This is a genomic window from Cryobacterium levicorallinum, assembly GCF_004402405.1.
Taxonomy (GTDB): domain Bacteria; phylum Actinomycetota; class Actinomycetes; order Actinomycetales; family Microbacteriaceae; genus Cryobacterium; species Cryobacterium levicorallinum.
Map to the genome: position 1 here is coordinate 1 of NZ_SOFE01000023.1, position 230686 is coordinate 230686.

Annotated in this window: 204 protein-coding genes, 6 tRNA genes, 5 pseudogenes and 1 riboswitch (1 of these 216 cut by a window edge); of the genes and pseudogenes, 130 read left to right on the forward strand and 85 right to left on the reverse strand. The window is 64.2% G+C overall.

The annotated features are described in order from the left end of the window. Both E3O11_RS12080 and E3O11_RS12085 read right to left on the reverse strand, forming a co-directional pair. A partial coding sequence (locus E3O11_RS12080) for a DUF222 domain-containing protein (RefSeq protein ID WP_134495549.1) occupies positions 1–458 on the reverse strand: 458 nt, incomplete at its 3' end. Positions 459–515: 57 nt separating this feature from the next. Further along, complete coding sequence (locus E3O11_RS12085; protein ID WP_139226639.1) at positions 516–818, reverse strand: hypothetical protein; 303 nt, start codon at positions 816–818, stop codon at positions 516–518. Positions 819–1165: 347 nt separating this feature from the next. On the opposite strand from E3O11_RS12085, the gene E3O11_RS12090 reads away from it, so the two are divergent. Further along, the gene (locus E3O11_RS12090; RefSeq protein WP_092449170.1) at positions 1166–1480 is read left to right on the forward strand and encodes an MraY family glycosyltransferase; all 315 of its coding nucleotides are present in this window, start codon (positions 1166–1168) and stop codon (positions 1478–1480) included. 291 nt (positions 1481–1771) lie between these two features. Here E3O11_RS12090 and E3O11_RS12095 read toward each other — a convergent pair whose 3' ends face one another. Further along, positions 1772–3157 carry a DUF2079 domain-containing protein gene (locus E3O11_RS12095; protein ID WP_092449169.1) on the reverse strand — a complete coding sequence of 462 codons (1386 nt, stop codon included), beginning with the start codon at positions 3155–3157 and terminating at the stop codon, positions 1772–1774. Between the two features lie 273 nt (positions 3158–3430). Between E3O11_RS12095 and E3O11_RS12100 the strand changes: the two genes are divergently transcribed. Then, positions 3431–3610, forward strand: coding sequence for a hypothetical protein (locus tag E3O11_RS12100; RefSeq protein ID WP_134476790.1), 180 nt, complete (start codon positions 3431–3433; stop codon positions 3608–3610). A 163-nt stretch (positions 3611–3773) separates the two neighbouring features. On the opposite strand, the gene moeB is transcribed toward E3O11_RS12100, so the two are convergent. Genes moeB through thiO form a run of 4 tightly spaced genes read right to left on the reverse strand, consistent with a single transcriptional unit; the run spans position 3774 to position 7256 of the window. Continuing rightward, positions 3774–4946 carry a molybdopterin-synthase adenylyltransferase MoeB gene (moeB, locus tag E3O11_RS12105; RefSeq protein ID WP_092449168.1) on the reverse strand — a complete coding sequence of 391 codons (1173 nt, stop codon included), beginning with the start codon at positions 4944–4946 and terminating at the stop codon, positions 3774–3776. Further along, positions 4943–5734, reverse strand: a complete 792-nt coding sequence (locus E3O11_RS12110; protein WP_277871281.1) for a thiazole synthase — start codon at positions 5732–5734, stop codon at positions 4943–4945. The genes moeB and E3O11_RS12110 overlap by 4 nt, the downstream gene beginning before the upstream one ends. Before the next feature lie 2 nt (positions 5735–5736). After that, positions 5737–6006 carry a sulfur carrier protein ThiS gene (gene thiS / locus E3O11_RS12115; RefSeq protein ID WP_241994712.1) on the reverse strand — a complete coding sequence of 90 codons (270 nt, stop codon included), beginning with the start codon at positions 6004–6006 and terminating at the stop codon, positions 5737–5739. Beyond that, on the reverse strand, positions 6003–7256 hold the full coding sequence (thiO, locus tag E3O11_RS12120) for a glycine oxidase ThiO (RefSeq protein ID WP_092449196.1): 1254 nt from the start codon (positions 7254–7256) through the stop codon (positions 6003–6005). Before thiO ends, thiS begins: the two co-directional genes overlap by 4 nt. Before the next feature lie 61 nt (positions 7257–7317). Here thiO and thiE point away from each other — a divergent pair, with 61 nt between their 5' ends. Next, positions 7318–7962, forward strand: coding sequence for a thiamine phosphate synthase (gene thiE, locus E3O11_RS12125; protein WP_092449166.1), 645 nt, complete (start codon positions 7318–7320; stop codon positions 7960–7962). Positions 7963–7996: 34 nt separating this feature from the next. On the opposite strand, the gene E3O11_RS12130 is transcribed toward thiE, so the two are convergent. The 6 genes from E3O11_RS12130 to E3O11_RS12155 form a co-directional block, all read right to left on the reverse strand. After that, positions 7997–9538: a bifunctional hydroxymethylpyrimidine kinase/phosphomethylpyrimidine kinase gene (locus E3O11_RS12130; protein WP_166787575.1), complete on the reverse strand. Its 1542-nt coding sequence runs from the start codon at positions 9536–9538 to the stop codon at positions 7997–7999. Next, a riboswitch (TPP riboswitch) is annotated at positions 9521–9620 on the reverse strand. It overlaps the preceding gene by 18 nt. 72 nt (positions 9621–9692) lie before the next feature. Beyond that, positions 9693–11126, reverse strand: coding sequence for a dihydrolipoamide acetyltransferase family protein (locus E3O11_RS12135; protein ID WP_092449164.1), 1434 nt, complete (start codon positions 11124–11126; stop codon positions 9693–9695). Beyond that, positions 11126–12145, reverse strand: a complete 1020-nt coding sequence (locus E3O11_RS12140) for an alpha-ketoacid dehydrogenase subunit beta (RefSeq protein ID WP_092449163.1) — start codon at positions 12143–12145, stop codon at positions 11126–11128. Before E3O11_RS12140 ends, E3O11_RS12135 begins: the two co-directional genes overlap by 1 nt. Next, entirely contained in the window at positions 12142–13284 is a 1143-nt protein-coding gene (gene pdhA, locus E3O11_RS12145) for a pyruvate dehydrogenase (acetyl-transferring) E1 component subunit alpha (RefSeq protein ID WP_092449162.1), read from the reverse strand. Before pdhA ends, E3O11_RS12140 begins: the two co-directional genes overlap by 4 nt. 109 nt (positions 13285–13393) lie before the next feature. Then, entirely contained in the window at positions 13394–13882 is a 489-nt protein-coding gene (locus E3O11_RS12150) for an Lrp/AsnC family transcriptional regulator (protein ID WP_092449161.1), read from the reverse strand. 7 nt (positions 13883–13889) lie between these two features. Next, entirely contained in the window at positions 13890–14708 is an 819-nt protein-coding gene (locus E3O11_RS12155; protein WP_241994713.1) for an oxygenase MpaB family protein, read from the reverse strand. Between the two features lie 194 nt (positions 14709–14902). Between E3O11_RS12155 and E3O11_RS12160 the strand changes: the two genes are divergently transcribed. The 3 genes from E3O11_RS12160 (at position 14903) to E3O11_RS18795 (ending at position 16200) form a co-directional block, all read left to right on the forward strand. After that, entirely contained in the window at positions 14903–15463 is a 561-nt protein-coding gene (locus E3O11_RS12160; RefSeq protein ID WP_092449159.1) for a YceI family protein, read from the forward strand. 146 nt (positions 15464–15609) lie between these two features. Then, positions 15610–15825, forward strand: a complete 216-nt coding sequence (locus tag E3O11_RS12165; protein ID WP_092449158.1) for a hypothetical protein — start codon at positions 15610–15612, stop codon at positions 15823–15825. 24 nt (positions 15826–15849) lie between these two features. Then, a complete protein-coding gene (locus tag E3O11_RS18795) occupies positions 15850–16200 on the forward strand; it encodes a PIN domain-containing protein (RefSeq protein ID WP_092449157.1) in 351 nt (116 codons plus the stop codon). Here the strand turns inward: E3O11_RS18795 and E3O11_RS12175 are convergent. After that, positions 16197–17036 (reverse strand): phosphotransferase, encoded by an 840-nt coding sequence (locus E3O11_RS12175; protein WP_166787576.1) that lies wholly within the window; start codon positions 17034–17036, stop codon positions 16197–16199. The genes E3O11_RS18795 and E3O11_RS12175 overlap by 4 nt on opposite strands. Next, positions 17033–17221, reverse strand: a complete 189-nt coding sequence (locus E3O11_RS17670) for a hypothetical protein (protein ID WP_166787577.1) — start codon at positions 17219–17221, stop codon at positions 17033–17035. Before E3O11_RS17670 ends, E3O11_RS12175 begins: the two co-directional genes overlap by 4 nt. A 410-nt stretch (positions 17222–17631) precedes the next feature. Here E3O11_RS17670 and E3O11_RS12180 point away from each other — a divergent pair, with 410 nt between their 5' ends. The 3 genes from E3O11_RS12180 (at position 17632) to E3O11_RS12190 (ending at position 21100) form a co-directional block, all read left to right on the forward strand. After that, complete coding sequence (locus E3O11_RS12180; RefSeq protein ID WP_092449155.1) at positions 17632–18666, forward strand: nitronate monooxygenase; 1035 nt, start codon at positions 17632–17634, stop codon at positions 18664–18666. Between the two features lie 230 nt (positions 18667–18896). Continuing rightward, complete coding sequence (locus E3O11_RS12185) at positions 18897–20345, forward strand: amino acid ABC transporter substrate-binding protein/permease (RefSeq protein ID WP_092449154.1); 1449 nt, start codon at positions 18897–18899, stop codon at positions 20343–20345. After that, positions 20342–21100, forward strand: coding sequence for an amino acid ABC transporter ATP-binding protein (locus E3O11_RS12190; RefSeq protein ID WP_092449153.1), 759 nt, complete (start codon positions 20342–20344; stop codon positions 21098–21100). Before E3O11_RS12185 ends, E3O11_RS12190 begins: the two co-directional genes overlap by 4 nt. A 163-nt stretch (positions 21101–21263) precedes the next feature. Here the strand turns inward: E3O11_RS12190 and E3O11_RS12195 are convergent, their stop codons facing one another. The 3 genes from E3O11_RS12195 to sepH form a co-directional block, all read right to left on the reverse strand. Then, positions 21264–22307: an FUSC family protein gene (locus E3O11_RS12195; protein ID WP_092449152.1), complete on the reverse strand. Its 1044-nt coding sequence runs from the start codon at positions 22305–22307 to the stop codon at positions 21264–21266. Continuing rightward, complete coding sequence (locus tag E3O11_RS12200; RefSeq protein ID WP_092449151.1) at positions 22304–22528, reverse strand: DNA glycosylase AlkZ-like family protein; 225 nt, start codon at positions 22526–22528, stop codon at positions 22304–22306. The genes E3O11_RS12195 and E3O11_RS12200 overlap by 4 nt, the downstream gene beginning before the upstream one ends. Before the next feature lie 111 nt (positions 22529–22639). Continuing rightward, the gene (gene sepH, locus E3O11_RS12205; protein WP_092449150.1) at positions 22640–23770 is read right to left on the reverse strand and encodes a septation protein SepH; all 1131 of its coding nucleotides are present in this window, start codon (positions 23768–23770) and stop codon (positions 22640–22642) included. Between the two features lie 199 nt (positions 23771–23969). On the opposite strand from sepH, the gene E3O11_RS12210 reads away from it, so the two are divergent. Then, complete coding sequence (locus tag E3O11_RS12210) at positions 23970–24263, forward strand: DUF4193 domain-containing protein (protein WP_092449195.1); 294 nt, start codon at positions 23970–23972, stop codon at positions 24261–24263. 5 nt (positions 24264–24268) lie between these two features. Here the strand turns inward: E3O11_RS12210 and E3O11_RS12215 are convergent, their stop codons facing one another. Then, on the reverse strand, positions 24269–24721 hold the full coding sequence (locus E3O11_RS12215) for a DUF3093 domain-containing protein (RefSeq protein ID WP_092449149.1): 453 nt from the start codon (positions 24719–24721) through the stop codon (positions 24269–24271). Positions 24722–24759: 38 nt separating this feature from the next. Here E3O11_RS12215 and dut point away from each other — a divergent pair, with 38 nt between their 5' ends. From dut to E3O11_RS12250, 7 genes and pseudogenes are all read left to right on the forward strand, one after another. Then, positions 24760–25257 carry a dUTP diphosphatase gene (dut, locus tag E3O11_RS12220; protein ID WP_092449148.1) on the forward strand — a complete coding sequence of 166 codons (498 nt, stop codon included), beginning with the start codon at positions 24760–24762 and terminating at the stop codon, positions 25255–25257. Then, positions 25254–25883, forward strand: a complete 630-nt coding sequence (locus E3O11_RS12225) for a DUF3710 domain-containing protein (RefSeq protein ID WP_092449147.1) — start codon at positions 25254–25256, stop codon at positions 25881–25883. The genes dut and E3O11_RS12225 overlap by 4 nt, the downstream gene beginning before the upstream one ends. A gap of 6 nt (positions 25884–25889) precedes the next feature. Beyond that, complete coding sequence (locus E3O11_RS12230; RefSeq protein ID WP_092449146.1) at positions 25890–26732, forward strand: DUF3159 domain-containing protein; 843 nt, start codon at positions 25890–25892, stop codon at positions 26730–26732. 211 nt (positions 26733–26943) lie between these two features. After that, positions 26944–29790 (forward strand): aconitate hydratase, encoded by a 2847-nt coding sequence (locus E3O11_RS12235; protein ID WP_092449145.1) that lies wholly within the window; start codon positions 26944–26946, stop codon positions 29788–29790. Positions 29791–29926: 136 nt separating this feature from the next. Beyond that, positions 29927–31876, forward strand: coding sequence for a 1-deoxy-D-xylulose-5-phosphate synthase (gene dxs, locus E3O11_RS12240; protein WP_092449144.1), 1950 nt, complete (start codon positions 29927–29929; stop codon positions 31874–31876). A gap of 67 nt (positions 31877–31943) precedes the next feature. Beyond that, a pseudogene (locus tag E3O11_RS12245) lies at positions 31944–32087 on the forward strand (ISAzo13 family transposase); the annotation flags it as partial. Positions 32088–32137: 50 nt separating this feature from the next. Continuing rightward, the gene (locus E3O11_RS12250) at positions 32138–32248 is read left to right on the forward strand and encodes a hypothetical protein (protein ID WP_369828719.1); all 111 of its coding nucleotides are present in this window, start codon (positions 32138–32140) and stop codon (positions 32246–32248) included. A gap of 940 nt (positions 32249–33188) precedes the next feature. On the opposite strand, the pseudogene E3O11_RS18240 reads toward E3O11_RS12250, so the two are convergent. Together E3O11_RS18240 and E3O11_RS12260 are read right to left on the reverse strand one after the other, a co-directional pair. Beyond that, a pseudogene (locus E3O11_RS18240) lies at positions 33189–33552 on the reverse strand (hypothetical protein); the annotation flags it as partial. A 251-nt stretch (positions 33553–33803) separates the two neighbouring features. Further along, positions 33804–38810 (reverse strand): multicopper oxidase domain-containing protein, encoded by a 5007-nt coding sequence (locus tag E3O11_RS12260; RefSeq protein WP_092449141.1) that lies wholly within the window; start codon positions 38808–38810, stop codon positions 33804–33806. Between the two features lie 601 nt (positions 38811–39411). Here E3O11_RS12260 and E3O11_RS12265 point away from each other — a divergent pair. The 3 genes and pseudogenes from E3O11_RS12265 to E3O11_RS12270 all read left to right on the forward strand — a co-directional run. Next, the gene (locus tag E3O11_RS12265) at positions 39412–39750 is read left to right on the forward strand and encodes a hypothetical protein (RefSeq protein WP_092449139.1); all 339 of its coding nucleotides are present in this window, start codon (positions 39412–39414) and stop codon (positions 39748–39750) included. Positions 39751–39775: 25 nt separating this feature from the next. Beyond that, positions 39776–40003 (forward strand): annotated as a pseudogene (locus E3O11_RS18800) (hypothetical protein); the annotation flags it as partial. Next, positions 39949–40956, forward strand: a pseudogene (locus E3O11_RS12270) (ISAzo13 family transposase); the annotation flags it as partial. The pseudogenes E3O11_RS18800 and E3O11_RS12270, both read left to right, overlap by 55 nt. Positions 40957–41097: 141 nt before the next feature. Here E3O11_RS12270 and E3O11_RS12275 read toward each other — a convergent pair. From E3O11_RS12275 to E3O11_RS12290, 4 genes are all read right to left on the reverse strand, one after another. Continuing rightward, positions 41098–43263 carry a 3-hydroxyacyl-CoA dehydrogenase NAD-binding domain-containing protein gene (locus tag E3O11_RS12275; protein WP_092449137.1) on the reverse strand — a complete coding sequence of 722 codons (2166 nt, stop codon included), beginning with the start codon at positions 43261–43263 and terminating at the stop codon, positions 41098–41100. Further along, entirely contained in the window at positions 43260–44465 is a 1206-nt protein-coding gene (locus tag E3O11_RS12280) for a thiolase family protein (protein WP_092449136.1), read from the reverse strand. Before E3O11_RS12280 ends, E3O11_RS12275 begins: the two co-directional genes overlap by 4 nt. A gap of 98 nt (positions 44466–44563) precedes the next feature. Beyond that, the gene (locus E3O11_RS12285) at positions 44564–45760 is read right to left on the reverse strand and encodes an HRDC domain-containing protein (RefSeq protein ID WP_092449194.1); all 1197 of its coding nucleotides are present in this window, start codon (positions 45758–45760) and stop codon (positions 44564–44566) included. Between the two features lie 19 nt (positions 45761–45779). After that, the gene (locus E3O11_RS12290; RefSeq protein WP_092449193.1) at positions 45780–46319 is read right to left on the reverse strand and encodes a DUF3000 domain-containing protein; all 540 of its coding nucleotides are present in this window, start codon (positions 46317–46319) and stop codon (positions 45780–45782) included. Positions 46320–46395: 76 nt separating this feature from the next. Here E3O11_RS12290 and E3O11_RS12295 point away from each other — a divergent pair, with 76 nt between their 5' ends. Further along, on the forward strand, positions 46396–47652 hold the full coding sequence (locus tag E3O11_RS12295; protein WP_233195435.1) for an alpha/beta hydrolase family protein: 1257 nt from the start codon (positions 46396–46398) through the stop codon (positions 47650–47652). A 12-nt stretch (positions 47653–47664) separates the two neighbouring features. Here E3O11_RS12295 and E3O11_RS12300 read toward each other — a convergent pair whose 3' ends face one another. Further along, positions 47665–48093, reverse strand: a complete 429-nt coding sequence (locus E3O11_RS12300) for a SufE family protein (RefSeq protein WP_092449135.1) — start codon at positions 48091–48093, stop codon at positions 47665–47667. Continuing rightward, positions 48090–49001 carry a sulfurtransferase gene (locus E3O11_RS12305; RefSeq protein WP_092449134.1) on the reverse strand — a complete coding sequence of 304 codons (912 nt, stop codon included), beginning with the start codon at positions 48999–49001 and terminating at the stop codon, positions 48090–48092. Before E3O11_RS12305 ends, E3O11_RS12300 begins: the two co-directional genes overlap by 4 nt. A 159-nt stretch (positions 49002–49160) precedes the next feature. On the opposite strand from E3O11_RS12305, the gene zapE reads away from it, so the two are divergent. Both zapE and E3O11_RS12315 read left to right on the forward strand, forming a co-directional pair. After that, positions 49161–50213 (forward strand): cell division protein ZapE, encoded by a 1053-nt coding sequence (zapE, locus tag E3O11_RS12310; protein ID WP_092449133.1) that lies wholly within the window; start codon positions 49161–49163, stop codon positions 50211–50213. 177 nt (positions 50214–50390) lie between these two features. Beyond that, entirely contained in the window at positions 50391–51611 is a 1221-nt protein-coding gene (locus tag E3O11_RS12315) for an ammonium transporter (RefSeq protein ID WP_092449132.1), read from the forward strand. Between the two features lie 201 nt (positions 51612–51812). Here E3O11_RS12315 and E3O11_RS12320 read toward each other — a convergent pair whose 3' ends face one another. Then, on the reverse strand, positions 51813–52994 hold the full coding sequence (locus tag E3O11_RS12320) for a MarP family serine protease (RefSeq protein WP_092449131.1): 1182 nt from the start codon (positions 52992–52994) through the stop codon (positions 51813–51815). A gap of 192 nt (positions 52995–53186) precedes the next feature. On the opposite strand from E3O11_RS12320, the gene E3O11_RS12325 reads away from it, so the two are divergent. Next, positions 53187–53918: a YqjF family protein gene (locus E3O11_RS12325; protein ID WP_092449130.1), complete on the forward strand. Its 732-nt coding sequence runs from the start codon at positions 53187–53189 to the stop codon at positions 53916–53918. A gap of 68 nt (positions 53919–53986) precedes the next feature. After that, positions 53987–54556 (forward strand): hypothetical protein, encoded by a 570-nt coding sequence (locus E3O11_RS12330; protein ID WP_092449129.1) that lies wholly within the window; start codon positions 53987–53989, stop codon positions 54554–54556. Positions 54557–54569: 13 nt separating this feature from the next. Here E3O11_RS12330 and E3O11_RS12335 read toward each other — a convergent pair whose 3' ends face one another. Together E3O11_RS12335 and E3O11_RS12340 are read right to left on the reverse strand one after the other, a co-directional pair. After that, positions 54570–55223: an SDR family oxidoreductase gene (locus E3O11_RS12335; RefSeq protein WP_092449128.1), complete on the reverse strand. Its 654-nt coding sequence runs from the start codon at positions 55221–55223 to the stop codon at positions 54570–54572. Between the two features lie 36 nt (positions 55224–55259). Beyond that, entirely contained in the window at positions 55260–55973 is a 714-nt protein-coding gene (locus E3O11_RS12340; RefSeq protein WP_092449127.1) for a M50 family metallopeptidase, read from the reverse strand. A 136-nt stretch (positions 55974–56109) separates the two neighbouring features. Here E3O11_RS12340 and E3O11_RS12345 point away from each other — a divergent pair, with 136 nt between their 5' ends. After that, on the forward strand, positions 56110–56325 hold the full coding sequence (locus tag E3O11_RS12345; RefSeq protein WP_092449126.1) for a three-helix bundle dimerization domain-containing protein: 216 nt from the start codon (positions 56110–56112) through the stop codon (positions 56323–56325). Positions 56326–56394: 69 nt separating this feature from the next. Here E3O11_RS12345 and E3O11_RS12350 read toward each other — a convergent pair. Next, positions 56395–56467 (reverse strand) — tRNA-Val (locus E3O11_RS12350). 358 nt (positions 56468–56825) lie between these two features. Here E3O11_RS12350 and E3O11_RS12355 point away from each other — a divergent pair. The 4 genes from E3O11_RS12355 to E3O11_RS12370 all read left to right on the forward strand — a co-directional run bounded on the left by E3O11_RS12355 (position 56826) and on the right by E3O11_RS12370 (position 57505). After that, positions 56826–56897, forward strand: a tRNA-Gly gene (locus E3O11_RS12355). A gap of 60 nt (positions 56898–56957) precedes the next feature. Further along, positions 56958–57028 (forward strand) — tRNA-Cys (locus tag E3O11_RS12360). Positions 57029–57088: 60 nt separating this feature from the next. Beyond that, positions 57089–57160, forward strand: a tRNA-Val gene (locus tag E3O11_RS12365). Positions 57161–57310: 150 nt separating this feature from the next. Beyond that, positions 57311–57505, forward strand: coding sequence for a DUF1918 domain-containing protein (locus tag E3O11_RS12370; RefSeq protein ID WP_092449125.1), 195 nt, complete (start codon positions 57311–57313; stop codon positions 57503–57505). 151 nt (positions 57506–57656) lie between these two features. Here E3O11_RS12370 and E3O11_RS12375 read toward each other — a convergent pair whose 3' ends face one another. Further along, entirely contained in the window at positions 57657–58673 is a 1017-nt protein-coding gene (locus tag E3O11_RS12375; RefSeq protein WP_092449124.1) for an Ig-like domain-containing protein, read from the reverse strand. Positions 58674–58898: 225 nt separating this feature from the next. On the opposite strand from E3O11_RS12375, the gene thrS reads away from it, so the two are divergent. The 13 genes from thrS to E3O11_RS12440 all read left to right on the forward strand — a co-directional run bounded on the left by thrS (position 58899) and on the right by E3O11_RS12440 (position 72802). Continuing rightward, positions 58899–60881: a threonine--tRNA ligase gene (gene thrS, locus E3O11_RS12380; protein WP_218026650.1), complete on the forward strand. Its 1983-nt coding sequence runs from the start codon at positions 58899–58901 to the stop codon at positions 60879–60881. Between the two features lie 25 nt (positions 60882–60906). After that, positions 60907–61500 (forward strand): HIT family protein, encoded by a 594-nt coding sequence (locus E3O11_RS12385; RefSeq protein ID WP_092449191.1) that lies wholly within the window; start codon positions 60907–60909, stop codon positions 61498–61500. 108 nt (positions 61501–61608) lie between these two features. Then, positions 61609–62511 (forward strand): pyridoxal 5'-phosphate synthase lyase subunit PdxS, encoded by a 903-nt coding sequence (gene pdxS, locus E3O11_RS12390; RefSeq protein ID WP_092449122.1) that lies wholly within the window; start codon positions 61609–61611, stop codon positions 62509–62511. Positions 62512–62537: 26 nt separating this feature from the next. Beyond that, complete coding sequence (pdxT, locus tag E3O11_RS12395) at positions 62538–63164, forward strand: pyridoxal 5'-phosphate synthase glutaminase subunit PdxT (protein ID WP_092449121.1); 627 nt, start codon at positions 62538–62540, stop codon at positions 63162–63164. A 74-nt stretch (positions 63165–63238) separates the two neighbouring features. Continuing rightward, positions 63239–63808 (forward strand): DUF1697 domain-containing protein, encoded by a 570-nt coding sequence (locus tag E3O11_RS12400; RefSeq protein ID WP_092449120.1) that lies wholly within the window; start codon positions 63239–63241, stop codon positions 63806–63808. A gap of 105 nt (positions 63809–63913) precedes the next feature. Continuing rightward, complete coding sequence (locus E3O11_RS12405) at positions 63914–64678, forward strand: YebC/PmpR family DNA-binding transcriptional regulator (protein ID WP_092449190.1); 765 nt, start codon at positions 63914–63916, stop codon at positions 64676–64678. Positions 64679–64682: 4 nt separating this feature from the next. Further along, positions 64683–65309 (forward strand): crossover junction endodeoxyribonuclease RuvC, encoded by a 627-nt coding sequence (gene ruvC, locus E3O11_RS12410; RefSeq protein ID WP_092449119.1) that lies wholly within the window; start codon positions 64683–64685, stop codon positions 65307–65309. Beyond that, the gene (ruvA, locus tag E3O11_RS12415) at positions 65306–65986 is read left to right on the forward strand and encodes a Holliday junction branch migration protein RuvA (protein ID WP_092449118.1); all 681 of its coding nucleotides are present in this window, start codon (positions 65306–65308) and stop codon (positions 65984–65986) included. The genes ruvC and ruvA overlap by 4 nt, the downstream gene beginning before the upstream one ends. Continuing rightward, on the forward strand, positions 65983–67032 hold the full coding sequence (gene ruvB, locus E3O11_RS12420; RefSeq protein ID WP_092449117.1) for a Holliday junction branch migration DNA helicase RuvB: 1050 nt from the start codon (positions 65983–65985) through the stop codon (positions 67030–67032). The genes ruvA and ruvB overlap by 4 nt, the downstream gene beginning before the upstream one ends. Before the next feature lie 108 nt (positions 67033–67140). Next, complete coding sequence (yajC, locus tag E3O11_RS12425) at positions 67141–67545, forward strand: preprotein translocase subunit YajC (RefSeq protein ID WP_092449116.1); 405 nt, start codon at positions 67141–67143, stop codon at positions 67543–67545. Positions 67546–67635: 90 nt separating this feature from the next. Next, positions 67636–69363, forward strand: a complete 1728-nt coding sequence (gene secD, locus E3O11_RS12430; protein WP_092449115.1) for a protein translocase subunit SecD — start codon at positions 67636–67638, stop codon at positions 69361–69363. Then, positions 69363–70376: a protein translocase subunit SecF gene (gene secF, locus E3O11_RS12435; RefSeq protein ID WP_092449114.1), complete on the forward strand. Its 1014-nt coding sequence runs from the start codon at positions 69363–69365 to the stop codon at positions 70374–70376. Before secD ends, secF begins: the two co-directional genes overlap by 1 nt. 170 nt (positions 70377–70546) lie before the next feature. Then, a complete protein-coding gene (locus E3O11_RS12440; protein ID WP_092449113.1) occupies positions 70547–72802 on the forward strand; it encodes a RelA/SpoT family protein in 2256 nt (751 codons plus the stop codon). On the opposite strand, the gene E3O11_RS12445 is transcribed toward E3O11_RS12440, so the two are convergent. From E3O11_RS12445 to E3O11_RS12455, 3 genes are all read right to left on the reverse strand, one after another. Beyond that, positions 72799–73401 carry a type IV toxin-antitoxin system AbiEi family antitoxin gene (locus tag E3O11_RS12445; protein WP_134495553.1) on the reverse strand — a complete coding sequence of 201 codons (603 nt, stop codon included), beginning with the start codon at positions 73399–73401 and terminating at the stop codon, positions 72799–72801. The two genes, E3O11_RS12440 and E3O11_RS12445, sit on opposite strands and share 4 nt — an antisense overlap. 113 nt (positions 73402–73514) lie before the next feature. Continuing rightward, complete coding sequence (locus E3O11_RS12450; RefSeq protein WP_092449111.1) at positions 73515–74747, reverse strand: DUF349 domain-containing protein; 1233 nt, start codon at positions 74745–74747, stop codon at positions 73515–73517. Between the two features lie 109 nt (positions 74748–74856). Then, entirely contained in the window at positions 74857–75651 is a 795-nt protein-coding gene (locus E3O11_RS12455) for a peptidylprolyl isomerase (RefSeq protein WP_092449110.1), read from the reverse strand. A gap of 106 nt (positions 75652–75757) precedes the next feature. Here E3O11_RS12455 and E3O11_RS12460 point away from each other — a divergent pair, with 106 nt between their 5' ends. From E3O11_RS12460 to aroB, 11 genes are all read left to right on the forward strand, one after another. Then, positions 75758–77098, forward strand: a complete 1341-nt coding sequence (locus E3O11_RS12460) for a replication-associated recombination protein A (protein ID WP_092449109.1) — start codon at positions 75758–75760, stop codon at positions 77096–77098. 295 nt (positions 77099–77393) lie between these two features. Next, positions 77394–78023, forward strand: coding sequence for a 30S ribosomal protein S4 (rpsD, locus tag E3O11_RS12465; protein WP_092107727.1), 630 nt, complete (start codon positions 77394–77396; stop codon positions 78021–78023). 129 nt (positions 78024–78152) lie between these two features. Next, positions 78153–78524, forward strand: a complete 372-nt coding sequence (locus E3O11_RS12470; RefSeq protein WP_092449108.1) for a DUF948 domain-containing protein — start codon at positions 78153–78155, stop codon at positions 78522–78524. Between the two features lie 133 nt (positions 78525–78657). Then, on the forward strand, positions 78658–78888 hold the full coding sequence (locus E3O11_RS12475; RefSeq protein WP_092449107.1) for a hypothetical protein: 231 nt from the start codon (positions 78658–78660) through the stop codon (positions 78886–78888). 63 nt (positions 78889–78951) lie between these two features. Beyond that, the gene (gene alaS, locus E3O11_RS12480; RefSeq protein ID WP_092449106.1) at positions 78952–81606 is read left to right on the forward strand and encodes an alanine--tRNA ligase; all 2655 of its coding nucleotides are present in this window, start codon (positions 78952–78954) and stop codon (positions 81604–81606) included. A 101-nt stretch (positions 81607–81707) separates the two neighbouring features. Then, positions 81708–82178: a Holliday junction resolvase RuvX gene (gene ruvX, locus E3O11_RS12485; protein WP_092449189.1), complete on the forward strand. Its 471-nt coding sequence runs from the start codon at positions 81708–81710 to the stop codon at positions 82176–82178. Positions 82179–82180: 2 nt separating this feature from the next. Beyond that, positions 82181–83569 carry an endolytic transglycosylase MltG gene (gene mltG, locus E3O11_RS12490; protein WP_092449105.1) on the forward strand — a complete coding sequence of 463 codons (1389 nt, stop codon included), beginning with the start codon at positions 82181–82183 and terminating at the stop codon, positions 83567–83569. Next, complete coding sequence (locus E3O11_RS12495; RefSeq protein ID WP_092449104.1) at positions 83562–84470, forward strand: shikimate dehydrogenase family protein; 909 nt, start codon at positions 83562–83564, stop codon at positions 84468–84470. The genes mltG and E3O11_RS12495 overlap by 8 nt, the downstream gene beginning before the upstream one ends. A gap of 5 nt (positions 84471–84475) precedes the next feature. Further along, positions 84476–85684 carry a chorismate synthase gene (gene aroC / locus E3O11_RS12500; RefSeq protein ID WP_092449103.1) on the forward strand — a complete coding sequence of 403 codons (1209 nt, stop codon included), beginning with the start codon at positions 84476–84478 and terminating at the stop codon, positions 85682–85684. 7 nt (positions 85685–85691) lie between these two features. Next, on the forward strand, positions 85692–86213 hold the full coding sequence (locus tag E3O11_RS12505) for a shikimate kinase (RefSeq protein WP_092449102.1): 522 nt from the start codon (positions 85692–85694) through the stop codon (positions 86211–86213). Between the two features lie 19 nt (positions 86214–86232). Continuing rightward, positions 86233–87321: a 3-dehydroquinate synthase gene (gene aroB / locus E3O11_RS12510; RefSeq protein WP_092449101.1), complete on the forward strand. Its 1089-nt coding sequence runs from the start codon at positions 86233–86235 to the stop codon at positions 87319–87321. A gap of 3 nt (positions 87322–87324) precedes the next feature. On the opposite strand, the gene E3O11_RS12515 is transcribed toward aroB, so the two are convergent. The 3 genes from E3O11_RS12515 to E3O11_RS12525 all read right to left on the reverse strand — a co-directional run bounded on the left by E3O11_RS12515 (position 87325) and on the right by E3O11_RS12525 (position 90882). Continuing rightward, a complete protein-coding gene (locus tag E3O11_RS12515) occupies positions 87325–87804 on the reverse strand; it encodes a DUF779 domain-containing protein (protein WP_092449100.1) in 480 nt (159 codons plus the stop codon). Positions 87805–87947: 143 nt separating this feature from the next. Further along, positions 87948–89471, reverse strand: coding sequence for an acetaldehyde dehydrogenase ExaC (gene exaC / locus E3O11_RS12520; protein WP_092449099.1), 1524 nt, complete (start codon positions 89469–89471; stop codon positions 87948–87950). Between the two features lie 58 nt (positions 89472–89529). Then, positions 89530–90882: a GAF domain-containing protein gene (locus E3O11_RS12525; RefSeq protein ID WP_241994714.1), complete on the reverse strand. Its 1353-nt coding sequence runs from the start codon at positions 90880–90882 to the stop codon at positions 89530–89532. Between the two features lie 295 nt (positions 90883–91177). Between E3O11_RS12525 and E3O11_RS12530 the strand changes: the two genes are divergently transcribed. The 29 genes from E3O11_RS12530 (at position 91178) to E3O11_RS12670 (ending at position 122398) form a co-directional block, all read left to right on the forward strand. Further along, positions 91178–91582 carry a hypothetical protein gene (locus E3O11_RS12530; RefSeq protein WP_134441007.1) on the forward strand — a complete coding sequence of 135 codons (405 nt, stop codon included), beginning with the start codon at positions 91178–91180 and terminating at the stop codon, positions 91580–91582. A gap of 9 nt (positions 91583–91591) precedes the next feature. Then, positions 91592–92026 (forward strand): type II 3-dehydroquinate dehydratase, encoded by a 435-nt coding sequence (locus E3O11_RS12535; RefSeq protein WP_092449097.1) that lies wholly within the window; start codon positions 91592–91594, stop codon positions 92024–92026. A 107-nt stretch (positions 92027–92133) separates the two neighbouring features. Beyond that, on the forward strand, positions 92134–92697 hold the full coding sequence (efp, locus tag E3O11_RS12540) for an elongation factor P (RefSeq protein WP_092107753.1): 564 nt from the start codon (positions 92134–92136) through the stop codon (positions 92695–92697). Continuing rightward, positions 92694–93113, forward strand: coding sequence for a transcription antitermination factor NusB (nusB, locus tag E3O11_RS12545; protein WP_092449096.1), 420 nt, complete (start codon positions 92694–92696; stop codon positions 93111–93113). The genes efp and nusB overlap by 4 nt, the downstream gene beginning before the upstream one ends. 49 nt (positions 93114–93162) lie before the next feature. Continuing rightward, positions 93163–94101 carry a thioredoxin domain-containing protein gene (locus E3O11_RS12550; RefSeq protein ID WP_158251696.1) on the forward strand — a complete coding sequence of 313 codons (939 nt, stop codon included), beginning with the start codon at positions 93163–93165 and terminating at the stop codon, positions 94099–94101. 105 nt (positions 94102–94206) lie between these two features. Continuing rightward, a complete protein-coding gene (gene pyrR / locus E3O11_RS12555; RefSeq protein WP_092449094.1) occupies positions 94207–94749 on the forward strand; it encodes a bifunctional pyr operon transcriptional regulator/uracil phosphoribosyltransferase PyrR in 543 nt (180 codons plus the stop codon). Then, positions 94746–95708, forward strand: a complete 963-nt coding sequence (locus tag E3O11_RS12560) for an aspartate carbamoyltransferase catalytic subunit (protein ID WP_092449093.1) — start codon at positions 94746–94748, stop codon at positions 95706–95708. Before pyrR ends, E3O11_RS12560 begins: the two co-directional genes overlap by 4 nt. Positions 95709–95712: 4 nt before the next feature. Next, positions 95713–97065: a dihydroorotase gene (locus tag E3O11_RS12565; protein WP_092449187.1), complete on the forward strand. Its 1353-nt coding sequence runs from the start codon at positions 95713–95715 to the stop codon at positions 97063–97065. Further along, positions 97058–97591, forward strand: a complete 534-nt coding sequence (locus E3O11_RS12570; protein ID WP_092449092.1) for a PH-like domain-containing protein — start codon at positions 97058–97060, stop codon at positions 97589–97591. Before E3O11_RS12565 ends, E3O11_RS12570 begins: the two co-directional genes overlap by 8 nt. Positions 97592–97679: 88 nt before the next feature. Then, on the forward strand, positions 97680–98813 hold the full coding sequence (gene carA / locus E3O11_RS12575; protein WP_092449186.1) for a glutamine-hydrolyzing carbamoyl-phosphate synthase small subunit: 1134 nt from the start codon (positions 97680–97682) through the stop codon (positions 98811–98813). Then, the gene (carB, locus tag E3O11_RS12580) at positions 98813–102100 is read left to right on the forward strand and encodes a carbamoyl-phosphate synthase large subunit (RefSeq protein ID WP_092449091.1); all 3288 of its coding nucleotides are present in this window, start codon (positions 98813–98815) and stop codon (positions 102098–102100) included. The genes carA and carB overlap by 1 nt, the downstream gene beginning before the upstream one ends. A 14-nt stretch (positions 102101–102114) precedes the next feature. Beyond that, complete coding sequence (gene pyrF / locus E3O11_RS12585) at positions 102115–103008, forward strand: orotidine-5'-phosphate decarboxylase (protein WP_241994715.1); 894 nt, start codon at positions 102115–102117, stop codon at positions 103006–103008. After that, positions 103001–103921 (forward strand): guanylate kinase, encoded by a 921-nt coding sequence (gene gmk / locus E3O11_RS12590; RefSeq protein ID WP_092449184.1) that lies wholly within the window; start codon positions 103001–103003, stop codon positions 103919–103921. The genes pyrF and gmk overlap by 8 nt, the downstream gene beginning before the upstream one ends. A gap of 92 nt (positions 103922–104013) precedes the next feature. Beyond that, the gene (rpoZ, locus tag E3O11_RS12595; RefSeq protein WP_092107764.1) at positions 104014–104274 is read left to right on the forward strand and encodes a DNA-directed RNA polymerase subunit omega; all 261 of its coding nucleotides are present in this window, start codon (positions 104014–104016) and stop codon (positions 104272–104274) included. A gap of 24 nt (positions 104275–104298) precedes the next feature. Beyond that, entirely contained in the window at positions 104299–105525 is a 1227-nt protein-coding gene (gene coaBC / locus E3O11_RS12600) for a bifunctional phosphopantothenoylcysteine decarboxylase/phosphopantothenate--cysteine ligase CoaBC (RefSeq protein WP_092449090.1), read from the forward strand. Between the two features lie 82 nt (positions 105526–105607). Then, the gene (metK, locus tag E3O11_RS12605) at positions 105608–106801 is read left to right on the forward strand and encodes a methionine adenosyltransferase (protein ID WP_092449089.1); all 1194 of its coding nucleotides are present in this window, start codon (positions 105608–105610) and stop codon (positions 106799–106801) included. Between the two features lie 14 nt (positions 106802–106815). After that, a complete protein-coding gene (locus E3O11_RS12610; protein ID WP_166787580.1) occupies positions 106816–108987 on the forward strand; it encodes a primosomal protein N' family DNA-binding protein in 2172 nt (723 codons plus the stop codon). Continuing rightward, positions 108988–109905: a methionyl-tRNA formyltransferase gene (gene fmt, locus E3O11_RS12615; protein WP_092449088.1), complete on the forward strand. Its 918-nt coding sequence runs from the start codon at positions 108988–108990 to the stop codon at positions 109903–109905. Continuing rightward, on the forward strand, positions 109902–111398 hold the full coding sequence (locus E3O11_RS12620; protein WP_092449087.1) for an RsmB/NOP family class I SAM-dependent RNA methyltransferase: 1497 nt from the start codon (positions 109902–109904) through the stop codon (positions 111396–111398). The genes fmt and E3O11_RS12620 overlap by 4 nt, the downstream gene beginning before the upstream one ends. A gap of 42 nt (positions 111399–111440) precedes the next feature. Beyond that, positions 111441–113306, forward strand: a complete 1866-nt coding sequence (dnaG, locus tag E3O11_RS12625) for a DNA primase (RefSeq protein WP_092449086.1) — start codon at positions 111441–111443, stop codon at positions 113304–113306. 182 nt (positions 113307–113488) lie between these two features. After that, a complete protein-coding gene (locus E3O11_RS12630; RefSeq protein ID WP_092449085.1) occupies positions 113489–115123 on the forward strand; it encodes an ABC transporter substrate-binding protein in 1635 nt (544 codons plus the stop codon). A gap of 114 nt (positions 115124–115237) precedes the next feature. Continuing rightward, positions 115238–116311 carry an ABC transporter permease gene (locus tag E3O11_RS12635; protein WP_369828720.1) on the forward strand — a complete coding sequence of 358 codons (1074 nt, stop codon included), beginning with the start codon at positions 115238–115240 and terminating at the stop codon, positions 116309–116311. 2 nt (positions 116312–116313) lie between these two features. Then, positions 116314–117396, forward strand: coding sequence for an ABC transporter permease (locus tag E3O11_RS12640; RefSeq protein ID WP_092449083.1), 1083 nt, complete (start codon positions 116314–116316; stop codon positions 117394–117396). Then, complete coding sequence (locus E3O11_RS12645) at positions 117396–119099, forward strand: ABC transporter ATP-binding protein (protein ID WP_092449082.1); 1704 nt, start codon at positions 117396–117398, stop codon at positions 119097–119099. Before E3O11_RS12640 ends, E3O11_RS12645 begins: the two co-directional genes overlap by 1 nt. 5 nt (positions 119100–119104) lie before the next feature. Continuing rightward, a complete protein-coding gene (locus E3O11_RS12650; RefSeq protein ID WP_092449081.1) occupies positions 119105–120019 on the forward strand; it encodes an ATP-binding cassette domain-containing protein in 915 nt (304 codons plus the stop codon). Positions 120020–120249: 230 nt separating this feature from the next. Continuing rightward, a tRNA-Asn gene (locus tag E3O11_RS12655) sits at positions 120250–120322 on the forward strand. A gap of 124 nt (positions 120323–120446) precedes the next feature. After that, complete coding sequence (locus tag E3O11_RS12660) at positions 120447–121322, forward strand: sensor histidine kinase (protein WP_092449080.1); 876 nt, start codon at positions 120447–120449, stop codon at positions 121320–121322. 9 nt (positions 121323–121331) lie between these two features. Further along, complete coding sequence (locus E3O11_RS12665; RefSeq protein WP_092449079.1) at positions 121332–122096, forward strand: AzlC family ABC transporter permease; 765 nt, start codon at positions 121332–121334, stop codon at positions 122094–122096. Next, the gene (locus E3O11_RS12670) at positions 122093–122398 is read left to right on the forward strand and encodes an AzlD domain-containing protein (protein WP_092449078.1); all 306 of its coding nucleotides are present in this window, start codon (positions 122093–122095) and stop codon (positions 122396–122398) included. Before E3O11_RS12665 ends, E3O11_RS12670 begins: the two co-directional genes overlap by 4 nt. On the opposite strand, the gene def is transcribed toward E3O11_RS12670, so the two are convergent. Further along, on the reverse strand, positions 122395–122967 hold the full coding sequence (gene def, locus E3O11_RS12675; RefSeq protein WP_092449077.1) for a peptide deformylase: 573 nt from the start codon (positions 122965–122967) through the stop codon (positions 122395–122397). The genes E3O11_RS12670 and def overlap by 4 nt on opposite strands. A 40-nt stretch (positions 122968–123007) precedes the next feature. On the opposite strand from def, the gene E3O11_RS12680 reads away from it, so the two are divergent. The 5 genes from E3O11_RS12680 to E3O11_RS12700 all read left to right on the forward strand — a co-directional run bounded on the left by E3O11_RS12680 (position 123008) and on the right by E3O11_RS12700 (position 127057). Further along, complete coding sequence (locus E3O11_RS12680; protein ID WP_092449076.1) at positions 123008–123922, forward strand: DMT family transporter; 915 nt, start codon at positions 123008–123010, stop codon at positions 123920–123922. A gap of 159 nt (positions 123923–124081) precedes the next feature. Continuing rightward, complete coding sequence (locus tag E3O11_RS12685; RefSeq protein WP_369828716.1) at positions 124082–125353, forward strand: glycosyltransferase; 1272 nt, start codon at positions 124082–124084, stop codon at positions 125351–125353. Between the two features lie 38 nt (positions 125354–125391). Next, positions 125392–125465 (forward strand) — tRNA-Ile (locus tag E3O11_RS12690). Between the two features lie 105 nt (positions 125466–125570). After that, entirely contained in the window at positions 125571–125870 is a 300-nt protein-coding gene (locus E3O11_RS12695) for a helix-turn-helix domain-containing protein (RefSeq protein ID WP_241994716.1), read from the forward strand. A 266-nt stretch (positions 125871–126136) separates the two neighbouring features. Next, positions 126137–127057, forward strand: a complete 921-nt coding sequence (locus tag E3O11_RS12700) for a tyrosine-type recombinase/integrase (RefSeq protein ID WP_166787581.1) — start codon at positions 126137–126139, stop codon at positions 127055–127057. A gap of 1057 nt (positions 127058–128114) precedes the next feature. Here the strand turns inward: E3O11_RS12700 and E3O11_RS12705 are convergent. From E3O11_RS12705 to E3O11_RS12755, 11 genes are all read right to left on the reverse strand, one after another. Beyond that, positions 128115–128753, reverse strand: a complete 639-nt coding sequence (locus E3O11_RS12705; RefSeq protein ID WP_241994717.1) for a DUF4913 domain-containing protein — start codon at positions 128751–128753, stop codon at positions 128115–128117. Positions 128754–128761: 8 nt separating this feature from the next. Continuing rightward, positions 128762–129223: a single-stranded DNA-binding protein gene (locus tag E3O11_RS12710; protein WP_092449074.1), complete on the reverse strand. Its 462-nt coding sequence runs from the start codon at positions 129221–129223 to the stop codon at positions 128762–128764. 241 nt (positions 129224–129464) lie between these two features. After that, a complete protein-coding gene (locus E3O11_RS12715) occupies positions 129465–130310 on the reverse strand; it encodes a hypothetical protein (protein WP_134495558.1) in 846 nt (281 codons plus the stop codon). Between the two features lie 297 nt (positions 130311–130607). Then, a complete protein-coding gene (locus tag E3O11_RS12720) occupies positions 130608–132419 on the reverse strand; it encodes a type IV secretory system conjugative DNA transfer family protein (RefSeq protein WP_092449072.1) in 1812 nt (603 codons plus the stop codon). A 27-nt stretch (positions 132420–132446) separates the two neighbouring features. Then, a complete protein-coding gene (dprA, locus tag E3O11_RS12725; RefSeq protein ID WP_092449071.1) occupies positions 132447–133445 on the reverse strand; it encodes a DNA-processing protein DprA in 999 nt (332 codons plus the stop codon). 55 nt (positions 133446–133500) lie between these two features. After that, the gene (locus tag E3O11_RS12730; protein WP_092449070.1) at positions 133501–134988 is read right to left on the reverse strand and encodes an ATP-binding protein; all 1488 of its coding nucleotides are present in this window, start codon (positions 134986–134988) and stop codon (positions 133501–133503) included. Then, positions 134985–135416 carry a hypothetical protein gene (locus E3O11_RS12735; RefSeq protein ID WP_092449069.1) on the reverse strand — a complete coding sequence of 144 codons (432 nt, stop codon included), beginning with the start codon at positions 135414–135416 and terminating at the stop codon, positions 134985–134987. The genes E3O11_RS12730 and E3O11_RS12735 overlap by 4 nt, the downstream gene beginning before the upstream one ends. Positions 135417–135460: 44 nt before the next feature. Continuing rightward, entirely contained in the window at positions 135461–136924 is a 1464-nt protein-coding gene (locus E3O11_RS12740; protein WP_092449068.1) for an SCO6880 family protein, read from the reverse strand. Between the two features lie 2 nt (positions 136925–136926). Beyond that, entirely contained in the window at positions 136927–138255 is a 1329-nt protein-coding gene (locus E3O11_RS17685) for a TrbL/VirB6 family protein (protein WP_092449067.1), read from the reverse strand. Positions 138256–138284: 29 nt separating this feature from the next. Then, entirely contained in the window at positions 138285–138554 is a 270-nt protein-coding gene (locus E3O11_RS12750) for a DUF6112 family protein (protein WP_092449066.1), read from the reverse strand. A gap of 560 nt (positions 138555–139114) precedes the next feature. Further along, positions 139115–139621, reverse strand: coding sequence for an NYN domain-containing protein (locus E3O11_RS12755; protein WP_092449065.1), 507 nt, complete (start codon positions 139619–139621; stop codon positions 139115–139117). A gap of 103 nt (positions 139622–139724) precedes the next feature. Between E3O11_RS12755 and E3O11_RS12760 the strand changes: the two genes are divergently transcribed. Further along, a complete protein-coding gene (locus E3O11_RS12760) occupies positions 139725–141461 on the forward strand; it encodes a hypothetical protein (RefSeq protein ID WP_134495562.1) in 1737 nt (578 codons plus the stop codon). Between the two features lie 10 nt (positions 141462–141471). Here the strand turns inward: E3O11_RS12760 and E3O11_RS12765 are convergent, their stop codons facing one another. The 7 genes from E3O11_RS12765 to E3O11_RS12795 form a co-directional block, all read right to left on the reverse strand. Beyond that, positions 141472–141738 carry a DUF6112 family protein gene (locus tag E3O11_RS12765; RefSeq protein ID WP_092449063.1) on the reverse strand — a complete coding sequence of 89 codons (267 nt, stop codon included), beginning with the start codon at positions 141736–141738 and terminating at the stop codon, positions 141472–141474. Between the two features lies 1 nt (position 141739). Next, the gene (locus E3O11_RS12770) at positions 141740–142900 is read right to left on the reverse strand and encodes a M23 family metallopeptidase (RefSeq protein ID WP_092449062.1); all 1161 of its coding nucleotides are present in this window, start codon (positions 142898–142900) and stop codon (positions 141740–141742) included. A 9-nt stretch (positions 142901–142909) separates the two neighbouring features. Beyond that, on the reverse strand, positions 142910–143563 hold the full coding sequence (locus E3O11_RS12775) for a hypothetical protein (RefSeq protein ID WP_092449061.1): 654 nt from the start codon (positions 143561–143563) through the stop codon (positions 142910–142912). 31 nt (positions 143564–143594) lie between these two features. After that, positions 143595–144674, reverse strand: a complete 1080-nt coding sequence (locus tag E3O11_RS12780) for a ParB N-terminal domain-containing protein (RefSeq protein WP_092449060.1) — start codon at positions 144672–144674, stop codon at positions 143595–143597. Continuing rightward, entirely contained in the window at positions 144671–145501 is an 831-nt protein-coding gene (locus E3O11_RS12785) for a hypothetical protein (protein WP_092449059.1), read from the reverse strand. Before E3O11_RS12785 ends, E3O11_RS12780 begins: the two co-directional genes overlap by 4 nt. Positions 145502–146012: 511 nt before the next feature. Next, positions 146013–146912, reverse strand: coding sequence for a bifunctional DNA primase/polymerase (locus E3O11_RS12790; RefSeq protein ID WP_092449057.1), 900 nt, complete (start codon positions 146910–146912; stop codon positions 146013–146015). Then, positions 146912–147967, reverse strand: a complete 1056-nt coding sequence (locus tag E3O11_RS12795; protein ID WP_198415596.1) for an ArdC family protein — start codon at positions 147965–147967, stop codon at positions 146912–146914. The genes E3O11_RS12790 and E3O11_RS12795 overlap by 1 nt, the downstream gene beginning before the upstream one ends. 241 nt (positions 147968–148208) lie before the next feature. Here E3O11_RS12795 and E3O11_RS12800 point away from each other — a divergent pair, with 241 nt between their 5' ends. From E3O11_RS12800 to E3O11_RS12860, 13 genes are all read left to right on the forward strand, one after another. Further along, positions 148209–148664 carry a hypothetical protein gene (locus tag E3O11_RS12800; RefSeq protein WP_092449179.1) on the forward strand — a complete coding sequence of 152 codons (456 nt, stop codon included), beginning with the start codon at positions 148209–148211 and terminating at the stop codon, positions 148662–148664. A gap of 35 nt (positions 148665–148699) precedes the next feature. After that, positions 148700–149161, forward strand: coding sequence for an ImmA/IrrE family metallo-endopeptidase (locus E3O11_RS12805; RefSeq protein ID WP_092449056.1), 462 nt, complete (start codon positions 148700–148702; stop codon positions 149159–149161). Continuing rightward, positions 149158–150177, forward strand: coding sequence for a DUF6545 domain-containing protein (locus tag E3O11_RS12810; protein WP_174775751.1), 1020 nt, complete (start codon positions 149158–149160; stop codon positions 150175–150177). The genes E3O11_RS12805 and E3O11_RS12810 overlap by 4 nt, the downstream gene beginning before the upstream one ends. Continuing rightward, on the forward strand, positions 150174–151322 hold the full coding sequence (locus E3O11_RS12815) for an alpha/beta hydrolase family protein (protein WP_092449055.1): 1149 nt from the start codon (positions 150174–150176) through the stop codon (positions 151320–151322). The genes E3O11_RS12810 and E3O11_RS12815 overlap by 4 nt, the downstream gene beginning before the upstream one ends. A 283-nt stretch (positions 151323–151605) precedes the next feature. Beyond that, positions 151606–154878, forward strand: a complete 3273-nt coding sequence (locus E3O11_RS12820; RefSeq protein WP_092449054.1) for a helicase-related protein — start codon at positions 151606–151608, stop codon at positions 154876–154878. Then, entirely contained in the window at positions 154871–155536 is a 666-nt protein-coding gene (locus E3O11_RS12825) for a DUF4391 domain-containing protein (RefSeq protein ID WP_092449053.1), read from the forward strand. Before E3O11_RS12820 ends, E3O11_RS12825 begins: the two co-directional genes overlap by 8 nt. Positions 155537–155554: 18 nt before the next feature. Further along, a complete protein-coding gene (locus E3O11_RS12830; protein WP_241994718.1) occupies positions 155555–157423 on the forward strand; it encodes a site-specific DNA-methyltransferase in 1869 nt (622 codons plus the stop codon). Between the two features lie 5 nt (positions 157424–157428). Further along, a complete protein-coding gene (locus tag E3O11_RS12835) occupies positions 157429–160509 on the forward strand; it encodes a type III restriction-modification system endonuclease (RefSeq protein ID WP_092449178.1) in 3081 nt (1026 codons plus the stop codon). Positions 160510–160931: 422 nt separating this feature from the next. Next, positions 160932–161786 carry a hypothetical protein gene (locus tag E3O11_RS12840; RefSeq protein ID WP_139226637.1) on the forward strand — a complete coding sequence of 285 codons (855 nt, stop codon included), beginning with the start codon at positions 160932–160934 and terminating at the stop codon, positions 161784–161786. Between the two features lie 91 nt (positions 161787–161877). Then, entirely contained in the window at positions 161878–165411 is a 3534-nt protein-coding gene (mobF, locus tag E3O11_RS12845; RefSeq protein WP_092449177.1) for a MobF family relaxase, read from the forward strand. A 112-nt stretch (positions 165412–165523) separates the two neighbouring features. Next, positions 165524–165916: a sulfate permease gene (locus tag E3O11_RS12850; RefSeq protein ID WP_174775752.1), complete on the forward strand. Its 393-nt coding sequence runs from the start codon at positions 165524–165526 to the stop codon at positions 165914–165916. A 103-nt stretch (positions 165917–166019) separates the two neighbouring features. Next, complete coding sequence (locus tag E3O11_RS12855) at positions 166020–166286, forward strand: hypothetical protein (protein WP_092449050.1); 267 nt, start codon at positions 166020–166022, stop codon at positions 166284–166286. Between the two features lie 104 nt (positions 166287–166390). Next, positions 166391–167527: a hypothetical protein gene (locus tag E3O11_RS12860; protein WP_134495566.1), complete on the forward strand. Its 1137-nt coding sequence runs from the start codon at positions 166391–166393 to the stop codon at positions 167525–167527. Positions 167528–167952: 425 nt separating this feature from the next. Here E3O11_RS12860 and E3O11_RS12865 read toward each other — a convergent pair whose 3' ends face one another. Then, positions 167953–171879 (reverse strand): hypothetical protein, encoded by a 3927-nt coding sequence (locus E3O11_RS12865; RefSeq protein ID WP_092449048.1) that lies wholly within the window; start codon positions 171877–171879, stop codon positions 167953–167955. 203 nt (positions 171880–172082) lie between these two features. On the opposite strand from E3O11_RS12865, the gene E3O11_RS12870 reads away from it, so the two are divergent. Together E3O11_RS12870 and E3O11_RS12875 are read left to right on the forward strand one after the other, a co-directional pair. Continuing rightward, the gene (locus E3O11_RS12870; protein ID WP_092449047.1) at positions 172083–172319 is read left to right on the forward strand and encodes a hypothetical protein; all 237 of its coding nucleotides are present in this window, start codon (positions 172083–172085) and stop codon (positions 172317–172319) included. A gap of 234 nt (positions 172320–172553) precedes the next feature. After that, positions 172554–175808, forward strand: coding sequence for a hypothetical protein (locus E3O11_RS12875; RefSeq protein ID WP_134495568.1), 3255 nt, complete (start codon positions 172554–172556; stop codon positions 175806–175808). A 415-nt stretch (positions 175809–176223) separates the two neighbouring features. Here E3O11_RS12875 and E3O11_RS12880 read toward each other — a convergent pair whose 3' ends face one another. From E3O11_RS12880 to E3O11_RS12895, 4 genes are all read right to left on the reverse strand, one after another. Continuing rightward, positions 176224–177966 carry a UvrD-helicase domain-containing protein gene (locus E3O11_RS12880; protein ID WP_092449044.1) on the reverse strand — a complete coding sequence of 581 codons (1743 nt, stop codon included), beginning with the start codon at positions 177964–177966 and terminating at the stop codon, positions 176224–176226. After that, positions 177963–179666 (reverse strand): ATP-dependent nuclease, encoded by a 1704-nt coding sequence (locus E3O11_RS12885; RefSeq protein WP_166787582.1) that lies wholly within the window; start codon positions 179664–179666, stop codon positions 177963–177965. Before E3O11_RS12885 ends, E3O11_RS12880 begins: the two co-directional genes overlap by 4 nt. A gap of 1373 nt (positions 179667–181039) precedes the next feature. Continuing rightward, the gene (locus E3O11_RS18250; protein ID WP_241994719.1) at positions 181040–181690 is read right to left on the reverse strand and encodes a hypothetical protein; all 651 of its coding nucleotides are present in this window, start codon (positions 181688–181690) and stop codon (positions 181040–181042) included. Positions 181691–181947: 257 nt separating this feature from the next. Next, positions 181948–182316 carry a hypothetical protein gene (locus tag E3O11_RS12895; RefSeq protein ID WP_092449042.1) on the reverse strand — a complete coding sequence of 123 codons (369 nt, stop codon included), beginning with the start codon at positions 182314–182316 and terminating at the stop codon, positions 181948–181950. A gap of 696 nt (positions 182317–183012) precedes the next feature. Between E3O11_RS12895 and E3O11_RS12900 the strand changes: the two genes are divergently transcribed. Both E3O11_RS12900 and E3O11_RS18805 read left to right on the forward strand, forming a co-directional pair. Next, positions 183013–183300 (forward strand): helix-turn-helix domain-containing protein, encoded by a 288-nt coding sequence (locus tag E3O11_RS12900; protein WP_198415597.1) that lies wholly within the window; start codon positions 183013–183015, stop codon positions 183298–183300. Next, positions 183300–183797, forward strand: a pseudogene (locus E3O11_RS18805) (tyrosine-type recombinase/integrase); the annotation flags it as partial. The gene E3O11_RS12900 and the pseudogene E3O11_RS18805, both read left to right, overlap by 1 nt. A gap of 414 nt (positions 183798–184211) precedes the next feature. Here the strand turns inward: E3O11_RS18805 and E3O11_RS12905 are convergent. The 9 genes from E3O11_RS12905 to E3O11_RS12945 all read right to left on the reverse strand — a co-directional run bounded on the left by E3O11_RS12905 (position 184212) and on the right by E3O11_RS12945 (position 194199). After that, positions 184212–185711 carry an aldehyde dehydrogenase family protein gene (locus tag E3O11_RS12905; RefSeq protein ID WP_092449040.1) on the reverse strand — a complete coding sequence of 500 codons (1500 nt, stop codon included), beginning with the start codon at positions 185709–185711 and terminating at the stop codon, positions 184212–184214. Further along, positions 185711–186355, reverse strand: coding sequence for an HD domain-containing protein (locus tag E3O11_RS12910; RefSeq protein WP_092449039.1), 645 nt, complete (start codon positions 186353–186355; stop codon positions 185711–185713). Before E3O11_RS12910 ends, E3O11_RS12905 begins: the two co-directional genes overlap by 1 nt. Positions 186356–186358: 3 nt before the next feature. Next, complete coding sequence (locus E3O11_RS12915; protein ID WP_092449038.1) at positions 186359–187651, reverse strand: NAD(P)/FAD-dependent oxidoreductase; 1293 nt, start codon at positions 187649–187651, stop codon at positions 186359–186361. 2 nt (positions 187652–187653) lie between these two features. Then, positions 187654–187965: a 2Fe-2S iron-sulfur cluster-binding protein gene (locus E3O11_RS12920; RefSeq protein WP_092449037.1), complete on the reverse strand. Its 312-nt coding sequence runs from the start codon at positions 187963–187965 to the stop codon at positions 187654–187656. A gap of 10 nt (positions 187966–187975) precedes the next feature. Next, entirely contained in the window at positions 187976–188779 is an 804-nt protein-coding gene (locus tag E3O11_RS12925; protein WP_092449036.1) for an SDR family NAD(P)-dependent oxidoreductase, read from the reverse strand. Next, positions 188772–190718, reverse strand: a complete 1947-nt coding sequence (locus tag E3O11_RS12930; RefSeq protein ID WP_092449035.1) for a PEP-utilizing enzyme — start codon at positions 190716–190718, stop codon at positions 188772–188774. The genes E3O11_RS12925 and E3O11_RS12930 overlap by 8 nt, the downstream gene beginning before the upstream one ends. Positions 190719–190813: 95 nt before the next feature. Beyond that, complete coding sequence (locus E3O11_RS12935) at positions 190814–191923, reverse strand: PEP/pyruvate-binding domain-containing protein (protein ID WP_092449034.1); 1110 nt, start codon at positions 191921–191923, stop codon at positions 190814–190816. Then, a complete protein-coding gene (locus E3O11_RS12940) occupies positions 191920–193299 on the reverse strand; it encodes a cytochrome P450 (protein WP_092449033.1) in 1380 nt (459 codons plus the stop codon). Before E3O11_RS12940 ends, E3O11_RS12935 begins: the two co-directional genes overlap by 4 nt. Before the next feature lie 108 nt (positions 193300–193407). Then, positions 193408–194199: an IclR family transcriptional regulator gene (locus tag E3O11_RS12945; protein ID WP_241994720.1), complete on the reverse strand. Its 792-nt coding sequence runs from the start codon at positions 194197–194199 to the stop codon at positions 193408–193410. A 133-nt stretch (positions 194200–194332) separates the two neighbouring features. Here E3O11_RS12945 and E3O11_RS12950 point away from each other — a divergent pair, with 133 nt between their 5' ends. The 9 genes from E3O11_RS12950 to E3O11_RS12990 all read left to right on the forward strand — a co-directional run bounded on the left by E3O11_RS12950 (position 194333) and on the right by E3O11_RS12990 (position 203341). Beyond that, positions 194333–195145 carry an IclR family transcriptional regulator gene (locus E3O11_RS12950; protein WP_092449031.1) on the forward strand — a complete coding sequence of 271 codons (813 nt, stop codon included), beginning with the start codon at positions 194333–194335 and terminating at the stop codon, positions 195143–195145. Between the two features lie 116 nt (positions 195146–195261). Further along, positions 195262–196443 carry a 4-hydroxybenzoate 3-monooxygenase gene (locus tag E3O11_RS12955; RefSeq protein WP_092449030.1) on the forward strand — a complete coding sequence of 394 codons (1182 nt, stop codon included), beginning with the start codon at positions 195262–195264 and terminating at the stop codon, positions 196441–196443. A 53-nt stretch (positions 196444–196496) separates the two neighbouring features. After that, positions 196497–197297 carry a protocatechuate 3,4-dioxygenase subunit beta gene (pcaH, locus tag E3O11_RS12960; protein ID WP_241994721.1) on the forward strand — a complete coding sequence of 267 codons (801 nt, stop codon included), beginning with the start codon at positions 196497–196499 and terminating at the stop codon, positions 197295–197297. Continuing rightward, entirely contained in the window at positions 197290–197898 is a 609-nt protein-coding gene (gene pcaG, locus E3O11_RS12965; protein ID WP_092449028.1) for a protocatechuate 3,4-dioxygenase subunit alpha, read from the forward strand. Before pcaH ends, pcaG begins: the two co-directional genes overlap by 8 nt. Continuing rightward, positions 197891–199384, forward strand: coding sequence for a lyase family protein (locus E3O11_RS12970; protein ID WP_092449027.1), 1494 nt, complete (start codon positions 197891–197893; stop codon positions 199382–199384). The genes pcaG and E3O11_RS12970 overlap by 8 nt, the downstream gene beginning before the upstream one ends. After that, positions 199384–200610, forward strand: coding sequence for a bifunctional 3-oxoadipate enol-lactonase/4-carboxymuconolactone decarboxylase PcaDC (gene pcaDC, locus E3O11_RS18575; RefSeq protein WP_092449026.1), 1227 nt, complete (start codon positions 199384–199386; stop codon positions 200608–200610). The genes E3O11_RS12970 and pcaDC overlap by 1 nt, the downstream gene beginning before the upstream one ends. Before the next feature lie 12 nt (positions 200611–200622). Then, positions 200623–201438, forward strand: a complete 816-nt coding sequence (locus E3O11_RS12980; protein WP_092449025.1) for a CoA transferase subunit A — start codon at positions 200623–200625, stop codon at positions 201436–201438. Then, positions 201438–202127, forward strand: coding sequence for a 3-oxoacid CoA-transferase subunit B (locus E3O11_RS12985; protein WP_092449024.1), 690 nt, complete (start codon positions 201438–201440; stop codon positions 202125–202127). Before E3O11_RS12980 ends, E3O11_RS12985 begins: the two co-directional genes overlap by 1 nt. Next, positions 202124–203341, forward strand: a complete 1218-nt coding sequence (locus E3O11_RS12990; protein WP_206750980.1) for an acetyl-CoA C-acetyltransferase — start codon at positions 202124–202126, stop codon at positions 203339–203341. The genes E3O11_RS12985 and E3O11_RS12990 overlap by 4 nt, the downstream gene beginning before the upstream one ends. Positions 203342–204722: 1381 nt before the next feature. Here E3O11_RS12990 and E3O11_RS12995 read toward each other — a convergent pair. The 3 genes from E3O11_RS12995 to E3O11_RS13005 are packed head-to-tail and all read right to left on the reverse strand — an operon-like array spanning position 204723 to position 207492. Further along, positions 204723–205826, reverse strand: a complete 1104-nt coding sequence (locus E3O11_RS12995; RefSeq protein WP_241994722.1) for an FtsX-like permease family protein — start codon at positions 205824–205826, stop codon at positions 204723–204725. Further along, the gene (locus E3O11_RS13000) at positions 205823–206455 is read right to left on the reverse strand and encodes an ABC transporter ATP-binding protein (RefSeq protein WP_092449022.1); all 633 of its coding nucleotides are present in this window, start codon (positions 206453–206455) and stop codon (positions 205823–205825) included. Before E3O11_RS13000 ends, E3O11_RS12995 begins: the two co-directional genes overlap by 4 nt. A 2-nt stretch (positions 206456–206457) precedes the next feature. Then, positions 206458–207492: a peptidoglycan-binding domain-containing protein gene (locus tag E3O11_RS13005; RefSeq protein ID WP_166787583.1), complete on the reverse strand. Its 1035-nt coding sequence runs from the start codon at positions 207490–207492 to the stop codon at positions 206458–206460. Positions 207493–207914: 422 nt separating this feature from the next. On the opposite strand from E3O11_RS13005, the gene E3O11_RS13010 reads away from it, so the two are divergent. Then, positions 207915–208382: a hypothetical protein gene (locus tag E3O11_RS13010; protein WP_134495570.1), complete on the forward strand. Its 468-nt coding sequence runs from the start codon at positions 207915–207917 to the stop codon at positions 208380–208382. 1114 nt (positions 208383–209496) lie between these two features. On the opposite strand, the gene nrdH is transcribed toward E3O11_RS13010, so the two are convergent. From nrdH to E3O11_RS13035, 5 genes are all read right to left on the reverse strand, one after another. After that, complete coding sequence (gene nrdH / locus E3O11_RS13015) at positions 209497–209742, reverse strand: glutaredoxin-like protein NrdH (protein WP_373866149.1); 246 nt, start codon at positions 209740–209742, stop codon at positions 209497–209499. A gap of 113 nt (positions 209743–209855) precedes the next feature. Continuing rightward, complete coding sequence (locus E3O11_RS13020; RefSeq protein ID WP_092449018.1) at positions 209856–210428, reverse strand: recombinase family protein; 573 nt, start codon at positions 210426–210428, stop codon at positions 209856–209858. A gap of 178 nt (positions 210429–210606) precedes the next feature. Next, the gene (locus tag E3O11_RS13025) at positions 210607–211803 is read right to left on the reverse strand and encodes a TniQ family protein (RefSeq protein ID WP_166787584.1); all 1197 of its coding nucleotides are present in this window, start codon (positions 211801–211803) and stop codon (positions 210607–210609) included. Between the two features lie 10 nt (positions 211804–211813). Further along, positions 211814–212731: a TniB family NTP-binding protein gene (locus E3O11_RS13030; protein WP_338419218.1), complete on the reverse strand. Its 918-nt coding sequence runs from the start codon at positions 212729–212731 to the stop codon at positions 211814–211816. After that, a complete protein-coding gene (locus E3O11_RS13035) occupies positions 212731–214425 on the reverse strand; it encodes a Mu transposase C-terminal domain-containing protein (protein WP_241994723.1) in 1695 nt (564 codons plus the stop codon). Before E3O11_RS13035 ends, E3O11_RS13030 begins: the two co-directional genes overlap by 1 nt. A 353-nt stretch (positions 214426–214778) precedes the next feature. On the opposite strand from E3O11_RS13035, the gene E3O11_RS13040 reads away from it, so the two are divergent. Continuing rightward, positions 214779–215516: a mycothiol-dependent nitroreductase Rv2466c family protein gene (locus E3O11_RS13040; RefSeq protein WP_092449016.1), complete on the forward strand. Its 738-nt coding sequence runs from the start codon at positions 214779–214781 to the stop codon at positions 215514–215516. Positions 215517–215537: 21 nt separating this feature from the next. Beyond that, positions 215538–216041, forward strand: coding sequence for an SRPBCC family protein (locus E3O11_RS13045; protein ID WP_092449015.1), 504 nt, complete (start codon positions 215538–215540; stop codon positions 216039–216041). A gap of 321 nt (positions 216042–216362) precedes the next feature. Here E3O11_RS13045 and E3O11_RS13050 read toward each other — a convergent pair whose 3' ends face one another. Together E3O11_RS13050 and E3O11_RS13055 are read right to left on the reverse strand one after the other, a co-directional pair. Beyond that, complete coding sequence (locus tag E3O11_RS13050) at positions 216363–217118, reverse strand: SDR family oxidoreductase (protein ID WP_092449014.1); 756 nt, start codon at positions 217116–217118, stop codon at positions 216363–216365. Next, on the reverse strand, positions 217115–217615 hold the full coding sequence (locus E3O11_RS13055) for an RrF2 family transcriptional regulator (protein WP_092449013.1): 501 nt from the start codon (positions 217613–217615) through the stop codon (positions 217115–217117). Before E3O11_RS13055 ends, E3O11_RS13050 begins: the two co-directional genes overlap by 4 nt. Positions 217616–218097: 482 nt before the next feature. Between E3O11_RS13055 and E3O11_RS13060 the strand changes: the two genes are divergently transcribed. From E3O11_RS13060 to E3O11_RS13070, 3 genes are all read left to right on the forward strand, one after another. Next, a complete protein-coding gene (locus tag E3O11_RS13060) occupies positions 218098–218670 on the forward strand; it encodes an isochorismatase family protein (protein ID WP_092449012.1) in 573 nt (190 codons plus the stop codon). A 137-nt stretch (positions 218671–218807) separates the two neighbouring features. Continuing rightward, positions 218808–219098, forward strand: coding sequence for a DUF4287 domain-containing protein (locus E3O11_RS13065; protein WP_092449011.1), 291 nt, complete (start codon positions 218808–218810; stop codon positions 219096–219098). 204 nt (positions 219099–219302) lie between these two features. After that, positions 219303–219734, forward strand: coding sequence for an ASCH domain-containing protein (locus tag E3O11_RS13070; protein ID WP_092449010.1), 432 nt, complete (start codon positions 219303–219305; stop codon positions 219732–219734). Between the two features lie 79 nt (positions 219735–219813). Here the strand turns inward: E3O11_RS13070 and E3O11_RS13075 are convergent, their stop codons facing one another. Then, on the reverse strand, positions 219814–220152 hold the full coding sequence (locus tag E3O11_RS13075; RefSeq protein ID WP_092449009.1) for a hypothetical protein: 339 nt from the start codon (positions 220150–220152) through the stop codon (positions 219814–219816). Positions 220153–220509: 357 nt separating this feature from the next. On the opposite strand from E3O11_RS13075, the gene E3O11_RS13080 reads away from it, so the two are divergent. The 4 genes from E3O11_RS13080 to E3O11_RS13095 all read left to right on the forward strand — a co-directional run bounded on the left by E3O11_RS13080 (position 220510) and on the right by E3O11_RS13095 (position 222983). Then, positions 220510–220884, forward strand: coding sequence for a PadR family transcriptional regulator (locus tag E3O11_RS13080; protein WP_092449008.1), 375 nt, complete (start codon positions 220510–220512; stop codon positions 220882–220884). Further along, positions 220881–221657 (forward strand): hypothetical protein, encoded by a 777-nt coding sequence (locus E3O11_RS13085; RefSeq protein WP_092449007.1) that lies wholly within the window; start codon positions 220881–220883, stop codon positions 221655–221657. Before E3O11_RS13080 ends, E3O11_RS13085 begins: the two co-directional genes overlap by 4 nt. Before the next feature lie 520 nt (positions 221658–222177). Then, a complete protein-coding gene (locus E3O11_RS13090) occupies positions 222178–222558 on the forward strand; it encodes an ArsR/SmtB family transcription factor (protein ID WP_422386451.1) in 381 nt (126 codons plus the stop codon). Further along, the gene (locus tag E3O11_RS13095) at positions 222555–222983 is read left to right on the forward strand and encodes an SRPBCC family protein (protein WP_092449005.1); all 429 of its coding nucleotides are present in this window, start codon (positions 222555–222557) and stop codon (positions 222981–222983) included. Before E3O11_RS13090 ends, E3O11_RS13095 begins: the two co-directional genes overlap by 4 nt. Before the next feature lie 108 nt (positions 222984–223091). Here E3O11_RS13095 and E3O11_RS13100 read toward each other — a convergent pair whose 3' ends face one another. After that, positions 223092–224078, reverse strand: coding sequence for a DMT family transporter (locus tag E3O11_RS13100; protein ID WP_092449004.1), 987 nt, complete (start codon positions 224076–224078; stop codon positions 223092–223094). On the opposite strand from E3O11_RS13100, the gene E3O11_RS13105 reads away from it, so the two are divergent. Further along, complete coding sequence (locus E3O11_RS13105) at positions 224077–225486, forward strand: aminotransferase-like domain-containing protein (protein ID WP_092449003.1); 1410 nt, start codon at positions 224077–224079, stop codon at positions 225484–225486. The two genes, E3O11_RS13100 and E3O11_RS13105, sit on opposite strands and share 2 nt — an antisense overlap. Positions 225487–225932: 446 nt before the next feature. Here E3O11_RS13105 and E3O11_RS13110 read toward each other — a convergent pair whose 3' ends face one another. Further along, positions 225933–227117, reverse strand: a complete 1185-nt coding sequence (locus E3O11_RS13110; RefSeq protein ID WP_092449002.1) for an FAD-dependent oxidoreductase — start codon at positions 227115–227117, stop codon at positions 225933–225935. Between the two features lie 381 nt (positions 227118–227498). Between E3O11_RS13110 and E3O11_RS18485 the strand changes: the two genes are divergently transcribed. After that, a complete protein-coding gene (locus E3O11_RS18485) occupies positions 227499–227816 on the forward strand; it encodes a TetR/AcrR family transcriptional regulator (protein WP_166787597.1) in 318 nt (105 codons plus the stop codon). A 29-nt stretch (positions 227817–227845) separates the two neighbouring features. Here the strand turns inward: E3O11_RS18485 and E3O11_RS13115 are convergent, their stop codons facing one another. Continuing rightward, positions 227846–228250 (reverse strand): MerR family transcriptional regulator, encoded by a 405-nt coding sequence (locus E3O11_RS13115; RefSeq protein WP_241994725.1) that lies wholly within the window; start codon positions 228248–228250, stop codon positions 227846–227848. Here E3O11_RS13115 and E3O11_RS13120 point away from each other — a divergent pair. The 3 genes from E3O11_RS13120 to E3O11_RS13130 form a co-directional block, all read left to right on the forward strand. After that, the gene (locus E3O11_RS13120) at positions 228249–228716 is read left to right on the forward strand and encodes a VOC family protein (RefSeq protein ID WP_092449001.1); all 468 of its coding nucleotides are present in this window, start codon (positions 228249–228251) and stop codon (positions 228714–228716) included. The genes E3O11_RS13115 and E3O11_RS13120 overlap by 2 nt on opposite strands. 492 nt (positions 228717–229208) lie before the next feature. Beyond that, positions 229209–229649 carry a GyrI-like domain-containing protein gene (locus E3O11_RS13125; protein ID WP_092449000.1) on the forward strand — a complete coding sequence of 147 codons (441 nt, stop codon included), beginning with the start codon at positions 229209–229211 and terminating at the stop codon, positions 229647–229649. Between the two features lie 579 nt (positions 229650–230228). After that, positions 230229–230686, forward strand: the 5' portion of a protein-coding gene (locus E3O11_RS13130; protein ID WP_134495572.1) for a hypothetical protein. Its footprint extends 169 nt past the window's final position; 458 of the gene's 627 nt are visible here — the first part of the coding sequence; it begins with the start codon at positions 230229–230231; its stop codon lies off the right edge, out of view.

Below are 230686 nucleotides of genomic sequence, written 5' to 3' on the forward strand. Positions count from 1 at the left end.
ATGGGGGTGCGGGATCGCGCCGACAGGTAGGTGTCGAAGAGGGTGTCCATAACACCGCGGAGTTCGGCGGTGACGTCGGCGCGCAGCGGGTAGAGCCCGTTGCGGAGCACGCCGAACGTCAGTGTGCTCTTTGCCTCCACGACATCGTCGCCCGGGGCGGCGCCGTCGGGGTCGAGCCGCCCCTGCCACTCCATCGCCTGCGCCCGCAGCATGTCGGGAGCGAAGCGGATGCCCGCGCCCGGCAGCCCCGCAGTTTCCGGCGTGATCGCTCCAGTCGCCGACGCGACCAAAGCGCGTTCGACGCGGTCGAGGTCGTCCGGACCAACCCGGCCCTGCAATGCGGTCAGGGCGGTGGCGATGATCTCCGCCGATTCCACCCCGAGGTCGCCGCTGACGAGCCCGTCGGCGATGACCGAGTACCGGGCGGGGACGGGCAGGCCAAGAGGCGTGAGCTCCACCGTGGTCTCGCCGAGCTTCAGGCGACGTTTGGCCTCACGGCCGGAGATGCCGGCGAGCTAGGTGATGAACTCGACCCGGTCGCGGCATCCGTTCTTGTAGGCCAACGAGCCGTTGCCGAGGTCAGTTTCGGCACGCGCACCAATGTCGGTGGTCGACCGCAGCCTTGCCCCATCAACCTTGCGACCCAGCCTCTCCAGGGCTGCCAATACCGCGACCGCCTCGGAGTCGTCGAGCTGACCAAACCGCACCCCGTCCAACGCTCCCGCCAGAATCGCACCGGCCTGGTCAATCACCGCCACCCGAGAACCTTCAGGCTCCGGGATCGAACCGGCTGCTGCTGGCGGGGCGGTGAGGGTCATGGCGTCGGCGCCTCCTTCATCCATAATTATAACCCGAAAAGTACATTCACGCGAGAGAATCTCACTTTATTTTGACAAAAGATCGGAAATATTTCTGACTTGTCAAGTGCAACTGCCGATCATGTTGCGCTACGCCCGCTGGGCGATTCCCCGAGGCTGTAACTGGCCGCATAAGCGGGTGAATTGCTACGTCACTCGGCGGAGCAACCATTCACGCGCTTTCGCGAGCTGGAGCTGGCAATCAGGCAGGCCGGAGTAACCGGCCCGTCCGTGATTGGACCGGATGAGTGCGAGGGCGGACGTCTCGGCCCGCACGTGATCGGGGGAGCTCGAAAGTTCCCTGGACCATGATGGTGACGAGTCCGGTCGTGGCCGTTATCGGCGGATTGGTCATGCTGGGCGGGGTCGTCGCCGTGATCGCTCTGCTCGGTGATGACGCGCAAGACTCGTCAACAGCCGTCCTGACCGCCGTGATCCTCGGTGTGATCCTGATGTTCACACTGGGCTTTGTGCAGGTTCGGGTGAGCGTCGACCGACGGGGGCTGCGCGTGGTGTCGCGGCTCCTGGGCATCCGTTTGAAGCAGGTGCCGCTCGATCAGGTGGAATCAGCGTTCGCCGAGACCCTAAGCCCGCTGCGGTCGGGCGGCTGGGGCTACCGCTGACGAGCGGGCGGACGGCCGTGGTGATGAAGGGCGGCCGGCCCTCGTGGCCAACCTACGTCGCGGCAACCAGTTCGCCGTGACGGTCGACCACCCGGAATCCGCAGCCGCGCTGCTGACGGCACTCGGCGACGGGAACCCGCCCACAATCTGCAGGCTGGGCCTACCTTAGGGAAGTGGGTCCATGATCCATCATGGGCCCACTTTCCGGGCCCGGGCCCAAAGAGACCGGGCCCCGAACAGATAGGCCCCAAAGAGACCGGGCCCCGAACAGGGTCGGCCACGCCAGCAGGATCAGTGAGCGCGGGCGACCTCGTAGCCGCCGCCGGAGTAGATCGTCGTGAAGCCGACTCCGGGATGCAGGGCCTCGGCGACGACCTGCGCAGACGTCCATTCGCCGGGCAGGCCGCCCGTCTGACGGTCGATCACCAGATAGTCGGGGAGCGGATTCTGGTTGCCGAGCCAGTAGACATCCGTTCGTTCCACCAGGTAATTCATCAGCCCGATATCAGATTCGACCCGGGCGCCGTCGGGCACAACGGAGAGGGCGGCCTGCGCGGAAGCGGCGCGATCCGTCGAAAAATTGGCCGACACATTCGTCAGCTTGAACAGCGGCAGCGTCGTCGCGAGCACCAGACCGGCGACGATCGAAACGGATGCCGCCCGCCGCCCGAAACCGCGCAGCCAGCCCCGCCGACTGATGCGCACGAGCACAATGCCATCGAGCGCGGCGGCGAACACGATGGGCATGAGCACGGCGCTGTACTGCCAGGTTGGACCCCAGTAGCCCGAGTTATCGGACAGAAACCGCCAGGCCAGCGTCGGCAGCAGCACGAGGGCGAGCGGCGAGCGCACCGCAATCACGCCGCCGACCACGAGAAGCAGCAGCAGCGTCATCCCCTTCTGCGGCTGCAGCAACGCGGCCGGATCGCTGAGAATAGCGGGCAGGTCGATGCTGTTCGAGTAGGCCCAGGCACCGTTCGGATTGAGCAGCGGCAGAATCACGAGGCTCGCGAGCGCAAACCAGCCGATACCCCAGACGGCGAGCCACACGCCAAACGGATGTCGGCTGCGCACGGCCAGCACGATGCCGAGGGCGGCAACGGTGAGGCCGAGGTCCTCCTTGACGAACACGAGCGGCATCGCCCAGAGCAGGCAGGCCACCCACTTGCGCAGCAGAAACGCGGTCAGCGACAGCGCGAGGAGCGGCACGGCGAACGCGATCTCGTGAAACTGCGCCTCCACCGCGCCCTGCAGGCCCCAGCTGAAGGCGAAAGCCAGCCCGAACAGCGTGCCGGTCACCGGCCCGAGCAATCGCATCGCGCCGTAGGTCAGGGCCGCAGCGGCGAGACCGAACAGCGCATTCTGCACGACCAGCAGCGTGAAGGAGTGCGGAAAGATCGCGAAAATCGGGGCGAGCAGCACCAGGAGCGGATGAAAGTGGTCACCCAGCAGATTGAATCCGTCGCCCTTGATTGTCACAATTGGAGCCTCGAGCCCGGCATACTGCCGGGCCAGCTGGGTGAAGATTCCGAGGTCCCAGGACGGAGCGGCGAAACTGCGCCACTGCAGCGCCGACAACACGGTGTAGGCAGCGGTCGCCACGAGTCCGACGGCCGCTGGCAGCAGAATGGGCCGCCGCGTGCTTGGCCGAACCGGTCCCACGCGCGATCCCCTCATTCGTCAACGCTAACGCACCGGCAACCGGCACCGCCTTCTGCACCCGCACCAGCTCGGCGCCCGCGTAGCGCCGTCAGCGCCGTCAGCACCGTCGCCCCCACCGGTGCCCGCGCCCCGATGGCAGCGACGCGGCGTCCAGACCGGGCCGGTGCGCGCCGCGGCATCCGGGTAACTGAGGTTTTGTCGCAGCACGGGACCTTTGGCACTGTTTCGGGGCCGGGGCGCGGAGCAGACTAAGGGCGTGCAGCCGACAACAACACCTCTGGAGATCGTATGACCATGACTTGCCCCTTCTGCCGGTCCCCAGCCCGGCTCAGCGCGAATCCGGCCCACGCCGAGCGCACCTCGCTCCCGGTCTACCTGCTCAAATGCTCGGGATGCGACCACACGAGTGTGCGCGTCTCTCCGGTTCGCGGCGCGTTCGCGTCCCGCGCCGCCTCGGTCAGCGCCTGAGGTTATGACTCTCGCTGGGGAATCCGATCCTCAGCGAGCGCAGCCGCACGCTGCCCCCAAATCGTGCTTTCCCGGCCCCTACACCGGCGAGTGGCAAAGATAACACCTTCGCATCCCCCTGCGAAGGTGTTTTCTTTGCGTTCGACCGCCCCGGTGGCTTCGTTCAGGTCGGCAGTACCGTTGCGATCTCCCGCACCCACGCGTCGATACCACCCTCGACCTGCCACACTCGGTCGTAGCCATGGCTATGCAGCTTGGCCAGAACGGCAGCCGAGCGGGCACCCGCCTTGCAGTGCACCACGATATCGCGGTCCCGCGAGAGAGACGAAAGTGCCTCCCCCGAGAGGATTCCGCCCTGCGGAATGAGCAGCGCCCCGGCAATATGCACGATGTCGAATTCCCCGGGTTCCCGCACGTCAATGAGGTCGAAGTCACGCGCGCCGCGCTTCCGGCTTTCGAGCATAGCCGCGAGTTCGTGCACGGAGATCGCGTCGTCGACCTGATTCGATGCGGGCATTGTTTCGCAGAATACGTCGTAATCGATCAACTCTGTGACTGGTTTATTGGCGGGGTCGCGTGCAATGGCGAGTTCGCGCCACGACGCGTCAAACGCGTTGAAGAGCACGACCCGTCCCAGAAGCGTGCGGCCGACTCCGGTGATCAATTTCACGGCTTCGGCGACCATCGTTGAGCCGATCGTTCCGCAGAGCATCCCGAACACTCCGCCTTCTGCGCAGTTGGGCACGGAGCCCGCCGGTGGGGCTTCTGGATACAGGTCGCGGTAGGTGGGGCCGTGCTCATTCCAGAACAGGCTGACCTGCCCGTCGAAACGCAGGATGGATCCCCAGACACAGGGCTTGCCGAGCATCGCGGCGGCATCACTGACCAGATAGCGAGTGGCGAAATTATCGGCACCGTCAACGATCAGGTCGTACTGGGCGAATAAGTCCAGAGCGTTCGCCGAGTCAAGCCAAACATCGTGCCGGTGAATCGACACGAGTGGGTTGAGCTGGGCTACCGCCGCGGCAGCGGACTCAAGTTTCGAGTGACCGAGGTCTGCAACACCGTGGATAATCTGACGCTGCAGGTTGCTCAGGTCCACGGTGTCATTGTCGATAACACCCAGGGTACCCACCCCCGCAGCCGCCAGGTAGAGCAGTACCGGTGAACCGAGACCGCCGGCGCCAATCACCAGCACCCGCGCATTCTTCAACCGTCGTTGGCCGACAATACCCATTTCGGGAATGAGAATGTGGCGCGAGTACCGCTGGAGTTCCGCGGCAGTTAGCTCGTCGCCCGGTTCGACGAGCGGTGCTAAGAGTGTCACGTCACTCATAGGTCGGGCCTCCCGTTCATCGTCGATGAAGCCAAGGCGAGTTCACGCTTCGGAATCCGGCCAGCCTGGGACGCCAGTCGACCCGCAATTACCGCATGTTTGAAGGCTTCGCCCATGAGTGCCGGGTTCTGCGCGCGCGTCACCGCCGTGGCCAGGAGCACGGCATCGCAGCCCAGCTCCATCGCGAGCGCAGCGTCGGATGCGGTGCCGATTCCAGCATCCAGCACCACGGGAACGCCGGCACGAGAAACGATCAGCTCGATATTGTGCGGATTGAGGATGCCGAGCCCGGTGCCGATCGGAGCCCCAAGTGGCATCACGGCGACGGCACCGAGATGCTCAAGGCGAAGGGCCAGCACGGGATCGTCATTTGTGTAGGCGAAAACCTTGAAGCCGCGCGCGACAAGCTGTTCGGTCGCGTCCAGCAGTTCGACCGCATCGGGAAGGAGGGTGTGCTCATCGGCGATGACCTCAAGTTTGATCCAGTCGGTCTCGAGGGCTTCCCGCGCCAGCTGTGCGGTCAAGACGGCTTCGCGCGCGGTAAAGCAGCCAGCGGTATTGGGCAGTACCCGAATGGAGCGATCGACCAGAAGATCGAACAGCGATCCGGCCGTCGTCACGCTGTGACGCCGCATTGCGACGGTGGTGAGCTCGGTTCCGGAGGCGTGAAGGGCCGCGCCGAGGCCCTCGAGGCTCGGTGCGCCGCCGGTACCCATGATTAGACGTGAATTCAACTGCACGCCGTCGATCACCAGGCTGTCAGTGATTGTGAGTGGTTCGGTTTCCACGGTCAACCTCCCTGAACTGCGGTGACAATTTCAATGTCATCGCCGGCCGTGAGCACGGTGCCCGACCATTGGCTGCGTGGAACGACTTCACGGTTGCGTGCAACTGCCACGCCGAGACCTTGTTTGTCGGTCGCATGGCCATCCGCTGCGATGTGGCGACCGGTGATCTCGGCGACCAGGTCGGTCACGGTGCTGCCGCGCCGAACATTTTGTTCTGTGCCGTTGACGGTGATCGCGCTGGCAGGTACATAAATGGGCCTGGATTCGGTCACGAGCTGACAACTCCTTGTAGGGAAACGGATGCTGACGGTCGGGTTGCAGAGAAACGGTGGGGCCGAAAGCGCTCCCACCGCTGGTCGGCACTTCCCTCGATGAGCTGAAGACAGTAATGGGCAGCTACCGGGGTGAGCAGTACGCCGTGGCGGAAAAATCCGGTGGCGATGATAAGCCCGGGGATGTCGCTGCCTGGTGTTTCCCTACCGGTTCGCGAGACCCGGCCAAGCAGTGGCGCGTTATCGGGAGTTCCTGGACGAGCGCGAGCGGTTACTTCGATCAGCTCGAGCTCCCTGACCGCCGGCAGCAACACCTGGGCGTCACGCAATAGCTGATAGACGCCACCAGCCGACACCGCAGTGGAGCCGTCTTCGCGTTGGGTGGCTCCGATCACGACCGTTCCGTCCGATCGTGGAACCAAATAGACCGGCACGCCGTGCACCAGCCCGCGGAGCGTGCAGGTGAGCAACGGCCGAAGGTGCGCCGGCACCCGAAGCCGTAGAATATCGCCGTAAACCGGTCGAAGTGGCATGGTTAGTCGCTCTGGTAGCCCGTTCAACATGGCCGCCGCGAGGCCATTGGCCACAACTACTTCGGCGGCACTGACCGTTCCGCCATCAGCCAGGGCGACACCGGTGACGCGAGATGAGGCATCCGCGGAATCGTCGTGCAATAGCCCCATGGCATTCACCCGGATCAGGGCGTCGTGGCCCCACCGGCGGCTTTTCGCGAGCGTGGCAAGTGCGAGTTGGATGCGCTCGGCGAGCCGGCGCGGGTCGACCTGATGATCCTGCTCCACCATGAAGGCACCGGAAACGTGAGGGCTCAGAAGCGGTTCAAGCACGCGCGCCGCGCGAATGGTCAGCGGGTCGACGGCTAGCCCGTTGGCGAGCTGCACCCCACGCAGGTCGGCCAGCGCTTGCCGGTCGGCCGAATCAGCGCCAACAGTCATGGTGTGAGTTCTCTGATACCCGGTTAGGTGATGCTCGGGCCCCAGTGATTCGATGAACGCCGGATACAGCGCCGAGGAGGCGAGCATGAGCTCGAGCAACACCTCTTCTTGGTAGTGCAATTCGCTCACCGCCGCGAGCATTCCGGCCGCAGCGTACGTTGCGCCGCCGGCGGGGTCCGGATCGATGACGACCACCGTGCGGCCGGAGTGCGCAACAGCCCAGGCAATGCCGAGCCCGATAATGCCACCGCCGATCACGGCGACGTCGACCGTGCGGTTCACGACTCGTTCATTCATGGTGCGCACCGTTTTTCTGCGCTGGCACGGACGCTCGAACTTGGCCCATAGGGTTGGTCGCATGGACCAGACAAAAGCCCGGCTGTATCTCTGCACCGATGCCCGGAAGGATCGTGGCGATTTCGCTGACTTCGTGGCGGCGGCGTTCGCTGGTGGGGTCGACATTATTCAGCTTCGCGACAAAAATATCGACGCCGCCGAGGAGCTCGAATATCTCGAAATTCTGCGCTCGGTTGCCGACCAGCACGCACGACTCTGGGCCGTCAACGATCGGGCGGATATTGGCAGCCTGACGGGCGCTCCGGTATTTCATGTAGGCCAGACAGACCTGCCGGTGGCCTCCGCTCGCACCCTGCTCGGCCCGGCCGCCGTGATCGGCCTGTCCACACACACTACCGAACACGTGGATGCAGCACTGGCCGCGAACGATCTTAACTATTTTTGCGTCGGCCCAGTCTGGGCCACACCGACAAAACCCGGTCGAGCGGCGGTCGGAACGCTGCTTCTGCGTTACGCGGCCGCCCGCAGCGCAGCCACCGACAGCGAGCTGCCATGGTTTGCCATCGGCGGCATCGACCTCAGCAACATCAACCAAGTCGTCGATGCTGGCGCGACTCGAGTGGTTGTGGTGCGCGCGATCACCGACGCCAACGACCCGACGGATGCCGCGCAGCGACTTCTGGCCAGCCTGCCCGCGCTGGGCTGATACCGCACACAGTACCGAGTTTGGCGTGGTCATCTCAGGCCAACACAGAATGCCGAGGGGCGTCGAAGAAGTCGAGCTCAAACCGTGACGAGGTGGCAAACGCCTGGCGCATCGCCGAGCGTTGCGCGGCAGAGGCCGTCGCCGCAGCGGCGTCGGTGAGCGCGATGACTTCCCTCGTGGCCGCGGCGAATTCTTCATCGGCATAGGTCTGGAGCCACGCGGCATATGGATGCACTGCTGTTTCGGTGCGCGCCAGAAAGTCGGTGTGCAGCCGCTCACCGACATCCGCATAGAGCCAAAAACAGGGCAACAGCGCGGCCAGAAGCACCGCATAGTTTCCGCCCTCAGCAAGCCCGAGCAAGTGATCCAGGTAGCCAGCCGTTACCGGGCCGGCCTCGGACGACACGTCCCGTTGCCCCAGCCAGTTTCTGTGCAATTCCAGCTCAACGTCGCGGCACCGTCGTGCCGAATCGGCCAGAAACCGCTGTGCGTGTATGCTCGGCGCGATCTCACTGGCGCGCGCAAGAACGCGCGGGTAAGTGGCGAGGTAGAGCGCGTCCTGAGCGAGGTAATACGCAAAATCTCGCTCGGCCAGAACCCCAGTACCGAGATCCTTAATGAACGGCAGATCGAAGATCTGCGTGCGAATCTGCTCGACATCGCGCCACAGTGTCGCACTGAACTTCACCGAATCAGCTGGTGTGGCCGACTCGACCGACGCGCCTGCGAACAGCCGATGAAAGTGATGGATCGGGCCATGGCCCTGACCGACCTTGAGGTCGTCGGCATGGGTCAGAGCATCCTGAAGCCAGTCTTTGACCTCGGCCAGAGACGCAGCCCAGTCCCCGGTTCGCGCCTGTACCGTGGCCATTGCCGAGGAGAGCGAGCATCCGGTGCCGTGGGTATTCTTGGTGGCGATGCGCGGCGAAGCAAACTCGACAACGCTCTGTGCCAGCAGCCCGTGGGTGTTGACCAGGGCGTCAGGGCAGATGGTTTCGTCGAAATGACCCCCCTTCACCAACACGGTTACTCCGGTGCGGGCTGATAGTCGTTTGCCCTGCTCGATGGCCGCAGCCCAGTTTGCCGCTGTGGGTTCTGCGAGCAGAACGGCCAGCTCGGGAACGTTGGGTGTGACGAGATCGGCGAGGGGGATCAGATCACGCAGCGCCTGCTCCGCTTGGGGTTCGAGCAGCCGGTGACCACTCGTTGCCACCATCACCGGGTCGAGCACGACGAGCGGAGGACGGTGGGCATTGAGCCAGGAACGCACCTCGTGAATCACGTCGATTTCGGCGAGCATGCCGATCTTCACGGCATCGATGGTCACGTCATCGCTCACGGCGTTCAATTGCTGGCGCAGAAACGCGACCGGCGGGGTGTGCACCGAGCGCACCCCGCGTGTGTTCTGCGCGACCAGAGCTGTTACTACTGCCATGCCGTACCCGCCGTTGGCCGCGATGCTTTTCAAATCGGCGTGGATGCCGGCACCGCCGGTCGGGTCGGTGCCGGCGATACTGAGAATCCGAGGCGTGGTGCGCGGCGTGATATTCGAGGTCTGATCAGTCATCCGTGACATTCCTTCGCTAGTGCTAACTAGACAGGTTCAACGGGTATTCATCTCAGCTCGCGCATTGTGCGGAGCACCCCGTGTCACTCAGCAGCCTATACGCCAACAAACATCACTCAGTAACCGATGCCAGAATCGTGGGCGTTCAGGACACGCCCCGAGCTCACAGGTCGGCGAGCAGGCTCACCGGGTTTTCAATGCAGCCGGCCACATAGGTGAGAAACCCGGCGGCCGTTCCGCCGTCGCAGACCCGATGGTCGAACACCATGGAGAGTTCTACGACGGTGCGAACCGCGAGTGCGTGTTCGACCACCCACGGCCGCTCGATCATGCGCCCAATGCCGAGAATGGCCGCTTCGGGATGGTTGATGATCGCGGCCGAACCGTCGACGCCGAGCGATCCGAAGTTGTTGAGGGTGAAGGTTCCCCCGGTCAGCGCGCTCGGCGAGAAGGTGCCGTCGGGCGACTGTGCGACCAGCGCGGCGAGGGCATCGCGCAGCTGTCGCGTACTCATCGCGTGGGCACGGTGGATGACGGGAACCATCAGCCCGCGTGAGGTCTGCGCCGCAATGCCGAGGTTGATGGCTCCGTGCTGGAGAATCTCCTGGCTCGCGGTGTCGACCGAGGAATTGAGCACCGGATACCGGCGCAGCCCGGCCACCACGAAGCGCGCGATGAGCGCCGTCACGCTGAACCGCTCATCCGTCGCCGCGAGCAGCTGGTCCCGCGCGGTGAACAGGGCGGTCGCGTCGACGTCGAGCCAGATCGTCGCCTCGGGAATCTCCCGACGCGACGTGGTCAGCCGCTGCGACACGACTTTGCGCAGGCCGGTGATGGGAATGCGAATATCCGCACTCGCCGCGTCGACAGTGCTGGGCGGCGTCGCAATACCCACATCGACTGCCACCTCGACAGCCACATCGACAGCCACGGCCGGAGCGGTGAGCGCGCGAATGTGTTCCTCGACGTCGCTGCGCAGCACCAGACCGTCGTGCCCGCTCCCGGCCAGCGCGCTCGCGTCGAACCCGTTCTCGCGCGCCAGCCGGCGCACGATCGGAGACACGACGGGGGAGTGGCGGATCGGGTCGACCGTGCTGGACGAATCGATGGCTGCAGAAACGGATGCCGCCACCTCGGCGGGGCGCTCGGCCAGCGCAACGGCGACGGGCGGCGTCGATGCAGCCGGTGCCGGGGCATCCGCTGCCCGCGGGGTGCCGAACCGCCCGGCGGCTACCTTGCGCGCCGGCCGGGTGCTTTCGGTCGTGCCGTAGCCGACCAGAACGGCTCCGGAGCCTTCGACCGCCACGACGGTCGCCGCGGCGTCCGGAACGTCGACAACACCGGCTGAAGCGTCATCAGTCGCGTCGGTCACGGTCAGCAGCACCTGCCCGGCATGAATGACCTGGCCGGGCTCGCCGAACAGGCTTGCCACGACGCCGCCGTAGGGCGACGGCAGCTCCACGATCGACTTGGCCGATTCAACCTCGACCACGGCCTGGTCGATGGCGATCGTATCGCCGGGAGCGACCAGCCAGGCCACGATCTCGGCCTCGGTCAGTCCTTCACCGAGGTCGGGCAGCAGAAACTCGCGGCTCATCAGGACCACTCCCAGGTCGACAGCGCGGCGAGGATTCGGTCGGGGGTCGGCAAGAAATACTCCTCGAGCTTGGGTGACGGGTACGGAATGTCGAAGCCGGTGATGCGCAGAATGGGCGCGGCCAGATAGAAGAAGTTGCGCTCGGTCAGGCGAGCGGCCACCTCAGCGCCGTAACCGCCGAACTGGGCGGCCTCGTGCACGATCGCGGCCCGGCCGGTCTTTCGAACTGATGCCCCCACCGTCTCGTCATCAAACGGCGACAGCGTGCGCAGGTCGATGGCCTCGATCGAGAGCCCCTCAGCCGCGCCCTGTTCGGCCGTCGCGAGGGCGGTCTTCACAGTCGGACCGTAGGCGATGAGCGTGACATCGCTGCCCTCCCGTAGCACGACGGCCCGGTTCAGCGGCTCGGTCTGCACCGGCAGGGAAAGCTCCGCTTTGTTCCAGTAGCGACTCTTCGGCTCCATGAAAATCACCGGGTCGTCGCTCGCGATGGCGCCCCGCAGCATGGAATAGGCGTCGGCCGGGTTCGACGGGCTCACCACGGTCAGCCCGGGCGTCGCCGTCCAATACGCCTCGGAGGAGTCGGAGTGATGCTCGACGCCGCCGATATCGCCAGCGTAGGGAATGCGAATGACGATCGGCAGCGAAATCTTGCCGCGCGTACGGTTGCGCATCTTCGCCACGTGCGACACTATCTGCTGGAATGCTGGGTAGCTGAACGCGTCGAACTGCATCTCGACCACCGGGCGCAGGCCGTACATCGCCATGCCGATCGCCGTTCCGACGATGCCGGCCTCGGCCAGCGGCGAGTCGCTCACCCGGGTCTCGCCGAATTCGGCGTATAAGCCGTCGGTGACCCGGAACACGCCGCCGAGCGGCCCGACGTCTTCGCCGAACAGCACGACCGTCGGATCGTCGACCATGGCGTCGCGAATGGCCGCGTTGAGGGCGGCGGCCATGGTCAGGTTGTCCGGAGCGCGCACAGCTGTTCCGGTCTCGAGGGTCTGCTGGGGGCTCATCGGGTGCTCTCTTCGTATTCACCAGCGGATGCGTCGGCGTCGCCGTCGAGTTCGGCCGCCAGAAAGGCGCGTTGCTCGGCCAGGGCGGAGCGGGGAGTGGCGTAGACGTGCTCGAACAGCTCGAGCGGATCGACCACCGCCTGCTCCGTCATGCACTCGCGGGTCGTCGCTGCGAGCGCCTCCGCGGCCGCAGCGACGGAAGCGCGCTCTTCCTCGGACAACGCCCCCTGGGCAATGAGGTACTTCTCCAGGCGTTCGATCGGGTCGCGGCTGCGCCACAGGTCGACGTCGGCGGTTTTGCGGTAGCGGGTGGGGTCATCCGAGTTGGTGTGCGCCTCGATGCGGTAGGTGAGGCCCTCGATCAGGGTCGGGCCGCCGCCGCTGCGGGCTCGGTTGACCGCCGCCGAGATGACCGCGAACATGGCCGCGACGTCGTTGCCGTCAACGTAGAAGCCGGGCATGCCGTAGCCGATCGCTTTGTCGGCGATGGTGCGGCAGGCCATCTGCTTATCCAGGGGCACGCTGATCGCGAATTGATTGTTCTGCACCACGAAGACGACGGGGGCCTGCCAGACTGCGGCAAAGTTGAACGCCTCGTGAGCGTCACCCTCGCTCGTGGCTCCGTCGCCGAGCAGGGTGAGCGCCACGGTGTCGTCACGTTTGAGCTTGGCCGCGGTGGCGAGGCCCACGGCGTGCAGCGCCTGGGTGGCGAGCGGGGTGGCCTGCGGGGCGATGCGATGCTGTTGATAGTCGTAACCGCTGTGCCAGTCGCCGCGGAACGAGGCGAGAATATCCTTCGGCTCGACGCCGCGGGTGAGCAGCGCGATGCTGTCCCGGTAGGTCGGAAACAGCCAGTCCTGCGGCGAGAGCGCGGCGACGGCGGCGATCTCGCAGGCTTCCTGGCCGAGCGCGGATGGGTAGGTGGCGAGGCGACCTTGCCGGGTGAGGGCGGTGACCTGCACGTCGAACCGGCGGGCCACGACCATCTGCCGGTAGAGGCCGAGCAGCGTCTCGACCGGGGGAAGGACGAATCCGCCGCTCTCGGTGCCCGGAACGGCGTTCCACGAATCATCGATCAACCGCAGGGGTGGGGGTGCCAGCACGGCCGTCAGCGGCGTGCTCTCGACATTGAGGCTCATGAGCCAATGGTGCGCCCTTTTCGCAGGCCTGGCCGCGCTTTTTCGCAGTTGTGAACGATTGGCCGATCATCCGCCAGACGGCGACCAATCGGCATGGTTGAGTCCTGAATCAGTGCCAGGCGTCCGGAGTCGTGCCGGGTGCGTGCCCGATGATCTCGTCGAGAATGAGGTGGGACCGGGTCGAGATCACCCCCGGCATGGTGTGGATATCGCGCAGAATGGCCTGGCTGAGCTGCTCATGGTCGGGAGCGCTCACCGTGAGAATGATGTCGATGTCGCCGCTCACGGCCTGCGCCTTCTCCACGAACGGCAGTTCGGCGAGCTGCGCGGCAATTGCGCCCCAGGCGACGTCGCCGATTTTCACGACTACGAGCGCGGACACGTTGAGCCCGAGTGCCTTACGGTCGGTTTCGGCACCGAAGCCGGTGATCACGCCGTGGCTGATCAGCTTCTGCACCCGGGTGTGGGCGGCGGTGCGGGAGATGTGCACCTGCAGGGCCAGCTGGCGCATCGAGAGTCGACCGTCCCGGCTGAGCTCGGCGATAATCTGGCGATCGGTGCTGTCGAGTCCGGGGTGGGGAGTCTGCGGCTGCGTCATTGGACTCTCACACTACCGGCGCGGGCGCGGCCGCCGTGGATTCGCGCTGACCGGATTTGCGCAGCACGCGCAGATAGTGATTCTTGGGCCAGTGGCGCAGTGCCAGCGGCAGGCGGGGATAAATCAAGCGGATGCCGCCCAGCACGCGATCAAAGCGCCGCTCGTGCCGCTCGGTCCAGGGAAGTTCGAACAGTACGCGAACGTGGGGCGGCAGCAGTCCGGCGGTCATCAGCCGGGCCAGCGGCAGAGCGGTCCGATACCAGAACGGAGCCGACCGCGAGTGCAACAGCTCGTGCGCGACCGCGCGGGTGGCGGCATCCGTTGTCAGCAGCTGCAGCTGCTCGTTCCAATACCGGCGAAAGGCGGCGCGATCTGTCGGCCATAGTTCCGGCGGCACTTGCAGTGACGTGCCGAGCCGGGCGTATTCGCTATAGACGGTATCGGCGATGTCGTCGTCGAGCGGGCCGTAGATCAAAGCGTGCAGGTGGGTGGCCGATTCATAGAGCGTCGCGGCAACCCAGAGCTGCAATTCGGGGGTGAACGCGTTGTACTCGGGGGTCGTGCCGACCGAATGCACGGGAACGTGCGCGTGATTGACCCGCGCGGCCATCGCAGCGGCCAGGTCGGCCTCGCCGAAGACGGTGGCGTAGACGTAGCTGAGCGTGCCGCTCAGCCGGGCGAGTGGCGTGGCGGCGAAATGGCTGTGATCGGCCACGCCGTGCCCGATGGCCGGATTCGCCAGCTGCAGCAGGATGGCCCGGCCTCCGGCGGCGATCAGCAGGCTCTCACCCGCTACCCCCCGCATGCTTGGTGCGCGTGCGCTCACAGCAACCTCCCATTAAACACGCAGAACCTCGTGACAGGGTGAGCCTATTCGGTCGGACTGAGTGTAGGTCCCGTCTGAACGCCCGAACAGGGGAAGATGAATACTTGTCTTCTGGGGAATATGTGCATCTTCTATGCGCTTGCATGTATCCGAGGGCGACAATTCCTGGGCCCACACACTTGAGGAGAACTTCTATGAGCGAGACTACGATCACCAATATCCCGGGCTACAAGGCCGGAACCTGGACCATTGACAAGACCCACAGCTCCGTCAGCTTCAGCATTCGCCACATCGTCATCAGCAAGGTCAAGGGCACCTTTGATGACTTCGACGCCACCTTCGTGACCGGCGAGGACCCGCTCCAGACGAGCGTCACCGCCTCGGCCAAGGTCGTCTCGATCAACACCAACGAGCCGGGCCGCGACGGTCACCTGCGCACCGGAGACTTCTTCGACGCCGAGACGTACCCGACCATCGACTTCGCGTCGACCGGTGTGCGCGTCGTCAAGGGCGAATATCTCGTCGACGGCAACATCACCATCAAGGGCGTTACCAAGCCGGCCACGTTCGAGCTCGAGTTCGGCGGCTTCGGCGGAGACCCCTACGGCAACTACAAGTTCGGTGCCACGGCCAAGACCGAGGTCAACCGTGAAGACTTCGGCCTCACCTACAACGCTGCCCTCGAAACCGGTGGAATGCTGCTCGGCGACAAGGTCACCATCACCCTGGAACTCCAGGCCGCGCTCAACGCGTAACCCGTAGTTTTTCGCGTTTCCACGAAGCGCCGTGCAGGGCCCCACTTCGGTGGGGCCCTGCCTCGTTAATCGTTTGGCCTTCCCGACAAGTGATGTATCTTTCATCGTGCTAAGAACGCAGATTTCCCTAACGGAAGACGAGCGTCATGCCCTCGATGCGGAAGCCGCTTGCACGGGTAAGTCTGTGTCTGCACTCATTTCGAGATGCTGTCGAGGCGCTCTACCTGTCGGAGCGTTCGAGCGAGGCAGATGTGCAGGCCATGCGCGCCTCCTTCGGGACGTGGAACGGTCGCGACGTCGACGGCGCGACCTGGGTTGACCGGGTACGCTCCGGCGACCGTCTGGGGCAGACCGCGTCGTGACCGTTCTCATGTACGCGTCGGTTTTTGATCGATTACCTCCGAGGCCACCAGGGTACGGCCGATGTCCTCGAAACCGAGCGTGTTCTGGCACCCCTGCACGCGAGTGAGATGACTCGCCTCGAAGTTTTGGCCGGAATGCGACCGAACGTGGAGGCAGGTACTCGGGCACTGCTCGCGACGTTGATTTGGCGTCCGGTCAATGCCGAGGTCGCTGAAGCAGCGGGTGCATTGGGCCGACAGCGGCTACCCAGCCATCACACGATTGATGGTGCGGACCTAGCGATTGCTGCCACAGCGATTCGCTTTCAGGCCCGATTGCTCACACTCAACCTGCGACACTTTCCAATGGTTCCGAACCTGCAGCCTCCCTATTAGCCAGCGTCGAGTCGCAGCATCCATTCGGTCAGGCGTCGGCGCAGCCCGGCGCCGTCCAGGTCGTCTCGGCCGAGATCCGTGTAGTTGGGCGCCCAGGTTTCCACTCGGGGGTAGGCCTTCATCGCTGCGAAGTGGTCCCAGAGGGCCACATCGGGGGTGGGGGAGCCGAACGCCTGGTCGTAGGCGCGGGTAAAGACGTCGGCGACCGTCACGTCGTAGAGAAACACCAGGTCCTGGCGACACCAGGCCAGGTCATACCCGCGCGGCGCTCGCCCGGCGCCCGACCAGTCCACGATCCCGGTCAGGCGTTCGTTCAGCCAAACGGTATTGCCGGACCAGAAGTCGTTGTGGGTGAGCACGCGGGGTTCGCCGGTGAGCTGGTGCCATACGGAATGCATCGGTGACTCGGTCGCCGGTTCGGTGAACAGGTCGGTGAGCCCTGGAATGACAGCAAGAGAGTGGATGCGCGCAAGCGCCGCCCCGAGTTGCCGCGCGAAGTCGTGCGGGTTTGTGGGGGTGATCGAGGCCCGACCTGGCAGCAGCGTCGTGACGATGAGCGGGCATCCGTTCACTGTGCCTTCAGCGTCGGCGGCCAGCAGCTGCGGAGCCAGCTCGCCGAGGTCGCCCAGGGTGCTGAGGACGCGGATCTCGAGCCGCACGGCGTCGTCACCGGGCGGAAACTGCCGCAACACGAACTCGGCGCCGTCGGGGGTACCGACAACGCTCGTTCTGGCGTGGGTGCCGCCGGGCAGCGAACGCACCCAGCGCAGCTCGGCGACGGCGAGTTGCCGCGCGGCCCACTCGAGCACGAGGGGTGAGGGAGCGGCTGCGGTCATACGCTCACCCCGACACGTTTGACCGTGCGGTCGAGGCGACGGATCGCGAGCAGAGCGGCGATGACCAGAAGAATCCTGCCCCCAAAGATCACGCCCTGCGTGGTGTGCTGTGGCACGACGAGCAGGAGGCCGCCCGTCAGCATGGCGAGCAGAGCAACTGCAATGTAGAAATACCCCATAATCATGCACCCCCTCGTCGTTCCACCCTAGCGATTCCGACCGTGGAGCCATCTGATTCGGTTGACCGCAACTCACGGTACGGCCGTCGTTGCCGTTTCGCGTCGCCGGACACCTCCCGGCGCGAGTTGCCAGTTTCGGCTACATCGCTGGCGCGAGAGAACACGTTCCGCCCCTGGGCCGGCTCTCAGGGGGCCGAACCCGCCCTCCCCGGAGATGACCAGGGTTCAGGGGTTGAAGTTGTCGTCTCGCGGGGCCGGGTCCGCGGCAAATGAGGTCTCGCCCAGCCGGTCGTCGGGAGGTGACCGGCCGGGGCTAAGGTGCAAGGGTGCCCGAGAACGCGTCGAGCACACGAAAACAGTCGAGAGAATGCAACTCCAGTCGATAGAGGTGCACTCTAGCTAGTCGAGGAGATCCCATGTTCACCCTAAATGACCTAGCGATTCCGATCATCGCGGCGCCGATGGCCGGTGGCGCCTCTACGCCCAACCTCGCGGTCGCCGTGAGCGACGCGGGCGGCCTCGGCTTTCTTGCCGGCGGGTACAAGACGCCGACGGTCCTGGCCGAGCAGATCGTGGACGTACAGCAGCGCACGAATAATCCTTTCGGTGTCAACCTGTTTGTTCCGCAGTTGCCCCTGATCGACCGCGCCGCCGTCGAGGCGTACCGCGACGCGCTGGCCCGCGAGAACCCCAGCGCTGTGTTCGCCGAAATTGACGAGACCGACGACGACTGGTTTTCCGAGAAGGTGGCGGTCGTTATCGCGCGACAGGTTCCGGTGGTCTCGTTCACCTTCGGCCTGCCTCCGGTAGACGCCGTCGAGCGGATGCACACGGCCGGGTCGTTCCTGATCGCCACGGTCACCTCGGTGCCCGAAGCCCGTCAGGCGGTTGACCGCGGCGTCGATGCACTCTGCGTGCAGGGGCCGGAGGCCGGCGGGCACCGGGGGACCTTCACCACGCGGGACGAACCGGGCACCCTGGCTCTGGGGGAGCTGTTGATCGCGATTCGCGAGGTGGTGACGCTGCCGCTGATCGTGGCGGGCGGCATCCACTCTGGCGGGCAGATCGCCTCGTTGCTGGCTGCCGGAGCCGAAGCTGTGCAGCTCGGAACCGCCCTGCTGCGCACCGACGAGTCCGGTGCGCAGCAGGCCCACCAGGACGCCCTCGTCGACCCGCGGTTCACCGAGACCGTCATAACCTGGGCATTCTCCGGTCGCCCTGCCCGCGGCTTGCGGAACGGCTTCATCACCGCCCACGATGCGACCGTGCCGCACGAGTATCCGCAGGTGCATCACCTCACCAAGACTGTGCGAGCGGATGCCGCCCGCCGCGGCGACCCGCACGGCCTCGCCCTCTGGGCCGGTACCGGCTTTCGGGAAGCGGGCACCGGCTCGGCCGCGACCGTGCTCGGTGCGTTGTGGGCCGACACGCACGCTGCCGTCGTCTCGTAGCAGGTCGTCGCGTAGTTTTTTTACGTGTCCTGACGGTGCCGAGGTGCTGGAGCCGGTCGGCTCCGGCACGGTCGAGAACCGTGCGGCGGCCCCCAAGGTAGGCTTTATCGACAGGGTGAGCGGCAGCCGCTCCCCGATGGATCAGCGTCGATCGGCGCCTCTGACCCTGAGGCCGCCAGGCCAATGTAGATCGCACAACAAGAAATGGTTCTCCTTTGCGCAAAATAACTATGTTCCGGGCGGGCAAGCTCACGGTCGCCGTCACGGCGCTGCTGGCCCTCGCCGGCGGATTCCTCGGCGTCAGCGCCGCAGCCGCGAGTCAACCACAGGCCGCTACCGCCGGCGAAAACTACGTCATCGGCACCGACACCACCTTCGCGCCGTTCGAGTACCGCGAGAACGGTGAACTCACCGGCATCGACATGGACCTGATTCGCGACATCGCCGAAAACCAGGGGTTCACGGTCGAGATTAAGTCGCTCGGCTTCGACGCTGCGCTGCAGGCGCTGCAGTCCAATCAGGTCGACGGCGTCATCGCCGGCATGTCGATCACCGACGAGCGCAAGCTCATCTTCGACTTCTCCGACCCGTACTTCGACTCCGGCGTGCAGATGGCCGTCGCCGAGGACAACACCGAGATCACCGGATACGCCGACCTGGCCGGCGAAACGGTCGTCGCCAAGCGCGGCAGCGAGGGCGAGACCTTCGCCAACTCGATCAAGGACGAATACGACTTCACGGTCAAGGCACTCGCCGACTCGGCCACCATGTATGACGACGTCAAGGCCGGCAACTCCGTCGCAGTGTTCGACGACTATCCCGTGCTGGCCTACGGCATCAACCAGAACAACGGGCTCAAGTCCGTCACCGAGAAGGAACAGGGCAGCTCCTACGGTTTCGCCGTCAATAAGGGGCAGAACCCCGAGCTGCTCGCCGCGTTCAACACCGGCCTCGCCGAGTTGCAGGACAACGGCGACTACCAGGCCATTCTTGACACCTACCTGGAGCAGCCGGCACCCGCCGCGGCATCCGGTTTCTTCGGTCTGCTCAGCGACAGCATACCGGCGCTGATGAAGGGCCTCGGGCTGACCCTGCTCGCAACCGGCCTGTCCATTCTGATCGCTCTCGTGCTCGGCGTGGTATTCGGCTTCTTTAAGGTCTCCGAGAGTCGCATTCTGCGCGGCATTGCGAGCGTCTACGTCAGCATCTTCCGCGGCACCCCGCTGCTCGTGCAGGCCTTCTTCTTCTACTTCGGCCTGCCTCAGCTCACCGGGCAGTCGATCGACGTGCTCACCGCTGGTGTGCTCACCCTGAGCCTGAACGCCGGCGCCTACATGACCGAGATCGTGCGCGGCGGCATCCAATCGGTCGACCCAGGTCAGACCGAAGCCGGTCGCAGCCTCGGCCTCGGCTACGTCACGACCATGCGCCGCGTCGTACTGCCGCAGGCCGTGAAGATCATGACGCCGTCGTTCATCAACCAGTTCGTGATGACCCTGAAAGACACCTCGTTGCTCGCCGTGATCGGCTTCGCCGAGCTCACCTATCAGGGCCAGCAGATCTACGCCGCCAACTTTCGCACCGGTGAGACCCTGCTGATCGTCGCCGCGTTGTACTTCATCGTCATCAACCTGCTCACCATGCTCTCCAACAAGCTCGACAAGAGGTTCAACAAATGAGCACCAGCGCAAACAACACCGCAAGTGCCAGCAAAATTTCGGTACGTGGCCTGCGCAAGTCGTTCGGCTCCAACGAGGTGCTCAAGGGCCTCGACGTCGAGATCACCGAGGGCGAGGTCGTGTGCGTCATCGGCCCTTCGGGTTCGGGCAAGTCCACCTTTCTGCGTTGCCTGAACAAGCTCGACGAGCTCAGCGCCGGCACGGTCATCGTCGACGGCTTCAACCTCAGCGACAAAACCGTCGACCTGAACGAGGTTCGAGCGCACATCGGTATGGTCTTCCAGCACTTCAACCTGTTTCCGCACATGACGGTGCTGCAGAACATCATGCTCGCGCCGACCGAGTTGAAGAAGGAATCCAAAGCGGATGCCCGAGCCACCGCCCTGAAACTGCTCGAGCGGGTGGGCCTGTCCGACAAAGCGGATGCCCGCCCCGCGCAGCTCTCCGGCGGCCAGAAGCAGCGCGTCGCGATCGCCCGGTCCCTCGCGGTGAACCCCGACATTATGTTGTTCGACGAGGCCACGAGCGCCCTCGATCCCGAAATGGTGGGGGAGGTGCTGCAGGTCATCCGCGACCTCGCCGCCGAGGGCATGACCATGGTCGTCGTCACCCACGAGATGGGTTTCGCCCGCGAGGTCGCGGACCGGGTCATCTTCATGGCCGATGGCCTCATCGTCGAAGAGGGGACTCCGGCCGAGCTGTTCGGCAACCCACAGCAGGAGCGCACCCAGGACTTCCTCTCCAAGGTGCTCTAAACCGCGTGACCCGAAAACGGATGCTCCGCGCGAGACCCGCGCGCGGCATCCGTTTTTCTGTGCCGGTCAGGCATGACCGCGCCCGGTTTGGGTAGCCGCTACGGTAATCGGCGTAGCGGCTACCGAAATGGGGCGCGGCTATCGAACGGATGCTTCGGGCGGCTCAGGCCCGGTCGCCGACGATCTCCTCGCGCACCCGGCGCAGGTCCTCCATGAGCGAGCCGATAAGGATCCAGTGGTCGGGGTGCGGCGTCACGATGCGCAGCGGCGCGGTCAGGGCCAGCACCTCGGGGGCCGGCGGCTCGGGCGCCACCGTGAGGTCGCCCTCAGCGCGAGCGAGCAGCCGCAGGTCGTGCGCAGCCCGGGCCAGCTCCTCGGAAAAGGCCTGAACGCTCGGCTCCAACTGCAGGGAGGTATCGTAGTGATCGTGCAGGGCCCGGGTCATGCCGATAGCGCGGGTCACGAGGGTTGGCAGTCGCGCGATCATCTCATGGTCGGTGTCGAGCGCCAGGCGTAGTTTGGCCTTGCGCGGGTTGAGCATGAGGCTCTCCTCCGCCTGCGCGATGGCCTTCTCCGCCTTGACCAGCATGGGGCGCAGCAGCCGGGCCTTGATCATCAGCTCCATCAGGTCGACCGGCGTCTGCGGGGTACGTAGCGCCTGGGCAATGCGCTCGAAGGTATCAGCCACCTCGCGAGCGAGCAGGGCCACAGCATCGCGTGCCGGCGCAATCAGCACCGGCGGAACGATCAGGGCGTTGATGATCAGCGCGATCCCCGCACCGATGAACGTTTCAAAGATGCGATCGAGGGCATACCCCGGCGTCGTCGCGCCGAGCGCGAGCACGAGCATGGCGCTGATCGGAATCTGGCTCGCCGACACCGGCGACAGCCGCAGCGCCCAGGCGACGAGGATGCTGACCACAATCGTGCCGAGTACAACCCAGCTGGACTGGCCGAGGAAGAAGCCGATCGTGGAGGCGATAATGACTCCGCCGATGACGCCAGCGGTACGTTCGATCGCGCGGCCGAGGGTCTGATTGACACTCGGCTGCACCACGAGCAGGGCCGCAATCGCGGCAAAGATCGGTAGGTCGTTGGGCAGCAGCAGCTGCGAGACGATCCAGGCCAGGGCGACGGCGACGGCCATCTTCACGACCTGCAGCACCGGGAGTCGGGTGGGGATGCGCAGGGCCGATGTTAGTTTCACTGCTCAAGGCTAACCCGACAACTCCTCAAGCGGATGCCGACAAACCCGTCTGCCCGCTGCGCGCCGGCCCGAACCAGGTGCAGCGTGCCGCGCATCGGCCACGAACGCACGATGTCACCCGCATTGACGCTGGCCTGCACCTCGTCCAGCGTTGTGCCGGGGGAGCGCACCCCGCTGGCCCACTGGGCCGCCGGGTAGTCCTGGGCCTGTACCGCGAGCATCCGCTCAACGACCGCAACGGCCCCATCAGCGTTGGCCCGGCCAGGCCCTGGGCGTGCAGGCGCAGAACGTCGGCGCGGGAGGCGGCAGTGCCCGTAATGATCAGCCGGCGCCTAGCCCAGGTCGTCGTCGGTGCGAGCTCCGAACACGATTTCGTCCCAGCTCGGCATCGATGCCCGACCGCGCTTGGGTGTGGTGCGGCCGTGGTTGGTGCGCTCCTGGGCCCGGGCAGCCTGGTTGGCCCAGGCGTTGCCGGTCGGTTCCGGCGTGGTCGCCGGCGCCGCACTGGACTCGTCGGTAACCGGGCTGTCCATGGCCGTGGACCGACGGGGCCGCATCATTGCAGGCTGCACCGAAGAGGATGCCGTCGGCTGGGCCGCTGCAGCATCCCGGCTGCCAGCCGCCTCGCGTTCGCCGCGGCGTCGACGCAACGATTCCAGAAGATCGGCGGTTTCGCTCATGTTCGATGCTGGCTCGGCAGCGCGTTTGATCGCGGCTTTGGACACAGCATCGTCCCGGCTGAGCGAACGGGAAAACGGCACAACCTCAAGGTTCGGGCTGGTGTCGTTCAAAATCTCGTCGGGCAGAGATTCCTTGAAGTTGAAGGCGTTGCTGTCGAAGCGGGAGACATCGGCGGCGCTCGTCTCCGAGCCGACCGCGCGCAGTCGGGGAATGAGCGAGCCCTTGAGCTCGCCCTGCTGCGAGAGCGCGATGGCCTCGCTGCCGACCGGCGATAGTGAGTTCTTCTTGGGTTCGAAGCCCCAGCGGGCGTCGTGGTCGATCTCGTCTGCGGTGAAGGACAGCTTGACGATCCAGCCGCCGCCGGGCTCTTTCCAGCTGGCCCAGCGTTCGCCGGTGGCGCCGAGCGAGGCGAGACGCTCCCGAATGACGCTGCCGAAGTTCACGTTCTCGTCGACCGGATCCGGATCGATCGCGGTGTGTACCGGCACGCTGAGCGCCGACGAGACGATGTACTCCCGTTCGGCTACGACCGGGCCCTCGAAGCGGCGCACGTAGTCGAGGGACGCGCCGGTGACGGCCGCGACATCCTCGGCGGACATGCCGGAGCGAATGTGCGCCTGAACCTCCCGGGGGGAGAGTTTGGGCGCGAGACTTTGCTCCGTCTGGGTTTGGCGAAGCCGGGACTGAAGAACCTCGTCGATGGCGATGCGATATCGGTCACCATCTTCGGACGCTGCGAGCAGCGCACCGTTCTCAACCCCAATAACCTTCAATTCCTGCATGAAGACAAGCCCTCTCGCGATTACCGTTGGCTGCAAGACTGCCACGAGTTGGGGCAATTTCGCGGGAATACGCTGGGCGTGCCGCAAGTTGTTTTCCGTGTCCGAATAAAAAGGTTGGCGGACGGTTTGCTATTCCGTCCGGATTGTTGGAAACTGTGCCCGCCGATTTCGATTATCGGCGTAACTGAAATGGATGGGCATGGCAACCGATTACGACGCACCCCGAAAGACTGAAGACGACTCCGAGTCGATCGAGGCCCTCAAGGAACGTGTGCCAGATAAAATGTCCGGCAGCGTTGATGTTGACGACTCCGACAACCCGGGTGGGTTCGATCTACCCGGCGCCGACCTGTCCGACCTGGACCTCGATGTCGTCGTTCTGCCCGCGCAGGCCGACGAATTCACCTGCGTGAATTGCTTCCTCGTGAAGCACCGTTCGCAGATGGGCCACGAGACCAAGCTCGGAATGGTCTGCCTGGAGTGCGACTCCTAGACCTGCTAACCGACGTTGGTCGTTCGTGATCCATTGATCGCGGCGGCCAACTCCGTCGGGTGCCGGCTGGAGATGATCCAGTACGGCGCCGGATCGGTTGGGTCGACGATCGGAACGCGCACGACCGGGTCGATCCAGCCGCGAATGAGCAGCCAGGCCCGGGCATCCAGCCGGGGTCCGCGCTCCTGGGTGGCTTCGGCCTTGGTAAAGGAGACGGCTTCCCCCACAAGGTGGGTAGAAATCGTGGCCGGGCCGGCTTTCAGCTCGCCGTTCTGCACCCGCACCACCGGTGAGGCCAGCACGAGCAGCAGTACGCAGCCTCCGTAGAGAACGGCGGCCGTGATGATGCCGGCCGGCAGGGAAATCGGAACGAGCACCAGGATGCTCGCCGGTATCACCAGTGCGGTGACGATGAAGGCCCACGGAGTAGGCCAGAGTTTTTCGCGGTAATCAGGCATGGCTCTATTCGATCAGATATCTGCACTACCCTCGACACGTGGCAGAAAGCGTCGAAGTACTGATCCAAGCATCCATCCTCCCGAACTACGCACATCCCGGTGATGCCGGGGCTGACCTGCATTCGGCCGAGGCCCTCATGCTCGCTCCCGGTTGCCGTGCACTTGTCGGCACCGGCGTGTCGATCGCGTTGCCCGACGGGTTTGCCGCCTTTGTGGTTCCGCGCAGCGGCCTGGCGTCCAAGCACGGCATCACCATCGTGAATTCCCCGGGGACAGTGGATGCCGGCTACCGCGGCGAAATCAAGGTGGCTCTGCTCAATACCGACCAGAACGAGTCGTTCACGATCAATATCGGCGACCGCATCGCCCAACTCATTGTGATGCCCGTTGCCCGGGCCACCTTCATTGCCGTGGACCGGCTGCCCGGCAGCCACCGCGGCGAGGGCGGCTTCGGTTCAACGGGCGTAGAAGCTGCTCCACTAGAAAGTGCACCATTGTTGGGCGATACCGCCCAGCGCGAAGGAGAAAATCAGTGACTGACACCACGACCCCCGGGTACTTCGTCGAGCCCCATGCCAAATCGGCACCAGAGAACCGCGAGAGCGATGGCCCGTTCGACGAGTCCGAAGCCAACCCGGTGCGGCCATACGTCGATCTCGGCGGCATCAAGATTCTGCCGCGGGAAGGCCTGCACCTGCGCCTCGAAATTGAAGAGGGCAGCAAGCGCGTTGTCGCCATCGGCCTCGACTTCGCCGGGTCGACCCTGCAGGTGCAGCCGTTCGCCGCTCCGCGGTCGAGCGGCCTGTGGCATGAGATTCGCGACCAGATCGCCGACCAGATCGGCAAGCAGGGCGGTACCACGACACCGCGCGAGGGCCCGTTCGGCCCGGAACTGGTCGCCGAGATTCCGGTTGCGGCCGGTCAGGAAGCCGGCGGCGTCACCCGCCTGGCCCGTTTCATCGGCGTCGACGGGCCGCGCTGGTTTCTGCGCGGTGTGATCGCGGGCGAGGGCGCCATCGATCCGAATGCCGCAGCGCAGATCGAAGACCTGTTCCGCAGTATCGTCGTCGTGCGCGGGGGAACCCCGATGCCGCCGCGTGATCTGATTCCGCTGCGCATGCCCGCCTCGCCCACCGGCGCGACCGAGACCGCCGCGGTCTAACGAGCCATGAGCGACACCCCCGGTCAGAACGGACAGCAGGCCCAGCGCGATGAAGCGCACGAGCCGGTGCCGACGCCAGCCGCGGCGCCGGAACCCGCTCCGACGCCGGAGCAGGCGCAGACCGCGTCAACCCTGTTCGCCGAGTCGATGGCCGGGGCGGCCCGCCGGGCCGGATTCGGAGCGGCGACCGAGGGGGCGCCGATCAGTGGACAGGCCCTATTAAAGGCGATGGGCGGCATCCGCGGTCTGATTGAAGCTGTCCTGCCCGGCCTTGTCTTTCTCGTCACCTACACACTGACTATCGACCCGTCGACCGATGTGACGAGTGACCCGATCGGCACCCTGCTTCCCTCACTCGTCGCTCCGCTGGTCATCGGCGTGATCTTCGTCGCACTGCGCGCGATCACCAGGCAGACGACGACGCCGGCCCTCGGAGGCCTGGTCGGCACCGCTATCAGCGTCGCGCTGGCTCTCTTCTCCGGAAAGCCCTCCGATTTCTTCCTGGTCGGTCTGTGGACCAACGCCGGCTACGGTGCCGCCCTGCTTATCTCCGTGCTCGTGCGCTGGCCGCTGATCGGCGTCGCCGTCGGGTTCCTCATGGGCGACGGCATCGCCTGGCGCCTCGACGCCAGCAAGCGGCGCGTGCTGACCATTCTCACCCTGTGCTGGACCGGCCTGTTCCTCGGACGCCTCGCCGTGCAGCTGCCGCTCTACCTCGCCAATAACGTCGAACTGCTCGCCTCCATGAAGCTCCTCATGGGCATCCCGCTCTACGCGCCGTTGCTCGTCGTGTCCTGGCTCATGGTGCGCTCGGTCTATCGCAAAGCGGATGCCGCCGACGCGCTCTGAGAATCGACCTCTGCGCGCTCGGGCGCACTGCTAGAGTTATCTTGACGTCAAGATAGTTGACCGGCGATCACTCGTCGGCACGACTCGATGGAAAAAGGCAGCTCCCGGCATCCGCCGGTAAGGCTTGCCTTGCTGGCACGCGGTTGTGCCTGCCACAAGAATTGAGGATTGCCGCCGGTTTCCCGTCGGCTCCTACAACGGAGAGGGCACTGTGTCGGATTCAAAAAGTACCGCGGTAAATAGCTTCGGAGCCAAAGACACCCTGCGCGTTGGTTCGACAGACTATGAAGTCTTTCGGCTCGACGCGGTCGACGGTTACGACAAACTGCCATACAGCCTGAAGGTGCTGCTGGAGAACCTCCTCCGCACCGAAGATGGAGCCAACATCACCGCCGAGCACATTCGTGCCCTCGGCTCCTGGGTTCCCACCGCGGAACCCGACACCGAGATCCAGTACACGCCGGCTCGCGTCGTCATGCAGGACTTCACCGGCGTTCCCTGCATCGTCGACCTCGCCACCATGCGCGAAGCCCTCGTCGACCTCGGCGGCGACGCCAAGAAGATCAACCCGCTCGCCCCGACCGAAATGGTCATCGACCACTCCGTTGTCGCCGACCTGTTCGGCACGACCGACTCGTTCGAGCGCAACGTTGAGATCGAGTACGAGCGCAACGGTGAGCGCTACCAGTTCCTCCGCTGGGGCCAGACCGCGTTCGACGACTTCAAGGTCGTTCCCCCGGGAACCGGCATCGTGCACCAGGTCAACATCGAGTATCTCGCCCGCGTCACCATGACCCGTGAGGTCAACGGCGTTCTCCAGGCTTACCCAGACACCTGCGTCGGCACCGACTCGCACACGACCATGGTCAACGGCCTGGGCGTGCTCGGCTGGGGCGTCGGCGGAATCGAAGCCGAAGCGGCGATGCTCGGCCAGTCGGTTTCCATGCTCATCCCCAAGGTTGTCGGCTTCAAGCTCTCCGGCGTCATCCCGGCCGGCGTCACCGCAACGGATGTCGTGCTCACCATCACGCAGATGCTTCGCAAGCACGGCGTGGTCGGCAAGTTCGTCGAATTCTACGGATCGGGTGTCGCCTCAGTGCCGCTCGCCAACCGTGCCACCATCGGTAACATGAGCCCCGAGTTCGGCTCGACGGCCGCGATGTTCCCGATCGACGACGTGACCCTCGGCTACCTGCGCCTCACCGGGCGCAGCGAAGAGCAGGTCGCGCTGGTCGAGGCCTACTCGAAGCTGCAGGGCCTCTGGCACAACCCCGATGTGGAGCCGGTGTTCAGCGAATACCTCGAGCTCGACCTCTCCACGGTCGTTCCCTCGATCGCCGGACCCAAGCGCCCGCAGGACCGCATCATCCTTTCCGAGTCCAAGTCGCAGTTCGAGCGCGACCTGGACAACTACGCCAACGGCCCCGTCTCCCTGGTGGACGCGGCAATAGAGGGTACGTTCCCCGCCTCTGACCCGCTCGGCCTCACCTCGCAAGACGAAGTGACCGCGCACGAGCACGCCTACCAGGCTGGCCTGGTGCGTCACACCAGCCACCCGACGAAGTCGCACCCTCAGCCCACCGACGTGAAGCTCGCCGACGGTCGCGAGTTCACGATCGACAACGGCGCCGTAGCGATCGCTGCCATCACGTCGTGCACCAACACGTCAAACCCGAGCGTTATGCTCGCGGCCGGCCTGCTGGCCCGCAATGCGAGCCTCAAGGGACTCAAGAGCAAGCCGTGGGTCAAGACCACCCTCGCGCCCGGTTCCAAGGTCGTCACTGAGTACTACGCGAAGGCCGGCCTCAACGGCTACCTCGAAGACCTTGGCTTCTACCTCGTCGGCTACGGCTGCACCACCTGCATCGGTAACTCCGGTCCGCTCGAGGACGAAATCTCCTCGGCCGTGCAAGACAACGACCTCGCCGTCACCGCCGTGCTCTCCGGTAACCGCAACTTCGAGGGACGCATCAACCCCGACGTGAAGATGAACTACCTCGCGAGCCCGCCGCTGGTTATCGCCTACGCCCTCGCCGGCACGATGAACTTCGACTTCGACACCGATTCGCTCGGTCAGGACACCGAGGGTAACGACGTGTTCCTCAAGGACATCTGGCCCGACGCCGACGAGGTGCAGAAGACCATTGACGAGTCGATCGACTCCAACATGTTCGAGACCCAGTACGCCGGTGTCTTCGAGGGTGACGACCGCTGGAAGTCCCTGCACACCCCCATTGGCGACACCTTCGCCTGGGACGCCGAGAGTACCTACGTGCGGAAGCCCCCGTACTTCGACGGCATGACGCTGGAGACCAGCCCGGTCGTGGACATCAGTGGTGCCCGCGTGCTCGCCAAGCTCGGCGACTCGGTCACTACCGACCACATCAGCCCCGCCGGTTCGATCAAAGCGGATGGCCCCGCCGGCCGTTACCTGGCCGAGCACGGCATCGCCCGTGGGGACTACAACTCCTACGGCTCGCGTCGTGGCAACCACGAGGTCATGATTCGCGGAACCTTCGCGAACATCCGTCTGCGCAACCAGCTCCTCGACAACGTCGAGGGTGGCTTCACCCGCGACTTCACCGTCGCGAGCGGCCCGCAAGCCGACATCTATGATGCCAGCCAGAACTACCAGGCTGCCGGTACCCCGCTCGTCATCTTCGGTGGCAAGGAGTACGGTTCGGGTTCCAGCCGGGACTGGGCAGCCAAGGGCACGAGTCTTCTCGGTGTCAAGGCCGTCATCGTTGAGAGCTTCGAGCGCATCCACCGCTCGAACCTCATCGGCATGGGCGTTGTGCCCCTGCAGTTCCCGGTCGGCGAAACCGCCGACTCGCTCGGTCTCGATGGCACCGAGATCGTCTCGGTCTCCGGCATCACCGAACTGAACAACGGCACGACGCCGAAGACCGTGCGCGTGACCTGCGTTCCCAGTGAATTCTCGGCCGCCGGCAAGGCACCGGTCGAGTTCGACGCCATCGTGCGCATCGACACCCCGGGTGAAGCCGAGTACTACCGCAACGGCGGCATCCTGCAATACGTGCTGCGTTCGCTCGTCTGAGTGAACCGGGGCGCTGCCAGCGCCTCGCTCTACCAGCACGACACCGGCGCGTAGACTCGATTCACTCGGGTCTGCGCGCCGGTTTGGCTTGATCTGTTTAGCACTGTTTTGTAGAGCAGCATGAAAGGTATGACGGATGATCCTTCTGGAGACGATTCATGGTCCGCGGGACCTCGATGGTCTTTCGAAAGAGCAGCTGCCACAGCTGGCCGCCGATATTCGGCGGTTTCTGGTGCGCGAGATTTCGAAGACCGGCGGACACCTCGGGCCAAACCTCGGTGTCGTCGAACTGACCATCGCCATCCACCGGGTTTTCCATTCACCGACCGACGCCATCGTCTTCGATACCGGCCACCAGTCCTACGTACACAAGCTCCTCACCGGCCGTCAGGACTTCAGCAAGCTGCGCTCGTTCGACGGTCTCGCGGGCTATCCGCAACGTTCGGAGTCCGAGCACGACATCGTCGAAAGCTCGCACGCCTCCAGTTCGCTGTCCTGGGCCGACGGTATCTCCCGAGCCTTCGAGATGACCGGCCAGACCGATCGGCACGTGGTCGCCGTCGTCGGCGACGGCGCGCTGACCGGCGGCATGACCTGGGAAGCCCTCAATAACATCAGCGACGACAACACGCGTCGACTCATCATCGTGGTCAACGACAACGGCCGATCCTACGCGCCGACGATTGGCGGTATGGCGCGCTTTTTGAATACCGTCCGTACCCGCGCGGCCTACCGCGACGCCTACCTGACCAGTCAGAAAGTGTTTGACAAACTCGGCGCGCCCGGCCGGGCCATGTACCGCGGGGTGCGCGGCGGTCTGCACGGGTTCCTCAGCCGGGTCACCAACAACGAAGCGCTCTATTCCAACCTCGACATCAAGTACATCGGTCCCATTGACGGTCACGACGTGCACGCCATGGAGGAGGCCCTCGCCCAGGCCAAGGGCTACGGCGCGCCGGTCATCGTGCACGCCATCACCCAGAAGGGCAAGGGCTACGACCCGGCCGTGCAAGACACGGCCGACCAGTTCCACGCGGTCGGGCAGATCGACCCGGAGACCGGCGAATCCGTCGAAGAGGCGGGCGCGGCATCCTGGACGTCGGTTTTTGCCGATGAATTGTTGCGACTGGCCATCGAGAACGATCGTATCGTCGGCATTACCGCCGCCATGCTGCGCCCGACCGGGCTGCACAAGATGGCCGAACGTTTTCCGGCCCGCGTGCACGACGTGGGCATCGCCGAACAGCACGCCGTGACGAGCGCCGCAGGGCTGGCCTTCGGCGGCCTGCACCCGGTTGTCGCCCTCTACGCCACGTTCATCAATCGCGCTTTCGACCAGGTTCTGATGGATGTGGCCCTGCACAAAGCCGGCGTCACCTTTGTACTCGATCGGGCCGGCGTCACCGGCCCCGATGGTCCCAGTCACCACGGCATGTGGGACCTCGCCATTCTGCAGGTCGTCCCCAACATTCGGCTGGCCGCGCCGCGGGACTCCGTGCGCCTGCGCGAAGAACTGGCCGAGGCCGTCGCCGTCGAAGACGGACCCACGGTCTTGCGCTACCCCAAGGGCACCGTCGGCCTGGAGTTCGAGGCCATCCGCCGCCTTGACGATGGTGTCGACGTGCTGCAGGAGGCGACCCAACAGGATGTGCTGATCGTCACGGTCGGTCCGATGGCCGCGCTGGGGCTCGACGTGGCCGACCGGCTCGCCGCCCAGGGCATCGGAGCGACGGTCGTCGACCCGCGCTGGGTCGTGCCGGTGCCGCGCAGTATTATCACCCTCGCCGCCGCGCACCGCATCGTGGTCACCATCGAAGACGGCATCCGGGTCGGCGGAATCGGTACGCGCATCCGGCAGGACTTGCGGGAGGCCGGCGTTGACACCGCGGTGACCGAACTCGGCCTGCCGGACCAGTTCCTCGACCACGGCACCCGCGCCCAGATCCTGGAGCGCGTCGGCCTCACCCCGCAGGCGATCGCCCGCGATGTGGTCGCCATGGTGCTCGGCAGCAAAATCCCCAACGCTCGACCCTTGCCCGCCGACCACACCGACACCGGCGCTATCCAGGTAACCCGCCGCGACTAAGGGCTCGTAAGTAAATAACCTAGACGCATGCCGTTTGGGGTGCCATGGCTGTGCTGTGTCGGTTCCCGTGGAGGTCGAAGAGTCGCTGGCAGTCAAGTTCGCCGCGTTGTTCCCGCATCTTGATGAGCGTCAGCGACGGTTGCTGACGAGGGCTGAGGCTCGCGTGCTGGGTCATGGCGGGGTCGCGGCGGTGGCCCGGGCGGCTGGAGTAAGAGCGTCACCGCCGAGCTCGACGAGAGCATCTACCCCAAAGGCATCAAGATCACCGACCGCGAAATGGCAGATCTGGAAACCCGCCACCTGACTAGGCACGACTTCCATGGCGAGCGGAACTACAGCGTGAGCCCAGCAAAGTTCGCCCAACGAAAGTGATCTCAGCACGTGAGATGTCGAGTTACGCGTGTCTTTGATTTACGGGCGTAAGCGCCCGCGGGCGGTGCCGCTGCCACACCCGTTGTGGTGCTGGCGGCCACCGACCCCCAGCAGTAGAAGGGCCGCCCTCCTCGGGCCGTGAAATGGATAACCTGTGAAATGGATAACCCACTTGCCGGATTCACCTCTATGAGATCAAGAGTCCTGGGCTGGGCGGCGCCCGGCGCTTGCCCGCCCCCTCGCTGTTGCGACTCGGAGCGGGAACCAAGCACGGCCAGGTCACGGACCTCGACGGTTTCGGTATCGCGTTGCTCTTCTTCAGTGGCGCGGACGGGGTTCACCTGGAACTGACGGACCTCTCTAACTCAGTAGTGCAGCCGGACCGGTTGAACATCCACTCTTGCCCGCGGAGTGGGATGGAGCGGATGCTTGGTCTGCCCTCGCTCCCGACCGGCGTCACCGTGCACGGTGACGTCACCGGACTGTACGCCGGACGACGTGCGGTGGGTGATCGCGGTCCCGGGCCGCCTCGCTAGGTCCGCCAGGAGGCCGGTCTTCCACCTGCCTCACTTGGCCCTGGCAGGACAGCTGGGAAGGGCTCTTCAACGCGGCCTGCGGTCCACCAACCCCAGCAACGACCTGACCACCCAGCCCCAACAGGGCCCAACCGCAGAACAGTGGAAGAACCGGACAGACCGGTAGCTTCCGTTGGCACAGCCCGCCCGAAGGTATCCCCTGTCGCAGGGGTTGCCGTCCTGGCTCTGCTCTTGCTGCTCACCGTTTCTGCCGCCGCATCATGATGAGTACCTCGCGAAGCGCGCCACTGACTCTGGCCTCTAGGACTATCCGGGCCAGGCACAAGTCGAGGGGCAGCGCCGCGATCTTGCGACCGTATGCCGTATGCCGTGAACCGCTTGCGCGAGTCAGTGGTCCGAGCACCTGCGATGTCACCCAGGCCCAGGGAGGTCATCTGTAGCATGACCGACGCCAGGTTGGTGCGCAGGATCTCGGGGTCGGTGAACTCCGATCGAGCCTTGAAGTCCTCCTGGGAGTGCAGCCGGATGCCATCGGTCATCACCTTGACCAGGGTGTTGCCACTGGAGTGGTCGGTGGAGCGCACCTGGATAACCCACCGCAGTCCCCAGCTCGGTGTCCAGCTCCTGCGCCGTGCGCTCGGCCACCGACCTGGCGGCGATGACGACCTGGTGGTCTCGGATGGCCGCGGCGATATCGTCCCTGCGGGCAGCGACCGGCAGGTCGTCGGGATAGCTGATTCTGGGCAACGCGGTGAGACGGCGCGCGATACGGGCTGACCGGCCCGGCGATACCTCGCTCGGCCTGCGCCGGGACGGACGCCGACGGGACTTTCGTGGGCTCACAGGTTCTGGTCGCGCGGGATGCGGCCCGCGCGCTGAGGACACGAGGTTCAGGACATCCGGCCCGCGACCCCACTCGCTGGCACCCCTGGGTCCAGCGCGTCCAGCAACGCGCGTGAGCCGGCGGCACCCGAGGTGCCACCGGCTCACGTTCTCAACCTGTTCTCACAATGGGTGGACTATTGGAGAGGCTTAAGGTCCGCCTTGGGCGAGCCCTCCACCCTGAAGATGCCCCACAGTCCCTGGTTGACCTGGTTCTCCAGACCGCCGTCCCGGTAGAGGTAGTCCCCGGGAAGCTTCTGGAGTCCACCGGCACCACCGAGCAGGTTGTAATTGAAGGCGTTGCCTGTGAGCAAACCGCCCTCGGCTGACTTGATCATCGCGTTCGGGTCGCTTGGCTGGTAGCGCCACCCGTGCCCGTTCAGGCTGAAGGTGTGTGCCCGGTCGCGGTCACCACCCGATACGAGCCGCAGGTGCGTCTCGTCTCCGACATAGGCCCGCACGAGCGGTGTGGCCGGGTCGCCGTGCACCACCGACGACATGACGTTGGCCACCTCTGGGTCCTTCGCCAGGCGAGGGGCGAAACGCTCGGTCGTGTAGTTAATGCCCCGGTGCCCCTGGTCGCTGGGTTCGCCCTCCGCTGGGTAGGGGAGGATGGCCCCGGCCTTGTCTCGCAGGATCAGACCGTCGACCCAGTTGAGCACAGCCTCGCGGAAGCTGCGTTTGACGCCGGCGGCGTCGGTGTAGGTGACGTTGGCCTGTGCGCCCGAGGTGATCGCAACCCCGGAGTTGGGGTTGACGTATGTCGAGCCCTTTGGCTCGATCAACAGCGACCCGTAGGACCCGTGGTGGCGACTCCCACGCCGGTCAGCGAAGTCGAGCAGGTTCGCTGCGCCGTCCTCGACCGCGGCATGGACATACCACGTGTACTTTGTCGTAACTCCTGGCGCCACGGTCTGGTCGTAGTTGTACCCGACCGTCGCCCCGTCGGAGTCAATGACATTGTAGGTCAACAGGTTTGGGTGCATGGACACCCGGTTGGAACGTGGGAAGTTCGTCACGTCCGCAGGCAACGGTAGGTCACCGGTGTGTGCGGCGGGCGTCTTCGGCAGCTCGTTCTTGAGCGTCACCGTGACGCAGTCACCCACATTTGCTCGGATCACCAGGGGCTCGGTCTTCATGGCACCCGTGCGAACCGTAGTCACATCCTCGCTCCGCACGAACATCATGCCGTACGGGTCGTGGTCACCTGACTTCACGTTGTACACGATGTCCTTGGCGATGGCCGACACGTTGACCGCGACCGCCCTGGACCCTGTCGGGCACGGGGTGACCGAACCCAGCGTTCCGGTTGGGGCAACCTTGAGCGCGTCACCGGGTTTGAGGGCTGGCCACGCGTCGCCAATTCCAGGAGCTGCCCGGTCGGGCAGCGGCTGGAGGTCGGAGACCGCGTTCTTGGGGACCCGGAACAGACCCCACATCCCCATCCACTGGTCCTCAAGCAACGGGGAGCCATACAGGTAGTCACCGGGGGAACCGGCGCCGTCCTGCAGGATCGACGGGGTGCCGTTGGCGACGCTGTTCGAGGCTTTGGCGACTGTTGCTGCAGCACCGGGGTTGGTCTTGACCACCTGCGAGCCTTGCAGCTCGTAGTTGAAGTACTCCGCGAGCGAGAGGGTCTGGGTGTCGACCGTCCGAGACAGGGGGTTGTCCGGCTCATTCAGCCAACGGTGACCGTGAAGGTTGAACTCGTGCATCTCCTCGTGGGAGCCAGCGACGTTGCGGATGACCACAGGGTCCTTCGAGTACGCCCTCAGGAGTGGCGTATCGGGATCGCCGTTGACCGCGGATGAGTAGGTGTATGCGGGGTCGCCCTTAGCGCCCATAACCCCAGGTTTCGTCCGGATCTGGAACGGGGCATTCTTGTAGTTGATCGAGTAGCCGCCCTGGTCCTGGCCGTAGTTGTCCGGTGCCGAAGGTGGGTTGATCGGTGGACCAGTGCCGTTGTCCTTCCACATGGGCGTTCGGTCGGAGTAGAAAATGGTCATCTCCCGGAAGTCCGGGCCGCTGGCTGAGCGGATATCGGCCATGGGGCCGACCCCGTTCGTGGCAGCACCAGTCTTCGGATCGTGCCACGTGGCGTCAGCGGGCTCGACGTTCATCGCGGCATAGAGGCCCTTCTGCTGGTGCAGGTTGGCGTACTGGTGGTCGTGGAAGAAGGTCGTCCGCAAGGCTGTGTCCACGAACCACCGATAGCCGTAGGTCTGGCCAGGCATCGCCGAGGAACTGTAGTTCCAGCCCACGCTGGTGCCGTCGGAGGCAAGTTCGTCGAACTTGACCAGGTGCACGTGTGTCGAGACCTCGGACGTCTCCTCGGTGGCCATGTAATCACCGTCGAGGCGGTTCACGTGGTCGAGGGGGACGTTGGGATTCTCGTCGAGGTGCAGGTCGTTGGTGGTGAACAGCTGAACGCACTCACCAACCCTGGACCGGATGGTGTACGGCTCGGGTGCCTTCTGTCCTGTCCGCACAGCGACCGCATCGGATTCCTCCACGTAGACCCTTCCCTGCCTGTCCTTCCAGCCCGCGGAGTTGTAGGTGATCGGGGTGTCGATGACGTGTGGCCGGTAAACCCGTGTCGGTGCAGTTGTCGGGCACGGGTCGATGTAGCCGTTGCCGGGCTTGGTCGGGTCAAGAGCAGGCATCCCTGCGGCCTCAAGCGCGGTCGGGCCCCGGGGGGCGTCGCCGGGGCGACGGATAGCAGCGAAGGTATCCTTGACCACCGCGTTCGGCGGACGGTAGGCACGCTGGCCGACGTCACCCTTGACGAACAGTGGGAAACCGGGCTGGGTTGCGGTCGGGGCCGCCGTGGCGCCTGCCCGGTTCGGCAGCTCCTGCAGTGCTTCTAGGGGCGTGCCGTCGGCATACTGTGCCGTGCCGTCTCGCAACTTGTCGAAGATCCGCAGGTGGCCCCAGAAACCCTGGGCGAAGTGCGGGTAGAGGTGGCAGTGGAAGATCGTGTCACCGACCGTGCCCTGGGTGCCGCCGGCACCTCCCTCAATCTTCAGCTCCCGAGCCTCATGTGGGCCAAACGACTGGACGTCATTAAGCGGTGACTTCGGGTTCTTCGGGTCGGCGTTCCAGCGCTGGGTGTGCTGGTGCCATGGGTGGGTCTCCTTGGCACCCGGGTGGACGACGTGGAACTTCAGCGGGTCACCGACGTATCCCTTCGGGATCAGGTTGTCCGAATCGGTCACCTTCACGCCGTCGACGGTTCGGGTTAGCTTGCCCTCGTCGCCGAAGACCCACGACTGCAGGTGGGACTCCTCGCCCAGGCACTTGGCGCCGGGGTCGTCGACGACCTTGCCGAGCTCGGGCACGTAGCCGTTGCAGAAGTTGTCACTTGGGGCATAGGTCTTGCCGTTGGGGAGCGTGATGGTCTTGGCCACGCCACCCGGGTTCTCCGGAGTGACGGTCCCACGGTGCTCGAGGATGGCCCGCAGCCGGTTGCGCAGCGGCTCCGAGCGGTAGTTGATGCCGAAGGTCGAGTCCTTCAGCCCGGTCGTCGGGAAGGTCGGTTGCTTATCGTCCCGGTCCAGGACGCCCTCGTTCTCGTCGAGGAAGATCATGACGGCCGAACGGGTCGAGGCCCCGCCTGCCCGGATGTCGGCGAACAGCTGGGACTCGACGGCGCGCCCGCCCGTGAGCAGGTCGGCCCCGGTGATCTGATTGTGCCAGGTCGAGTCCTTCGGGTGCACGACGACCGCGCCGTACAGGCCGTTCTGGACGGTGGTGTGCTTCGGGTCGTTCGGGTCGAGGTTGGCGTTGTCGTACAGCGGCGCCTCGCCCTCCCGGTCGGCGTACCAGGTGTAGGTGCGCTCGGTGCCCGTGGCGATGGTCGTGTCCGGGTTTAGGCCCACCCGCGCGCCGTCGGAGGTCTTCACGTCCGCTTGAACGAGGCCTTGAGTGGACAGGCCGATTCGCCGGCCCGCGATGTCGTTGCGCACCTTGACGGACACGCAGTCACCGACGTTGGCGCGCACGACGAGCGGCTGGGTGAGGTTGGGGTTGGCAAGGATTTTTTCCTTGTTCACCCTTGCGTCGGCGTTCTTGAGGGCATACATCAGGCCGTTGGGCAGCTTGTCGCCCCAGCCGTTGAGAGGGATGGTCACCTGGAAGGCGGCCAGGTCGTACTCAATAGCGCGGGCACCGGCCGGGCAGACCCCGTTGGCCGGGGTGATCGGATCGCCAATGACAGCTGTTGCCGCAGAGGAACCCATCAGAGCGGAAGTCGTCATCACGACGACACCGCCCGCCGCCACGGCGATGACCAGGCGAGATCGGCGTGGCGTCGAGGCCACGACAGACCGGGCACGCCGTGCCGGCGTCGGGGCCACGACAGACCGGGAACGCCGTGCCGGCGTCGGGGCATACCCACCGGTCACATCATCGCTTCGGCGCATGCCCAGGACGAGGCCTGCCAGGGCGAGGAGCAGAAGCACCGGGAATACGCGAGCGGCCTCGATGGCTCCGTGCTCGAAGAGCGCAGCACCCGAGGTCGCCTCCATGTGGCCGCCCGTGGCCGGTTCGGCTACCGCTGCCCCAGTAGTGCCAGAGGAAGAGGCTGCACCGTTGTGTGCAGCGTGCGGGTCGGCAGCGGCTTCGGCGGAGCCATTGGCTTGGCCCGTCTTGGCCACCCACGCCGCCGAGGGCTGGTGTGGGTGGAACCCGGGCTTGGTCGCGGCAGCGACTGGGGCACCTGGCGCGCCAGGGGGCGGGACAGCACCAAGTGCGTCACTGGCGTCAGGAGCTGCCTGGGCAGCCGGTGCGACAGCTGAGGCAACCGCGTGGGCGGCGGAGGCATGCTCGGAGGGGAAGAGCAGCGTGTGGCCGATCGCACCGGACATGAACACAGCCGTGGTGACAGCGACGACTGCGACCGTGGCGCGAGCCAAGGAGATCATCCGAGATGCCGGCCGCAGGCGAGCGATCATCGCGAACACGATCAGGACGGCCGGTACCACTAGCAAAAGCGACAATGTCCCGTCCCGAAGGAAGTGCAACACTGAGGTGCCCGAACTCCAGGCTTGCTGGGCAGAGGCTGCGTGAAGCCCGTGGAGCCAGGCCGTGCCGCCATAGGCGAGCACCACCCCCATGCCGACGCGAGCTCTCATAGAAATGTTCATTGGTTTCCCTGTAACTGCGTTATTGGTGCGCTGAAGTCAAGCCGGACCCATGAGCTGGAACGAATCAGGGCGGAGTGGCTTGGTCACTGGTCAGGAGATCCACAGGACAACACCTGGGGCTCGGTCGGCCTTAGCTGTTGTGCTCGACTATTTGGGAGCCGTCGCGTCTTGGACGGGAACGTATTCGTCCTAAAGGTGATCGTCGATATGCTCGTACATCACGTCCAGAGGCGTCAGGAACTCACGTCGTAGCCAGGCACGGATTGAGAACTTCGTTGCACTCATAGGGTTTTTTCTGCGCAGCTCGAGTTGGGGCCGTGACGGCGCTGGTCACAACCTCTGACCAGTGAGTTCGGGTAACCCAGCAGTCGTGATGTGAGGATATGTCAGCTTCTGGTTTAATGGAAGGGGCTCGTGCCACTCAGCGTTTTGCTCTGCTCCCGCGCTCTTCGCTGTTCCGGCTGCGGCTGCGGCTGCGGCAAACGCTGCCGCGTACGTTCCGAAAGAGCGCATCACCGTCTCAGGCAACTCCGCGGCCAGTGCCACCGTCACCATTAACTTCGATAAGGCTTTCAAGCCTCGCGCGCAGGTCACCTTCGGTGTGACCGGTGCGGGCAGGCCCGCGACGCTGTCGAGTTTCAAGGCCGAATCCACCGCCACGTTCGTCAAGGCTGCTGACGCTAACGGCGGAATCGCGCTTAACGTTGCCCTCCCGTCTGACGCGAGCGGCTCCTACGCCGTCACCGGAACCGACGGAACCACGATCGGAACGGCCACCCTCACGGTCGCCGCGGTTGACGCTGGAACCGGCACGGGCCTCGCCCACACCGGCTACGAAGCACCCCTGCTGCTCATCTGGGGTGCCGCCGGCGCTCTCATGCTCGGCATCGCGCTCGCCGTCGTTTTGAGCATCGTTCGCCGCCAGCGCGCGAACGCGTAAGAGGTTCCTGGCCTAACCGCCACCAATGTTCACGCGAAATGGCCCCGCACTCACGTGCGGGGCCATTTCGCGTTGGGCCGGCGGCCGTGCGGCCGTGGCTCGGCTTCAGGGGTGGAGACAATCGCATAAAGCTGTCCGTTATTGGCTGTGGCTACCTCGGGGCCGTACACGCATCGGCCATGGCCGAGCTGGGCACGAGGTGGTGGGCATCGACTTCGATGCCCGCAAGATCGAGCAGCTCGCCGCGGGCAAGCCGCCGTTCTACGAGCCGGGACTGCCCGAGATCCTCACCTCGGCGATGAAGTCCGGCCACTCCCGACCTGGCCATCACAAGCGACTAGGTTCCACCAGCTCGCGAGAGCGCACAAAGTGCCCGTTTGGACCATCCAAACGGGTGCTTTTTGCGCTCTCGCGGGACGAAGAGAGAACTTCAGCCTGCAAGGCAACGCCAAGACCATCGAGGGTGGCCGTCACCCGGACCGGGATGCCCAGTTCGCACACATCAACGCCGCGGCCGAAGAGCACATAGCGGCCGGCCAGCCGGTGATCAGTGTGGACGGCAAGAAGAAGGAACTGGTCGGCAACTTCCGCAACGGCGGCCGGGAGTACCAGCCGGCCGGTGAGCCGGTGGCGACCAACGTCTACGACTTCAAGGGGGAACTCGGCAAAGTCACGCCCTACGGCGTGTACGACATGGCTGCCAACACCGGCTGGGTGTCGGTGGGATCCGACCATGACACCGGCGCGTTCGCGGTCGAGTCGATCCGCCGCTGGTGGGACAAGGTCGGCGCCCTGGCCTACCCCCAAGCCGACCGGCTGCTGATCACCGCCGACGGCGGAGGTTCCAACGGTTACCGGCCGCGGCTGTGGAAACGTGAACTGGCCGAGCTGGCAACCCAGACTGGGCTGTCGATCACCGTCTGCCACTTCCCACCGGGCACCTCCAAGTGGAACAAAATTGAACACCGCCTGTTCGCCCAGATCTCAATGAACTGGCGTGGCCAGCCGCTAACCAGCCACGAAGTCATCGTCGACCTCATCGCCGGTACCACCACCCGCACCGGCCTTACCGTCACCGCCGGACTCGACGACACGATCTACCCCAAAGGCATCAAGATCACCGACCGCGAGATGGCAGACCTAGAAACCCAACACCTCACCAGGCACGACTTCCACGGCGACTGGAACTACACCGTAAGCCCAGCAGATCAACCCTGAACTACGCGTGTTGTTGATTTACAGGCCCTAAGAACGCAGACGGGGCCCGGGCCCCGTCCGCGGGCCCAGCTTATAAACTGGGCCCGCGACCATAAGGTGGGCCCGGTCAATGACCCGGCCCTGTTCTCGCTATATTTGAGCGGATGTCGCCCCGACGGCAGCACCGATGCCGCGGATTGCCGGGGTGTGGAAGGTGCCGCCGAAGACCCGCTCGCTCGCGCCGACCCGGTCGAGGTACGGGGTGATCCCGCCCATCTGGAACGGCCAGCCGGCGCCGAGGATCATGCACAGGTCGATGTCCTCGGCTGCGTGCACCACGTCGTCGTCCAGCATCCGCTTGATCTCGTCGACCAGACCGTCTTCGACCCGCTGCAGAATCTGCTCGGCGGTCATCGGGGTGCTGCCGCCGGCGACGATCTTCAGTGCACCCTTGTCGAAGCCGGTACGGCGGCCCTTTCCGTCCCGCTCAAGGATCTTGCCGTGTTCGGCAAGCTTGTGCAGGTTGTCGCTCTCGAAGAACCGGTCGGGGAACGCCGCATGGTGCGTGTCGAGCACGTGAGCGCCCACGGTGAGGCCGACCAGCTCGAGCAGCTCGAACGGGCTCATCGGCAGCCCGAACGGCGCCACGGCGGCCTCCACGACCTCGAACGGGGTTCCGGCGTCGACGGCGTGCATCGCTTCACCGAGCAGCTTGGCGAGTACGCGGTTGACCACGAAGCCGGGCGTGTCCCGGGTGATCACCGCATTCTTGCGTAACTTGCCGGCGATGACCATGGCCGTGGCGAGGGTGACCTGGTCGGTCTGCGGGGTGTTGACCACCTCGATCAGTGGCATGACCGCGACCGGGTTGAAGAAGTGGAAGCCGACCAGGCGCTCCGGGTGGGCAAGCTTTGACCCGATCTGCTCGACCGACAGCGACGATGTGTTCGTCGCCAGAATCGCCTCGGGCGACACGAACTTCTCGATCTCGGCGAACACGTTCTGCTTGACACTGAGTTCCTCGAAGACGGCCTCGATCACCCAATCGGCATCGGAGAACAACGACTTGTCGGTCGTACCGGTGACGAGCGCGCGCAGCCGGTTGGCCTCGTCGGAGGAGATGCGATTCTTAGCCTCAAGGGCCGCGATCTCACCGTGAATGTACGCAATACCCTTGTCGACGCGGGCCTGGTCGAGGTCGGTGATGACGACGGGGACCTTGAGTCGCCGCACGAACAGCAGCGCGAATTGGCTGGCCATCAGGCCGGCGCCGATAACGCCGACCTTAGTGATGGGGCGGGCGAGCTTCTTGTCCGGCGCGCCGGCCGGTCGCTTGGCCCGCTTCTGCACGAGGTTGAAGGCGTAGATGCTCGCCTGCAGCTGGTCACCGGCGATGAGACCGGCCAGGGCCTCATCTTCGCGCTCGAAGCCCTCGGCGCGGCTGCCGCTCTTGGCGGCCTGCAGCAGATCGAGCGCCACATAGGGGGACTTCGCGACCTCACCGATGCGGTTCACCAGCATCTTGCGGGCGATGCCGATGGCAACGTCCCACTTGACCAGGCGTTCGATTTTGCCGGGCGCGTTTGGACGCGACACCTTCGTGGTACCGGCGATCACCCCGTCGGCCCAGGCGATGGAATCTTCGAGGAACCGCGCCGACGTGAACATGACGTCCGCGATTCCGAGCGCGAGGGCATCCGCTCCGGTGAGGGTGCGGTTGTTCTTGAGCGGGTTCTCGATGATGACCTTCAGGGCATTCTCAATGCCGATCAGGTTGGGCAGCAGGTAGGAGCCACCCCAGCCGGGGATCAGGCCGAGAAAGACCTCGGGTAATGCGATCGCCGGTACAGCCGCGTCGACCGTGCGGTAGCCCGCGTTGAGGCCGATTTCGAGCCCGCCACCGAGTGCGAGTCCGTTGATGAAGACGAACGACGGTATACCCAGCGTGTCGAGCTTGCCGAGGGCGTGGTGGCCGAGCTGGCTGAGCAGCTTGCCGGTGTCGAGCGAGGGGATTTCGGCTACCTTGCTGAGGTCCGCTCCGGCAGCGAGAATGAACGGCTTGCCGGTGACGGCGACGCCGTGTATCTCGCCGCGCCCGGCGCGAGCTTTCAGCTCGTCCATGGTGGCGGCGAACTCGAGCAGGGTAACCGGGCCGAGCGTGTTCGGCCGGGTGTGGTCACGCCCGTTGTCCAGGGTCACTAGGGCGAGGGTACGGCCGGCACTCAGTGGCACGTCGCGCACAAACGAGTGCGTGACGACCTCGTCAGCGGAGATCGCAACGAGCGAGCTGAAATCGAGAGAATCGTAGTTGGTCATCGCTTCGCTGCCTTCTTGTTGAAGTGCGGGTTTTCCCATATCACGGTGCCACCCTGGCCGAGACCGATGCACATGGCGGTGAGGCCGTAGCGCACCTCCGGGTGGCGCTCGAACTGGTGGGCCAGCTGGTTCATCAGGCGAACGCCCGAGCTGGCCAGTGGATGTCCCAGCGCAATCGCTCCGCCGTATTCGTTCACGCGCGGATCCTCGTCATCGATGCCGAAGTGGTCGAGGAACGAGATCACCTGCACGGCAAAGGCTTCGTTGAGCTCGAACAGGCCGATGTCGGTGATCGACAGGCCGGCCTTGCGCAGCGCCTTCTCGGTGGAGGGCACGGGGCCAAGGCCCATGACTTCCGGTTCGACGCCGGCGAAGGCGAAACTCGTCATGGTCATTTTCACGCCGAGGCCAAGCTCCTTGGCGGTGGCGCCGCTGGCCAGCAGGCAGGCGGATGCGCCGTCATTGAGCCCGGAGGCGTTGCCGGCGGTGACCCGTCCGTGGGAGCGGAAGGGAGTGCGCAGGCCTGCGAGTCCCTCCATGGTCGTCTCCGGGCGCGGCGCTTCGTCGCGCGTCGCCAGGCCCCACCCTGATTCGCTGCGGGTCGCCACCGAAATCAGGTCGGGCTGAATCGTGCCAGCTTCGTAGGCCGCGGCGACCTTCTGCTGGCTGCGCAGCGCGAACCGGTCTGAACGTTCCTTGGTGTATTCGGGGAACCGGTCGTGAATGCGTTCGGCGGTCGCTCCCATGCTGAGGGCGTCTTCGCTGACCAGACGCTCGGACAGGAATCGCGGGTTCGGGTCGGCCCCGAACCCCATCGGGTGACGGCCCATGTGCTCGACGCCCCCGGCGATGGCGAGGTCGTAGGCACCGAAACCGATCGAGGACCCCATCATGGTCACCGCGGTCATCGCCCCGGCGCACATACGGTCGATCGCGAATCCGGGCACCGATTTCGGCAGCCCGGCCAGCAGTGCAGCCGTGCGACCAAGGGTCAGGCCTTGGTCGCCGGTCTGCGTTGTGGCAGCGATCGCAACGTCGTCGATACGCTCCGGGGGTACCCCCGGGTTGCGTTCCATCAACCCGATGATCGCCTTGACCACGAGGTCATCGGCTCTGGTATTCCAGTACATGCCCTTTTCGCCGGCGCGCCCGAACGGGGTGCGAACCCCGTCCACAAAGACGACTTCTGCTCTCTCGGCCACAATGCCTCCAGTAAGTGTTGGATCAGATTCGAATCGACCTGTCAGGTCGTTTCGATCCTAGGGTGGTGAAATTTCCCACCCGAATCGTTTGCCGGATCCTACGACTCCAGATCCGACACGGGATCGGCAACTTGTGGAACTGCTACAAAAGCATCCGCTATAAATTGTGCAGTCACGTCAACTTGCCAGCGTCGCGCCCCCAACTGGGTTAGCACTTCTCCGACGGATGCCGCATCCAGCGGCTCCGGCGGCGTCCACGCCACCCGACGTAGAAAGTCCGGGGTCAGCAGGTTCTCCAGGGGAATCGCCAACTCGTCGCTGACGGTCTGCAGCGCAGCCCTCGCCGCCTTGTAGCGCACGTCCGCCTCGGGGTTGCGGTCGGCCCAGGCGCGTGGTGGCGGGAGGGTGTCGTTGCTCGCCTTGAGCGGTGGCAACTCGGTGGTCACGCGGCCACGCTGAATGGCGGCCCACCACCGGTCGAGTTCGTTGCGACTCGACCGCCCGTTGAACTCGCGCAGGTCGGACAACGCCTGGCGGGTCTCGGGAAGCACCCGTGCCGCGGCGAGCAGGGAGGCGTCGGGCACCAGACGGCCGGGGGAGACATCCACGTCGCGGGCGAACTCGTCGCGGGCCAGCCAGAGTTCCCGAGCGACGGCGAGGTTGCGCTGGCCACGCAGCGAGTGCAGGCCGGACAGTCGGCGCCACGGGTCGACGCGGGCGGCCTTGGCCTCCTTGGCCAGGGTGGCGGCGAATTCCTGGTCGGCGATGTCGGTCTTGTCGGATTCCACCAACAGACCGACCATGCGGTCGCGCAGGTCGGGCAGTAGCTCCACGTCGAGGGCGGCGTAGACCAGCCACGATTCCGGCAGCGGCCGGGTTGACCAGTTCGCGGCGGAGTGTTCCTTGGCCAGGTGGATGCCCAGGAGCTCTTCCACCACCGTGCCCAGGCCGACGCGGGGGATACCGAGCAGCCGGGCAGCGAGCTCGGTGTCAAAGATGCGTGCCGGGTCAAGCCCGACCTCACGCAGGCAGGCGAGGTCCTGGCTGGCGGCGTGCAGAATCCACTCCGTGTCGGCGAGGGCCTCGTTCAGCTCGCTGAAATCGCCGATCGGCGGCGGGTCGAACAGAAACGTTCCGGCACCGCGACGGTAAATCTGAATCAGATAGGCGCGTTGCGAGTAGGTGAAACCGGATGCCCGCTCCGCGTCGACCCCGACCGGCCCGTTCCCGGCCGCCAGGGCGGCCGTGGCGGCGAGGTAGGCCTCGCGGGTATCCACGACCCGGTGCAGAGCGATGGTCTGGTTGGATTGCGATTCAGCCACGGGCTGCTCGGCGTGCTGACAACATGCTGACTCCTTCCCCAGCGGGAGGGAGTCCGGCGAGCATGCAGAGCAGCTCGCCCCACCCCTCGACGTGGGCGGTGAGATTGTGATCCAGGGGTGTCCACGACGCGCGCAGTTCAATCTGCGCGCCATCTCCCTGTTTGGCGAGTTCGCCAAAGCCTGACGAGATTATTTTAGTCGCCGTTCCCGACGCCGCGGTGTACTTGGCCTTGCGGGAGTTCAGGGCGTCGACCAGCCAGGCCCAGGTGACCTCGGCCAGAAAGGGATCGAGTCCGATTTCTACCTCGAGCGGTGCCTGCGCAAAACATACGACGCGAAAAGCACCGTTCCATCCCTCGGGTTCATCCGGGTCGTACAGCAGAATGAATCGGCCGGTTCCGAGCTCGGAGTCTTTGCCGGGTCGCATCGGCGTGATATTGGCCGCCAGGGCGAAGGAATACGGTGCAAGCTGGGCCGGCGCGGAAATCTCGGTGACGACTAATTCGGCCCGACTCGTCGCGCGACGAATCATTGACAAAGCCGCGGCAAACTCCACGGGCAGCGATTGATCTGTTTCGGGCACGTCTGCAGACTAGAGTTTTTTCTGGGTGTTGTCCGTGAGGCACGCCGACCAGTTGGAGGTGCGGGTGAACGAGGCACAGCCCCCAAACGGGCGCGCAGAGGCTGCGCAGCGGTCGATTCTGGGGCCGATCCTGGCCGTCACGGGCCTGGCCGTCGCCGGTGCGGCCGTCGTCGGTCTCGCCACCAGCGCCATTCTCGCCGCGGTCATGGCCAAAACCATCATCACACCCCCGGCCAAACGCGCGGATGACACGCGGGTGTTCGCGGTCGACCTCGGGCGCGGCCTGATCACCCTGCAACGGCACCGTGATTCGGTGCTCCCGGGCGACTACAGCTTTTTCTTTGGCAACGACACCGGCCACGCCCGCGTCGGCGCGATCACCGATCGAACGGCCGCCACCGTCACCCGGCGTATCCTCGCTGTGGACTACGGCGACCTCCAGGCCGCCCGGCGCGGCCGGTTCAGCGGCTGGCTCTACACCGGCCCCGACGATCTCGGCTTCCCCTGGCACAGTGTCGCCGTCCCGACCGCACTTGGCCCGGCCCCTGCCTGGCTCATTCCAGCGGATGCCGCAGCTGCGGGTGGTCGCTGGGTGATCCAGGTGCACGGCCGGGCGGTACGCCGGGAGGAGGCGCTGCGGGCGGTGCCCGTGTTTCGAGCGGCCGGCTACACGTCGCTGCTCGTCTCTTACCGCAACGATGGGGACGCCCCGGCCAGCCCCGACGGGCGCTACGGGCTGGGCGACACGGAGTGGGCCGACGTCGATGCGGCCATGAGCTTTGCCGCTGACCAGGGAGCGACCAGCGTCGTGCTGATGGGCTGGTCGATGGGGGGAGCGATCTGCCTGCAGGCCCTCACCCGCAGCGCACAGGCGCCGCTGATCGTCGGGGTGGTGCTGGAATCTCCCGTGATCGACTGGGCCGACGTCGTGGCCGCACAGGCCATCGATCGCCGGCTGCCGAGGCAGATCGCCCGCGGAGCAGTCGCGCTGATGGGGTCACGGCAGGGACAACGGCTGACCGGACTCGGAGCGCCGATCGACTTTGGGCGGCTCGACTTCGTGGCGCGCGCATGTGACCTGCACCGGCCCATTCTGCTGCTGCACAGCGACGATGACGGTTTCGTTCCGGTCACCGGGTCGCGCCGCCTCGCCGACCGGCGGCCCGACTCGGTGACCTTCGTGGCGTTCACCGAGGCGCGCCACACCAAATTGTGGAACTACGACCCCGGCCGTTGGGACGCCGAAATCGCCGGCTGGCTGGCGCGGTTAACGCAGCGTTAACCGCGCCGAGCGTCACGCAGCCACACGCTCCCGCAATTGACGTTTGGCCCGGCCGAGCATCGCGCTCATGCCGCGTAGGCGCAGCGGTGAGACGGCCTCACTGAGTCCGATCGACTGCGGGTAGTCATCGGGAACGGCCAGCACCTGCTCCACGCTCAGGCCGTCGAGACCCTGCGCAAGGATCGACGCGAAGCCGCGGGTGGTGGGTGACTCGCGGGGAGCCGTCGCGTGCAGGTGGAACAAACCATCGGCATCCACTTCAACGAAGATGAAGACCGGCGACTGGCATTCGACGACGCGTTCGAGCAGATCGGGGTGATCCTGAAACTTCTGCGGAAGTTCCGGCAGTTCGTTGGCGAACTCGAGCAGCAACAGCAGTCGGTCCTTCTGCTCGAGGGCGAGGAAATCCTCCCGAATCTCGGCCAGCAGGTCCGCGGTCATCGGCGAGGTGCCGGTGCCGGGGCGTCGCCCGGCTCGGTGCCGACGGCGATCGGCACGGCGACGGCGTTGCCCCACTCGGTCCAGGATCCGTCGTAATTGCGCACATTCTCGAAACCGAGCAGGTGGGTCAGCACAAACCAGGTGTGGCTGGAGCGTTCGCCGATGCGGCAATAGGCGATCACGTCGTCGCCGTCGGTCAGTCCGGCCTCATCCCGATAGATCGCGTCGAGTTCACTGCGCGAGCGAAAGGTCGAGTCGGTGTCTGCAGCGCGAGCCCACGGCACCGAGGCGGCCGAGGGAATGTGGCCGCCGCGCAGGGCACCCTCTTCCGGGTAGGCGGGCATCGTCGTGCGGGCTCCGCTGTATTCCTCGGGGGAGCGCACGTCGATGAGCGGCTGTCCGAAGTGGCCGAGTACGTCGTCTTTGAACGCCCGAATGGGAGCGTCGTCGCGTTCGACGACGGGGTAGTCGGTAGGGGTGACGTTCGAGGCGTCCGTGGTCATCTCGCGTTCCTCGGCGAGCCATTTCTCGCGGCCACCGTCAAGCAGGCGCACGTCGTCGTGACCGAACAGGGTGAAGACCCAGAGGGCGTAGGCGGCCCACCAGTTGCTCTTGTCCCCGTAGATGACGACGGTGCTGTCGCGGGCGATTCCCTTGCTCGACAGCAGGGCGGCAAAGGCGGCGCCGTCGATGTAGTCGCGGTTGACCTTGTCATTGAGGTCGGTGTGCCAGTCGATCTTGACCGAGCCTCGAATGTGGCCGACTTCGTAGAGCAGCACGTCTTCGTCGGACTCGACCACCACGAGACCGGCATCGCCCCGGTGTTGGGCCAGCCACTGCGTGGAAACCAGTTTCGAGGGGTGCGCGTAGGCGGCGAATTTCTCGGTCGTGTCGAACGGGGCAGACATGTAACCTCCAGGTGGGCAGCGGATGCATTCGCAAGTCGGGTTGACCGCGGATTAGGCTTATCGATGCCCACCAGTTAAACCTACGCGGTGCCGGCACACTGCGCATTTTGGTTACACCGCGCATTTCGCAGAACGAAGAACGAGAACGGGCGTTTCAGCATGGCACCAGAGGCCCACGAAAAGGCACAGCACACGGTTCCGCAACTCGCCGACCGCACGCCGACGATCACCGGTCGCGAAATCGTGGCCGAGCTGGTGCCGCCTCCCCAGTTTGAACACGCCTCGTTTGAGAACTACCGCCCCGACCATGACTATCCGTCGCAGATGACCGCGGTCGAGAAACTCATCGAATTCGTTAACCCCCGCCCGGCCGGGTTCTTCTCCCGCCGCCGTCAGGCCAAGGAAGACCTGCCCGGTATCTACCTCGACGGCGGTTTCGGCGTCGGCAAGACCCACCTGCTCGCAGCGCTCTGGCATGCGGCGACCGGCCCCAAGTATTTCGGTACCTTCATCGAATACACCGCGCTGGTCGGTGCGCTCGGCTACCAGGAAACCATCAAGGAGCTGCGCAGCGCGAAGCTCATCTGCATCGACGAGTTCGAACTCGACGATCCGGGCGACACCATGGTGATGACCCGGTTGCTCGGCGAACTCGTCGCCACCGGCACCCGGGTAGCCGCCACGTCGAACACCCCGCCGAACTCGCTCGGCGAGGGCCGGTTCGCCGCGCAGGACTTTCTGCGGGAGATTTCCGCAATGAGCGCCAACTTCGAGACCCTGCGCATCGACGGGCTCGACTACCGTCGTCGCAACGTGTCCGGCCAGGCCGTCTCCGTCGAACCCGAAGCCCGCGAACACCTGGTGAATACCCTCCTTCAGCGCGGTTCGAAGGTAACCGAAGACGACTTCGGTGCCCTCATGCGCCACCTCGGCACCGTGCATCCCTCCAAGTACGTCAAGGTCATTCGCGACGTCGAGGTCATCGCCATACGCGGGGTGTACCTGCTGACCGATCAAACGGATGCCCTTCGCCTCGTGGCCTTCATCGACCGCGTCTACGACGCTGAAATTCCCATCGTCGCGAGCGGGCGCCCACTCAACGAGGTGTTCGACGACGAAATGATGGCGGGCGGCTACCGCAAGAAATACCAGCGCTCCCAGTCGCGTATGGTCGCCCTCACCACCGGTGAGCTACCGCCGCACACCGATTAGCGCACATTCACCGCGCACGACGCACGAAACGTGGCGTTAACAATTCACTCAGGCTCGTAACCGACACGAAACACGTCGGAACGTTTGTTGTAACGGCCACCTCAGATACTTGACTCGTATCCGAGGTGGCTCACTTCGCGTTACACCCTGCACATTCGAAACGCGTGAGGACAATCTATGGATACCGGAAGCATTGCATGGGGGCTGACAGCCACCGCACTGGTGTTGTTTATGACACCGGGTGTCGCCTTCTTCTACGGCGGACTGGTCAAGGCCAAGAGCGTCATCAGCATGATGATGATGAGCTTCGGCGCATTGGGTCTCATCAGCGTCCTCTGGATCCTCTATGGCTTCAACATGAGCGCTGTCGGCAGCCCCACTCAATTCGCCGGAAACCCGTTCTCGGACTTCGGCCTGGGCCAGCTCGCCATGGGCGAGACCGGCAGCATCGATCTGCTCGGTGCCACCTACGGTGCCACCTTCGCCATCATCACCGTTGCCCTGATCAGTGGCGCGGTCGCCGACCGGGCCAAGTTCGGGTCCTGGATGATCTTCGCCGGTGTCTGGGCGACCCTCGTCTACTTCCCTGTCGCGGCCTGGGTCTGGGGCGGTGGCTGGATCATGAAACTGGGTGAGACGCTGAGCCTCCCGGGCGTCATCGACTACGCCGGCGGCACCGCGGTGCACATCAACGCCGGTGCAGCTGCTCTCGCCCTCGCGCTGGTTCTCGGCAAGCGGGTCGGCTTTCAGAAGGGCATCACCAAGCCGCACAACGTGCCGCTCGTGCTCATCGGTGCCTCCATTCTCTGGTTCGGCTGGTTCGGCTTCAACGCCGGCGCCGAATGGCTCAACGGCCTCGCCAACGTTGGCATCATTGTCGTCAACACCCTCGGTGCCACCGCAGCGGCCATCCTCGCCTGGATGCTGGTCGAGAAGTTCAAGGACGGCAAGGCCACCTCGGTCGGTGCAGCATCCGGTGCCGTTGCCGGACTTGTCGCCATCACCCCGGCCTGCGCCAACCTCGAGCCCGGCTGGGCGCTGCTGCTGGGTGCCGTCGCCGGTGCCGTCTGCGCCCTCGCCATCGAACTCAAGTTCAAGCTCGGCTTCGACGACTCGCTCGACGTGGTCGGCATCCACCTCGTCGGCGGCATCATCGGCACCCTGTACCTCGGCTTCTTCGCCATCGGTACCGGCCTGTTCACCGGTGGCGACCTCGGTCAGTTCGCCGTGCAGGCTATCGCGGCCTTCTCGGTCCTCGTCTACTCCTTCGTCATCGCGTACCTGCTTGGTCTCGCGATCGAGAAGACCATCGGTTTCCGCATCAAGAACGAAGACGAACTGGCCGGAATCGACACCAGCGTCCATGGTGAAGAGGGCTACGCCCTCGAGCGTGTCTAGGCTTTGAACAGTCCCGACTGGTCGGGTAACGGGCGGTACGGAAGCGGGATCATCCGCTTCGGTACCGCCTTTCTGCGTACCCGCCCACGGTGCCGCCGGTGAACGGATGCGGCGGGTGAACGGATGCCGCGGGCTCACCGAACTGCGGCGAATGGATACCGCGGGCACTGCCGCAACTGCGGGTGAGCGGATGCCGCTGACTCAGCCGCGAACGCAGGTGCCGGACGAGACCGGGGCGTTCCGGCCCGGTGCCTCGTTGATGACCGGCTGAACCTCATCGAGCGCGAGCGCGTAGCCGACATTGTCGGTGTTGGACGCCTTGGCAAAGATGACGCCCACGACGAGGCCGGACTCGCTCAGCAGCGGACCGCCCGACTCGCCCTGCTGCACGTCGGACGCCACGGTGTACACTTGGCGCGGCGTCGGGTCCTGGCCGTAGATGTCGGCGACGCTGATGGTGCCGAGCGAGATAACCTGGGCCGGGTCGGAGACGTACGGACCGCCGAAGGGGTACCCGTCGGCGACCGCGCCACTGCCCGCGGAAAGATCGGCGCCGACAGTGAGTGGGGCTGCGCCGAGTCCAGGCACCGAAATGACGGCGAGGTCATCGACCGGGTCGAAGTAGACGATTTCCCCGGCCAAAGCCTCACCGGACGGCGTCTCAATCACGGGCTGGTTCACCCCGGCCACGACGTGGGCGTTGGTGATGACGCGGCCGTCGGACACCACGAATCCGCTGCCCGACTGGCTCTGGCCACAGGCGTAGGCCGTTCCGGTGATGCGTACGACGGACTGCGCGGCCACGGCCAGGGCCGGGCTGCTGGTGTCGGCCTGGGCAGCATCCGGTGTCGGGCCGGTGAAGGCGTCGACGATGCGCGGCAGACCTTGGGACACCGCAACGGAGCGAAGTTGCGCGAGGAGGGCCTTGACCCGGTCAGGGGTCGCCGAGTCGATGCGGGACACCACGGTAGATTCAGCGATGGCGGGGGAGAGGAATGGTATGCCCAGGGCACCGATGCTAAACGCGACCATCGACGCCACGAGCGCCGAGGCGACCGCAGCGAAGGCTGCACCGAGTACGCGGTTGATCGTACCGAGCGGGGAACGCTTCGATTTGCGGCCGACCATGCTGCCGGCGGAAGCACCGACCGAGTGTCCAATGAGTACGAGCAGAACGGCCACGGCGATCGTGCCGGGGGTGCGCCATTCCGGCGCGGGAATCCAGCCGCCGACCAGCGGTACCACGAAGAAGGCGGCGAATCCACCGGCGACCGCGCCGATTATGCCGGTCAGGCTGCGCAACAGACCGCTGCGGTAGCCGTTGACGAGGGCGACGACCAACAACAGAATGAGCAAGAGGTCGAGCACGGTTGAGCCTGGCATTCGTCTCCCTTAGTTGATGCTGCACGTGTTGTTTGGTCACGATCTCGTATTGTTCATGGTTACACAGGCCTCCTTCGCGATTGCTGAGCGCAGCCGGCGCCCCGCGTGCTTTCCCGGCCGATCAACAGGCGCGGGGCACGCAAAACTGAAGTATCGTGAACCGACTACCGACGTCGGCCCGAAAGGACAGCGGTGACTCCAGCAGAGTCCTTGCCCATCTCCACGATCGCACCGCCCCTGGCCGGGCGGGCCGTGGCCAGCCAGCGCTGGTCGCACCTGGTGTTTCTGCATTGGCGAGTGGATGCTGCGCTGATCGCGCCGCTCCTGCCCAGCGGCCTGGTTCCCGATGAGCATGACGAATCGAGCTGGGTGGGCCTGATCCCGTTCGTCCTCGATCGCGCGACCGTTCTCGGGAGCCCGCCGATTCCGTACTTCGGCACCTTTGTCGAGGTAAACGTGCGCCTCTACGCCGTTGACGCCCGGGGGCGTCGCGGCGTTGTGTTCGTATCGCTGGAGGCCAGCCGCCTCGCTGCCGTGCTCGCGGCGCGTGCGCTGTTCTCGCTGCCCTACATCTGGTCGCGCACGCGGCTCTCGGTTGATTCCGAACAGTACCGGTACACCGCGACGCGCCACCGCGACCGGACCGCGCACACCGAGGTGGTGGCTCGGCCGGGTTCAGTCGCCGTGTTGGATGACCCGTTGGCCGATTTTTTGACCGCGCGCTGGGCCCTGTTCACAAGCATCCGTGGTCGCATCGTGCACCTGCGCAACCATCATGAGCCGTGGCCGTTATACCGTGCCGAGCTCCTGAGTATTGACGACACCCTGCTGGCCGCAGCCGGTTTCCCCGGTCTGGCCGATCGCGCTCCCGACTCTGTGCTCTACTCGCCCGGCGTGACGACCTGGTTCGGACGGGGCAACTGACCGGGTGGGCGTACTCAGAGAGTTCTGAAAAAATGTTCTGATCGACCACGATACTGAAGGAGTACACCATGGGATTTCTTGATTTTCTGCTCGGCCGCAAGGAGCAGGCACCCACCGACGATCGGCCAGTGCGGTCGAATAGCGCTCCGGTCCGCAGTGAGGATGAGATCGCCGTCGAGCGCTACCAGTACCTGCTGCGCACCGCACCGCCCGAGACCATCGAGAAGGTGCACACCGAGGCGTTCTCCAAATTGACCGAGGAACAGCGCGATATTCTCTTTCGCCAGCTCACCGAGAACCTCGAACCGAGTGAGCGTCCAGCGGATGCCGCACCGGCCCACCTGGCCCAGGCGGCGACCCGGGCCGAGCTCCGCGAGCCGGGCACGCTCACCCGTACCTTCGGAAACCAGAACGGCATGGGCTTTGGCAGCATGGTCGGCGGATCACTGCTCGGTACGGTCGCCGGTTTCGTCATCGGATCGGCGCTGGTCAGCTCCTTCATGCCGATGGACGGTGGCGGCACAGATGCCGGTGCCGACGCGGACAGCGAGACCAACGCCGATTCGGGCCGCGACTCCGGTGGAGACGCTGGAGGAGATTTCGGCGGCGGCGACTTCGGTGGAGACTTCGGGTTCTGATTTCCCAGGGCCGCTAGTGGACGGCGGCGATGGCCTCGCCAACGGGAACGTCGCCGTCGGTGAACTCAATGAACTTGCCGATGCTGTTGTCGCTCGCGAGCACGGCTGCGGCGACGAGCGCGACGTTCTCGCGTGAGGTGTCGCCGCCCGTGCCGTCGGACCCCACCATGATGGAACCGCTCGCGGCGTCGAGGGTCAGCGCGCTCGGTCCGAGGATGGTCCAGTTCAGTGAGGTTGCTCGCAGGTAGTCGTCGGCTGCCGCCTTGGCCTCGTAGTAGGCGAACATGCCGTCGTCGGGGGAGGCACCGTGGTTGGCGCGCGATCCCTTATAGGAGACCATCACGTAACGGTAGATGCCGGCCCGCGCTGCGGCGACCATTGAGCGGATGGCCGCATCTCGGTCGACCGCATAGGTGCGCTCAGCGCTTCCCCCGCCGGCCCCGGCGGACCACACGATGGCGTCGTGGCCGGCCAGGAGGGTCGTGAGCTGATCGGTGGACAGATTCTCGACATCCGCTTGCAAGGGGGTTGCGCCGGTCGCCGAAACGTCGGCGGCATGCTCGGGGTTGCGGATGAGGGAGCTGACCTCGTGGCCGGCAGTCGTGAGCAGACGGGCCAGGTGGAGGGCAACTTTTCCGTGCCCGCCGATGATTGCAATATTTGTCATGTGATTAAGCCTGTCACGATTGGCTGCCCGCAGCGCTCAGGGTTGAAGAAAACCCAGCAGTATCGCGGCGAGCGTAACGCAGCCCAGTTGGACGCCGAGAAAGACGGCCACCCAGAACAGCCCTGGAATGTGGGTGAGCCGAGCCAGCTGGTCGGCGTCAGACGATGTCCCGGCCCTGCGCGACCGGGACTGTTGCAGCTCGAGGGACGTGCGCAGCGCACCGAGCAGGAGAAATGCCGTGACCAGTAGGGCGAACACGCCCTGTACCTGCGGCGTGCCGAACCAAGAGACACCGAAGACGATGGCACCCGTGACGGCGACTGACCAGAGCCCGAACCAGTTGCGAATCTGCACGAGCAGTAGCGCGAGCGCCGCGAGCAACGCCCAGAGCAATCCCAGGTCGTACCCCCGGCTGAGTAGCCAGGCAGCGCCAAGGCCGAGCAGCGCGGGGGCGGGGTAACCGGCCAACAGGGTGAAGATCATGCCCGGCCCGCTCGGGCGACCGCGGCTCACGGTGAGTCCTGAGGTGTCCGAATGCAAGCGGATGCCGCCCAGCCGCCGCCCACAGACCACCGCGACGACTCCGTGGCCGCCCTCGTGCACGATGGTGATGGCGTGCCGGGCCAGGCGCCATACCGGCGGAAAAAACACGATAGCCGCGGCCGCCGCCACGGTCAGCCACGCGGTGAGGGGGGCGAGCGCGGCGTGCGGAGTTGTCATGCGCTGCCAGATGTCGAGGAGCAGGTCCATGCGTCTCAGACTAGGTGTCTGCCGAGCAGCCCTGGATAGCTGGGGCGGCGAGTAAATGCCACCGTGCGACGGCGTGCTTCGGGAGGAACACGCACAGGGGGTGCGTAAGCGAGATGGGCCGCTGGACACTGGTTCCATGGAGAAACGCACGGAACGGCAGAATATCCACGAAATTATCGAGCGGCTGACGGCGCAGTTTTTGCTGGTTGCGCGATCGCGAGTTGACCAAGCCGTTGAACTCGAATACGTGAAATTGAACGGCAGGCCGGTTCGTCAGTACGGTTCCAATCTGGTCGAGCACGCTGCGAAGGCCCGCCTCGCCCAGGTCGCCGTGGTCAACGTCGCTGCCTGAGGACGGCGTGAATCAGGCGACTTAACCACGAAAAGCCTCGATTTCTCGGGGCTTTTCGTGTATTCGCGGTGGGCGATGCGGGACTTGAACCCACGACCTCTTCCGTGTGAAGGAAGCGCGCTACCAGCTGCGCCAATCGCCCAATTGCACTCACACCACAAACCAAAGTTGCTGGTGCGACTTTTGATACTAGCCCAGACTGGCGGGTCGCCGCACATCGACGCCGCTCGCGGTGTGGCGCGGGCCACCCCCGCACCAGCTCGACGGCACAGCCACGTTGCGCGGGAGCTTCGCCGCTGCGCGGGAGACGGCGGAACTGGCGCAGGTCCAGCGCAGCGTGTTGCGCGAGTGTTGTGGCCAGGGCCCTTACTCCTGGCGCAACTCCCGCGCCGCCCGCACCCCACCCACGCCACCCCGCGCAACACGCCGTAAAAGCCTCGGTTTGGTTTCCGTCTGGCTATTCAGCTAGAGTCTCTGAGTACGCAGAAATGCGAACAGTTGCGGATGTGGCGCAGTGGTAGCGCATCACCTTGCCAAGGTGAGGGTCGCGAGTTCGAATCTCGTCATCCGCTCGAATGAACTGGAATCGCACCTTTGGGTGCGGTTCCAATTCGTTTGGTATGAACCCAACTGGTGGATTGGCCGAGAGGCGAGGCAGCGGCCTGCAAAGCCGTTAACACGGGTTCGAATCCCGTATCCACCTCAATTCTTGGTGCATTCGCCGAGAACTGTATTGCAGAGACACCGTAATTCCCAGAATCTTGGGCGATTGGCGCAGCGGTAGCGCGCTTCCCTGACACGGAAGAGGTCACTGGTTCGATCCCAGTATCGCCCACACAGCGTTTGAAGAAACACGAAAACCCCGGTCAAACGGGGTTTTTTTGTACGCAAAACCGGCCGTGCACTATCTGGGCAACACGCCGGCTGGTGTGCCCTTGTGCAGCATCCACTGCCCGCGTAGTTTTGCGCGCAGGAGGTGAGTGCAATGCGCGCCACAGAGGGAGATCGGATTGTCATTCGCGGCAAAACGGTGGAACGGCCGGACCGTCGCGGCGAGATACTTGAGGTTCGCGGGATCGACGGCGGGCCGCCGTACCTCGTATTGTTCGACGACCGGCACGAGAGCATCGTGTATCCCGGTGCCGACTTCGTGATCGAACGTTCGTCGGAGTCGGTTTAGGTCAGCGCCTGATTTGCGCGTCGGCCAACCCGCGAAAGCGGATGCCGCGCCCAGGTCGCCGGGAGAGGGTGAGAGTTCAGCGACGCTGAACTCTCACCCTCTCCCGTTACCGAATAACCCGCACCAATCGCGGCAGGGTCAACGCCGGAGCTTACTTCGTCGTACCCAGGTAGCGGGCCACGAGCGCGTGCGTGCCCACCTTCAATGACGTGTAATTGAACGTGGCTGAACCCTTCGAAAGCGCTACGGGCTGGCCGACCTTGGTCGCCACGTCATAGAACTGCACGAACCCGGTCACCGTTCCGGCCGCTGACGTGAATGTCGCTGTGGCCGAGACGGGCGTTCCCACGTGCACATCACCCCGGGGCATGACGGTCAGCGTTCGACTTACCCTGGCCGGCTTCGCCACGACCGTGACAACCACTGTTGGTGAGGTCGATGGGTTATAGAAGACGGCGAAACTCTCCGCCGTGATGCGGTGCACCCGCACGGACAACCTCGTCGTCGTGATCGTCGAATGCCACTCGCCGAATACCTGGTCGCCGACCAGCGGTCGGCCATTGTCGAAGAAGGCGATCTCTTCGCTGGAACGATCACCGTCCAGGGCGCGGCCCTGACTGTCCGTGACGTCTGCGGTGAAGGTGATGCGCTGGCCGGCCGTGATGGTGCCGGACGGCGTCGCGGTCAGGGTCGTTTTGGTGTCGGGTCCGGTCGGCACGAAGTAGTTAAAGGTTTTCGATGCCGGGGAAAAGTTTCTATCCCCGAGATAGTCCATTCGAAACTGGCGCGTACCGGCCTTGCTGGGGTAGGCATCGGAGAAGAAGATGCCGGCCGTGTCGCTCGGCAGGAGCGCGGGTGTCTCGGTGCGGTTACCGGGCTCAATCGACACGACGCGCACACTTCCCGTCGGAACGGCGGTGGCGGGGGCAACGGCCGAGATCTCGCCGTAAACGGATGCCGCCTGGCCGGCAAAGTAGAAGTCAAAGGTGCCAGCCTCAATGCTGACCGTACCCCGCCCCGGGGAAAGGGCCGGGGCATCCGTTGCTGCCGATGCGGCGGGTGCGACGATCAGGGCACCGAGCACGGACGCAATCACCAGTGCCGGCAGGCGCCAGGAACGCTTCGCGCCGCTGCGGGCCGCTGGGGTTGGGTGAGGTAATATTGTCATGGCACGTTTCTTTGCGGTCGGTGGTGCTCGGACCCCCAAATCACGGACAAAGTACTCCCATATCGGCTCGGTTTGTAGGGCGTGCGAGCGCTATCGCGGTCTCTCGGTCGCTCAACCGACGATCAGCCCGGCGCACGCCGCTAAAGTTGATGGGTAGGCAAACAACAGGGAGTAATACACGTGGCTGACGGCTTTGCGCTTTTCACCGACCGATCCGTTGTCGCAATGCGCGTCAACGGTGAGTTGAAAGATCTGGCGGCCACCGTGTTGCCGACGGATGCTGTCGAACCGGTCACCATAGATTCTCCCGATGGCCTGAATATTCTGCGCCACTCGGCCACCCACGTGCTGGCCCAGGCCGTGCAGACCGTCAACCCGGCCGCCCTCCTCGGCATCGGCCCATTCGTCACCGACGGCTTCTACTACGACTTCGATGTGGCCGACCCGTTCACCCCCGAGGACATCAAATCGCTCGAAAAGGCGATGGACCGCATCATCCGCCAGGGCCAGCGGTTTGTGCGTCGCGTCGTCACCCACGACGAAGCCCGCGCCGAACTGGCCGCCGAACCCTACAAGCTCGAACTCATCGGCATCAAGGGCGGTCCCGGTGAGGGCGACGCTGTCGCCAACAACAGCCCGACCGCCGACGACGAGTCGGTCGAGGTCGGCGGCGCCGAGCTGACCATCTATGACAACGTCGACCCTAAGTCCGGGGAAACGGTCTGGAAGGACCTCTGCCGCGGCCCACACCTGCCCAACACCCGCATGATCGGCAACGGCTACTCACTCACCCGCCTGGCCGCCGCCTACTGGCGCGGCTCAGAGAAGAACCCGCAGCTGCAACGCATCTACGGCACCGCTTGGCCCACCAAGGACGAACTGCGCGCCTACCAGGCCCGTCAGGAAGAGGCGGCCAAGCGCGATCACCGCAAGCTCGGTGCCGAACTCGACCTGTTCAGCTTCCCGGAGGAGATCGGCTCCGGCCTGGCCGTGTTCCATCCCAAGGGCGGGATCATTCGGCAGGAGATGGAGAGCTACTCCCGCAAACGCCACGCCGAGGCTGGCTACGATTTCGTCTATTCACCGCACATCACCAAGTCGAACCTGTTCGAAACCTCCGGCCACCTCGACTGGTACCGCGAAGGCATGTTTCCCCCGATGCACCTCGACGAGGAACGTGACGACACCGGTCACGTCACCCGCCAGGGCGTCGACTATTACCTCAAGCCGATGAACTGCCCGTTCCACAACCTCATCTTCAAGTCCAGTGGCCGCAGCTACCGTGACCTACCGATGCGCTTGTTCGAATTCGGATCGGTCTACCGGTACGAGAAGTCCGGCGTGCTCAACGGCCTTACCCGCGTTCGCGGCATGACCCAGGACGACGCCCACATCTACACCACCAAGGAAGGCATGAAGGAGGAGCTCACCAGCACCCTCAACTTCGTGCTGCAGCTGCTCGCCGACTACGGACTCGAGGACTACTACCTCGAACTCTCCACCAAAGACCCAAAAAAGTTCGTCGGCAGCGACGAAGCCTGGGACGAAGCCACCGAGACGCTCCGCGAGGTCGCCGAAGCCTCCGGTCTCGATCTGGTCGCCGACCCGGGTGGAGCGGCCTTCTACGGCCCCAAGATCTCGGTGCAGGCCAAGGACGCCATCGGGCGAACCTGGCAGATGTCGACCATTCAGCTCGACTTCAACCTGCCCGAACGGTTCGACCTCGAATACACCGCGAATGACGGCAGCCGCCAGCGCCCGGTCATGATTCACCGCGCCCTGTTTGGCTCGATCGAGCGCTTCTTTGCCGTGCTCACCGAGCACTACGCCGGGGCGTTCCCGGTCTGGCTGGCCCCGGTGCAGGTTGTCGGTATTCCCGTCTCCGAGCAGTACGGCCCCTTCCTCGACGACGTGATCGCCACCTTGAAGAAGGCCGGCGTGCGCGCCGAAGTCGACCATTCTGACGATCGCATGCAGAAGAAGATCCGCACTCACACCAAGGCCAAGGTGCCGTACCAGCTCATCGTGGGCGAAGATGACCAGGCCAACGGCGCGGTGAGCTTTCGCTTTCGCGATGGGACGCAGCAGAATGGGGTGCCGGTAGACGAGGCCGTGCGCATCATCGTGGAGTCGATCGAGAACCGTGCGCAGGTGACTACGACTCCGGTCGCCCCGGTCGCCCCCGCTGTGGCCGAAGTGCAGGCCTAGCGTGTCGGCGATTCCGGCCGATCGGCTGCGCGGTTCCGACGCGCTCGGCGCGGGTGCCAACGAAACCGATGCAGAATTCGCGGGTGTTCCGGATGCCTTCCAACGGCTCTGGACGCCGCACCGGATGGTCTACATCCAGGACGGGCAGCAGCCGCACCCCGACGACTGCCCGTTCTGCATCGCGCCGACCCTGGACGACGAGAAGGCGCTGATCGTGGCGCGCGGCACCCATGCCTACGTGCTGCTCAACCTTTTTCCGTACAACAGCGGCCACCTGCTGGTCTGTCCGTATCGGCACGTCGCCACCTACGACCAGGCCACTCCGGAGGAGATCGCCGAAATCGGCGAGTTCACCCAGATCGCCATGCGGGTGCTCACCCAGGTGTCGAACTGTGACGGCTTCAACATCGGTATGAATCAGGGACGTATCGCCGGGGCCGGCATCGCCGAGCACCTGCACCAGCACATCGTGCCGCGCTGGGCCTTAGACTCGAATTTTTTTCCGATCATCGCCGGCACCAAGGCCATCCCGCGCCTGCTCGGCGAAGTTCGGCGCGAAATTGCCGACGGCTGGCCGGGCGCGTTGACTCCCTCGGCCGCCACGGCAGCTTCCCTCTAGTTTAGTTTTGCTCTAGGCCGGGCAGCGTGCTGGCACGCCCCGGTCATCCGTTCGACCGACACCAGCCGCCGACCAGACCACCACCGCGCAAGGAATATAATCGTAGCTATGACTCAATCAAACTCTGCCGAACAAGTTGGCTCGAGCCGCGTCAAGCGGGGACTCGCCGAAATGCTCAAGGGCGGCGTCATCATGGACGTCGTCACCGCTGCCCAGGCTCGCATTGCTGAAGACGCCGGCGCTGTAGCCGTCATGGCGCTCGAACGCGTTCCCGCCGATATCCGCTCGCAGGGTGGAGTTGCCCGTATGAGCGACCCTGACCTGATCGACAGCATCATTGCCGAGGTCAACATCCCGGTCATGGCGAAGACCCGCATCGGCCACTTCGTTGAGGCGCAGATTCTTGAGGTGCTCGGCGTCGACTACATCGACGAGTCCGAAGTGCTCAGCCCGGCCGACTACGTCAACCACATCGACAAGTGGAACTTCACCATTCCCTTCGTTTGTGGTGCCACCAATCTCGGTGAGGCACTCCGCCGCATCAACGAGGGTGCGGCCATGATTCGCTCCAAGGGCGAAGCTGGCACCGGCGACGTCTCCGAGGCCACCAAGCACATTCGCACCATTAACGGAGAAATTCGTCGTCTCGGTTCGCTGAGCAAGGAAGAGCTGTACGTTGCCGCCAAGGAGCTGGCGGCGCCGTACGAACTGGTGGCTGAGATCGCCGCAACCGGAAAGCTGCCCGTTGTTCTCTTCACTGCAGGAGGTGTGGCCACCCCGGCCGACGCCGCCATGATGATGCAGCTCGGTGCTGACGGCGTGTTCGTTGGCTCCGGCGTCTTCAAGTCGGGCAACCCCGAACAGCGTGCCGCCGCCATCGTGAAGGCTGTCACTTTCTACGACGACGCCAAGGTCATCGCTGAGGTCTCCCGCGGTCTCGGTGAGGCCATGGTCGGCATCAACGTGTCGGACATCCCCGCACCGCACCGCCTCGCTACGCGCGGCTGGTAGCCCGACCGTTCGTGACGATTCTCTCGATGGGCACCCGACCGGCAGAGGCCGCTGTACCGGCAGGTCTGCGGGTCGGGGTGCTCGCCCTGCAGGGCGACTTTCGTGAGCACGCGCAGGTATTGCGCGCGCTCGGCGCGAACGTCGCCCTGGTGCGCCGTTCGGAAGAATTGCTCCAGGTCGACGGTCTGGTCATTCCGGGCGGCGAATCGAGCGTCATGGACAAGCTCGCCCGTACCTTCGGCCTCGCCGAACCGCTCCGCGCAGCCATCCGCGGCGGGCTGCCGGTCTATGGAACCTGCGCGGGGCTGATCATGCTCGCCGACACGATTCTCGGTGGCATGAACGGCCAGCAGAGCCTCGGCGGACTCGACATCGCCGTGCGCCGCAACGCCTTCGGTTCGCAGACCGCTTCCTTCGAGACCGACCTGGACATTCCGGCGCTCGGCGAGAAGCCCGTGCACGCGGTGTTCATTCGGGCGCCGATCGTGGAGACCGTCGGGCATCGGGCGACCGCACTGGCCACCCTCGCCGACGGCCGCTGCGTCGCCGTGGAACAAGGCAACCTGCTCGGCACCTCTTTTCATCCGGAAATCACCGGCGAATACCGTTTTCACCAGTATTTCCTGCAGAAATTGGTCGCCGCCGCCCGCTGATGCCAGGCCCAATTGTGCCGCGCGCGCGAGTGTGGCTAGGGTTCAGACATGACTCAGACAACCGGTGGTCAACGATGACCCGATATGTAGCACTGCTCCGTGGCATCAACGTCAACGGCATCACCATCGCAATGAGCGATCTCGCCGACACATTTCGCGAACTCGGCTTCACCGACGTCAAAACGGTGTTGGCGAGCGGCAATGTAATCTTCAGCATCGACAGTCCGCTCGTCGACACTCCGCTGATTAACAAAGTGGATGCCGCAGCCCTCAAGGCGCGCATCGAAGCCGCCCTGACGGCTCGCTTCGAGTACGAAGCATGGATCGTGCTCGTCGACGCCGAATCGCTCGACCGCATCGTGCGCTCGTACCCGTTCGACGCCGACCGCGACGGCTGGCACCCCTATGTCATGTTCTCCTCCGACCCCGGCCACCTCAGTGAGCTGGCCGGACACGCCAAGGAACTCGATGCCACCGACGAACGCATCGAACTCGGCCACGGCGTGCTGTACTGGGAGGTGCGCAAAGCCGTCGGCATCAAGAGTGCCTTCAGTAAGAAGAGCGCCAAGCTCAAGTACCGCGACACCACCACCACCCGCAACCTGCACACGCTGCACAAGCTGCTGGAAGTCACACCGGGATAGACTGAGTCGGCACCAAGCGTGCACCGACTTCGCAGCGATCATCAGAGCCTGATCGAGCACAACTCATTCGAACACAGCTTGTTCGAGCACAACAACGGGAGATGTATGTCCGGGCATTCCAAATGGGCCACCACCAAGCACCAGAAGGCGGTCACCGACTCCAGACGAGCCAAGGCGTTCGCCAAGCTCATCAAGAACATCGAGGTTGCGGCCCGCCTGGGCGGCGCTGACCTCTCGGGTAACCCGACGCTGGTCGATGCCATTCAGAAGGCCAAGAAGACCTCCGTGCCCAACGACAACATCGACCGCGCCGTCAAGCGTGGTGCCGGGCTGTCTGGCGAACAGGTTGACTACACAACCATCATGTACGAGGGCTATGCCACGCACGGTGTCGCGATCATGATCGAGTGCCTCACCGACAATAAGAACCGTGCTGCCGCCGAGGTACGCACCGCAATGGCCCGCAATGGGGGAGCCATGGCCGACCCGGGCAGTGTCGCCTACAACTTCCACCGCAAGGGTGTCGTCGTGGTCAAGCACCTGCCCACGATCACCGAAGACGACATCATGCTCGCCGTGCTCGACGCCGGCGCAGAAGAGGTCATCGACGAGGGCGAGACCTTCGAGATTCACTCTTCCGTTGGCGACCTCGTCGCCACCCGCACCGCGCTGCAGGCCGCCGGCATCGACTATGAGTCCGCCGATATCGCCTTCATCCCGTCGCTCAAAGTCGAAGTCGACGCCGAAACCGCCCGCAAGGTGTTCCACCTGATCGACGCGATGGAAGACCTCGACGACGTGCAGAACGTCTATTCCAACTACGACCTGTCGGCCGAGGTACAGGCCGCACTCTCGAGCGAGTCCGAGTAGTTCGATGGCGGTCCGGGTTCTCGGCATCGACCCGGGCCTCACCCGCTGCGGTGTCGGCGTGGTCGATGTCGAAGGCAACCGTTCGGCCCGCCTGGTGGACGTGACCGTGCTGCGCAGCGCGCCCGACCTGCCCCTGGAGCAGCGGCTGCTGCTGCTGTCGCAGGGCCTCGAAGAGATGCTCGACCGGCACCGGCCGCAATTCATCGCCATCGAACGGGTTTTCGCCCAGCACAACGTTCGCACGGTCATGGGAACGGCCCAGATCAGTGGGGTGGCCCTGTTGCTCGCCGCCCAGCGCGGACTGCCGGTGACCCTGCACACCCCGAGCGAGGTGAAGGCGGCCATCACCGGGTACGGGTCCGCCGACAAGCAGCAGGTCGGCACCATGGTCGCGCGCATTCTCGGGCTCACCGAAATTCCTAAGCCCGCCGATGCAGCGGATGCCCTGGCCCTCGCGATCTGCCATGCCTGGCGCACCGGCGCCTCCGGCGGCACGCTGCCGACCGTCGTCTCGGTCAAAGCGGCCACAGGAACGCCTGCCGCGCTGACCCCGGCGCAAAAGGCCTGGCGTGCCGCCGAACGCGGGTCGGTGCCAGCGGTGTCGGCGGTGCCCCGTAGTCTTAAGCGGTGATCTCTTCCGTACGTGGCCTTGTCCTGTCTGCCGTGGGCTCAACCGCCAGCTCATCAACGGTGGTAATCGAGGTCGGGGGAGTCGGCCTCGGGGTGCAGGTGACGCCGGCTACCGCCCTCGGCGTGCGCATCGGTGACGAGGCGCGCCTTGCGACCACGCTCATCGTGCGCGAAGATTCCCTTACCCTCTACGGTTTTCCCACGGCTGATGAACTCGCCGTGTTCGAACTGCTGGTCGGCGTCACGGGGGTTGGCCCCAAATCCGCCCTCGGCGTGCTCGCCGTGCTCAGCCCCAACCAGATCGGGCAGGCCGTCAATGCAGACGACGACGCAGCCTTCCGCAAGGTCAGCGGCATCGGTCCCAAGACCGCGAAACTCATCGTGCTCTCCCTCGCCGGAAAAATCGCCGTCAGCGCCGAAAGCGCCCCGACTCGCCGACCCGGCGCTACCTCGGTCGCCGCGAGCGTGCAGGCTGCCCTGATCGGTCTGGGCTGGTCCGAACGGGTCGCCGCTGAGGCCGTCGATGAAGCCCTCACCGAGCTGGCGGACGCTGCCGGCGCCGATTCCGCGCCGCCGACCGTCGCCGCTGTGCTCCGGCTGGCCCTCGGCCGCCTCGGCCCGGCGGCGCACCACGCCACCGGGTCTGCAGCTGCGTCGACCGGATCGGGCCGTTCGTGACCACGGACCCGGGCGTCGAGCTCAGTAACCCCTCGCTCGAAAGCGAATCCGAGCTCGCCTTCGAGGGCGCGCTGCGCCCGGCGAGCCTGGCCGAATTCGTCGGCCAGAAGAAGGTGCGCGGGCAGTTGCAGCTGCTGCTGACCGCCGCGACGATGCAGAACCGCACGCCGGACCACATCCTCCTGGCAGGCCCGCCCGGCCTCGGAAAGACCACCCTCGCCATGATCGTTGCCTACGAGGGCAACCGGCCGCTGCGCATGTCGAGCGGACCGGCCATTCAACACGCCGGTGATCTCGCTGCGGTGCTGTCCTCACTGGTTCCCGGTGAGGTGCTGTTCATCGATGAAATTCACCGCATGGCGCGATCGGCCGAAGAGATGCTCTATCTCGCGATGGAAGACTTTCGCATCGACATCATGGTGGGCAAGGGCGCCGGGGCCACCTCGGTGCCGCTCGACCTTGCCCCGTTCACCCTGGTGGGGGCCACGACGCGCTCCGGCCTGCTGCCGAACCCGCTGCGTGACCGATTCGGCTTCACCGCGCACCTGGAGTTTTACGCCGAGAGCGAGTTGGAACAGGTGCTCTATCGCGCCGCCCAGCTGATCGACCTGCCGATCGAGCGCGACGCGCTGGCCGAGATCGCCGGCCGGTGCCGGGGCACACCCCGCATCGCGAACCGCCTGCTGCGCCGGGTGCGCGATTACGCGCTCGTGCACGGGGGCGGCGCCAACATCGCGGCGGTGCACGCGGCGCTCGAACTCTACGACGTCGATGCGATCGGCCTGGATCGTCTGGACCGGGAAGTCATGAAGATCATCCTGACGCGATTCGGTGGTGGACCGGTCGGCCTCAACACCCTGGCCGTCTCGGTCGGCGAGGAGTCCGAAACCGTCGAAGCGGTCGTCGAGCCGTTCCTGGTACGGATAGGATTCCTCACGCGTACCCCGCGCGGCCGTGTTGCGACCAGCGCGGCCTGGCAACATTTTGGTCTCACACCGCCCCTGGGCATTACCCCACAGGGAAGTGTGACCCTTCTTGACCTATAATTCAATTTGGCCCGCCTGTCTAGAGGCATATTCTCTCTAGGCCTGCTGGCGGGTCTTCACCCACAAGCTTCGGCCACCCGCGCCGCAATCGGAAGGTTTTACCGCTCCATGGATTCTTTGACTCTCGTCATGTTGGCCGTTTTGGCCGTACTCGTCTTCTTCATGTTCCGCAACGGCCGCAAGCGCAAGAAGGACCAGGAAGCCCTGCAGGCGACCATGGTTCCCGGAGCCGACGTCATGACCAACTTCGGTATGTACGGCACGATCATTGCCATCGACGAAGAGGCCAACAAGGTCGAACTTCAGATCGCTCCCGGCGTCATTGTTGAGATCCACCGTCAGACCATCGCTCGCGTGGTGGAGCCGATTGTCGCCGACGACGTCGAAGACGACTCTGCCGTTGAAAGCATCGACTCACTGCGTGAATCGGAACTGTCTGAGCCGGAATTCGGCCAGCGCGTGGTCGAGAGCGATACCGACACCACCGAACAGCCGAAAAAGGGCGACGCGTAATCTAGCTCCCGCACCAACAACGCACGTACTGCAACACGCGGCGCGCCCACACATTCTGGTGTGGGCGCCAACAGAAAGCTGAGTTCATAGGTGGCTAAGTCGTCGTCTCCGGCCAAAAAGGCCTGGCGTTCCCTGACCTGGCTGGGCGTGCTCATCGTCGGCCTGATCGCTCTGAACGCGTTCGGCGTGTTCACCCAGAACGGGTCGTGGACGCCGAAACTGGCGCTCGACCTCGAGGGTGGAACGCAGATCATTCTCGCCCCGCAGGTCGAGAGCGGCGCGACCGTCACCTCTGAGCAGCTCACCGAGGCCGTGGGCATTATTCGCCAGCGGATCAACTCCTCGGGAGTCTCCGAAACCGAGGTCAACACTCAGGGCGGCCAGAACATCGTCGTATCGATCCCCGGTACCCCCGATGACGCCACCCTGGAGCGCATCAAGTCTTCGGCCAAACTGGAATTCCGCGCCGTGCTCGTGGCCGGTCAGCCCTCGGGCCAGACCGTCGGTGCCGACGGTACCGCGACCCCCGCACCGGAGGCAACCGTCGACCCGAGCCTGTCCACGACTCCGACGGTCGAACCCACCGACGCGAGCGACCTGAACTACGTCACCCCGGCCCTGCAGGCCGAGTATGACGCCTTCGACTGTGCCGCGATCAACACCACGAACGTCGCGCCGGCCGATGAACCCCTCATCACCTGCGAAACGGATGGCTCGATTAAGTACATCCTCGGCCCGGTCGAGGTTGACGGTTCCACCATCACCGACGCGACCAATGGTCAGCGCACCACCTCGTCGGGCGCAACCACCGGTGAGTGGGTCGTCAACATTGTGTTCAACAGCGAGGGCACCACGAAGTTCGCCGACGTCACGACGCGGCTGAACAACCTGACCGGGGCGCAGAATCAATTCGCTATCGTGCTCGACGGCGCTGTTATCTCGGCGCCGTCCAACACGCAGGGAGCCATCCTCAACGGCAGGCCGGAAATTTCGGGCTCCTTTGACCAGGACAGCTCGAAGGCCCTCGCTGACCAGCTCAAGTTCGGCGCTCTGCCGATCAGCTTCACCGTACAGAGCCAGGACACCATCTCGGCCACCTTGGGATCGACACAGCTGCTCAACGGACTCATCGCCGGTTTAATCGGTCTGATCCTCGTCGTCATGTACTCGCTCGCCCAATACCGTCTGCTGGGCCTCGTGACCGTTGCTTCGCTCGCAGTCGCGGCCGTGATCACCTACCTGCTCATCACTATCCTGTCCTGGCGTGAGGGCTACCGTCTGTCGCTGGCCGGTGTTGCCGGCCTGATCGTGGCGATCGGTATCACCGCCGACTCCTTCATCGTGTACTTCGAACGCGTACGCGATGAACTGCGTGACGGTCGCGGGCTGGAGTCGTCGGTCGAGGCCGGCTGGAAGCGTGCCTTCCGCACCATCGTCGCCTCTGACGTCGTGAACTTTCTCGCCGCCGCCGTATTGTTCGTGCTCGCCGTAGGAAATGTGCGCGGCTTCGCTCTGACCCTCGGCCTCACCACCATCGTCGACCTGCTCGTGGTGAGCATGTTCACCCACCCGATGTTGCAGCTGGTTGCGAAAACCCGGTTCTTCAACGAGGGCCACAAACTCAGCGGCCTCGATCCTCGTGCCCTCGGCGCGGTTTACCGTGGCCGTGCCCGCTTTGAACCCTCGTCGACCATGTCGGCGAGGAAGGTGGCGTCCTCGAGCAAAGAGGCGGCCAAGCGACAAACGATCGCCGAACGTAAGGCGTCTGAGCTGGTAAGTACCAGTACTGATCGATCGACAGACGGGAAGGATTCCTGATGGCCAGCTTCTCGCAGCTCGGAAATGACCTCTACACCGGGGCACGGTCGCTCAATATCGTCGGGCGCCGCAAACTCTGGTACCTGATCGCCGGTGGCATGATCCTCATTGCCCTGGTCGGCCCGTTCCTGCTGCGCGGTGGTTTTGTGTTCGGCATTGAATTCACCGGCGGCAGCGAATTCGTCGTCTCCCAGACGACGAGTCAGTCGCAGACCACGGCAACGGATGCCGTCGCGAGCGTCGCTCCCGACGTCGTTCCGAAGGTCTCCACCGTCGGCTCAGACGGTGTTCGGATCCAGACCGACCAGATGTCTGAGGGGGAGACGACGGAAGTACGCGACGCCCTCGCCGCCGCCTATGACGTTCCGGTCACCGAAGTGGCCACCTCCTTCATCGGAGCGACCTGGGGGCAGGACATCACCGGCCAGGCGCTGCGCGCCCTGATCGTGTTCCTCGTGCTCGCCGGTATCATCATGGCGATCTACTTCCGCACCTGGAAGATGTCGGTCGCGGCCATGGTCGCGCTGCTCCATGACCTCGTGATCACGGCCGGGTTCTACGGCATCACCGGATTCGAGATCACGCCGGCCGCGGTGATCGGGTTCCTGACCATTCTGGGCTACTCGCTCTACGACACCGTCGTGGTCTTCGACAAGATTCGGGAGAACACCAACTTCGATGGATCCGGCTCAAGCCGCACCTTCGCGGAGTCGGTCAACCTCGCCGTGAACCAGACGCTGGTGCGCTCGATCAACACCTCCGTCGTCGCCGCCCTGCCCGTGGCATCCATTCTGTTCATCGGTGCCTTCGTGCTCGGTGCTGGCACCCTGCGCGACATTTCGTTGGCTTTGCTCATCGGCATCCTGGTCGGTACCTACTCAACGATTTTCATCGCTTCGCCGCTGTATGTTCAGTTGCGTGCTGGCGAGGCCGCCATTCGTAGGCACGACAAGCAGGCTTTGGCGGCACGCGCCAAGGCTTCGACGCCGGCTGCGGAGTCCGTTACCGCGTAGCATTCGCTCTCTGATCGAAACGGCCAGCCCCGATGGGCTGGCCGTTTCGCTGCGTGTGGGCAGGGCGGATCGCTTGCAGCGTACGGGAGAGGCGTCGCGAACCGGCATAATTGAGGGAACGCAAACACAGCCCGCGCGGTTTCAACCGCTGTGAGTTAAGAGGTGAGACTATGACGGACACGACGACGCCATCTCCGGCCTCGCTGCGCCGTTTGGTTCCGCGCATCTTCTCTCGGGCCCAGCCCGCTGGTGCCGTCGACCGCCTGATCAAGACGGTGCGGCTGAACCACCCCAAGGTCGACCTGTCGATTATTGAGCGTGCCTACACGGCCGCCGAGCGTGCCCACGACGGGCAGATGCGGCGCAGCGGAGAGCCGTACATCACCCATCCCGTTGCCGTGGCCCAAATTCTGGCCGACCTTGGCATCGGCACCAAGACCATAGCTGCTGCGCTGCTGCACGACACCGTCGAAGACACCGACTACACGCTCGACGCCCTGCGGGCCGACTTTGGCGACGAAATTGCGATGCTGGTCGACGGCGTCACCAAGCTCGACAAGGTGAAGTACGGCGACTCGACTCAGGCCGAGACCGTGCGCAAGATGATCGTCGCCATGTCCAAGGACATCCGCGTACTCATCATCAAACTCGCCGACCGGCTGCACAACGCGCGCACCTGGGGCTTCGTACCCAACGAATCCGCCGTGCGGAAGGCTACTGAAACCCTTGAGATCTATGCACCGCTGGCTCACCGCCTGGGTATTCAGACCATCAAGTGGGAACTCGAAGACCTCTCTTTCGCCGTGCTGTACCCCAAGCTCTACGCCGAGATCGAAAGCCTGGTCAAACAGCGCACCCCGCAGCGCGAAGAGTTCGTGCAGCAGATCATCGACACCATCAGTGACGACCTCAAGTCCGCTCGAATTCGGGGAAAGGTTGCCGGGCGCCCCAAGCAGTACTACTCGATCTACCAGAAGATGGTCGTGCGCGGCCGCGAATTCGACGAAATCTACGACCTTGTCGGCATCCGCGTTCTCGTGAATTCGGTAAGGGACTGCTACGCCGTGCTGGGTTCTATTCATGCCCGCTGGACCCCACTGCCCGGGCGGTTCAAGGACTACATCGCGACCCCCAAGTTCAACCTCTACCAGTCGCTGCACACGACGGTGCTCGGCCCGAGCGGTCGCGCGGTCGAGATCCAGATTCGTACCACCGAAATGCACCAGCGCGCCGAATTCGGTGTCGCCGCGCACTGGAAGTACAAGGAGCAGGTCAACGGCAAGAGCGCCGGCGGCCCGGGTCCGCAGAGCGACACCGATATGGCCTGGCTGGCGCATATCTCCGACTGGCAGGCCGAAACCGCCGATCCCGGCGAGTTCCTCGACTCCCTGCGCTACGAGATCGGTGCCAAAGAGGTTTATGTCTTCACGCCGAAGGGCCGCGTCATCGGGCTGCCCTCGGGCGCGACCCCGGTTGACTTCGCCTACGCGGTGCACACCGAGGTCGGCCACCGCACCATGGGCGCCAAGGTCAATGGCCGTCTGGTTCCGCTGGAGAGCGAACTTATCACCGGAGACGTTGTCGAGGTATTCACCTCGAAGAACCCCGACTCCGGGCCCAGCAAGGACTGGCTCAATTTCGTCAAGAGCCCACGCGCGCGCAACAAGATTCGGCAGTGGTTCACTAAGGAGCGCCGCGACGAAGCCATCGAGCAGGGCCGCGACGCCATCGCCAGGGCCATGCGCAAGCAGAACCTTCCGCTGCAGAAGCTGATGAACCAGGACTCCTTCGCGGAGGTCGCGGCTCAACTCAAATATGATGACGTGTCGGCCTTGTATGCGGCGGTCGGTGAAGGCCACGTCTCGACCCAGTCCGTGCTCGAAAAGGTTGTGTCCTCGGTGCAGAGCATCGACGACAATGACAGCAACGACTTTCCGGTTGCTGCCCGCGGCCGGCCGCAGACCACTCGGAACACTGATTCTGGTGTGCTCGTGCGCGGTGCCCCGGACATTCTGGTCAAGCTTGCCCGCTGTTGCACGCCGGTTCCCGGCGACAAGATCGTCGGGTTTGTCACCCGTGGTGCTGGTGTCTCGGTGCACCAGGCGGCGTGCCACAACGTGCAGTCCCTGCTCAAGGAACCCGAGCGCATGATCGAGGTCGACTGGGCGCCAACGTCGAAGAGCCTGTTCCTGGTGCACATCCAGATCGAGGCACTCGACCGATCCGGATTGCTTTCCGATGTCACCCGGGTGCTGTCTGAGCATCACGTGAACATTCTCTCGGCCACGGTCAACACGTCGAGTGACCGCCTGGCGCTCAGCCGGTTTGTGTTCGAGATGGGTGACACCACCCACCTTGATCGCGTCCTCAATGCTGTGCGCCGCATCGATGCTGTCTACGACGTCTACCGGGTCAACGACGGCTAGACGCCCACTGCTTTCTCGGGTGCTGCGCTCGACTGGTACAGGGAGCGCAACGCCTCGTTGACCGCCGCGAACCTGGCCACGGCGACGACGCTGTAGGCTGGGTTTCCGCGCTGGCAGAGGCGCACGGCCGCGGAGATGTCAGGATACGCGCCGTAGTGCAGGAGCCGGGCTAGAAGCGCGATGATCTCGGCCCCCGAGGTCGCTGGCGGATAGCGCGCCAGGTCGACGGCGGTACGCAGGGGAGTGGTCACCCGGACATTCGCGATGGTACGCACGTCATCGGGAGAGCGCACGATTTCGCGCAGCTGAACACGTGGTGACCAGACGGCCGTCGTGCGCGCACCAATGAGCACGCAGAATTGGTGGCGACGGGGCTCAGGTGCGACGCCGTAGATCCACGCGGCGGTGAGGCGCTCGGCGATGGCGCGGGGTGGGACCAGCCGGCTGGCGGAGACGGCCCGTGTGGAGCATCCGTCTATTTCATCGATCACACACCAGGAGTCGGCGAGTTGAAAAACCTGCCCGTCGAGCCGGGCGCTGCACAGCTCGGCCAGGGGCAGGTCGTTGACCGTGCGCGTTCGTTTCCGGGGATTCATCATGCCGCCATGCTGTCCCTTAACCAGGTCCAGGCCCCCGAAGGAGCCTGGATCTGTGGAGAAAATGACCACCGGTGCGGGGTGGCGATAGTTCCTGCCGGGTGTTGCAGTCGTGCCTATTGGCCCATCGCCTTGAGCCAAGCCTTGCGGGCCTCGAGCGCTTCGTTGGCGTTCTTGATGGCGCGGGCGTTCTGGCTCTTCTGAGCGGTGGCCAGTTCATCTTCAAGTTTGGCGATCGCGTCATTCAACTGGCCGGCGAAACCCTCGGTGCGGGCCTTGGTCTCTGGATTATTGCGCTTCCAATGGTCGTCATCGAGCTTGCGCACGACGGCTTCGACCTTGCGCAGGCGATCCTCGATCGGCTTGACCTCGTCGCGCGGAACCTTGCCGATGACGTCCCACTTGCGCTGGATGACCGTGAGCGTGTCGCGAGCGGCGTTTCGGTCAGTGGTCGTCAGCAGTGTCTCGGCCTCGGTCAGGAGTTCCAGCTTGAGTACCAGGTTCGCGGAGAACTCCTCGTTGTCCTGAGCTTCCACCTCGCTCTTGACGGAGTAGAGCACGTCGCCGGCGGCCTTGAACTTCGCCCACATGGCGTCGTCCTGCTTTTTGCCGCTGCGGCCGGCCTGCTTCCACTCGTCGAGCAGCTTGCGGTAGGCGGACACCCCGTCGGCACCCTGCGGCGCGAGCGCCTCAGCCTGCACGATTAGGTGCTGCTTCTTGGTGCGAACGTCCTTGTGCGCGCTGTCGAGCTCGGCAAAGAACGCCTTGCGGTTCTGCTCAATCGTCGTGCGGGCCGCCCGAAAGCGCTTCCACAGGTCGTTGGCCTCGCCCTTGGGAATGCGCGGGGCATCGTGCTGGTGCGCCTGCCACTTCGCAAAGAGGGCGTCGAGGGCAGCGCTGGTCTGCTTCCACTGTGTCTTGGCCGGATCTTCGGCGGCGAGGCGCTCGGCCTCGGTCACGATCTCGGCTCGTTCGGCGACGGCGGCAGCGGATGCTGCTTTGGTCTCGATGCTCTGCTGCTCGGTGAGTTCGGTGACGGCTCCGCCGAGCGCGCCGAGGCGTTCTGCCAGCGCGGCCAGGTTACCGACGGCGTTGGCGTTGGCAACGGCGACGGTGAGATTGGCCACCGATTTGGCCACGTCTGCGGCCGGAGCGCCACCCTTCGCACGCTGCTCGAGCAGGGTGACCTGCCCATTGAGTTCAACGTACTTGCGTTCGAAGTAGGCCAGGGCCTCTTCCGGAGTGGCATCCGGGTATTGGCCGACGGCGCGTTCGCCATCCGCCTCGCGCACGTAAACCGTGCCGGTTTCGTCTACGCGACCCCATGGTTGCTGATCTGTCGTAGTCAAGAGCCTCACCTTTGCTGAGTTGTTGTGTGGGCGCCGCGGGAAGAAAAAATGCGGAGCCAGGAAATACCCTGATAAGCCTATTGCAATAGCGCAGGGGGATCGATCGATCCTACTGAACTGTTATCCCGGTAATCGTGGTCGGTACGACGGGCGAGGCGCCGCCTGCCGTGATTCCGGCATCCGTGATCTCGGTTTTGATCTGGTCGAGGCCACTCGTGACCCGCCCGAGCACCGTGTAGCCGCCGGCGCTGTCGGCGGGGATGGTGCTGTCTTCGTAGACGATGAAGAACTGGCTGCCGTTGGAGAAGCCGTCGTTGCCGGAACGTGCCATGGCGAGGGTTCCAGCTGGGTATACGTTGTCGGTCGGTGCATTCTCCACCGGTCCGTAGCTGTAATCGGGGCCGCCGGTGCCATCGCCCACCGGGTCGCCGCACTGCAGCACGAAAATGCCCTCCACCGTCAGACGGTGGCAGGTGAGGCCGTCGTAAAACCCGGTCTGAACGAGGCTGATGGTCGACGAAACCGCCTGCGGCGCCAGGGCGCCGTCGAGCTCGATTCCCACCGGAATGTCGTTGAGGGTCATGGTGCCGGTCCAGGTGCGACCTTCGGCCAGCGTGCTGGCGGGCACCACACCCGAATTGGCCCCGGCGGCAGCCGTCGGCGTCGTGGTCGGGGTGTCGGTTGCCGCAGTGGTCGCGTCCGGAGTACCTGGTCCGCCGGTGAAGTAGAAGACCTGCGCCACCACGATCAATGTGAGTACGACGAGCAGCCCCCCGCCGGCGATCAGGTTGTCCCGCACGCGCCGCTTCGACTGGTGCTCGTGCACCGCCCGTCGGGCCTGGTAGGAACGAACACGTCCGCGCTCTTCACGTGCCGCACGCTCGAGCTTGTAATTCGAAGCCACTTGGAACCCCTCCAGGGCCGTCGGGGTTGGCGACGACCGCACAAACGCAGTCGGGCGCCAACGCTCCCGACCTCGTAGAACTCTACGCACAAACTACGCTGGAGGAATGTCGGATGCTCAACCGGGTCTGCGGAGTGGCCAGGCCCCCCTCGCCGTACGAATGCGCCCGAAAACCCTGGACGAGGTAGCCGGCCAGCGTCATCTGCTCACCCCGGGGTCGCCCCTGGTTAGTCTGGCCAGCGACAAGACGGGGGAGCGCGGCAGCGTGTCGGTCATTCTCTGGGGACCGCCCGGTACTGGCAAGACCACGCTCGCGCAGGCGATCGCGCACAGTTCCGGACGTCGTTTCGTTGAACTCTCTGCTGTGACGGCCGGTGTGCGCGACGTGCGCCAGGTGATGGAAGACGCCCGAACCAACCGCGACCTCTACGGTCTCGCGACGGTGCTGTTTCTCGATGAGATCCACCGCTTCTCCAAAGCCCAGCAAGACACCCTCCTGCCAGGGGTCGAGAACGGCGTCGTCATCCTGGTCGCCGCGACGACCGAAAATCCGTCGTTCTCGATCATTTCTCCTTTGCTGTCTCGTTCACTATTACTCACCCTCGAAGTTCTGAGCGACGACGACCTCGGGATCGTCGTTGATCGTGCGGTCACCGATTCGCGCGGCCTCGCTGACCGGTTCGAACTCGAGGCCGAGGCTCGCGGCGCGATCATTCGCCTGGCCTCGGGGGATGCGCGGCGGGCGCTGACGGCGCTGGAGGCGGCATCCGTTTCGGCGGAATCGACGCTCGAACCCGGCGCGACCGGCAAGCCTGTCATCACGACCGACATCGTCTCGCTCGCCGTTGATCGTGCGCTGCTGCGCTATGACCGCAACGGTGACGAGCACTACGACGTAATCAGCGCGTTCATCAAATCGGTGCGCGGCAGTGACGTCGACGCCGCACTGCACTACCTGGCGCGCATGATCGAGGCCGGTGAAGACCCGCGCTACATCTGCCGCCGCATCATCGTCCTCGCCTCCGAAGACATCGGCATGGCCGACCCGCAATCGCTCCTGATCGCCGTCGCCGTCGCCGATGCCGTCGCGCTGATCGGCATGCCTGAGGGGCGAATCCCGCTCGCCCAGGCCGTTGTGCACCTCGCGACGGCCCCCAAATCGAACGCCGCCTACATGGCGCTCGATGCTGCCATAGCGGATGTTCGCGCCGGCAAGATGGGCCGCGTGCCCAAGGGCATGCGCGACGCGCACTACCCCGGCGCCAAGCGACTCGGCCACGGCAAGGGCTACGTCTACCCGCACAATGACCCGCTCGGAGTGGTCACCCAGCAATACCCCCCAACGGAGCTGAAATCCACCCGCTACTACGAGCCGACCGAGCACGGCCACGAGCGCGATATCTCCGCCCGCCTCCTAAAAATCCGTCGTATAGTCCGCAACGAATAAATGCGCATCCAGTTTTCACGAGACCGCTCGCGACCGCCGCTGCCCGGATCGGGAACTCGCCCTGGTGTGCAGAGCCTGAGCAGGGCATCCGCTGTGCTAACCTTGACTCTGCCTACAACTGGTTTCGGCATGCGGCTGCGTCCGTTTCCAGTTTGGAGGGGTTTCGTTCTGTAGCCGAACGTCCCATGGCACCCAATCCTCTGATCTCCCATGACGACTGTGTTGATTAGACACTGTGCTGAAAAGACGCACTCGCCCTGGTATCCCTGTTATTGAGTCCGATTGAAAGGAAACCGTGTCTACCAAGTCACGTACCCGCAGTAAAACTCGCCTCTCGCGCGCCCTGGGCATTGCCCTCACGCCGAAGGCAGCCCGCTTCCTCGAGAAGCGCCCCTATGCACCGGGTGAGCACGGCCGCACCAAGCGCAAGACCGACTCGGACTACGCCGTTCGTCTGCGCGAAAAGCAGCGCTTACGCGCCCAGTACGGCATCCGCGAAGCCCAGCTCAAGATCGCCTTCGAGCAGGCTCGTCGTCGTCAGGGACTGACCGGTGAGAACCTCGTCGAGATCCTCGAGACCCGTCTCGACGCCCTCCTCGTGCGTTCGGCCATCGCCCGCACCACCGCCCAGGCTCGCCAGATGATCGTGCACCGTCACATCCTCGTTGACGGAGAGCTCGTTGACCGGCCCTCCTTCCGCGTGAAGCCGGGCCAGCTCATGCACGTCAAGGCTCGCAGCGAGGGCATGGAGCCCTTCCAGGTTGCAGCAGCCGGCGGACACGTCGACCTGCTCCCCAAGCTCCCGCCGTACCTCGAGGTTGAGCTCGACAAGCTTCAGGCCCGCCTCGTGCGCGCGCCGAAGCGCATCGAGATCCCCGTGACCTGTGAAGTTCAGCTCGTCGTGGAGTACTACGCAGCTCGCTAACCTGTGCAGTTGGATAGTTAGTTAACCGGTCTTTGACCGGTACGCTGAAGGGCGGATCATCTCTGGGTGATCCGCCCTTTTTTGTATTCCCGGGCCTCCCAGGGGCCCATTGATCTGAGTGGAGTCACCGTGTCGGGTGGAGATATTGCAGGGCTGATCGCCGCCGGCGTATTCGCGATTCTGGTGGCGGTCATCGCCGTTCCACTGGTCAAGCTGGGCCGGGTGTTCGATGAAACCACCGCGGCCATCCACGATCTCAGCGAGGGAATCACCCCGATGCTTGCAGAGACGACCGAAACCATCCGATCCACGAATCAGCAGCTGGCGAGGGTCGACACGATCACCAGCAACGTAGCGGATGTCACCGGTAACGTCTCAGCGCTCGTCGCGCTGTTCGCGGCCACCGTCGGCGGTCCGCTGATCAAGCTCGCCGGATTCTCGGCCGGCGTGCGAGCCGCCTTTCGTGGCGGGCGGGCGGGGTCCGGGCGAAATCGGGGTTGACCGGCTACTCTGGAGACGGCGTTGATATTCTCGCGCCCGACTTATCGATAGCTGCGGCTAGCGGTGCCAGGCTCCATTCAATTCGGTTCTATTGACTGAAAGCACAGGCCGCGCAGATTCAGGGAGAAGTGCCATGAAGAACGTCATCTGGTTGGTCATCGGTGTGGCCGCTGGCTTCGTCGTTGCTCACGAGGTCAACAAGACTCAGCAGGGTAAGCAGTTCTTCACCGAACTCGACACCAAGGCGCGCGAGTTCGGCGAGGCCATCTCCGAGGGGTATCGGCAGCGCGAGGCCGAGTTGCACGCAGCGCTCGGTGACGTTGCGGATGCCGTTGGCGACGCGCCGGCACCAAGCGCGTCCTGAGCATCCGCTTTAAAAGGGCACCACGCTCCACCTCACTCATGCACTTCAATAGCTACGGACACCATGCAGACTGCTGACATTCGCGGGCGCTGGCTCGACTTCTTCGCCGATCGTGGACACACCGTTGTGCCGTCCGCTTCACTGGTGAGCGACGACCCCACCCTTCTCTTCACCGTGGCCGGCATGGTGCCGTTCGTGCCGTACCTGACCGGGTTGGTTCCGGCACCGTATCCGCGCGCCACGAGCGTGCAGAAATGCATTCGCACCAACGACATCGAAGAAGTGGGCAAGACCCCGCGCCACGGCACGTTCTTTCAAATGAACGGAAACTTCAGCTTCGGCGACTACTTCAAGGAAGAGGCCATCGGCTTCGCCTGGGAACTGCTGACTACCCCGGAAGACCAGGGCGGATACGGCTTTCGCGAGAGCGACCTCTGGGTCACCATCTACCTCGACGACGATGAGGCGCACCGCTACTGGCGCGCGCTCGGCGTGCCGGACAACCGCATCCAGCGCCTCGGCATGGACTCCAACTACTGGTCCACGGGCCAGCCCGGCCCGGCCGGCCCCTGCTCGGAGATCTTCTTCGACCGCGGCCCCGCCTACGGCGCCGAAGGTGGCCCGGCCACCGACGACGACCGTTATGTCGAAATCTGGAACCTCGTCTTCATGCAGTACCTGCGCGGCGAGGGCAACGGTAAGGGCGACTTTCAGATTCTGGGCGACCTGCCGAAAAAGAACATCGACACCGGCATGGGCCTCGAGCGCGTCGCCTTTTTGAAGCAGGGCGTCGAGAACATGTACGAGATCGACCAGGTGCGCCCGGTCTTGGACCGGGCCGCCGCGCTCTCCGGACGACGTTACGGCGCCGACCACGCCGACGACGTGCGCATGCGCATCGTCGCCGACCACGTGCGTTCCTCGCTCATGCTGATGAGCGACGGCGTCATGCCGTCGAACGAGGGTCGCGGCTATATCCTCCGCCGCCTGCTGCGGCGCAGCGTACGCGCCATGCGCCTGCTCGGCGTCGACACCGTGAGCATGCCCGAACTACTGCCGGCCTCCCGCGACGCCATGAGCGCCGCCTACCCGGAGGTGAAGAGCGACTTCGGGCGCATCAGCCAGGCCGCGTTCGCCGAGGAAGAGACGTTTCTGCGCACCCTTGCGAGCGGTAGCGCGGTGCTCGACCTCGCCGTGGCCAAGACCAAGAAGGCCGATAAGACCGAACTGGCCGGACCGACCGCTTTTCTGCTGCACGACACCTACGGTTTTCCGATCGAGATCACCCTCGAAATCGCCGAGGAAGCCGGCCTCAGCGTCAACCGTGACGCCTTCGACGTGCTCATGACCAAGCAGCGCACCATGGCCAAGGCTGATGCGAAGTCCAAGAAGACCACCCTGGCCGACCTCGGGGTCTACAGCGCGTTCCGCGCCCTTGGCGAGACCGTGTTCACCGGTTACGAGGACCTGCAGAACGAGTCCAGCGTGCTCGGTCTCATCGTCGATGGTGAGTCGGTGACGAGCGCCGTTGCCGGAGAAACAGCCGAGGTCATCCTCGCAGAGACGGCGCTCTGGGCCGAAGCGGGCGGGCAGGTAGCGGATGCCGGCCTTATCGTTGGCCCCGGCTACGAGCTCAAGGTGCTCGACGTACAAAAGCCGGTTAAGGGTCTGATCAGCCACAAAGTGCTCGTGCAGTCCGGCCAGGTCGGCGTGGGCGAGCGCGCCACGAGCGTGGTCGACGAAAACTGGCGCCGCGGCGCCCGCCAGGCGCACTCCGGCACGCACGTGCTGCACGCTGCCCTGCGCCAGGTGCTCGGCCCGAACGCGCACCAGTCCGGTTCGTACAACAAGGCCGGCTTCTTTCGCCTCGACTTCTCCTGGAACCAGGCGCTCTCGCCGGCGACTCGCACCGAGATCGAAGAAATCTCCAACAACGCCATTCGCGACAACCTGCCGGTGACCACCCGGGAACTGCCCATTGCGGAGGCGAAAGCGCTCGGTGCCATGGCGCTGTTCGGCGAGAAGTATGGTGACGTCGTGCGCGTCGTCGACATCGGCGGCCCGTGGTCGCGCGAACTTTGCGCCGGTACCCATGTGGGCAGCAGTGCTGAAATCGGCATGATCAACCTGATCAGCGAGGCGTCGGTCGGTTCGACCAACCGTCGCGTCGAATCCCTCGTCGGCCTCGAAGCGTTCCGTGACCTCGCCGCCGAGCGCATGCTGGTGTCGCAGCTGACCTCAAGCCTGAAAACTCCTCGCGAGCAGCTTCCCGAACGCATCAGCGACCTGGTAGCGAGCCTCAAGAGCGCCGAGAAGAAGATCGCGGCCTTCGAAGCCCGTGCCCTGACCGACCGGGTCCCCGCTCTGCTGGCCACGGCCCGCCGGGTCGGTGCAGTAACGATCGTGGCCGAAGACCTCGGCGTGCTCGGATCCCCGGACGACGCACGGATGCTGGCCCTCGCGACCCGCGAACGCCTCGGCGCCGACGCCGTCGTCGTGGCGATCTCGGCCATAGCCGCGGACAAGCCCGTCGTGATCGTCGCCACCAACCAGGCAGCTAGAGATGCCGGCCATAAGGCCGGTGCCCTTGCCAAGACCGTCGCCGGAATCCTCGGTGGTGGTGGCGGCGGCAAGGACGATCTGGCTCAGGGCGGCGGCCCCAACGGCGACGCCATCCCGGCCGCTCTCCAGGCGGTTGTCGCGGCGGTCAGTCGCTAACGATGAGGTCCGACCGCGCTCGCTCACGCTCTGGCTCCGCCGATCCTGGTCGTTCGGCGGCGCTGTCCGGCGGGGTCGCGCCGGGTGCGGTCGCCGGCACGATGCGCTCAGGCGTGCGCCTCGGCGTGGATGTGGGCAAGGTGCGCATCGGCCTGGCCCGCAGCGACAACCACGGCATGCTCGCGACCCCGGTGGAAACCGTCGCCCGCGACGAGGCCGGAGTGACCGATCTGGCCCGCATTCTCGCGGTGGCCCTCGACCTTGACGCCGTCGAGGTTATCGTTGGCCTGCCGTTGGCGTTGTCAGGCACTGAGACCGCCTCCACGGACGACGCGGTCGGTTTCGCCGCGCGCCTGGCCGCAACTCTCGCCGTGCCGGTGCGGCTCGTCGACGAACGTCTCTCGACGGTGTCGGCGCAATCCGCGCTGCGGGCATCCGGTCGTGCTGCGAAAACGCAGCGGCCAGTAATCGACCAGGTGGCCGCGACTATTATTTTGCAACATGCGCTCGACAGTGAGCGTTCCTCCGGGCGACCGCCAGGGTCGCCCGTCGAACCGACCGAGAGGCCGTAATCGTGCCCAGTACCCCGGAAGAGCCCCTGCCGAGCCGACGCCAGTTACGCGCGCAACAGGCCGCGGCGGAGCAGTCCGCCGCGGAACACGGTGCGACGGAGCGAACTGGCTTCGAGCAATCCGGAGCCGAGCCGGCGGCAGCGTCCGGGGGGACGGCATCCGTTCAACCGCCGTTGCTGCCGCGAGAAACGGCCGAGTCGGCAGAACCCGGCGATGATGCCGTCGCGTTCCTGACGGCGAGCGACGTCGGTGGCTCCGGTCGGGGACGCACGAACCGTCGCTCACTGCTGGCGGACGAACCGCCGCGGGAGAAGAGGAGCTACAAGGGAGCCTGGGGCTGTCTGATCGTCTTTGTCGTTCTTGCCGCTCTCGTGGCCGGAGTTGCGCTGTTTCTGCAGGGACCCATCTCCCAGATCATTGCTGCCACGCAGGGGCCGGCCGACTTCACCGCGGAGGAAGCGGCGACCGGCGAAGACGTGATCGTCATGATTCACGACGGCAACGGTGGCTCGGAGATCGCCGCGACACTCGTCGAAGAGGGCGTGGTCAAGAGCTTTGATGCGTTCTATTCCATCCTGTTGCAGACGGCCCCGGAGCCGGTGTTTCAGCCCGGTGCGTACCAGCTCAAGACGAAGATGGTCGCGAGCACTGCGCTGGACGCCCTGCTCGATGAGGACACTCGACTGAACCAGACCGTTATCGTGCCTGAGGGGACCGCGGCCGTTGACGTGCTGGCGTCGATCTCCGAGGGAACCGACATTCCCCTGGCGGACCTGCAGGCCGCGGCCGCCAATGTGGCCCAGTTCGGCCTGCCCGCCGAAGCGACCACCCTTGAGGGTTTTCTCTTTCCCGCGACGTACACCTTCTCGCCGGAGGCCACCGCCGCCGTCGCGTTGCAGACCATGGTCAACCGGCAGTATGAGGCCCTCGATGCGGCCGGTGTCGCCGTCGCAGACCGCTGGTCGACGATCGTGTTCGCCTCGTTGATCCAGCGTGAAGCCGGCCTGCGTGATGACTATTACAAGGTGTCGCGGGTGTTTCAGAACCGGCTCGACCCGGCCCAATGGGACAGCGGCCTGCTGCAATCGGACGCGACCGTCGCCTATGGCACGGGCAAAACCCACCTGGTCACCACGACCGACGCCGAACGTGCCGATGCCGGCAACCTATACAACACCTATGCGCACCCCGGCATGGTCGTCGGCCCGATCTCGAATCCCGGTGACCTCGCGATCGATGCGGCCCTGCACCCGGTCGACGGATCCTGGTTGTTCTTTGTGACGATCAACCTCGACTCCGGTGAGACGGCTTTTTCCACCACGGTCAAGGAACACGATGCTGCCGTTATCGTTTGGCAGAACTGGATGAGGGAGCACCCCGAATATGGTTGATCTGACGCTAAATGGGGCCGCATCAAACAGGCTCGCGGTGCTCGGCTCGCCGATCAAGCATTCCCGTTCGCCGTTGCTGCACCGGGCCGCCTACTGGCAGCTGGGACTCGACTGGTCCTACGATGCTGTTGAGGTGAAGGCCGGTTCGCTCGCCATGTTTCTGAGCTCCATCGGGCCGGACTGGCGTGGTCTTTCGCTCACCATGCCGCTCAAACACGAGGTGCTTCCGTTCATCGACGACTGCGACCGGGTGGCACGGCTGACCGGATCCGTCAATACCGTGCTGCTGCGCCAGGTGGCCGGGCGCGGCACCCTCACCGGCTATAACACGGATGTCGCTGGTCTGGTGCGTGCGTTGGCCGAGGGCGGCGTCACCCGGGCGAAGCACGTGACCCTGCTCGGAGCCGGCGCGACGGCGGCATCCGCTCTGATGACCGCCGCGGAACTCGGTGCTGAGTTCGTCAGCGTGCTCGTGCGCGACCTGCCGAAGGCGCAGCCGCTCGTTGAACTCGGTCGGTCGCTCGGAGTCGTCGTCGACCTCAGTGATTTCAGCGGGTCTGGCGGCAACGGAAGCGACCTCGTGATCAGCACTCTGCCCGGCGGGACGGTGCTGCCGACCCCGCTGCCGCTCGAACTGCGCGAGCGTGCGACGCTGTTCGACGTTGCCTACTCACCGTGGCCAAGCGGGGTGGCACGCGAGTGGGAATCGGCCGGCGGAACTGTGCTGAACGGCCTCGGCATGTTGCTGCACCAGGCGCTCATCCAGGTGCGGGTGTTCGTGACCGCTGACCCCTTCGAACCACTCCCCGGCGAGCCGGACGTGCTCGCCGCCATGCGTAGTGCCCTGACCCGCGACGCAGCCCCCGGTGACACTGGCTCGCACGATGCTGTGGAAAGATAGGAGCTATGCTTCGTTGGCTTACCGCCGGAGAATCCCACGGCCCCGAACTCATCGCTATTGTCGAGGGTTTGCCCGCAGGGATCCCGGTCTCCCTTGATTCGATCCGCCTCGATCTCGCGCGCCGCAAACTCGGCTACGGCCGGGGCGCGCGCATGAAATTCGAAGAGGACGAGCTCACCCTCTCCGGCGGCGTTCGGCATGGCCTCACCCTCGGCGGCCCGGTCGCACTGCGCATTGGCAACTCCGAATGGCCTAAATGGGTCGATGTGATGAGTGCCGCCCCGGTCGACCCGGCCACCCTGACGCGTGGCCGCGGGGCACCATTGACCAGGCCCCGCCCGGGTCACGCCGACCTCGCCGGCATGCAGAAGTACGGTTTCGACGAGGCGCGCCCCGTGCTGGAGCGCGCGAGTGCCCGCGAGACCGCCGCCCGCGTCGCGCTCGGCGCCGTCGCACGCTCATTCCTGAACGAACTCGGAATCCACCTGGTCAGCCACACCATCGCCATCGGGCCGGTCCGCGTGCCCGACGGCGCGCCGCTTCCTGAGCCTGAGGACGTCGACACGCTCGATTCTGATCTGCTGCGCTGTTTCGACGCCGCGACATCCGCTTTGATGGTGGCTGAAGTGGATGCTGCCCATCACGACGGCGACACCCTCGGCGGCGTCGTCGAGGTGCTCGCCTACAATCTTCCCCCCGGGCTTGGCTCCTTCGTGCACTGGGATCGTCGGTTGGATTCCCAGCTGGCCGCCGCGCTCATGGGGATCCAGGCGATCAAGGGGGTCGAGGTCGGCGACGGCTTCGAGACCACGCGCCGCCGCGGCTCCGAGGCACACGACGAACTCGTACAAGCGGATGGCGCCATTCAGCGAGTCAGCGACAAGGCCGGCGGAACCGAGGGCGGCATGAGTACCGGAACCGTGCTGCGCGTGCGGGCCGGCATGAAGCCGATCGCGACCATTCCGCGGGCGCTGCGCACCGTCGATGTCGCCACGAGCGAGCCGGCCCCGGCGCACCACCAACGCTCCGACGTCTGTGCGGTTCCGGCGGCCGGCGTTGTGGCCGAGGCCATGGTGGCGCTCGTGCTCGCGAACTCGGTGCTGGAGAAGTTCGGCGGCGACTCGATCGGGGAGACCCGGCGCAACCTGGAGTCGTACCTCGCCAACATTCCGGCGAACCTGCGCACGGGCGCGTCGAGCGACGCGTCGCTCTAGACCTGCGATGTTGACTCTGCGGAACGCCTTGTTGCCGATCGTGTTCATCGGTCCGATGGCCGCCGGCAAGACCAGGATCGGTCGTCGAGTGGCGCGCGACCTGAATTTGCCGTTTATCGACACCGACAAGCGCGTCGTCGAAAGTTACGGTCCGATTCCGGAGATCTTCGCGCGTGAGGGCGAAGAGTACTTTCGCATCGTCGAACGTGAAGCGGTGGACTGGGCCCTCGGCGAGCCGGCCGTCATCTCCCTCGGCGGGGGAGCAGTGCTGCACTCCGAGACGCAGGCCGACCTCGAATCCGCGACCGTGGTGTACCTCAGCGTGACCACCGCTGCCGTCGAGGCCCGCCTCGGCGGCAGCAAACGGCCTCTCCTGGCCGACGGTATCGGCGACTGGGAACGCATCTATAACCAGCGCCGCCCCATCTATGAGGCCCTGGCGACGATTCGCCTGGACACCTCCAACCGACCGATCACCGGAATCGCCGATGAGATCGTAAATTGGGTACAAGAAAGAAATGATGATTGAGAAGTCAGGGACAACACAGATGACCGAACAGACCAGTACCACCGTGATCACCGTGACCGGGGTCGACAGCTATCCGGTCAGCGTGGGGCGTGGCCTGGTCAACACCGTCGCCGAGCAGCTCGGCACCGGTGTCAACAAGGTGCTCATCGTGCACACCTCGACCGTCGGCGCCCGCGCGGTCGCCCTGCGTGACAGCCTGCTCGAAACCTACGCCGAGGTTTTGCTGGCCGAAATTCCCGACGCCGAAGCGGCCAAGCGGGTTGAGGTTGCCGCGTTCTGCTGGGGCGTCATGGGCCAGTCCGACTTCAGCCGCACCGACGCCGTGATCGGCCTCGGCGGTGGCGCAGTGACCGACCTCGCCGGATTCGTGGCCGCTACCTGGCTGCGTGGCGTGAAGCTCGTGCAGATTCCCACGAGCGTACTCGGCATGGTCGACGCGGCCGTCGGCGGCAAGAACGGCATCAATACCGCCGAGGGCAAGAACCTCGTCGGCACCTTCTACGCGCCTGCCGCCGTATTGTGCGACCTCGACCTGCTCGACGCCCTGCCGAAAAACGAGATCCTCGCGGGCTTCGCCGAAATCGTCAAGGCCGGCTTCATCCAGGTTCCCGAAATTCTCGACATCATCGAAGCGGATGTCGAGCGCGCCACCGACCCGACCACCCCCGAATTTCGCCGGCTGATCGAACTGTCGATTGCCATGAAGGCGCGCATCGTGGGGGAGGACTTCAAGGAAGCCGGCCTCCGCGAGATCCTCAACTACGGTCACACCCTCGGCCACGCCGTCGAGCACGCCGAACGCTATGGCTGGCGCCACGGCGCGGCCATCGCCGTCGGCATGATGTTCGCTGCGGAACTGGCCGCGCTCAGCGGACGGCTGTCGGTGGAGGTCGTCGACCGGCACCGCAGCATCCTGGAATCGCTGACCCTGCCGACCGGTTACCCGGTCGGACGCTGGCCCACCCTGCTGGCCACCATGCAGCGCGACAAGAAAACCCGCAGCGGGATGTTGCGCTTCGTGGTCCTCGACGATGTGGGCAAGCCCACCATCCTCGAAGGCCCGGACGCCTCGTTGCTGTTCAGCGCCTACCAGGCGATCGGGCAGTAGCCGCTACGCCGGGATTGTCGCCTGCGCGGGCGGGGCTTCGGCATCCGCTTCGATCTGGTCAGTGCCGGCAAACGGGGTCATCGTGGTCATGAGCTCGGAACGGATCAGAAAGCGCACGCCGCGCGGGGCCTCTGCACTGAAGCCGCTGCCGCGGCCGGGCACCACGTCGACCGTGAGAAAGGTGTGGCTCCAGTAGTTGAACTGTTCGGCTGACATCCAGAAGTCGAGCGGCTGGGCGGGGTCGCCGGCCGGAGCGAGATCGAATTGGCCGAGCCGCACGTCCTGGTCGGAGGTGATGAACTCGTCGGCCATGAACAGCATCGGCGAACTGCCGTCGCAGCAGCCACCGGACTGGTGGAACATGAGCGGGCCGTGTTCCTCCCAGAGGCTGCGGAGCAGGTCAACGGCGACGGGTGTGAGCTCGACGCGGGGAACGGTTTCGCCGGCGATCGTGACCGACGCGGTTATTGTGGTAGTCGACATTGACGGGACTTTCTGCTCATGGCGGACCCTTCTACTGCTGAAGGGGGGGCTGCCTACGACGTTACGTCGTCGACAGCCCCCGGGCCAGACCTTCAGCGAACTCCCACCGAACGGGTGGGCATCCTCTGGTCTGACGGTTCGGTTTAGAAGAAGCCGAGCTTGTTCTCGGAGTACGACACGAGCAGGTTTTTGGTCTGCTGGTAGTGACCGAGGGCGAGTTTGTTGTTTTCGCGGCCGATTCCTGAGCTCTTGTAGCCTCCGAAAGCGGCACCGGCCGGATAGGCGTGATAGTTGTTGACCCAGACGCGACCGGCCTGGATATCACGGCCAGCCCGGTAGGCGACGTTGCCGTTGCGCGACCAGACCCCGGCACCGAGTCCATAGATGGTGTCGTTGGCGATCGAGATGGCATCCTCGTAGTCGGTGAAGCTCGTCACGGCGAGCACCGGTCCGAAGATCTCCTCCTGGAACAGGCGCATCTTGTTGTGGCCCTCGAAGATGGTCGGCTGCACGTAGTAGCCGTCGGTGAGGTCGCCGCCGAGGTCGGCACGTTCGCCACCGAGGGCCAGCTTGGCACCCTCCTTGGTTCCGATGTCGATGTAGGAGAGGATCTTCTCAAGCTGGTCGTTGCTGGCCTGCGCGCCCATCTGGGTGTCGGTGTCGAGCGGGTTGCCCTGAATGATCTTCTTAGCGCGGGTGACAGCGTCGCCGAGGAAACTGTCGTAGATCGGCTTCTGCAGCAGGGCGCGGCTTGGGGCCGTGCAGACCTCGCCCTGGTTGAAGGCGAAGAGCACGAAGCCTTCCTGGGCCTTGTCGTAGAAGGCATCCTTCTCCTGCGCAACATCGCTGAAGAATATGTTCGGGCTCTTGCCGCCGAGCTCAACGGTCGACGGAATGATGTTGGCCGAGGCGTATTGCAAAATGAGGCGACCGGTCGTGGTCTCACCGGTGAAGGCGATCTTGCGGATACGGTTGCTCGAGGCGAGCGGCTTGCCGGCCTCCAGGCCGAAACCGTTGACGACGTTGACAACGCCCGGGGGGAGGATATCGCCGATGAGTTCCAGCAGCACGAGGATCGAGACCGGGGTCTGCTCGGCGGGCTTGAGGACGACGGCGTTGCCGGCGGCGAGGGCCGGGGCGAGCTTCCAGACGGCCATCAGGATGGGGAAGTTCCAGGGGATGATCTGGCCGACGACGCCGAGCGGTTCGTGGAACTGGTACGAGACGGTGTCGCCGTCGAGCTGGGCGTGGTCGCCGTCCTGGGCGCGGATCGCCGAGGCGAAGTAACGGAAGTGGTCGGCGGCGAGGGGGATGTCGGCGTTGATGGTCTCGCGCACGGCCTTGCCGTTGTCCCAGGTCTCGGCGACGGCGAGCATTTCGGTGTTGGCGTCGATGATGTCCGCGATCTTGTTCAGCACGGCTGCGCGCTCGGCGGGGCTGGTCTTGCCCCAGGCCGGTGCGGCCTTGTGCGCGGCGTCGAGGGCCAGCTCGATGTCTTCGGCCGTTCCGCGAGCGACCTCGGCGAACGGCTTGCCGGTGACGGGGGTGATGTCTTCGAAGTACTGGCCCTTGACCGGGGCGACCCATTCGCCGCCGATCCAGTTCTCGTACCGCGACTTAAAGGTAACTTTGGAGCCGGGTGTTCCGGGGACTGCATAGACGGTCATGTCACTCCTATATATCGACGACGGTGTCGGGCTCGCAATGCTGCGGCCTGCTTCGACTCTAGGAGCGGGAACGTTGCAGAATGTTGCGATGCCCGCCGATTTCGTCTTCAATGCGCGCCAGGTGCGCCACGACCATTGCGCGTTTGGGTGAACGGGCCGGGAGCAGCTCCAGGCAGGCACGCCACACCTCGGTGTCCCAGGTGGCCTCTTCGGTGCGCGCGTAGCTGAGCAGCAGGTCGACCGACGCATCGGCGAGCATGGCTTCGCGCAGCCGGCTGCTCACTTCCTGGCGAATTTCGACGATACCGGGCGCTGACGATGCCGGCAGCACAGCTCCGCGGTAGGCGCCGATGGCGACGCGGTGGGCGCCGCGCTCGAGGAAGGCCAGCACGCGTTGGGCATCGAGTTCGAGTTTGGACTCCAACCGATACGGGCGGGACGTGATCGTGATGGGGGAGTCGAGGAGCGCGAGTACCTTCCGTACCCGCACCATTTCGGCGCGCAGCGTCTCCACCGCAGTGTCCTGGTCCGAGAGAAAGCTGGCCAGGCGATCGGCGGAAAGTCCTTCGCGGTGCCAGGCCAGGAGCGTGAGAATCTCGGTGTGGCGGGGCGAGACATCCACTGTGCTGGTGCCGCAGTGCAGCTGGCCGTGATCGGTGCCGAGAACGCTCAGGCCGGCCGGCGCCAGTCGCGGCACGCTCACCGACACCGATGCCCGCGACCGCGGGGCGGGCGGTGGATCGGCCGGTTGGTCGAGGCGTTGGATGCGCAGCTCCGCTTCCATCGCGGCGACGGCCGCCTCGACCAGAGGGAGGGTCTGTGGTGCGACAGCCTGGTCGCCGCCGGTGATGTCGATGACCCCCAGGATCTTGCCGGTGTCCGGGTCGTGAATGGGCACCGCAGTGCAGCTCCACGGGTGCGCCAGAGCGTTGAAGTGTTCAGCGCGCCGAATCTGGATTCCGCGGTCGAGGGCGAGTGCCGTTCCCGGTGCGCTCGTGCCGACCCGGCTCTCCGACCAGTCGGCGCCCTCGACGAAGAGCATCTCCTCAACCCGGCGGCGCAGCACTCGATCGCCGTCGATCCAGAGCAGCCGACCGGATTCGTCACCGATGGCAACGATCAGCTCGGCGTCGATGGCGTGGCGGATGAGCAGGTTGTGCACGACGGGTAGCACTGCGGCGAGCGGATGCTGATTGCGCAGGTCGCGCAGTTCGCTGTCGGTCAGCGTCCGCTCAGGAGTCACACTCGACGGGTCGAGGCTCAGCGACAGCGAACGGTGCCAGGAGTCCTGCACGAGCTGGCGCACCCCGGTTTGAAAGACCCGATCGGTGATGGCGGATTCGTGGGCCCGCTCCAGGGCGACAATGCTCTCCCGCGCATCGCCGGTCGGGACCGACGACGAACTCTTCAAGCCGTATCCCATGAGCGTCTGCCTCCGTTAGCAGTGGACGGGTTCGTGCTGCCGAGACCGGCGTCGATGCCAGTCTAGGGCAGCTGCCAGAGATTTCCCGGAGTGCTGGGCAGTCTCTGCCCTTTTGGAGTCTGAACGACGGTTGTTCGATCCGCCGACAGGCGCGAGGTCTACGAATTTGCCACGGGAGCGACGGCCCCGATCTCGTCGCCGGAAGATATCCACAGGCGAGGAGTGGCACATATTTTCTGTGCATTACCTCGGTGCAGGCGGATGCCCCGCCCATTCTGGGCGCATGACAATGACAACGAAACTCGAAGACGCCCCGCCCGTGACCACATTGCAGGAGGCCCGCACGCGAGTCTTCGACTTGGTCGGTCACGCCATCCGGCCACAGCTCTGGCTCATGTTGCTCGATCCGTATGGCCAGCAGTTGTCCGTGCTAATCCCGATTGACGGCATTCCGGTGCGGCCCGAGCCCGGGTCAACCCAGCCCTTCGCCGTGCGCATCAACGACATGCTCGCCCAGGAGGCCCCTGGCGGCAGCATCATTCTGACTCTGGAGCGGCCGGGCTCCGCCGCCCTGACCGCACCGGACCAGGCTTGGGCCGCCGAATTGACCCAGTCCTTCGGGAAGCTCATGCGCATCACGGGCCTGTTCGTCGCGCACGACGACGGAGTCGCGGTTCTCACACCCTAGGCTGAGGCGATGAATACAGTGCTGGTTCTGAACGGTCCGAACCTCGGGCGCCTGGGCAGTCGTGAACCCGATGTCTATGGGTCGGCCAACCTGGACGATCTGCGTGCGCTGCTCGTCGCATCCGCTCGTGATGGAGTCGTGATTGACCTGCGGCAGACCGACGACGAGGCCGAACTCATCCACTGGCTATATGAGGCCGTCGATGAGCGGATGCCGGTGATCCTGAATCCCGCCGCGTTTACCCACTACAGCTACGCCCTGCGGGATGCCGCGGCCCTCGTGACCAAGGCCGGCCTGCCGCTGATCGAGGTGCACATCTCGAACCCGCACGCGCGCGAGACGTTTCGCCACACCAGCGTCGTGAGCGCCATCGCGACCGGCGTGATCGCGGGCCTCGGCTTCGACTCGTATCGCCTGGCGCTCGACTTCGTCACCCAGCCGTAGGCGCAGCGGGCGAGCTGCGCCTTTGAAACCTGTGGCTTGGACACGTAGACTCGACAAGGTGCCATTTGCACCCGCGCACCTTATCAATTGAACGGAACACCCCTCCCATGGCTTCTACCGCTGATATCAGAAACGGCGTCGTACTCAACATGGATGGCCAGCTTTGGGCCGTCGTCGAGTTTCAGCACGTCAAGCCGGGCAAGGGTGGCGCCTTCGTTCGCACCAAGATGAAGAACGTCGTCTCGGGCAAGACCGTTGACCGCACGTTCAACGCCGGCGCGAAGATCGAGACCGAAAACGTCGATCGCCGCGACTTTCAGTACCTCTACAACGACGGCGACGCCTACGTTTTCATGGATGTGGCCGACTACGACCAGATCACCGTCTCCGCCGCCGTCGTCGGCGATGCGAGCAACTTCATGCTCGAAAACCAGGCCGTGACCGTGGCGCTGCACAACGGCAACCCGCTCTATGTCGAGCTGCCGGCATCCGTTACCCTCGAAATCACCTACACCGAGCCGGGCCTGCAGGGCGACCGTTCCACCGGCGGCACCAAGCCGGCCACCGTGGAGACCGGCTACCAGATTCAGGTTCCGCTGTTCCTCGAGCAGGGCACCAAGGTCAAGGTCGACACCCGCACCGGCGACTACCTCGGTCGCGTCAACGAATGAGCGCTCGTACCAAGGCCCGCAAGCGCGCCATCGACATTCTGTATGCCGCCGATGTGCGTCAGATCAGCATTCCGGAGTCGCTTGCAACCGAGGCCGAGCGTGCCGCGAGCGAGCCGGCACGTCTCGCTTCCTGGCTGTACGCCCGTGAGCTCGTCGAGGGGGTCGTCGACCACCGCGAAGAGATCGATGAACTGATCGAAACGTACTCGCAGGGCTGGTCCCTCGCGCGCATGCCCAACATTGATCGCGCCATTCTGCGCATCGGAATCTGGGAGATTCTGTACAACGACGCCGTTCCGCACGCCGTCGCGATCGATGAGGCCGTTGAAGCGGCGAAAATTCTCTCAACGGATGACTCGGCCGGGTTTGTCAACGGATTGCTCGGCAAGATCGCTCAGACCGCTCCGTCGGCCTAACTCGGCGAATCGCCGCTTCCAGCGCGCACCGTCAACGAAGGGCACGAAGATGACCAGCACCGGACAAGGCGCCCAGCCGAACCGGCCGAACCCTTACGCACCGCCGGCCGAGCCGATAAACCCCTTTGCGATGGCGCCGAAGACCAACACCATGGCGATCGTGTCGTTCGTCTCGTCATTGGTGATCGGGCTCGTCGGCATCATCACGGGTCACATCGCCCTCGGGCAGATTCGAGCTCGCGGTGAGGTCGGCCGCGGTTTCGCCCTGGCCGGCCTCATCATCGGGTACGTCAGCACCGCGGTGTTCGTGATCCTGGTGGCACTCGCGGTCATCTTCGCATCCGCTCTCGCAGCATTTCTGGTGAACGTCGGATCCAACGCGGGCTCGTCCAGCTCGTCGTCAGCTCCGCTGCCGACCGGTGAGCTGGGCGCCGCCAACTTCGATGGCGGCTATCTCGAATTCGGTGCCGGTCCGGTCATTATCGACGAATACATCGATCCGATGTGCCCGTTCTGCGCCCAGTTCGAGCAGACCAATGGGGAGCTGCTTCTAGCCGGCGTCGAGAGCGGCGTCATCACCCTGCGCGTGCACTCATTGGCCTTTCTGGACAGCAAATCGCAGGGCACGAACTACTCGAGTCGGGCTTCGGCGGCCCTGACCTGCCAGGCCACGCTCAACCCCGGCGAGACCCTCGATTTTCTGTCGGAGCTGTTCGCGAACCAGCCGCTCGAGAACACCCCTGGCTTGAGCGACGCCGAGCTCGCCGACCTGGCTGGGGGTGATGCGAGCATCACCGACTGTGTTCAAAGCGGGGACTATCAGGCCTGGTCGCAGCAGAACACCGAGTCCGCACTGACCGGTCCGATCGCGGGAGCCGAGATCGAGGCCGTATCCGGCACCCCGACCGTGCTTGTTGACGGCGCGCAATATCGGGGCAGCCTCACCAATCAGGCCGAATTCTCCGCCTTCGTCGCCGGCGCCTTCTAGCTGCCTCGCACTCCAGACAGACTTCCGGCTCGGGAACGGCTAAGCTAATCCCATTCAGACATCCTTTAATGATCCGTCCTGTGAGACGGGGAAGGAGGTCGGCATTTGGCGCACATTGTGCTCACTCAGGCTGACATCACCCGCGCGTTGACTCGAATCTCCCACGAGATCCTGGAGTCCAATCGGGGCCCGGACGACCTCGTCATCCTCGGCATTCCGACCCGCGGCGTCATTCTGGCCCACCGGATTGCCGAGATCATCCAGCGGATCGAACCGGCCGCGAACCCGGTGCGGGTCGGTTCCCTGGACGTGACGCTGTACCGCGATGACCTCGCGCACGGCCGCACGCGCACCCCCTCGCGCACCCAGATCCCCGGCAGCATCAACGGCGCCACGGTGGTCCTCGTCGACGACGTGCTCTACTCGGGGCGCACCATCCGCAGTGCTCTGGATGCGCTCGGCGACCACGGCCGCCCGAACATCGTGCGGCTGGCCGTGCTCGTCGACCGCGGCCACCGCGAACTGCCGATCCGCGCTGATTTCGTCGGTCGCAACCTGCCCACGGCTGCCGACGAGCGCATCAACGTACACATCGACGAGGTTGACGGCGACGAATTCGTCTCCATCGATGGGCGGAGTGAGCAATGAGGCATCTGCTCTCGACCAAGGACCTCGCCCGCGATGAGGTCATCAACCTGCTCGACATTGCCGAGGACATGGCGGATGTCGGCCAGCGTGAGGTCAAAAAACTCCCGACCCTGCGCGGCAAGACCGTCGTCAACCTGTTCTTCGAAGACTCCACCCGCACCCGCATCTCGTTCGAGGCCGCCGCGAAGCGGCTCAGCGCCGATGTGATCAACTTCAGCGCCAAGGGATCCAGCGTCTCCAAGGGCGAAAGCCTCAAGGACACCGCGCAGACCCTCGCCGCGATCGGCGCCGACGGCGTCGTCATTCGCCACCCGGCCTCCGGCGCCCCCGCGGTGCTCGCCGCCAGCGGATGGATCGATGCCGGCATCATCAACGCCGGCGATGGTACCCACGAACATCCCACCCAGGCGCTGCTCGACGCCTTCACCATCCGGCGCCGCATTCACGGAGCGGCACCCCGCGGCAAGGGACTCGATGACGTCACCGTCACGATCGTCGGCGACGTGCTGCACTCCCGCGTCGCCCGCTCCAACCTATGGCTGCTCACCACCCTCGGCGCCGAGGTCACGTTCGTCGCCCCGCCGACGCTGCTGCCGAGCGATACCTCGCTCTGGCCCGCCCGATTCAGCTTCGACCTGGACGACGCCATCGATGCCGGCCCGGATGTGGTCATGATGCTGCGCATTCAGACTGAACGGATGAGCGCGGCCTTTTTCCCCAGCACCCGCGAGTACTCCCGGGTCTGGGGGCTGGATGACGCGCGATTCGGTCGGCTCGGTCCGGCTAGCATTGTTATGCACCCCGGTCCGATGAATCGCGGTCTGGAGATCTCATCCGCGGCGGCCGACTCCGCCAACTCGACAGTGCTCGAACAGGTCACCAACGGCGTCTCCGTGCGAATGGCCGCGCTCTACTTGCTCTTATCCGGTGACCGGAAGGAATCGAAGAATGCCGATTGACGGAATGGCCCAACGCTGGCTCATACGCGGGGCGACCCTGCCGGACGGCACGAGCACGGACATCCGTTTGGATGGTGCGCGCATCGCTGAGCTGGGAACCGGACTGTCCCAGAGCGGCGCGAGCGTGATCGACGCCGCCGGCCTGGTAGCGTTGCCCGGCCTCGTCGACCTGCACGCCCACCTGCGTGAACCCGGGTACGAGCACAGCGAAACCGTGCTGAGCGGCAGCCGTGCCGCTGCCCGGGGCGGGTTCACGAGTGTGTTCGCCATGGCCAACACTCTGCCGGCCCAAGACACCGCCGGGGTGGTCGAACAGGTGCTCGCGCTCGGCGAAAGCGCCGGATACGTCGACGTGCAGCCGATTGGCGCGGTCACCGTAGGGCTGGCCGGCAAACAACTCGCCGAACTGGGCGCCATGGCGTCGAGTCGGGCCAGGGTGCGGGTATTTTCCGATGACGGATTCTGCGTCTCGGACCCGCTCCTCATGCGTCGCGCCCTCGAATACGTCAAGTCCTTCGACGGCGTCATCGCGCAGCACTCCCAGGAACCACGACTGACCGAAAAAGCCCAGATGAACGAGGGTGCCCTCTCCGGCGAACTCGGCCTCGTGGGCTGGCCGGCCGTCGCCGAGGAATCGATCATCGCCCGCGACGTACTCTTGGCCGAACACGTCGGCTCCCGCCTGCACGTCTGCCACGTTTCCACCGCCGGCTCCGTCGACGTCATCCGCTGGGCCAAGGCCCGCGGCATCCAGGTGACCGCCGAGGTCACCCCACACCACTTGCTGCTCACCGAAGATCTCGTGCGCGGCTACGACGCCCGATTCAAGGTCAATCCTCCGTTGCGCAGCCGTGAAGACGTCGAAGCGCTGCGAGCCGGACTCGCCGACGGCACGATCGACATCGTCGCGACCGACCACGCTCCGCACCCGGCCGAAAGCAAGGACTGCGAGTGGGATGCCGCTGCCAACGGCATGGTTGGGCTGGAATCAGCCCTGTCGGTCGTGCACGCCGCGGTCGTCGCGAACGGAATGCTCAACTGGTCCGACATCGAACGCGTGCTCTCCCGCACGCCCGCTCAAATCGGCCGGATCACCGGTCAGGGCAAACCGATCGCGGTCGGGTCGCCGGCCGAACTGACCCTGTACGATCCCGCTGCCACCCGCGTCTTCGGTCGCGCCGACCTGTCGGGCACGAGCGTGAACTCGCCGTACCTGTCGATGACGCTGCCCGGCGAGGTGCGGGCGACCTTCCACCGCGGCTACGCCACGGTGCTCGACGGAACTGTGCAGGGCGAAATCGCGCGCAGCAACCTCGAAATAGCCGGCCACGCGCGCGGAGTCCCCACCCATGGATAGGTCCATTCCCGCCATCATTACGGCGCTCTTTCTGCTGGGCGTACTCGTACTGATGTGGCGCAGCTGGCACAAGCGCAGCCAACGTGACCGTACGCTCACCGCCGGTTACCCCCGGTCGGAGGGCGGCGCTGCCGCCGACGTGTTGGCGACCGCCGAGGCCTATTACGTGGCCACTACCCCGCGGGATGCCCCGCTGGAGCGACTGGCCATTCCCGGCCTGGGTTTTCGGGCCCGCGCCGCCCTGACCGTGACCGCGCAGGGCATCACCCTCGACCTAGACGGCAACGCGCCCCTGTACGTGCCCGGCGCCGCCATCGACCAGGTCGGTGCAGCGCAGCTCGCCATCGATCGCGTCGTCGAAACCGACGGGCTGGTTCGCCTGAGCTGGCGCCTGAACACGCCCGGCACCGACCGCCGCGACGTTGACAGCTTCTTCCGCATCATCGACCCGAACGATCGAGCCCGTCTCATCGATTCAATCCGAACCATTACGGCCCCGGCCCATCAAGACGAAAGTGAGGCCTGACGTGCCCGACTCGACCGCACCAGACCAGGCAGAAGCATCCGTTGCACTGACGCCCACCTTCTTGGTTACCGACAAGCCCGGCCCGGCCGTGCTCGTGCTCGAAGACGGCCGCCGATTCGTCGGCCGCAGCTACGGGAGCGAGGGGCAGACGCTCGGCGAGATCGTCTTCGCCACCGGTATGACCGGCTATCAGGAAACCCTGACCGACCCGTCCTACGCCGGTCAGATCGTGCTGATGACCGCCCCGCACGTGGGCAATACCGGGATGAACGACGAAGATATGGAATCCAGGCAGATCTGGGTGGCCGGCTTCATCGTGCGCGAACCCGCTCGGATGGCCTCAAATTTTCGCGCCACCCGCACCCTCGACGATGACCTCGAAGCAAATGGCGTCGTCGGCATCAGCGGCATCGACACCCGTGCGATCACCCGCCACATCCGCTCGGCGGGCGCCATGAAGAGTGGAATCTTCTCGGGCGACCTGTTCGGCCTGTCCGACAGCGAACAGCTCGAACGCGTGCTCGGTGAAGCTGCTATGCGCGGCCGCAACCTGTCGCTCGAGGTCTCGACCGTTGAACCCTTCTCCATTCCCGCACAGGGCGAACGCATCGGCTCCGTCGCGGTGCTCGACCTCGGTGTGAAGACCAGCACCCTGACCTATCTCGCCGAACGGGGCTTCGAGGTGCTCGTCCTTCCGCAGTCGGTCACCGCCGAACACGTTCTGTCGCTGAAACCCTCCGCCCTGTTCTTCTCGAACGGACCCGGCGATCCGGCCGCTTCCGACGCCCACGTGGATCTGCTGCAGGAAGTACTCCGTGCGGGCATTCCCTACTTCGGTATCTGCTTCGGCAACCAGCTACTCGGCCGTGCCCTCGGTTTTCGCACCTATAAGCTGCCGTTCGGGCATCGTGGTATTAACCAGCCGGTTCTCGACAAGACCACCGGGCGGGTCGAGATCACCTCGCAAAACCACGGCTTCGCCGTTGAAATGCCGATTGAGGGCGTGCATGACTCTCGCACCGGATTCGGTCGGGTCGAGGTGAGCCACTACAGCCTCAATGACCAAGTGGTCGAGGGCATCCGCTGCCTCGATATCAACGCTTTCTCGGTGCAGTACCACCCGGAGGCCGCCTCCGGCCCACACGACGCCAACCACCTTTTCGATCGATTCAGAGACGTTGTTCTGGCTGCGCAGTCAGCCGTTGCAGGAGAAACCAAATAATGCCCAAGCGCGACGATATCAACAGTGTTCTTGTCATCGGCAGCGGCCCGATCGTTATCGGCCAGGCCTGCGAATTCGACTACTCCGGCACTCAAGCCTGCCGCGTGCTGCGCGAAGAGGGCGTGCGCGTCATCCTGGTCAATTCCAACCCGGCCACCATCATGACCGACCCCGACTTTGCCGACGCGACCTACATCGAACCGATCACGGCCGAAATTCTTGAGACGATCATCGCCAAGGAACGACCGGACGCGATTCTGCCCACCCTGGGCGGGCAGACTGCGCTCAATGCGGCGATCCAGCTGCACGAACGCGGAATCCTCGAAAAGTACGACGTTGAGCTGATCGGCGCGAGCTTCGACGCCATCAACAAGGGCGAAGATCGCATGATCTTCAAGCAGCTCGTGCTCGACGCCGGCGCCGACGTAGCCCGCTCCTTCATCGCCAAGACGGTCGAGGAGGCCGTCGGCTACGCCGAAGACCTCGGCTACCCGCTCGTCGTACGCCCCTCCTTCACCATGGGTGGCCTTGGCTCGGGCTTCGCCTACACCGAGGTGGAACTGCGCCGCATCGTCACCGACGGCCTGCACCACAGCCCGACCACCGAGGTTCTGCTCGAAGAATCCATCCTCGGCTGGAAGGAATACGAGCTCGAAATGATGCGCGACACGGCCGACAACACGGTCGTCGTCTGCTCCATCGAAAACGTCGACCCGGTCGGTGTGCACACCGGCGACTCGATCACCGTCGCCCCCGCGCTGACCCTGACCGACCGCGAGTTCCAGCACCTGCGCGACATCTCAATCGACATCATCCGTGCCGTCGGCGTCGACACCGGCGGCTGCAACATTCAGTTCGCCATCAACCCGGCCGACGGCCGGGTCATCGTCATCGAGATGAACCCGCGCGTCTCGCGCTCGTCCGCCCTGGCCAGCAAGGCGACCGGCTTTCCGATCGCCAAGATCGCAGCGAAGCTGAGCCTCGGCTACCGCCTCGACGAGATTCCCAACGACATCACCGGCGTCACCCCGGCAAGCTTTGAACCGACCCTCGACTACGTCGTGGTCAAGGTGCCGCGCTTCGCGTTTGAGAAGTTCCCGGCTGCCGACCAGCGACTGACCACGACCATGAAGTCGGTCGGTGAGGCGATGGCCATCGGCCGCAGCTTCGCATCCGCTTTGCAGAAGGCCCTTCGCTCGTTGGAGAAGCGCGGATCGAGCTTTCACTGGGGCGAAGAAACCCGTTCTATTGACGAACTGCTCGCCGCCGCCGAGATTCCCACCGACGGCCGCATCGTCACCGTGCAGCAGGCCCTGCGCCGCGGCGCGACGATCGACCAGGTCTTCACCGCGACCAAGATCGACCCGTGGTTCATCGACCAGATCGTGCTGATCAACGAGATCGCCGAGCAGGTCAGGGCTGCCGACCGCCTCGACCGTGACGTGATGATCCTCGCCAAAGACCACGGCTTCTCCGACGCTCAGATCGGCGAGTTGCGCGGTTTCGGCGAAGCGGATGTCCGCACCGTACGTCACATTCTCGGCGTGCGTCCGGTCTTCAAGACCGTTGACACCTGCGCGGGGGAGTTCCCGGCCCTCACGCCGTACCATTACTCCAGCTACGACGACGAGACCGAGGTTGTCGCCAGCGACCGCCGCAAGGTCGTCATTCTCGGCTCCGGGCCGAACCGCATCGGCCAGGGCGTCGAATTCGACTACTCCTGCGTACACGCCTCTTTCGCACTGTCCGAGGCCGGCTACGAGACCATCATGATCAACTGCAACCCGGAGACGGTCTCCACCGATTACGACACGAGCGACCGGCTCTACTTCGAACCGCTCACGCTCGAAGACGTGCTCGAGGTCATCCACGCCGAAAGCCAGAGCGGCGAACTCGTCGGTGTGGTCGTGCAGCTCGGCGGCCAGACCGCCCTGAGCCTGGCCCGCGGCCTTGAAGCGGCCGGTATCCCCATTCTCGGCACCACCCCCGACGCGATCGACCTCGCCGAGGAACGCGGACTGTTCTCGAAGATTCTCGACGACGCCGGCCTGCTCGCGCCGCGCAACGGCACCGCGATCGACTTCGGCGGCGCCGTCGTGGTGGCCGAAGAAATCGGCTACCCGGTACTGGTACGTCCGAGCTACGTCCTCGGCGGCCGCGGCATGGAGATCGTCTATGATTCCCCCTCACTCGCGGACTACTTCACCCGCATGGCCGGGCAGGGAATCATCGGCGCCGGGCATCCGCTTCTGGTCGACCGCTTTCTTGACGACGCAATCGAAATCGACGTCGACGCCATCTATGACGGCCACGAGCTGTACATCGGCGGCGTCATGGAGCACATCGAAGAGGCCGGCATCCACTCCGGGGACTCGAGCTGCACCCTGCCGCCGGTCACCCTCGGTCGGGCCGAAATCGACCGAGTACGCGAAGCCACCCTCGGGATTGCCCGCGGTATAGGCGTGAAGGGCCTGCTCAACGTGCAGTTCGCCATCGGCGCTGGCGTGCTCTACGTACTCGAAGCCAACCCGCGCGCCTCCCGCACAGTGCCGTTCGTGGCCAAGGCCCTCGGCATCACGCTGGCCAAGGCCGCAGCGCTCATTATGGTCGGTTCGACCATCGCCGAGCTCAAGGCCGAGGGCAAGCTACCGCTCATCGACGGCTCCCGGGTTCCGATCGAATCGCCGGTTGCTGTGAAGGAAGCCGTGCTGCCGTTCAATCGGTTCCGCACCCCGGAGGGCCTCGTCGTCGACTCGATCCTCGGCCCGGAGATGCGTTCCACCGGCGAGGTCATGGGCATCGACCGTGACTTTCCGCGGGCCTTCGCTAAGAGCCAGCTCGCGGCGTACGGGGGAATCCCGCTCTCCGGCACCGTCTTCGTGTCGGTCTCCGACCGGGACAAGCGCTCGATCATTCTGCCGATGCTACGCCTGCAGCAGCTCGGCTACGACATCGCCGCAACCATCGGCACCGCCGAGGTACTGCAGCGAAACGGGATCCGTGCGCGCGTGGTGACCAAGTTCAGCGAGAAGGCGGGGGAGGACGACGTCTCAATCGTCGAACTCATTCGCCGCGAAGAGATCCAGATCGTCATCAACACCCCCGGTGGCAGCACCGCCCGAGCCGACGGGTACGAGATTCGCGCCGCCGCCGTGGCCGGAGACCTTCCCCTGTTCACCACGATCGCCGAGCTTAGCGCTGCGGTCGCTTCGATCGATTCGATTCGCGACGGGTTCGAGGTGACCTCCCTTCAGGAATACGCCACGGCCCGCACGGCCCTACTGTGAACAGCGGCCCTACTGTGAACGGCGGCCCTGCGACCGTGCTGTCCTTCGGCGAACGCCTCGAGCGGGTGTTCGCCGAGAGCGGCCAGCTGTGCGTCGGCATCGACCCGCACTCCTGGCTGCTCGACGATTGGAACCTGCCCGACACGGCTGCTGGAGCGGAGTCCTTCGGTCGCACGGTCGTCGCCGCTGCCGCCGGCCGAGTCGGCATTGTCAAACCGCAGGTCGCCTTCTACGAACGATTCGGCTCGGCCGGCTTCGTCGCCCTCGAACGCGTGCTGGCAGATGCACGGCAGGCCGGCCTGCTCGTGATCGGCGACGCCAAGCGCGGCGACGTCGGCACGAGCGCCCTGGCCTACGCGCAAGCCTGGCTCTCGTCCGGATCTCCGCTCGAAGTGGATGCCCTCACCCTCGCCGCGTACATGGGCGTCGGTTCGCTCGACTCGTCACTCACCCTCGCGGCTGCGAACGGTAAGGGAGTCTTCCTGCTCGCCGCGACCTCCAACCCGGAAGCTGCCGACATTCAGCGGGCCATCGTCGCCGACGGGCCCTATGCCGGTTCGAGCGTCGCCCGCGCCATTCTGGACGACGTTGCGGATCGCAACGCGCGGGCAGCATCCGCTCGCCTGACGACTGGTCTGGGATCGGTCGGCGTAGTGCTGGGCGCCACCCTCGACTTGTCATCATTCGGCATTGATCTGCAGGCCGCACCGACCGAATTTCGCACACCGGTGCTCGCGCCCGGCTTCGGACACCAGGGTGGGCATATTATGGATCTGACCGCGATATATGGTGGATACGCCGGAGGGGTTATCGTGAGTGAATCGCGCAGTGTGCTCTCGGCCGGACCCCACCGGATCGAAGAAGCCATTGAGCGCCGAGTAGCCGAAGTAGGTGCCGTCCGTGGCTGAAAACCGTCCCACCCCGCCCGAGGTTGATCGGGTGGCCGCGTCGCGGGCCGCCGTCGCGGCCCGTCGCGCCCGTGCCAAGGTCAAGGCCGAGGTCGCCTCCGGTCAACGCACCGCGCTCGAAGTTCTCGCGACGGCCATCGCCGACCCGATCGGGGTCGAGGGCCGCTTGAGAGTGACCGAGCTGCTCGTGAGTATCCCGGCGATCGGCGTCACCAAGATGCAGCGCATCATCCACCGCCTCGAAATCTCACCGTCCAAGCGCCTCGGCGGCCTCGGCCGGCACCAGCGCGATCGGCTCCGGGATTTTTTGTCCGAACGACCGACCCTGCGCAGGAACATCGCCGACTCCAAACTCATCGTTCTCGCCGGACCCACCGCGGTCGGCAAGGGAACCGTCGCCGGGTACATTCGGGAGAACTATCCCGACGTGCTGCTCTCCGTCTCGGCGACGACCCGCGCGCCGCGCCCGGGGGAGACCGAGGGCCTCAGCTACTACTTTGTCTCCGACGAGGAATTCGACCGCATGGTGGAGGGCGGCGAACTGCTCGAGTGGGCCAAGGTGCACAATGCGTACCGCTACGGAACCCCGCGCGGCCCGGTCGACGCGGCTATCGCCGCTGGCAACAGCGTGCTGCTCGAAATCGACCTGCAGGGTGCTCGCGCCGTGCGCCGAGCCATGCCCGAAGCTCGCCTGGTGTTTTTGCTGCCGCCGAGCTGGGATGAACTGGTGCGTCGGCTGATCGGTCGTGGCACCGAAGATTCGACCGAGCAGGCCCGTCGGCTGGAGACCGCAAAGCTCGAATTGGCCGCCCAGGGAGAGTTCGATTATCGCGTGATCAACCACGATGTCGCCGAGGCCGCTCGCGAGGTCGTAGACTTGATGGAGATCCGCGCTGCCACGAGCCTGTCGTAGCGCCCGTTTCTGTTGAATTCATACGTGTATTACGACACGTATCCGCAAGCTCGCACAGGCCTCAGGCCGTGCTCTATTAGGAGTTGACACCAATGGCGAACAAGCCCACTGGCATCATTGACCCGCCCATCGACGACCTGCTCTCCAAGGTCGACTCGAAGTATGCCCTCGTGATTTTTGCGTCCAAGCGTGCGCGTCAGATCAACGACTACTACGCTGACCTGCACGAAGGCAGCCTGTTCGACAATGTCGGACCGCTCGTCGACTCGACCGTCGAAGACAAGCCGCTTTCCGTGGCCCTGCGCGAGATCAACGACGACAAGCTCGTTTCCCGCCCGATCGTCGAGGCCTAGCCCACAGTTTTTAAAGCGCGCAGGATGAAGACACCTCGCACGATCGTCGTCGGTATCACCGGCGGCATCGCAGCGTACAAGGCCGTTAACATTGTGCGCGCTTTTGTGTTGCACGGCGACTCCGTGCACGTCGTCGCCACCGCGGCCGCCCTGCGGTTTGTCGGTAAGCCGACGCTCGAGGCGATCTCCCGCAATCCGGTGCACACCGACCTCTATGAGGGGGTCGCCGAGGTACGCCACGTGGCCATCGGCCAGGGCGCCGACCTTATCGTGGTCGCCCCAGCCACCGCCAACAGCATCGCCAAGCTCGCCGCCGGCCTCGCTGACGATCTGCTCGGTAATACCATCCTGGCCAGCACCGCGCCGCTCGTGATCGCACCGGCCATGCACACCGAAATGTGGAACAATCCGGCGACCATGGCGAACGTGGCGGTGCTGCGCTCGCGCGGCATCACCATCGTGGGCCCCGGTGTCGGCCGCCTGACCGGCACCGACTCCGGCGCCGGCCGGATGGAGGAACCGGAGACCATCGTTGCGGTGGCCCTGGCCATTCTTGATCGGGAGCCGCCTGCGGGGGAGGCCGCGGCATCCGCTCGGCAGGATCTCGCTGGACGACACGTGCTGATCAGCGCCGGCGGTACCCGGGAACCGCTCGACCCGGTGCGGTACCTCGGCAACCGGTCCAGTGGCAAGCAGGGTGTTGCGCTCGCCCAGGCTGCGCTCGCCCGTGGGGCTCGGGTTACTCTGGTCGCGGCCAACCTCGAGGTGCCGGTTCCGACTGGCGTGTCGTGCGTGCTGGTGGGCACCGCCCAGGAGATGCTGAAGGCCATGACAACGGCCGCTGCATCGGCCGACGTGATCATCATGGCCGCCGCCGTCGCCGACTACCGGCCGAAGAGCGTCCAGCTCGGCAAGATCAAGAAAGACGAGGTCGGCGACACCCTCACGCTCGAACTGGTCAAAAACCCGGATATTCTGGCCGGACTGTCCGCTTCCCGCAGACCGGGTCAGCAGATCATCGGCTTCGCTGCCGAAACCGAAGCGGATGCCGACCGGCTGATCGCGCTCGGCCGCGGGAAAATCGCCCGCAAGGGCTGCGACTTTCTAGTGGTGAACCGGGTCGGCTTGGACGCCGGTTTCGGCACGGAACGTAACACCGTCACGGTGCTCGATCACGGCGGAGTTATAGTGAACGAGGCCTCCGGAAGCAAAATGTCGGTGGCCAATTGCATACTTGACCTGATCGGTTAGCCGCGGCTTCGACAGACCGGCTCCACATTCAACTTCTACGTTTTTTACACGTAGTTCATCAACATCTACAGAGACGGGCCAGATGAGCGATCTTCGCCTCTTCACCTCGGAATCAGTCACCGAGGGTCACCCCGACAAGATCTGCGACCAGATCTCCGACAGCATTCTCGATGCCCTGCTCACCGACGACCCGCACAGCCGGGTCGCCGTCGAGACCCTCGTCACCACGGGCCTCGTGCACGTGGCCGGTGAGGTCACCACCGAGGCGTACGTCGAGATCCCGTTGATTGTGCGCAAGTGCATCACCGACATTGGCTACGACTCGTCGGACGTCTGGTTCGACGGCCGCTCCTGCGGTGTCGAAATCTCCATCGGCGGCCAGTCGCCCGATATCGCCCAGGGCGTTGACAATGCCTTCGAGACGCGCGAGCAGTCCAGCCTCGACGACTTCGATCGGCAAGGCGCGGGCGACCAGGGCATCATGTTCGGTTACGCCACGCGCGAGACGCCCGAACTCATGCCGATCCCGATCTGGATCGCCCACCGGCTGGCCGAACGACTGGCCCTCGTGCGCAAAAACGGCGAGCTCGACTACCTGCGCCCCGACGGAAAGACCCAGGTCACCATCGGCTACGACGGCATCATTCCGCGTACGGTCGAGACCGTCGTGGTCTCGACTCAGCACGCGCCGTCCGTGACCACGGAGCGGTTGCGCGCGGAGGTTGAAGAGCTCGTGATTCGCCCGGTGCTCGCGGGCATCGACCTTGACTCGTCATCGCTGTCGACCCTGATCAACCCCACCGGCCGCTTCGAAATCGGCGGCCCGCAGGGCGACGCCGGCCTCACCGGTCGCAAGATCATTATCGACACCTACGGCGGATCGAGCCGACACGGTGGCGGAGCGTTCAGCGGCAAGGACCCGTCCAAGGTCGACCGCTCGGCCGCCTATGCCATGCGCTGGGTCGCCAAGAACGCAGTTGCGGCCGGCCTGGCCGAGCGCCTCGAGGTGCAGGTCGCCTACGCGATCGGCAAGGCGTCCCCGGTCGGACTCTACGTCGAAACCTTCGGCACCGGCGTACTGCCCGACAAGGAGATCACCTCGGCGATTCGTGCGGTGTTCGACCTGCGCCCGGCCGCCATCATCCACTCCCTTGACCTGCTGCGTCCCATTTACGCGCAGACGGCCACCTACGGCCATTTCGGCAGGGAGCTTCCCGACTTCACCTGGGAGCGCCTCGACAAGGTCGACGACCTGCGCAGCGCCGCCGGCCTCTGAACTCTGGCCTCATCATGACGCACACCGGCCTGGTCGCACGGGTGCTGATCGATTCCCCGCTGCCGCAGCTTGACCACCTGTTCGACTACGGCGTACCCGCCGAACTGGTCGGGCAGGTGGCTGTCGGGGTGCGGGTCAAGGTGCCGTTTCGCTCCGGTGGGCGAGTCGTCGACGCCTATGTGATCGAGCTGTTTGATCCTTGCGTCGAGTCCGCTTCGACAACGGATGCCGCCTACCGGGGCGCGCTCAGCCCGCTTGACTCGGTCGTTTCCACGGCGGTCGTACTCACGCCGGCCGTCTGGAAGCTAGCGCGCCGACTAGCGGATCGGGCGGCGGGGAACGCGAGTGACATCATCCGTCTCGCCGTGCCGCCGCGCCAAGTGCGAGTTGAAAAGGCCTGGCTGGCGGCGCGGGCTGCTGCTGCCGTTGTTCTACCCGTTGCACGGCAGCCTGGTTTCTCGGCCGCTCCGGAGCCTGCCGTCCCGGACGCACCGGTTATGCCAGCCGCGCCTTCCGAGACCGCCGTCCCGATACCGCCACCCGCTTCGGCACCGAACCATCCGCTGGTCGAGCCTGTCGAGACCGCCATTCCGACACCGTCGCCCGTCTCGATTGCCCTGGCGACTCCCGCGTTCGTCGGCTACCCGACCGGCCGCCTCGACAGCGTCATTATGGAGCACCACAGGGTTGCCGTCTCCGCGATCCCCGAACTCACGCAGCTCGACGACGGCACGACCATCGGCCGCTGGGCGCAGACCCTCGCCGAACTCGCCGTCGCCACCCTCGGTGCCGGGCAGAGCGCCATCCTCTGCGTTCCCGACTTTCGCGACCAGGACCAGGTGCAGGCCGCCGTGGCCCAGCTCGCCCCGACCCTGCCGCTGAGCCGGGTCGACGCCCGCCAGCCGAACCCCGACCGCTACCGCGCCTTCCTCGCCTGCCTGCAACCGGAACCGCGCATCATCCTCGGCAACCGCTCGGCCGTCTACGCCCCGGCGCAGGACCTGGGCCTCATCGCCGTCTGGGACGACGGCGACCCGCTCTACACCGAGCCGCTCAGCCCCTACGTGAACACCCGCGACGCGGCCCTGGTGCGTCAGCAGAACACCGAGTGCGCCCTGGTCTTTCTCGGCCATTCGCGCAGCGTCGAAACCCAGCGGCTGGTCGAGCTGGGCTACCTCGCCGACGTGAATCCGGCTGCCGGCCGGCACCCGCGCATTATCCCCACCGACTTTCAATCCGAGCCCGACCAGCAGACCCGCGCAGCCCGCATCCCCTCGGCGGCGTGGCAAGCCGCCCGCGAGGCGCTGGACCACGGCCCCGTGCTCGTGCAGGTCGCGAGCCCCGGCTATGCGCCCATGCTCGCCTGCCAAAGCTGCAAGAAGGCCTCCCGCTGCACGCATTGCCAGGGCCCGCTCGGGCTTAAATCGGCGTCGGCCGTGCCGTCCTGCCGCTGGTGCGGCGCACTCGCGGCCGGTTGGACCTGCGCGCACTGCGAGGGCACCAAACTGCGTGTGGTGACGCTCGGCACCGGACGCACCGCCGAAGAGCTCGGCCGAGCTTTCCCGGGGGCCCGGGTGATCGTCGCCGACGGCGACCACACCATTCAGACACTCGGGGCCGAGCCGGCCCTGGTCATCGCGACCCGCGGCGCCGAACCGGTTCCGACCGGAGGCTATCGCGCCATTCTCATTCTCGATGGCGAACGCATGCTCGCCCGGGAATCCCTGCGCGTCGGCGAGGACTGCCTGCGCTGGTGGGCCAACGCCGCCGCCCTCGCCGCCCCTGGCGCCCCCGTGATCCTCGCCGGAGTCGGCGGGGCGCTCGCCCGCGCGCTCAACGCCTGGCACCCGGACATCTTCGCTGCGAGTGAGCTCGCCGACCGCCGCCAGCTGCGGTTTCCGCCGGCAGTGCGCGTCGCCTCCGTCACCGGAACCGCCGCCGATGTCGACGCCGCCCTCGCTGATCTCGGTGCGGTGGCCGGCCTCGATGTGCTCGGACCAGTCGACACCGCGGCGCCACTGGTTCGTGCGGTAGTTCGATTCGGCTATGCCCGCGGCGATGAGGTGGCCCATGCGCTCAAGGCCGCGGTCGTGCGGAACGCCGCCAAGCGCCGCAAGCCGAAGTCCGGTTCGTTCCAACCGGCACCTACACTTAAAGTTCGATTCGATGACCCGGAGCTGCTCTAAATGAAAATCGTCTTTGCCGGCACGCCGGAGGTCGCCGTACCCAGCCTCACGGCCCTGGCCGGTACCGATCACGAGATTGTGACCGTCATCACCCGAGCGGATGCCCCGCTCGGACGCAAGCGCACCCTCACCCCGTCGCCGGTCGCGCTGGCTGCCGCGGAGCGGGGGTACCCGGTGCTCAAGACCAACCGGCTCGACGCCGAGGCGACCGAGACTATCCGTGCTCTGCAGCCCGACCTCGGCGTCATCGTCGCCTATGGCGGAATCGTGCGCGAACCACTGCTCTCGGTGCCGCGCCTCGGCTGGATCAACCTGCACTTCTCCCTCCTGCCGCGGTGGCGGGGGGCATCTCCGGTTCAGCGCGCCGTGATCGCCGGGGACGAGCTGATCGGTGCTGCCGTGTTCCAGCTGGTGCCCGAGCTCGATGCGGGCGATGTGTTCGGAAGCTTTTCCCGGCCCCTAGGCGTACATTCCACATCGGGAATACTTCTCGACGAGCTCAGCCACAGTGGCGCCGAACTGTTGCTGCGGGTCGTGGGCGAGCTCGCGGCCGGTACTGCCGTGGCCGTGCCGCAGACCGGCGAAGTCACCCTCGCGCCGAAACTGACCAGGGACGACGCGCGCATCAATTTCGACCAGCCGGCAGCATCCGTTTATAGCCGTATTCGCGGCGTGACCCCCGAACCCGGCGCGTTCACCACGGTGAACGGTGCCGTTCTCAAACTTCTCGAGGTCGCTCCGAGCGGCGACGAGCCGAACCTGCCTGCCGGAACTGTTCTGCAGCGTGATACACCAGTGCTCGTGGGCACGCAGACCGAACCTCTGGTTTTGCTGCGCGTGCAACCTGCCGGAAAGACAGCAATGACAGCGAATGACTGGTGGCGCGGAGTGGCAGCAGAATCGGTGATCGCATTATGAGCGACGATCGCACGGGGGGAAGAGGCAATGCCGGCGCGGCGCGTTCTGGCGGGTCGGCTGGCGACAGCGCCGCCGAATCTGCGTACTCTGGCGGTGTCCCGCGCGCGCGCCAGGCCCCGGCCGATTTCGTGCAGCCGGCCCGCCGCATCGCCTACGAGGTGATCGCCGCCGTGCGCGAGTCCGACGCCTACGCGAACCTGTTGCTGCCGACCCGTATTCAGCGTGCCGCTCTCAATACAGCGGATGCCGCCCTCGCGACCGAGCTCACCTACGGCACCCTGCGCATGCAGGGCTTCTACGACCGCGTGATCGCCCTCGCCGCGAACCGTCCCGTCAGCGCGATCGATCCCGCAATTCTCGATGTGCTGCGCCTCGGCGCCCACCAGCTTCTCGCCACGCGGGTCGCCACCCATGCCGCGGTCAACGAATCGGTCTCGCTCGCCAAGCAGGTCGGCTCACGCTCCGCGACGGGATTCACCAATGGGGTGCTGCGCACCATCTCCCGCTCGAGCGCTGAGGAATGGCGCGATCTGGTGCTGGAGGGCTCGGTCAACGCCGATGACCGGCTCGCCGCCGAATTCTCCCACCCGGCCTGGATCGTGCGCGCTTTTCGCAAGGCTCTGCAGGCTGAGGGCCATGAAAGCGAGCTCTCGGACCTGCTCGCCGCCGACAATATGGCGGCCAAGGTCAACATGGTGGCGCTGCCCGGTCTCGCGACCGCCGCAGATCGCGAACGCCTCGGCCTCGCCGACGAGTTCTCGCCGGTCGGTTTCGTGCTGGATTCCGGCGACCCGTACCATCTGGTGACCGCGACGGAAGGCCGCGTTCGGGTGCAGGACGAGGGCTCGCAGATCGCCGCCCTGGCGCTCAGCCGGGCGCGGCCCATCATTCCGGGGGAGCGCTGGCTCGACCTCTGCGCCGGCCCCGGCGGCAAGGCCGCCCTGCTCGCCTCCGAAGCACGCGCCGGGGGAGCTGTGCTCGTAGCGAACGAGCTCGTACCGGCCCGGGCAATCCTCGTGCGCACCGCCCTCGCGGCTCTGCCCGAAACGGTTCCGGTGTGGGAAGTGGATGGCACCACCATCGGCCAGACGCACCCGGACACCTTCGACCGCATTCTGCTCGACGCGCCGTGCACGGGCCTCGGCGCTCTGCGCCGCCGGCCAGAGGCGCGCTGGCGCAAGCAGCCCAAGGACGTTGCCGACCTCGCCGGTTTGCAGTCCGGACTCATCGACGCGGCCCTGCTCGCGCTCAAGCCCGGCGGCATCCTGGCCTATGTGACGTGCTCGCCGCACACCGCCGAGACCCGCGCGATCGTCGCCCTGGCGGTGCGCAAGGCCGGCGGAACCGTGACGGCGCTCGACACGGCTGCCGTCGTGCAGTCGTTCAGCGCCGCCAACCTCGATCTGCCCGCCGGTACCGGCAGCGTTCAGCTGTGGCCGCACCGCCACGGCACCGACGCCATGTTCATCACGCTGCTGCAGCGCGCCCTCTAGCCTCGCGTCGGTGCTGTCGGCGCGCACCGATACAATTTACCTATGGCTGGACTGATTCGACAAAGCGACATCGAAGAGGTCAAGGCCCGTACTAATATCGCGGACATCATCGGTGACTATGTCACCCTGAAGTCCGCCGGTGTCGGTTCGATGAAGGGTCTCTGCCCCTTCCATGACGAACGCAGCCCCAGCTTTCACGTGCGTCCGCAGGTTGGCTTCTACCACTGCTTCGGCTGCGGCGAGAGCGGCGACGTCTATTCCTTTCTGCAGAAGATGGACCACGTCAGCTTCAGTGAGGCCGTTGAGCGGCTTGCCGGTCGGGTCGGCCTCGACCTGCACTACGAAGACGGTTCCGGAGCGGCCCCGGACCACGGCAATCGTGCCCGCCTGCTCGCGGCCAACCAGGTGGCATCCGATTTCTTCATCGACCAGCTCGGCAGCGCGGGCGCTGAGGTCGGCCGGGCGTTTCTGGGGCAGCGCGGTTTTGACGCTGCCGCTGCGACCCGGTTCGGCGTCGGGTTTGCGCCCAAGAGCTGGGACGAACTGACCAACCACCTCCGCGCCAAAGGCTTCACCACCGAGGAACTCACCTTGTCCGGTCTGGTCTCGAGCGGCGATCGCGGCATCTACGACCGTTTTCGTGGGCGCCTGGTCTGGCCGATTCGCGACATCACCGGGCAGACCATTGGCTTTGGAGCGCGCAAGCTGCTCGACGACGACAAGGGCCCGAAATACCTCAACACCCCCGAGTCCCCAGTCTACCACAAGGCTCAGGTGCTCTACGGCCTCGACCTCGCCAAGCGCGACATCTCGCGCAGTCACCAGGTCGTCGTGGTCGAAGGCTACACCGACGTGATGGCGTGCCATCTGGCCGGCATCACCACCGCGGTCGCTACCTGCGGCACCTCGTTCGGCGTCGACCACATTAAGGTGTTACGCCGCGTGCTCGGCGATGATTCCGGTGTCGGCGAAGTCGTCTTCACCTTCGACCCCGACGCTGCCGGTCAGAAGGCCGCCATGCGCGCCTTCAGCGAGGAGCAGCGGTTCTCCGCTCAGACCTACGTCGCGGTCGGCCCGGAGGGCCTCGACCCCTGCGACCTGCGCCTGCAGCGCGGCGATGATGCGGTCAGGAGAATGGTCGACGCGAAGAAGCCGATGTTTGAGTTCATGATTCGGCAGATCCTCTCCCAGTACAACCTCGACACGGTCGAGGGTCGCACGGCCGCCCTGCGTGCCGCAGCCCCCATCGTCGGCGATATTCGCGACCCGGTGCTGCGACCCGGCTACACCCGGGAACTCTCGCGCATGCTCGGCGTCGATATGGGCGAGGTTGCCAGGGCCGTCACCAACGCCCAGCCCGGAGCGCGCTCTTCGGCGAGCGGCGGGCCAAACGCTCCCCGGCATGCCGGCGCGGTCGAAGTGCTGCCGGAGCGCCCATTCTCGCTGGTCGAATTGCCCGGCGACCCGGTCACCCGACTCGAGCGCGACGGCCTCATGGCCATGCTGCAGCGCCCAACGCTGATCGGCCGGGACATCCTCGACAGCGCGGTGCAGACATCCTTTGCGAATAGCTCTCTCGCGGTGGTGCGCGACGCGATCGCCTCGAGCTTGCCGCACTTCGAGGCGCCCGACTGGCTCGATCGCGTCGTCGCGGAGGTTCCGGACACCCTGAAGAACCTTGTTCAGGAGCTCGCCATGGCCAATCTGCCCGAGCGCACCGAGAAAGATGTCACCCGCTACGTGCGCGAGATCACCATCGTGCTCATTGACAAAGACCTGTTGCGCCTCAAGGCCGAATTGCTCGGCCGACTGCAACGAGCGGATGCCAGCGAGACCGAGATATACCGCACGCTCCAGCGCGAACTCGTGCGCGTCGAGGCCGAGCGACGCGCCCTCCGCGACGAGTGACCCACGCGCAACTTCTGAGTCAGTGCATGAGCAACGACTTTGTTGCAGATACGTAAAGAAGCTGCGGCTGATCGTGGCAATCCGCGCATTCTGTGCTAATTCTTGGCTAACAGCAATGAACAGCTGCGCCCATTCTCGGGTTCTCCTGGTCATGAGACTTCTACAGGAAGAGGACGACGGATATGACATCCGCATTCACTAACGGCAAGCGCGCTCTCGCTGCCACAGCAGGCTTCGCGGTCGCGGCGCTGGTACTGGCCGGTTGCTCAGCGGGCGGCAGCACGACTACCGACAACGCAGGCGGCCCGATCACAATCGGCACCACAGACAAGGTCACCACGCTCGACCCGGCCGGCTCGTATGACTCCGGTTCCTTCTCGGTGCAGACCCAGGTCTTCCCGTTCCTGATGAACAGCGCCTACGGCACAGCGGATGTCGAGCCCGACATCGCCGTCAGCGCCGAGTTCACCTCACCGACGGAATACACCGTCACCCTCAAGCCCGACCTCGAATGGGCCAACGGCAACGCGCTCACCGCGTCCGACGTCAAGTTCAGCTTCGATCGTCAGCTGGCCATCGCCGACGAAAAGGGCCCGTCCACCCTCCTGGGCAACCTCGAGAGCACTGAGGCCGTCGACGACACCACGGTCGTCTTCACCCTGAAGGCCGGAAACGACCAAATCTTCCCGCAGATCCTGTCCAGCCCCGCCGGCGTCATCGTGGATGAGGACTCCTTCTCCGCGACGGAGGTTACTTCCGACGACGACATTGTCGCAGCCGAGGCCTTTGCCGGCCAGTATGTGCTGACGAGCTACGACTTCAACAACCTGCTCTCGTATACGGCCTACGCGGGCTACCAGGGCCTGCTCGGCGCCGCCAAGACCGACGTCATCAACGTCAAGTACTACACCGACGCGTCCAACCTCAAGCTCGACATTCAGGAAGGCAACATCGACGTCGCATGGCGCAGCCTGTCGGCGACCGACATTGACGACCTTCGCGGCAACGACGCTGTCAGCGTCGTTGACGGCCCCGGCGGCGAGATCCGCTACATCACCTTCAACTTCAACACGCAGCCCTTCGGCACGACGACCGCTGACGCCGACCCGGCCAAGGCACTCGCAGTGCGCGCGGCCGTTGCCGATATCGTTGACCGCGAGGAACTCGCCGACCAGGTCTACAAGGGCTCCTACACCCCGCTGTATTCCTACGTTCCCGCTGGCATGACCGGTGCCACCGAGTCGCTCAAGGGTCTCTACGGCGACGGTGAGGGCGGACCGGACATTGAGAAGGCCGCGGCAGACCTCGCCGCAGCCGGCGTGACCACCCCGGTCGCACTCAACCTGCAGTACAACGCGGACCACTACGGCCCCGGCTCGAGCGACGAGTATGCGCTGATCAAGGACCAGCTGGATGCTTCCGGCCTGTTCACAGTCAGCCTGCAGTCCACCGAGTGGGTTCAGTACTCCAAAGACCGAGTAGCTGACGTCTACCCCGCTTACCAGCTTGGCTGGTTCCCGGACTACTCCGACGCTGACAATTACCTGACGCCGTTCTTCGCCCAGAACAACTTTCTCCAGAACCACTACGACGACGCCGAGGTCGATGCCATGATCAATGAACAGGCCGTCACGAATGACCCCGAGGCGCGCACCGCGCTCATCGAGGAAATCCAGGACAAGGTCGCGGCTGCACTCTCCACCGTTCCGCTGCTCCAGGGAGCACAGGTCGCTATCACTGGGCCGAGCATCACCGGGACCGAAGACACGCTCGACGCGTCCTTCAAGTTCCGTTATGGCGCGCTTGCCAAAGGTTAGAACGTAGTACGGCTAGAGTTTTCTCTAGTTTGATCACCGGGGGTATCTAGTGCTGATAGCGCTGGATACCCCCGATTCTTGTGCAATTGTGAGGTAGTAATGACCACTGTGGCGATGAAGCCGCCCATGCCGGCGGCCGGGCGTTCCAAGAAGAACACCAGCCCGGGCGGTGGCATAGGCCGTTACCTCCTCGTACGATTCCTCCTCATCTTCCCCACCATTTTTATTCTGGTGTCGATGGTGTTCTGGCTGATGCGCACGACGGGAGACCCGATCACCGCCGCGCTCGGCGGAAAGCTCGGTCCCGACCAGCTCGCCGTCCTCATTAAAGAGGCCGGCTATGATCGACCCATCCTCATCCAATATTTTGAGTACCTCGGGCAGGTCTTCACCGGCAACTTCGGCACGACAATCAGCACCAACCGTCCGGTGTCCGAGGTACTGCTCACCTACGGATCCGCTACGGCCGAGCTCGTGTTCTACGCGCTCATCGTGGCGTTCATCGTCGGTATTCCCCTCGGCATGGTTGCAGCGTACTGGCGGGACAAGGCGCCCGATGCCTTCCTGCGCGTGGCCGCCATTCTCTTCTATGCCACCCCGGTGTTTTTCGCCGGACTCCTGTTGAAACTTGTCTTCGCTGTCTGGCTCAAGGTCCTGCCGGTCGCCGGTCGGGCGACCGTCAGCTCGGAACTGGAGATGGGGTTCCTGCCCGACAAGACCGGGATCTACTTCATCGACGCGTTGAAAACGGGCAATCCCGCCGTCTTCGGCGATGTGCTGCTGCACGCTGTACTTCCCGCGGTGGCACTCGGACTGCTCACCGCGGGCGTCTTCCTCCGCCTGGTGCGCACCAACGTCATCGGTACCCTGGGCACCGACTATGTGGATGCCGCCCGCTCGCGTGGTGTAAATGAGTTTCGTCTGGTCAGCAAGCACGCTTACCGCCCCGCGCTCATCCCGATCATCACCGTCATCGGCTTGCAGGTGGCCCTGCTGCTCGGCGGCGCTGTACTGACCGAGACCACCTTTGAGTGGAAGGGGCTGGGCTTCATGCTCATTGAATTCATCAAGGCACGTGACTTCGTGGCCGTTCAGGGCATTGTGGCGCTCCTCGCTGTGATCGTGGCCCTGTCCAACTTCATCGTGGACATCATTGCCGCGCTCATTGACCCGAGAGTGCGGTACTAGCCATGACTATTGACACCACTCACGCCCCCAAGGCTCCGCTATGGACTCGGCTGCCCGTCGTGCATCAACTCCGCCAGAGCGTCGGCCTGCAACGGGGAATGCTCGTGGTCGGCCTCGTCCTCACCGGCATCTTCATTCTCACCGCAATCTTCGCACCACTGCTCGCGCCGTACGGCTACAGCCAGCTGCGCGATGACAGTGGCCCCTTCGGCGCCCAGCAGGAGCCCGGCGGCGACCACCTGCTTGGCACCACCGTCGGCGGCTACGACGTGCTGTCGCGGGTCATCTGGGGCTCGCAGACCGCGATCACCGTCATGGTCATTGCCGTCGTGCTGTCGATCTTCGCCGGTGTGGCCCTGGGCCTCGTCTCCGGTTACTTCGGCGGCTGGCTCGACCGCGTACTCGTCGTCGTCTGCGACGCCGTCTACGCCTTCCCGGCGCTGCTGCTCGCCATTGTCATGGGGATCGTCATCTCCGGCGGTCGCTCCGGCCTGTGGGGTGGAATCTTCGCTGCCGCGATCTCCATCACCGTGGTCTTCATCCCGCAGTACTTCCGGGTGATTCGTGCGGAGACTGTGCGCATCAAGGCCGAGGCCTACGTGGAATCGGCCCGCGTGCTCGGCGCGAGCAACGGCCGCATCATGTTCCGTCACGTTCTGCGCAACGCCACCCGCACCCTGCCGCTGATCTTCACGCTCAACGCTTCGGAAGCCCTGCTGACCCTGGCCGGCCTCGGGTTCATCGGCTTCGGCATCGAACCCTCCTCCGCCGCCGAGTGGGGCTACGACCTGAACAAGTCACTCTCCGACGTCACCAGTGGCATCTGGTGGACCAGCCTGTTCCCCGGACTGGCCATCGTTCTCGTCGTGCTCGGCATCACCCTGGTCGGCGAGAGCCTCAACGACCTCGCCGACCCGCGCCTGCGCAGTCGCCGTGCCCCCGGAAAGACGGCCGGCATCGTCGCAGCGACCAGCGTCATTCCCGGTGGAACCCTGGCTGGCGGTCCTGGCGGTATCGACGGGCTCGAAGCCGGCCTGCCGGCGCACGACCAACACGTGAACGACGACCCATTCGAGGCCAAATAATGAGCGCGCAGTCCCTTCCCGACGTCGTACGCATCGACAACCTCAATGTGACCTTCGCCACCGACGGTGGCGCGGTCAAGGCCGTCGACGGCGTGAGCCTGCGCGTCGCTCCCGGAGAAGTGCTCGCCATCGTGGGGGAGAGCGGCAGCGGCAAGACCGTCACCGCGAAGACCATCCTCGGCCTGCTGCCCGAGACGGCTACCGCCCACGGTGCCGTCATCCTGAGCAGCAAGGACGGTTCCAACTCCAACGACGTGCTCTCCGTCAGCAAGCAGAAACTGCGTCAACTGCGGGGAACGGATGTTTCCATGGTCTTCCAGGAGCCGTCAACGGCCCTGAACCCCGTGTTCACCGTCGGTTGGCAGATTGCCGAGGGCATCCGGGCCCACGGTGAATTCAGCCGCAAGGAAGCCCGCGCCAAGGCGATTGAGATTCTCGGCCGGGTCGGCATCCCCGACCCAGAGAGCCGCGTCGACTACTACCCGCACCAGTTCTCCGGCGGCCAGAAGCAGCGGGTCGTCATCGCCATGGCCCTCGTACTCGACCCCGGGCTCATCGTCGCCGACGAGCCGACCACGGCGTTGGATGTGACCGTGCAGGCCGAAATCCTCGACCTTCTCCGCCGCTGCCGCGACGAATTCGGCACCGCCATCGTGTTGATCACCCACAATATGGGTGTCGTCGCCGATCTCGCCGACCGCGTCGTCGTGATGTACGAGGGCAAAGTCGTCGAAGAAGCTCCAGCCCAGGATCTGTTCTCCAACCCCAAACACGAATACACCAAGCGACTGCTCGGCTCTGTGCCCCGCGTTGGCCACGGCACGGTACGGGCAACCGCACGGTTGCAGGCTCGGGAGTGCGATTGGGTGAATCAGACCCCGGTCGTCGTCGCGAACAATCTGAAGATCCAGTACCCGGGCCGGCTCGGCAAACCCGGTTTCACCGCCGTCGACGGGGTGAGCTTCAGCATCCGCCCAGGCGAGGTACTCGGCCTGGTCGGCGAGAGCGGATCCGGCAAGACCACCATCGGCCGGGCCATGGGCGGTCTCACCAAGGTGACCGGCGGCTCGCTGACGGTACTCGGCCATGAGATGAATGGTTTCAGGGAACGCGCCTTCAAGAAGGTGCGCAGCGACATCGGATTTGTCTTTCAGGACCCGGCTTCGAGCTTCAACCCGTTACTCACCATTGCCGAATGCGTCGCCGAGCCGCTCGTCGTGCACGGGCGGGCAGCGAACACCCGGGCCGCCCGCAAGCGGGTAGACGAACTGCTTGAAGCCGTGCAGCTGCCCAAAGCTTTCGGCGACCGGTACCCGCACGAGCTCAGCGGTGGCCAGCGGCAACGGGCCAGCCTGGCTCGTGGGCTCGCGCTCGAGCCGAGCCTGCTTATCGCCGATGAACCGACCAGCGCGCTCGACGTGTCCGTGCAAGCGAAGGTGCTCGAACTCTTCGCCGAGATCCAGGCGGAATTCGGGTTCGCGGCCTTATTTATCAGTCACGACCTTGCCGTCGTCGACATTCTCGCTGACCGCATTGCCGTGCTGTACAAGGGAAAATTGGTCGAGGAAGGCACCGGCGCCGAGGTGCTCGGAGCTCCGAAAGATCCGTACACGCAGCGGCTGCTCGCCTCGCTTCCGGTGCCCGACCCGGCCACGCAGGCCTTGCGCCGAGACGAGCTTCGCCTTCTGCGTGCGGCAAGATAGACCGTATGAAGCAAGGCGCGGCATCCGTTTCCCCGATCAATTCCAGTGATCTGACCATCGAATACCCGCCGCACGGGGCGAGCCCGGCGTATGTCGCGGTGCACGGCTTCACCCTGCGCATCGCTCCCGGCGAAGTCGTCGGGCTGCTCGGCGAGAGTGGTTCCGGCAAGAGCACTCTGGCCCGGGTGCTCTCCGGTGACGCGTTTGTCAGCGAGAGCACCGGCATCCGTCCCCAGATCACCGGGGGCGAGGCGACCGTGCTCGGCTTCGGCCTCCGCCGTATCAGCAAACGCAAGCTGGCGCGGCTCACCTTCGGCGTCGGCCTGCTCGCCCAGGACGCGGCCGATACCCTGCCGTCGACCATGACGGTCGCCGAGATTGTCGCCGAACCGGTGCTCGAACGCGATCGACGCTACAACCGTCGTGCCCTCGGGGTACGGGTCGCCACCCTGATCGATGCGGTGCGGTTGCCACTGGTCGTTCTCGGCCAGTACCCCTATGAGCTCTCCAGCGGCCAGCGTCAGCGCGTGGCGCTGGCTCGCGCCCTTGTGTTCGGACCGTCGCTCTTGATCGCTGACGAGCCTACAGCGGGCGTTGACGTTACGGTGCGGGGCGCCATTATCGACCTGATCAGCGAGCTGCAGCTGGAGCGATCTTTCTCGGGGCTCGTGATCAGTCACGACCTGGCCGTGCTGAGGCAGGTCGCCAACCGTATCGGTGTCATGCATCAGGGTGTGTTGGTCGGCCTCGGCACCATTGAGGAGGTCTTTCGGGACCCGTGGCACCCGTATGTCAAGGGACTTGCCGCCGCCCTGCAGCCAGCCGAAGTCGAACGGAACGTTCACACCGACGTCTACGAGGCCGGAGCGCCCGATGCCGCCGATAGCGGCGATGAAACGGATACCGCAGTCGGCTTTTGAGACCAATCCCGGCCCGTCCCTCCTGATTTCGGGTCGGAGTAGTCGTGACCCGCGCCGACACGCCCGACCGTACTTTGGTGCGTGAGACTGCGCAACTGTTGCGTCGGCCCGACTTTCCGGGGCTGAACGGGTTCTGAACCCTTCAAATGGCGCCAGCGGAGGCGAACAGAACCCGTTGTGGTTTGGGCCCCGCAAGAAAACTTGGTAAAGTCGTAACGCTGCTCAAGCATTCCTCGATAGCTCAATTGGCAGAGCAGCGCACTGTTAATGCGCAGGTTCTTGGTTCGAGTCCAAGTCGGGGAGCGAAAGGCCACTCAGGGCTCCACCCCGGGTGGCCTTTTTTGTCGGTATATTCCGGCCGACAAAAAAGGTCTTCCTCAATTTTCAACGTGCGCCAGGGCTTCGGCACAAGAGACGGCGGTCAGCAGTGGAGTTCGCGCAACTTCTGGTACCGGCGCTCGGAGCACTGTGTGGTGCGTTGTTGGTGCTCTGGGTGATCGGCCTGCTGCGCTCTCGCCGGATCATCTTTGACCGCAACGCCGCCGAGCGCGTGCGCATCGAGCTGGAACTGTCTCTCGCCGAGCAACAGGGGCGCCTGGCTATCATCCGTGAGCTGCAGGACGGCGCCGTGCTCACCATTGCCCGCCTGATCACCCGGGCTGAAGGCGCACGGTACACCGCCGAAAGTGATCCCTCCACGGCCGTACGTGCCGCCACCGCGCTCGTCGACGACGGCCGAGTGGCCCTCGCGGACATGCGCCGGGTGCTGACGATCGTGCGCGAAGGCGAAACCGTCGGCGCACTACAGCCCGGCCCGCAGTCCACCCGCGACCTGTTTCGGGTCATGCGCGACGCCGGACTGGTAGTCAGTTTCAGCGAATCCGGCGAGCGCTTCGCCCTCAAGGCGGGCGCCGAACTGGCCATTTTCCGCATTCTGCAGAGCGCCCTGTCGAACGCGCTCAAGCATGGTGGGGTCGGCACCGAGGCCCGTGTGTCGTTCACCTGGACGCAGGACGGCCTGCAGCTACTCGTCGATGATGACGGCATTCGGGCCGCCGCCCGTCGTGACGGCAAGGAGGCCGACGAACAGGCGGCGCGCACCCCGTATTCGATCGAAGACGACCTCAAGGCCCTCAGCGAGAGCATTGCCGGTCCCGGCATCACCCAGATGCGCGAGCGTGCCCAGCTGTTCGGCGGCGTGTTCAATGCTGGAACCGTGCCCGGCCTGGGGTTCTCCGTGTCGGCCGTGTTCCCATCGCTGCGCTTTCACAACGGCGTGCACGGCGTCGACCTGTCCCGGTAGACCCGCGGCATGAGCGAAATTCTCGCAAAAAAAGTTGATGAACAGCGGCAGCAACGACTGGCGACCCGCGAAGGCATCGCCGTGGGACTCGCGACCGCCGCCTACGGAGTGTCCTTCGGCGCTCTGTCGGTCGCCGCCGGACTCGACATCTGGCAGACCTGCTTCATCAGCATCGTGATGTTCTCCGGTGGTTCCCAGTTCGCCTTGGTCGGAGTGCTCGCCGCCGGCGGTGTCGCGGCCGGCCCGGCGGCGATCGCGAGCGCGGCCCTCCTCGGCGTGCGAAACGGCATCTATGGCATGCGCACCGCACCCGTTGTCGGCACCGGGCTCTGGAAACGGTTCGCCGCCGCCTGGATCACCATCGACGAATCGACGGCGGTCGCCCTGGCCCAGCCCACCCCGCGTAGTCGGCGGGTCGGCTTCTGGGTCACCGGTCTCGCCGTCTTCATCGGCTGGAACATCACAACCCTGCTCGGCGCCCTGCTCGGTGATGCCCTCGGAGACACTCGGGCTTACGGCCTCGATGCGGCGGCCGCAGCGGCCTTCGTCGGCCTGCTCTGGCCACGATTGAAGCGGATGCAGGCGGTCGCGGTGGCCGTCGCCGCTGCGGTCGTCGCTGCGACGCTCACCCCCGTGCTCATGCCGGGCCTGCCCGTGCTGGTCGCAGCGCTCGTCGCGGTCGTGGTCGGCTTGTTCAACTGGCTGGGCACACCCGGCGTGCCGGGCGGGGCATCCACTCGCCGACCGAGCGATGGATCGGGGCTGGACTCATGACACTCTGGCAGATCATCATTGCCGCCTCGATCGCTGTGCTGGCGCTCAAACTCACCGGATACCTGGTGCCTCCGGCTCTGCTGCACAAGCCAACGCCGGCCCGCATCGCCGATCTGCTGACCGTGGCCTTGCTGGCCGCGTTGATCGCGGTGCAGACGCTCGGCAACGGTCAGGCGCTGGTGCTGGATGCTCGCATTCCAGCGGTCATCGTGGCGGCTGGCCTGTTTGCGATCAAGACGCCGTTCATCGTGGTGGTGCTTGTGGCAGCCTTGGTCGCGGCCGGGCTGCGCGCGCTGACCTAGCCTTCGAGGTTGTCGACGCCGGGGATCCAGGTCAGGCCCGGAACGCCCCAGCTCTTCTTGCGTACGACCTTGGCGGCCATCTTGGCGTAGACGTGCTGCAGACGGTCAACGTAGAGCGTGCCGTCGAGGTGATCGAACTCGTGCTGGAAGATGCGGGCGAGCCAGCCATCAGCTCGAATTTCAAAGGGCTGTTGCTCAGCGTCGACAGCTCGCAGAATGGCTGATTCGGCTCGTTTGAGCGGAAAACGTTCACCGGGAAAGGACAGGCAGCCCTCGTCCTCGTCGGCATCCTCATCGTCGACCGGTTCGGCGGAGACCGGGGTGATCCAGAGCTCCGGGTTGATCGCGACGCCTCGCCAGGTCACTTCGTCGTCGTCCTGATAGCTGTAAGTAAAAATTCGCAGCCCGACACCCACCTGCGGGGCGGCCAATCCCACCCCCGGCGCAGCATCCATCGTCTCGAACATGTCTCGCACCAGGTCGCGCAGATTGTCGTCGAAATCGACGACGGGAGCTGCGGGGGAATGGAGAACGGGGTCACCTGAAATTACTATCGCGCGTACGGGCATTTCTCCAGAATATCGGCAAGCTTGTGGGTAGGGTCATGAAGTGACCTCTGACCTAACCGATCTGGCGAGTGAAATCGCCATTGATCCCAGGCAGGCCATCGGAATTCCGCTGGCCCTGGTCGGCGCGGTCTTCCTATCGCTGGGTGCTCAGTTTCAGCATCGCGGCGTCACCAAGGTCGAAGCGCACACTGAAGCGGTCACCGGTGGACTCAACGTTCGGCAGCTGACCTTACTGCTCGCGCGACCTTCCTGGGTGTTCGGATCCATCATGCTCGGCCTGGCGATCGTGTTTCAGCTCACGAGCCTCGCCTTTGCGCCCATCATCGTCGTGCAGCCGCTCGGCGCGGTTGCCCTCGTGATCACGGCAATTCTGAATGCCCGGGTCAGCCGGGTCAGCCTCAACCGAGCAAGTATCATCGCGATCTCGATGTGCGTGGGGGGTGTCGGGCTGTTTGTGACCGTAGCTGCGTTCACCGCCATCGACAAACCGGTCACCGACCGCAATTTGACCACGATTCTCATCGTGCTCACGGTCGTTCTCTTGCTCTTCGCGCTGGCGTTCGGCTTTCTCCGTCACCGTTCGCAGGCAGTCTTTTATATTCTCGGCGCCGGGGTGCTGTACGGATTTGTCGCGACTCTCGCCAAAGTCGTCATCAACCGCACCCAGAACGGAAATTTCGAGTGGCTGACCCTGACCTGTGTGCTTGGGTTGCTGCTCGCCGCTGCGCTCGGGGCCTATTTTGTGCAGAACGCGTATGCCTCCGGGCCACCGGATCTCGTCATTGCGGGGCTGACCGTCGTCGATCCTCTGGTTGCGGTGGGAATCGGCATCATTGTGCTCGGCGAAGCCAGCCAGGCACCGCCGGCAGCGGCCGTCGCCTTCGTCGTGGCGGGCGCCATCGCGATTTGGGGTGTCTTCTTGCTCGCACGGTATCATCCCCAGTTGGATCGCTGAAACGTGAAGAATTTTGGTGTTCCACGGTGCGGGCGCGTCTCGCGATGCTCGGTTTAGAATAGGGTCGTGTACGCCGCGTCAACGACCGAGCGCGCCCGAGACTTTCTGCCGGACGATGTTCCCGGCCCACCAACGTAGGGACCACTCCACTTGTCAGATGTGACCGACTTGCAGAGCAGCCCGACTCCGGGCGTTGCGCCACAGCGTGGCCCGAATGCCTCGGCGAAAAAACCGCCGATTCGGGTGCTCATCGCTGCGGACACGTTTGCTCCCGACGTGAACGGGGCTGCGCGTTTCGCCGAGCGGCTTGCCGCCGGCCTGGTGGAACGGGGCCACGAGGTGCAGATCATGGCGCCCGCTGCATCACGCAAGCACGGCAGCCGGACCGAGATGCACGAGGGCCAGCCCATGGTGGTGCACCGCCTGCACAGCTGGCGCTGGTATCCGCACGACTGGCTGCGGTTTGCGCTGCCGTGGCTGGTTCGCGGCCAGAGCCGTCGCATTCTCGATTCCTACCGCCCAGACGTCGTGCATTTTCAGTCGCACATCAACGTCGGGCGTGGCGTGTCGATCGAGGCGGCGAAGCGGGACATTCGTTTGGTTGGTACGAACCATTTCATGCCCGAGAACATGGTGAAATTTTCCCTGGTTCCGTTGGGTTTTCAGGATCGCGTGATCAAGGCAGCCTGGCGAGCGGCCCGGCGCACGTTCGGACGTGCCGCAGCGGTGACTACGCCCACCCGGCGGGCCGCCCAGTTCCTGGAAAAATACACCGGGCTGACCGGTGTCCACGCCATTTCCTGCGGCATTGACGCTGATAACTACTCGCCGAATTTTGAACCACGCACGGAGAACCGCATTCTGTTTGTGGGGCGGGTCACCGGCGAGAAGCAGATCGACGTGCTGCTCGAAGCGGTGGCGAAGTTGAATCCCGATCTCGATGTGCAGGTCGAAATCGTGGGCGGGGGAGACCAGAGACGCAACCTGGAGCACCTGGCTGACACCCTCGGCATCCGCTCACGGGTCACGTTTACCGGGTACGTGACGGATGCGGAGCTGCGCGCGGCGTACTCGCGGGCGACGGTTTTCGCGATGCCGTCGATCGCCGAGCTGCAGAGCATCGCCACCATGGAGGCCATGGCCTCCGGATTACCGATCGTCGCCGCTGACGCCATGGCGCTCCCGCACCTCGTGCATGACCAGGCGAACGGGTACCTGTTCAAGCCGAGCGATGCGCAAGATCTCGCCGACAAACTCACTCTCGTGCTAACGGCGACGCCAGAGCTCCTGGAGGCGCTCAAGCGCGAGTCGCTCAAGCTCATTGCCGCGCACGACATCAAGCGCACGTTGAGCACATTCGAATGCCTGTATCGTGGGGAGCCGGTGGGCGATTTGGTCACCAACGGGGCCTCGGCGCATCTGCCGGAGTAGTCACGTAGTTCTGGCGGGACGTTTTGGTCGCGCTTTTTGGGGCGGTAGCTCAGCTGGTTAGAGCAGCGGACTCATAATCCGTCGGTCCCGGGTTCAAGTCCCGGCCGCCCTACTGTAAATTTGATCTGATCAGGGTTTCTTGTCTTCACCGAAAGGGCAAGACTTGACGCACTATCCGTTTATTAACCGTTTATTCAAAAATTTCCGCCTTCTCCGGGTGTTCGTAGAGAAGGTGCACGACCCAGTTCGAGTCATCTGGAGTGACCTCGATTACCTATGGGTTATGGACAGCGAACGACACTTCGGGCTCGGCCTTGAGCCCGTTTTAACGACAAGCGAGCTCGCCGAATATCTTGGCGTGCAAGCACAGGCGATCTACGACCTGCGTGCCGGCGGCCGTGGCCCCTCCGGCATCAGAGTAGGCCGAGAGATCCGCTACCGCGTTTCCGACGTGGTGCGGTGGCTGGACGGCCTCCACGAGCCCGAACCATCCAGCGCCCACGGGGACAGACGCTGATGGCCGGACGACCCCGGCTCCCGATCAGCACGTTTGGCGCCATTACGACTCAACAGGTCAGTCTCGGGATTTTTCGCTCCGTGACTCGCTTCCGCGACTGGGACGGTCAGACGCGCAAAGTGACAGCGACCGGCTCGAGTCGTAATGACGCGCAGGCAGCCCTTAAGTCGGACCTAGCGGCCCGCCTACGAGCCGGCGGTAGCGGCGACTTGCTCACGGCGAGCTCACCATTCCTGCTGCTCGCTGCGGCCTGGATGGAGGACGTGATGCTCGACGTTGACCGCTCTCAGGGCACGAAAGACACCTACCAGCGTGAACTGCGCGTGCTTGTTTTGCCCTTTTTCGAGAACTTCACGATTCGTGAAGTGACCGTTGGGCGGATCGAGCTCTTCCTGAGGCAGCAGCGCGCGCAGTCGTACCCGAGAGCGAAGCACTCCCGCACGCTGCTCGGCATGATCCTGGCCTTTGCGGTGCGGCGGGAGATCATTCCGCGCAATCTCATGAAGGAGACGTCGCGCATGAAGAAGCCCCCGCACACCCCGAAGGCGCTCACGACCGAGCAAATCGCTGCGATCCGCCTCGCGGCCCGAGAATGGCGCACGGAAGACGGCAGAATGGGGCCACGATCCGACGGCCAGGTGCGGGACATCATCGAGGTGATGCTCGGCACCGCAACTCGCATCGGCGAGGCACTCGCGCTGCGGCAGTGCGACGTCGACATGGACGCCGATCCGCCGCGGGTGAACATCAGCGGCACAATCGTCGTGCACAACGGCGCCGGCGTGCACCGTCAAGAGCACCCGAAGACACATGAGTCGAACCGGGTAATCGGCGTGCCGCAGTTCGCGGCCGACGTGATTCGCCAGCGCTTGGCGCTGCTGGATCCGGAGGACACGGAGCATCTGCTGTTCTACTCCCGGGTGGATACTCCACTGGCGCCGTACAACGTCAGGCGCACATTCCGGGGGATACTGCGGAATGCCGGCCTTGAGGGCATGGAAATCACTCCGCACTCCTTTCGCCGCACAGGCGCGACGCTGCTCGCCAACGAACTCGGCATGCAGGCTGCTGCGGACATGCTCGGCCACACCTCCACCTCGACGACGAAGGCCCACTACGCCGAGCCCGACCGGAGGGTGAAGCCAGAGCCGGCGGAGGTGCTGCAGCGGCTGGCTCCACCCCAGTGAGGTGGCGATACTGTGGGCCTTCGTCCAAGCGGAACGGGAACCCGACGAAGGCTGAGGCGATCAGCGGCCGCCGGGTGAGCTAATCGCGACGTCGGTTCGGGTGCTCGACATCTACGCGGCGGCCGTCCGGAGCGGCGAATACAAAATGGAGTTTCGAGCAGTCGAATCACAGGTGGTGTTCGTCGACAGCGGATTTAGTCGCCAGGCAGTGCGACCGCGACACGCCGTGCGAGAATCCACAGGGCACTAAGTCGCGTCACGCGGAGACTGTGGATAACTCGAACACTTCTCCTGTATTTCCGCGAGAGCATACAGGCATTGCCTGTGGATAACCATGTGAGCAGTCGGTGGATAACTACATAAGTGTAATTACTACATGTAGTGGTCCTCAGTTTGTGTCATCACTAGATGTAGAATTAAACCGCTGAGCATGACAACCCCGAGGTTCCTCGGGTGAGCCGAGGTCTCGGGGTTGTGGGCGCCAAACTTTGCGGGAGTGGTGCTTCGATTCTAGACCGTTCAGGTGGGGCAGGGTCAAAAGGACCCTCCCCATCGGCTCTTGATGGTCAGTATTGAAAGGAGGGCTCTATGGCCCTACACACCGTTACCTGCCCGAAATGCCGCCGGAAGCTTGGTCCCTTTGGTGCATATCGCCCTGGGCTCATTCGCTGTGCGCACTGCGGGACGGCGTTCAACCTTCGCTAGATAACCGCGAGGCGGCGGACTCTCCTACGGGAGCCCGCCGCCTGATTCCGAATCTCAAGGATTTCTGACGGAAGAAACCGTATTGCCGGGCGATCAGTCCCCGCGTGACGCGCCCAGCGAGTGCAGTATGACTCGAGCGGGTGCGGCAGGTACGCTCACGGTCGCCGAGCTGTACTTGCGATTCAAGGAACATTCATCGTAGTGGCCAGGTGCGCGCGCCAAGTACGGATGGTGCGATCACGCTAGCAGTCGACTTTACTGCCGCGCTCGGTTAGGACGCATCGCGTCGGCGGACCGCTTCGAGGTAGCTCCGCAGGTCCGCCGCCCAGTGGTCGGTGCCTCTGAGCTGGCGCTAGCGGACGGTCTGCTTGTCGCGGGCGAGTTCATCTACTGAGCCTAACAAGGTGGTCTGCGGTAGGTCGTGGGATGATGAATGAGACTCGCCGCGAGCATAGAAGTCGGCCTCGGCCTCCCGGCGCTTGGCGACGTCGTCGATGACGAACCGGGCAAAGTCCTTGTCGCGGTCGCCGATCGGGATGTCCTCGACCGCGTCCGTGGGCAGTTCTCCTGGCCAGGAGGTCTGTCGAGTGGGGCGGTCGCGGTCAAGGTGCGTGCCGGATGTTGCCGCCCAGTCGTGGAGGCGTTGGCGGGCGTCGGCGAAGTCGCGGTGCCAGCCGAAGGGGGCTGAGCCGTGCTGGTCGGGGTCGTAGGCGCAGAGCCAGTGAAGGTGGAGGGCGGAGAGTTCCCAGACGAGTTCAGGGTGCCGGTGCCAGAACGGTGGTACGACGGACGCTGGGAGCCCATACGTCCGTCGTAGCCAGTTCACCCACCGGTTGAGTTCGATCCATTCGGTTTCGGCTTCGTCCGCGGTGAGGAGGTTCCAATTGATCGGATGCGGCGGCTCTGCGACGAGTGGCCCGTCGAGGTCGTCTGACTCCTCGCCGAGCGGGGCATCACCGCCGGGCGGCCACTCAATCGGGAGTTCTACCATCGCCGCGCTCAGATCCCGAGTACTGAGGAGCCGGTGCGAACGGGCGTTGCCTCTGCAGAAATGACCTGCTGGACGGCCGACGCGTCCCGCTCGGGACCGGTGGCTGAGCGGCGTGTTTTTCGGTCGACGTCGTAGTTGGTGCGGGCGAGGTCGTGACCGATTTTCTTCGCGATGAACTCCTCACGCTGGATGATCTCGCCGTCGCGCTCGATCTCAAAGTTGCGAACGTAGCCTTCGGCGATGAAGCTGTCGCCCTTGGCGAACCGTGTGAGCGCCCGGTCGGCGGTGGCGCGGTAGGCGACGAGGTCGTGGAAGGTCGGCTCGAGCACGGTAAAACTGCCATTGTCCTCGCGACGAAAGTGCGGCTGGCCGATGCGGACGCTGAAACGGGTTTCACCGTTCTCGGTGACCGATTGCTGCGCCTCCGAGGCGATGAAACCTGACAACGATTGCTGTGTGTGAAGTGTCATAGGACTGATCCTCCTGTGATTTGGGCGGAAGGTCTTGATCCGCACTCAATAGGAGGTGCGCCGCGCGCTCCCACGGCGGGAAGGTTCCAACGCAGCGTCCACACATTTCTGACCTCGCTGGTATTCGGTGTGCTGCGCGTCACCATCGGGTTCAGGATCTGCCCGGGCATCCTCGTGCTGCAGTTGTCGACCTAGATGCTCGCTCGAGCGCTCGCTCATATGTCAGCGAGCGTCAAGGAAACTAGTTTCTGACGGAGGCGAGCACGTAATCAAAGATGGATCTGGTCATTCCGATAGTGCTCATGTGGCCGAAGGGATCGCCGGGATCATGCGCATGAAAATGCGGAGCGCCAAACCCCGACGCGTGAACCTCATGTACATAGGAGTAGATGAGCTGTGACGCAGCAGGGGCCTCGGGGTATAGCAGCGGTTCAAGATCACGCCGCATCGCTGCGAGGTCGTCCAAAGCCACATTCGCGAGCTGCATAAGCTCCGGGTCTTCTGCCATGGCCCGCACCTCACCCCGAACGGCAGTCTTCGCGTCTGAAGCCGCAAATCGATCACGGCTGAGATTGATCGAGACTGCGGCGGAGGTGGTTCCGTCCGCAGCCATTGTGCTCTTCGATCCAAGGGTAGTTAGCCCTTTAGACCCGTGGACCAAAGCGTTTCTCAACGAATAGATGATGCGGTAGGCCTGCGACCCGTCGTAGGTCCTATTGAAAATCGCTTTCGCCGATGCTTCCGCGGTCGGATCTTTGCGTTTTTGGATCGTGGTCAGCACGAACTCTTCGTGCATTCGCACGGCTGAACTCACTGAGACGATTCGATACTCAAGTTCGGGTCCCCAGATCTCAACTTTTCGTGATTCGTCCAGATCCCCAAGGCGCTGACTGAGATCGATGAATGTTCTCGCCATATCGCGGCGAGCCAATTCTGAGAACGAGGTGGGGCCAGTCAGGACGTCGAGTACAGTCTTGATCGCGTGGCGCACGGCGTCGTACTCGTCATCTGACAGCATGCGAATCGGGTGGAACTCAATTTCGCCCGGTCCTTCGCCTTCGTATCCGTAGAGCCACTTTTCCTGCACAGAAGTCAGTGTCCCGCGTTGGCCAGCCTCAGTGCAACCAATCCTCTCCGCGATAGGCGCAAGGCACCCGAAGTCGACGATGAGTCCACCGAACCTCGACACCCTCCAATAAATCGACACCCCCGCTCACGCCGGGGGTATAACCGCGGGAGTGACCGGCCCAATCGTCGTAAGTACTGGATCCACTTCGGTCAAATACCCGGCACGCCGAGCAGGCAACCAGGAGTGGAACTTCCTAGCCGTGACACCTTGTGGATGGTGGTCGGTCGCGACCTGTGAGCTCGTAGGGTAACGGAGTCACTCCGCAGCGCCGGCCGACTGTTCCGCGGGCTCGTCGGGAGTCGGCGAGCGCATCAATCCTTCGATTTCCTCCCGGTTGGCGCGCAGCGCCTTTGCGTCGGGGCGTGTGGTCCACATGTGCAGGCTCGCGATGATGGGTGGGGCCGCGCGGAGCATGATGAGTCCGGTGCCGAATGGCAGGGTGCGGATGGTGTCGGGCGGCATGATCGGGACGCGGCGGATGGAGCGCTGCGCTGACCGTGAACCGCGGTCGCCGATCGTCGTGGAGTCAGTCGCCTCGTCGCGGTCGCCGATCAGGGTGGAGAGGTCGTGGAGGTCCTTTGAGTTGGATCCTCCGCCGAGCACGATCTTGACGATGGATGAATCCCAGATTGTGCCAGCCGCGTTGTCGCTCCATTTTGTGCGCGCCTGGGAGAGCGACTGCAGCACCGGCATGGTCGTGATGCCGGTGCCGCCGCCTTCGGCCATGAGGTTCGGAAGGGAGGGGAGAGGCGCCAGGTTGCCGATCTCGTCGAGCGCAAGCAACAACGGCGGGTCAAGTCGCGCACCCGCGCTGCGCGCGGCGATGCGGCGTGCGGTCTCGACCAGGTCCTCGACGAAAGCGGATACGAGAGCGGCTGAGTTGTTCGAGCCGGCGCCGGTGGCTAGAAGGTACAGGGTGCCGTTGCTGCGTAAGAAGCCTTCGGGGTCGAATCCCTCGCCTTCGCTCGGTGAGACGGCATCCAGCACGCGCGGGTCCGCCAGCGCGCCCAACGACAGGGAGACGCCCTGCCAGATGGAGTCGCGCGTGCGGGGATCGGCTTCGAGCATGGCCTGGAGGGAGTCGCCCCAGCCCGTGGCCGCGCCCGGGGTGCTCATTAGGATGGAGACCGCGTCGTGGGCTGCGGCCGGATCGAGGGTCCAGCGAAACAGCTCGGCGGGCTGGCAGCCGTCAAGCGCTGCCGCGTGCAGCAGGCATTGCAGGGCTGTGCGGGTTTTGGCTTCCCAGAATCCGCCCCCGTCGACTCCGCCGGCGGCTAGTCCGGTGCCGGCGGCGAGTCCTGACGCGCGGATCATCGCCGTGAGTGGGTCTTCGCAGCCGCGGATCGGCGACCACCGAAGTCCTACAGGCACGCCCGCTGCAAGCCGCTGGGGATCGAATACCGCCACCGGGCCAATCCGCTGCCGAGCGCGAAGAGTTGTCGTCAGGTTGTCGGGGCGAGTGGACGTGGTCACGACCGGGCCGGGGGCGTCGAGGATGGCATTGATCACGATGTGCGCCCCTTTGCCGGAGCGCGGTGGACCGATGACCAGGATGGAGTCTTCGACGCTCGCCCAGACCGTGGTGTTGCGGGATCGGCCGATTCGGTAGCCGACGTCGCGGGGGCCGGCGTTCGTGAGGGAAGGTCGAAGGTGCGCCGCGCGCTTCATGAGCGCCGAGTGTGACGCGGCCCGTGATACCTCGGCACTCGTTGCGATACCCAGGATGCGGTGCGGGGCGACCTTAGTCGTGTGGCCCGTGCCTCGGAACACTCGCCATAACCAGAAGGCCGCCGTCACCGCCAGACCGAGTAACAGGATCGTAGTTAGCCAGTAGGCGACGGGGTTCAGGCCGGGTGCTTGCAGAGCCGCCGACGGATGCCCCGGGTCGAGTAGCACGGCAAGCCCGGTCGCTGGCCCGCCGGCAGGTTGCCGGGTGTTGGTCGCCCAGGCGGCGACGGCACCCGCGGCGCGGAGCAGGAGGGCGAAGCCCGCCGTACTGATCAGCAGTCCGATGCCCAGGTTGGCAAGCTCATCGCCAAGCGCAGGGTGCGGTCGCAGAGTGTTCATCGGTCCTGTCCCCGTTTGGCGGAAGAGTTAGAACGTTAGGTGAGGGCCGGTTCGGGTGAACCGTCTCGTGGGGGAGTAAGCGAAGGTCCGGTCTCCGGAGAAGCCGACTGTCGAGTCCAGCAGGTCCGTCACATCCTGTGCATCGGTGATGAGGCTCGCGATCCCTTCCTGGATCAGCCGATGGCAGCCGGCACTCGCCGGGCTTGTCACCGGGCCGGGAACAGCGCCGACCGGGCGCCCCAGGGCGTGGGCTTGAGCTGCGACGTTCAGCGAGCCGGCTCGGTGTCCTGCCTCCACAACGACGGTCGCGCCCGTGAGTGCAGCCAGGATCCGGTTGCGTTGCAGGAATCGCCACCGTGTTGGGGCGGAGCCGGGCGGTAGTTCGCTGATGAGCAGTCCGCCGCTCTGTTCGATGCGTTCGAAGAGCTGCTCGTGGCCGGTGGGGAAGAGCCGGTCGAGGCCGACGGCGAGCACGGCGATCGTCGAACCTGGATAGGACACGGTAGCTGCTCGATGCGCTGATTCGTCGATGCCGTAGGCACCCCCGGACACGATCGAGCGGCCTTGCGAGGCGAGATCGGAGGCGAGTTCGGTGGCGACCTGGCTGCCATAAGCTGTTGCGGCATGGGCGCCGACGATGGTAACTCGGGCGGGCAGCGGCGCCGCGAGTTGATTCGGGTTGCCCTTGAGCCAGAGCGCGATCGGCGCGCTCGTGCCGAGCTGTTGCAGCTCACCGGGCCAGTCGATGTCCTCTGGCGTCAGCAGCCGCAGATTGTGGCGCTCCATGTCGGCGCGGATGCGATCGACCTGGCCGGGGTTGAGGCGCGGAGCCAGTCGACGTCGCCACAGTTCGCCCTCTGCCGGGTCGATGCCGTTTGGAAGGCGCACGCCCGATGTGATTAGCTGCACGGTCTCGGCCGCGCCGAGTCGGGCGATCAAGGTTCCGGTGATGACGTCACCGGGTTCGGACAGCGCCGCGAGCATCATCCTCGCTTCTCGCTCGTCTTCCAAGACTCTCTCGGCCATGGCACGGCCTCCTCACTTTGACTGCAAGGTGCGCTTTGGGCACCGCACGCGATTACTAAACTCCGGTCATCCGGGAGGTCGTGTCGAAGGCCGCGAGCTCGTCGGGGTGGAGTTGATGTTGCACAACGAAGCTGCGGCCCTTGATGCGCCAGAGCCCTTGCCCGGTGCCGAGCGTGGGGAGCAGCTTCTGCTCGGTGCGGGTGAGTCCGAGAGCGGATGCGGTGGAGCCGAGTTGGTCCGGTTCCTGGCGGTAAACGATGCGAGTCTCGGCGTTGGCCAGCAGTGACGACGCGAGTGCGCGCATGGCGGATCCTGAGTCGCCGACGTTGTCGAGGTCGCTGAGCTTGTGGAAGATGAGCATGTTGGCGATGCCGAAGTGGCGGGCGAGCCGCCACTGGGCATCCATTCGTCGTAGCAGGGCCGGGTACGCCATGAGCCGCCAGGCCTCGTCGTAGATGACCCAGCGCTGGCCGCCGGCCGGGTCGGCGAGGGCGGATTCCATCCACGCCGATGAGCATGTCATCAGCACGGAGATGAGGGTCGAGTTTTCGGCCACCCGCGACAGGTCGAGCGACACCATCGGAAGCGAGGGGTCAAAGCGCACGGTGGACGGTCCGTCGAAGAGCCCGGCGAGGTCACCGGCCACCAGCCGTCGCAGCGCATGGCCAACAAGGCGTCCGTCCTCCGCGAGCCGGCCCTCGTCGTCCGTGGGGTTCGGGGCAAGGATGCGATCAACGACCATCGGCAGGATTGGTACCTTGGCGCTCCGCACAGCATCCGCTAACGCGAGGTCGATGGCCGTGTGTTCGAGGGGGCCGAGAGGTCGATCGAGCACCGTTTCCGCGAGAGCGCCGATCAGGTCGCGGCGCCGCGCGGTCAGTTGCGCCGACCATTCGGCATTGGAAGAGGATGCTGCCCGGTGTCCTTCGTCGAGTGGGTTGAGTCGGTTGCGAAGCCCATGGCCGAGGATGATTGCCTTGCCGCCGACGGCTTCGGCGACGGCGGTGTGCTCGCCCTTGGGATCGCCGGGCACGTAGACGCGGCGGCCGAAGGGGAGCGAGCGAGTATAGAGGGACTTCGCCAGGGACGATTTTCCAGAGCCGACGATGCCGGCCAGCACGATGTTCGGGGCGGTGATCAGGCCGCGCTGGTAGAGCACCCACGGGTCATAGACGAACGAACCGCCCGAGTAGAGGTCTTGCCCGACGAAGACGCCAGCCGAGCCGAGTCCCGCCTCGGCCAGAAACGGGTAGTGCCCCGAGAGCGTCGCTGATGTGTCCTGGTGCTTGGGGAGCCGAAGCAGCCCGGGCATCCGCAATTGGGCGGGACCCGATTCCCCGCTTGAGGCAAGATAGGCCCTCGATCGTGCTTCGTCCCGCTCGGCACGCCACCGGGTGTGCGCCTCGAGTTGCTTGGCCTTGCGGGCATCAGCTTCGATCTTGGCTGCAGATTGCCGACGGGCACGGCGGTCGCGGCGGGGCTCGCCGTGCGGTTCGACCAGCGCGGCTGTGTGCATCCGCTCGTCTGCGTCGGTGTTTCTCATAGCGCGACCGTGTGCCCTGCCATGTTCGTCGCCCGGTCCCGGGTGGGTGCCCAGATGTCGGCGCCGTGACGCGTTCGAATCGCGGGCGTGGTTGCTGGTGCCGGTGCGGGCTCCCAGTCGGGTGCGACCGGGTACCGGCGCAGGAGCGAGACGTACCGGAATTGCGTGCTGTAGGTGAGTGCGTACGGGGAGGCGGCGTCTTCGATGGTTCGGTCGGTCGTTCCGGCCGGAATGTGGTCGTAGACATACCCGTTCGTGAGCGCGGCCTCGGTGGTCTCCTCGCCGTGGTCCCACTCTCGGAGGAATTGGCTGGCCACGGTGGGTCCACTGCGGTTGATCATGCCGAGCACTTCCTCGGCGTGCTCGCCCTGGAGGAAGATGACGCTGATCCATCGGGAGTTTGGGGGTTGTGGATGTTGTTCGAACATGTCGGCTCCAATCGGGGTTCTCTGCACAACAGGAGTGCCACCGGTCACACGCTGCGGCACAGGGGGAGCGCTGCGGCGGTGAAGGCCTGGGCCTGCTGGCCGACGAGTCGGCGGGTTTCGCAGGATGCCTGGATGGCGGCCTGCTCGATCGACGCCACGGCGGCGTCAAGCTCGTCGAGGGTGGGCGCGGTCACGCATACGAGTCCGGTCGTGCGCAGTACGCCGTGGCCGGCGGTGAGGTCGGCCTCCTGGTGCAGGAGGTCGTCGTATTCGGCGGTGGCGCCGGCATCCGCTATTTGGCCGATGCGGGTGCGTTGGTGGGCGTCGCTGATCAGTTCGGTCTTCTTCTTGCGCAGGTCGCGCGCCGCCTGGTCGGTGCGGACGGGGAGGTAGTGCAGCGCGACTGTGCGGAGGATGCCGTTGGTGAAGACCAGGGGGGAGAGAAAACCGGGGAACACCTGCGACCTCGGCCATTCGCTGATCCACAGCACGGCGTGGAAGGCGCTGTCGGTGCGGAGGTGATCCCAGCTCTCGGCGACCGCGACCGGGCCGGCGGTTTCAAGCGAGCGCCCGATATCCGGGTGACGTTCCAAGTCGACGCCGACGTCGGGGTCGTACGCCGTGCGCAGTATTCTCGCGAGTTCGTCTGCGGTGAGCCAGGTACCCACGGTAAGGTCCGCTGCGCGCAGGGCCGCGGTGAGTGCGGTCATTTCCTGGCGCAGCACGGCTGCCGCGCCGCGCATACCGCCGCCTTGCGTGCGGACCTGACGGGAGGCTGCGGTGAGGTCGAGGGAGAGGCTGATTGTGGTCGCGTGGCGTTCGTTGGTGGGTCCGGCGCGCGCGATGAGTTCGCGGTAGGTGGCGGCTGCCCAACTGTCGTCGTTGCTGCCATGTCGTTCCCACCATTCGGTGAGTCCGGTGCCGGAATCGGGCAGCGTGCGTTCCGATACCTGGAGGCGTGCGATTCGCCCGGACCGGCAGGCGCCGGCGAGCACGCGGCCCCACCCGGCGACTCGGCGATGCTGTTCGCCGGGGTCGAGCAGGGCGAATGCTGGGTGCGATACCGCCACGACCGCGGTGAGAGTGCGCGCGTGCGGGTCGTGGATCATGACGGCGCCTGACTCGGGGTCGTTCCATTCGCGCAGAGCGGATGCGTCGCCTGGCAGAGACAGGGTGCCGACCGGTCGTGGGCGCACGATGCGGCGCCGGTAGGTGAGCTGCTCAGTGCCGGCGCGGAGCATCCACCGGCAGACGATCGGCACCCACTCGACGATCTTTCGGCCCCCGAGGGGAATGAGGGCGATCAACGCGGCGGTGCCCCACAGGGGAGCAGTCCAGGGAATGCCGGAGCCGCCAGTCGTGTAGAGCACGGTGACGATGGTGAGCGTGCCGATGGACAGAGCGATCAATTGCGGGACCGATAGGCCAAGCATGATGCCTCGTTTGGTGAGGCGTGAAAACTGCACGGCTGGCAGTGGGTATTCGGTGCGGGTATTTTCGGTGTCCATGACTACACGTCCTTGCCTGGTGGGGAGGAGGTCTCGGATGATGGCCGAGATGTGCTCGGGGCGGCGGCGTTGCTCGAAGACTGGCTGTGAGCATCCGCTACCTGGCCGACCGTGCTGGCCATGTTCGGGCCAGCCTGGGCAGCGGCCTTGACGACTTCCGCGACGACGGAGACGCCCGCGGTCGCCGCCCCTGCTGCGGCACCTGCGCCGGCCGTCCCAGCCTTGGCGGATGCGCCCTTGCTTGCAGCGGAACCGGCGCCCGATCCGCCGCTCGACGATGTGGGACCAGGCACTCCACCGCTCGATGAGGTTGTCGGGGCGGGGCCGCCTTGTGGTGCCTTTCCGTTTCCGCCGTCACCGTTAGGCTCGAGGATCTTCTTCGGGTCGTCGACCATCGGTGCTTTCGGTAACGGGACGGGCCGGTTCATCGCCGACTTCGCTTCCTGTTCGCTGGACATCGCGTGGTACATGTCGACCCCCAAGAAGTTGAGGAACTTGTAGGTGATATACGGGGCGAAGGCGGCGATGAACATCAAGACAATGCCGGCGATCGGATCGCTAACGGAGGCCAGGTCGGCATCGATCGGTGCCGAGACTTGCGCGACCGCCACCAGGAAGATCACGACGAGCACGAGTTTCGAGAGGATGAGGGCCATCACGAACGCGACCCATTTCGAGAACCATCCTTTGGCGGCATCCCAGGTCGCGCCGGCGAGCGCGATGGGCCCGAAGACGATCGCCACCAGCAAGAGCGCCTTGCGGATGAGGAGGGAGAACCAGACGATGGCCGCGCCGGTGATCGCGAGTGAGGACAGGAAGATGGTGACGATGGCGCCGACGCCGGGGGCTCCGAGGCTGATGGCTGTGAGGCCGGTGGCGAGGAGGGCGATGCGGTCGCCCATGCCTTCCATCGTGTTGCCGCTCGCGACGACGACTCCGATCGTGAGCTGATCCGTGATTTCGAGGAGCAGGCCAGTGATGGTGATGATGACAAATGATCCGAGTATCGACTTGGCGACGCCGATCGCGGCGCGGGAGAGCGCTGTCGGGTCGCGGTGAACGAGGCCGGTGAGAAGTTGAAGGCAGAACAACACCAGGGTGACGAAGACGGCCACGCCGAAGAGCACGTTGTAGACGTCGATGTACGCCGGGTCGGTGACGTCGACGAGCGTGGTGGAATCAAAAGCTGCCCAGACGGACTCGAACAGCCAGGCTGCGGCTGAGCCCATCGCATGCGCAAGCCAATCGAACGGCGCCGCGACCAATGCAGCGGCGCCTTCACCCGCAGTCCTGCAGACGTCGGCGATTACCGGCACGTCGCACACGCTCATCTGGAGCCCCGTTCAGGTGGGAATCGGGGTCAGACGGCTTGGCCGACGGTCCAGAAGAAGTTCACCAATGTGACGGCTGAGCCGCAGATGATGGCGGCGCCGCAGGCGACCAGCACGCCCACCTTGCCGCGCGAGGCGAGGTGCGGGTTGGACGAATTGGCGCCGAAGCCCCACACGATCGCCGCGATGATCAGCGCGAGCACGCTCAGGATCAGTCCGACGGTCATCACGGCGCCGACAATGATGCGCAGTTGCTCGATGCCGGGAAGCCCAGTCCCGTTCGGAATAATGTCAACCACAATCAGCTCCCTCAGTCGGTTGATGGGTACGACTGGGAGGTGCGCAGGCGTTACCGTGTTCGCGCAGGTGGGCGCCGAGCGTTCAAATTCTCAGCCCGGCTCTCCTAGACCGTCCTCAAGTCGAGCGCTTCTCGAAATTCATGGGTTGCGCGACGCAAGCGGGGCACGAGTTGCACTTACCGATTGCTTCGGTTGGCGGATTGGCAATCGCGGGAACGCTTCTAAGGCGCATTGCGTCAATACCGTCGCCAAGCGGCGATGGTTTTGCTACATGCCCACGCGACCGAGCTGGTAGCCGTCGAAATTGTTGTCACGGCCCCTACGAGAGCGTCGGGAACTTTCGAGCAGTTGCTTGCCGCCTCGCGCCAGGCATCATGAACCTCAGTGTCTGACAAAAAGCGAATTGCATGCTGTCCGAGGGTGATGAGCCGGGTCAGGTCGATCAGATTTCGAGGGGTGTGGAGCATTGTCATTGTGAACCTTTGTTTATGAGGAGCAGCCGACCTCTGGTTGGTCGGTGAGGTGTCGAATTGAACGTCAGGTTGCCATCCGTCGTCCGCTCAACCAGCGGCGCGGAATTCGGTGCGGACATTGGGGAGATGCGTCACCGTCGTCGCGGCGAGGCGCAGCGATTTGCTGAGATGGGTGGCATGGCTGATGACGTGGAGGTTAACGTGCGCAGCGAGTGGGATGAATGAATGGTCCCCACTGGCGACAACGATGTCCGTGGCGCCGCAGATTATGAAATCTCGCGCCGCTTCGAAAAGTGCGTCATCAGCTGCATCGGGTTTTGTCTCGACGAGTGTCAGCCCCCAATGTTGGAGGCCGACCAGATCCATGTAAGGGCGTAGCACGTTGATGCCCGTTGCCAGGCGAACGGGCATTCCGGACACCTGTGTGCCAATGGCGTTCAGGAGCACATGCATGTGTGCTGGCGACACATGCTCACCGGAAAAGATCGCGACGTTCTCAAGATCTACGATCGCGGCGAACTTCCGGTGCGTGCTCGGGAGGGACTCCGCGCCTGAGCGCGTAACGTCCTTTCTCGTTATCAGAGTTGTCATCATCTATCCCCATATCCTTATGTGCAGCGTGTTTAGCAATTAACTTGTGGGAACAATAGCATGAAATCCTTACTGTCGCCGCTTATAAGTGAGGTAGGATATGGCCATGACCCCCCAAGACGTAGTCGCCAATACTTCGCGGCTTCTCCGCTTCCAAAACGAGGTTGCTTATCTCGATCGGATGTGGCCGCCGGATGAAGAGGTGTTCTCGGACAACGACCTGTTGAACTCAAGAAATGGCGCGTTGATCGTCGCCTGGCTTTGGCCGACTTCGGACTACCGGCCAGAATTCGATCCGTTCGCTGACGCCTTGCGAGGGGACTGGGAGGAGAAACTGGGGAAGGAAACATTCGGAATCCGGCCTTCAGCTAGCACTGAGGATGGTCTCGAAGCAGCAAGCCGCGCAATCGACCATTCCCGTGAGAGTCGGCGCCTCATTGCCGCTAGACGCTTCGAGAGGATCATTGAGTCCACGGCCCGGGAAGCCGACCGCACAGCGGGCGAGGTTAAGACCCACCTCGTTTGGTCCGTCCCCTTGGCTCCACAGGAATTGGAACGACTGCTGGCCGGGGTGACTGCCTTCCCGTTCGCCATCATCGTCGGCATATGCGACGCACTTCGGCTCAAGTTCACAGATGGTTGGGACCTCGATGATGCGCGGCTCTTGGCGCGTCATATCGACCTCTCGGTTCGTGCCAGTGGGATCGCCAATCGCTTGCGCTTCCTCACGCTGGACAATCTGACGAGTGTCGAAAGTCGGCTTCCTCGACGAACCATTGATGCCGGGCAGTCGCAGGATCTTGACACTTATCGCGCCCCCGAGCTTGGTGGTCGATACTCGTCGCTCTACGAGGCACTCGCGGCCGATGAGCGGGACAGTCCTCAGTACTCCTTGGCCGAAATTAACCAACTACTTCTTGATGCAGGCGAACTGGGCTTGCCTGTTAGTGCACGGAAGGGCAGATCCTGGTGGGCAGGAAGTGGCACGAAGAGTGAAGGTCGCCCGCAGGTCAGCGCTTGGTGGGGGGCTGGTTACCGGGTTGAAAGTGTCTCAACCGAGCCCATCGATGGCGAAGTTCTGGATGTCAAATTTGAGGCGCTCCCAGGGCGGGCCGTATGGGTTGCCGACCCAGACGGGCGTCCATTGAGGGAGTATCGACCCCCCGGCCCCGTCAACGTCCGGATCTACCCGGATCCGGAGACATTAGACAATAAGCAGGCAGACCTTGACGAAAGGGTCTTGGCGATCGCTTCTCGATTCGACTTCGACCGCTTTCGAGAAGCGATGGTACCGGTTCTTGAAAACTTAGATAATTGGGCTCGGTTATACGTACCTGACGACCCCGAATTACGGTCCTTGACAGAGTTCCTTGACAGCGTTGGCGAGGCCGACCGCTTTCAGATCGAGCGTCACTTCATTCAGGTCAGGAACGAACCCGTCGCCGCGGCGTGGATAACGAATCTGTTGACGAGAGCCAGACGCCACGACTGGATCACCAACAAGGGCACGCGGAAGCGACCGCGATGGGCGGCGCTTCGGCTCAGAGCCTTGCTGCTCGATGGCATAGCCGAGAATCTCCGGCTGCCGGCCCCAGCCATAAATCCGAAGGATGCCGTTCCAGTGGATTTTCTCCTCCGTGTCGCGGAGTCTGTCGATCTACCGACTTCAGGTTCTTCCGTCACGGACGTCGCTCGTATGATCATTGAGTCGAAAGGTGGCGCGTGGCGATCTGGGTTTGAATCTGCGGACGAATCTGTGACGAGTTTGGGTCTGAAGGCGATTCTGGATGTGGTTGGCATGCGAATGCCTCCTGACGACGAAATCAAGTGGATTCGCGGGTGATACCGACCTTTCAGAGGGTCGAGCCGACGCCGAGCAGGAAGTTGACCCAGGCGACGCCGGCGCCCGCGAGGGCTGCTGCGCCACAGGCGACCCAGAGTCCGACCCGGGCTCGCGAGGCGGTCTGGAAATTGCCATTCGCCGACGCGAGTGCCCAAGTGACGCCGCTGATGATCATCATGAGTACTGACATGATCAGCACGAAGGTCAGCATCGCGCCGACGACGTTCTGCAATTCTGCTGCGCCGCCGACGGCTCCGAAGTCGGGGAATACGTCCATCTCAGTTCACCTTTCCGCATCCGGCCGCGCGGACCCCGGCGCCGGCCAAGCCGGCGGCACCGTGCTCGGTTAGCCAGTCCACGGCGTTGACTGCGGGTTTGCTCGCCCCGCCGGGGTGGATCTCGAGGTGGAGGTGCGGGCCGGTTGACTTGCCGGCAGAACCGACGTCGCCGATGTGTTGCCCGGCGGCCACCGTGTCGCCGGCCTCGACGTGAATTCCATAGTCGTAGAGGTGGGCGTAGTACGAGGTGACACGCACGCCGCCGACCGTGTGCTCGATGGTGATCAGCCCGCCGTAGGTGCCGCGTCGCGCCGCGAAACTGACGACACCGTCGGCGACCGCGAGGATGGGAGTGCCCAGCGGTGCCGCGAGGTCGCTGCCCGCGTGGAACTTCCGCGCGCCGCTGTAGGGGTCGGTGCGCCACCCGAAGCTGTCGGTGTTTGTGTACGTGCCGGAGGGAAGCGGGAACACCACGCGCGAGGTCTCGGCAATGGTCAACCCGGGGCCAACTGCGCTCGCCAAGGGCGCCCGCGTCAGTGCGGCGAGGACCGACTCGGCGACGGGCTGGAAGTTCTGGTACCGATCGGGGTAGGCGCTGACCTCGACCATCTGCGCGACCGCGCCCGGGTCGAGCGCCTGCCAGCCTGCGATATCGAGCAGCCCGCGTGGCGATCCGGCGTTGGGGCCAGAGGGCCCACCGAAGAATGCCTGTGCCTGGTACTCCGGGCGCATGAGTTCGGCGACTGTTCCCCAGCCCGACACCGGGCGCATTTGGAAGAGGCCCAGGGAGTCGTGATCGAAGCCGACCCCGTCGTTCGGGTACGCCGCGGACTCCGGATACGCGCTGGGGTTGGCGAGCATGCGCAGCGCCGAATCGGTGAGCGCGGCCATCAGCGCGATGAGCACTCCTGGTCGACCCACGTCGGCATACCGGGCGCCGATGGTCGTGATCGTGGCGGCATGGGTCAGCTGGGCACTTTTCAGGGTGATCGATCGGCCGTCTCGCGTTCGAGCGGACAGCGACTCGGGGATGATGCGGACGACGAGCGACCCCGATCCGCAGGAGGTCGCGGCCGGATTGGTGAGAGCGGCCACGCCCACCAGTCCGATGAGTGGGCCGGCGAGCATGAGCGCCGCGACGAGACCGATGAGCTTCTGCATCGCTCGGCCTTACTCCAAAGGTTGGTCGGGCTGAGACAGCCGGAGCAGTGTGCACGTCTTCTTGGCCGGGCACACGACGAAAACCGTGAACGCCACCTGTCGCTCCGTGTTCAGGGCTTGCGTCTTCCAGGTGCCGGTGCGATGACGGGTTCCCGTTACGGTGAGTGCCGTGGCACCCTGTGGTATCTGCCCCGGCGCTGCCTGTTCGAGCGCGGTCGCCCAGGCCTCGGGCACACCCACCGACTCGATTTCGATCCATTGCCGAGTGCCGTACGTGCTGAGTCGCTGCCACATCTGAGCGGCGGGGAGATAGTCCCGAACATCGGAGGCCACGGCGGGTGCTTCATTCGTGTCGGCGACGTCGACGATCACCTGCGCCCAGTCGGAGAGGCCAACTTGGTCATGCGTGTCCCAATTGAAGAGCGCACCCGCGACGCTGCGTGCGAACTTCTCGGGGTCTCTCGTCGCAAGAATCGGCGGCGGCTGATCAGGGCGGGCCGTGGGCACCGGTGAAGCGGATGCTGCGGGCGCCGGCCGCGCGGCCTCGCTCGGTTTTTCGGGCCCACGGAGAAGTCCGAACAAGCCGACGACGATGAGAACGATCAGGGCGATGCCGCTGCTGACGATTGCGATGACCAGGCGGCGCCGGTGGGCGAAATGCATTGTGATCTCCTCAGGGTTAGGGCGGGGTGCCTCATCGGGAAAGCGATCGTGTCGATACCCGAGCAACTGCAGGGGAGTCGTCACGAAGAGAGCGCATCCGTTCGGCGAACGCGATGGTGCCGGCAAGTGTCGCTTCGAACTGATCCCATTGCTCATCGGTGAGCTGGGAAACGATCTCGTCGTCGTAGCGGAGCCACCATTCGCGGAGGTCGTTCCAGAGAAACACGAACGAACGCACGGGCAGATTGGAGTCGTTGGGGGTGGCTGGCCGGGCGTTTTTGGCCTTCGTCGCTGTCTTGGCTCGGGAGAGCGCTTCTCGGGCCAGCTGTTCGAGCTCGATGTCGCTTTGGGTGGTCTCGGCGGCGTGCACTCGTGAAGTTCCTGCCGACGCGGCGTGGCGGATGAGCGCGGGTTGCGCGGCATCCGCTGCCAGCTGCTCGAGTTCGGCGAAAGCCAGCTGAGTCTTCATGCGGCGGTGCGCAGCCGTGACCGAGCCGCCATTGCTAATCAGGTCGAGCTCAATGGTCGCGAGGCGGCGGAGTGCCTCGTCGAGATTCTCATCGGCAACGATGCCCTGCAGGTAGCCGATGCGTTCGAGCGTCGTGTACGAGCGTGTCCCGGTCACCAGTAGCGCGGCCCGTGCCCGGGCGTAGCCATCGAGGGAGGTCACCGGTGCTGCCACGGTGGCAGCACCGTCTGATTGGGGGGTCCCCTTCTTCGCGCCGAATCGTGACGCGATTTGACGCCGACGTGCGTCCTCCGCCAGGAGCATCTTCACCTCGCGATACAGGGTGGCCGCTTCGGTCGGGCTGAGGGTCTTGTGGAGGGCGTTGTCGTCTTGTTCTGCGAGCAGTTGGGCTAGTCCGTCCGAGATGCCGGAGCGAACCCACACGTTGAGCTTGCGTACCCCGAGCTGCCGGAGAGCGGCCAGGCGGCGGGCGCCGCAGACGAGGGTGCCGTCGGGCGTGACGGTGATCGGCTGCAGGAGCCCCTGCTTCTCGATCGAGGCGGCGAGGGCGTCGATGTCGCCGAGGTCGGTGCGATGCCGCGATCCGATCCGGATGGAGTCGATCGACCGCTCAAGTTCAATGTGACCCGGCGTGCTGGTCATACCCGCGCTCCGGGAGCGTTGTTGACGATGTCGGCGACCAGGTCGTCGTCGTGGAACAAGGCGCGAAGTGGCTCGCCGAGGAGCAAACGAAGCAGGATGCCGTGGCCGGCTTTGGTGTGCGCCTGCAGGGGGTTGCCGCTGCCCAGGAGTGCTCGGAGCATTGCCATCCACGCTCGCTGCGGAACGTCGAGGAGCGCACGGGCGGGGTAGTCACGACGTAGGGACTCGTACGCGGAGGCACGTGATGGTGCGTCCGCGAGTCGGCCGCAGACGTACTCGACGCCGTTGCGGGCGCGGTCGACCGGCCAATCGAGCAGGGTGAACATCATGATCGCGTCTTCGACCGCCGCCGCGACCTCGACCCGTGGTGGTTCGTCGGGCTGCGAGTCGGCCGGACTGGTTCTGAACGCGGGGTGGTAGTCCGTGAGAACGTGCTCGCGATCGCTGAAGCGTTCGGCGTCGTGGAAGGCCGAGACCTTGGGCCGGCGCGCCTGGTGCACGGAGCACAGGAGGCCTTGGGCGCGTTCCTCTGCGATGCAGGTAACCTGCACTGCTCGGGTGACCATTGCCCAGGGGTCGTCGGCGCGGAGTGTCGACGACGCCCGCATTGCATCGTATGCAGCAGCGGCGGCCTCCCAGGGATCCAGACCGTGCTTTCGCGCCAACCCCGCGTAGCGCCGGGCGGCGAACCGCATGAGTTCGGATGCCTCGGGGTCCGTCCGCCACTTGACGCCGCCATTCGCTTGAAGTCGGGCGAGCAAGATTCGCAGGCCTTCCGACTCGCGGAATGACTTCGATTCCTTTTCCCGCTGTGGCTGCCAGTCCATCGCGCTACCTCCTGTCAAATTGGTGTGTGTTGCCGTCCTCAACAGGATGCTCATCGTCAGCGCCGCCCGAGCCCGTGCCGGGACATTGGTGGACGCTCGCCCGACTGTCCGAACTCGGAGAGGGGAGGGAGTCGGTCGGCTCGTTCGCGCCTTGCCCGACGGATGGTGGTGGGCGCTCGCCGTAGCCGCCGAGCGAGCTCAGCCTGGAAATCAATGCCGCGACCGGCAACACGGGCACCGCCGATGCTGAGCAAATCCGAGGGCCGAACCCATTCGAGGCCGTTGCGGACGCCACGCCTCTCGGGCATCGTTGCGCGAGTGCGACGGGGATCGGTGATGCCGCCGTGAGTCAACGCGACGTGAGGCGAGGCCTCCCCGTCGATGGCGAGGCCCGGTGCGCGGTGTGACGCCTCGAAGTCGTCTTCGTCCATGGCTTGTGCTCTCCCTCACATCGTTGTTCTGTACAGCAGGAGTGTTGACGCTTCCCTACGCGGGTTCGACGGATGCTCCGTCACGCCCGGCATGGTCCGTCGCCTTGTCTGCTCCCTGGGGATGTTCGGTCGCGCCATTGGCTTTCTGGCCGACCATGCGGGCCTTCGCCAGACCGTCGGTTCGCGGACCTGATCGTGGCGGTGATCTCCGTCTCCGGGAGGCCGGCGCTCTGGGCAGCCGGGGCGAGTGCTGCTTCGACAGCGGCGGGTGTGTAGCCGGCTTCGGTGAGGCGGCAGGCGGCCCAGTATAATCCGCTGTTCCGCTCGCCTTCCTGCAGCCTGCCCACCCACTGCGCCAGCCGGGTCGGCTCGGGCACGCCCGCTGTCTCCGGCCGTGATGCCGTTCGAAGCGCGTGCGGGTCGACGAGACTTCGCAGGGCCGCGGCATCCACTGGCTTGGAGCCTGCAGCGGACAGCGTGACGAGGCAGTAGCCGACTCGGCCATTCTCCCGCAGTAGGGTCGAGGGCGGCACGACCACATACCCGCCGTTGCCACGAAAATCGATGTGCGCCGCGGCAGACTGCCAACAGCGTTGCGGGCGGGTAGCGGATGCGGGGAAGTAGACGTGCATGCCTCCGGAGGGAGTGCGCACCCGGGCCAGATCTCCGTCGACGAGGCCGGCGGCGCTGGCGCGATCGAAAGCGTCGAAGCCCGAAATGGTCTGTGCGACGTCGATGTCGACGACGTCGACACCAGACACGTTGCCGGTGGGCATCCCGATGTTCGCGTTGGGCCAGCGAGCCCACCACGCGCCTACCTGATTGCTGTCAAAGGTTGCGTCGTTGAATCCCGAGGCGGTCAGCGGGCGCTTACCGTCACGCGCACAGGGGAAGATCGGGATGCCCGCCCGGGCGAAGACGAGCGCGGCGTCCCGGGTGGGGAGTCGGTACGAGTTCATGAGCACCTCGGCGATATCCATCAGAGACTCCGGGCTCCGAGCCGCACACCCGACAGTTCGCTGGAGGCCCTCGCGACGGCGAGATTCTGGGTGGGCTTCTCACGATCAAACACCACGGGATCGCCGGCGCCCATCTGATCGGTCTGGAGTTGGTCGAGGATCGCCACGGCCACGCGACGCACGCGCTCACCCGTCTCCTGGGCGACCTCGGTAGCAGTCTTGCCCGGCACCGAACTCGCCCAGGCGGACACGTACGGGATCGTGTAGGCGCTCGTATCCATGCCATGGACCGCGCCGATCATCAGGGCGACCGACTCGGCTTCAACCTCGCCGATTCCGCGGTGAGCTTGCGCATCGGCGTCGGGCCGATGCATCCGGATGTGAGCCAGCTCGTGGGCGAGTGTCTTCACCTGAGCGGCGGCATCCATATCGGCGCGCACTGAGGCTGTTCGCCCGTGGAACTCGGTGCGCCCGTTCGCGCCGCCGAGCGACGCGGCATCCGCTGTCGATAGCAGGGTGAACCCGGCGTCCCGGACCAACGCGGAGAGGCCATCCCAGAGACCGTTGGGCGCCTCGCCGCTGAGGAGTCTCGGCGCGGGACGTTCATGGATCGGCGCACCGGCGGTCTGCGAGACGTCCCAGACGTATGCCGGTCGGGTGCCGACCATCTGCTGGCGCACGAGCTCACCGGCGCGAGGTCGCTCGCTTTGGTTGAGCCTCCGCCAAGAACGCACGTCGGCGGGGGAGGATGATGCAAAGCGCGCGGTGACGGGCGCGAGGATCATGTAGCCCTTCTGGCCGGCGACCACGTGACGCCCGAGCGCATTCCACTGTCGGAAGCCGGCGACGTAGCCGGGGAGCTCCGCCGACACGAGTCCGCGTTCGTGCGCTGCGGAATGCTGCGCCCAGATCAGGAGAGTGTTGTTGAACGAGCGTGTGCGGAAGCGGGCGGCGAACACGAGCGCCTGTTTCCACTCGTTGCCGGTGACTAGGGCCTCGACGGAGGCGACCAGACGTTCGTGAAGCTCGGTGAGCTTCTGCTCTCGCTCCTGTCGCTTGTGCGATTCCAAAGACACAATGACCACCTTCCCGAGTGGATGCCACGCCCACGTGGATGACAGAGAGGTGCACCTCGCCGTGCCAGTGCGTTCAGCGAGGGGCATCGTGTTTGAGCATGCTCAATTTTTGATTCAGGGATTGGTTTACCACCAGATTTGAGCATGCGCAACCCTTGCGTTGATCATGCTCAACGGGTATATTAGGCACTCTCAACGACCCGAGCATCCGCTCATCGCCAGAGGAGCCATGGTTCCGCACATGATCGAAGACGACAGCACGACAGCCGCAGAGGATCTCGCAAAGCGCCTCCGGCTGCTGCTCGACGTCGCCGAAGCTGAGACGGGCAGCGAGCCCACGTTTACACAGATTGCCGCGTTCCTCGAAGAGCGCGGAACGAACCTCTCGCGGTCGAGATGGACCTACGTGGTGAACGGCCACCGGTACGTGCAAGACCGCCTACTCTTCGAAGGGCTCGCCGCGTTCTTCGACGTGGACACTGAGTTCCTCGTCGGCTCGGACGGCGCCGAGATCCCTGCCAAGGTGAGCGCTCAACTCGATCTCGTGCGGGCAATGCGCTCCGCGCGTGTCAAAACGTATGCGGCCCGTACCCTCGGCGACATTTCCCCGAACGCGCTTCAGGCGATCACCAAATTCCTAGATGCGGAGATCTCGCAAGACTTGGCAGAAGCAAGCGAGCGCGCCAAGGCAGATTGAGCCATACACAGGTCCCGGAGGGAAGTGACACGGCAGTGAACAACGAAGTGAGCGTGCCGGCGCTGGCCGAGCTCGCCCTGGGCGAGACATTCACCTTCGATGAGTTGGTCGGTGCAGTGCAGCGAAGTAGGCAGCGTGGCCTGCGCATCGTCGAACTCGCGGAACTGGGCGTTCATGACGGCTTATGCGCCGTTTCGCTCATGAGGGATGGCGAAGATTTGATTCTTCATGCGCACAGTGATTCGGCGCTGCATCGGCAGCAGTTCGTGCTGCACGAATTGGCGCACTTGATCTTGGGTCACGATGTCGACGACGATCCTGACACGCGCGACTATCTGCTGCCGGACATCCCGCCGCAGACCCTGCGCCGACTGCTCAAGCGCCAAAATCTCAACACCGACAAAGAAGTCCAAGCTGAGACCCTCGCCGACCAGCTCGCCGCGGCAATTAGGGGATCGACATTGCATTCCTCCCGGTACTTGGAGATCTTCGGATGATTGCCGTCCTGGTCTCCGCCCTCATGTGGCTGCTTGTCGCGAGCCTGCTTATCCTTCGGCGGGGTCGTGCCGAGCGCAACATCAGCTACGCCGCGCTGACGATCGCGATCGCGATGACGCTGAATACGGATCAGGTCTACTGGGCGCTCGACCCGCTCGCTGGCGGCTCCAACCTGGTAACCCTCGTGGCGGACGCTACGTTGATGGTCGGCGTCTTCTTCCTAGGGCGCGGAGTGATGAGGGCATCCGAGCATCAAACGTGGGCCGTCCGGCTCGCACTCGGCCGGTTCACACTCGTCGCCGCGCTCATCGGCGCGATCGGAACGTTCCTGCTCATCCATCGTGGCGGCACCACCACCAGCTTCATGCTTGAGCTTGGCGAACAACCCGCTGCCGCCGCCTACTCGATGATCCAATTCATTTACTACGGGATCGTCCTCGCAGCGATGGCCGCGCTCGCTGGACGGCAGCTCCGAAGCAGCGAGGGCGCCCAGCGGTTACCGCCGGTATCTCTGATCCTCGGAAGCACCTTCGGGGTCGCGTTGAGCGTCGTCGTCATCATCATGGATCTCGCCCATGTGGTCGGCGAACTCGACCTGATGGCAGCAGTCGCCGTCGCGTATGAACCGCTCCACATCCTGACCTTCCTCCTCCTCTGCCTCGGCTTCGCCAGTCAGCCCGCAGCCCGCACTTTCCAGGCCAGATCTCGCGAACGGACGACCCGGAGGCTCGTCGGCGAACTCGAACCGATCTGGGCCAAAGCGACAACCGTACGACCGGGAATCAGCCAGAACGAGCATGTTGCGTTCGACGCCGGCGGGCCCGAGACTCTGCTCCATCGCCAAGTCGTTGAGATCCGCGATGCGATGATCGATACGCGGGTGTCATTCGACGTGAGCGACTACGACAAGGAGCTAGTCGAGCGCGCCGAACGCCACCTACTCGGAGCCGGGCCGACCGGCTCGGTGCCCACCGTTTCTCCGGCGACGACCGGAGACGGGCTGCGCCAACGATGAAAGCCGCCTGGGCCCTGGCTGGCGCGCTGGCCGGCGCAAGCGTGGCGCTCGGAGGGCTCGGGTTCCTGATCGCGCGGCGACTGACCGCCCCGGCAAGCGGGCGAAAATACGACTTGACAATTAGAGACGTGGATCACACGGGGGAGCGACCCATCGTCGTCCTTGATCGTTCACCGCGCACCGCCGCACCCGGCGACTACTGCCTCATTGTCGAGAACGGCGGCTGGGTTCAGCTGTCCCCGGAAGTCGAAGATCGCGGGCCGCATCTCGTCGGACGCGAGGTCGTGGGGGAGGCATGGCACGGCCTGGCCTCCGGCCAACGAGCATCCTGGAGTGGCATCTATTTTCAGACTCCAGCAGATGCCGGCCTCCAAACAACGGATGTCGAAATACAAACGGATGTCGGCCCCGCGCCCGCCTGGCTCATCACGCCCCGAGATGCTCCGTCGACCACGTGGGCCATCCATATTCACGGGCTCGGAAGCGCGCGTGCCGGAACGTTGCGTGGTGTGCAGGTCGCCTCGGAAGCTGGGTTGACGTCGCTCGTTGTGACGTATCGCAACGACGGTGAAGGCCCCAGGGTGGGGACCGGTAGGTCCGAGCTTGGCGCCGCCGAGGTCGATGACGTGCGCGCGGCCGTGCGCTTCGCCTGCGAGAACGGCGCACGCAGCGTCGTGCTTTTTGGGTGGTCGATGGGCGCAGCCATCGCGCTGCAACTCGCAGCAGGGCCTGGGCTTCGAGGCATCGTTGCCGGGCTCGTGCTCGAATCGCCCGTGCTCGACTGGGTCTCGACGATCAAGGCGAACTGCGCGCGGTCGGGCCTGCCTGGCTGGACCGGCGCGCTTGCCCTGCCGTGGCTCAACGTCCGGCCGCTGGCTCGAATGACCGGTCTAGCTAACCCCATCGGTCTGCGCGGCTTCGACTGGATCGCGCGCGCCGACGATTTGACCGTGCCGTCGCTCATCCTTCATGGAACACTCGACACGTCGTCGCCCTTCGAACTCTCGACTCGCCTCAGCGCCCTGCGTCCTGACATGGTCGACCTTGAGGCCTTCGACGCGGATCACACGATGAGCTGGAACTCGGCTCGCCAGCGATGGCGGGCAGTCCTCACGTCTTGGCTGGCACCTGGAACAGTAGGTTGAACGAATTCCATCCACATCGATTGGGCTTTGCCTCTCGCAGGGCTGTGGACACCGACAGCCCGGCTTTCTGGGCCTGCAGGCAAATCCGCCATGCTTCCTTCGACCAGTAAAAAACCCGGCCAAGCCGGACATCCCCGGCCAAACCTAGTCCGCTCCGGTAGCATCGCAGAGGTAGACCTACTCGGGGCCTGCCAAATAAATGGGGGCGTTGTGACCGAGCCTTGGCAGTCCGCGAACAAGATCCCTGCCGGCCCCGACTGTGACGAGGCGGGGGACTAACAGCATGCGCATCATTGATAACGTAACCGATCTGCTCGGTGACGACCTCAAGTCGGAGATCACATCAGGATCGAAGGTCCGGATAGCCGCGTCGACATTTTCAATCTTCGCATTCGAGGCGCTCCGTAAAGAACTGGAGCAGGTCTCTGAGGTCGAGTTCATCTTCACCTCGCCATCGTTCGTGACTGAGAATGTCACCGACAAGCTCCGCAAGGAAAAGCGCGAGTTCTTCATCCCCGCTGGGCAGGCCGAGTCGAGCTTGTACGGCAGTGAGTTCGAAATCAAACTCCGCAACAAGCTCACCCAGCGGGCCATCGCCAAGGAGTGTGCCGATTGGGTACGCCGCAAGGTGACATTTCGATCTAACGCGACGGGCAACCCGATGCAACCACTCGCCGTGGTTGATGGCAGAGCGGCATACTTCCCGATCCAGGGATTCACGACGACGGACCTCGGCTATGAAAGCGGCCCCGCAGTCTCAAACGTCGTGACGAAGTTCGAGAGCCAGACGGAGACGAAGCGGTTCCTCGACTTGTTCGACCAGATTTGGAACAATCCAGGACAACTCCACGACGTTACTCAGGCCGTCAGCGACCATATAGCTAACGTGTACGCCGAAAACTCGCCTGCGCGCATCTACTTCCTTATCCTGTACAACCTGTTTGCGGAGTTTCTCGACGAAATCAATGAAGATGTTCTGCCAAATGACCGCACCGGCTACCAAGAGACAAAGGTCTGGCAGAGCCTCTACAACTTCCAGCGCGACGGTGCGACCGGCATCATCAACAAATTGGAGACCTACAACGGCTGCATCCTTGCCGACTCGGTGGGTTTGGGGAAGACGTTCACAGCGTTGGCCGTCATTAAATACTACGAGTTGCGCAACAAGTCAGTTCTGGTTCTTTGCCCGAAGAAGCTCGCCGAGAACTGGACAAATTACAACGCCAACCTCACGACGAACATCTTCGCCGCCGACCGGTTCAACTACGACGTCCTCGCTCATACTGACCTCTCACGCACGAAAGGCGAGTCGCTAGGACTCCGGCTGGATCGTATCAATTGGGGAAATTACGACTTGGTCGTGATCGATGAGTCACACAACTTTCGGAATGCTGACTACGCCGAGGAGAAGGAATCGCGCTATCAGCGACTCATGCGGAAAGTCATGCGCGAGGGAGTCAAGACTAAAGTGCTGATGCTTTCGGCCACTCCCGTGAACAACCGGTTCAATGACCTGAAGAACCAGCTGCAACTTGCCTACGAAGGTGAGTCGGAAAACCTGGCTCAACATCTGAATCTCTCCACGAGCGTGGAGAAGGTCTTCTCTGATGCGCAACGGGTGTTCAATGAATGGTCCAAGCTGGGCCCCGAGCATCGAACGACGGAACGCATTCTTCAGATGCTGGACTTCGATTTCTTTGAGCTGCTCGACGCGGTCACCATCGCCCGATCCCGCAAACACATCCAGGCGTTCTACGACACTTCTGAGATAGGCGCGTTCCCGGAACGCAGAGCCCCCCTATCGATCCGAGCACCACTTACTGACTTGGGGGATGTCCCGGGCTTCAACGTTATCTTCGAGCAGCTCCAAGCTCTCACTCTCGCCGTCTACACTCCTCTGGCCTACGTGTTCCCGAGCAGGCGCGCCAAGTACGAAGACCTCTACAACGTCACCGCCGGAAGTGCCCGCTCCAATCTCGGGCAGGCCGGTCGCGAGCAGGGTTTGAAGAAGCTCATGACGGTCAACCTCCTCAAACGGCTCGAGAGCTCGGTCGAAGCTTTCCGATTAACGCTGGAAAGAATAGAACGCACGGTTGACGAGAGATTCCAAAGTCTTTCGATCCACAATGGGCCGATAGTAGATGCCGCTGATTTGATCGATTACGACTTTGACCTCGATGACGAGGACGACGCGAACGTGGAGGCGATTTCGTTCGGAGAGAAGATCAAGATCGACCTCGACGATATCGACATCGATTCGTGGCAGCGGGATTTGTGGAATGACCGCGAGACACTCCGAGAGCTGCTCGATGAGATGCGCAAGGTCACCCCAGGCAATGACCGCAAGCTCGCCGAGCTCAAACGCCTGATTGAACGCAAGGCCGAGAACCCGATCAACAGCGGCAATCGCAAGGTGCTGGTGTTTTCAGCGTTCGCTGACACCGCCGGATACCTCTACCGAGAACTCGCGCCAGTGCTTGCGGAAGCCGGGCTGGAGACGGCCGTCATCACCGGTGGGAGCCACGGAGCGAAGACCACACTCGGCACGGGCTTCGACTTCCAGCAGGTCATGGCGATGTTCTCCCCGCGGTCAAAGCAGAGGGATCTGACCATGCCGAACGAGACTCGCCAACTTGATGTGCTCATTGGCACCGATGTCATCAGTGAGGGGCAAAACCTTCAGGACTGCGACTACCTGATCAACTACGACATCCACTGGAACCCAGTTCGTATCATCCAGCGGTTCGGGCGAATTGATCGTATCGGCTCCCAGAACGCGCAGATTCAACTGGTAAATTTTTGGCCAGACATTTCCCTCGACGAGTACATTAACCTCAAGGAACGCGTCGAAAACCGAATGGTGATGGCCGACCTTGCCAGCACCGCCGACGACAACGTCCTTACCCTTGAGCACTCCGATGCAGGGTTCCGCAGAGAGCAGCTGCGTAAGCTCCAAGACGATGTCATCGAGCTTGAGGACGTCCGCACGGGCGTCTCCATCACAGACCTCGGACTCAACGATTTCCGAATGGACTTGCTCGCCTACGTCAAAGAATACGGCGACCTTGCCGCCGCGCCGAAGGGGCTGCACGCCGTGGTGCCAGCCGATGCGAGTAAGGGGCTCGTGCCAGGCGTGATCTTTGCGCTTCGGAATGTGGATGCTGACGACAACTTGAACCGTGGCAACAGGCTGCACCCGCATTATCTTGTGTACCTCGATGATCGAGGTGAAGTTGTGGCTGATCACACCGAGGCCAAGCGTCTACTTGACCTGCTCCGTGCTGGATGCCGGGTCTACGAGGAACCCCTGACCGATGTAGTGCAGGCTTTCAACACTGCGACGGGCGAAGGCGCGCACATGGGTAAGTATTCTCAACTGCTCACCGACGCGATCCACTCGATGATCGATGTTTCTGAGGAACGCGACATCGACAGTCTCTTCACTGGAGGTCAAACCACCGCCCTGAACGGAACGATTGCGGGGCTAGACGACTTTGAACTCATCGCGTTTGTCGTCATTGTTGACCCCGTGCAGGCGGTGACAGCCGATGGTTGATCTTTTGTACAAGTGGCCTGCCGCCGCCAAGTTTGGCAGTCGTGTGCCCAAGGAGAAGTTTTACGAGTACGGCAGTGTCAGCACCGCTGTGCGTGAGAAGTTTGTGTCCGAGGTCCAGCGCATTACCTGGGCCTATAAGCTTGCCGAATCCACCATCAACCTCCCCGGCAGCACGAGCGTTCCTGAGATCCAGGTCTTTCATATCGACACCAAGACCGGCGACGTCGCCGATCAGGTGCTGTCCGCAATCGACAAGGCCATCCAGTACCCGATTATCTTCGAGATCACGCGCGCAACAGCTGGCGAACCTCAGGTCCGGATGGTCGCAGCACACAAGCAGCTCAGCTCGGGTGCCTCGAAACTCAGTGCCTACTACTCGACCGGATGGCTCTCTGCTGACGCAGAACGGCAATCGCTCCCGACAGCTATTGGCTTGCCCACCCTCTACGCGGCGATCCTGGAGCCGCTGACGCCGGTGACGGTGCGGCCCGGTGAGGAGATGTCAGAGGTTGCCGACAGACTGGCGACCGTGCGGAAACTCGAACGCGAGATCACCGCCTTGGAGCGCAGGCTCCGCACCGAACCGCAGCTCAACCGCAAGATCGAGCTGCGCCGCACCCTCAAAACTAGACAACAAGAACTCGAACAGCAGAGGTAACCCGTGGAGAAACTACGAATGACGTCGCCAGACCTGACAGACTCCAATATCGGCAAGCTCGCCGACCTATTCCCGACCGTCGTCACTGAGTCCGTCGACGCTGACGGCAATTTCAAGATGGCCGTCGACTTCGATCTGCTGCGCCAGGAACTCTCCGACCACGTCGTTGACGGGCCGCAGGAGAGGTACCAGCTCGACTGGCCAGGTAAGCGTGCCGCCACATTCGCCGCTAACGCGCCGATCGCCAAGACGCTGCGTCCCGTCCGCGAAGAGTCGGTGGATTTTGAAACCACAAAGAACCTCTTCATCGAAGGTGACAACCTCGACGCTCTCAAATTACTGCAGGAGTCCTACCTCGGCAAAGTCAAACTCATCTACATTGACCCGCCTTACAATACAGGCAGCGACTTCGTCTACTCGGACACGTTCTCACAGACCTCCGCTGAGTACCTGCGCAACTCTGGTCAGGCTGACGACAACGGAGTTCGTCTCATTGCGAACACAGAAGCAAACGGCCGCTTCCATTCCGACTGGCTGAGCATGATTTACCCGCGCCTGAAGTTGTCAAGGAATCTGCTCACCGATGACGGCGTGATCTTCATTTCTATCGATGACAATGAGATTGGGCAGCTTCGTCGGATCTGTGACGAGATCTTCGGTGAGGCAAACTTTCTCGCGCAAGTCGTCTGGCAGAAGCGGACTTCACCAGAGGCTCGGAAACGTATCGGTGCGGGGCATGAATACGTCGTGATGTATGCGCGGGATCGAGCGAATGTGGAAGCGGCGCTCGCGCCACTGCCGCTGGACGAAAAGGATCGCGCGGCTTTCAATAACCCGGACGACGACCCGCGCGGGCGGTGGGTATCGTCAGACTTTACTGCGCCAGGCTATCGACCAAATCAGATGTATGAAATTGTCACGCCTTCCGGTTTGACGGTTGGCCCGCCCCCGGGGCGTTGCTGGATGAACATCGAGTCCGAATACAAGAGTCAAGTTTCAGAAGGGCGCTTCTGGTTCGGGCCTGATGGGAAAGGCATCCCGCGCCGGAAGACGTACCTGGCTGAGCGTGACGGTAAGTCCGCTTGGACATGGTGGCCCAACTCGGAAGTCGGTCACACCCAAGAGGGAACTCGCGAAGTCCGTGCCCTTTTCGACAAGAACGGACCGACTTACTTCGACTATCCGAAGCCCGTCCGCCTCTTGCGAAGGATTATTCAACTCGCAACGCATCCCGACGCTGATGAAGTGATTCTTGACTTCTTTGCGGGCTCGGGAAGCATGGCTCACGCGGTTTTGGCTCAAAACGCAGCGGATGAAGGTTCACGTCGCTTCATCATGGTCCAGATCGACGAAGTACCGGCATCGCAATCCGATGCGGCGAAGGCGGGGTATGGGTCGATCGCGGAGATATCACGAGACCGAATCCGACGAGCGGGCGCAAGCGTGTTAAAAGGCGCAGCACTCACGAGCGTAGGGCTGGACACTGGGTTCAGGAGCTTCAAGATCGACTCGACCAACATGGCGGACGTCCTTCGTGCCCCAGACGATACTGACCAGCTTGCTCTCGATCAGCTCGAAGGAAGTGTAAAACCGGACCGTTCCGGAGAAGACCTGCTGTTTCAAGTTCTTCTCGACTGGGGCCTCGAACTAACGATGCCCATCAGCGTCGAGCAGATCGACGGCAATGAGGTTTTCGTCGTCGAGGATGGTGCTCTGATCGCATGCTTCGACGAACTCGTCAGTCCAGTGGTTGTGCATTCGATCGCGAAGCGTCAGCCGTTACGTGCTGTGTTCCGTGATTCCGGCTTCACGTCCGATGCCGCGCGTATCAACGCCGAGCAGGTCTTTCGCGAGGTATCTCCGGCGACCGACGTAAAGGCAATCTGATGGGGATGAAACTACAGTTCAAGGTCCAGCGGTATCAGACCGACGCCGTCGACTCGGTCGTGGACGTCTTTGCAGGTCAGCCCAAGCATGACGGCATCTCCTATCGAATCGACCCCGGCAAGGTAGTACCTGCCTCGAACCCGACGCTGTTCGAGACGAACGATATGCCCGACTCCGGTCTTCGGAACGCCGACATCGCGCTCTCCTCGACTCAGCTGCTGGAGAACCTTCATAAGGTCCAGCGGTCTCGCAACCTGCCGCTGTCGACGACGCTTATCGATAGCAAGGCGGCCCCGGGGGCTCCGAACTTGGACGTGGAAATGGAGACCGGAACCGGGAAGACCTACGTCTACATCAAGACCATCTTGGAGCTTCACAAGCGGTATGGCTGGTCGAAGTACATCATCGTGGTGCCCTCGCTCGCTATCCGTGAAGGCGTCAAGAAATCGTTCGACGTCACTTCCGAACATTTCCAACAGCTTTACGGGACGAAGCCGCGATCCTTCATCTACAACTCCTCGCAACTGCACGAGATCGAGCGTTTCAGCTCCGATGCCGGGGTGCAGGTGATGATCATCAACATCCAGGCGTTCAACGCCACAGGTAAAGACAACCGTCGCATCTACGACGTACTCGATGACTTCCAGTCGCGGCGTCCGATCGACGTGATCGCGGCGAACCGACCTATCGTGATCATTGACGAGCCGCAGAAGATTGGTGCTGCGAAGTCCCTCGATGCGCTTTCGCGCTTCCATGGCCTGATGATGCTGCGTTACTCGGCAACACACAAGGTGGAGCACACGAAGGTACACCGCCTCGATGCTTTGGACGCATACAACCAGAAGTTGGTCAAGAAGATCGCGGTGCGCGGCATCACAGTGAAGGGCCTTGCCGGATCCACCGCATACCTTTATCTGGAAGCTATCGAGATCGCCAAGGGCGCGAAGCCACGTGCTCGGATTGAGATCGAAGTGCAGACCCAGACTGGGATCAAACGTCAGGTCAAGCGCCTCGACGTCGGTGCGAACTTGCACGATGTGTCGAACGGAATTGAGGCTTACAAGGGCTTGTTCATCACTGAGATCGACGCGAGCCGCGATGTTATCGAGCTAAGCAATGGCGACGTCGTCATCGCCGGGCAGCTCGCTGACCGCGACGTCACAGAGGAGACGAAGCGGCGCATCCAGATTCGCGAGGTCATCCGAGCACATTTGGACAAGGAACGAGAATTGTTTAGCCAGGGCATCAAAGTGCTCTCACTATTCTTTATCGACGAGGTCGCCAAGTACCGCGACTACGGCCGTGAAGACACCCTCGGTGACTATGCCCGCGTGTTCGAGGAAGAGTTTGCCGCAATCCGCGACGAGGTACTCGGCGAGCTGGCGATAGATAACATGACGGAGGAGTTCCAGCATTACTTGCAACGCGATGAGGTCCGACGGGTGCACGAGGGATACTTCTCGATCGACAAGAAATCCAAGCATCAAGTTGACGGCAATGTCTCCGGCCGTGGCGACGACAAGGGCCAGTCCAACGACATCGATGCGTACGACCTGATCCTGAAGGACAAAGAGCGACTGCTCTCGTTCACAGAGCCAGTCCGGTTCATCTTCTCCCACTCCGCGCTGCGCGAGGGCTGGGATAATCCCAACGTGTTTGTCATGGGAATGCTCAAGAAGAGCGACAACACGGTGTCCCGCCGCCAAGAGATCGGCCGCGGCCTGCGCCTCGCCGTCGACCAGCGCGGTGAACGCATGGACAACCCCGTCACTGTGCATGACATCAACGAACTGACAGTGGTCACCGACGAGTCGTACACCGACTTCGTTGCCGGACTCCAGAAGGAGATTTCGGAGTCCCTAGCTGCCCGACCGCGCAAGGCCACCCCCGAATACTTCGCCGGCAAGATCGTCGAGGACGTTCCGACCGGAACCATTCACACGATCACGCCGGACGAGGCAAAGCAACTCCAGTACTGGCTAACGGTTAACGCCTTTATCGACTACGAGCAGCACCTCACCGACAAGTGGCTCGCTCGTGCCGGATTGCCAGAGATGCCCGAGTTGCCAGCCTCGCTGCAGCCGTATTTTTACCAGGTTGCCGAACTCGTTGACGCTCTACATATCGCGGCGCCGGAGATCACCGACGATCGCAAGCCGAAGAGGATCCCTCTCAACGAGGCGAACTTCGCCAAGAAGGAGTTTCAGGCGCTCTGGGGTCGGATCAACCACAAGGCTGTCTACCAAGTCGAGTTCGACTCGGCCGAACTTATCCACATGTCGATTGGGCATCTGGACAAGCACCTGAACGTCGCCGCGATGCAGTACGTCGTCCAAGCAGGACAGCAGCGCGAAAAGTTGGAGGCTGACGACCTGGCGGGCGGCTCGGGGTTCGTGGTGTCTACTACCCAAACTCACACCGAGACCATGAGTGCGGGATCACAGGTGAAGTACGACTTGCTTGGTGAGATCACCGAAAAGACTCAGCTCACCCGTCGCACGGTTGCCGCTATCCTGCGAGGCGTGGCGCCGGGCACGTTCGGGAAGTTTCGGCTTAACCCGGAGCAGTTCATCACTGAGGCGGCGCGGCTGATCAACGAGCAAAAGGCAACCGTCATTGTCGAGCATCTGATCTACGACGCGCTGGAAGATCGGTTCGACTCCGCGATCTTCACAGAGAATCAAACCGCGCAGGATTTCAGTAAGGCGGGGCACAAGCTCAAGAAACACATCTACGACTTTGTCGTGACTGACTCGAAGATCGAGCGTGCGTTCGTCACCGAGCTGGACACAAGTACGGAGGTCGCTGTTTACGCCAAGCTTCCTCGTGGTTTTTTCATCCCGACTCCGGTGGGTGACTACAACCCCGACTGGGCGATCGCGTTCACAGAGGGCAGTGTCAAGCACGTTTACTTTGTTGCCGAGACCAAGGGCTCGCTTTCGACCCTGCAGCTCAAGGGCATCGAGGACGCAAAGATCGAGTGTGCCCGCAAATTCTTCGCGTCCATGAGTGCGAAGAACGGCCACGACGTGACCTACAAGGTAGTTACCGACTTCACCGAGCTGATGCAGCTCGTCACCGCGTAGGTCGATCTGTGGCGCTATTCTCGGAGCACTTTCAGTGGCCATCGACCTTGGTCGAATTTGAGTCGATCGGTGGTGGCGCACGCGACGGCACAGCCGAAGTTGTTGAACGCGGCGGGCGGTGGATCCTCAAGTCACCGCGTAGCTTCTCGTATGCGACAGGGCAGCCTGGCGTACGAGTCCTCACGGCATCTCTTGACGGGACACCGACGCTCATACGTGGAACAGTCTTCGGGATCGACGGTGACCTGGGGTTGCGAGTCGATGAACTCAGGGTCGGATCAACCGTGGATGATGCTCAATACACAACCGTGACGGCGACATTCGAACACCTGGCGTCGGCCTGTTCGTACCGCCACGAGGACGGAGCAGCCCGAGGCCCCTCGCAGGCACTGTTGTTTCCCGAGGTCGACGGAGCGCCACAGATGGAAGTGACGCTACGCGGTGGAGAGAACTCGATCACGTTAGTTGCGCCGGAGCCGGTTCCGTTGGAGGACTTTGAGACTCAGCTCGCCGTCTTTCAGACGATGCTCACATTCGCTGCTGACCTGCCATGCGGGCAACTCACCCTAATAGCGACTGAGGCGTCCGGGCAGACCGTGAACGTCTTTGGGCGAGATAAGTACGCGCCGTTTGAGCGTTCGACGCGCGCACCGGTTGAGTACTCGCTGAGGTTCGCTGGTGACTGGATTCAGCACACGATCGAGCGGTGGTGGGCGGCGTACAGCGAGTGGAAGCCGGTCCTCTATATCCTCGCTGGGTTGCGGTACCAGCCTGGTTATGTTGACGCAGACGTGATCCTCAGCTCTGCGGCAATTGAGTCAGTCGCAACAGCGCTTCAACTGCACGAAGCCCCGCGACTAAGTTCCGACGAATCTAGGCCGATTCTCGAAGCTCTGGAATCGTTGACGGGCCTGGACCACGCGCAGAAGGAGGCCGTGGCGCAGCTCAAGGGCGATCTTGGGAGGACCACATTTCGTTCGAAAGTGGAGCAGCTCATCCGACAGGTCGATGACGATGTCTGGCAGCGAGCGCGGGTGTCCGTTAAAGAATGGACGAAGCAGTTCCTCAAGGCTCGAAATGCCATTGCGCACGCGGCATCTAGCGGCATCTGGGAAGATGGCGTCTTGCTGCGCGGCATCCGGGACGCCAACTGGATCGTGCTTACTCTCGTGATCTTGACGCACGTGGGCATTCCAGATGCGGCGATTGACCGTGCAGCGGAACGACTCGGCACCCGATACGGTCCGCGCTACCGCGATATAGAGATTTTCACCTGAATTTGTACACCTTCTGAGCCACCACGCCTCTTGCAGATCGAGGCGGCGCACCTCCGTGACGAAAGCGGAGGAGCGCGCGGTGACGGTGTCGATGCGGGTTATGAGTGCCGGCGACGGGTACAAGTACCTGCTGCGCACGGTCGCCGCTGGTGACGGAAATCGCTCTTTATCGACGCCGCTTACCCGTTACTACACCGCGCAGGGCACGCCGCCGGGCCGGTGGATGGGCGGTGGACTTCCGGGTCTCGGCGGCGGTCTCGTCATCGAGGGTGACGTCGTCACGGAAGAGCAGCTGCAGCGGCTAATCGGATTGGGCCGCGACCCGGTAACAGGTGAGGCTCTCGGGCGGGCGTACCCGGTGTATCGGACTGCCGCAGATCGAGCCGCCCTCGGCCGGAGTGAAGACGGCGTCGAGCCGGGGTCCGGCGAGGGAGCATCCGCAGAGGAGGAGTCAGCTGGACAACGGCGCAGGGCAGTCGCCGGGTACGACTTCACGTTCTCGATTCCAAAGTCGGCGAGCGTCCTCTGGGGAATTGCCGACGCACCGACGCAGGCGCGCATCGCGGAGGCTCACCACGCGGCGGTTGCCGAGGTGATCGCGTTCATGGAGCGCGAGGTTGCGGCGACCAGAACCGGCACGACGGCGCAGGGCGGCGCCGTTGCGCAAGTCGATGTGACCGGACTGATCGCGACGGCCTTCGACCATTTCGACAGCCGGGCCGGCGACCCTCATCTGCACACGCACGTCGTGATCAGCAACAAAGTGCAGACCGTGCTCGACGGCAAGTGGCGCTCGCTCGATGGCCGGCCCATGCACGAGGCCGTGGTTGCGCTCTCCGAACTGCACGAGACCCTGTTCGCAGACGCACTTACGCGATCGATGGGCGTGCAGTGGGAGAAGCGGGAGCGCGGTCGGGACCGCCACCCCGCGTGGGCGGTCAGCGTTGTTCCCGAAGCGCTCGTCGCGGAATTCTCGTCGAGATCCCGGCACATCGATGTCGAGACCGACCGGTTGATCGAGGCATACATGGCGAGCCACGGGCGTCGCCCGAACCCGGTGACAATCATGAAACTGCGCGCGCAGGCCACGCTTTCCACTCGGCCGGTCAAGCAAGTGCACTCCCTGGCAGACCTCACGGCTGCGTGGCGAGCACGCGCAAAGCTCGTGCTCGGGCGCGACGCGTCGGCGTTGGCGAGTGCGGCATCCGCTCACCCGTCTGCGCTGGTGCTGCGCGCCGAGGACGTGCCTCGCGAGGAGGTCGATGCGCTGGCGTTCAGCGTGATGACGGCCGTCAGTGAGAAGCGCGCAACCTGGCGGCACTGGAACCTCACGGCCGAGGCAGCGCGCCAAACGATGCAGTACCGCTTCGCATCCGCTTCGGATCGAGAGGCTGTTGTCGGGCTCATAACGGATGCTGCCGAGCGCGCGTCGTTGCGCATCACACCACCCGAGCTGGCCTCGAGCCCTGCCGCATTCCAACGTGACGACCTCACGTCCGTCTTTCGACCAAAGCACTCCACCGTGTTTACCTCGACTGAGTTGCTCGACGCGGAGTCTCGGCTGCTCGAGCGGGCCGCTGACGAGAACGGACCACGAGTCGCGGCGACGACACTGCGGTCGGCCGCGCGCACGAAGCTGCCGGGCGGGGGAGTGCTCGCCGACGGCCAGCTTGCGGCGCTGTTGTCGATCGTCGGCTCGGGTCGAGTGATTGATGTGCTCGTGGGGCCGGCTGGCGCAGGCAAGACGACGGCCATGTGCGTGCTTCGGCTCGCATGGGAGGAGGCGCACGGTGCGGGCTCTGTGGTCGGCCTTGCACCCTCGGCGGCGGCCGCGACGGTATTGGCGACTGACCTCGGAATCACGACTGAGAACCTGGCGAAGTGGTGGCAGACCCATCGCGACCATGGAGAGACGTTTCGGGCCGGGCAGCTCGTGATCATCGACGAGGCATCGTTGGCGGGCACGCTGCCACTGGATCGAATCACCGCGCTGGCCGCTAATGCCAACGCGAAGGTTCTGCTGGTGGGCGACTACGCCCAGCTTCAGTCGGTTGATGCTGGCGGCGCGTTTTCGATGCTGGTGCATGATCGACCGGATGCGCCAGAGCTCATTGACGTGCACCGGTTCGCGCACGAGTGGGAGAAGACGGCGTCCCTCGGACTGCGTCAGGGCAACTCCGAGGTGATCGATCTTTATGGCGTGCACGACCGCCTGCGCGATGGCACCACCGAAGCGATGGCGGATGCCGCCTATGAGGCCTGGCGCACAGACACCCGAGCCGGCAAGGAGACCGTGCTGATCAGTGACTCAAACGAGGCGGTCGCATCACTGAATGTGCGCGCTCGAACGGAACTGATCCTAGAGGGTCAGGTCGATGCGCTGCGCGAAGTCGCGCTACATGACGGAACCCGTGCCGCGGTCGGGGACACGGTGATCACGCGCCGGAACGATCGCCGGCTCTACGCGTCCCGAACGTGGGTGCGCAACGGCGACCGGTGGGCCGTGATCGACGTGCACCGGAACGGTTCGGTCGAAGTGCGGCGGCACGGGCGGCGGTGGGGGAGCACCGTGCTGCTTCCCGCCGAGTACGTGCGCGAACACCTTGAACTGGGCTACGCGGTCACCTCCCACCGTGCGCAGGGAATCACGACCGATACTGCGCACGTCGTCGTTGCGCCAACCATGCCACGAGAGAACCTCTACGTCGCGATGACGCGCGGTCGCGAGGCGAACACCGCCTACGTCGCCGTCGACCGGCCCGATGTCGCCCACGTGGGGCCGCGCCCCGGTGACGATGGCGACGTGACGGCGCGCAGCATCCTCTTCGGCATTCTGCAGCACGTCGGTGCCGAGCTGTCCGCACACGAAAGCATCGCCGCGGAGCAGGACGCGTGGGGATCGGTGGCGCAACTCGCGGCAGAGTATGAGACCATCGCGGCGGCCGCGCAGCACGACCGATGGGTGTCGGTGGTGCGCGCGAGCGGGCTCTCGCCGGGCCAGGCCGACGCGGTCATCCACTCGGATGCCTTCGGGCCATTCACCGCAGAGCTCCGGCGAGCCGAGGCCCACTATGTCGACATTGCAAACCTCCTGCCGCGCGTGGTTGCGGCCCGCGGGTTCGAGGATGCCAAGGACATCGCGGCGGTTCTGCGAGCCAGAGTGGCAGCGGTCTTGTCTCGGAACGGCGGAGCGGGGCGATCGCGCCGCGCTCCGCGCCTTATCGCCGGGCTGATCCCTCGTGCGATCGGGCCAATGGATGCCGCCATGCACCAGGCGTTGGTTGAGCGAAACGACCTGATCGAGTCGCGAGCGAGCGCAGTGCTTGACGAGGCGTTGCTCGCGGGGGAGCCGTGGACTCGAGCGCTCGGCACCGCGCCGCGCGGGTCTGCAGCCGTCGCGTGGCACCAAAACGGATGCGCTGTCGCGGCCTACCGCGACCGCTACGGCATCGTTGGCGCCAGGGCGCTCGGTGCGGTACCGGAATCGACGGCACAGAAGCTGGATGCCGCGCGCGCTCGTGCCGCGCTCGAAGGTGCGCAGCGCCTCGCGGAAGAACGCTCCGCCCGCGATGTGCCCCGACCCGCCGTCAATTTAAAGCTTCCGCGGGCGGGCATCCGGTTCTAAAATGGTGTCAGGCAACCTCTATGCGCGCTATCGCTCGGTGTGATGGCATGACTCCCGTTCGGCGGGCAGTCCTTTCAAGTTTCTTGTTGCCGGACTTCTGGAAGGCTGCATCATGTTCGGACTCATCTTGGACGTCACTGCCCGCATTCACTACGCTCTGCGCGGGTTGATGCCGACCAACGTCCTGCTCGACGCGCTTCACACTCGTCGCGGTCTCAAGTGGGGCGTGCCGGCGATGCTGCTCGCGGTCCCGTACGCACTCGCAGCCGTTTTCTGCACCAGCCAGGTCGAAGCCGGCGGCTCCGGCTGGTTCAACTTGCTCGCACTGATCTTCGCGTGGAATGCGCTGAAGTTCCTCGTCGCCGGACCCCTGACCTTGATGCGTCTGCTCTGGGTGCTTGGCCGCGAGGCCAACGCGCGGCGTCGGGCGGCGCGGGCACTTCTCGGCGAAGGATTCGGCCCGGAGCTAGTCGAGGAGCCGGTGCTCACTTCGCGTCGAGCCTGAGCTGGCACAGAACTCGGTCAGGTTCGCTCGGCCGGTCACCAACGGCGTACCTCTTGTTCGGGCAGTATTGGCTCACACCCGTCGACCAGTAGGAGGCTTCATCATGACGATCCCCCAAGAACAGTTCGATGATCTGCTCAGTCGCGCCGCGCTCGCTTCGCTCTTCTACTATGCGGAGATCGCGGTGGATGATGGAGAGTACAACCTGCAGAACGACATCGCGTATTGCCTGGAACCCGTCGCCGCGATCGCGGACGACGATGCCGACCGGCTCCGCGTCGCTGTCGGACGTGTGATTACGAATCCGACGGCGCATCGCTCTGAACTCCTTGCTCTGGTTATCGAACTAGCCCCGCCGCCTGCCACGTAGGAGCGATCATGAACGACTCATCTCAGGAGAACGCGGCGTCGCGGAAGTCACTGGCGGAGCATCCGTCTGACAGTGATGCGGAGGCCGAGAAGAGGCGCCAGTATGTGGCGGCGAACCGCGACCGCATTCGCGAGATGAACCGGCTCTGGCGAGCGGAACACCTTGAGCGCGCTCGGCAGATCAATCGCGACTCGGAGCGTCGAGCCGCGGCACGCCGGCATCGCGAGACGGAAGTGCGTGCCCGGGGGAGGGAACGTGCGAAACGCTGGCGGGAAGTGCACCCCGACCGCCGGCGCGAGTATCAGCAGCGGTGGGTGGAGGAGAATCGCGCGAAGGTCAGGGAGTATTACAACCGCTACTACGAGGCCCACCGCGACGACGTGAACGCCCGGGCCGCGGCCAGGCGGGATGCGGATCCCGACCGCACGAAGCAGATCAGCAAGGAGTGGGCCGACCGCAACAAGGAGCGCCGTGCCGAGTTGCAGCGAACCCGGCGTAGCGACCCGGAGACTTACCAGTCGGAACTGGAAGTCAACGCCGCAGCGAGACGACTCAAGCGCAGTCTGAGCCGGGCCGGCCTCCCGCCGAAGCGACTCCATCCGACGACGGCCGCCGAGCGGCGTGTAGACGAGCGCGAGGCTGACGCCTATTTCAATGACCTGTCGCGGCCCGAGCACCTACGGCAGTTCACGGTGTTCGCCGAATCGCTGACCGAGCACATGCTCAAGAACGGCGCCCGTATGCGCGAATTCGCCGAAGCCTACGTGGAGAACCGGGCGCGCATTGGGCTCCCGACGGTGCCGGTGGAGAACATCGTCTATGCCCGCGCTGTCGAGCTCGTCGTCGAGTGGATGCGCCGGGTCGACCTCCTGACGAGCCGCGACGTCGCCGCGGCCGTGCGAAGTACGAAGGCCGAGGTCCGGCGTGCAGAGCGCCAACAGCAGTTCGATCGACTTGTGAAGACTGTCGTGGCGCAGGTGCAACGCAACAGTGCACGGTACGTCGTCGATGCTGAGATCGAGAACCGGGCACGGGCTCACCAGGGTAAACCGCGTGCGTCGGTCGAGTCCTTGGTTGTGCAGCTTGCCATGGAGGAAGTCATTGAGCGCGTGCCTACGAGCAGTCTGACGATCGAGGATGCTCGGACGGCAGCGCGTGTTGCGAGGCTGCGAGTCTCGATTTCGGACCAAGCCCGCCTGAATGCGGGTGTCGATCGGATTCAGCGACAGCCGTTCGGGTAGCTGACCAGTGCCGTGTCAAACTGCTTCAACGCAGCGGGACGATCGGACCGGAGGCCGACAATTCGCCGATCGGTGCGTCCACGATCGAATGGTAATTCTGGGACAGACGGTTCAGGCAGGCCTGGTTCAGCCTGCTCGGTCTATCGGTGGCGCCTTCGTGCGGCAACGTCCCATGAGTGTCGACGTGCTGGGCACTCCACTGGCGGCCGACCTTACTTGTCGGATAAGCGGGTCAAAGAATCGAGCGTTATGGATGCGCCAAGAGCCGTCGTGAACCGATTTCGAGGTACCGTACTGCCGCATCAAACAGACGGTATGGACGGGTCGCCAGTTGGACTTGTCCTCAGGACGGCCAATCCAACTGCATGATGGGCTCTGCGTCGCTGTTTCGATGTAGTCCATCGATCGTCGGGCGTTCGTGTGGCCTAGTTGAATTTCGCTAGTGCCGCGGCTCGATTCAGGTCCCATTCCAACGCCAACAAGCCGGCGGCCGTGATCTCAGCGATTCCGTTAGCGGAATCGGTCAGGACACCGGCGACAAGCGCCGATGCAAGGTTCTGCGACTTGGCGTCATCAACTGCAAGCGTGAGCTGGTCAATCAGGTTGAAAATCGCCTGAATGACAGAATCGTTCGCTATCGCCTTGATGGCATCAGTTGCTCCCGCCAGCGCGTCGTTTGCTTCAGTTTTCTTGTCCGCGATCAAGGGAATCTGAAACTGAGCTTGGGGAAGGTCCCTCATCGAGTACAACTGAGAAAGCGCATCTACTGCTAGTCGAAATTGAGTTGAGAGCGGAGTCTCCGCGAGAGGTAGCAAAATATCCGCGAGCTCCGCACCTGGCCAAGCCTTTCCGCGGTACACGCGGACTTGCATGCCCCCAAGAACTTCTCCTTTGTACGTCGGCACGACGATACAGTCGACGCCAATCGATTCAGCATGGTCTGTTAACAGCGAGACGACTTGTTCGAGGTGAAGTGGCCATTCCGAGATACTCGGTGTCTCGTAGAGAACGGTCCGTGATCGAGGACTCCAAGGCTCTCGATCGACGAAAAGTGCGCTGGCGGCGGGTAGCGCCGAAAGCACGCTCTCGAATTGGCTGTTATCTCGTTCAACGGCAAGCCTGGAAAGGCGACGCGCTTCCTCGGCCCCACGGCCGAGGGCCCACTCGCGGCGTGCGGAGCGGGCGCGATTAAGGATGCTAGCGGCACTCGTTGGCTCGCGACCGCACTCATACAAGACGGCATGAAGTTGACGAAGGATCTCCTCTAGCTCGTCAAGCTCGGGTGGGTACGACGAGAGGCCTACAAGCGACCAACGTTGAGACTTCATCCCCGATATTGATTTACTAAGGATGGCGTCTTGAAGGTGCGCCGCAAGCGAGACAAATCCGTCCGGGCTCTCGGCCAGCCGGCGAAATAGGTTTTCGGTCAAGTCTGTGATGAAACCCGACACATGGTCGACTATTTCCAGATTTCCGGCCGCATCCAGGCGAGAGCTGTATTCGGGCCCGATGTTACTGGCCTCAGAGCCAATGCCGTTGATCGCGGCAGCGAGGTCGTGGGGGTCTGTGCTCCCGAGGCCACCTGCCACCGTTGACTGCGAAATCGCCCGGGTCGGTTCAACGAGTCGACGTATCAGGCCAAGTGCCGTTTGCAGGCGCGATGTGTCGCTCTGAGCGACGAGGATCTTGGATCGAAGAATTCGCTCTCGGTTCCACAAAACTTCCCTCTCTGTGACATCATTTCGACGAGTCAGACCAGTCGAAGCGAAGTTGTGATCGTCGATTAGAAGCTCGTGACCGCCCGGCAGTAGGACCTTGACGTCGACCGCGTCGATCTCCGGGAAGAGTCGGAGCATTCGTCGACCTGTCGCTACGGTTTGGGAATGATCGTCCTGGTCTGGGTCGGAGTGCTGCAATATGCGCGCGAATCCCACCTCGGCACCGGAGACTCGATCGATCCGGGACTCCAGAATCCATGGTGTCTCTTCCCCGAACCGTTTGAGCAGGGTAGCCCGCCCGCCCGCAGCATCGCCCAAAGCGATGGCAAGCTCTGTATCTACAGTCATTGCTGCGGCAATGATCTCGCTGACGTGCTCGAGAGTTGCCCCGCGAATCCTCGTGGAGAACTGTGGTGATTTTGTGGCGGCGATCAGTCCCGCCACATGTGCTCCATCGGCCTCACGCAACTCGGAAAGTAGTTGTGCAATCTCGGAAAGGCCTGCGTTAGTTAAGAGGGTCCCCAGCGCATCCGGTTCGAGCCTGCTCAACAGGACCTCGGCAAATCCATCGGCCGAAATACTCACCATCTCTTCAATGGCCACTCGCAACCGCTCTGGAAAGATGCCCACATCGATTCTCGAGATGGCTAGTTGGAAGAGGAGGGCCTGCTTCGATCGTTCGATTTTGTGCGCATTTGCAATTTCAACCCATCGGATAGCGAGGCGCGAAAAGGACGCGAGGCGAAGGCCGTGAAGGTATTCCATGAACCGGGTTGGATTGGCGGCATCCTGTACTGCCATGCCGACCACGACCTGGGCGAGGTCGGGCAAGTCCGTGATCATGTCGGCGGTGAATCGGGCTATTTCGGTCGTGGCCATTGCGGTTAGTGCCCGCCGTACCGAGTCGCTTATCGTTGGGGGCGGGTTGCGGTGGACCGCGGAGGTTATCGCAACTGAGCGGAGTCGGTGTAGGGCAGTTAGGTGACCGGCATCTTCGATGAGCATGTGTTCTGTGGCGAGACGCTCGATGGCACGACGAATATCAAAAGTTGATGCCTGGAGTTGTTCGCGCAGTTGATCTACGGGCATAGAGGCACCCCATCTCCCAGCGACACCGCAGACGGCAAGAATATCCAGCTCGATGTCCCGGCCAGCCTCGAGACGGTCGCGGATCTGGTCGTCGATTACTTGTTGGAGCCGAGCGCCTCGAGTGAGGATATGAGTGAACTCCATGGTGAGACCGCGACTTGCTTCGAATGCCTCCGCCCAGTGGGCGACGTCAGTCGCGCCAGAGTTTACCAAGCCCTCGAATATCTGCGCGGCCATCTGCTCGCTCAGAACTACCTCTACAGCAACACAGCCTCTCAAATCGCCTAAGATGCGGAGGTCTTCGTTCCGGGCAGTCGCCACCAGATATAGGCCGGGCATGGCGCTGGCTTCCCTGAGGAGGTCGCGCCACCCGCCGAACTGGCCGATGCCCGCGGTATCAATCAGGAAGCCGACTGGGCTCGCAGCATCGGCTCCCCATGCTCGGGCCAATCTGACGATGTCGTCAACATCGGTTTGGAGGAGCCGACGAATTCGGAACCAGAGAATACCCGGTGCCGCGCTTGCAACCGACCAGAGTGCTGCACTCTTCCCGACGCCTGAGGGACCGTGCAGTATGACAGCTCCGGCCTCCGAGCACCCGGTCAATACGGCCTGATTCGTTTCATCAGATGGCACCACCAGTCCGGAGGCGACGTGGGAGGGCTGCGTTCCGATTCCTTCGTAGTACCTGAGCCCGTCCATGCTTTGGGCCGCCGCATCCACGGGTTCGCAGATGCCGTCCCGGATCGCGGACTCGAGGCTCGTGAGATCGACAAGTTCGATGGTCTTTGAGATCAAGGAGGCAATTGTTGTCCGCGACAGGGCCGCGCGATCGTATAGCGATCGGCTGGCATTTTCAGCGGCTGCCTCCTGCACGGCGGCAGTGAGTTCTCGTTCAACCAGCCTCAACACGCCGGTCGGTGTTGTGGTATGCCGTTGCTGAAGACGAACCGTGATCTCTGACGCGGCTTCGGACCACGGTAATGCCATGATCCATACCTTCGTGGAGACGAGTTCCACTTCCGACGCCGCCAAACCCTGCTTGTCCGCTAAAGCGGCAAGGGCCGACAGAAAAACGGCCGAACCGTCAATGGAAGCGATCGACGTCCCAAATCGTCGCGGGAGCACACAGCCATCGATGTCACGTTCCAATACGACCACGAGCTGGTCGTCCGGTCGGTTGCGTGAACGGTGAGCGTTCCAAGTGGCTAGGACTGCTGCGGCAGCCTCGCGGGGAGAAAATGGACCCCGCCGGTCGATTCGCGACTTGACCTGTATCTGGAATGATACCGAGCCATCGATTGACAGGTCCTCGAGGCCCTCCGGCACCAACTGGGCCCCTTCGACATCGCCCGAATGGATTCCCGCAGCGAGCCAGGCGCCGATAAGATGCTGAAACGTGAACCCACGCCCGGCCCGAGCTCCGTGGCGTGTCTCGTCCCACTCGGCTTCGTCCTCTCGGTGCAGGAGAATCTTGTCAGGCTGAGATTTCTTGGTCGAACGCTTTTGTGATCGTCGTTTATCTTTTCCGCCCCTGTGCGCCATGAGTCAAGTCTGGCAGTGCTCGAAGCCGTCTTGAACGACCCCAGAGGAAGCGATGATGGCCGGACGACCAGGACTGCCGATCAGCTCGTTCGGTTCGATCAATGCAACCGCACTCGGCATCGGGCGGTACCGGGGCGCAGGCGCGCGTCCGCGACTGGGACGGCTGAGCACGGCAAGTCACTGGGGTCGGTTCGAGATACGGCATGGACGCTGAAATTGAGAACCGGGCACGAGCCGGTCACGGAAAAACACGTGAGCCAGTCGAGGCGCTGGTCATGCGGCTGGCGATGCAAGAGGTAATTGAGCACGTGCCCACGACGCGTCTCACGATCGAGGATGCAAGAAGCGCTGTTCGCGTCGCGATGCTGCGCATACGGATGCCCTTTCAGGTTCGCTCGGACGCGGTCGACGACCGGGTTCATCGAGGGCCGGTCAGGTAGCCCACTCGGCATATCCGGCTCCTTCCACCAGAAAGGAGGCCGCAGGAATTCAGGGACGGTCCAGCGCTCGTTGCGATGGGTTCACCGCATTAGAGCAAGCCCGCCCACGCCTTCGATTTCGAGTTCGGAGCGGTAGCGTTGGCACATGTTTGTATCGACGACGACCCTGGGCCTCCACCGATTGGGGCGTGGGCGGGGCATTCCCGAGCGGCCGCTGGTCTCGCGGTACGACTCGTGAGCCTCACAGAGCACCTGGCGGATTCCGGCTCACCGGTACGCGCGTACATCGACGGAATCTCGCCGATTCTTTTGGCCTTACAGGGCGGAACTGGCGGGTCGCGTGCAGCGGCCGACACGCTGGGCCTTATCGAACTTGCGGCGAGCAGCGCGATCATCCCGCCCCTCCCCGGAGTGGATGTCGCACGAGCGGGAACGGCAGTCGACTTCCGTGTACGCATCGCGCTCGGTGGATTCGATGCTCATGACTCGGTCGCAGCCCTTGGCATCGATGAGCTGTCGCTGCGCCAGGGTGAATTCGAAAACGGCGCCCACCGGGCGAAGGTCCTCTCTGAGGCGTTCGACGTGGCCGTGCAGATTCTCGAGAATCCCTCCAGCGAAGCCGACCTCGACCGTGCGGCGCTCTTGCTCGCCCACTGCGAACAGATCCATCGCGACATGATCGAAGTGCTGAAAGGGTCTGTCGGGAAGGCCAGCGATCTTGCGACCGACGGACAGGACTTCGCGGTCGGCCTCGACACGCCCTCTCTGGCAGACCTTCGCTCGATGATGGAGTCCAACAGCGCTCAGATCGACTTATGGCGGGAGCAGATAGCCAACGGTGACCGCTTCGAGCCGAACCCTGTATTCGCGGGCTCGAGGCTCGTTGGTGGCGCGGATGCCGACTGGCTCGTCGGGGGCGTACTCATTGACAGCAAGGCCTACGCGGAGCTCACCGTTCCGAAGCTGCGAGCCTTCCTAAGGCAGCTTCTCGGCTACGTCATGCTCGACCTCGATGACTCCCTACACATCCGGACCGTAGGCGTCTGGCTCCCCAGGCAAGGCCTGACGAGGACGTGGGAGCTCGAGATGCTGCTCGGTGGAGACCCTGAGGAGCTATTGCTAGCGCTTCGGCAGAGGTTTGCGAAGGCTGCAGGCGGTCAGCAGATCGGGATCCGCGTCCCGGTCACCCAGCACCGCAAGGACCAGATCCTCGCCGACAACAAGAACACACCACGCCACATGCTCATCGACTTGGCTCGGAGCATCGACGCGGGCATCCGCTTCCGCATCGGGCGGAACGCGATGGTCCCCGAGGAGACGATGCGAGAACTCGCTCGGGACAGGTACGCCTCAGTCCGCGAAGGCGTGGCGGGGAATGAAAGCGCACCGACGGATGTGCTCGCAGCGCTCTCCCAAGACAACAGCGTCGTCGTCCGACGGACGGTCGCCGCCAACCCCCGCACGCCAAAACCTCAACTAAAGGCGTTGGGGCAGGCTCCCGTCGACGGAAGTTCTTCCGAGACGCAGCTTGCCATCGAGTCGGTGACCGGCGATGAGGTCGCTCAGCCCCGCTCGTCGGGGCGCGCCGTCGTGCGCGTCGCGCAGGACCGCGATGACCTGGCGCTCGAAACGCGATGGTTTATGGAGTTCCTAGCTCTATCGAGGGGCGGCTTCCCGAGAGGCCTCGGCGTCCGCATCCCTCTCCCGATGGCCAGTCAGTACTGGGCATCGGTACTGGGACGATCGACCTACGCCCCCGATTGGCTGACGGCGGGCTTCCCCGACATAGTGAAGAACGACCTCATGCGTACGGACCGCCCGGCGTGGGTGCGGCAGATATTCGCCCTGGAGTTGCCCGTCTCGGACTCCTCAGTTCGGGACAGGCTCCTCGCGGACGCCGATCCCTTGATCCGCTGGTCGGCGCTTCAGCGCACGGTCGACGTCCCGGACGATGTCCTCGGCGCTCTGCTCGGTGAGCTCGCCGCTTCTCGGAAGGAGCGCATCCGGTTCCGGACGGAGGGAGACCGGCCGATGTGGGCGCGCACCCGCACCCCGGCCGAGTACGACAAGGAGACCCTGCGACTCGTCGCAACCCACCCCTCGACGCCTCTCGCGGAGCTCCGAGAGCTCTTGGGAACGAAATCGGTTGACGTCCTCGTGGGACTGATCGAGAACCCGTCTCTTCCTACCGACGACCTCGCCCTTATCTTGCCACGACTGCGCTCAACAAAGTCCTTTGAGCCCCGCGAACGACTCGCTGCCTCGAGCAGGATCCCCTCCGCAGCCGCGAGACTGCTCGTCGACGACCGAGATGCCCGAGTACGCATAGCGCTCTCGCGGAACGAAGCAGCGCCCTCCGAGGCACTGGTTAGCCTGGCAGAGGACCAGGAACCGTCCGTCCGCTTGGCTGTTATATCAAACCCGAGTGCGCCCGTCGCCCTCGCGGCCTCCATTGCTGGGCCCCTCCTCGAGACAAGCACGGACGAGGAGTTGTTCGACGTGCTAAACGCGGTCGCGACACGCACCGACATTGAGCTGACCGACGAACTGTTTGAGGACGCGCTCGGAAGACTGTCCAAAAGCCGCGTTCGCGACCCGGACATGCGCCGGATCGCAGCCGACGACGAACGCACAGGAGCTCGGACCCTGGCGCGGCTCGCCAAGAGTACCGACGAGTCCGTGCGCAGCGCCGTCGCGGGTAATTCTCGCACGCCGTCTGAGACTCTTTCAGTGCTGGCTGCCGATCCGGTTCATAATGTGCGAGCGGCCGCAGCGGGCAACGAGGGACTGGACACCGCCCTGCTTGTTACGCTCGCGTACGATGACGATCCTTTGGTGCGGGCACGAGCCGCGGGATGCCCGCGGCTCGGTACTGCTGTGCTGGGCGCATTGCTCTTAGACGACGACAGATCCGTGCGGTCAGCCGCGTTCAAGAACCCCGCGACGAGCACCGAGGACCGCGATCACGCCGGGGCCGCTTGGGAGCAGGCGTATCTGGCCTCGGGCCCGAGCAGAGCCGACCTCGAGGAGACGGTCGCCAGCAAGCGCGCGGAAGTGCGGATACAGGTCGCATTTGACCGACGCACGCCCTCAGATTTTCTCGTTCTCCTCGGCGGGGAGCGGCGTAGCGCCCAAGTGCGGCGCGCAGTCGCGGCGAACCCGAACACGCCTGCGACCTTCCTGGCGTCGCTCGCCGACGACGCGGACACAGAGGTGCGCCAGGCGGTTGCATTCAACAGCGCGACGCCGCGCGAAGTCCTCGCCAAGCTCGCCGGCACCAGCATCGACCTTGCGCTCTTGGTCGCGATGAATCCGGACGCGCCGCTTGGACTCATCGACGCCCTCGTCGAGGATGGCGATCCGCTTGTAGGCTACGTCGCCGCAGGAGTTCGGGCTACTCGTGCAGCTTTGACCGAAGGCGGGGTACCGGGCACGTCGAGAGCCGACGCACACAAGCATGAAACAGGCCACCCAATGATCCTGCCTTGAGGCGCTCACCCTACTCATCGTCCAAGATACGCGCAGAGATCGACCCTACCTATCCAATTTTCGACGGCGGAGCCGCTCATGAAACATGGCTCTTTGAGCGTCCTGGTGTCCAACTGGCCGTGGCCGGTGACAGGACCAGCGAATCTCGTCGGTCGCGGTTGCAGATGGCCGCCGGTGACTTCGCAAGGATGGCCGTTGACATTCTTAGCTCACCGTCCGAGAAATCTGAGCTCCGATAGCTCAGTCGTAATAGTGTCAGCGGTGTGCTTGGCGGGCATCGACGAGAAGTCTGCGCAGGGTTGGGGTACCACGTTTCCCGATACCGCTGGAGTGTTGTGTCGCTCACTTGACCCGTAGGTGTCAAGGCCGCTCTACTCCTGACGACCTAGCGAAAAGGACATCGGGTGTGAAACAGTTACAGGGAGAGCTCGGTGACGAAGCGACTGACTGGATTCAGGTGCTTCCTGCCATAGCGATCCTGGGTGTACCCGCTCCAGAGCAGGTATACATGATCGCGTGCGCGTGTAACTGAAACGTAGAACTTACTCCGTTCCTCCGCAAGTTCCGCGTTGTTCTTGGTCGCGTAGTAGTGAGGTATTCGACCGTCCTCAAGGCCGAGTACGAATGTTCTGTCAAACTCCAGTCCCTTACTAGAAGTCAGAGTTGTGACATAGCACTTGCCTAAACTGACTCGCTTCTCTCCGAGCTCGGCAATTGTCTGGCCGACAAGTGAGCCGTCGCGTAACTCAGAAATAATCCCGAGCGATTCCTCTTCGATTTGTCTTCTTGCCTCCACCGCCGCCTCAAGCATTATTGAATCAAGAACCGTCTCGAGGAATTCAAGCGCGCCACTACCCGGAGCGGCGGCAAAGCCCACGGGCCAAATACCTCCAACACCGACCTCGCTTAGGCCCGGTATTGTTCTTTGGATGTCAGCGATGACTTCCGAGAGCGCGTGGCCCGACGAGTCCTGGCCATGAGCTACCCATGCGCATATTCGCTCCAAATCGATCGAGAGGGGCGTCTCCCAGCTGTCTTGTGCACGAAACCAGGCGGGCACACCCTGACGGTTCAGCGCAGAAGTAGTCTCTGCGGCGATGTCGTTGGTCGCACAGAAGATTCCGATCTCATGCAGAGACATCCCTTGCGCGGCAAGCGGCGCGATCTGAGCCGCTGCGAAGTTTGCTTGACCTAGTATTCCTCCAGCCACCTTATGCACAGTAATACTGCCACCGTCTCGCGGAGTGACGGGCATTTCACGCTCACCGAGGAGGCGACGGGTGGCCTTAACTAGTTGTTCGCCCGACCGGTAATTAGTGTTCAGTTTCCTTTTTGTGATTCCGGAGAGTTCCGCGAGCTCAAGCAGAAGTTTTGGGTTAGTCCCAGTCCAGCGGTAAATTGCTTGATCAGCGTCTCCGACCGCGAATAAAATCGAGCTTTCAGTATCGCTTGCGAACGAGAGGCTCCGCACTATCCGGTCAAGTCCTGGGGCGAGGTCCTGATACTCGTCTACATAGATGCGCGGGAACATTGAGCGAAGTCCTGTGGCTATCGAAGGCTCGCCCTCGACAAACTTGACAGCAGCCTCGACCATGCCGTGGAAATCAATCACTCCCGCATGATTCATTTGACGGAAGAATGCATCGCGAGCCAATATTGGATATTTTCCCAAGCGCGACCACTCCGCGTCGTCAACGAGCAGACTTCGGAATTTGTTCACAGTCGACCGAAGGTTGGAGCGTTCGTCTGATGGCACCTTCGCCGAATCCAGGGCGTCGACCCAGAGGGCATCCAACTCCGCGCTCCGACAGATACGAACAGTGGCAAGACCGGGCTCACCAGCAGCGTGCGCAAATGGTCTGACGATGCGATTGAGCGCAAAGGAGTGGACGGTGCCCACAAAGAGGTTGGTACGCCTGTCGGAACTGATCGCCCCGAATCTTTGGCGCATCTCTAACGCGGCACCATTGGTCAGGGTGATACATGCCGCGCCCTGAGGCGCCGCGACCTCAGCTACGAGTGATTGCGCAAGCCGCGTGACAAGGAGCTTAGTCTTGCCACTTCCAGGCGGGGCCAGAACTACGCAATGGGACTTCACATCGAAAGCATCTCGCTGCCAGCTATCCAGCTCTGATATTGCTGTCTCCAGCGGGTTCATTTTGACGCCAATAGGTAGTCCAGCGACGCTTTGACGTAACCCGGCACTTCGACCAGCTCTGATGCCAGGCGCTGCGCGAACCTCCCCTTGCCGCCAGCAACCACCACTTCACTTATGAGGCTGGACTTGGACGGCTTGCCATTCCATGCGCCGACCCGCGACCCGGTATTGCTACTACCCAATTCGACGAGGACTGAATCGACGATGGAGCCGTTTGCGCCCGTCGCGTATAGATCAAGCTCGAGCGTATCGTCGCCGACGAACATCCCCAGGCTGGCGGGCGATGCGCCGCCGTAGTTATTCGCGCTGAAACGTGTGACTCGTGCCTGCCCTGCCGACACTGACTGCGCGTCGAGATCGCCGTCTGTCAAAAGGGCCCACGGAATTCCGAGTGCATCACAGAATTTAAGGTACGACTCGAAATGGGTTCCGTGGATTGCGCAGACCGATATTCCTTCCTTATCAAGATCGATATTCAGAATCGCGGCGAAGGCCGGTAGCAGTACCTCCTCCGCATAGCCCTCCACGAGCAGAACTTTGTCCGCAAACACCATCTCTGCCTGGGTCGCATTTAGATAACGGTTCATGTCATCCCACTCTCGGCTTGAGAGCGCAGCACTTCGCGCCGAGAAACCTGTCGATCCCGTCAACCCAGATTTGAGTCGAATCAGGTGTCGAGCATCAACTGCCGAAGCCACATGGGGAGAATGAGTGGTGACCACCATCGACGTCTGCCCGTCACGCGGAGTCAGATTTTCGAGAACCGCACGCTGCATATGTGGATGAAGGTGCGCCTCCGGCTCTTCCACCAGCAAAAGCGTGTGGCTCACAACCTTCTGAAGAATCTGTGCACGAAAGCCCATCTGCAAGAGCGCAAAGTAGAGGATGTTTTGCCCACCTAGACTCGCTGCAGATAAGCGTCGAGCGCGATCACCGTCAATGTAAAGCTGCATCGCTCGCACAAGCCCTAAAGGTTCCGGCGGCGTGGATCGTAGCGTTGCGCCAAGTGACTGCCGGCGACCGACCGACCCTAACAGCTCGGATTCCAAATCGGTAGATATCTGTTGGATCGGGCTCATGGATTGCAAAGTTGAATTTGCACTCTCGAGGTTCGCTCTGATCTGCTCCAACTGCTGCGGATCAAGCGCTTCGCTGGCTCCCTCAAGCAAAGACTTCAAAGGCGACTTTCTCCAAGAGCGAATGTCCCCCTCGACATCGCGTAACGCATGAAGAAACGCGACGAAGATTTCTTCTCGTAAATCCGGGCCTACCCTTTTACCGGACCCGTTGCTTCCGAAATATACACCGTCGCGATACTTGTTTCCCTTGGTCGGATCCGGAGCCCAGACGTAGGTCATTTCGGCACGAACGGGGGTCGTGGTTACTAACCCCTGAAACAGCACTGCTGCAATGCGTCCGTCATTTTGGAAGTCTGCGAACTGCAGTGTGATCGAAATTGTTTCGAGCGCCTTCATCGGCTCGTACGTAGGATCCCCTTTACGTAATCCATCCCAAAAATCGTCCGATGTCAACTTGCGTTCGGCATACGGCATAGCTGGATCAAGAACCAAGCGAATGGCATTTATGAGGTTGGTCTTCCCTGTGCGATTCTCGCCTACGACCACACTCACCTGCCCGAGCTCCAGATCGAGCCCATGAATGTTTCGGTAGTTGTGGACACGCACTCTTGAAAGTCGCATGAATCTCAACATAGTGGGCGGATTGCTCCGATGTAGTACCCGGGGTATCGGCGCTAAGGATCCCCCACAAGTCTTTGGACCCGTGCAACGCTGACCCCAGCATGGCAACGTCACTTCAAAGCGCCAACCTGCCCTGGGCTCTGATTCAGCATTCGACGCGGCTGTGCCGATCAGTACGAGCCGACTATCGACGATTCCAAATCGTGATCGTCCGACGATTCCGATGGGAAGTCGATCAATTGCGGCCGAGATGTCAAGCGGCGGGCCGGTCCCTGCCCCGGCGTGGCATTGAACTCAAAGCCGTGATCGCGGCTGGACTGCTGTGGCTTTCGGCAAGCGCTCTCATTCTGTTTGCAGAGGAGCTAGCCTTCCGCATCGTTGGAGTGGTCTCTTTCGCCGCAGCGATTCCATCGGCAATCGCTGCGGCCGCGGCTTTCGCGACCGTCGCTGATGGCTCCGCTTGCGGGCACTTCGTCCGCGTCCGTAGCTTGTTGCAGTTGGCCCTTCGGGTGCCCATTGAGCTCCCGGATTGCGGAAATTGCGGGCACGTTCAACGGGTTGACGCCAGCAGTCTGTTCAATTGCGGACATCGCACCGTAAATCTGAAAACAGGGGTGCTTTTTCCGAAGCTCAACCCCCACGCCGAATTCTTCGGTTGGCCTCACATCTCCCGACGGCGTCCTCGCGACTACTGCCGCCGCGCACCGAAGCGTGCGAAGGTAGGACTATGTCTCGTCGGCGCCGGCTTTCGCCCTGGTATTGGGTGATGCTGGGAGCGCTAGTTGTGGTGGGTGTGTTGTGGGTGTCGGACCTTGTAGTCGGCTGGGCACCCAGGTCGCTGCTACCAGTGGTCATGGTCATCGTGCTTGCGTCAAACGTCTTCACCTTCCGCCTGTTGTGGAAGCAATCGGATCACCCTGCTTTTCACAAAGATCCGCGAGGCTCGGATTCGAAGCCGCACGCGCCGGGTGATAGCGAATCCGGTCGTTAGCCGCCGCCGATGTCTCCGGCTCGGCTTTCTATTGGTGGTCGTCGCCACCGACTTAACCTAGATCCAGCGCCTGAAGCGGCCGACAGGATAGCCCGCGATTCCTCCCTCTTCCTGGACGATGGGATTCCGGGATGAGTGCTTTCAGGGTCCCCCTATCGGGCGGCGCCTTTCCTCGTTTGGTGATGAGCGCGAACCGGCTTCCGCCCTCGAGCCAGGTGACGGACGACTTCTCTCACGGGATCTCGGAACGCTTGGCTGCAGTCAGCGATTCAGGGAAGCCGCGCGCGACCCGGTCGGCGATGCTCGGCGGGATCGTGCAACCCCGTCAGCAACGTTGCTGCTACGGCGAGGGCGGCGAATGCGCCACCGAAGACAAGTACCCTCATGGGTGTGGTGCTTCCTTCCCTGCGCCCGGTCTGTGCAGCGGCGATGTCGAACCGCTGATGGAGATGGTGTTGCCCTCGCGCTCGCCCTCGAATCGGTACTCGCCCCAGCGGATCGTTTGTGACTGCTCGTGCTCGACCGCGGCCCAATCCCACCCGGTAAGAGCAGGGGAGTCGGCGCCGCATTGGGGCGGGTAGGACTCCATGATCGTCGTGCAGAACACCGGTCCGTCTCCATCATCGAGCACCATGCCGGCGAACGATTCCTCGGCGGGGCCGCTCAACGCGATCCGCAGCGCGAGGATCGCGAGCGCGAGGGCGACCGGTGTCATTGCATACCGCTCTGGTTTGGACCGGGAGATCGCATTCATCACCAAACCGAGGGTGAGGTATCCAACGACCACCCAGATTCCCACTTGCGAGAATGCGTTCGGAAACACGTCAGCGACACCCGCCCGGTCGAGGGCGAGCAGGGCGATGAACCCGTAGATCAGGATGGAGACGCCGGAGGCGATCCGATACCCGAGCGGAAGCACGCCGGGATACTGCCCGCCCCACGCGAATCGTCCCCACGGCGCGCCGAACGCGAGGGAGAGCTGGAAGAGAACCAGCAGGCCAATCAGAGTGACGAAGGCGATGGCGGCGATCACGGATGCAAGCATACGGGGCGCAGGTAGACCCATCCTTGCCAGCAGGGAGCACGTCTGCCGCGCTGTGTTCTGTTGCGCTGCCACTATGCACGCAACTGTCGATACTGCTCGGCCAAGACGAATCCCGAAAAACAACGCGTGCCGCTGGAAACAGTGCTTCCCCTCATTCAACGGACAGTGCGGCGAGGAGCGCCGGTGCCGCGGTGAGAGTCCTGCTCTCTTGCGGTGGAAGATCCCACCGATCGATCAGCAGTGAGTCATCGAGCGGCGGGACGGCGGGCAGATGCGACAGCCGATCGCGGGGCGCCCGTCGTGCTGCGGATTCTTCCCGCAGCGCCGGGGTCAGTAGGGAGAATGGTGGCTGCCGCAGCCTGGGAAACGATGGCACGGGCGCGCTTGTTCTTGGCGCTGATCAGGCGCCACAATTCGTTGCAATTCGGGTTCGAGCACTCGAAGCGCACGACGTTCCCGACACGCGTCATGTCGCGGCGCTGGTGGCAGCGGTAGCAGTCCGGCCGGCCCATGACGATAAGCAGCTCGGGGTCGATGAGCTCCTCAAACGTGGGGTGGAAACGCTTGGGGCAGGTATCACGCACGCAGGCCCACTCGTGGACGCGATGGTGCATGACTTCTTCCATCGGTAGCTCGCATTCGGAACAGATTGGCGGAGGAGCCTTGGAATTGAACGCGGCGACTCCTGTGGCGTCATGAGCGTCAGTCATGGGGGATGGGGTAGCGCTGTGGTGGTCGGTATGGCTACGGGTTGCGGTAGGTGCTGCGCATAGCTGGTGTCTCGCAACTGTGATGGGACCCTTCGTGTATTGGGTGATTGAACCGCACAGTTGCGAGACCTCGTGCGGATCACCATCACCGGCGTCGACCTGTTGATCCTCGGCGACTTCGCGCTCGATCTGGTGGTTGAGCAGGTGCACCTATTGCTGCGGACGCCCTTAGGTGTGCGACATAGAGGAAGGAGCTGCCATTCAAGACTTGACGCGCGCACGCTTATTCAACGTTTATTGCCTCGAGACACATCGAGATGGGTCGAGGTGTTGAGATAATGGTGACGACATCTCACACAAGAAGGTCCTGATCAGGTCGAGATAAGTCGAGAATAACCGAGGTATCAGTCCGCGCTTGGTCTGGTCCAAAAGAGCCCTGGCGCAGACCGTCGGTCCCGGGTTCAAGTCCCGGCCGCCCTACTGTAAATTGATTCTTATCAGGATTTCTTGTCTGTACCGAAAGGGCAAGACTTGATGCACTATCCGTTTATTGGTCTTTTATTAAAAAATATCCACCATCTCCGGCCTCTCGTACGGAAGGTGCACGACCCGGTTCGGGTCATCTGGAATGACCTCGATCACCTATGGGTTATGGACAGCGAACGACACTTTGGGCTCGGCCTCGAGCTGGTTTTAACGACGAGCGAGCTCGCCGAGTACCTCGGCGTGCAGACGCAGGCGATCTACGATCTGCGTACCGACAGACGTGGTCCCTCGGGCATTCGAGTGGGCAGGGAGATTCGCTTCCGCGTTTCCGACGTGGTGCGGTGGCTCGATGGGCTCCACGAGCCAGAGACTCCCGTCGTCGACGAAGGGGCCAGGGGCTGATGGCCGGACGACCACGTCTGCCAGTCAGCACGTTCGGCGCCATCACGACTCAACAAGTCGGTCCGGGAATCTTCCGGGCCATAACTCGCTTCCGGGACTGGGATGGTCAAACGCGGAGAGTGACGGCGACCGGACCGAGTCGTAACGCTCCGCAGGCGTCCCTCAAAGCAGAACTTGTCGACCGGCTGAGAGCCGGCGGCAGTGGCGACGCGCTCACGGCGAGTTCACCATTTGCGTTGCTCGCGGCCGCGTGGATGGAGGACGTGATGCTCGATGTCGACCGTTCCCAGGGCACGAAGGACACCTATCAACGTCAGTTGCGCGTGCTTGTGCTGCCCTACTTCGAGAACTTTGCGATTCGGGAGGTGACCGTCGGTCGTATAGAGCTCTTCCTCAGGAAGCAGCGAGCGCAGTCGTATGCGCGGGCAAAGCACTCCCGCACAATCCTGGGCATGATCCTGGCGTTCGCGACGCGGCGGGAGATCATTCCGCGAAATCCGATGAAGGAGACGTCGCGCATGAAGAGCCCTCCGCACACGCCGAAGGCGCTCACCCCCGACCAGATTGCCGCTATCCGCCTCGCAGCCCGTGAATGGCGCACGGAGGAAGGCAGGATGGGGCCGCGGTCCGACGGCCAGGTGCGCGACATCATCGAGGTGATGCTCGGCACCGCCACGCGCATCGGAGAAGTGCTCGCCATTCGGCAGTGCGACGTCGACTTGAAAGCCGACCCGCCGCGGGTGACCATCAGCGGCACGCTTGTCGTGCACAACAAAGCACTAACAGGCGCAGTCCAACACGTCGGCGGTTGGCATCGCACGGCTGCGCTAAAAAAGGGTGACCTCTGCGGCCTGTGCTGTCGCCGTCACCCGTTGTTGTCGCGCTTGCGGAGGCGCATATGGCGAATCGGGTCAGCGGATGCGGCGGTGCACCGACTGCACGCTGAGATACGCGCGCAGGCCCTCCGGACCGAATTCAGCCCCGAGGCCCGAGTCGTGGCGGCCAGCGAACGGCGCCGCGTGATTCGAGGCGAAGAACCCGAGGCCGACCGAGCCTGTGTCGAGCCGCGGAACCAGGGCGAACGCGGCATCGGGATCTTCGGAGAAGATCGTGCCGCCGAGGCCAAACGGGGTGTTGTTGGCGATCTGCACGGCCTCATCAACGGAGGAGTACCGCATGATCGAGAGCACCGGACCGAAAATCTCCTCCTGGGCGATGCGCATGCCTGGCGTGACGTCGGCGAACACGGTGGGCTTGACGAAGAACCCCCGGTCAAAGCCGGAGGGAACATCGCCCCCGGTGGTGGCGCGAGCACCCTCGGCGAGGCCGCTGCGAATGTACCCGCGCACGACCTGTTCCTGGGCACGGGTAGCGGAGGGGCCGAACACCGTCGCGGGGTCCATCGGGTCGCCCTGAGGCGCTGCCGCAATCGTCGCGGTGACCATGTCGATGAGTTCGTCGTAACGTTCTGCCGGCGCGAGGATGCGCGTCGAGATATAGCAGGTCTGTCCGGTGTTGCGCATGCAACTGCGGATCAGCACCTCCGACATGGCCTCGAGGTCGACATCCGGCAGCACAAGCGCCGAGGACTTGCCCCCGAGCTCGAGCGTCACCGGGCGCAGCAGGGTTCCACACGCCGCCGCGATCGAGCGGCCGACGGGCGTGGACCCGGTGAAGGCGACTTTGTTGATGCCCGGGTGCTTCACGAGGGCGTCGCCGAAACTGCCCGGCCCGGTCACGAGGTTGATGACACCGGCCGGGATGCCGGCGGCGTCCGCGGCGTCGAGGATGAGCCGAACCGAGAGCGGCGTCGGAGAGGCCGGCTTGATCACGACGGTGCAGCCGGCCATCAGCGCCGGCGCGAGTTTGGCCACGACGAGGTTGATCGGAAAGTTCCAGGGCGCGATCAGCGCACAGACCCCGACCGGGTCGAGACGCACCATGGTTTCGGCCGATCCGTCGGGAAACGGGCGGATGTCGGGCCTCTCGAGCATCGGCGCGAGCGACGCGAAGTAGCGAAAGATCGAGGCTGCGTTCGCCGCCGCCTTCGACGTCTCCGAGACCGGTGACCCGTTCTCCCAAGTGTTGGTGTGCGAGATGGCCTCGGAACGCTTCTCGACTTCCGACGCCAGCCGGCGCACCAGCCTGGCGCGCTCCGCTGGAGCGACGTCGCGCCATCCGCTGCCTCCCGCGTTCGAAATAGAGCTGTCGTTGCCTGTGAACGCGCGGCGGGCTGCGGCGACGGCCGCGTCGAGGTCGGCAACGGATGCCTGCGGCACCGACGCCCAGACCTCCCCGGTCGCCGGGTTGGTCACCTCGGTGCGCCCCACGCCGGTGGAGCGCTGCCAGGCACCGTCGATGAAGTGGTCGTCGGTGTGGGTGTACGGAAGTGTTGCCTGCAGCAGGGCCATCAGAGCACCGCGGTGCGCAGCAGGGATTCGGAGCGTTCGAGTTCAGAGACGGCCATTTCGCGGCCGGCCGCGGTGATCAGTTCCGGCAGGATATCGGTGCGCAGCCGGGCGCAGTACGACGAAGGCGTCTGCCCGAACCAACCGGACGCGAGCGCGATGCCCGCCGTCGTGAAGCGCCAGAGCCGGTCAGAGTCGCGCACGAGGGAGTCCTCGAACGAGTGCGACACCGGGCGGGTGTCGTGGCCGTCGATGATGTCGGTCACGCGGGTCACGAACTCGGCGCTGTAGCCGAGGCCGGGCAGCACCTCGCGGGCGATGTCGCAGCCTTTCACCTCGTGTTCATAGCGGATGTCGGCGTGTCGCCAATTGGCGCCGAACCCCTCCGAGATGATCTTCGTCTCGTCCACGCGGGCCCAGCCCGTGTCGTGCAGCAGAATCGCCACGCGCACCACTAGGGCGTCGGCCTCGGGATAGACACGGCAGAGCCGCTCGGCGAAGGCGAACGAGATGGGAATGTGGATGTCGTTTCCACGGGTGCGCATCTCGGTTTCGACGGCCCGCCACAGCGGGTCGAGGTCGGTGAGCAGTGAGTCTGCCTGGCTGATCGGCGAGGTGTCGACTTCGTGGATCGTCTGCAGCGTCATGGGTTACTTTCCGGCCAGCGCGGGAACCGCGGACACGAGCTTCTTGAGCGGGATGGTCACGTCGCCGGCCAGGTCGGCCGGCACGTTTTGGCCGTGGTGCAGGGCACCGCGCACGGCGAGGAAGTCGAGGGGCTTGTTGATAGAGTCAGCGGCGATCAGCTCACCGGCGCGGTAGTACAGCACCGAGAACTTCTCGCTGTCTGGGTCACCGCGCAGCACGATCTGGTCGTGCCCGCCGCTGAGGCCGGCGATCTGTAGTTTGAGGTCGGCCTGGTCGCTCCAGAACCAGGGCACGGTGGAGTACTCGGCGGGCAGGCCGAGCAGGGTCGCGGCGGCGATCTTGGCCTGTTCGACCGCGTTCTGCACGCTCTCAAGGCGCAGCCGGCCCACGCCGCCCGGGGTGATCGAGGGGTTGGGCAGATTGGCGCAGTCGCCGGCCGCCACGGTGAGGCCGTCGGAGCAGCGAGCGCCGGAGTCGACGACGATGCCGTTGTCGAGGGCCAGTCCGAGCTGCTCGGCGAGTTCGGTGCGGGGAAGCACACCGACACCGATCAGCACGACATCGGCGGGCACGACGGTTCCGTCGCCGAGTTCGACGCCGGTCACCCGATCGTGCTCGCCGAGAAACCGCACGACCTGTGCGTTCAACACCACACGGATGCCGCGGCGCCGGTGTGCCTGCAGGTAGAACTCGCTAGTCTGCTCGCTCACCGCGCGACCCACGAGGCGCGGGGCGGCCTCGAGCACCGTGACCGTCGCGCCGGCTGCGTTCGCGCCGGCCGCCACCTCGAGCCCGATGAATCCACCTCCGACGACGACCACGTTGCGGGCGGCGGTGAGTTCCAGTTCGAGCTGCGCGGCATCCGTTGCCGTGCGCAGGTAGCCAACGCCCTCGAGTCCGGAGCCGTCGAACGCAATCTGGCGCGGAACGGCCCCTGTCGTGAGGGCAAGGCGGTCGAAGTCGAACCGGCGGCCCGATTCGGCGACCGCCGTGCCGCCGAAAGCGTCGCGGGAGACGCTGACGATGCGCTCGCGGGTGACGAGCTCGATGTTATGTTCGCGGTAAAAGTCGTGGGTGCGGAAGGTCAGCGAATCGGCCGTGACCTCTCCCTTCAGGAACGCCTTGGAAAGCGGCGGCCGCTGGTACGGCGCGTGCGGCTCCTCACCCACGAGCACGATCGGGTCGGTGTCGCCGAGCTCGCGCAGCGAACACGCGAGCTGCACGCCGGCCTGGCAATTGCCGATAATGAGGGTTCCCCGCAACGCGGGGCGAGCGGATGTTGCGGTGTCGGTCATGGTCACACCTGCGTTTCCGGGGTAGTCACGCGAATATTTGCGTCGCCGAGCTTCAGCTGGCAGGAGAGCCGCGAGTTCTCCTCACGGTCGATGGCGGTGCCGTCGAGCATGTCGTCTTCGAGGTCCTCCATCGGGGCGAAGACGCTGTCGGGGCAGACGAAGACGTGGCAGGTGGCGCAGCTGAGGCTGCCGCCGCACTCGGCGACGATACCGGGCACGCCGTTGCGCACGGCGGTCTCCATGACGGAGTCGCCTGGGAATCCCGCGACGGCGGTTTCAGTGCCCGTAGCGGATATATAGGTAACGGAAGGCATGGTCTTCTCCTTACAGAAACTGACGGCCACCGTCGACCACGAGGGTCTGGCCGGTGATGTAGCGGGAGCCGGGACCGGCCAGGAACAGGGCCGCCCCGACGATGTCGTCTGGCTCGCTGGCCCGTTTGATCGAGCCGCGGTCGACGCCGTATTCGGCGGCGCCCTCGATGAGACCGTAGCTCGCCTCGGTAAGGGTGAAGCCGGGAGCGATCGCGTTCACGGTCACGTCGCGCTCGCCGAGTTCCTTGGCGAGCACCCGGGTGAGGGCGATCACGCCACCCTTGGAGGCCACGTAGTGCGCCCACTGGGCTGAGCCGCTGAGTACGGTCGCGCTTGACAGGTTGATGATGGCGGCGCCGGCGCCGAGATACGGGGAACAGGCACGGGTCACGAGCCAGGGGCCTTTGAGGTTCACGGCCATCACGCGGTCCCACTCGTCCACGTCGATGTCCTCGAACGGGGAGCGAGTGATGGTGGCGTAGATCGCGGCGTTGTTGATAATGACGTCGATGAAGCCTGAGTCTCCGGCGGATTCTTTAGCGAAGGCGGCGGCATCCGCTGCCAGCTGCGTCACCGAATCGAGCGCGGTGACATTGGCCTGCAGGGCGAGGGCGGTGCCGCCGGCGGCCTCCACGAGCGCCACGGTCTGCCGCGCGCCCACGAGGTTGGTATCGGCGACGACCACCCGGTCGCCCTGGGCTGCGAAGCCCAGGGCGAAGGCACGGCCCAGACCGCCGGCGGCGCCTGTGATCAGCACCGTCCGCACACGCGCTGTGGCGGATGCGGCGGGCTGGTCCGTGCGCGGATCAGGCATGGCTGCCTTCCAGGACGGGCCCGTCCAGTGCGTCCTCGAGCTGGATAGCGGCGTCGCCGGCTAGGGTGAGGTCGTGGCGGTGGCCCTCGACGCCGTGCCCGGCAGCCCCGTGACCTTCAACGACGTGGTCTGGCACAATGGTGACGGTGCCATTGTTGCCGTCCACGCGCAGCCACTGACCGGTCGTGATCTGCGCCGAGGCGGTGCCGGTTCCTGTCACAGCGGGCATGCCGTATTCCCGGCAGACGATGGCCGCGTGGCTCATCATGCCGCCGATGTCGGTGACCGTGGCGCGAATCTTGCCGAAGATCGGTCCCCACGACGGTGCCGTGACGGGAGCGACGAGGATGTCGCCCTCCCGCACCTCGGAGAGTTGGTCTGAGCTGCTGATGACCCGGGCCGGGCCTTCGGCCACGCCGCTCGAGGCCGCCATGCCGCGAAACTCTCCTTCCGGTGCGTCGGAGTCGCCGAGCCAATTCTTGATCTGGTCACTCGTGATGCCCCAGAGCATGAGGGTGAAGGGTTCGGTGATCACGGCCGGCGGGGTGTTGAGGGCCGGCTGCGGTCGCTGCTGCTGCAGGGCGTCCACGATCGCGCGGCGGCGTTCGACCTCTCCGGGCCAGTAGTCGGGGCCGATCGCGGGGGCGCCAACCGCCCAGCCGGTGACGTAGTCGAAGAGAGCTTCGCGCACCTCGTCGCGGCGCAGGAAGAACATGCCGTCGGCATCCGCCCAGAAGCCCTGCTGCTGGAGCATGGCCGAGAGTTCGCGGGCCTTGCGCCAGAAGACGCCCATGGTCCAGTGTTCGATGTAGAAGTTGTGGTTCTCCACGTAGGGGTAGACCTGGCGGGCGAGACCGAGCTTGCCCTCGAAAGCGGCGAGCTGCTCGGGGCTGAGCAGCTCCGAGTACTCCTCGGTGATGCGGTCGCGTTCGGCCACGAGTTCGGCGACCGGGCGGTCGATGGTCTGGCCGGACTGCAGGCGCCCGATGTAGTCGCGGATATAGCCGAGCGGCAGCTCGAGGTGGTCCATCCAGTACTTGTCGTGCGCGTAGAAGCCGTTGCCGACCGTGAAGTTGAACCACGGGTCCTTCGCCTCGTTCCAGGCAACGATCCACTCGCTGCCTGCGGATGCCGCTGCGAGGCCCGCGAGGGTAGCCTCCGGGTTCTCCGTGTCACCAAACAGGCCGGTCAGGCCCAGTTCGATCGCGAGCTTGGCAAGCTTCTTGAGCTCGTCGTCGGGCCGGAACAACTCCATGTCGACGCCCTGCACCATCTTCGCGACGGCCTGGTCGGGAATTCCGGGGAACACCTCCTTGCAGAAGCTGAAGAAGTCGAGGTAGGCGACGTAGCCGAGGTTGAGGAACTCGAAGTGGTACTGCCAGGCGCGGTAGGTGAGCGCGATGAGCTCGTCGTAGCGGGCGAGCAGGTCGTTGTTCGGCCCGGTGCCCTTGCCGCTCGTGACGTCGTTGATATCGACCTGGTCGGGAAGCGCCTCGAAGGAGAGGGCGCCAAGCTCGTCGATGGTGCCGCGGATCTTGCCCTGCCACTGCTCGAGCAGGGTCTCCCAGTTCTGAAAATAGTGGCCGGCGCGTGCCATAAACTCGGGCACGCGCGGAGCGATCTCGGCTTCGGGAACGCCGACCGGCGACATGAAAACGTAGCCGTTGTGGATGCGGAATTCGATGCCGTTGGCCGGCGGAATGAGTAGGTGGCGGGTGTTGTACTGGCCGAGGCACGACACGGCGAACTCGAAGCCAATGGTCTCGAAGGGCTTGGTCACTGTCGGCCAGTGCTGGCTGTCGCAGAACCAGAATTTGCCCTCCTCGACCTCGCGGCGGTTCTCCTGGAAGACCAGGTTGTAGGCGTACAGGTCTTTCCAGCCCTCGGCGCCGACGGCCGGGGCCTGGTCGTAGGGGCTGGGAAATGACTTCTCTGTCATTGGTAAACCATTCTCGAAGTGGTGCACGGGGTAGGCGGAGATAGAGCGGGCAAGCGGATGGCGCGGGTCGAATGCGAGGCAGCGGGTGGTGCGGGTCAGGCCTTGCCGGCCTGCACCAGCAGGGACCGGGTGATGCTCTCGATACCGAAGCCGGTGGCCGGGGTGGCGGGGGCAGCATCCGCTCGCGCAGCTGAACTGCCGGAGGAGTGCACGGTCTCGGGCCGGGACTGCAGCAACAGCAGGTTGGCGCCCTCTGGCAGGTCTCGGTCGAGAGCCCACTCGATGTCCTGCGGGCACCTGAAGTGCTTCTCGGCCTTCTTGGCGATAGTCGCGATCGCGGTGATCTCGGTCTCGCTGATCGACAGCACGACTCGGCGCTCGGCAGAGACCTCGAGTTCGACCAGGCCCGCGTTGGCCGGGTCTGGCACGAGCTCGGCGTGTTTGCTGCCGACCGCTCGCTTGACGACCATGAGCATGATCTTGTCGACGGTGAGGTTGTCTGGAGTGACGAGGCCGGAAACGACGAGCTCGCCGAGTCCGTATGAGGACTCGATGACGATCTTGGAGCGGTCGCCCGTGGTGGGATCCATGGTGATGGCCACGCCGGCGGCGCGGGCGTTGACCATCTTCTGCACGGCGACGGCCATGGACAGGCCCTCGTTGGGAATGTTGTTCCTGAGCCGGTAGGTGATCGCCCGAGAGGTGAACAGGGAGGCCCAGCAGCGGCGGATGTGCTCGGTCACGTCTTCGATACCGGTGAGCCAGAGGTAGGTGTCCTGCTGGCCGGCGAAGCTCGCGTCTGGCAGGTCTTCGGCGGTCGCCGACGAGCGCACGGCCACCGGCACCGGCTCGCTGAACCGCTCCTGCAGCGAGTGATATGCGGCCACGAACTCGGCGCGCACATCGCTGGGAACCGGGCGGCTCTCGATCTCGAAGCGCAGCTGGGCGGAGACCCGGTCGACCTCGGCCACATCGTCGGAGTCGAGGCCCGCGAGCAGGACGTGGATGTCGTCCTCGATGCCGGCGGCGGCGATGAAAGCGTCGTAGGAGGCGGTTGTGATGGCGAATCCGGGCGGCACCGGCATCCCGGCCTGGGTGAGGGCGACGAGCGAGGCACACTTGCCGCCGAGCAGCTCGTGGCTCGGGGTGCCGCTGCCGTCAGAATTGGCGCCGTCGAAGAATTGGATGTAGGGCGTGGTGGTCACTTCTGGTCTCCCCAGGTAACGGGCACCGAGGTGGGCGCCCTGAACGACAGATTGTCTCCGAACACGATCGTGTCGGCGTCGATCAGGCGCAGCCCGGGGGCGGCCTTGAGGGTTTCTTCGACGACGATCTTGTCCTGCATTTTTGCGAGCATGTTGCCGAGGCAGTAGTGGATGCCGAACCCGAACGACAGGTGGTTGCGGGCGTTGACCCGATTGATGTCGAAGGTTTCCGGTTCCTCGAAGGTGCCGGGGTCGCGGTTGGCCGAGCCCATCAGCAGCAGGATGTTCGAGCCGGCCGGGATGGCGACGCCGCCGATCTCGGTGTCGACAATGGCCTTGCGGCGCCACCCGACGATGCTCGGCGAGAAGCGCAGAGTTTCATCGATCGCGGCCGGGATGCGGCTCGGGTCGTCGATCAGTTTCTGCCACTCTGCAGGATGGGTGAGCAGTTCGCGAATGGTGTTGGAGATGAGCGTCGTGGTGGTCTCGTGGCCGGCGAAGAGCAGGCTATAACAGACTGAGGCGATCTCATGGTCGGAGATCTCTGGCCCGGCGGCCTGTGCCTGCACGAGGTCGAAGACCAGGTTGTCGCCGTTCTCGCCGGCCGCCAGTTGGTCGTGGGCGTCCGAGACGAGGCGCAGACACTCGGTCCAGTAGTCCACGAGGTTGTGGGCGTGGGGGATTTGTTCCTCGTCGCTGAGGTCCCCCCAGGTCATCACCGCGCGGGAGTCCGACCATTTCTTGTAGGTCGAGACCATTTCCGGGCCGACGCCGAGCAGGCCGAGGATGGTGATCGTGGGGATGTCAACCGCGACATCTGTCAGAAAGTCGCCGCGGGCATCCGCGTGGGCGAGCATCTGCTGCAGCAGCCGCGCGGTGTTCTCGCGAATGGTCGGTTCGAGCTTCTTGTAGCGGCGCGGGGTGAATTCTTTCTGCACGATGGCGCGCATGCGGGTGTGTTCCGGGGGAATGCGGGCGGATAGTCCCGAGTAGGCCGTGAAGCCACCGTCGTTCATAATTTTCGTGGCGGCAGCGCCGCGGGCCCGCACCGGGGCCTGGGCGTTCTCGCTGCTGAAGACCTGCCAATTGTCGAACGTCGCCTTAATGTCGTCGTAGCGGGAGACGACGAAGTAGCCGAGCTGCTCGTCAAACATGACTGGCGCGTTCTCGCGCAGGGCGGTATAAGAGGGGAACGGATCGGCCATAGCGAACGGGGCGTAGCCGTGGTGTGCCGTCGATGCGGGGGCCGGGGATGCGGGGGCCGGGGATGCGGGGCCGTGGGCTACGGGGCATCCGCTCGCCAGTTGTACCGGTGGCGCGGGGGTGGTGTCTCGCGAAGTTTCGGCGGGTTGAGTGGCAACGGGTTGAGCGATCATGAAGGCTCCTTCATCTGCGTCCTCGCCTCTGAGGTCTCGCGAGGTCTATCTAAGGCTGTCCGATTGGCCGGTGGTGCCTACTGTCCCACTGGGCGGAAGTGTCTTGGTTTAGGTTGAAGCATTCCGCGCGGGAGACGGATTGGCCGGCAGGTGTGCAATGCCGCCCTGCAGGCGTTGCGCGGTGCCCAGGAGGGCGGGGAGATAGCGTTCGAGCTGGTGCATGCGGCTGATCGGTAGCACGATGCCGAGTCCGCCGAAGATGCAGCCGGCGGACTGGAAAACGGGCACCGCGAGCGAACAGGAGCCGAGCTGCACTTCTTCGGAGGCGAGCGAGAATCCGCGTGCGTGGATCCGGCCCAACTCGCGATGCAGCTCGGCGGTGTCGGTCATGGTCCGCGCGGTGCGAGCGGCGAGCGGCCTGTCGAGGACGGCGCCCTGCACCCAGTCTTCCTCGAACGCGAGGATCGCCCGGCCCACGGCCGTGGCGTGCAGTGGCAGCCGCCCGCCGACGCGGCTGGCCTGCGGCACGCGCCGGCTGCCGTAGACCCGGTCGATGTACAGCACTTCGGAGCCGTCCCGAATGGCGAAGTGCACGGTCTCTTGGGTGAGCCCGAAGAGGTCCTGGAGATACGGACGGGCCACGTCGCGCAGCTTGCGGCCGGCATGCTGGCCGAGTTCCCAGAGGCGCAGGCCGATCTGGTAGCGGCCTTGCGCATCGCGCTGCACCGCACCCCATGCTTCGAGTTCGCCGAGCAGCCGGTGGGCGGTGCTTTGCGGTAGCCCGCTCGCCCGACTGATATCGGAGAGGCTGCGAGCGGCGGGGCTGGCCTCGAAGGACGCCAGAATCATCAATACCCTGCTCGTGACCGACTGGCCCGGAGCCGTTAAGTGACCTGCCACTGCAGCCTCGGCTCACGGATCATCTCCCGAAACGTCGGGAGATCCCTACTCTAGAGGTGTCGCCGACGCTTTCGTGACCCCTACCGCCCCGGCTGCCCGCCGGTCGCCCTCGTGCCACTAGCGTAAAGGGACAATGTCTGGAAAACCGGCGCAGTCGAAGTCAGTCGCCGGTTCCGTCGCGCCCTCAGACGACGACCGCTCCGTGGCAGCCAGGCTGTTCGCGATCGTCGATGCGTTTACCACGCCGTCCGCTGTCGCCGCCCTCAGCCTCACCGCCATTGCGCTCCGGGCCGGTTTGCCGTTGTCGACGACTCACCGCCTCGTCGCCGAATGGGTGACCTGGGGCGGTTTGACCCGGCAGGACGACGGGCGTTACGCGCTCGGAATGCGGCTATGGGAGGTCGGCGTGCAGACGCCGACCGCGCACAACCTGCGCACGATCGCGCTGCCCTACCTCGAGGATCTGTACGAGGCGTCCCACGAACACGTGCACCTCGCCATCCGGGACGGCCGGGACGCGCTCTACGTCGAGAAGCTGTCGGGCCATCACGCGGTCCGGGTGATCTCCCGGGTCGGCGGTCGCCTGCCGCTGCATTCCACCGGAGTGGGCCTAGTGCTGCTCGCCTACGCACCTACTGACGTCATCCTCGACTATCTCGCCTCCGACCTGCAGCGATTCCTACCGCAAACCGTGACCGATCCCGCCTCGCTGCGCAGGCGACTCGCGGCGATACGACTCGAGGGTCTGGCCTCAATGAGCGAGGAGATGACGATCGGCTCGAGCTCGCTGGCCGCTCCGATTCGAGATCGAACCGGCCAGGTAGTAGCAGCGGTCTCCGTGGTGACAGGAACCGGTGATCGGTCGTCTCCCCACCACGAGCACGCCGTTCGCCAAGCGGCGCGAGGCATCAGCCGCGCCTTTGGATATCGTCGCGCCTCATCCTGACCGGCACGGTCCAAAATCTCGGTAGATCATCTTCCACTGAGTGAAAGTTTTTAACCCGGAATGGCGGCCTGTCCGCACACTGGTCATTCCACCTGTCATTGTCGCTAGGAGAGCCCGTGTCCTCAGAAACCACACCCGTCGCCATTATCGGCGCCGGTCCCGCGGGCCTCCTGCTCAGCTGGGCACTGCGCGACGCTGGCATCTCTTCGATCGTGATCGAGAACCGCTCCCAGGATTACGTTCTCGGCCGCATCCGAGCCGGCGTGCTCGAGCAAGGCTCCGTCGAATACCTCACCAACCTCGGCTTAGGCGACCGCCTCAAAGCCGAGGGCATGGAGCACGAGGGCATCTATCTGCAATACGGCGGGGAGCGTCACAGGGTCGACTTTAACGATCTCATCGGCCGCACGGTCACCGTCTACGGTCAGCAGCAGGTGGTAAAGGACCTCGTCGCGGCCCACAGGGGCGCCGGGGCGACCGTCTACTACGAGGCGGCGGACGTCGCGGTGCACGACCTCGAGTCGGTGACACCGAGCGTCACCTTCATTCACGAGAGGGAGGAGCACACGATCACAGCCGATTTCGTCGTGGGCGCCGACGGATTCCACGGAATCTGCCGATCATCGATTCCGGCCGCGCGCATCACTCTCTTCGACCGCAGCTACCCGTTCGCCTGGCTCGGGATCCTGGCCGACGTCGCCCCTTCGACGGACGAGCTCATCTACGCCCTGCACGAGGACGGCTTCGCGATGCACTCGATGCGCTCGCACGCGGTCTCTCGCCTCTACCTGCAGGTCGATCCGGCCGATGACATCGCGAACTGGTCGGACGAGCGCATCTGGGAGGCGCTCCATGTGCGCCTCGCCGTTCCGGGCTGGAGCCTCACCGAGGGCGCGATCACCGACAAGTCGATCACACCAATGCGCAGTTTCGTGGCCTCCACCCTCACTTACGGCAGCCTGTTCCTGGTCGGAGATGCTGGCCACATCGTGCCGCCCACCGGCGCCAAAGGGCTCAACTCCGCTATCTCAGACGTCACCCAGCTCGCCGCTGCGCTCACCGCGCACTACCGGAACGACGATTCCCTCCTCGGCCGCTACAGCGAGACCGCGCTCGCCCGCCAATGGCGCGTCCAGCAGTTCTCACGCTGGATGACCGACATGCTGCACCGCAGCCCAGGCGACCTGCAGTCCGACGCTTTCGACTATCGCAGCCAGGTCGGCCAGCTCGACTACGTCACCCACTCGCCGCTCGCGCAACGCATGCTGGCCGAGCAGTACACCGGCCTGCGGCTGTAGACCGCGGGTCACTCCACACCCGCCTACTTAGACCACCAGTGCAAGGAGAATCCGTGCCCTTCGAAAAACCCAGTGTCGTTCCCGGTCGTGAGACGCAGGGTGCCGTCAGCACCGAAATCCGCGATATCGAAGCGGATGCCGCCCGCCGCGTCCGGCAGGGCGGCGCGCCCGAGCTGCATCCCCGTCGCGACTACCCGCCGTATCGAAGTACTGTGCTGCGTCACCCCACCCACGCGCTGGTGCGGGTCGACCCCGAGGAGGTCGAGCGTGTCTCGCCTGCCTTCGGACACACCGATGTCAACGAGTTGGAGAGTGATCTCACCATTCAGCACGGGGGGGAGCCTCTCGGCGAACGTATGACCGTGAGTGGTCGGGTCCTCGACGGCGAGGGTCGCCCGGTGCGGCACCAGCTGGTCGAGCTCTGGCAGGCGAACGCCGGCGGACGGTACGTGCACAAGCGTGACCAGCATCCTGCCCCGCTCGATCCGAATTTCACCGGTGTCGGCCGTGTCATCACTGGTGACAACGGCGAGTACAAGTTCACGACCGTCAAGCCTGGCGCGTACCCGTGGAAGAATCACGTGAACGCCTGGCGGCCGGCGCACATCCACTTCTCGCTCTTCGGCAACGCGTTCACGCAACGGCTCGTCACCCAGATGTATTTTCCCGGTGATCCTCTGTTCGCCCTCGACCCGATCTACCAGTCTATCGCCGACCCGGCCGCCCGGGCCCGGCTGGTGGGAACCTACGACCACGATGTCAGTGTCTCGCAGTGGTCGCTCGGCTACCGCTGGGACATCGTGCTGACCGGCCCGGGAGCCACCTGGATGGAAGGCGAAGACGCCCATGACTGACCAGCTCCCCGCTGACACGCGTGTGCCCGCGAACGGCACGCTTGCGACCAAAACTTTCGTGCAGACGCCGTCGCAGACCATCGGCCCGTTCTACGGCTACGCTCTGCCCTACGACCGGGGACCCGAGCTCGTGCCCGGACATCACCCGCAGGCGATCCGCCTGCACGGCACCGTCACCGACGGTGCCGGCGAACCTGTCATCGACGCCCTGCTCGAAATCTGGCAGGCTGACGCTGAGGGCGCGATCAGTCGCGAGCTCGGCAGCCTCGACCGTGACGGGTTCACGTTCACCGGTTTCGGCCGCGCCGCCACCACGATGGCCGGCCACTACACCTTCACCACCGTGAAGCCCGGGCCGGTAGCCGGCCACGCTCCGTACGTGCTGGTCACCGTTTTCGCCCGCGGCCTCACCCGCCATCTCTTCACCCGGGTCTATTTCGCAGCGGATGCCGAGCTGCTCGCCATCGATACCGTGCTGGCCCAGGTGCCCGCCGATCGCCGCGCCACCCTCATCAGCGTGCAGGACGGACCAGCCTCGTACCGGTTCGACATCCCCCTACAGGGCGAGGGCGAAACCGTCTTCCTCGACTTCGATGCCTGACAACGGTGCAGGCACGGTGAGCGATGGCACCACGGTGTCGGGCTGGCCCAGCATCGACGCCGGGCTGCTGAACCCTCTCGGCCACGGCAGCAGGGAGGCGCAGCTCACCAGTGACTCGGCCTGGCTGCAGGCCATGGTCGACGCGGAGCTTGCGCTCACCCGTGCGCTCATAGACGCCGAGCTGGTGCCCGACTGGATGAGCGCCGTCTGTGGCGAGCTCACCAATGCGTCGCTCCTGGACCTGGCCGCGATCTCGGCGCAGGGCCGCGGCGGCGGCAATCCCGTGATCCCGCTCGTGAAACACCTCGGGGCAGCCGCGGAGGCCGTTCGGGCCGGGGCATCGGACCACATCCACGTGGGCGCGACGAGCCAGGATATCCTGGACACCGCGGCGATGCTCGTCGCGCACCGGGTGACTGCAGAACTGATCAGCCAGCTCACCGACCTGGCAGCAACCCTCGCCCGCCTCGCCGCCGACCACCGCGACACCGTCATGGCCGGCCGCACCCTCGGCCAACAAGCCTCCCCGACGAGTTTCGGTTTTCTCGCGGCAGGCTGGCTCGACGCCGTACTGGCCGTGCTGCACCGCGTCGATGATGCGCACGAGGCCCTGCCCGCGCAGCTCGGCGGAGCGGTCGGGAACCTTGCCGTGCTCACCGAAATCGCCCGGACTCGGCAACCCGACGCGCCCGCCCAGAACACCGTCGACGCGGTCGTGCACGGCTTCGCCCGACACCTGCGCTTGGTCGTGCCGCAGTTGAGCTGGCACACGAACCGACTGGTGATCGCGGACCTGGCCGGAGTGCTCGCCACTGCTGCCGCCGTGGCCGGCAACATCGCCCTCGACGTGAGCGTGCTCTCGCGCACCGAGATCGGCGAGGTCAGTGAGCGCCTCGGTGCGGGGGAGGGTGGATCCTCAGCGATGCCCCACAAACGCAACCCAGTCTCGGCCGTACTTGTCGTAGCCGCCGCCCGCCAGACCCCGGGGCTCGCGTCGACGCTCATGGGCAGCGTGCTGGCCGAAGATCAGCGGCCAAGCGGATCCTGGCACGCGGAGTGGCAGCCGTTGCGCACCCTCGAAGGCCTTTCGGTGTCTGCTGTCACCGGTGTCGCGTCACTCGCCGCCCGCCTTGATATCGATCCCGAACGCATGCGCGCCAACCTCGAGCACACCGATGGGCTCATCTTCAGCGAACGCGTCACAACCATCCTGGCCGAGGCTCTCGGTAAGACTGCCGCGTTCGATGTCGTGCAGCGTGCCGCGCGCGAGGCATTCGAAACGAATCGTCCGCTGCAGATCGTGCTCGCCGGTGTGCTGGCCTCCGACGGTCGCGATGATGCACTGCGTTCCCGTATCTGGGACGTTTTCACCGGCGTCGCTGACCTGGGCCAGTCCTCGGTCGTCATCGACCGGGTGCTCGACCGTTACCGCAACCAGTGCGCTCAAGCGGATACCGCACCCGAATCGACAAGGACCGTCTCCTGATGCCCGTTCTTCGCTCCACGGTCCCCACCCTGATCGGAACCGTCACTCCCGTTCGCGGCCCGGCCGCGGCCCCGCCGCTCGTGGTGCTGGGCCCGTCGCTGGGAACCACCACTTCGCTCTGGAACAGTGTCGTCTGCGCCCTCGCCGAGACCTCGCGGGTGCTGCGTTTCGACCTGCCCGGGCACGGAGCCAGCCCTGCCGCGTCGCATCCGTTCACCGTCGCCCAGCTCGCCGACGCCGTCATCACTCTCGTCGACTCGATCGGCGGCGGTGCCTTCCATTACGCCGGCGTCTCCCTCGGCGGCGCCATCGGCCTCGAGCTGTCACTGCGGCATCCCGAGCGGCTGCTGAGCCTCGCCGCGATCTGCACTGGACCGAAGATCGGCACTCCCGATGGCTGGCGAGAGCGCGCCGCGCAGATTCGCGGCAGCGGCACCCCGAGCGTCGTCGTGAGCAGCGCCGAACGCTGGTTCGCGCCCGGTTTTCTCGAACGCGACCCGGCCGCCGGGTCCGCTGCCCTGAACGAGCTCACCACCCTCGACGACGAGTCCTACGCACTGTGCTGCGAAGCACTCGCCCACTATGACGTGACGGATACCGTCGACGGGATCCGCACCCCGACACTGTGCCTCTCGGGGGAATTCGACATCGCCACCCCGACCCAGCAGCTGGTGGACCTGGCCGCCGCGATCCCCGGCGCCCGCCACCAGGTCATCGCCGGCGCCGCCCACCTGCCGGCCTTGGAACGCCCCACGGAGGTGGCCCGACTGCTGCAGGCGCTGTACGACAGTCCCGTACCCGGGGGCGGTACGGCTGTGTCAGCCCGCACCGCGGCATCGGCCTACGCCGACGGGATGACAGTGCGCCGCGCGGTGCTCGGCGACGCCCACGTCGACCGTGCCACGGCAGCGATCACCCCCGAGACCGCCGACTTTCAGGACTTCATCACCCGCTACGCCTGGGGCGAGATCTGGACCCGCCCAGGCCTGGACCGGCGCACCCGCAGCTTCCTCACGATCGCGGCGCTCGTGACCGGCGGCCACGAGGGCGAGCTCGCGATGCACGTGCGTGCCGCCCTGACCAATGGGCTCAGCCGTGCCGAGATCAGTGAAGCCATTCTGCACACGGCCATCTACGCGGGGGTGCCGGCCGCGAACGCCGCGTTCGCCGTAGCCCGCGACACCTTCGCCGAGCTCGACGCCGCAGCGACCACACCCACAACTTAAGGATCCTGTTCCATGGATAAGACATATTCTTCGGCGGCAGCCGCTGTCGCCGACATTCCCGACGGCGCCTCGATCGCCTGCAGTGGTTTCGGCCTGGTGGGGGTGCCGATCGTGCTGATCCGGGCGCTGCTGGCGCAGGGCACGACCGGGCTGCACGTGGTGAGCAACAACTGCGGCGTCGATGGCTGGGGCCTCGGGGAATTGCTGCGGGAGGGGCGGATCGCGCGGGTGATCGCGTCGTACATCGGGGAGAACAAGGACTTCGCCCGCCGCTACCTGGGCGGGGAACTCGAGGTGGAGCTCACCCCGCAGGGCACACTGGCCGAGCGGCTGCGCGCCGGCGGCAGCGGCATCCCCGCGTTCTTCACCGCGAGCGGCGTGGGCACGATGGTCGCCGACGGCGGCCTGCCTTGGCGGTACGGGCCGGACGGCGAGGTGACGGTATCGAGCCCGCCGAAGCAGACCCACCGGTTCAGCTCGCTCGGCTCCGAGAAGGAGTATGTGCTGGAGGAGGCGATCGTAACCGACTACGCCCTCGTGCGCGCCGCAAAGGGTGACCGGCACGGCAACCTGGTCTTCGAGAAGTCTGCCCGCAACTTCAACCCGGTCGCCGGCATGGCCGGCCGCATCACCATAGCCGAGGTCGACGAGCTCGTCGAACCGGGACAGATCGACCCCGACCAGGTGCACCTCGCCGGCATCTACGTGGACCGGATCGTGCAGCTGGGGGCAGCGGATGCCGCGGATCTCCCGATCGAGAAGACGACGACGAGGACCCGGCCCGGGGCATCCGTTTCTGAGACGGTATCGACTGAAGGAGCGAACTAATGGCGTTGACGCGTGACCAGATGGCGGCCCGCGCCGCACAGGACCTGACCCCGGACTCGTATGTGAACCTCGGAATCGGGTTGCCGACGCTGATCCCGAACTTCCTGCCCGCCGGGGTGCACGTCGTGCTGCACTCCGAGAACGGGGTGCTCGGCGTGGGCCCGTACCCGTGGGCGGGGGAGGAGGATCCGAAGCTGATCAACGCCGGCAAGGAAACCGTGACGGTCAACCTCGGTGCGGCGTATTTCGATTCGGCGCAGAGTTTCGGCATGATCCGTGGCGGATTGATCGACGTCGCCGTGCTCGGTGCGATGCAGGTGAGCGTGGCGGGGGACATCGCGAACTGGGCGGTGCCGGGGACGATGATCAAGGGCATGGGCGGGGCGATGGACCTAGTGCACGGCGCCGACACCGTCATCGTCGTGATGGAGCATGTCACGAAGACGGGGGAGTTCAAGATCAAGACGGCCTGCGACCTGCCCCTGACGGGGAAGGCGGTGGTGACGCGCATCATCACGGACCTCGCCGTGATCGACGTCACCCCGGACGGGCTGGTGCTGCGCGAGCTGGCGCCGGGCGTCACGGTTGAGGCGGTGCAGGCCGCGACCGAGGCGACCTTGCTCGTGCCGGTCACCCCGCTCACAATCCGCACGTTGCTCGACGATGCCACCGCTGGAGCGGTCGCATGACCGCCCTGCGCGGGGTCGTTATCTGCGAGCCGCTGCGCACCCCGATCGGCCGGTTCGGTGGCGCGTTCAAGACGGTCGCGCCCGCCGACCTTGCCGCCGCGGTGATCGCCGCGCTGATTGAACGCACCGGGCTAGAGGGCAGGCTCGTCGACGATGTCATCTTCGGCCAGGCCTACCCGACGGCGGAGGCGGTGCCGGTCGCCCGCGTCGCCGCTCTGAACGCGGGACTGCCGGTCACCGTCGGCGGCGTGCAGGTCGACCGGCGGTGCGGCAGCGGGCTGCAGGCCGTGCTCGACGCGGCGATGCAGGTGCAGACCGGTGTCAGCGACCTCGCCATCGCCGGAGGCGTCGACGTGATGAGCCAGGCACCCTTCTACACGGTGGAGTCCCGCTGGGGTGTCGGCGGTACCGCGGGCATGCTCCTGCGCGACGCGCTCGGCCGCGGCCGGGAAACTGCGGGCGGACGCCGGTTCCCGGTGCCGGCCGGGATGCTCGAGACCGCAGAGAACCTGCGCCGCGATTACGGCATCGATCGGGTGGAACAGGACGAACTCGCCGTCAGGTCCCAGCAGCGCGCCCTCGCCGCCGTCGCTGCGGACCGCTTCACGGACGAGATCGTGCCGGTCACGGTGCCCGGCCGCAAGGGCCCCACCGTCGTCTCGGTCGATGAAACCCCGCGCGAGACCACGCTGGACGCCTTGGCCGGCTTGAAGCCGATCCTCGGGAAAGCGGATGCCGCCGCCACCGTCACCGCCGGAAATGCGAGCGGGCAGAACGACGCCGCGGCCGCGTGTATCGTGACCACGCCCGAACGTGCCGCCGAACTCGGCCTCACCCCACTCGTGCAGCTGCGATCCTGGGCGCGCGCCGGCGTCGAGCCCTCGCGCATGGGCCTCGGCCCGGTGCCCGCGACGAAACTGGCACTCGAGCGTGTCGGGCTGAGCCTCGCCGATATGGACCTGATCGAGCTCAACGAGGCCTTCGCCGCGCAGGTGCTCGCCGTGACCCGGGAATGGAACTTCACCGAGAAGGACTGGAACCGCACCAACGTGAACGGCTCCGGTATCTCCCTCGGCCACCCGGTGGGCGCGACCGGCATGCGCATCCTCGCCACCGCCGCCCGCCACCTGCACCGCACCGACGGACAGTTCCTGCTCGAAACCATGTGTATCGGCGGCGGCCAAGGCCTCGCCGCCATTTGGGAACGCGTGTGAGCACGGCTGAGAACTCCCAAAGTCCGGCACTCATACGGGCATCCATGCGCGTAACCAGAAACTTGCCAGAAACCCTGTTTCGACCAGAATTGGGCCGAAGAGATCCGTCCTCACGCGTACACTAAATGGCATGACAACCGCGGAAAACCGCGGAATCCCGTCTCGCGCGCCGGTGCGAAGGACTGACCAGGTCCGCTTCATTTGTTCTTAGGCCGAGTCCACGTACCCAGCCAGCCCTGTCGTTTGGCTAGCCCCTCAGATCTCGGCGGAAGCCAGAGACTTGACGCACACATGTTTATTTACCGTTTATTGCTCCGAGACCCGCCGAAACGGGTCGAGGTGTTGAGATAATGATGGCGATATCTCACGCAAGAAGCTGCAGATCAGATCGAGAAAAGTCGAGACCAACCGAGGTTTAGATCCGGGTCGAGTATCAGCCTAAATGGCCCCGGCGCAGACCGTCGGTCCCGGGTTCAAGTCCCGGCCGCCCTACTGTAAATTTCATCTGATCAGGGATTCTTGTCTTCACCGAAAGGGCAAGACTTGATGCACTGGTCGTTTATCCAACGTGTATTCCGCGGCGGTTGATTGCTCCCGTCGGCCGTTACTGTGGTGCTCGATCCACTTCGATTCACTTGGGCTGGCCTCGAACATCTGAGAATCATGCACTTTGGATGACTCTTCGGGCTCGGTCTCGCGCCCCTGCTACGACGAGCGTTTGCTCAAGTACGGCACCCGCATACGTGAGTTCGCCGAGGCCTCCATGGCGACCAGTGCACGCGTAGAGCTCCCGCCTGCGTCGGTGGAGATACGCCGTCCTCGACCTCGTGCGTATGACGCCCGGTCATCGGGCTTAATGTCGGGACAGTCAAACGGGCACCGTTGCAATTCCGCCCGGTCGGAACCTGTCATTTTCCGTTCACGATTGCACAAATGTCAGCACACGCCTGCACAACCGGCTGGTCGCTCGCCTAACGAGGGGGCTCGTCGGCTCAATTGGTTTGGATAGGTTGTCGCGCTAGACGCTCGCTTGATCGGGCTTCATGTCGGGCTGGGCAAGCGGCGACGACAGTTTCCAGCGCCCCTGGTTCGGCTGATGGTGCGGCGGTTGCCCATGGGAGGTCGGCGGACAGCAGACTTCCCTTGCTCAGACTCAGCGGGAGCGGGCCGCCTTCGGCCGCCGAGCGGAGGAACGGGATTGGTCCTATACCAAGTTGAATCGCTTTTCTGCGCGTGGTCGCTGGGGTCTACCAGCCATGTGTATCGGGTGCTGCGAATTGCGCACCCTGCTGACGTGTACGCTCTGCGCTCAACGCCTGACTCTCTCACCGTAGGAGGGATCAACGTCGTTGGTGCCCTGCAAGCCGCTGAAACCAGGGCCTCACGGAACTCTTAGCTCGGCGAGGGGGTCTCGTCGTGCGGCAACGCTAGCGGGTAACAGTGCGGCGATGACGCCGACGGCGATCGCGAGCACGCTGACGGCGACGAAGAACGCGATTCCAGGGAGTGGGTCGCCAGTAATGACGAGGCTGATCGCAGTCGCGGCGCACCCGATGACCGCACCGATCCCACTCAGGAAGGCCATCTGGGTCAATAACAGCCCAATGATCAGGCCTTGGGATGCGCCAAGTGCGCGGCGGCGTCCGAAATCCTTGCGGCGAAGCATCACGAAACCGTAGAGGATCGCCGCTACGAGCGAGGCGGTGAGGGCGAATATAACGATTACGAGGTTGCGGCCGAAGCTGCCAAGCTGGCCTTCGATGAGGGCGCGAAGGGTGGCGAGGCCCTCACTGGTCGTCAGCGTAACTTTAGTCGGATCGTCGACGGCCAGCACCGACAGGACCACTTGGGAGACTGGGGAGACAAGGTCGGGGCGTTCCGCGATCACGACGAGGATGCTGACGGTATGCGGGTCGTCAGAGTCGATTTGCTGGGGGGCGACGATCAGAGGTTCGAGGAAGCGCAAGTAGTCGGGAACTGGAATGCGGCCCGCAATGGCGAATTCCGCCCCGGCACCCGTGACGACGCCGCCAGTGGCGTCGGGCATTCCGAGCTGGTCGAGTGCGGCGTTCGAAGCCCATGCAGTGCGGTTCTGGACCGCCTGAGCTGCCGGCAAGCCAAGCTCGCCAAGTTGATCACTCCACGCTAGGCGCGCTGGAACCGTCGTGCCACCGGGAACGGCGGCGTTGGTGACATCCTGCACCGAGCTGAAGACTCCCGACCAGGCAATCCCGTCGATGTTGCCAATTCGTTCCAGAACACTGGTGTCTAGGCCCGCATCGCCCTCAGCACGGATGACGATTGAACGGGTGCCGGCAGAGTCGATCGAATTCAGCACTGCCTGCTCAGCCCCAACCGTGCGGCCAGTAGTCAGCAGCACCGCCCCAACCATGCCTGCGACGATCACAATCGAGACGACGGAGGATACGGGCTGTGCCCGCGCGGTGGCCAGCGCTTCTATGATCACCGCCCCCAAACGTCTCACAGGTTGATCGTCCGATCGCAGCGAGCCACGAGGGACGGGTCGTGGGTGACGACGATGACCGCAGCCCCTGACGCTGCTTGAGCGTGAAACGCATCGACGACCACACTTGCAGAGGCCGGGTCGAGGTTGCCCGTCGGCTCGTCCGCAAGCAAGATGCGCGGATCTCCCAATAGTGCCCGGCACAGGGCAATACGCTGCGCCTGGCCACCAGAGACTTGGCCGGGCTTCGCCTCGGCACGCAGGTCCACCCCGAACTGGGCCATCAACTCACGCGCCCGTCCGATTGCAGCACCTCGGGAGTCGCCCCGGTACAGCGCGGTCTCGACCACGTTGTCGAGCACGGTGCGGGATGCATCGAGTGCAGCGTCTTGAAATACGAACCCGAACAAGTTCGCTCTCAGGCCCGCACGCCGCTTGTCTCGCAACCCCGCAGCGGACTTCCCGGCGACCAGCACCTCCCCGGCCAGTGGTTTCAACATCAGCCCCAGCAGATATAGCAGGGTCGACTTTCCCCGACCGGACGGACCAGTGACGGCAACAACCTCACCAGCTTCAAAGGTCGCGTCCCAGTCGTGAAGAATCGGCTTGCCAGGATCGTAACCAAACGTCAGTCCTCGAGCGACAAGCACCGCTACTCCTCCGTCGCCGGGGCACGGACCATCATCCCGGCAGCCACACCCTTGACAATCGAGATGCCACGCGCACTTGTCACCACTATCACCGCGTGCTCGACATCCTCGTCATCAATGACCGAAATAGTGCCGTCCGAGCGGGTCAGCAGCGCCGCGCTGGGCACGGCGAGCCCCACGACGGACTCTACAGTTACGATCCGTGACCGCAATAGGGCCCGGTCGGTTACCGGAATGCTGCCGCACTCCTCGCCGCAGATGCTCGCCCCGTCCTTCCCTTCGAGAAACACCGTGATTCCGCCCTGCTCGGTGGACCTCTGGTCGATGACGAAACCCTCCCACGTCTGAGCGTCCGGCCCTGTGATCTCCACTCGCGTCCCTGTCGGCATCAAACCAGCCTGGGCCTCCGTTACTGGCAGGGTGAACACCGGAGCAGCCGGCAGCCCTCGCACGACCTCCTCACCACCAGCCAGCGAGGCGCCCCGCTTGACCGTCGCAATGTCCAGCGCCACCCGTGTAGGCAGCATCGGGACGAACACGACATCACCAGCCTGCACAACTCCATCCGCCTCGAGACCGATAGACTCCTGCCACGATTTCACCGCAGACGTCGTCGCGTAGTCGAACTTGCCGTCAACCTCGTGACCGTAAAATCCGAGTGCAGCGAGCATCGACTGCAGGCCTGCCACGTCCGCCCCTTTAGACCCTGAGGACAAAGATTGGAACGCCGGAACCGCGCCCTGCGCGATCACCACCGGGCGGAGGTTCACCGTGTACAGCACAGCCCCCTGCCCGACCTCCTGACCCGGCTCGACGTTTACCGATGTCACGACACCCGAAGCCCGGTTAGAACCGATCGCCACCGGAATCCACCCCGCGACCGTGTTCAGGCTGATGCTCGACCCCGCCTCACCATTGACGACCTCGACGTAAGTGAACGCGGTCGAATCCAAAACATCCTCTGCGGGCGTCAATACGGTCGCCGCAGCCCAACCGACAGCACCACTCGCCACGATGAGGCCAACGACAATTGCCACGAGACCCCAGCGGCGACGCGGAGCGTTGCCGCTCTTCTCTGTGTCCGCGATGTCCCCGCGAGTCGACCTCGACTCCATCCCGGCCATAGCGCCCTCTCATTCGTAGGTCAACCTGAGTGTTTGTCCACCGAGATAGACGCTTCAGCAGCGTAGTCGTCTTGCTCGACGCTAGCACTTCTCCTCTCCTGGCCACGGCCCTACTCGGGACCCTCTCGTGTAGGGTCGCCGGAGCAACACTCCCGATACTGTGCAGCAATCTTGATGACGGTACTAGCGGAAATGGGTCTGGCTCACGGGGCTGGCGCGCAGCGTTTGCACAAGATAGGTTCGTGGGTATGAGGACGGCAGATGCCCTGAGAGCGAGTCGGGGGGCTAAGAGAATACCAACGCTACGTCGCTCGTTCATACGCGGTGCGTGCCTGTTGGTCATTGCCATTCCAGTCCTTGCTGGCTGCTCGTCGAAGGACGACAGCGTTCCAGTTGCACAGGCCACTTCCGCAAGTGATGCCGCGGAACGCAGACTCGCATGCTTACAGGACAGAGGGTGGACTGTAACTCTGAGTGAAGATAACGCGATTGCCGCTTCCGTCCCCAGCGACCAGTTGCCTATTTATCAGCAGGATGCCGAAGAGTGCGGCGAGGGTCTGCTTCCTGACAAAAACGAATTTAGTTCTGAGCAATGGTCAGAAGCGTACGCGGCTGCTAACGACACGGTGGACTGCTTGACGGTACTGGGATACGAGGTCGACAACCGCCCGTCGCTTCAAAAGTTCATCGACGACAGTGGCGACTGGAGCGTATACGCCGACTTGCTCGACCAAGGAATCATCAGCGGCTCTGAGGTCTCAAAGCTCGAAAACTCTTGCCCTCAAGCCGAATACTGGGGATAGTTGGCTCCTATAGACGGTTGCGCGATGGACTTCCGGATCATCCGGGCGGGCGGACCTGATCGAGAGGATGAGCATGAACAAGAAACGTAAATATAGCTTGCTCGCTTTGGCAGGGGGTCTTCTGTTAGCGATGAGCACTTCCACCGCCGCCCAAGCCGCGACCATTCAACTTGGAAGCATAAATTGTGGACAGGCCTACGCGCCGTACGCTCACATACTTTCCGACACGAGCGGTTCCACCATCCAACACGTCCATCGACGGTCGGCGACGCAGACGACTACGTTCACATACAGCAATTCACTTCGGACTGTGCGAACCAGTTCCAGTAACTTCACAACTGAAAATTCGTCATACATCTATTTTTCGAGTAACGCAATTATTCACGGCTACTCGACCTTCTGTGACACCTGATTCCCCTGTGAAACCTCGCGAGCCTAGAACTTTTCGTGCGGTTAGAGGTTAGTCGCATACCGGTGTCCGGTTTGGATGGATCACAACCGGACACCTTGGCTGCCCCTGGCTGCGTTATGCCCTGCATTTTCCCTTTTCATTTGAGTCCATCCAGGCCCACAGGCTCCCACTCGCGCTAATACGAATTCCCCTCGTCGTCGAAGTGTTCCTCTTCGTCGGACTCCATTTGCATGATGCGCGCTTCGGCCTCAGCTGGTGCCGTGGAAACTCCGTTGGCGTCAAGGAGTATCCATCTACGTCCGCGGAAATCGGGGTGGGTGGATGGAACCCATCGAAATCCGTACGTTCGGAAACGTGCGTTGCGGGTTTCCCGATCCGGGACCAACGATTCCGCTGTCTTGCGGTCTTGGACGGCACAGTTGGATGAACTGCACGTGCCACAGGTGCGCCGACGACCGTCGCCGGCCGCTGGCCAGACGGGGAAGCGTTCACCGGGTAGTTCTTGGCGGCATTGCAGGCAAGTCTTGGGGTTGTGTGCGTCGCGGTGCTCATCCCGGTCGACGTCTTGGCCACAAGTTCCACATGAAGTCATGCCCTCACGGTAGTGAACGCCACCGACAGAGAAATGCCCTGACCGGGAGAGAGCACGGCCAGCGGCATTGATTGTGGGCGTAGGAAGCTACGCCGAGTCTCGTGAGCGGTCTACGCGTCCAGGGCGGTGCTCTGCGCCAGGGCGGAGATGAGGTCGGGCCTGAAGCCGGCCCAGTGGTTATGATCGTCGACGACAACGATGGGTGCTGCGCTGTAGCCGAGGTCTTCGGTGACATACTCGAGGGCCACGGCGTTCTCGGTCACGTCGACGGTTCTGTAGATTACGCCTGCTTTGTCGAGTGGTCGGTCGGTCATCGTGCATTGGATACACGCTGGCTTGCTGTACACCGTCACCATCCCGCTCATGATCTTGCTTCCTCTCTACCAACAATTTTTTGCCTGGCTGGCACGAGAAATCGATAGCGACCGTGAGTGCCGGGGTCTGACCAGTAATGGAACGGTGGTTGGCGCTAAGGGTTGAGGTGGCGGTAGATCGTTGCTCGTGAGACGCCGAGGGCTTTGGCGATTTGGGTGGGGGTTTCGCCGCGTTGTTGTCGGGCTTGGGCTGCTGCGAGTGTGTCGGGTGTCATGACGGTCGGGCGTCCACCGACCCGGCCCTGGGCTCGGGCGGTGGTGAGTCCGGCGAGGGTGCGTTCGCGAATCATGTCCCGTTCGAGTTCGGCGAAGGCGGCCATCATGGTGAAGAAGAATTTGCCTTCTCCGGTGGGTCGGTAGGTTCCGGCGAGTGTGCCGGTGAGGATCTGGAGGGCGATGTGTTTGTCGTGGAGGTCGTCGGCGATGGTGAGGACTTCTTTGACGGATCGTCCGAGGCGGTCCAGTTTCCAGACGCAGAGGGTGTCGCCTGGCCGGAGGTAGTCGAGCGCGGCGATCAGTCCGGGCCGGCTGGGTGCGCGGCTGGAGATGGTGTCGGTGAAGATCCGTCCGCAGCCGATGGTGGTGAGTGCGTCGTGTTGCATGGTGGTGTCTTGGCTGTGGGTGGAGACGCGGGCGTAGCCGACGAGGGTGACGTGTGTGGTGGCCATTCGTCTATCGTCTCAGAATAGTCTCAGAACATCGTCGGTTCCAGCTATGTTTTGAGACGGGTTGTGGACGTTCGCGGGGTGGCGTGTCGTTGATGGTGCTGTTGTCTCGAAATGTACCGTTTGTGGACACCGGTCAATCATCATCGCTCGCGGTTATTTATTCTAGGTAGTGCAACGGTTACCGATTTGGTGTTGTGCGATGGAAGTCGAGGGGGATGGCCAACTCGATGAATGCGTTCACTACGTCGTGGATCTGGTCGGCGTCGTTGTGCTTGTACGCGGCAAAGTTGAAGAGGGTGCGGGCTCCTGCGGGGTTGACGCGTGCGTCCTCGACAGCCGCGGTGAAGGCCTCCCTCAGTGACAGCCGCTCACCGATTGGGAGAAACGGTGCCCGCGTCGGTGGCTGCGGCGGTGGGGTGCCATCGCTAATGACGCTATCGGGCACGGGGCGAAAGAGATCGGAGTCATTTCCCAGACCAGTGATGGAGCCGTTTTCCAGCAGCATGACTGCGGTCGCTGCCGCTTCCATCGTGTGCCGCTGCACCGGTTCCGGTTGCTGTTCGTATGGATACCAGAATGCCTGTCCGTCGCGGGTGCGATAGCCAGCTTGAGCCCAGACCTGACGGATGAGATCAGTGACGACTTTCCGGCTCCCGGAGATGGGGCAACTGAGCTCGTCGATGATCGTGCGGAGCAGCCGGAACCAGATCCCCGCGTGGACGTTTCGACGGGGAAGTTCAACCTGACCGATCGTGAAGGCGTCGTGGGTTCGTTGGTCCAACGTCAGAATGTGTTCCGGCGCCGGCCTCGATGTCGGCGGCTCCAATTCCCACATGCCGAAGTAGCCCCGGGCCGTAAGGGGGTCTTCAAGCCAGCATCCGTGGACGGGGCAGCTGGAGACGATCGGTATGGCCCATAGCAAGAGGTACGGGTGTGGGGACGGGCTGGCGGCCACACATTCCGGACACGCTCTCGTTGGAAGATGGGGCGATAGGAGCCATGGCCGCCACCGCGGGACGTCACGTGTGTTCTGTGTCCCAGGCGGCCGCAGTACGGACAGTTGTCGGGCGTAGGTTTCGAAGCAGTCTGGGACGGGCTCCAGCGTATCGAGCAGCCAGGGAACCCCGCCGTCCACACTCATCTGCCGCATCCGGTCCACGGTGACGCCGGTGCGCTCCGTCAGGACGTCGATCATTCCGGATGGCGGCACCATATCGATGTCGTCGGCGGCACTCCGTCCGAGCGTGAAGCCGATGTCATCACCGAGGAGGGTGAGGTCGATGCCGTAGCAGGCGGCGATACGGTGCAGCCACGAGGACAGTGCTTCACCCGGGATCGGCGCCGGATGTGCCGGCCACCGGCGTGGCCCAATCACAGCGGCCTGGTCACAGTAATTCTCGTTCGAATAGGTGCCGTCGTTCGGTGGGCCCGACGTAATCGGCCATGACCAGGGTGCGTTGGTTGATGCTTTCCTCACCGCTTTCTACGGCGGTGATCGCGGCGGCGGTCAGGAGTCGGGCGAGTTCCCCGATGGTGCCCTCGCATCGAGCCAGCAGATACTGGGCCATATCGTCAGTCGCAATGTTGGACGGATGCTGCAGCGGCAACGCGGCCGCGAAGCTGGCTAACAACGACACGGTGTCAGCACCGACAGTCCACAGGGGAAGGACGACGGGTTCGAATCGGTTCTCCAACTGGTCGTCGGATCGGATGGCCAGATACGCCTCCCGTGTTCCGACTCCAATGATCGGGATGCGCAACTCGTTGCCGAGGAAACGCAGCAGATTGAGAAACTCCCGACGGCTGCTGCCCGACCCAGCGAGAACGTTGTGCAACTCATCGATGACGAGCATCCGCACGCCCGTTGAGCGCAGGAGCCTCAGTGACATCTGCTCCACGTCGGGCAACCGACGCCGCGGTTGCAAGGGCGCGCCAAGCGCCGCGAGGAGCGCGATGTAGAACCGCAGCACGGACGGGTCCGAGGGCATCTGCACGCTCAACACGGGAATGTGCTCCCGGTCCGGCTCGGTCTCCGGCAGGTGCCCTCGACGGAACTTTTCCACGATCATCGACTTGCCATTGTTCGTCGGCCCGATTAGAAGCAGGTTCGGCATCCGCTGCTTATCGGGCCAACCCAGCAGGGCCTCCAGCCGGGCGACCGTCTCCACCGCCCTGGGGTAACCGATCCACCGGTCCGCTCGAATCAACTCCACCCGCTCACTGGCAGGCAGCCGTGCACGCTCCCGCACCGAAGGGTGCAAGTGCGACAAATCCGGTGCGACATAATCGGACACGGTCACCACTACTGCTCGATCTCATCGAACCCAGCCACCGCTATCCCGGGCGACGGCGCGTCCGACGGTGGATCGTCCGACGGTTCCGGCGGCAGCACGGCATCCGGGCTCGGGGCGCCGCTCTTCGTTACGGCAGGTGTGGTGCGGCGTCGTTCGGTATCGCGGCGCATGCGTTTGGTGGTTTTCGACGCGGTGCTGGCGATGTCCCTCATCTGCCCGATCATGCGGAACAGGACTTCCTCGTCCACCTGAGCGATGCCACGTTCGTGTAACCGGGCCAGGGCACGCTGGTGCTCCCAGAGACTCACCACCGGGTTCGCCATCGTCCGATACGGTACCTCTATATAGAGGTGTCCGTCGGGGTCCAATACCCAGATCCGGCTGAGGTCTCGCGGGTCTCGCCGGATCAGGAACGGAGGCAACGTGTCGCGCCTGCTGATCCACGGCTTCAACGCGTTAGCGAAGTAGTGGACGTGGTCGATGACGAATCCCGTCCGCGTCAGGGTGCGCCGCACAACGGGGAGGAAATCGATCAGGAACGCTGTCGGGTTCGTCACCACCGCCGGCAGCCCGGTGGCGGCGACGCCTTCGGCCCACCGGCCGGCGGGCGTCTGCCCCAACGTGCTGTGAATACTGCCGTGGTAGCTGGCCACGGCCAGGGCCAACCATTTCTCCAACTCGTGCAGTGTCAGCATCGCCATCCGGTCCGAGTCATACCGGCCACGCTCGACCGGGTTAGAGAACGTAGTCCCAGGAAGTTCGTGGACCTGCTGCATCGCAGTCCCAATCACCCGCTCCACGATCCCGCCATAGTGAGGCCGGCCCGGCGGCCGGTACGCCAGCTCGATTCCGTGCTGCTCACACCCACGACGCAGCGCCTCACTCTTAAATTCGCTGGCGTTGTCAAGGTACAACTGCCGCGGTTTACCGCTCATCGGCCACGGTGCGTCAACTCCCAGGCTCTCCAGCCACGGCCGTTTATCTGTGGCAGCATGCGCGAGACATAGGCCCACCGACACGGCCGACGGTGCCTCCAGCGTGACGACCATCCCCACCAACGTGCGGCTGCACACATCGATTGCCACGGTCAGATACGGGCGCCCGACAGGTTGTCGTTCCCGCTCGTCGACGACGATCACGTCGATGACCGTGTGATCGATCTGCACCTGCTCCAAAATTGTGCCAATCACGGGAACGTCGCCGCCGGCAGCCTGCAATGACCGCACCGCATCCGGACCTCCCCGACGCCGGCCCACCTCCACCGGATTCAACGCCCGAATCCGCCGTGTCACCGTGTTCCGCGCTGGAACTGGAAGGTGTCCCATCCGGCACGCGCCCGCGATGTCACGGTATACCGCTGCCTGGGTTCGCTTCTGCCGGGTCAGAAACTGCTTCCGCACCACCTCACGGACAAGGTCCTCAACCGCGGCTGTCAGCCGCCACGTACCTTTCCCATGCGAGGAGCGCCCGGGAGCCAAATCCGTCAGCAACCCCGACCCCGTTCGATGGCGTTTGATCAGCAGGTAGACCTGGCGCCGCGACACCCCGAGCGATAATGCGGCAGCATCGACCGCGGCCCGGCCCACGATCGCTCGCGCCGCCAACGGCGCAATCACCGCCGACACCCTCATCGTGCGATCCCACAAAGCATCCGGCATCGTCAACGTGCCGGGCTCAGCAATGTGCACTGATTCAGCGTCCACCCCGCCACCTCCTTATTGTGCAGAGGAATAGTGAGCAAAAACCATTTTAGTGCAGAGGTGAACGGAAAAACCAGCGCTCAACACACGCCTGCACAACCCCGAAAAAACGCGGGACGCTGTGCAGACGTGAACGGAAAATGACAAACCGCCAGCTTCCTGGGGGAATGCCCGGGGGTCGTCCCCTTGCGGGCTCGGCGATCCAAGGTCCGCGCCAGCAATCCGCGCCAAGCAGGCTCGAATCAGGGCTACGGTGTCAGGAAGAGTGTGACGACCCTCAGAGCCCGTATTACCGGCACGGCGATGACCAAACTTCGATCTCGGTCGTGTTTTCAGCACTGACCTAGGGTGGACGTATGGATGCCGACATCAACTTCTACTTCGACCCCGTCTGCCCTTTCGCCTGGATGACCAGCAAGTGGGTGCGGCAGGTGCAGGCGCAGCGTCGCTACACCGTGGACTGGCGATTCATCTCGTTGCGCCTGATCAATGCCCAGGTCGATTACGACGTACATTTCCCTCCCGAGTACGAAGCTGGCCACACAGCCGGGCTCCGGCTCCTGCGGGTAGCCGCCCGAGCGCGAGCAGAATACGGCCGCCAAGCGATGGCACCGCTGTACGCAGCCTTCGGGTCTCACATCTTCGACACCGCACCAGGTTCGGACAATCATCGGAGCGAGGTCGAGATGCGTGAGCTCCGCGGGACGCGTGAGTTCGCGGAGCCGATCCTCGCCGAGGTGGGCCTGCCGCTCGAGCTGGCGGGCGCTCTCGACGACGAATCATGGGACATCGAGATCCAGCAGGAGACGGACGAAGCGCTCTCCCTCACAGGAAGAGACGTGGGCACGCCCATCATCCACTTCGAGCCACCCACCGGTGCGGCCTTCTTCGGACCAGTGATCAGCCGCCTGCCGCACGAGGACTCAGCAGTCGAGTTGTGGGACCACGTCGTCGCTCTGGCACGCTTCCCAGGATTTGCCGAACTCAAACGCAGCCTGCGCGAGCAGCCACAGCTGGCCGCGTTCGGAGTCGACGCGAGCACGGTCGGAGAGCAAGAAGACTGGCACGGCGGCAGCCGGCGGCAGAAGAAATGACCCCTCCGTTAGGGTATACGCATGAGTGAGACAAGCATCCGCAGCCACCAGGAGTCCGTCATCGTCGAGGCGTCGGCCGCGTTTCTCTACGAACTGCTCTCCGACATCACCCGCACCGGCGAATGGAGCCCCGTCTGCACGTCGTGCTGGTGGGACGACGATGCCGAGGCTGGTCGAGTTGGTGCCTGGTTCACCGGGCACAACGAGCTCCCGCATCGGACCTGGGAGACACGGTCTGAGGTCGTGACGGCAGAGCACGGTCGCGAGTTCGCCTGGGTGGTGGGCGGCAGCTTCGTCCGCTGGGGCTTCAGCTTCACCGCCGCGGAGACCGGGACGATACTCACCGAGTCGTGGGAGTTCCTGCCGGACGGGATCGCCATGTTCGAGGACAAGTTCGGCGAAGACGCCCACGCTCAAATCCTCGACCGCACCCAGCAAGCCTTCGACGGCATCCCGAAAACCCTCGCCGCGATCAAACGGATCGCCGAGATCTCCAGCGACGCAGGGGCACAGACCCAGTCATGACCGGACCGTCCGGGAAGGGCTGTCTCTGCAACGGTGTTTCCAGCACTTCTACGAGCCGCCTAAATTCCCACTGGCCTCATCGACCTTGAGAAGTTCCTTCCCGGCACCGCCGGCAACCGAGTAGACGACGACGATTCTAAGGTGTCCCGGTCGCCGTCCCCTGTGCGAGACAGCGTCGGCGCACTCCGCCACCGGGTGCTTTGGTACAAAACCTGTGTCGCTCGAGGTCCGGCTTTCGGGCACATCGAATGAAGGGGAGGGCCCCATTCTCGGACTATGGCCACAGCGGGTGTGCGGAGTGCTTCAGGTCGAACATGGTGCTTACCCCGCCGAGGGCAGCGACGCTAACCAGGTGTTGATATCCGGTCCCAATATTGTGGCTTCAGTAGGAGCAAGCAGCACCCCCTCAGAGAGCGCGTTTAACGAGGGGCCGGCTGACCGTACCGGCCGCGAGTCCCCGCTCTGGGCTAGTACCCGGGAGGTGAGTTCAGGAAGTCGGATCCGCTCGGGCCCGGTGATGGTCTTGACGACCGAACCCGGCGCATTGAGGGCCGTGTCCACAAGGACCTTTGCGACAGCGTCAGCAGCGATCGGCTGAATGAGCCAGTCCTGGACAAGCACTTCGCTGTCCAGAAAGGAGACTGCCGAGGGGTTTGTCGCGAATTCATACCACTGCGTGGACTTCACGATGGTCGACTGAATTGGGCCGGCTGCAACAATTTCTTCTTGTGCGCGCTTTGCCGCGTAGTAGGGGAAATCGTCAAAAACGGGGTCTTCCACTCCGGCGATGGATAGAAACACCAGGTGGCCTACTCTTTGAGTGACGCAATTCTTTACAACGTTCTGAGTCGCAGTGGTGAGCGCCTCGTGCAGTCCCATCGTGGCGTCCTGGGGGAACGTATTGGAGGCGTCGATCACCACATCGACTCCGCGCAGTGCATCACTTAGTCCCTTGCCGGAGATTAGATCTACGCCAGCCGAACGGGACACTTCAACCACGGAAATGCCCTTCTTCGCAAGTAGGTTTACCGTGCGCGTGCCGGCGGTTCCGGTAGCTCCCAACACTGCGATCTTCATAAAATTGGACCAACTTTCCTTTTCTTATTCTCAACGAATTCGTTCAGATTCTTGCTGCTGACTGCGTCGACACCTTGGACGAGATCTGTGATCGAAACGGCGGCTAAGCTATGTCGCCACGCCTGCTCGGCCGTCCACATCGCGGCCGCAATGGCACACGGTCCACTCGCGCGAATCTCGGCAGAATGCGGTTGAAACAACCCGTCGCACCGTATTTCCGTGCATCGGAATATCGGTCCACCGCCTTCGAGCGCTTCAACGACGTCAGCAAGAGTGATCTCAGATGCGGGACGTGACAACGTAAATCCTCCGGCCGATCCGGGCATCGAAATCAGCAAGCCGTGCCGTGTCAGAGCCTGGAGATGCTTATTCAAGTAGGTCGGCGAGAGGCCATAGACCTCCGCCAAGGTCGAATTTGCGACAGGGTGATCTTCGGTCAATCGTTCCAAGACGACAAGGCAATGCGCGGCCCACTCGACCCCTTTTGGAAGCTGCATGATGTCGAGCCTATCAACCTGGATATTTTATATCCAGATTGAAGCAGGTCGATGCAACGGGTGGACTCTTCAGTGAACCGTTCCTTCTCTCGGGCGCTGTCGGCGTGATCGCGGCCCTCGCACGGCCTTCGCCGCAGCCCGATTGATCCACGGCGGCGTCAGCATCGGGCCAACAGCGATTCGGATTCGCAGAATCCAAGTCCCGTAGACGGTTCCCGTCCCGGGCATCTCAGGTCCGGCGTCGATGCCATTGGGTTCACGCGATTCTGTGCCCGCTTAGCGTCCGGCTTCCGGGCATTCTCTCCATCAATTCTCGGACAGTCCCGCCCCACACCGATCGGAGATTGGCACGTCATGGTGGGCAGAACTCCAAGGTCCCCGAGGGCGCGGCATCGAGAACGCTGCCCACTGTTCGCGAGCTGAGTGTCGGATGCTGGGAGTAGCATGATCGCAGTCTCGCTCTTCTGCTATTGGAGGATGAAATGTCCCGTCCCACTGACCGTTCCGGTACCGCGCTACTCGTGATAGATGCCCAGAACGGGGTTCTGGCCAACGCCCACCGGCGCGGTCCGGTGGTTGCCAATATCGCGATTCTGGTAGACCGCGCCCGCGCTGAAACAGTGCCGGTCCTCTGTGTACAGCATTCCTCTGACGAGCTGCCGATCGACAGCGATGTCTGGCAGATCGTTCCCGACCTCACGCCAGCGCACGGTGAGGCCGTTATCCGCAAAGAGCATGGAGACTCGTTCGAGGCGACCAGCCTGGAACAGGTGCTCGGCGGGATCGACGTCGGGCACCTCGTCGTTGTCGGTGCGCAAACCGACGCGTGCGTGCGCTCCACCCTTCATGGGGGTTTCACCCGCGATTACGATGTGACGTTGGTCTCCGACGCGCACACCACAGAAGATCTCACCGAATGGGGCGCTCCGCCGCCCGCTCAGGTGATTGAGCACATCAACCTGTACTGGAGCTTCCAGGCCGCCCCCGGTCGAACCGGCAAGGTCGTGCCGACGGCAGACGTCGAGTTCACGCGAAGAGCCCCTCGAGCGAGATAGAACGTTCGCTCACGCTTCGTTGCTCGGCCGGGCCGGTGATCGTCGACTGCGACGATATCTTGATCGAGTGATCCGAGGTCGTTGTGGTCCGAGCTGCGGCCCCCAGTACCCCCAGCACCACCAGCAAAGGAGCAGAGATGTCGTTCCAGGCATACCTCGACAACATCGAAGACAAGACTGGACTGACCCCGCGACAGTTCATCGCGCTCGCTCAGGAGAAGGGGTTCGACGACCCGTCCACGAAAGCCGGGGTGATCGTCGATTGGCTGAAGGCGGACTTCGACTTGGGCCGCGGTCACGCCATGGCGCTCGTGCACATCATCAAGAACGGCGAAAAAATCGACACGAAGCACGTGGGCAGTGGCACCGCGCACAGTGACTCATCCGACACACTCTGGCTCGACGGGAAGCAGAACCGCCCCGCGTGAGCCAATAGCTCCTGGCCGCCGCCGCTCACTTGGACGGATTTCGGTGCCCACTGAGGGTTCGGCTTAGGGACACTCACACGCCCCGATCGACTTGGCAGATTCACCGGGAACGGTTCTGTACGTCCCGCTGCCGCAAGCGGAGAGGCGCTCGTTCTAAAGCCTGCCCCCACGAAGAATAGGCGGAAGTGCTCTAAACTCCTCTGCATGTTATCCCCTGAGGACATTGTTGGTCTCCCCATCGAAGAGTACGGGTTCCCTGGACCGCTCCGCGATGCGCTCGTCGGAGCGATCCTTGACGGGCGGAAGACGAGCACAACGTCGCTGGTCGCTCAATACCTGCTGGATGATGAGGCGTTACCTATGGTCGGCGATCGCGGCGTGGTCGTCGATTCGTCGGAGCAGCCGGTTTGCGTGACGGAGGTCACCGAGGTTCGAGTGGTGCCGCTCGCAGCTGTCGATGTAGCGCACGCAATCGACGAAGGCGAGGGTTATGAGACGGTCTCCGACTGGCGCACAGGCCACGAAGAGTTCTGGCATAGCCCGGAGTTCCGAGCGGCAATGCGTGACCCAAACTTTACGGTTTCGGATGCAACGGAGGCCGTGTTGGTAGGTTTTCGGGTGCCCATCCGGGGCTAAGTCGAAACGTTGAGGGCCTATCCGGTCGTGGTTCGGTTTGCGGGCGCGACGTGTTGCGGTCTGGCCGAGCAGTCTGGAATCAGGACTGCGGTATCACGAAGTGCGCAACGACGGTCAAGACCAGGATGATCGGAACGGCAAACACTGTCCGTCGCGACTGTCCGCCCAGCCACCGGTTTGATCTGGGCCGGAGCAGCAGCCCAACCAGTACGGTCGCCAGCAGCGCGAACAAGATGCCTGCGCTGATCAGCGACGCACGGACGGGCAACAACTGTGGCGGGCACACCGCCGGAAGACTGGCCGCGCAAGCCCAACTGGGAAGGACCGGCTGCGCCATCCAGAGTACGAGTAATCCCAGGAGTACGGTCCCCACTGCGACGGCGGGGGAGCGAGTGGCGCCGACGGTCTGGATGGGCATAGAGCCAGACTATCGATCAAGCACTACTGCGGCGCGACGGCTGCGGCGCTTGATTCTTCGCGATAGCGTGAATCAGTCCCGCAGGGGGGTTCGGCTTGCGGCAGAACTTTTATCCAGCTTTCACGATACAGGCCAGCGTAATTCCCCATTATTATTCTGCGCCCATGACATCCAAGGTCCTTCGGGGTCATTTAAAGCGCGTAGAAGTTGTCCGCTATGCCGGCCGCTCGAGGTGCGCTGGGGGTCGACCGCGGGCGCGGCTCAGGGAAGAGGCTCCGGCGCGCGAATGACGAGTAGATAGTCTGACTAAATAGTGACACTATGTAGTTCTGCGTGCAGCGTTTGGAGTAGAAAGTCATGGGCGCCAAACAGTGGTCGAGTGAGTGGATGCGGGCAGCCCTCGGCCTGTGCGTGCTGCGCACTCTCGCCGCCGGCCCGACCTACGGGTACGCCATCGCGGCCGCGCTGGAAGAGAACGGATTTGGCACAATCAAGGGCGGCACGCTGTATCCGTTGCTGACCCGCTGTGAAGCGGCCGGCTGGATCGCTGTCGAGTGGCGGGTCGGCGCCGGCGGCCCCGAGCGGAAATATCTGTCGCTGACAAATGCCGGACGCGACGAGTTGGCAACCCAGACCACTAACTGGCGCGACTTTACGGGCACGGTCCTGGCGCACCTCGACAACACACCCACAAGCAGCACCGCACTAACCACGGGGACGGCTAAATCATGACGACCAGCAACATTCGCGACGCACACGACCGCGACACCGAGAATGAGAAGTGGTTGGAAGGCCTGACCATCGAGCTGCGCCTGCTCGACGTCAATGGAACGAGGATCGGCGACGCCGTGGCGACCGCACGCGAGTTTCTGGCCGACTCCGGGGCTCTGGCCGAAGAATCTTTCGGCAGCGCTCGTTACTACGCCGCGGAGCTGAGTCTTCCGGCAACCGCAGATGCCGCAAAAGGGGTGTGGGGTGCCAATCTGCGCAGCGGTCTCGGCCTGCTCGGGCTCATGGCGCTCATAGAGACGGTGGTTCCGCTCAGGCATCAGACAGATGTGACATTCGGGCTCGGGGTGCTTTTGATTACCGTCGTAGTCCTCGCAATTATTGCGGTCCTGCCACGATTCCTCCCCACCATCATCGAGCGGACACTTTCGCACGGGAAGGTCAGAGCGTTCATCGAGGGGGCGGCAGGTGGGCTGGTAATTACGCTGGTTTTTGTGCTGATATCCCTGTGGTCAGCGGACCGGATCGTGTTCAGCGTTCCCGCGCTACCGGTCTTCATGGCGGCGGTCGTTCTACTCATCGCCCCGCCTCTGTGGGCCCAGTTTCACCACTCCTATCAGGCTGACCCCATCGTGCCACCCGGCTCCGCGCCGGCCGACACGCTACGGATATCTATCGGCATCCGGCTATTTCTGGTCGCCACCAACTGGCTGCTCGTCATCGTGAGTGTCATCCTCTGCGCCCTGGAGCTGTTCATCGACACCCTAGCTCGCTGAAACCCGGCGTGGGTGTCCCTAAACAACACGGGATCGTGTAATCACAACTCGCTACAGCCCGAGGCGGGTGGGCAACGACAGAGTCCAAGGTGTGTCCAATCAGAGCGGTCGAGCGCTGCGTGTGCCACGAGCGTCGCGGTCGTGATGCGGCGGCTTAACATCACAAGGAGAACGCGTCGTCCTGTGAGGGGTTCCCAGGTGACACAGCAGCGGGAAGTTCAGCACGTGGTCGGGTCGGCCCCAGATCTGTCGCGCTGGAGGTCCCCTGTGCGAGACAGCGTCGGCGCACTTCGCCACCGGGTGCTTTGGTACAAAACCTGTGTCGCTCGAGGTCCCCCTTGCGGCATTAGCTAATCATCCGCGAGGGGACAACGATTGTTTATGGTGCGACGCGCGATGTGCTCCGATGCCTTCTTCAACCTCGCGTTCCTTCGACCCGGCCCAGAAGAAAGGTGGCCCTGGGCTTGACGGGGAAACGCGCGATGCCTTATATTCAACTTAGCAGTTTTATACCAGTCAGTTGAATACAAGATCGGATAACATGCCCGCCGACCAGCTCAGCCGTACCTTCGCGGCCCTCGCCGACCCGACGCGGCGCGCCATCCTGGCGCGCCTGGCGCACGGCGAGGCGACAGTTGGGCAGCTAGCAGAGCCGTTCGCGATGAGTTTCGCGGCGGTGTCGAAACACCTCCGGGTGCTCGAGGCCGCGGAACTGGTCAGTCGGGGTCGGAATGCGCAGTATCGACCCGCGACCCTCGACGCTCGACCGCTGGCGAATGCCTGCGCGTGGATCAGCGACTACGCGAAGTTCTGGGGTGCCAGCTTCGATGCCCTCAGTGACGTCCTCGCTGAGATCACGACCACCGAAACAAGCATGACCGACAAAGGAGAAACCTCATGAGCAACCCCGTCAGCATCACCCGCACCTTCCCCGCAACACCCGAGCAGGTCTTCGACGCCTGGACAACGCCTGCTTCTTTCGCGGTCTGGTTCGGGACGGCCGCGGTCCCCGTCGACGATATCGAGATGGATGTCCGAGTCGGCGGCGGGTGGAAGGCGACCATGCACCTGCCCGACGGCAGCCTGAAGCACTGGGTTGGCGAGTTCACAGAGGTGAATCGTCCGACGCGGCTCGCCCTCACCCTCACCGACCAGCCCGATGATCCGGCCCGCGAGCCTGTCACCGTCGATATCGTCGCCGTCGACGGCGGCGCCATGATGACAATGGTGCAAACCGCCCAGGGCTTCGACGACGCGTCGAAGGCGGCACTCACGGCCGGATACACCGCGTTCTTCGACGATATGGAGAAGCTGCTCGTCCGCTAGACGGGCACCGGTCGCGTCGGCGCGTTGTGCGAGCGACACTGACCGCAGCCCCACCCCGACCGAGTCGTCAAGGCCGAAGCCCGCAACCAGTTCCGCGCAGGGTTCCACTTACGGTCCCACGGTGCTGCGTGACACGTCGGCTGGTGCTTCATTGCTCGCGGCGGCGCGCGTCAGCGGGGAACCGTTCAGGCGTGTTCGCACGGCGATGCCAGCGCAGAGGATGACGGCGAGACCGCCGATGATGGTCTGCCAGGTGAGTTGTTCGCGGAGAATGAGCGCCGCCCAGAGGATGCTGAGGACGGGTTGGGTGAGTTGCACCTGGCTGACCTGGGCCATGGGTCCGATGGCCAGTCCGCGATACCAGGCGAAGAACCCGAGGAACATGCTCACCACTCCGAGGTAAGCAAAGGCGGCCCATTGAGTGGGCGTGCCCGTCGGGGGCTGGTAGACAATGGCGATCGTCGTAAGTGTGACCATGAGCGGCGACGCGAGGATCAACGCCCACGAGACGGTTTGCCAGGATCCCATCTCGCGCGCGAGCAGGCCGCCTTCGGCGTAGCCGATGGCGGCGGCCATAACGGCGCCGAACAGCAGTAGATCCGCCCACTCCAAGCGGATGCTTCCGCCACCCTGGATGGACGCAAAGGCCACGGCCACCAGCGTCCCGACGAATGCCATGATCCAGAACGGCAGGGGTGGTCGCTCTTTGCCTCGATGGGCGGCCATAACTGCCGTCGCTGCCGGGAGAAGGGCAATGACCATGGCGCTGTGACTGGCCGACGCGGTCGTGAGGGCAAACGATGTGAGGAGCGGGAAGCCGACGACGACGCCGCTCGCGACGATGGCGAGGCGAAACCACTGGATACCGCGTGGAAGGTGTTGCCGGGTGATGAACAGGGCGGCTGCGGCGAGCACGGTGGCGATGACGGCGCGGCCGGATCCGATGAAGAGCGGGGACATGCTCTCGACGGCCACGCGGGTAAAGGGAACGGTGAAGGAAAACGCGGCAACGCCGAGCAGCCCCCAGGCGAGGCCGGACCGTGACATTGATAGCGGTGTGGGCATCCGTTTGATAGCGCTATTATGATCTGACATGAATAACGATAGCAGTTTTCGGATCGTGGCCGCATTGCGTGAGTGGATCGCTGGCCGGGCGCCGGGGGCTCGGCTGCCCACGAGCCGCATGCTCGTGGCCGAGTATGGGGCGAGCCCGGTGACGGTGCAGAAAGCCCTGCGCACTCTCGTGGCGCAGGGCTTGATCGAAACCCGGCCCGGCTCCGGCACGTTCGTCCGCGCGGTGCGTACCGCTCGTCCGCTCGACTTCAGCTGGCAGACCGCGGCTATGCGTTCCCCGAACAGTCACCTCGGCGGGTTGAGCCCTGCGCTACGTGCCGCTCCGCAAGGAAGCATCGCTCTGCATTCCGGGTATCCCGACCGAGAGCTGTTGCCGGACCGGTTGGTCCGGTCAGCGCTGGCTCGCGCGGCCCGAAGCGAGGCGGCGCTGACGCGTTCACCCGTCGCGGGCCTTCCGGAACTGCAGTCCTGGTTCGCTCACGAGCTTGGCTCCGCGACACCGGTCGGCGTCACTCCGCCCCTATCAAGCGATGTCATCGTGCTGCCCGGAAGTCAAAGTGGCCTGGCCACGATCTTCCGTGCCCTGGTCACCGCTGGAGCGCCTCTTCTGATGGAATCGCCCACATACTGGGGCGCGATCCAGGCTGCAGCACAAGCCGGCGTTGACGTTGTCCCGGTTCCGTCGGGACCCCAGGGACCCGATCCCGACGAGCTCGACCGGGCCTTCCTAGAAACCGGTTCGCGTGTCTTCTATGCACAGCCCACCTACTCGAACCCAACTGGCGCACAATGGTCAGAGACCACCACGACGCAAGTCCTCGACATCGTCCGGGCGCACGGCGCCTTCCTGGTCGAGGACGACTGGGCCCATGACTTCGGCATCGACACCGACCCACATCCTGTCGCCGCTCGCGATGACGCCGGGCACGTGGTTTACGTGCGATCCCTCACCAAAAGCGTCTCGCCGTCCCTTCGCGTGGCGGCAATTATTGCCCGCGGTCCCGCCAAGGAACGCATTCTCGCCGATCGCAGCGCCGAATCGATGTACGTCAGCGGGCTCCTTCAAACCGCAGTACTCGACGTCGTCACTCAACCGGGTTGGCAGACCCACCTCCGCAACCTTCGCCCGCAACTACGGGCACGCCGAGACCTTCTACTGACGAGTTTGCGCGAACACGCACCCGACGCCCACATCACCACCGTTCCGGCGGGTGGTCTCAATTTGTGGGCTCGCCTTCCCGATGGAACCAACCTCGAGCGGTTGGTCGCAGACTGCGAAACTGCCGGGGTCCTGATCGCTGCCGGCTCGAGCTGGTTCCCGGCCGAAGCCACCGGTCCCTTCATCAGGCTCAACTACTCCGGACCGAACCCCGGAGCGTTCACGGACGGAGCCCGTATCATCGGCCAGGCGCTAGCCTCTACCCGCTAACCGGTCCACGTGTCAGTGTCGATCCCCGCGCCATCAACACCCAGAACCGTGCCTGCTTCTCCACCAACTCAAACTTCGACCATATCGGCAATACCTCTCAAAATGGAGTGTTGCGACGACCGCTTGAATCCGCCGTTCCCTTGTGACACAACTCCAGCTTCCTGAAGTGGTGGCCGGTTTCGTGTCCGAACTCCGTCGCTCACCGTCCGTGAAATGAAATTTGGGATTATGAGTGTGGCGCTAGCCGACCCAGAAGTAGTCGGATTTCGAGCCGCACTTTGCCCCGGTTGGCGCCTTTCCCGTGCCGCCTCCCAATTCGATCTGTGATCCTGCTCGAAATGACTTGCCCAGCACAGTGATAGATCCGTCCGCACTCAGTCCGGAACCGTCGGGCGCTACGAGCACAGATCTTGCGTTTCAGGACAACGAGACTTGGTCTCACACGTTCAATGGATGTGCTCTGGCCTCGCGCCCAGTCCGACGAATCGCCCGGTAAGCCGGGCGGAGGCAGGGTGGTCACGGAGGAGTTGTAGCGGTAGTGGCAACGGGGTCCCGGGCGCGTGCGTGGATAGCAGCGGTTTCTGTAGTCGGCGTTGGACCATCTGAGTGATGCGCGCCGGCCAGGATCGCCGACGCTGTACGCGACGGAGGTCGGCACGGCTGGGCGTTCCGCTGCGCAGCACGGGTCCGAGGATGCGAGCGGTCGCGACGGCATCCTGAATCGCGAGGTTGATGCCGACGCCACCGGCCGGCGACATAGCGTGAGCTGCGTCCCCTATGCAGAGGAGCCCATCGACACTCCATTCGCGCAGGCGTTCTAGCCGTACGTTCAGCACTTGCACGTCGGCGGCGGAGATGGGTGCAACGGCTTCCTGCATCCTCGGGGCGATGAAAGCTATGCGCTGTTTCATTTGAGCGATGTCGTCTTTCGAGCCGTTCCAGCTGCCGGCCGGGATCACATGAGCAATCTGGAAGAAATCGTCACGGTCGATAGTGATGATCATTCCGGCGCCCGCTTGGATGAACGGGTAATGCTCATCGGGTCGCTTCGACAGTCGAAACCAGAGCACATCCATTGCCGCCGCGACACCGACCGGAGTTAGACCGGCCTGGGCACGGACAACCGAGTCACGACCGGAGGCGTCGATGACGAGGCGACCACGGATGCTCATGTCGCCATCGGGCGCAGTGCCGGTGACCCCGACGATCCGCCCTTCCTCGCTGGATAATGCGTCGATACGAGTCGATCGGAGAAGGCGGAACCCAGGATGCCTCGAGCACGCGTCAGCGAGCAGGTCGAGGAAGTCCCACTGCGGCATGAACGTCATGGTTTTGCGACGGGTGGGAAGATGGCTGAAGTCGGCCAGCACGAGCTCGGTACTGTGCCAGCTGAGAGTCACGCGTTCCATGTCGGAGTGAGGTCGGGCGAGGAACTCGTTGAGAAGACCGAGTTCCTCGAGTAGTTCCTGGGTGGAAGGGTGAATCGTGTCACCGCGAAAGTCGCGGAGGAAGTCTGCGTGCTTCTCAACCACGGTGACCTTCACACCATTACGGAGCAGCAATAGTGCCGTCATCATTCCGGCCGGACCGCCGCCGACGATCACACAGTCGGTCTCGAAATTTTTATTCATGCGTACAGAATCCTCCCTCAACATGCAATCATGCGAGTGTGGTCAATAACGTACGCGGACGACCTCTCGGTGGAGCCTCCGCCAGAAAACGACTGCTCAATGCCGCACAGCGCCACTTTGAGGTCGGCGACCTGACCGAGATCTCTTCCCGTAACCTGGCGAATGAAGTCGGCGTTAGCCATACTCTGGTCAATTAATATTTCGGGTCCAGGGATGACCTCATTGGGCGGCCGTTTCGTTGCGCGTAGCCCCTCACCACGTGATCGCCGCGGCAATAATGCCCGACGGGAAAATTGATCTCGCACGCCTCGCGCGCGGGCTGATAGCTGTGCGGGAGCATCCTGAGCAAGGCGAGCTGATACCAGGTTCGCCCGCCAACTCATCGCTGGTGGCCCACACGCACAGGCGCTGTCGTCATACCTCCAGTACACCGTATTTGAAACGCTGACGGCGGAATTCGGCCAGGAGCGCGCCCGTCGCATAGCCACAGCGCTCATCGGTGTGATCTTCTCACGCTACGTACTCACATTGCCATCGATGACCGCGATGCCTGCTGCGCTTTGGGTCGCTGACCCTAACCCGTGCGCGCAAACCTTTTACCGAAAGCATGGCTTTTTCGCCGACGGTGCGGTAAAGACCGACGATGGCGTGCGGGAGCTTCGAAGGGTCCGAGCGATCAACGCAGCAGACACACGCTAAAGGTTCCACTTGCGGGCACGATAAGGGAGTCAGTTGGAAGGGTCGTCAGTTCCTAGTGCGCCCACGACGGCGTCCAGGGAGGCCAGCGTTTCGCGCAAGGAGTCGACTTGTGCTGAGATCCGTGCCCGTTCGCTGATGAGTCGCTCGCGCAGCAGGGGTGTTCGTGCCGCAGGATCCGTGATGCAGGGAAGAAGTTCTGCGATTAGGGAGCTGCACAGGCCAGCTTGATATAGACGCTGAATAAGAAGTACGCTCTCTTGCGCTGCACTCGAATAAAACCGTTGACCGCTGGTCGAACGGTTCGAGGAGAGCAGATGCTGCTCTTCGTAGTATCGGAGTGATCTCGGGCTTGCGCCGGTTGCTTTGGCCAGTTCGCCAATTCTCATCAGCCGCTTGCCCTTCACATTGATGTCAGGTTTTAGTGTAGCGGTCATGAGTACACACACGAACGACTCTGCCAGCGTCCTCCAGCTTCGCGTCATTGTGGAGGCGGAGGACTTCGACGCTGCCATTAACTTTTACCGCGACACTCTGGGCTTGCCTGAACAGGTCGCCTTCGAGGGCGATAATGGCGCGCGTGTCTCGATTCTGGATGCCGGCCGCGCGACTTTGGAGATCTCGAACCCAGCGCAGAACCGGATGATCGACCAGGTCGAGACCGGGGAACGCCAAGGTTCGGGCATTCGGCTTGCATTTGAGGTAACCGACGGACGCGGTGTCACCACCAAACTGGCTGCGGCCGGGGCCACCATTATTGGTGAACCACGCGAGACACCGTGGCGATCACTCAATTCCCGGCTCGACGCACCCGCCGGGCTCCAGATAACCGTGTTCGAGGAGCTGGCGGAGGTGCCCGAACGGGCACAACGAGCCGGATTCGGAACAGCCGACGCGCGATAACGGCGAAAAGTCAGGTCACCACCAATCTGCCGAGCCAAGACCTAGCCGCCGTGAGGTGGATATCCGCGGTGTGTCCGGATAAGGTCGCTGTCTTACTGAGGGTTCGGCTTGCGGGACGTCTGGCAGCAGTCCTTGTCCATCGCACTTCCCCTCTGAAATGTCGTAGTTGTCATTGCCGTCCATCCGGCGCTTCGCGAGCGCGCCTGCCGCGCATCCGGTTTGGAAGCTTCCCGAACTGGATGCGGGTGCGTCTGTCAGCGTCGAAGGGAAGTGCATGTATTTCAGTTTTTTCTCCTGTGGGATCAGTCGTGTATTGGAATGTTGTGTGCACCTGTCGAAGTGACCTTTCTGTCTGATGACCCTCCGCCTGCGGATCCGGATTCGACCAGTCAGTCCGTCAAACCGGCAACAGTCACTCTGGCTAGAGTGGGGAGGCCGTTTATCTTTCGGGTAAACGAGTAAATCGTTCGGGGCCAAGCTAGGAAGGCATCGATGGAGATTGTTGAACTTGGTGAGACTGCCGTCATCGGAATCGAAGTTGTCGCTTACTTCGGCCAGCTACGCTCCGAGATGCCTGCGGCCTGGCGCGAGTTATTTTCACGTCAAGACGAGCTGCCCAACTCAGGCGCCAGCGTCTTCGTCGAGGCCAGCAACCATTTAGGCGACGGCCTTTACCGCGAGACTATTGGAGCAATAGCTGTCGCGGCCGATGCTCCCGTGCCTGATGGTATGACTGTGGCTCTCCTGCCCGGTGGAAGATTCGTCCACCACCGGCATGTGGGTTCGGTGGCAACCATCACAGGCGGTTTCCAGAGCATTTATGACTGGGCTGCAGAGCAGGGGTTGACTCTCGGGAACCGTAAGCTCGATGTTGGTTATACGGCCGCCGGTGTTCAGCGGACGCACGAACTATACGTCAACGTTCTCATCTGACGGCCCTCTCCGTCACGACGGAGTCAGGCTATATCCGGCCGAACCGCAGTTCAATGCCAGCGATCCGCGCAGCTGTCGTAGTCGGCCGGATGAGGCAGCCTCGTCTCCTTGGTGAGGACGGCGGGAACAGCTCAATCGCCGTGCTTTGGCGAGATTTCTTTCCGGCACGGGTAAGTCAGGGCAAGTTTGCTCGGATGGGGCGTGTGGTCCCGTCTTCGCGGGGCAGTTCCCGTTGGGGGTCGGCGGTCAACCCGCACGCGCTGAAGGTTGGGTCTGCGACGCTGGACGTGGCACGCGCGCGCCGAGCAGTTCATCATCAATACCGCTCCGCAAATCCTGTCCGTTCCCGCGACGGCTTGGACCAACACGCCCCCGAGAAGGACGGGCTATCACTCGCCGACTCAACATCCACTGGCCTCATGTACTTCGACACAGTCCGCACGGCTGAAGGGGTCCATGTGATTCGGTGTGGTCGGTTCCGAGACTCATCGGGCAGTTGTATCGAGCGGCCCTTGACTTCGTAAGGTTTGTAATTCAAACTGGTTGTAATTTACAACCAAAATTCGATCGGGGAACGACATGACTCAGCAGACTCCAGCTTTTGATGCTGGCTCGGCGCTATCTGCGCTGCGCCAGAGTGAGGCGAGCGTCCGCCGCGCCACAAACCCTAATCCACCGATTCTGTATCTGCTGTGGGGCACGGTTTATACCCTGGGCTACCTCGCGGTGCATGCTGCGCTGTTCGGATGGCTACCGATGAGCTTGCCGCTTGCGCTCACGATTTTCGCGGCGCTAACTGCGGCTGGCGCCGCGATTTCCGCGGCTTTGGGTGCCCACGCAGGGAAGGGACTACGGGGCGAATCCCGCCGTCGAGGTATGTTCTACGGGCTGACTTGGGCCTCCGGCATGATCTGTGTCGGATTCATCGTCGTCGCTCTTCTGCGGCTCTACCTCGAGTCCGCCACGGTGATTTGGCTGTCTAGCGTGATCGCGACCCTTCTCGTCGGCGTCTTGTTCGCCACTGCCGGTGCCGCATT

Bases quoted from the DNA above. Each gene is read 5' to 3' on its own strand.
- E3O11_RS12275 (WP_092449137.1), bottom strand. From the start codon at position 43,263: ATGACCAACTACGATTCTCTCGATTTCAGCTCGCTCGTTGCGATCTCC.
- E3O11_RS12475 (WP_092449107.1), top strand. From the start codon at position 78,658: ATGAAGAACGTCATCTGGTTGGTCATCGGTGTGGCCGCTGGCTTCGTC.
- rpoZ (WP_092107764.1), top strand. From the start codon at position 104,014: ATGGCGAACAAGCCCACTGGCATCATTGACCCGCCCATCGACGACCTG.
- E3O11_RS12710 (WP_092449074.1), bottom strand. From the start codon at position 129,223: ATGACACTTCACACACAGCAATCGTTGTCAGGTTTCATCGCCTCGGAG.
- E3O11_RS12300 (WP_092449135.1), bottom strand. From the start codon at position 48,093: ATGACCGCGGACCTGCTGGCCGAGATTCGGGAGGATTTCCTCGCCCTC.
- E3O11_RS12175 (WP_166787576.1), bottom strand. From the start codon at position 17,036: ATGACCGCAGCCGCTCCCTCACCCCTCGTGCTCGAGTGGGCCGCGCGG.
- fmt (WP_092449088.1), top strand. From the start codon at position 108,988: ATGAAAATCGTCTTTGCCGGCACGCCGGAGGTCGCCGTACCCAGCCTC.
- E3O11_RS12865 (WP_092449048.1), bottom strand. From the start codon at position 171,879: ATGGCGCACAGGGGCGGAAAAGATAAACGACGATCACAAAAGCGTTCG.
- E3O11_RS12920 (WP_092449037.1), bottom strand. From the start codon at position 187,965: ATGCCTTCCGTTACCTATATATCCGCTACGGGCACTGAAACCGCCGTC.
- E3O11_RS13110 (WP_092449002.1), bottom strand. From the start codon at position 227,117: ATGAATAAAAATTTCGAGACCGACTGTGTGATCGTCGGCGGCGGTCCG.
- E3O11_RS13080 (WP_092449008.1), top strand. From the start codon at position 220,510: ATGGGCGCCAAACAGTGGTCGAGTGAGTGGATGCGGGCAGCCCTCGGC.
- E3O11_RS12915 (WP_092449038.1), bottom strand. From the start codon at position 187,651: ATGACCGACACCGCAACATCCGCTCGCCCCGCGTTGCGGGGAACCCTC.
- E3O11_RS12870 (WP_092449047.1), top strand. From the start codon at position 172,083: ATGGACGCTGAAATTGAGAACCGGGCACGAGCCGGTCACGGAAAAACA.
- E3O11_RS12315 (WP_092449132.1), top strand. From the start codon at position 50,391: ATGGATACCGGAAGCATTGCATGGGGGCTGACAGCCACCGCACTGGTG.
- E3O11_RS12670 (WP_092449078.1), top strand. From the start codon at position 122,093: ATGACACTCTGGCAGATCATCATTGCCGCCTCGATCGCTGTGCTGGCG.
- E3O11_RS12820 (WP_092449054.1), top strand. From the start codon at position 151,606: ATGCGCATCATTGATAACGTAACCGATCTGCTCGGTGACGACCTCAAG.
- E3O11_RS12755 (WP_092449065.1), bottom strand. From the start codon at position 139,621: ATGATGACAACTCTGATAACGAGAAAGGACGTTACGCGCTCAGGCGCG.
- E3O11_RS12440 (WP_092449113.1), top strand. From the start codon at position 70,547: ATGACGGACACGACGACGCCATCTCCGGCCTCGCTGCGCCGTTTGGTT.
- E3O11_RS12495 (WP_092449104.1), top strand. From the start codon at position 83,562: ATGGTTGATCTGACGCTAAATGGGGCCGCATCAAACAGGCTCGCGGTG.
- E3O11_RS13050 (WP_092449014.1), bottom strand. From the start codon at position 217,118: ATGAAGATCGCAGTGTTGGGAGCTACCGGAACCGCCGGCACGCGCACG.
- alaS (WP_092449106.1), top strand. From the start codon at position 78,952: ATGCAGACTGCTGACATTCGCGGGCGCTGGCTCGACTTCTTCGCCGAT.
- E3O11_RS12505 (WP_092449102.1), top strand. From the start codon at position 85,692: ATGTTGACTCTGCGGAACGCCTTGTTGCCGATCGTGTTCATCGGTCCG.
- E3O11_RS13040 (WP_092449016.1), top strand. From the start codon at position 214,779: ATGGATGCCGACATCAACTTCTACTTCGACCCCGTCTGCCCTTTCGCC.
- E3O11_RS12215 (WP_092449149.1), bottom strand. From the start codon at position 24,721: ATGCCTGATTACCGCGAAAAACTCTGGCCTACTCCGTGGGCCTTCATC.
- thiE (WP_092449166.1), top strand. From the start codon at position 7,318: ATGGACCAGACAAAAGCCCGGCTGTATCTCTGCACCGATGCCCGGAAG.
- E3O11_RS12210 (WP_092449195.1), top strand. From the start codon at position 23,970: ATGGCAACCGATTACGACGCACCCCGAAAGACTGAAGACGACTCCGAG.
- E3O11_RS12780 (WP_092449060.1), bottom strand. From the start codon at position 144,674: ATGACCAGCACGCCGGGTCACATTGAACTTGAGCGGTCGATCGACTCC.
- E3O11_RS17685 (WP_092449067.1), bottom strand. From the start codon at position 138,255: ATGAGCGTGTGCGACGTGCCGGTAATCGCCGACGTCTGCAGGACTGCG.
- E3O11_RS12665 (WP_092449079.1), top strand. From the start codon at position 121,332: ATGAGCGAAATTCTCGCAAAAAAAGTTGATGAACAGCGGCAGCAACGA.
- E3O11_RS12990 (WP_206750980.1), top strand. From the start codon at position 202,124: ATGACCGCCCTGCGCGGGGTCGTTATCTGCGAGCCGCTGCGCACCCCG.
- E3O11_RS13020 (WP_092449018.1), bottom strand. From the start codon at position 210,428: ATGGCCACCACACACGTCACCCTCGTCGGCTACGCCCGCGTCTCCACC.
- dprA (WP_092449071.1), bottom strand. From the start codon at position 133,445: ATGGCCGAGAGAGTCTTGGAAGACGAGCGAGAAGCGAGGATGATGCTC.
- aroC (WP_092449103.1), top strand. From the start codon at position 84,476: ATGCTTCGTTGGCTTACCGCCGGAGAATCCCACGGCCCCGAACTCATC.
- E3O11_RS12760 (WP_134495562.1), top strand. From the start codon at position 139,725: ATGACCCCCCAAGACGTAGTCGCCAATACTTCGCGGCTTCTCCGCTTC.
- def (WP_092449077.1), bottom strand. From the start codon at position 122,967: ATGCCCGTACGCGCGATAGTAATTTCAGGTGACCCCGTTCTCCATTCC.
- E3O11_RS12790 (WP_092449057.1), bottom strand. From the start codon at position 146,912: ATGGATATCGCCGAGGTGCTCATGAACTCGTACCGACTCCCCACCCGG.
- E3O11_RS12850 (WP_174775752.1), top strand. From the start codon at position 165,524: ATGTTCGGACTCATCTTGGACGTCACTGCCCGCATTCACTACGCTCTG.
- E3O11_RS12375 (WP_092449124.1), bottom strand. From the start codon at position 58,673: ATGACAATATTACCTCACCCAACCCCAGCGGCCCGCAGCGGCGCGAAG.
- E3O11_RS12460 (WP_092449109.1), top strand. From the start codon at position 75,758: ATGTCGGATGCTCAACCGGGTCTGCGGAGTGGCCAGGCCCCCCTCGCC.
- E3O11_RS12925 (WP_092449036.1), bottom strand. From the start codon at position 188,779: ATGCCTGATCCGCGCACGGACCAGCCCGCCGCATCCGCCACAGCGCGT.
- E3O11_RS13075 (WP_092449009.1), bottom strand. From the start codon at position 220,152: ATGCCCATCCAGACCGTCGGCGCCACTCGCTCCCCCGCCGTCGCAGTG.
- E3O11_RS13120 (WP_092449001.1), top strand. From the start codon at position 228,249: ATGAGTACACACACGAACGACTCTGCCAGCGTCCTCCAGCTTCGCGTC.
- E3O11_RS12140 (WP_092449163.1), bottom strand. From the start codon at position 12,145: ATGAGCCCCCAGCAGACCCTCGAGACCGGAACAGCTGTGCGCGCTCCG.
- E3O11_RS13115 (WP_241994725.1), bottom strand. From the start codon at position 228,250: ATGACCGCTACACTAAAACCTGACATCAATGTGAAGGGCAAGCGGCTG.
- yajC (WP_092449116.1), top strand. From the start codon at position 67,141: ATGGATTCTTTGACTCTCGTCATGTTGGCCGTTTTGGCCGTACTCGTC.
- metK (WP_092449089.1), top strand. From the start codon at position 105,608: ATGAGCGATCTTCGCCTCTTCACCTCGGAATCAGTCACCGAGGGTCAC.
- E3O11_RS12560 (WP_092449093.1), top strand. From the start codon at position 94,746: ATGAGGCATCTGCTCTCGACCAAGGACCTCGCCCGCGATGAGGTCATC.
- E3O11_RS12770 (WP_092449062.1), bottom strand. From the start codon at position 142,900: ATGCAGAAGCTCATCGGTCTCGTCGCGGCGCTCATGCTCGCCGGCCCA.
- efp (WP_092107753.1), top strand. From the start codon at position 92,134: ATGGCTTCTACCGCTGATATCAGAAACGGCGTCGTACTCAACATGGAT.
- E3O11_RS12190 (WP_092449153.1), top strand. From the start codon at position 20,342: ATGAGCACCAGCGCAAACAACACCGCAAGTGCCAGCAAAATTTCGGTA.
- nusB (WP_092449096.1), top strand. From the start codon at position 92,694: ATGAGCGCTCGTACCAAGGCCCGCAAGCGCGCCATCGACATTCTGTAT.
- E3O11_RS12130 (WP_166787575.1), bottom strand. From the start codon at position 9,538: ATGTCACGGATGACTGATCAGACCTCGAATATCACGCCGCGCACCACG.
- pcaG (WP_092449028.1), top strand. From the start codon at position 197,290: ATGACTGACCAGCTCCCCGCTGACACGCGTGTGCCCGCGAACGGCACG.
- E3O11_RS12100 (WP_134476790.1), top strand. From the start codon at position 3,431: ATGACCATGACTTGCCCCTTCTGCCGGTCCCCAGCCCGGCTCAGCGCG.
- E3O11_RS12645 (WP_092449082.1), top strand. From the start codon at position 117,396: ATGAGCGCGCAGTCCCTTCCCGACGTCGTACGCATCGACAACCTCAAT.
- E3O11_RS12160 (WP_092449159.1), top strand. From the start codon at position 14,903: ATGAGCGAGACTACGATCACCAATATCCCGGGCTACAAGGCCGGAACC.
- E3O11_RS12630 (WP_092449085.1), top strand. From the start codon at position 113,489: ATGACATCCGCATTCACTAACGGCAAGCGCGCTCTCGCTGCCACAGCA.
- E3O11_RS13085 (WP_092449007.1), top strand. From the start codon at position 220,881: ATGACGACCAGCAACATTCGCGACGCACACGACCGCGACACCGAGAAT.
- E3O11_RS12135 (WP_092449164.1), bottom strand. From the start codon at position 11,126: ATGAGCCGCGAGTTTCTGCTGCCCGACCTCGGTGAAGGACTGACCGAG.
- E3O11_RS12530 (WP_134441007.1), top strand. From the start codon at position 91,178: ATGACAATGACAACGAAACTCGAAGACGCCCCGCCCGTGACCACATTG.
- moeB (WP_092449168.1), bottom strand. From the start codon at position 4,946: ATGAGTGACGTGACACTCTTAGCACCGCTCGTCGAACCGGGCGACGAG.
- E3O11_RS12550 (WP_158251696.1), top strand. From the start codon at position 93,163: ATGACCAGCACCGGACAAGGCGCCCAGCCGAACCGGCCGAACCCTTAC.
- ruvC (WP_092449119.1), top strand. From the start codon at position 64,683: ATGGCGGTCCGGGTTCTCGGCATCGACCCGGGCCTCACCCGCTGCGGT.
- E3O11_RS12970 (WP_092449027.1), top strand. From the start codon at position 197,891: ATGCCTGACAACGGTGCAGGCACGGTGAGCGATGGCACCACGGTGTCG.
- pdhA (WP_092449162.1), bottom strand. From the start codon at position 13,284: ATGAGCCTCAATGTCGAGAGCACGCCGCTGACGGCCGTGCTGGCACCC.
- zapE (WP_092449133.1), top strand. From the start codon at position 49,161: ATGGCACCAGAGGCCCACGAAAAGGCACAGCACACGGTTCCGCAACTC.
- E3O11_RS12085 (WP_139226639.1), bottom strand. From the start codon at position 818: ATGACCCTCACCGCCCCGCCAGCAGCAGCCGGTTCGATCCCGGAGCCT.
- E3O11_RS12730 (WP_092449070.1), bottom strand. From the start codon at position 134,988: ATGAGAAACACCGACGCAGACGAGCGGATGCACACAGCCGCGCTGGTC.
- E3O11_RS12785 (WP_092449059.1), bottom strand. From the start codon at position 145,501: ATGGACTGGCAGCCACAGCGGGAAAAGGAATCGAAGTCATTCCGCGAG.
- E3O11_RS12800 (WP_092449179.1), top strand. From the start codon at position 148,209: ATGATCGAAGACGACAGCACGACAGCCGCAGAGGATCTCGCAAAGCGC.
- E3O11_RS12885 (WP_166787582.1), bottom strand. From the start codon at position 179,666: ATGCGACTTTCAAGAGTGCGTGTCCACAACTACCGAAACATTCATGGG.
- E3O11_RS12825 (WP_092449053.1), top strand. From the start codon at position 154,871: ATGGTTGATCTTTTGTACAAGTGGCCTGCCGCCGCCAAGTTTGGCAGT.
- exaC (WP_092449099.1), bottom strand. From the start codon at position 89,471: ATGACCGTCTATGCAGTCCCCGGAACACCCGGCTCCAAAGTTACCTTT.
- E3O11_RS12810 (WP_174775751.1), top strand. From the start codon at position 149,158: ATGATTGCCGTCCTGGTCTCCGCCCTCATGTGGCTGCTTGTCGCGAGC.
- E3O11_RS12290 (WP_092449193.1), bottom strand. From the start codon at position 46,319: ATGATTCGTCGCGCGACGAGTCGGGCCGAATTAGTCGTCACCGAGATT.
- E3O11_RS12905 (WP_092449040.1), bottom strand. From the start codon at position 185,711: ATGGCCCTGCTGCAGGCAACACTTCCGTACACCCACACCGACGACCAC.
- E3O11_RS12515 (WP_092449100.1), bottom strand. From the start codon at position 87,804: ATGTCGACTACCACAATAACCGCGTCGGTCACGATCGCCGGCGAAACC.
- E3O11_RS12535 (WP_092449097.1), top strand. From the start codon at position 91,592: ATGAATACAGTGCTGGTTCTGAACGGTCCGAACCTCGGGCGCCTGGGC.
- aroB (WP_092449101.1), top strand. From the start codon at position 86,233: ATGACCGAACAGACCAGTACCACCGTGATCACCGTGACCGGGGTCGAC.
- thiO (WP_092449196.1), bottom strand. From the start codon at position 7,256: ATGAATGAACGAGTCGTGAACCGCACGGTCGACGTCGCCGTGATCGGC.
- coaBC (WP_092449090.1), top strand. From the start codon at position 104,299: ATGAAGACACCTCGCACGATCGTCGTCGGTATCACCGGCGGCATCGCA.
- E3O11_RS12895 (WP_092449042.1), bottom strand. From the start codon at position 182,316: ATGCACCATCGCGTCCACGAGTGGGCCTGCGTGCGTGATACCTGCCCC.
- E3O11_RS13105 (WP_092449003.1), top strand. From the start codon at position 224,077: ATGAATAACGATAGCAGTTTTCGGATCGTGGCCGCATTGCGTGAGTGG.
- E3O11_RS12565 (WP_092449187.1), top strand. From the start codon at position 95,713: ATGGCCCAACGCTGGCTCATACGCGGGGCGACCCTGCCGGACGGCACG.
- dxs (WP_092449144.1), top strand. From the start codon at position 29,927: ATGATCCTTCTGGAGACGATTCATGGTCCGCGGGACCTCGATGGTCTT.
- E3O11_RS12940 (WP_092449033.1), bottom strand. From the start codon at position 193,299: ATGATCGCTCAACCCGTTGCCACTCAACCCGCCGAAACTTCGCGAGAC.
- E3O11_RS12570 (WP_092449092.1), top strand. From the start codon at position 97,058: ATGGATAGGTCCATTCCCGCCATCATTACGGCGCTCTTTCTGCTGGGC.
- pcaDC (WP_092449026.1), top strand. From the start codon at position 199,384: ATGCCCGTTCTTCGCTCCACGGTCCCCACCCTGATCGGAACCGTCACT.
- E3O11_RS13045 (WP_092449015.1), top strand. From the start codon at position 215,538: ATGAGTGAGACAAGCATCCGCAGCCACCAGGAGTCCGTCATCGTCGAG.
- E3O11_RS12165 (WP_092449158.1), top strand. From the start codon at position 15,610: ATGCCCTCGATGCGGAAGCCGCTTGCACGGGTAAGTCTGTGTCTGCAC.
- E3O11_RS12815 (WP_092449055.1), top strand. From the start codon at position 150,174: ATGAAAGCCGCCTGGGCCCTGGCTGGCGCGCTGGCCGGCGCAAGCGTG.
- secF (WP_092449114.1), top strand. From the start codon at position 69,363: ATGGCCAGCTTCTCGCAGCTCGGAAATGACCTCTACACCGGGGCACGG.
- carB (WP_092449091.1), top strand. From the start codon at position 98,813: ATGCCCAAGCGCGACGATATCAACAGTGTTCTTGTCATCGGCAGCGGC.
- E3O11_RS12610 (WP_166787580.1), top strand. From the start codon at position 106,816: ATGACGCACACCGGCCTGGTCGCACGGGTGCTGATCGATTCCCCGCTG.
- E3O11_RS12910 (WP_092449039.1), bottom strand. From the start codon at position 186,355: ATGACGCTGCAGACGATCCACGAAGTCGACACCTCGCCGATCAGCCAG.
- E3O11_RS13070 (WP_092449010.1), top strand. From the start codon at position 219,303: ATGTTATCCCCTGAGGACATTGTTGGTCTCCCCATCGAAGAGTACGGG.
- E3O11_RS17670 (WP_166787577.1), bottom strand. From the start codon at position 17,221: ATGATTATGGGGTATTTCTACATTGCAGTTGCTCTGCTCGCCATGCTG.
- E3O11_RS12620 (WP_092449087.1), top strand. From the start codon at position 109,902: ATGAGCGACGATCGCACGGGGGGAAGAGGCAATGCCGGCGCGGCGCGT.
- E3O11_RS12200 (WP_092449151.1), bottom strand. From the start codon at position 22,528: ATGCTCGCGGTACAGGCCCAGGACTACCCGGCGGCCCAGTGGGCCAGC.
- E3O11_RS12930 (WP_092449035.1), bottom strand. From the start codon at position 190,718: ATGACAGAGAAGTCATTTCCCAGCCCCTACGACCAGGCCCCGGCCGTC.
- E3O11_RS12765 (WP_092449063.1), bottom strand. From the start codon at position 141,738: ATGGACGTATTCCCCGACTTCGGAGCCGTCGGCGGCGCAGCAGAATTG.
- E3O11_RS12400 (WP_092449120.1), top strand. From the start codon at position 63,239: ATGACCCGATATGTAGCACTGCTCCGTGGCATCAACGTCAACGGCATC.
- E3O11_RS12180 (WP_092449155.1), top strand. From the start codon at position 17,632: ATGTTCACCCTAAATGACCTAGCGATTCCGATCATCGCGGCGCCGATG.
- E3O11_RS12335 (WP_092449128.1), bottom strand. From the start codon at position 55,223: ATGACAAATATTGCAATCATCGGCGGGCACGGAAAAGTTGCCCTCCAC.
- E3O11_RS12370 (WP_092449125.1), top strand. From the start codon at position 57,311: ATGCGCGCCACAGAGGGAGATCGGATTGTCATTCGCGGCAAAACGGTG.
- E3O11_RS13100 (WP_092449004.1), bottom strand. From the start codon at position 224,078: ATGTCAGATCATAATAGCGCTATCAAACGGATGCCCACACCGCTATCA.
- pdxT (WP_092449121.1), top strand. From the start codon at position 62,538: ATGGGCACCCGACCGGCAGAGGCCGCTGTACCGGCAGGTCTGCGGGTC.
- E3O11_RS12720 (WP_092449072.1), bottom strand. From the start codon at position 132,419: ATGAACACTCTGCGACCGCACCCTGCGCTTGGCGATGAGCTTGCCAAC.
- E3O11_RS12185 (WP_092449154.1), top strand. From the start codon at position 18,897: ATGTTCCGGGCGGGCAAGCTCACGGTCGCCGTCACGGCGCTGCTGGCC.
- E3O11_RS12150 (WP_092449161.1), bottom strand. From the start codon at position 13,882: ATGACGCAGCCGCAGACTCCCCACCCCGGACTCGACAGCACCGATCGC.
- ruvX (WP_092449189.1), top strand. From the start codon at position 81,708: ATGCGCTCAGGCGTGCGCCTCGGCGTGGATGTGGGCAAGGTGCGCATC.
- E3O11_RS13060 (WP_092449012.1), top strand. From the start codon at position 218,098: ATGTCCCGTCCCACTGACCGTTCCGGTACCGCGCTACTCGTGATAGAT.
- E3O11_RS12700 (WP_166787581.1), top strand. From the start codon at position 126,137: ATGCTCGACGTTGACCGCTCTCAGGGCACGAAAGACACCTACCAGCGT.
- E3O11_RS13125 (WP_092449000.1), top strand. From the start codon at position 229,209: ATGGAGATTGTTGAACTTGGTGAGACTGCCGTCATCGGAATCGAAGTT.
- E3O11_RS12090 (WP_092449170.1), top strand. From the start codon at position 1,166: ATGATGGTGACGAGTCCGGTCGTGGCCGTTATCGGCGGATTGGTCATG.
- E3O11_RS12345 (WP_092449126.1), top strand. From the start codon at position 56,110: ATGGAGAAACGCACGGAACGGCAGAATATCCACGAAATTATCGAGCGG.
- sepH (WP_092449150.1), bottom strand. From the start codon at position 23,770: ATGCAGGAATTGAAGGTTATTGGGGTTGAGAACGGTGCGCTGCTCGCA.
- E3O11_RS12405 (WP_092449190.1), top strand. From the start codon at position 63,914: ATGTCCGGGCATTCCAAATGGGCCACCACCAAGCACCAGAAGGCGGTC.
- E3O11_RS13065 (WP_092449011.1), top strand. From the start codon at position 218,808: ATGTCGTTCCAGGCATACCTCGACAACATCGAAGACAAGACTGGACTG.
- E3O11_RS12445 (WP_134495553.1), bottom strand. From the start codon at position 73,401: ATGATGAATCCCCGGAAACGAACGCGCACGGTCAACGACCTGCCCCTG.
- E3O11_RS12950 (WP_092449031.1), top strand. From the start codon at position 194,333: ATGTCTGGAAAACCGGCGCAGTCGAAGTCAGTCGCCGGTTCCGTCGCG.
- E3O11_RS12980 (WP_092449025.1), top strand. From the start codon at position 200,623: ATGGATAAGACATATTCTTCGGCGGCAGCCGCTGTCGCCGACATTCCC.
- E3O11_RS12835 (WP_092449178.1), top strand. From the start codon at position 157,429: ATGAAACTACAGTTCAAGGTCCAGCGGTATCAGACCGACGCCGTCGAC.
- E3O11_RS12855 (WP_092449050.1), top strand. From the start codon at position 166,020: ATGACGATCCCCCAAGAACAGTTCGATGATCTGCTCAGTCGCGCCGCG.
- E3O11_RS12650 (WP_092449081.1), top strand. From the start codon at position 119,105: ATGAAGCAAGGCGCGGCATCCGTTTCCCCGATCAATTCCAGTGATCTG.
- E3O11_RS12705 (WP_241994717.1), bottom strand. From the start codon at position 128,753: ATGGTAGAACTCCCGATTGAGTGGCCGCCCGGCGGTGATGCCCCGCTC.
- E3O11_RS12740 (WP_092449068.1), bottom strand. From the start codon at position 136,924: ATGGACACCGAAAATACCCGCACCGAATACCCACTGCCAGCCGTGCAG.
- E3O11_RS12830 (WP_241994718.1), top strand. From the start codon at position 155,555: ATGACGTCGCCAGACCTGACAGACTCCAATATCGGCAAGCTCGCCGAC.
- E3O11_RS12880 (WP_092449044.1), bottom strand. From the start codon at position 177,966: ATGAACCCGCTGGAGACAGCAATATCAGAGCTGGATAGCTGGCAGCGA.
- mobF (WP_092449177.1), top strand. From the start codon at position 161,878: ATGCGGGTTATGAGTGCCGGCGACGGGTACAAGTACCTGCTGCGCACG.
- E3O11_RS12095 (WP_092449169.1), bottom strand. From the start codon at position 3,157: ATGAGGGGATCGCGCGTGGGACCGGTTCGGCCAAGCACGCGGCGGCCC.
- E3O11_RS12330 (WP_092449129.1), top strand. From the start codon at position 53,987: ATGGGATTTCTTGATTTTCTGCTCGGCCGCAAGGAGCAGGCACCCACC.
- E3O11_RS13095 (WP_092449005.1), top strand. From the start codon at position 222,555: ATGAGCAACCCCGTCAGCATCACCCGCACCTTCCCCGCAACACCCGAG.
- E3O11_RS12985 (WP_092449024.1), top strand. From the start codon at position 201,438: ATGGCGTTGACGCGTGACCAGATGGCGGCCCGCGCCGCACAGGACCTG.
- E3O11_RS12775 (WP_092449061.1), bottom strand. From the start codon at position 143,563: ATGCATTTCGCCCACCGGCGCCGCCTGGTCATCGCAATCGTCAGCAGC.
- E3O11_RS12640 (WP_092449083.1), top strand. From the start codon at position 116,314: ATGACTATTGACACCACTCACGCCCCCAAGGCTCCGCTATGGACTCGG.
- E3O11_RS12260 (WP_092449141.1), bottom strand. From the start codon at position 38,810: ATGAACATTTCTATGAGAGCTCGCGTCGGCATGGGGGTGGTGCTCGCC.
- dnaG (WP_092449086.1), top strand. From the start codon at position 111,441: ATGGCTGGACTGATTCGACAAAGCGACATCGAAGAGGTCAAGGCCCGT.
- E3O11_RS13055 (WP_092449013.1), bottom strand. From the start codon at position 217,615: ATGCAGCTTCCAAAAGGGGTCGAGTGGGCCGCGCATTGCCTTGTCGTC.
- E3O11_RS12635 (WP_369828720.1), top strand. From the start codon at position 115,238: ATGAAGCCGCCCATGCCGGCGGCCGGGCGTTCCAAGAAGAACACCAGC.
- nrdH (WP_373866149.1), bottom strand. From the start codon at position 209,742: ATGGTGACGGTGTACAGCAAGCCAGCGTGTATCCAATGCACGATGACC.
- E3O11_RS12230 (WP_092449146.1), top strand. From the start codon at position 25,890: ATGAGCGACACCCCCGGTCAGAACGGACAGCAGGCCCAGCGCGATGAA.
- E3O11_RS12840 (WP_139226637.1), top strand. From the start codon at position 160,932: ATGGAAGTGACGCTACGCGGTGGAGAGAACTCGATCACGTTAGTTGCG.
- E3O11_RS12320 (WP_092449131.1), bottom strand. From the start codon at position 52,994: ATGCCAGGCTCAACCGTGCTCGACCTCTTGCTCATTCTGTTGTTGGTC.
- E3O11_RS12735 (WP_092449069.1), bottom strand. From the start codon at position 135,416: ATGTTCGAACAACATCCACAACCCCCAAACTCCCGATGGATCAGCGTC.
- E3O11_RS12305 (WP_092449134.1), bottom strand. From the start codon at position 49,001: ATGTCTGCCCCGTTCGACACGACCGAGAAATTCGCCGCCTACGCGCAC.
- E3O11_RS12340 (WP_092449127.1), bottom strand. From the start codon at position 55,973: ATGGACCTGCTCCTCGACATCTGGCAGCGCATGACAACTCCGCACGCC.
- pdxS (WP_092449122.1), top strand. From the start codon at position 61,609: ATGACTCAATCAAACTCTGCCGAACAAGTTGGCTCGAGCCGCGTCAAG.
- thrS (WP_218026650.1), top strand. From the start codon at position 58,899: ATGCGCGTCAACGGTGAGTTGAAAGATCTGGCGGCCACCGTGTTGCCG.